This window comes from Acinetobacter sp. NEB 394 (assembly GCF_013374795.1).
Lineage (GTDB): Bacteria > Pseudomonadota > Gammaproteobacteria > Pseudomonadales > Moraxellaceae > Acinetobacter > Acinetobacter johnsonii.
Genome location: NZ_CP055277.1, coordinates 980,416 through 1,211,101, shown reverse-complemented (window position 1 = coordinate 1,211,101; position 230,686 = coordinate 980,416). Strand labels below are relative to the sequence as shown.

The window sequence follows — 230,686 nt, the reverse complement described above, 5'->3', positions numbered from 1 at the left end:
TAGCTGTTTTTGGACTTTATGGCATATCGTCAACAAAGTGTAACGCTTGATTTAGACACTGATGTTACGCACCAATGTCATTTGCACTACACGCGAGACCAACATCTTATTGGTATTATTGAATTTTCTAAGCCTAGTTATATTTTAAAATGGGGTGATCTGGAGTTTTTCCGTCGTCGTACTGAAGAGTTTTCAGTGATGCCTTTTCCTGAATGTGTCAATGCCATGATTATTGATATTCGAAATGTGCAAGCCTTTTTAGACAATGAAACACCGATTATTCCTTGGCGCTTACTGGAAGAAGAATGTCCTGTGCGTTTAGTTGTGCCTCAAGACCGTTTAGATCACTATATTGGACTGTTTGAGCCAACATGGCTGACGACGGATATAGAAACGGCTATTTCTGAAATCCGTGAATATATGGATATGTTTGTGCACTAAGCACTTCTTGATACACATCTGCTCATATCCTCCCCTTGCGATTGTGCCCCGTCATTTGTTCATAACGTACAGTCGCTTTTATTTTTTAGTTTTTAATCCTCTGCGGAAAGTGTAGGACAGTAAACCGAATCTAACTGACCTTTATATACTGCGTCATAAAACAGTTCATCTTCAAAATAAAGCACTTTTCTTTTTTATTGCCGTTTTAGCATGTTCTACACGAACAAAAGCCATTCTGTCATGCATGCATAACGAAACGCATAACCAACCCTATAGCATTAGACATTAGCCCAATAAAATCGACTAAAAAACTTAAAATGGCACGCATTGTGCATAATTTTCTTTTTAATATCAGAGGAATATAGCAATGCACTCATCTCATGCATTATTAACAAAATATTAAAAATCCCACTTGAGCAGCAAAAGCAATCTCGATTAAGATGCAGACTAAGCTGTAAAAAAAACACCATAAAAAGAACATCTTTTGCACAGAATAAAGCTTTAACCCAATTCTGACGTTTTTGATAAAAACAATGCAATTGATGCTGCAAACAAAAGGAGTTTGTACATGACCATGCAACGTAATCTTTCTGCCTTATTTTGTGCAAGTGCACTTGCGCTGAGCCTCAGTGCATGTAGCGACAACAAAGCACCTGCAACGGATGCAGCTAACACTGGCGCAGATGCTTCACAGTCAGGCACTTTAGATAAGATTAAAAAATCAGGAACCATTGTTTTAGGTTACCGTGACTCCTCTATTCCATTCTCCTATATCGCAGACAACCCAAATCAACCAGTCGGTTATGCACATGATTTACAGCTCAAAGTGGTTGAAGCTGTTAAACAAAAGCTGAATATGCCTGATTTGAAAGTTCGCTATAACTTAGTCACCAGCCAAAACCGTATTCCATTGGTTTCAAATGGCACAGTCGATCTTGAATGTGGTTCAACTACAAACAACAAAGAACGCCAGCAACAAGTTGATTTTTCTGTGGGCTTCTTTGAAGTGGGTTCACGTTTACTTACTGCAACCGATTCAGGCGTGAAGGACTTTGCTGACTTAAAAGGCAAAAAATTAGTAACGACAGCAGGAACAACCTCTGAACGCTATATCCGTCAGCATGAAAAAGAACTCGGTATTGGTGAAGTGATTTCTGCCAAAGACCATGCTGAATCATTCTTGATGCTCCAAAGTGGTCGTGCTGCTGCGTTTATGATGGATGACATTTTACTTGCTGGAGAAAAATCGAAAGCCAAAGATCCAAACAAGTGGCACATTGTCGGTACAGCACCAATTCAAGAAGTTTATGGCTGTATGTTGCGTAAAGGTGACACAGGCTTTAAGCAAGTGGTTGATGATGCAATTAAAGCCACTTATAGCTCAGGTGAAATTAACAAGATGTACAACAAATGGTTTGAACAACCAATTCCACCGAAAAACATTAACCTGAACTTTGCTATGTCAGACCAACTTAAAGCCTTAATTACAAACCCACATGACCGTGATCAGTAAACGATAAGGGAAAGATTAATGTTCACTCAGGCAAAGTTTCTTTGCCTGACCTATTTTAGGGGATTGTCATGAATTATACCTGGAACTGGGGCGTCCTTTGGCAATCCACAGGCGTCGGAGATAGCACCTATCTCAGTTGGATTTTGATTGGTTTAGGCTGGCTGTTTGTTATTGCCATTGTGGCTTGGAGCATTGCAATGGTGCTCGGAAGTATTCTCGGCATTATGCGCACGCTTCCCAATAAAACCGCACGTTCTATCGGCACTGGCTACGTCACCATTTTTCGTAATGTACCGCTACTGATCCAATTATTTATTTGGTTTTATGTGGTGCCGAATTTCTTACCTGGTCCGATTAAGTCATGGTGGATTAACGATTTAAGTGCAGGAACAACAGCGCTGATTTCAGCCAGTATCGGTCTTGGACTGTTTACCGCAGCACGTGTCTGCGAACAAGTCCGTACAGGCATTGAAGCCTTACCTACAGGACAGGTCAATGCAGGTTATGCCATGGGGTTTAGTACCGCACAACTATACCGCTATGTCATTTTACCGCAGTCCTTCCGTACGATTTTGCCGCCTCTGAGCTCCGAGCTGACCAACTGCGTCAAAAATACTTCTGTAGCCTCTTTAGTTGGGGTTTCCGAGATTATTTCTCAGATGAAAACCATCAGCGAATATACGCAGAACACCATCGAAATCTATACCTATGTCACGATTATTTTCATCGTTATCAACGTATGCTTAATTACCTTAATGACGCTGCTTGAAAAACGTTTGCGTGTCCCAGGTTTAATTGCAGGAGCTAAATAATGGAATGGCTCACCGCATTTACCCATGATTTGCAGTTATCTGCACCTGCCCTATGGCATGGTTTAAGTATCACTTTGAAAGTGGTCATCATTGCCACCATTGGTGGTATTTTCATTGGCACGCTGTTGGCACTGATGCGTTTGTCTTCAATTCGCATCTTGAATTTAATTGCCCAAAGCTATGTCAATTTATTCCGCTCGATTCCTCTACTATTGGTATTGATGTGGTTCTACTTTGCTGTACCGTTCATCTACACCACAGTCACGGGAAATTACCTGACCATTGATACCGCTTTGGTCTCAAGTATTGTGGCCTTCATGTTGTTTGAAGCGGCTTATTTCTCGGAAATTGTACGTGCAGGAATTCAATCGATTCCTAAAGGACAGTCTGCCGCGGCTTATGCACTAGGCATGACCTATGGTCAGTCCATGCGCTTAATCATTTTGCCGCAAGCCTTTCGTAAAATGACACCGCTGCTGTTACAGCAAACCATCATCTTGTTCCAAGACTCAACCATGGTGTACGCCATTGGTCTACTCGACTTCTTCCGCACCAACTACGTGCGGGGCGATTTGATGTCTCTATTAACGCAATATATTTTATTTGCAGGCCTAGTGTATTTCACCATCAGTATGCTAGCCACATATGCAGTAAAACGATTACAAAGGAGGTTAAGCGTATGAGCGACCAAAAAGTAATGATTGACCTCCAAAATGTCAGTAAATGGTATGGCGATTTTCAAGTCTTAACCGATTGCACCACACAAATTTGCCAAGGTGAAGTGGTGGTGGTCTGTGGTCCATCCGGCTCAGGCAAATCGACCCTGATTAAAACAGTGAATGGACTGGAAGCCTTCCAACAAGGTCAAATCACCGTCGATGGAATACCCATCAAAGACCCGAAAACAGATTTGACCAAATTACGCAGCCGTGTAGGTATGGTGTTTCAGCACTTCGAGTTGTTTCCGCATCTCAGCATTACCGAGAATTTAACCATTGCCCAAATTAAAGTATTGGGACGCTCTGAAGCTGAAGCGAAAAAGAAAGGCTTAGGCTATTTAGAGCGTGTTGGGCTAAGTGCACATGCACATAAATTTCCAGCACAACTTTCGGGTGGACAACAGCAACGTGTCGCAATTGCCCGCGCCTTAAGTATGGATCCGATTGCCATGTTGTTTGATGAGCCTACATCGGCACTTGACCCTGAAATGATTAATGAAGTTCTTGATGTGATGGTCGAGTTGGCACATGAAGGCATGACCATGATGTGTGTCACCCATGAAATGGGCTTTGCCCGCCAAGTGGCCAACCGTGTGTTGTTTATGGATCAAGGTAAAATTGTCGAAGACTGTAGCAAAGATGATTTCTTTAACACCAAACGTGGTGATCGTGCTCAACAGTTCTTAGACAAGATCTTGCACTAGCACAGACGGGTTATCCCACATTAAAAAAGCAGATCACACGATCTGCTTTTTTAATTCACGCTCTAGTCTAAAACCAAGCGCGCATTGGTGGCTTGAACAGGACGATTATTCGGATACCCCATCAGTGCAGCGAAGTTTGCGATTTGCTGTGCTGATGCCTGCTGAATATCTTTTAAGACCACCCAACGTACACCTTCAGTACACGGCGGTGTCGTGAGCGAACCATTAAAGCGGTAGTACTCGCGATGTTTCGGCAGAAATTGATCTGCGTTTAAAGTGAGTACTTTCTGGGGGTACCTGTACTGCTGCCATAGTCCATCAAGTGCTTGATTCTTTTTCCCTTGTTCATACATCACCGCAACCACAGCCAGCTCTCCTTTTTCAGAAGCATGGACTAAATGTAATTCCATCGGAAAACTTTTGCCGTGAATCGTATTTTCAGAAGGGCTATGTAAATGCATTTGCAATAATTGAAATCGTTCTCCCTCTAAACTTAAATAACTGCCTTGATGAAAATTGGCTTGTAAAGTATGAGGGAGCTTCACGATACTCGTTGCAGCCGTTTTATAATCAAAATCAAGTGGCGCAAGGTCTGCTGAAATCACATGCTCAATATTAATGGGCGATTGATTATGCCCCGCACAAGTTTGGTATTTGCTATTGAGCTGGCTCCAATACTGCGGTGCTGTTTGTGCTTGATAACCCCAATCCGAAGTTACTTCACTACTGGCCCAAGCCATCACACATGGGAGAGCAAACAATGTTGCTATTACTTTTTTCTTCATCATAATTCATCAAAAAATATCAGTTTAAAACGCTCCAATATCCTCTAAGAAATCACGCTCAAGCAGCAAAACCTAAAATGCCAATTCTGCCTGCTTGTCTTTGTTTTTTGTGCAAACTCTGTAATCATAACTTTTCAGCAAAAAGCCAATATTGCCCGACTATTTTGTCTCGTTTTAGATGTAAAACGATGAAATAGGACTGATCATATATGACAATAATTACAATTAATTACATATAGTTATGTGATTATTCATGTTTTATCTGTGATAAATTAAAATAAGAATGAGAAAATACAATCATGTTTAAAAACTTTCACTGATGCACAATCAGCACGCACATTTCATGGCATGAGCGTTCCAAAAGAGAACAGAGCAACGGAGACTCGGCTCACAATAGCTGCTAACCGAATTTTTTTATCATTTTTTTGTGTTGCTACTTTTTGAGTTTCACTCAAAAGATAAACTATACACCTGTATATTTAAAATAAAGAAAATTAGATAAACATAATATATTCATAAACTTAATATTAATTTATATTTTAACCCATGCACCACTGCAATGCACAAACACCATCATGGTGCACACTTTTGCTTTATATCGAGTCTTGTTATTTTTAAGCAAAACTTAATCAATATTTCCTTTTTGCTGAGATCTTCACGAAATTACAAGCATCAGTATACTGGGTTTCTTTTTGCAAAATTTTGCACTCAAATGGAACCTAAACATGCAAAATATTGACTTACTTTTTCTTCTTCTTGGTGCGGTTTTAGTCCTTGCCATGCATGCGGGCTTTGCTTTTTTAGAACTAGGGACAGTTCGTCATAAAAATCAAGTCAACGCTTTAAGCAAAATTTTAACGGACTTTTCACTTTCCGCAATTGCCTACTTCTTTGTAGGTTATTACATTTCCTATGGACACCATTTTTTCCATATCGGGGATACCTTAGCAGCTGATCATGGTTATAACCTGATGCGCTGTTTCTTCTTGCTCACTTTTGCGGCCGCAATTCCAGCCATTATTTCAGGCGGTATTGCCGAGCGTGCCAAAATGCGCTCACAAGCGATTGCAACCGTGTTATTGGTGGCCTTAGTTTATCCTTTTTTTGAAGGAATCGCATGGAATGGCAACTTTGGTTTACAACAGTGGCTACAAGATACTTTCGGTGCAAGTTTCCATGACTTCGCAGGTTCAGTGGTGGTACATGCTATGGGAGGTTGGATAGCTCTGGCTGCTGTGGTTCTACTCGGTGCACGTGATGGTCGCTACAAAAAAGATGGTCGTGTCAGTGCGCATCCTCCTTCGTCCATTCCGTTCTTGGCTTTAGGTTCATGGATTTTGATCGTGGGTTGGTTTGGCTTTAATGTGATGAGTGCACAGCGTTTGGATGCTATTTCAGGACTGGTGGCGATTAACTCACTTATGGCCATGGTTGGCGGAACTTTAGCAGCCAACTTCGCAGGAAAAAATGACCCTGGCTTCTTACACAATGGCCCTTTAGCTGGTCTCGTGGCAATTTGTGCAGGTTCAGATGTCGTACACCCGATTGGGGCATTGGTGATTGGCGCCATTGCTGGACTGATTTTTGTCAAACTTTTCACCTACACCCAAAACAAGCTAAAAGTCGATGATGTACTCGGAGTGTGGCCTTTGCACGGCGTATGTGGTGCCTTTGGTGGGCTTGCAGTCGGGATCTTTGGTCAAAAATGGCTCGGTGGTTTAGGCGGTGTTGCGATGATGTCACAGCTGATTGGTACGCTCTTAGCTATTGGTATTGCTGTTAGTGGTGGATTGGTGGTCTATGGCGCGTTAAAAGCCACGATGGGCATCCGTTTAAGCCAAGAAGATGAATTCCGCGGTGCAGATTTATCTATTCATAAAATCTCTGCCAACTCAGATGACAGCATGTTCTAAAGCATTTCCATTTTAATGCGGCTCACGTGGGCAGCTTTTTTTATTCGTATTCAAAATTATAAGAGGCTTTTAGCGTTCTAAATAATCGAAAATCTCGGACAATGCCGTGATACTCGGTGCAGTCATCTGTACTGAGGGTACATGAAAACCAGATAGCCACAGGGCTTGCATTCCAGCCTGCTGCGCACCTTGTATATCATTAATAGGATGATCACCGATAAATAAGCACTGCTCCACGTTAACAGCCAGTTGCTGTGCGGTGTCAATAAAAATATCAGCTTGGGGTTTGGCTTGACCAAACAATCCAGAGCTATTGATCACATCAAAATAATGCTGAAAGCCCAAGCCATTTAATATAGACAGCCGTGTGGCATGACCGCCATTTGAAATAATGGCGAGTTTATATCCTGCTTGCTTTAGACGGGTCAGTGTTTGCTCAGCCTCAGGCATCGCCACAGCACTACGACCAAACTGTGCAAACCAGAAATTGCTTAACGCTTCTAAATGCGGAGACACCTGCCAGTTTAACTCCTGTAACAACGCGTAAGCCACTGAAGCACCGATGCTGGGATGAGTTAAATACTCTTTTAAGGGATAACCACCATTGTCGATCCGATTCACAATCGACTCAACCTGTTCCACATCAACGCAGTTAAGTTGGCTTTGATAGATGTCGACAAGGCTTTGACTAAAAGCCGCAACACTTCGCCCACGATGCGTCAAAGTATTATCCAAATCAAATAGAACAGCACGTACCGACATGTTTCAACCTCATGTGTTTGAGAGCAAATGTAACACTGAACCGACACTTTGTATTCGCCTTAAAGCGATAACCAAAGCACAGATCATGCTAAAGCAGATCAAACAGCGTTTATGTTAAGCCTCGTTTAAGCTGACGCTGTTGGAATAGCGCTTATTTTCATAACATGGCCTCACTTGTGTCGGATCAGCAACGTTTTTTCATCCTTCAGTTTTTTATTTTGATGCTGGGTTTTGCCGTATTGTGGCTGCTCTTCCCTGTGGCGGGCACCATCGACTTACAACTGATTCACCCCTTTATGGATCAAACTGGTCATTTTCCATTAAAGCGCGACTGGGCCTTAGCAGAACTGAATCACCGTTATGTCAAAGACATCATTATCGCAGTGTATGTGATTTATTTACTGAAATGGCTCGCTTCATATAAATGGGCTACGTTCAAACCCCAGCGTTGGCAAAATGGCTATTTCATTGGCTTAGTCCTCATCAGTACCAGCCTCATTGGAATTTTAAAATCACAATCCGCGCATGCCTGCCCATGGGACATGACTCTGGCCACGACACATGATTTCTTTTGGGACTTATCCGCCAGCGCAGGACATTGCTTCCCTGGAGGACATGCCGCAACAGGTTTTGCGCTCTTTGTGGGATATTTCGTATACCGTCTAAATGAACCCAAACGCGCGTGGTTTTATTTGCTTGCTGCCCTGATTTTAGGATTTGTCATGGGTTGGGCGCAAATGATGCGGGGTGCACATTTCCTCAGTCACAATTTATGGACGGCATGGGTGATTTGGCTGGTCAATGTACTGACATATGCGCTGTGTTATAAGCAGTTTACACAGCCCAGCACAAATCAAGCCGAAACTACAGCTTAAAGATCACTTGAACTTGTAAGCCGCCCAATCCTGTACTTTGTCCAAAGTGCAGTTTGGCGCCAATTTTTTCTGCGGCTTTATCGACAATGGATAAGCCCAGTCCACTGCCGACTTCCAGATGGTGATGTACGCGATAGAAACGCTTTAAAATATGATCATAAAGTTCTGGCGCAATGCCCGGCCCACTGTCTTCAATTTGAACAATAGCTTGCTGATCTTGCTGATAAATAGAGACATTAATCACACCCTGTTCAGGCGTATATTTAATTGCATTATCCAAGAGATTATAGACAATAGAATGTAAGGCTGAACTTTGAGTTTCTAGCCAAAGTGCTTCATGCTGTTCCAAGCCTAAATCGATGCTTTTGGCTAGCGCCAGCTCCATCAGTTGCTCCATACATTCAACCGCCACATCACTTAGCCCTAGCCTTTGTGTCGGTTCTAAACTTGGTAAGGAAGCATCCTGTTTCGCCAAATTGAGCAGTTGTGATACCAAATGTTGAGTCCGAATTAAGCCTAAACTTAGGTTTTTTAATGCTTGGTGTTCTGGAAACTCATGCAGCAAAATTTTCATTTGCAAATTCAGTGCTGTAATCGGGGTTCTGAGCTCATGCGCTGCGTCGGCAATAAATTGCTTTTGTTCTTTTTGCGACAGCGAAATGCGTTCAAATAAACGATTCATTTCATTAATGGTCGGAAGAATTTCCAGTGGATAACCGTCTGGACGAATCTCACTCAGTTCATATGGTTCACGCTGTGCAAGTTCCGCTTTAAACTCATCTAAGGGCTTTAGACTACGCCCAATAATCCAACTTAGTCCCCATAAAGCCAAAGGCATAAACAGTAAATATGGAATCAACATATTGGCCGCCAGCTCTAAAGCCAGCTTTTGTCTTACACTGCGCTGCTGACTGACTTGAATTTGATACTTTTCTGTTGGCAGCACATAGGTATTCCATAAGCCTTGTGCTGTATGATGAGTATAAAATCCTGCTTTTTTGACAGGTTGTATTAATAAATCAAACTCATGTTGCCGTTGTTCAGGCAGTCCATACGACCAGACATCTACAAATAAATCTTCTTCGTGATAGTGTCCGTCCGCCTCAAATTCACTCTTAATTGGAGCGGGATCATGCGCTGCAACACGCTCTGCCAAATTACGCATTTGTGCATCGAGGATCTCATTGGTCTCTTCAAGTGCAATGCGATACGCTGCAATCACCAACAAACAGCCCATCACAATACTAAATAAAGAGGTATAGGTAATCAGTTGACGCTTTAAAGAAACAGGAGTCGACTTCGCCATCGTTATGCTTCAACCTGCCCCAAACGATAGCCTAAACCTCGAATGGTACGGATAAAGTCTTTGCCAAGTTTGGCACGCAAATGGTGAATATAAACTTCAATGGTATTGCTATTAATTTCCGAATCAAGGTCATAGAGCTTTTCTTCCAAATTGGTTTTGGAAAAAATTTTATTGGGATGACTGACCAGAGGAATTAAAATAGCCCATTCTCGGTTCGACAAATCAATGGTCTGCCCTTTGTACTTGGCTAAGTGCAAATCTTCATCTAACTCTAGACCTGCATAACTCAAAGTCTGGCTTTGCTTTTGCTGTTTTAACGCGCCACTACGACGTAATAGTGCATGAATACGTGCCAGCAACTCATCAAACTCATAAGGCTTAATTAAGTAATCATCCGCACCATGGTTTAAACCATCGACTCGATTTTGTAACTGATCTCTCGCTGAAATAATCAGCACTGGCATAGTCGGATAAAGCGAGCGAATATTTTTTAGGACCTGCATCCCATCCATCATCGGTAGACCCAAATCCAACAACACCACATCAAATGGATATTGTTGCAATTGCTTTAAACCATCAAAACCATTGTTGACCCACACCACATCAAACTGCTGATAACGCAGCAACGTTTGTGTGGACTCTGCAATCATAAAATCATCTTCAATAATCAATATTTTTGACATGGTCTAAGCGCTCGCTTTGGTCGCAGTACAGTGTTCTAACATATTATTTTTTGAATCAATCACCGTACTTTTTACCCCAAGTAAACTCAGTAAACTTGGGAACAAATGATCTTGGCTTAATTCTTGGCTTTTTTGTTGCCCTAAGCAAGCGATTTGTTGCGGATTCTGCTTTTGCCATGTTTCTGAAAACCACATCAGCATCGGTACGTGGGTCTGTTGGCTCGGTGCAATAGCATAAGGTGAACCATGTAAATACAGACCGTGCTCACCAGTCGACTCACCATGGTCAGATAAATACCAAAAACCGGTCTCAAAGTTTGAGTTTTGCTTTAATACACCAATCAGTTGACTCAACACATGGTCGGTATAAACAATGGAGTTGTCATAACTATTTTTCAGCTGTTCAGGTGTGCAGGCTTGAATGGCATTGGTTTCGCACATTGGTTGGAAGGGCTGAAACTTAGGCGTTGAACGCTTATAGTAAGCTGGTCCATGACTGCCCATTTGGTGTAATACAATTAAACGTGGCGTTTTATCATCAGCCGCAATACCAGCCATATACGCTTTTAAGCTATCCACCAAAATTTCATCGGTACATTCGCCATCGGCTGAACACCATTTTTTCTGTATCGGTTCTGGAATTTTATACTGCTCAACCCGATCACAAACGCCTTTACAGCCAGAGTTATTGTCAATCCATGTCACTTTGTAACCAGCACGCTGTGCAAGATCTAATAAACCTTCACGGTGGTGCGCTAACTGTGCATCATAGTTTTCACGTGGCATGCCTGAAAACATACAAGGCACAGAAACCGCAGTGGCTGTCCCGCAAGAACTGACTTGATTAAAGTTGATGACATTGAGTTTTTCCAGCTCAGGATTGGTCTTTTTCGCATAGCCATTTAAAGAAAAACTTTCTGCACGTGCCGTTTCACCGACCACCAAAACCATCAATTTCGGCAAGTTTTGCTGTTTGACTTGCTCTACCAAATGGGCATCTTCACCATAAGTCACCAACGGTAAATGCTGCTGTGGTCGATTCTTTTTATAATACGACAGGGTTGAACTGATCGCATTTTGCGGTGAAATCATCCCTTTGAGATCACGATGCTCACGGAAAATCGCGGCATAATCAACAAAGAAAATAAACAACATGCCTGCAATCAGCAAAATAGAAACTGCACTACCGAACAGCTTGTGCAATAACACGGTTTTAAAAGGATCACGGCGGATTTTGACCTTAAATAAAACCACTAAAGGTAGTACCACCATCGCCCCAATCCACAGTACAAGACGCCATGACAACAAGTCTCGCACTTCATTGCCATCGGTTTGCATCATGTTTTGAATTTGATCTGGTGTGATCGAAACGCCTAAACTGTTAACAAAATACGCACTCATTCCACCAATGATGATCAATAACGCAGCCAACCCTTTAGCCATCGGTCGCCACTGTAGCAGCTGAAAAACCAAATGATAAAAAGCCAACACCACCAAAATGGTTGCCCCGATAAAGGCATAAGCTTTGAAACCGTGATAGGGCGTAAGCAGCTGAACTTGCTTGTAGAACATCACGTTTAAAACTACGGCTAACCACAGCGCCAAATATACGTTAAAGCGCGAAAGTGAAACTTCTTTAAAAATAGACTGCAAATTGAACATTTTAAATCATGTCTTGCTGAGCGGATGCCCCAATGTAGTTTTCTAAACTTAAAACTCGCTTAAATAAAAAAGGCGCTGTGGCCAAATATATAAAGTCATACCGATCAGTTAAGCAAGGCTTTGTTGCACAAAGATTTGAAATGCAAAGCGCCCCTAATTGAGCCAAATTTAAGGCGTAACTTGGGTAAGTGGTCGACCTAATTCCGTAAATCTGTTAAGGACTGCTACACGTGCATGGATCTCATTCACTTGGCTATCAAAACTCCTTGCACTGAGTTTATCTCCTAATAATTTGATGCAATGCATCTTAGTTTCAACCAAACTTCGCCGATCATAGCCTGACCATTTTTTCCATAGTGTCCTGCCTAAACGTGTAACTGTTCGAAGTAATTCATTTCGCTCTAGCAAGCTACTCTTTGTATCTTTCCAGGGTTTCGCATTTTTTCTAGGTGGAATCACCGCATGCGCTTGCCGATCTGCAATGACCTCACGGCATTGCTTGGTGTCATAAGCTCCATCGGTATAAACAGAGTCAATCTGCTCATCTTGTGGAATCTGATTAAGTAAATCACCAAGCACCTGTGAATCACTGACATTATTGGTTGTGAGCTGAACTGCTCGTATTTGTAGGGTTTTGGCATCTATACCAATATGTAGTTTACGCCATTGGCGACGATATTCAGCTCCATGTTTCTTGCGTTTCCATTCGCCCTCACCTAGAAACTTCATGCCTGTAGAGTCCATGAGTAGATGCAGCCCATCGCTACTTTTTTGGTAGCTGATTACAATATCAATATGCTTTTGTCTTCTACAAAGCGTGGTGTAATCTGGAGCTATCCAATTTAATCCGCAAAGTTTAATCAGACTTTGCACAAAGCCAGTGACCATACGTAAAGACAGACGGAATAAGGATTTAATCATTAAGCAGCATTGGATGGCTGCGTCGGAGTAGGTTTGATTTCGCCCTTGTTTGCCTTTTGATGGCGCATACCATTGCGTAGCAGGATCAAACCAAATGGCAATATTTCCGCGACTCATGAGTGCTCGGTTATATGCGGGCCAATTGGTTGTGCGGTAGATTTTGTGTGTAGGCTTCTTCATTTGAAAATTATATCGCTGAAAAACCCTTTACAGATAGGTTTGTGCAACAAAGCCGTTAAGCAATCAGATGCCCTTTTTGAGCCCACAATATTATTTAATACGCGGAAACGTCATCCGAAACCTGCATGTCCATTTAAAAGGAATGTTTTGGCAAAATGATCATTTAAATGCAGAAAAGAAAGAGGTTTTGCGGAAGACAAATGTTTTTGGTTCTTTTGGCTCAACCAAAGAACGGACGAGCTCCAAATATTGAATTTTAAAATACGAAGATTCCATCGTAAACGACAAAAAATTAAGGAGCTTCTATAAAACTCCTTAACTCATTCGCATTAATCTTTAGAGACTTTGCCCTTTCTATTACTTAAACATTAAAATTTGTATTCAATCCCTGTGCCTACTACAGGTTGTTTGGTTTCAAATGATGCTTGTTCAAGCGTTAAAATCCCTGCGTAACCATAAGCTTTAACTTGCTTAGTAAAGGCATAGTCAGCACCTGCAATAAACTGCTGTGCATCAAAGTCATCTTTAGATGTTTTAAAACTGGTTGAGTTTTGACTGTATTGCGCTTTCACTGTCCAAGCTTTGGCAGTCGGTAAGTTATATTCAGCCCCAACCAACCAGCCTTGTGCATCATCTATGGCAGCCGCGGCAGCATCATTGCCTTGTACATCCGCCACTTCAGAAGTTTGATATAAGGCTTTCAACGCTAAACCATTATTCAGATTTACTCGACCAATCGCGCGTACGGTATCTGCTGCTGCAAAGGCACTGCCTGCAACCCTGCCAGTCACTTCAGGCGCTGACGCATTCAACGTGCCACGTCCTGCAAAAGTTGACGGAATGGCCTTATCATAACCAATCCCTGCAACAAACTTTTTACTGTCATAGACCACTGACGCTGACCAAGCATCACCTAGACCACGCCCTGCAACTTTTGCCCCGCCTTTAGATTTTTCAATACCACCAGCTTCACCTGTTGCTAACAGTGCCGCAGCTTTCAGTTTACCTGCGCCCACTCCCCAAGCAGGTGTTTCATAGACCAGCACGTTATCGACTCGGTTTTCACCCGTGAAAATCCCCGCCACATCGGCTTTGTTGGTCACATAGTTATTAAAGGTATCTACCACTGAAGACAGTTGTTTAACAGGGGTATCAATTTTACCGACTTTCAATGTTCCCAATTTCTGGTCTTGTAAGCCTACGAGTAAATTACGCGGAACGAAAGTATCGGTGCTACCGCCATTGTCTACATAAAAGGTAAATTCAGCTTGGTAGAGTGCATTTAAGCGATCTGTCAGCTTCTCTTCGCCTTTTAACCCCAAAAAGGAGTTGTTAGAATTCAACTCGACCACATCGCGGTCTTTATTTGGCGAAGCATTGTCTTCAGGTAAATAATCGGCCGTGACATCAATTTCACCATAAAAACTAGGTGCTGCGAATGTTACCCCTGCCACTAAACTTAAAGCGATTGCGGCTGCAATTTGTGTTTTCATTATCAAAATATCCTACGGTAAATTTGTTACAAATATTACCGTTCAGACATATATGACAGAACAATTAAAAAATTATTTAGTTATATTTTTTAATTGTTTACGTCACTATTTAGCACTTTTTATGATTTATTTATGAATGAATTATGAAAGGTCTGAATGCATCGCAATGCTACGCCATTTGAAGATAAACCACAGGCTCAACATCGCAATGACTACAATCATACACAGATAATTAAAATAGCCGAGCCAATCTCCCAATAGACCGCTCACACTATACAAACCGCCACTGACAGTAGCCATCAGCGCCACTTGAAAAGTAAAATCCGTACCTGCCAGATGTTTACGACTGTACTGCATCACTAGGGTGAGCATGACCACCAACAGCATCGATGAGGTCATATCTTCAAAGGCATTAATCAGATAAATCAGCCACGGCTGAATACTGTGCTGGTTTTCATATTGAAAGGCTAACCATGTATAAGCCGCCAGACTGAATATTTTAAGCACTGAATACAGCACTAAAGCCGTGGCACGGCGAATCAACTTCAAACTATAGCCCGCAAGTCCTGCACCTATTAAGGCGGCACATGCACCCAACATGGTGACATAAAGCCCTATCTGAGAAAAACTCAGACCCAAATCGACCATCAAAGGCTTCAAAAGTGGCCCTGCTAAACCATCAGCAATTTTAAAGCTCAATAGCACTGCTAACCATGCTGCAAGCAAAGGACTCTGGACAAAATAAGCCAAATAGTTTTTGATCTGTTGGAGGTTGAAAGGTGTAGGCTGAGCTTCTGAAACAGCTCGATGCTTTGGCTCTGGATAAATTAAAATCGGCAGCGTGTTTATAAAGACCATTGCCGCCAGCATCAAAAAAGTGCTCTGCCAACTCAGCCAATCTAATGCCCACAAGATTGCTCCACCACCGACAATAAAACCCAGACGCGATCCAATCACCTGAAAGGTATTACCCCAGTGCTGTTGCTCCCCTTTTAAAATATTGACCGCCAATCCATCGGTTGCAATATCTTGCGTTGCCCCGAGCAAATTCATACTCAGGAGGCCCACAAAGAAAGCCCATAAATAAATAGGTTGATTTAATCCATCAATCGGGAGGAAAGATAGTCCGATCAGCACCAGCACCGTAAGGAACTGCAATGGAATAACCCAACTCCGATAGTGGCCAAAACGGGTGATCCCAAAACGATCTAATACTGGTGCCCAAAACACTTTGACCGACCACGGCAACATCAGCAGCCCGAAGCCCCCAATCTGTGCCAGTGACACACCCTGTGCTCTTAAAATGACAGGCAAGGCATGGGTCATAAACCCAACAGGTAAGCCCTGCGCCCAATACAATGAAAACAGCAAAATATATACATTGCGAGTCTGTAGCATGCTGTTCCTATATACATGGATTGGTCAAAATGTTCATCTGAGATCGCTATCCGTTCACTTTTTTTGCCAATGAATTCAAGCCGATCAGTGCTTATGATGAGATCATATACATCTTGGTCGATTGAGTATAATAACAATGAACCAATATTTTCCAGAACTACCAGATCAAGTTCCAAGTCGTAGCTCATCTGCATTCACTCGCGCTATTTTTAAGCAGCTTTATTTGGCGCAAGGTTGGCGCTTTGTTGGCGAATTTCCCAACCTGCCTAAAGCGGTAGCAATTATCTCGCCGCATACCTCCAATATCGATGCATGGCATGGCTTTACGGCTCTACTGGGCTTAGGCCTGCAAATCACCATTTTTGGCAAGAATAGTTTGTTTCATACCCCACTGAAACCTTTACTTGAGTGGGTTGGCGTCATTCCTGTCAATCGTAGCCATGCCCAAGGGTTAACCCAAGACATTATCGATATTATTCACAGCAAAGAAAAAATTTGGGTCGGGATGGCACCTGAGGGCACACGTAAGCAAGCCGAATCCATCCGTAGTGGCTTTTATCGCATTGCGTATGGTGCACAGATTCCAATTGTGATGTTTTCCTTTGATTATGCGCAAAAAACTATTCACTGCTTGGGCGTGTTTCATCCTACTGGATATTTTGAGCAAGACCTAGAGCATATTTTAGATCTGTATATCGGCAAATTTTCAGCCAAGAACCCAAAATGGTTGGCCAAGCCTTTACAAAAACGCTTAAAAAATAGCTAGTAAATCAAGGTCGAATCTGCTGAGATGTGCAGCATTATTTGTTTTGCATTTTAGTACTGTTGACCATGAATTTTGCTCGTTTATCTCTGATTGGTGCACTCACACTGACTATGGCAGGATGTGATCTTGCATCAAAGAAAACACCAACAACTACTCCCATTCAAGCTCGTGAACCTGTGATTGCGATTGCACTCGGCGGTGGCGGTGCCAAAGGTTTTGCACATATTGGGGTGCTTAAAGTTTTAGAGTCACATGGTATTAAACCTAAAATTGTTACGGGAACCAGTGCGGGAAGTTTTGTGGGCAGTATCTATGCCAGTGGTAAAACGCCTTTCCAGCTTCAGCAAATTGCCTTGACCTTAAAAGAATCGGACATTCGAGACTTAACCCTCAACTCCCAAGGGTTTGTTCAAGGTCAAAAGCTACAAGACTATGTCAACAAACACGTCGGCAACAAACCAATTCAACAGTTCCCTATCCGCTTTGCTGCGGTGGCGACCCGTCTTGACACTGGACGTAAGGCCGACTTTATCAAAGGCAATGCGGGCCAAGCAGTACGTGCTTCATGCAGTATTCCGAACGTTTTTGTCCCTGCGGTGATTGGTCGAACCAAGTATGTCGATGGCGGTCTGGTCAGCCCAATTCCAGTCAAAACAGCCAAGGACATGGGCGCGGATATTGTGATCGCGATTGATATTTCAGCTCGTCCTGTCGGCAACAAACCCCTCAATATGTGGGGCTTGCTCGACCAGACCATTAATATTATGGGGCAGCAAAGCATCAATGAAGAATTGAGCCAAGCGACTGTGGTGATTCAACCCAAAGTCGGACACTTAGGCACTTTGGACTTAAAAGCCAGCAATCAATCTATTTTAGAAGGTGAAAAAGCCGCGCAGCTCAAAATTAAATCGATTGAAAAAGCCATTGTCGATTTTAAAAAGACCCCAGCTGCTTTTAAACCTGCGCCCAAAGCCAAATTCTAAAAAATTTGATTTTTAATATTCAAAGACTTATTCATCTGCTAAATTGATATAGATGCTTCTGCATCTATATCCCTATAACGAATATATGAGTAGATGTATGGAATTTGCTTTTGAACCTTGGCACTGGTTTGTATTGGGCGTTCTGTTAATGTTATCAGAGCTGATTCTGCCTGCTTTTGCCGCATTGTGGTTCGGTATTGCGGCCATTATGGTCGGTATTTTGTACTGGATGTTCCCCATGATGGGTGTTACCACGCAGTTTGTGACGTGGATTATTTTGTCGATTTTATGCACTTTACTTTGGTTTAAATTTATTAAACCGCTTTCGACTGACAAAACCAAAGCAGGACTGTCTCGCGAAGCAACCATCGGTCAAATTGGCATGGTGATTCAAGCGAGTCCTGAAAGTGAACACATTCGCGTTCGCTTTCCCATTCCAGTACTCGGTTCAGATGAATGGAACTGTCGTACTTTAGATAAAGTCCATGTCGGCGACCGAGTGCGTGTCGTTGAAATACTGGGCAATGATTTAATGGTCAAAGCACATCTCTCAACCAACGAAAATAGATAAAAGTGAGTTAAGCATATGTCTGGTGGATTTATTGTCGTTTTAGCAATTTTGGCTTTTGCCGCTGTCACCATTTTTAAAGGTGTCCGTATTGTTCCACAAGGTTATAAATGGATCGTACAACGTCTGGGTAAATACCATACCACGTTGAATCCAGGTCTCAACTTTGTGATTCCTTATGTCGATGAAGTGGCTTATAAAGTGACGACCAAAGACATTGTATTAGACATTCCCTCTCAAGAAGTGATTACCCGCGATAATGCCGTTTTGCTTATGAATGCAGTGGCATATATCAACATTACCACGCCTGTAAATGCCGTCTATGGGATTGAAAACTATACATGGGCCATTCAAAACTTAGTGCAAACCTCACTGCGTTCAATCGTTGGTGAAATGGATCTCGATGATGCGCTATCGTCTCGTGATCACATTAAAGCCAAACTTAAAGCAGCCATTTCGGATGATATTTCAGACTGGGGCATTACTCTAAAAACCGTTGAAATTCAGGATATTCAACCCTCTTCAACCATGCAAGCAGCAATGGAAGCGCAAGCGGCGGCTGAACGTCAACGTCGTGCGACCGTGACCAAAGCAGATGGTGAAAAACAAGCAGCGATTTTAGAGGCAGACGGCCGTTTAGAAGCATCTCGCCGTGACGCAGAAGCGCAAGTCGTCTTAGCAGAGTCTTCTCAGCGTGCTATTGAAATGGTCACTTCGGCTGTGGGCGACAAGGAAATTCCTGTTGCTTACTTGTTGGGTGAACAATATGTCAAAGCGATGCAAGATATGTCTAAATCGAACAACGCTAAAACAGTGGTGTTGCCAGCCGATATTTTAAGTACCATCCGTGGTGTTATGGGACGTAAAGACATCTAACTGATGTGTGGTTTGATTAAATGAGGACAGCTTTCGAGCTGTCTTTTTTATTGTGGTTGAGGAAAAACTCAAGCCTCTAAGAAACAAGCATTAAAAAAAGAGGACAGGCTATGTCCTCTTTTTTAATCTAAACACTGAAACTTAGCTTTGGCGAGCCAATAAAAACTGTGAAATCTGATTAAGTTCTGCTGCCGCATCCGTTGGGAAATAAGCCAGAGCGGCAAAGGCTTGATCATGCAAAGTTTTGGCATAGTCTTGTGCAGACTCAAGTCCCATCAAAGCTGGATAAGTCGATTTTTCGACTTGCTCATCCTTCCCTGCGGTTTTACCCAGTACATCTGTATTTGAAATGATATCTAAAATATCGTCTTGCACCTGAAAAGCTAAACCAATCGCTTGGGCATATTCGCGTAATTTTGGAATCGCTTGATCGCAACCGTCAAATATGGTCACCGCGGCCATCATCACCGCAGCAGAGATCAAAGCACCCGTTTTATTTCGGTGGATATTTTCAAGTGCAGCCTGATCGACGCGTTTACCTTCGGCTTGTAGGTCGAGGACTTGTCCACACACCATTTTAGAACTCGCTGTCGCTAAAATTTGCATCTGCTTCAGTACAATGCCCTGATCAACGATAGGGCCTGCATCAAACAGACGGCTACCTAAAATTTCAAATGCCATGGACTGTAAGATATCGCCCGCAAGCAAAGCCGTATCTTCACCATAAGCCACATGACAGGTCGGCTGACCACGACGTAAAAGATCATTGTCCATACAAGGCAAATCATCATGTGCCAAAGAGTAACAATGAATCAGTTCCACAGCTACAGCGGCGCGGCGCACGGCAGCTGCATTATTGTTTGGATTTAAATGTGCCGTGGCATAGCACAGCGCAGGACGCACACGTTTGCCACCTAACATGACCGCATGATGCACAGCACTCTTTAACGGTTCCGGAATTGAAAAAGCATCAAGTGCCGTCAATAAATCATCGTGAATACGTTGTTGAGCCTGTTGGAGTGCATTTGCTGATACGTCGGTTAGTGCTGACACATTCGCCTCGAATAACAATAGGATAAATTAATCTGGTACTCAGTTTGCCTGAGCCGATCATTTAAAATGATCTGTTGGCATGATACTGCTTTCTGCCCGCTTTCTCTATGCCGAAAGCACAAACAAGGCACAGTATTCTATTAATTTTTGCAGACGAGATGATAAGAATGACTTTTCTACTATTTCAAGCAACCATTACACAAGCAATCAAGCCCTAAAATTCACTACTCATGGTCTTGGTTATTTTTAGACCTCTTATCGCAGACCTAGAATTGACATAAAAAAGCCTCTACAGAAAGAGGCTTTTTACATAGCGTTAATCCAAGCTTTCCGCTGGAATACGCACCCAACCTTCCATTAGTACGCGTGCACTCCGGCTCATGACAGCTTTTTTCACCACCCACTGACCCTTTTCTTGTATCGCTTGCGCTCCGACACGTAAAGTCCCTGAAGGATGACCAAAACGAACTGCTTCACGTGCTCCACCACCCGCGACCAAATTGACCAAGGTTCCTGGTATCGCTGCTGCAGTACCAATGGCAACAGCTGCTGTCCCCATCATCGCATGGTGTAATTTACCCATAGAAAGTGCACGAACCAATAAATCAGTGTCTTGCTCTGTAATGGTTTTACCACTCGACGAGATATATTGTTTTGGCTTAGAAACAAAAGCAATTTTAGGCGTGTGTTGACGACTGGCAGCTTCAGAAATGTCTTGAATCAGCCCCATCTGTTTTGCACCATAGGCACGAATGGTTTCAAAACGTGCTAAAGCTTTGGCATCGCCATTAATTGCGTCTTGTAATTCACTCCCCGTGTAGCCAATGTCTTCTGCATTTAAGAAAATGGTCGGAATACCTGCATTGATAAATGTCGCTTGAAAGCGACCAATCTCTGGAACCTCTAAAGTGTCAACCAAATTCCCTGTTGGGAACATTGCACCACCATCTTCACCATCATCGGCTGGATCTAAAAATTCAATTTGCACTTCTGCAGCAGGGAACGTCACACCATCAAGTTCAAAATCACCTGTTTCTTGAACTTGCCCCTGCGTAATAGGTACGTGTGCAATAATGGTTTTTTGAATATTCACCTGCCAAATGCGGACTGTGCAGATGCCATTTTCTGGAATACGTGCAGCATCGACCAAACCATTTGAAATCGCAAATGAACCCACCGCAGCCGTTAAGTTACCGCAGTTTCCGCTCCAGTCGACAAAAGGCTGATCAATCGATACTTGCCCAAATAAATAATCGACATCATGTTCAGGCTGTTGGCTCTTCGCTAAAATCACCGTTTTACTGGTACTCGATGTTGCACCACCCATACCATCAATCTGCTTTGCATAAGGATCTGGGCTACCAATTACACGGAGCAATAACTGATCTCGAACGCGTCCAGCCTGTTGCGCGGCTTCTGGGAGATCATCTAATTTAAAGAATACGCCCTTACTGGTCCCTCCACGCATATACGTTGCTGGAATTTTGATTTGCGGTGCAAAGCTCATTTTTATTGAATCCTTCATATTTATCATTGTGTTAAGTCAAAAGATCTGATTTAACTTAGGCTCATCATACCTTTTTTCCCTATGCCTACGTAAAATACAGACTTAAGTCTAAAAAAACATCATTTGTGAACGTCTGGTTTCCAAATAAAATTCCTGATTTGATAATTTAAATAAAATTAATATATTGATTCGTATGTTTTTTATTTACAATTCATTACACATTATTTTTCATATGAATAATAACTTTTTTTCATAAATTTTGAGCTACTATGCGATTTCTTCGCGATCTATTACAATCGGAAACACTTATCCATTGTCGGGCTGAAATAACTTGAATAAAGAGTCGTCTCAACTTCAGCGTGGCTTAAAGAACCGTCATATTCAATTGATTGCCATGGGCGGCGCAATTGGTACTGGCTTATTTTTAGGTTCCGCACATGTGATTGAATCTGCTGGCCCATCCATTATTTTGGGTTATGCAATTGGCGGTTTAATTGCGTTTCTAATCATGCGTCAACTCGGGGAAATGATCGTTGAAGAACCTGTTGCAGGTTCTTTTAGTCATTTTGCAAACAAATACTGGGGCAAATTTGCAGGCTTTCTTGCAGGCTGGAACTACTGGATTCTATATGTTCTAGTGGCCATGACCGAGCTGACCGCTGTTGCGAAGTATATCAACTACTGGTGGCCCCACATTCCTGCGTGGGCATCTGTTCTCACCTTCTTTGTGATCATTACCTTAGTCAATCTAGGTAATGTGAAATTTTACGGTGAATCAGAGTTCTGGTTAGCTATCATCAAAGTCACGGCCGTCGTCGCTATGATTGTATTTGGTCTTTATCTTTTGGCTACGGCAGACGCAGATTCCACGGCTTCATTTAGCAACCTTTGGTCACATGGCGGTTTCTTCCCACATGGCGTTGAAGGTCTATTCTATATGCTTGCCTTCCTCATGTTTGCCTTTGGCGGTATTGAATTGATTGGTATGGCTGCAGCAGAAGCTGATAATCCACAAAAATCAATTCCTAAAGCAATCAACCAAGTGGTATTCCGTATCCTCATTTTCTATGTGGGTTCATTGACCATTTTGTTATCGCTTGTACCTTGGAATGATTTGCAACTTGGTGGCTTAGATAAGAGCCCATTTGTAATGATCTTCAGTCAATTAGGTATCGGTTGGGCTGCGCATTTACTGAACTTTATTATCTTGACTGCAGCACTTTCTGTATATAACAGCGGTATGTATGCTAACAGCCGCATGCTGTTTGGTTTAGCACAGCAAGGTAATGCACCTAAAATATTCAGTAAAACCAATAAGCAAGGCGTACCAATTCCAGCAGTCTTGTTTTCAGCATTGCTCATTTTCGGTTGTGTACTGTTGAATTATTTTGCGCCAGAAGATGCTCTCAGCAACTTAATTTATATTGTTGTTGGTGCTTTGGTATTGAACTGGGCCATGATCAGCTTAACTCATCTTCAATTTATGAAGGCCATGAAAAGCGAAGCGAAAAAACCATTATTTCCTGCACTTTGGTCGCCTTTCAGTAACTACCTTGTTCTTGCATTTATTGCTGTAGTGCTTTACATCATGTGGACTCAAGGTTTAAGCGGCGCTGTGATCATGATTCCAATCTGGATCGTATTAATGTTCGTTCTATACAAAATTCTGTATAGAAAAGCATAAAATATTCATTTTTAAATAGTTATTGTTTCGGCAATAACTATTTTTTTTGAGTAAAATCAGCTACATTAACCGCACTTTTGCGCTCTTAGCTTAACTGGATAGAGCAGTTGCCTCCTAAGCGACCGACGTGGGTTCGAGTCCCGCAGAGCGCACCATTTTATGGTTGTTTTCAACCTCTCTAAGCTTAATCATAAACACTAAAAATTCGATTTATCACATGTGATACTAATAATCCCCTTCAAACTTGGACGCTGATTCAACAGCCGCTCAAACTCGCTCGCGGCGACACCTACATCTGGGTTTTCAAATCAGGTCTAACTAAGTCAAACTGTTCTAGAGACTTTACAATTAATTTTCGTGCTCGAATCAGTTGTTTGGCTGTTTAAAATAGCTGTTCTCAACAGATGCACGGAATGAGCCAAATTCCATACACAATTTTTCCCTTCTATTTTAGTGCTATAGCACAGATTTCATTCTGAAATCTTGGTATAACAAAGTGCCCCCTATTTTAAAAAATATTTTTATGAATAATATTAATTTAATTTATAGGTCAATCATTTGCCAATTTTATTTATTACATAATTAAATTACGTATTGAATAATAATTTAGATCAAGTATGATGAATTAAAACTTCTACACTTGTTCACTCAACATTGAGAATGTTGCTGAACAGGTGCCCCATGTCAGACAAACGGATTTGTCTCTCTCGCTCTAGAATTGTAGCGACCAGTCCGTTAGCTCTGAAAGGAATCGTTAAAAAGATAAGCAATAGGATTGCTTAAAAAAGAAATGAGGACGTTGTATGAATGAATTAGCCAACCCATTAGAACTGTGTGGATTCGAATTTATTGAATTTGTTTCTAAAGATGGTCAGCTAGATGCGGTGTTTGAAACCATTGGATTCAGCAAAGTGGCAAAGCATAAGTCTAAAAATGCGTATTTATGGCATCAGGGCAAAATTAATATCATTCTAAATTATCAGCCTGAATCGTATGCAGCTTATTTCTATAAAGAACATGGCCCTTCTGCCTGTGCAATGGGTTTCCGCACCAAGAATGCGGCAAAGGCATTTAAAAAGGCGATAGAAATTGATGCTGAACCAATTTACAACCAAGTTGGTCCGATGGAGCTGAATATCCCAGCGATTAAAGGGATTGGGGGATCTCCTATTTTCCTCGTCGATTGTGACATTTACCAAAATGACTTCATCTTCTTTGATGATATGCCATCCCATCCTGTCGGTACAGGTTTATATGAAATCGACCATTTGACCCATAATGTGTATAAAGGCCGTATGCAGTATTGGGCTGATTTCTATGAAAAGATTTTTAACTTCCAAGAAATTCGCTACTTCGATATTAAAGGTGAATATACTGGCCTGACGTCCAAGGCACTCACGGCGCCCGATGGCAAAATCCGTATTCCGCTCAATGAAGATTCGGATAAAGGAAATGGTCAGATTGCCGAATTCCTCAATGAATTTAACGGTGAAGGTATTCAGCATATTGCCTTCATTTGTGATGATCTGATCAGCATTTGGGACAAACTCAAAGCTCTAGGTGCCAAGTTCATGACACCTCCACCCAATACCTATTATGAAATGCTAGATGAACGTTTGCCTAACCACGGTGAACCTGCCGATCAACTACAAAAACGTGGCGTTTTAGATGTATCTAAAGCTTAAACGATTTCTAGAATTTCCCTGTACATATAGTTTTATGTACAGGGAAATTTAACTTTTGCGCAAGAACTATACTCGTAAAATTAAAGTCTGCTCCGATGACAATATAAAAATAACTAAACATCATCATGGTTCAAGGCTTTATCTCACATGGATGAAGAATAAAAATGCAGCATATTGAACAAGGAAACCTGAAAAAAGGTTTAAGTAATCGTCATATTCAGCTCATCGCCCTCGGTGGTTCTATCGGCACGGGGCTATTCCTCGGTATTTCACAAACCATCAAACTCGCAGGACCTTCTGTTATTTTAGGCTATGCCATCGCAGGCCTTATTGCCTTTCTTATGATGCGCCAACTCGGTGAAATGATTGTGCATGAACCCGTGAGTGGTTCTTTTAGTCATTTTGCTTATAAATACTGGGGCAAATTTGCGGGCTTTATGTCTGGCTGGAATTATTGGGTACTGAATATTTTAGTGTGTATGGCTGAACTCAGTGCTGTCGGCCTCTATATCCATTACTGGTGGCCTGATATTCCAACGTGGGTTTCTGCTTTGGGTTTCTTTATTTTCATTAATGTCATTAATTTACTGCACGTGAAATTATTTGGTGAAATGGAATTTTGGTTAGCCATTATTAAGGTCGTGGCAATTATTGCCATGATTGCTTTTGGGAGTTACTTGCTGGCTAGCGGTAGTGGTCATAGCCAGTCTAGCTTACAAAATTTATGGCAGCTCGGTGGCTTCTTCCCCAATGGTATTACAGGCTTAGTGATGGCTATGGCCATGATTATGTTTGCTTTCGGTGGAATTGAACTGGTGGGCATTGCAGCAGCAGAGACAGATAACCCTCAAAAAACCCTCCCAAAAGCCGTCAATCAAATTGTTTACCGTGTCTTATTGTTTTATATCTTAAGCTTAGTCGTGATTTTGTCGCTTTATCCATGGAATATGATGGCTGAAGGCGGTAGTCCTTTTGTATTGATTTTCGACTCGTTGGGCAGCCAAACCGTGGCCGCTGTTTTGAATTTTGTGGTTTTGACTGCAGCTGTTTCTGTCTATAACAGCACCAATTACTGTACCAGCCGAATGCTGCTTGGTCTGGCACAACAAGGCAATGCCCCAAAATTTTTAAGCAAAATTAATCCGCGTGGTATTCCTGTAAATGCCATTATGGTTTCAGCTTTCTTTACTTTAATATGTGTTCTGATTAACTATTTATTTCCTGAAAAAGCATTTAACTTACTCATGATGCTAGTCGTAGCGGCTATTGTGATTAACTGGGTCGTGATTTCTTATACACATTTAAAGTTTAAAAAAGCCATGAATCGCATGCAGGTAAAAACTCACTTTCCAAGTGTGGCCTATCCATTTACCAATTATTTATGTATTGCCTTCATGGCGAGTATTCTGCTCATTATGAGTCGTAGCCCAGATATGCAAATTGCAGTTCTCATGATTCCAGTCTGGATCGCGATTTTACTGACAGCTTACCTCTTTAAACGGAAGCAAGAAGATCATGTTGCGTTGCTTGAAAAAAGTAAAATCACCTCCTTACCAGAAGCGTAATATCGTATTTATCATATTAGGATGTATTCATGTTTCAACATATTGATGCCTATGCAGGTGACCCGATTCTTTCTCTGATGGAGGAATTCAGCAAAGATACGCGCCAGAATAAGGTCAATCTCAGTATCGGACTTTATTATAATGAAGATAATATCGTGCCGCAGCTACAGTCGGTTCAAAAAGCCTATACTCATTTAATTCCTGACTATGACAAAGTCCGAGTCTATTTGCCAATGGATGGACTCAAGAGCTTTAATCAGGCTGCGCAAGAACTGATTTTCGGTCAGGCGAGCCCTGCTCGTCAGCAAGGGCGTGTCGTCACCATTCAGACTTTGGGTGGTTCTGGTGCACTCAAAGTGGGTGCAGACTTCTTAAACAAATATTTTCCACAGTCCGAGATCTGGGTCAGTCAGCCGACGTGGGAAAACCATATTGCGATCTTTAATGGCGCGGGTGTTCAAACCCATTTCTACCCTTATTATGATGCGGACACCCATGCCGTAAATCTAACTGCGATGCTAGATACCTTAAAGCAGCTGCCTGCTCAAAGTATCGTACTACTGCATCCTTGCTGTCATAACCCGACAGGTGCAGATTTAGAACCTCATGAATGGGATCAAGTGATTGAGGTTCTAAAAGCAAATGACTTGATTCCTTTCTTGGACATGGCCTATCAAGGTTTTGGCCAAGGCTTGGAGCAAGATGCTTATGCTATCCATGCGCTAGATCAGTCTGGTATGAACTTTATTGTCAGCCATTCTTTTTCCAAGATTTTCTCCCTATATGGCGAGCGCGTTGGTAGCTTAAGCTTTGTCTGTGATGACGCAAACATTGCCCAAAATGTATTGGGTCAGCTTAAAGCGACAGTCCGCCGCATTTATTCTAGCCCAGCAGCCAACGGTGCGTTATTGGTGAGTCAGGTATTAAATGACACAGCGTTGTCTCAGCTATGGCAGTCTGAATTAGAAGAAATGCGTCAGCGCATTTTACTGATGCGTCGCTTACTTGAAGACAAACTCAGTCAAGCTTTACCAGATATGGACTTTAGCTATCTGACCCAGCAACAAGGCATGTTTAGTTATACAGGCTTAAGTGCAGAACAGGTCGATTTGCTGAAAGACGATTATGGTATTTATTTAGTCCGCAGCGGCCGTATGTGTACTGCTGGCCTGAATTTAAACAATATTGATTATGTGGCTGAGTCGATGGCGACTGTGCTTAAAGCGGCAAGTTCCGCTGAGTCTGTGCTTGCTTAAAATATATCATGTTCACTTAGGCTTCTCACTCTAGGGTTAGAAGCCTTTTTTATCGTTATTATTCGGAACTTGAATCAAGGCAACCTCAGTCTACGGGTTTCAGCTTAGCTGTCTATTTCATGCCCCCTTTCTTTTAGACAGCGCGGTAAAAAATCAAATATTTCGACTGTCTGCCACCACAACCCCATAAAAAATCCACCAGAGGGTGGATTTAAAACTTAATTCATCTTTTCAATGTAAGCGACGCTTTTATACGGCAGCAGCAGGATGAAATAAAGCATCGATCTGTCGCTGTACGCCAAGTACATAATCAATTGCTTGCTGTATTTGTCCTTCGGGTAACTGATCTTCTGTGCCAATACAAGTAATGACATGATCCAGTTGCTGCGTGAAATTAAAGACTGGAATACTAATCGCATTGATCCCAGCCATCATATCTCCTGTGACTGAGGCATAACCTTGACTCAGAATTTTCGCTTTCAGCTCTAAAAAATCTTCCCAATTTGCAGGATACTGCTCTGGTTTAGCGCTACTTTCCCATTCTTTTTCCAATAATGGCTTGATGATGTGCTCAGGCTGATAGCAGGCATGCAAGCGCCCTGTCGCAGATTTCAGCAGCGGCATGCGTGAACCGACTCGAGTAATAATATTAAAAACATGGTTAGATTCTAGAGACTGAACCACGACCGCACCATCGGCAAACCATTTACTCACATGAATACTGCAATTCAGACGTTGCTGAATGTCCTGAATATAACGCTGGCTTAATTCCAGCATATCTGTTCGTTTGAGTGCATTCACCCCAAAAGCATGTGCGCGCTCACCTAAACTATAACGCCCATCCGTTAATTGCTGAGCATAACCTTTACGAATCAAGCTCACCACATAACGGTGTACTTTGGCCGGATGCATGGATAAAACTTCGGACAGCTCTTTTAACATCATCGGTGCATTATGTGCGGTCAATGCATCCAATACGGTTAATCCAACTTCCAGAGACTGAACCCCTCCCTGTATTTTTTCTTCCTCAACACTCATCGCTTTACCCTGCATAGTTGCATTAGTTGTCATAACTCCATTGGTGAATTGTACTACTTAAATCAAAAATGTGAGCCATCTAAACCTGACTCTCTCATTCAGAGTAGTATAGCCTAACAATTTACACTATTCATAAATAAATTATTTATTGCGTAATTTTAAAATATAAGTATGATTCTATCTAGAACTTAAATTTTCCACGGAAAGGATCAATATCCATGAGCAAACGCTTGAAGTCATTTGTTGAAATTGCTGCACATTCAGATTTCCCACTAGAAAACCTGCCTTATGGCATTTTTAGTGAAAAACACAATTCGCAGGCCCGTGCTGGCGTAGCACTGGGAGAATGGGTGGTTGATCTGGCGGTACTGGAAGCGCATGGTTATTGCAAAGTAACAGATGGCAAACTGCTCTTTAATCAACCGACACTGAATATGTTTATTGAATCAGGTCAAGCCAATTGGTCTAAGGTCCGCGCAGAATTACAAGCTTTGTTGTCCGCAGATAATCCTGAACTTCGTGACAATCAGGCCCTGCGTGATCAAGTTTTCTTCAAACAATCAGACGTCAAAATGCATCTGCCGGTAGACATTTCAGGCTATACCGATTTCTATTCATCTAAAGAACATGCCACCAATGTCGGTTGCATGTTCCGTGACCCGAAAAATGCGCTGTTGCCCAACTGGTCAGAACTCCCTGTTGGTTATAATGGACGTGCCAGCTCAGTTATTGTGAGCGGCACTGACATTGTCCGTCCATCAGGACAAATCAAGCTGCCAGATTCAGAACGTCCTGTATTTTCTGCTTGTCGTAAACTCGACTTTGAACTGGAAACTGGCTTTATCGTAGGTAAATCAAGTCAGCTGGGTCAACCTGTTCCAATTGAAAACGCTTGGGATCATATTTTCGGTATGGTGCTGTTTAATGACTGGTCTGCTCGTGACTTGCAGCAATGGGAATATGTGCCACTTGGCCCGTTTAATGCCAAAACTTTTGCATCGTCTATTTCACCTTGGATTGTGACGCTGGAAGCACTTGAGCCATTTAAAACCAGTTCGCCTGAACAAGAGCCGAAACCTTTGGCTTATCTGCGTGAAGACAACAGCAGCAACAGCTATGACATTCATCTTTCGGTTGAAATTCAGCCTGAGAATAACGACCAGAGCAATGTGATCTGCAAAACCAACTTTAAATATATGTACTGGTCCATGGCTCAGCAGCTGACACATCATACGATTGCGGGCTGTAACTTGCAGGTCGGTGATTTGATGGGTTCAGGGACCATTTCAGGACCAACCCCAGATTCTTATGGTTCATTGCTCGAAATCACATGGAATGCCACCAAACCTTTAACGCTATCAAATGGCGAACAGCGTAACTTCATTCAAGACGGCGATACCGTCATTATGAAAGGCTATTGCGAAAAAGATGATTTGCGGATTGGTTTTGGTGAAGTCAGCGGCAAAATTCTGCCAGCAGTGGATTTTGGTTTTACCCAATAATTGCAGCCTAGGATGTTGCCCATGAAACTGTATACCTATTTTCGTAGTTCTGCGGCTTACCGAGTTCGTATTGGCCTGAATTTAAAAGGTCTGACTGCTGAACATGTCCCTGTGCACTTAGTCAATAATGGCGGTGAACAGCATAGTGAAAGCTACCGTCAGATCAATCCTAGTGAGCTGGTGCCAACATGGGCAGAGCAGGATTTTGCTCTGACTCAATCGCTAAGTATTCTTGAATATTTAGAAGAAAAATTCCCAGACATGGCCTTGCTCCCTCAAGACTTGCAGCAGCGTGCTTTGATCCGTGCATTTAGTTTGAGTATTGCCTGCGATATCCATCCACTCAACAACCTACGGGTACTTCAGTACCTAACGGGTACATTGGAAATAAGTGATGAGCAGAAAACAGCTTGGTATAAACACTGGATTTTAACGGGCTTTAAAGCCCTTGAAGCACAACTGGAACAGTCAAATGACAAATTCTGTTTTGGCAATCAGCCGACCCTAGCGGATTGCTGCCTGATTCCACAAGTCTATAACGCTCTACGTTTTAATCTTGATTTATCCGATTATCCAAAAATTTGTTCGATCTATACCCATTGCAACAGTTTAGAGGCCTTTCAACACGCTGCACCTGAAATGCAGCCTGAAGCTGCTTAAGTTTTTTATAAGGATATAAAAATGACCATTCAAATTGAAAAAATCCACCATGTGGCCTACCGTTGTAAAGATGCCAAAGAAACGGTGGAATGGTACAAAAAAAATCTAAATATGGATTTCATTCTCGCCTTTGCTGAAGACCATGTCCCCTCAACCAAAGCCTTTGATCCCTATATGCACCTATTCCTAGACGCAGGAAACGGTAATGTGCTGGCTTTCTTTGAACTACCAACCCAGCCTGAAATGGGTCGTGATGAAAACACCCCAAAATGGGTGCAGCACATTGCACTCAAAGTCAAAGACCGTCAGGCACTGATTGATGCTAAAGAACACCTAGAAGCCAATGGCATAGAGGTCTTGGGCATTACCAATCATGGTATTTTCCACTCAATTTATTTCTTTGATCCAAATGGCCATCGTTTGGAACTAGCCTATGACGATGAAAAAGCACCACAAAAAATTGCCATGATTACTGAACAAATGAAATATGACATGCTGGAAGAATGGAGCAAAACCAAACGCGCACCGCAGCATACGCATTTCCTACATGCAGATGAATTAAGCCATAACTCTCGTACCGCCAAAGTAGACGCCTAAGTCTGGCGGAAGTTGTGCTGATGGTGAATGCCTTAGAGGCAAGTTCAACGATGATAAAAAAACGCAAAGCAGCTTCGGCTGCTTTTCTGATTTCAATAGATAGGTTTTCTTATTTTAATTAGCTACTTAGAGTAGCTTAAATCTCCTATCAATCATCAATAATTGCTTTCCATTTGCTTCACGGCGAATTCTATTTCCGTCCTCCTCCGTATCGAATCAAATCGAATTGTTCATGCATGAAACCTGTCTATGCATCCCTTTAAACTTATACGTTTTAGCTAGTCAAGTAGGCAGCAATTTCATCAGCCGCAGCTCTTGCTGTTCTGGACACTCCAATTAAAGTCGCCGATGCCATGCCTGTCCACTCACCATAGCCAACCAACCATAAATTATTTACTTTCATTGAACGCCCATTATGGACAGCAACCGTTTGATCAGGTTCTACCACATCAAGACTTCTTAAATGATTCAGTGAAGCTTTGAACCCTGTACACCAAATCACAGCATCTACGGCTTGTGTTGTACCATCCGCCCAAACAACTGAATGTTCTTCAAATGCATTAAACGGTTCTCGGCTATGTAATACGCCACGTTCACGGGCCTCTTTGACACTATCTATCATGACAATATCACCCAGACCACCAACAGGCTGATTGATCACTTTACCTTCCTGTTGGGCTTTTAAACGCTCCGTTGCCCGAAGAAACAAGACCCGCCCATCAACATCATCCGATAAAAATTGAGGTGGTGTTACTGTGACCCAAGTGGTATCTGCAACTTTTGAGACTTCAGCAAGAATTTGTGCACCAGAGTTGCCACCTCCAACCACGATCACTTTTTTATTGATGAAAGGCTCTGGATTTACGTAATGAGCTGAATGTATTTGTATCCCTTCAAATCGCTCATGTCCTTCATAATGTGGAATATAAGGTTGACTCCATGTACCTGTTGCACTGACCACAGCCTTTGCCCGCCAATATTGATCTCCAGCATACACATCTAAGCGCTCCTCTTTTTGTTCAATATGATCGACATGGACTGGCCGAATGGTCGGAAATTGATAGCGTTGCTCGTATGCCAACAAATACTCAATCACTTCATTTCGCGTTGGGTAGGTGTGTTCTGTTGTTGGCATCATCCAACCCGATAACGAACTCCATGTATGCGGTGAAAAAAGGCGTAGCGACTGCCAAGCATGCAGCCATGCTCCACCTGCCTGCGTTTGATCATCTAAAATCACAAATGGCACTTTTTTACGTTTGAGGAAATAAGCTGTAGCAAGTGCCGACTGACCACCACCAATAATGACTACATCGACTTCTGCTTGTAGTTGTGCCAAAGCCACTCTCCCATTTGCTATAGTTAAGCCATATTCAAAATTAAAAAGCCCAGTCTATTCAACAAACTGAGCGAATTTTAAAAATTGATCAAATCTGTAATTGGGCTTTTCAATTGCTCAAGCTGCTTTTCAACATCTTTGATCATCTAACATTTATAAGCTACGTTGATTGACACGCTTAGATAATTCTTCTGCCGACTCTTTTCGCTCTGAATAACGGTCCGTGAGGTACTGACTCTGCCCACGCGTCAGTAGCGTGAATTTATACAGCTCCTCCATAACATCGACAATTCGATCATAGAAGGATGAAGGTTTCATCCTGCCATCTTCTTCAAACTCTAAAAAAGCTTTGGGAATAGACGATTGGTTTGGAATGGTGATCATGCGCATCCAACGGCCTAAAATACGCATCTGGTTTAAGCTGTTAAAAGATTGCGAACCACCACTGACCTGCATCAAAGCTAAGGTCTTACCTTGCGTTGCACGAATTGCACCGCCTGCCAATGGTATCCAGTCAATTTGCGATTTGAAAATTGAACTCATTGAGCCATGACGCTCAGGCGAGCACCACACCATTCCTTCTGCCCAAGCGAGTAAATCATGCAACTCTTTAACCTTTGGATGTTCAGTGTCCGCATCTTCAGGTAAAGGCAGCCCTTTAGGATGAAAGATTTTAACTTCTGCACCAAACTGCTCTAAGATACGACCAGCTTCCATCACCGCCAATCGGCTGTATGAACGCTCACGGTTAGAACCATAGAGCAGTAAAATACGGGGTGGATGATCTAGCGCTTTGGCCTGTACCTTTTCTAAAGTCGGTTGATCCAAAAGATTCATATCTACATTTGGGAGAGTCATAGAAATTACACCTCTGCTTTAAAAAACTTTTTTCTGAGCCACAAAGACACACTGACTAAAGCAATTAACACTGGTACTTCAACCAATGGGCCGATTACCGTGGTAAACGCCACAGGTGAAGCTAAACCAAAAGTTGCAATCGCTACAGCAAGTGCCAATTCAAAGTTATTTCCCGCAGCAGTAAAAGAAATGGCTGTGGTTTTAGCATAGTCATTCCCCATCCACTTGCTCATAAAGAAGCTGATGAAGAACATCACGATAAAGTAAATGGTCAATGGAATGGCAATACGCAAGACATCGAGTGGTAAGCTCACCACATCATTCCCTTTCAGGCTAAACATCGCCACAATCGTGAATAATAAAGCCAACAAACTCAGTGGACTGATCTTAGGTAAGAAGACATTTTGATACCAATCCAGACCTTTAGCTTTCACTAGAGTGAATCGCGTCATAAAGCCAAGGAAAAATGGAATCCCTAAGTACACCAGTACCGCATGGGTAATCGTCCAGAAATCGACATTGATCACTTGCCCTGCAACACCAAAATAAGGTGGTAAGAAGGTCAAGAACAACCAAGCATAGGTACTGAAAAATAAAATTTGGAAGATACTGTTAAAGGCCACCAATGCAGCAACATATTGGTTATCCCCACAGGCCAAACCGTTCCACACCAAGACCATTGCAATACAACGAGCTAGTCCTATCAGGATTAAGCCAGTCATATACTCTGGATAGCTATGTAGAAAAATAATGGCTAATGCAAACATTAATACTGGTGCTATCACCCAGTTCTGTACCAAAGACAAAGCTAAAGTTTTTTTGTCTTTAAACACTTGTGGTAGCGCTGCATAGTCCACTTTTGCCAAAGGTGGATACATCATCAAAATCAAACCGATTGCAATCGGGATATTGACGGAATCCACACTCATTTTATCCAATGCCACTGAGGCTTGTGGAAAGAACACACCGATCGCAATTCCCAACCCCATCGCGATGAAAATCCATAGAGTGAGGTTACGATCTAAAAATGACAGTCTTTGTTGAGCCATGATGTTCTCATTCAATATCTGAGATGTGATTGATTGCAGCAATCAATTCAGGACGAGACATGTGCGCTGTATCCAGTGCAAATAACGCATCTAAACGACGATTGATATGGTCTACAGTCACTTGGAATGCTTTGAGCTTCTCTTCTTTCGGCAAGTCTAAATGCGAAGGATCAGCCAAGCCCCAATGTGCCTTGATTGCTCCACCTAAATACAGTGGACACGCTTCTTGCGCAGCCGAATCACAAACCGTAATCACTACGTCAGGTTGATATTGTTCACAATCATCAATGGTTTTACTCCACAAACCATCTGTTGAAAGACCTAGATTTTCTAAAGTTTCTATGGTCAGTGGATGTACTTGCCCTGATGGCTTACTACCTGCACTGTATGCTTTCCAACCCTCTGGGGCACGACTATTAAACAGCACTTCTGACAGGATGCTACGGCAACTATTTCCAGTACACAAAAAAAGGAATTTCATATTGTTCTACTCGCAATAACTATTGATTTGTTGAAATGATGGAGCAACTTTTGGCTGTAAATCAGCATTTTTAAGGGTATTAAGTACGTCTATACACCAAGTAGGTAAATTGGGATTGAGACTGTAATAGACCCATTGTCCTTGACGTCGATCTTGTAAAAGACCAGAAGAGCGTAATAAGGCTAAATGCCGTGAAATCTTGGGTTGGCTGAGTTGTAGTTTTTCAGTCAAATCACAAACACACTGTTCATTATTTCCAAGAACCAACATGACGATGTTGAATCGCGTTTCATCAGCCAAACATTTAAAGAAATTGATTTGATCCATACTTTCACCTACTCAAACCTCTGGATATAGCAATACTTACAGATACCCAGTACATATTTATTTTAATCGCTGCCCATTTGCATCCAACACTTGTTCACCGTCTTCTTTACTAAAAGCACCCTTTTGTGGGAGTGGCAGAATTTCTAAAACCAATTCTGACGGACGACTTAAACGAGTTCCTAATTCAGTGACTACGAATGGACGGTTAATCAAAATTGGATGCTGCAGCATAAAATCTAAAAGCTGTTCATCCATCCAATCATCACGTTCTAGCTCTAGATCATGATAAGCATCAACATTCTTACGAATCGCTTCTCTCACCGTTAAACCTGCATCCGCGATCATTTGAATCAGTTCATTTTTAGATGGAGGTGTTACAAGGTACTCAATCACTTCAGGTTCAATATTGGTATTACGAATTAATGCCAATGTATTACGTGATGTACCACATTCAGGGTTGTGATAAATCTTAACTTTTGGAGTAGCAGACATTTGCTCAAACTCAATTGAATCTTTATATATGCTTATATATGAATAATCATATATATGCAACTCCATATTTAAAGAATATAAAATGATCTTTTTTGAATATATAGTGATCGAATGAGCGTGTTAAAATTAGATAAAACCCAAGATTTAGAGGTCAAGCTATGGAAACAGTCATGATTACTTTGATCTTAGTGATTATTTTGATTTTACTAGGGCTTGTTGACATTTACTGTTCATAATTAACCCTATAAAGGTAGCCATAAAAATATACAGGCTAAAGCAACAGAACTTTGATAATTTCTTTTGAGCTTGTCATATCGAGTAGCTATTCCTCTAAATTGCTTTAATCTACAAAACATATTTTCAACTAAATGCCTGATTTTATATAAATACCAGTCCATATGGTCATTGTTAGATTGGCTATTCATTTTCTTTGGTATATTCGCTTTAGTCCCTGTTTTCCTGATCTGTTCACGCAGTGGTTCTGAATCATAGCCTTTATCTGCGCATACCACTTTTGTCTCTTTTAAATCTAATGTTGATATTAAATCAGGTGCAACTTTAACATCATGTGTGGTTCCATCGGTAATCATGAAATCAATAGGATTGCCATGTGCATCAACAATCAAATGTATTTTTGAGGAGTTTCCTCCTACACTTTTAGAAATAGATTGATTCGCTATGCCGGCAGAATGTTGATGAGCACGTACATGAGAGCCATCAATAAAAATCCACTCCATATCGGGGCATGAGGCTAGTAATTTGAATAATCTAAGTAACTTACCGCTGCTTGACCAACGATTAAAACGTTTGAAAATAGAGTTTGAATGACCAAAACAACAAGGAATATCTCGCCACGGACAGCCTGTTCTAATTCTATAGAGAATAGCTTCAATAAAATTGCGTAAATTTGAGTTGTGGTGAATGGATAAATTACGCAGAATAACTTTCAACTTTTGCCAGTGTTGATCTGTCAGCATGGTACGAGGCATAGCGAATAGTAAAATTGGGTTTGGCGATTTGATTTTACTACTTCGCTATTTTTTTAAGCTAAAAGTGTCAACACACCCTAGTCATATTTTATAACAAGTAAAAATAAACTATGGCTTTTGGGTCTATGAATAGACTCAGTAATGCCCCCCAATTAATCGGTAAAAAGGTAAGATAGCTTTTTGCTCTCTTCTTAGCTTAGGAATTTCTGAATTATAGCCCATAAAATCAGCAACGCCCTCTAACGCTGTCATACAGCGTTAGAGGGATAATGATCTCAAGATTGTATTGCTTCGGCTGTCTATTTTGCCGTATTAGGCACCATCACCAGCCCAAACCATATCCACTTTTTTAAGCATAACTTAATGCACTGGCTAAATCACCAGTACCCTTCAAGTCAGACACCTGTCCGTCCAAAGGCTGACTAAATTCGATACGCTGAATCTTTGCTGCCCGCTCTGCGGAGAACACTGGGATTTGACTCATCGCAAATTCAGACAGTGCGGTAATGGTCAGTGAGGGATTCACACCTAAATTTCCAGGTACAATCGAACCATCTAATACGCGTAAATTTTGATAACCAAAGACTTGACCTGTGAAGTCCACAACGCCATTCGACTTATCATTGCCCATCGCGACACCACTCATAATATGTGCTGTCGTTGGCGTTCCCAGTAAAATTTCGGTAAGTGCAGAACCTGATTCTCCACCCAACTTTTGTGCAATCATTTTAGTGGCTTCTTCTGCCGCAGGGAATGAAACGGTGAGTGGCGTGTCCCCTTCTTTTTGCACAGCAGTGATACTATTTTTGAACAGTCGATACCACTTTCTACGCCATTCAAAATGAATGAATGCTTCAGACTTTTGCATTACCAATAAAATGATCGAATCTTTGGCTTTACCCTTATAACGCAGTACTTTAAAGGTTTTTAAGGGATGTATTAAAGTGTTTAGCACAAACTTCATAAAGCGCATAAAGCCCTGACCGGTCACCATCGGCACGTATGGAATATAAATCCATGAAGCATCCGCACCTTCAGGGAAACGTGTGACCTCGATATTGGTATCTGCATCGACTGAAATAAAGGAGCTGATTGCCACACCATCATCCAGTTTTTTACCAGTATTGTTCACTGTGGTCAGGGTTTCCGAGTTCGTCCGAACTTCCTGTCCCAGCAATGAAGAAATATTGGGTAAAGTTTTATGCTGATCACGCATTTTTAACAACATCGGTACAGTGCCCATTACACCCGCAGATAACACCACCCCACGACTGCGCAAACTATACTGACGAACTTGTTTCCCAAGGGTTTCTTTGACTATTACTTCGTAACCTGCGCTACCATCTTCATTCAGTGGTGTAATTTTCACCACTTCAGAACTTGGACGAATTTCAACGCCATTACGTTCAGCAAAATACAAGTAATTTTTCATGAGGGTATTTTTGGCATTACTGCGACACCCCAACATACAAGCGCCACAATAAATACAGGAGTTACGATCTGGCCCCTCTCCATTAAAATACGGGTCTTTCGCTAATTGACCTTCCTGACCAGCTGCTTGCGAAAAGAATACCCCTGTGTTGACCGTTTTAAAAGAGTCTGCATATCCAATTTCACTCGCAACTTCTTTTAACGTGTCATCTGCAATATTGGTATAAGTATTATTCGCTGTACCCAACATACGTTGAGCGAGACCATAAAACGGTTTTAAGGTTTCTTTCCAGTCTTTACGAATCTTGGTCCACGCCTCGGACTCAAAAACCGCATCAGGTGGAATTAAGTGTACATTGGCATAAATTTGTGAGCCCCCACCAACGCCTACCCCGTGCAAAATGGTGGTTTTACTGGTGAAAGTAAATTGCATCGTACCTCTGAATCCCAGTTCAGGACGCCACAAATAGTTTTTGGTGTCTAAATTGGTGGTTGGAAAATCCTTATCTTCACGGCGTAAGCCTTTCTCCAAAATCAGGACTTTATAGCCTTTTTCACTAAGGCGTAAAGCACTGACCGATCCACCAAAGCCTGAGCCAATCACAATTTGATCATAATCAAAATCTATTTTATTCATCCTATTAACTCCTTTAATAGTTTTATTTTTCTGTTTTTAAATTTAAGCGCTTATGACTTCATCCGAATCAATAAATTCAACAGCCAATTGGCAAATTTTCCGTAAGGCGGCGCGAGAAACTTCAAGCTCGAAAAACCCGCCTGATAAAACACAGGACGCATTTTGGAAAAAGTCAAAAAGCCTTCATAGCCATGATAATGCCCCATCCCGCTGGCACCGACCCCACCAAATGGCAAGTCATGCTGCCCGACATGAAATAAGGCATCATTGACCGAAACCCCGCCCGACATAACTCGGCTGATATAAAATTCGACTAGGCTTTTGTTATTACTAAATGGATAAAAGGCCAATGGACGATCACGCTGCACAATATAGTCAACAACATCTTCAGGCTTTTGGTAGGTTTTGACCATCAAGATCGGGCCAAAGGTTTCACGCGTATCAATTTCCATCTCATCATTACTGTTCAACACCAAAGTCAGTGGAAATTTTCGTGTCGCAGCATCAGGCTCTTGCTGATTTAAATTAATTAAACTAGCCCCTTTGGCTTCAGCATCTGCCAAGCTATGTACTAAGCGCTGAAATGCACGCTCATCAATCACAGAAGTATAATCTTTGCTATGAATATCAGGCACATGTTCCTGCACCCAAACTGATGCCGCTTGAATAAACGCTTGTAACCTCGACTCATGTACAAATAAATAATCGACATTGGTACAAATTTGTCCCGCATTAAACTGTTTCACAAACATAATGCGTTCTACAGCTTTCTCAATAGGGTATTCAGGGTCAATCACCGCAGGAGATTTACCACCCAGTTCCAGAGTCACAGGGGTTAAGTTTTGTGCTGCAGCAGCCATGACTTTACGCCCTGTCGCACCAGAACCAGTAAACATCAGGTGGTCAAACGGCAATTTTGAAAATGCGATACCCACTTCACCAGTCTCATCGAAAATCTGTAATTTTTCCGCTTTAAAATATTTGGGGCTTAACTCAATCAGCAATTCAGCCAAATGTCTTGAATTTTCAGACATTTTAACCATAGCCGTATTTCCCGCAGCAAACACGGCCGACAACTGTGAAAACATCAAATTGATGGGAAAATTCCACGGCACAATAATTCCAATCACCCCCAGTGGCTGAGGAATTACGCGGTTCTTCGCACCAAAATACAAGCTATGATCGACATGTCTTTTTTGTACTTTAGTCCACTGTTTCAAGTGTTTGATGCTGCCGTTAATATCATCTGTGACCGTAATAATTTCTGCCAGTAAGGTTTCATGACGTGAACGATTGCCATAATCTCGATTCAGGGCTTCAATAATTGCTTCACGGTGATCGTTAATCAGTGCTTTTAAATTCAGTAAATGTTGCTTACGTTGCGCAATCGTTTCAATGCCTTGTTGATGAAAGCTTTTGCGCTGCAATTGAAAACAATCGTGTAATGTCTGTTCTATCACTGTTTGCTCGATATGAGGCTGAACCGTAAGTTGCATATGCTTTTCCTTTCACGGCTAAAAATGGTGATTCAATACTTCTTTTCTATGTTGATTGAGACAATCTCTTATCCTACTTTAACAAATGACTTGAATTATGCTTGACTTTTTAGGACACTAAATTGATCTTTTAGGACAACACGGAATGTTGTAATGGGAAGTTATATTCGTGCAGCCAGCCTCGGCGGTTTTGAAGACTTAGTCCGTAGTTATGGCGTAAACCCTATAGAAATCTTGAAAGAGATCGGGATTTTACCTGCTTTACTCCGTGATCCAGATTCATTTATTCATTATGATCATTATTTAAATTTATTGGAAAAAGCGGCCTTAGCTTGTCAGGATGATTGCTTCGGTTTAAAACTCGGTGCACTCCAAAATATTAGCACAATCGGTTTGATTGGCGTCTATATGTCCCGACAAATGACCATACTTGAAGCCTTAAGCGTGGCGCAAAAATATGTCTATTTACATGCTGAAGGCATTGTCTTCCACGTCTCGCAGCATAATGCTCTACTCTGTAAGTTGAACTTTGTTCGATTAAGTGAATACAACACCGATGTACCACAAAAATCACAACTGGCCATTTGCCTTGTCGCGAATATTTTAAAAGATTTGATTGGCCCGCAGTGGCATGCAGAAAAAATTTGCTTCAAGCAAAAAGCACCACAAAAAGGTGCTCAAACTTTCCAAGCACATTTTTCATGTCAGGTAGAGTTTGAAACCGATGAAGATGCACTTTATTTTCCTGCAAGCTTTTTAAGCTATAAACCCTATAACTTTAATGAAGATGCCATCAATCAGCTGATCGTACAGCAGCTTGAAACACAAAGCAGCACCAAAACTGAAGACAATACCGCACTGATAGAGAGTTCAGTCCGCATGCTGATGGCGACAGGAGACTGCAGCATTGAAAATATCGCGCTGTGTATGGGCATGCATCCGAAAAAGCTTCAGCGCGCTTTAAAAATGCAAGGAACAACCTATCGAGATATACTCGAAAATGTCCGAAAAAAAGAAGCACTGCGTATGCTTGATGCAGGCAATGTGAATTTGACGGATATTGCTCTACAGTTGGGCTATGCAGAGTTATCTATTTTTAGTCGCAACTTTAAAAGTTGGTTTGGCGTTCCTCCAACCGAGTTAAGAGACAAAAGTCGAAGCCATATTGTATGACTTCTGGTTTTGCTACTTTGTTCAATAATGAGCATACCTCTGAGTTTCAAGATCAAACCAAATGGCAATATTTCCACGATTAATGAGAACTCGGTTATATGAGGAGCAATTGCTTGTACGGTCAATTTTAGGTGCTGGCTTCTTCATTCGGAAATTATATTGCTAAAGATGGCTTTAAGAATAGGTTTGTACAACAAAGCCCATCCTTCTAATCATTTATGGTTCACAGTAGAGCGATAGCGAACTAAAACTCTAAATTTTTTAATAAATTATGCTTTTAACGGTATAACAAAACGATAACTTATTTAAGCCAAGATAGAGTGCTGATTACACCGCTTAATGACCACCTGTCTTCATTCATCTATATTTAAAACTAAAGATTTTTGTTCTTAACATTTGATTCAAATCTATATGTTTTTTATAACACAACGCAATATAACCGCAACAATTATCATTGCTGCTGTAGACAATATTAATCATGTAAAAAACAATAACTTGGTTTTCTAAATAAAAATAATCGATAAATGATCTACAAAATATAATTTTGTATTATAAAACAGCAAAGAAAAACAGTGATACGCATCGCAAAAAAGGATTTATGTTCAAGCTTAATTGGGTGATTTTCAATCAAAAAATAAATTTTATATTTCAAGTTATATATTTATATTTTTCATTAACTTAAATTATATAAATGTGTTTTTTTAGTATAAAAACTCTATTATGATTATTTTTTGAACTGATTAGTTATATCTAGAGTATTTACTCTTATTTTAATTGTGATATTTTTGTCACATGGAGTAACAAATGGTCTCGGTGAATACAAGCCGAAATCATCCTAGATGAAAGCTTAAAGCATCAACAAAAACTGTCATAAAAGACTTTATAGCCCAAGGGAAATGTATAATGAAATTAAAAGCACTAAGCACAGCAATGATTTTAGCAACTGTACCAATGACGGGGGCATTTGCCGCTGCTCTAGATCGTTCAGGTCAGTCAATCTCTGCATTCTTGCAACCTGGTAATTACTTTGAAGCAGGTATTTCTGTATTAGATCCAGATGTATCTGGGAAGGCTATTTCAACTGCTGGTGGCGGCAATCTTTCTGACGTGGGAGATGATTACTACTTCCCCTCAGCTGCTCTTAAATTACAAGTAACAGACCACTTCTCATTTGGTTTGATCTATGACCAACCATTTGGTGCTGATGCTGCATACTCAACAAGTGACCCACTTGTTGGTCTCAATACAGGTTTGTTCCACTTAAACGGTGAAGCAACTGAAGTAGAAGTTGACACTCAAAGTTTGTCTATGATTTTTGGTTTCCAGCCAAATGAAAATTTCAACATTTATGCTGGTCCTGTTTATCAAACAATTAAAGGTAATGTTCAATTACGTGGTGCGGCATATGGTTCAGCTAACGGCCTTGGCTTATATAATGCTGATTTAGATGAAGATGGTGCAGTTGGCTGGTTAGCTGGCTTTGCTTATCAAATTCCTGAAATTGCTTTAAAAACATCTATCACTTATCGCTCTGAAATTGACCACAAAGCATCTGCTCGCGAATATGGTCAAAGTAACGTATTAGCATTTGTTGGCAGTAGCCCTGTTTACGATGTAGCAACAGATGCAAATATTACAACTCCCCAATCTGTTAACCTTGATTTCCAAACAGGGATCATGGCAAATACAGTTGCCTTTGCAAATGTACGTTGGGTGAATTGGAAAGACTTTTCTATTGACCTAAAACAATTCGGAACTGTTGCAGATACTCTAGGTGCGCTAGGCCAGACTCCAGACAACCCAAATGGCTTTGATATTGTTGGTTATACTGATGACCAATGGTCAGCAAACGTAGGTGTAGGCCGTAAATTTAATGATCTATGGGCAGGTAATGTCTCAGTAGGTTGGGATTCTGGTGCAGGTAATCCTATATCAACGCTTGGCCCAACTGAAGGTTACTGGAATGTTGGCTTAGGACTTCAATATAGTCCAACACCTGCAACCTTTATCGCTGGTGGTGTTAAATACTTCTGGTTAGGCGATGCAAAAGCGCAAGTCGCATCTAACTTTGGATCAGATACTTATGTTGCAGAATTTAATGACAATGATGCTTTAGCTTATGGCTTAAAAATCGGTTACAAGTTCTAATTACTAATACTGAAAAAACCATCTGCAAAGATGGTTTTTTCATTTTCAACAATGACACCTACGCTCTTTTTTATACACTTGTGATTCATTTGAGCAATAAACAAACACTTAAACATTTTGCATAATATTCAATCAGCCACTCAGCATCTAAAAATAAATCCATATAAATCATAAAATTAATATTTTTTTTTAGTGTTTTTACTCTACACAAGTATATTTTTTAACTTTTCAGTTCATTTTACAACCGTAGTTGAGCATTTACTCTTTTTGTATTTATGTTACTTTTCGTGCCAATCACTTACATAAAGCTACAACAAGGAATGTTCCCTATGAAGCTTACAGCTCTTCGCTCGGCTATTTTGCTCAGCTTAATCCCAACAACTTCTGTCATAGCTGGCGGTCTAGATCGATCTGGGCAATCAATGTCTGCTTTTTTTCAATCGGGCAACTATGCTGAAGCTGGTTTTACAGTAATTGATCCAACTGTAGAAGGTACCTCTACAGTTGTTAAAGATGAAAAAATCAGTGATATGGGAGGTGATTACTACTTCCCTTCTGCAGCGATTAAAATACAGGCAACCGATAATATTTCACTAGGATTATTATATGATCAGCCTTTCGGTGCTGATGCAACCTACTCATCAACAGCAGGTACATTTGGTAATGGTATGGAAGGAACGTCTGTTGAAGTTGATACTCATAATCTAACTGCGCTGATTGGTTACCAACCCAACCAAAACTGGAATTTTTATGCAGGCCCCGTATATCAAACAGTTGAAGGAAAAGTTTCATTACGTGGCGCCGCATACGGTGGTACTCGTCTATTAGGTGGCTACGACATAGATCTCAAAGAAGATGATGCTTTCGGTTGGATTGCAGGTGCCGCATACTCTATTCCTGAAATTGCACTTAGAGCTGCTATCACTTATCGCTCTGAAATTAAACATGAACTTGATACTTCAGAAACATTTGCCCTAGGTGCTGTTGTTCGTCCCAACTCAAACACAGAAGTTGTTACACCTCAGTCTGTAAACATTGATTTGCAATCAGGTGTCGCTAAAGATACCTTAGCTTTTGCAAATATTCGCTGGGTACATTGGGATCAATTTGCAGTTAAGCCAACATATTTAGCTGCTGCAACACAAGCTGCAAGAGGTAAAGCACAAAATCTAATCGACTATTCAGATGATCAGTGGTCTATTACAACAGGTCTTTCTCATAAGTTTAATGATAAATGGGCTGGTTCAGCTTCTGTTGGTTATGACTCTGGAGCAGGTAACCCTGTTACGACACTTGGCCCTGTAGAAGGAAACTGGAGTATTGGATTAGGCGCTCAATATAGCCCTGCACAAAGCTATTTCATTGCTGCTGGCGTACGTTACCTATGGTTAGGTGATGCAGATGCACAAACAGGTGGGAATGTTGTTGGTAGCTTTGAAGATAACAGTGCCCTTGCATATGGTATGAAAATTGGCTATCGCTTTTAATTAATCAATGTTAACTAACATTGAAATTCAATAAAAAATGGCACTAATGGCGCCATTTTTTATTATTTTAAAATCAATATATTAAGCTGGAATATCACGAACTGAGGCATTACGAATTGCCTCTTTTAAAGCTTCATAACCATGAATTGCAGGGAATTGTGGGAATTCTTTAATCACATTTTCTGGTGCATCAAATAAGAAACCATGATCCGCTTCACCTAGCATCGTGGTGTCGTTATATGAATCACCTGCAGCAATCACACGGAAATTCAAACCGTGTAAGGCTTTAACAGCTTGACGTTTTTGGTCTGGTTGACGCAATTTATACGCGGTAATCATGCCATTTTCATCTGTTTCTAGTTTATGGCAGAAAATGGTTGGCCAGCCCAATTGCTTCATCAACGGGTGTGCAAACTCATAGAAAGTGTCTGACAAAATAATCAGCTGAAAATGTGTACGTAACCATTCAACAAATTCTTTTGCGCCTGGAAATGGGCCCATCTCAGCAATGACTTCTTGAATATCATTTAAGCCTAAACCATGTTCTTTTAATATATTCAAACGCTGCGTCATGAGCACATCATAATCAGGAATATCACGTGTGGTTGCTTCAAGCGCTTTAATGCCTGTTTTTTTAGCAAAGTTAATCCAAATCTCTGGAACTAACACCCCTTCTAGATCAAGACAAACAACTTCCATGAATACTCCCTTTTATTTACGTGGAAAAATTTTGAACTATCATAGCTTAATATTTGTCTAATGCATTGCTGTTTTTTAAATCTATTTTTTTCATAAGCATTTATTTTTTAGTGATAAGTGGCTTATTTCAACTCTATTAAAATACGCAGCAAATAACGTAATATAGGTCTTGTTAGATTCCAAGCCTATTGCCAGGATACTTATGACAACCATTCCAACTATTGATCTTGTTGATGCTCTCGCAGCTGAATATGCAGACAAATCACCAAGTGAAATTTTAGCACTTGCACTGAATCAAACGGGTGAAATTGCCATCTCGTTTTCAGGTGCAGAAGATGTCGTACTTATTGATATGGCTGCTAACTTAGGTAAACCTTTTCGTGTCTTTAGCTTAGACACAGGACGTTTACATGCAGAAACCTATCAATTTATCGAAACTGTGCGTAAACACTACAACATTAATATCGAAATTTGCTTCCCAGAAGCAGATGCCGTTCAACAACTGATCAATGAAAAAGGTTTATTCAGCTTTTATCAAGATGATCATAAAGAGTGTTGTGGTATCCGTAAAGTTCAGCCTTTACGTAAAAAATTAGCGACTTTAGATGGTTGGATTACGGGTCAACGTAAAGACCAAAGCCCAGGCACACGAACTGAGATTCCAGTTATTCAAGCAGATGCAGGCTTTTCAGGCGAAGGTAAACAGTTAATTAAATACAATCCTCTTGCCAACTGGTCCAGTGCCGATGTGTGGAGCTACATTCGCATGATGGAAGTACCTTATAATCCATTGCATGAGCGCGGTTTTATTTCTATTGGCTGTGAACCATGTACGCGTCCAGTGTTACCAAACCAACATGAACGTGAAGGACGTTGGTGGTGGGAGGAAGCGACACACAAAGAATGTGGCCTACATGTAGGTAATTTGAAAAAGTAAAGATCAAAACCACTGCAAAGCAGTGGTTTTTCGCAACCAATGGATACACACAAAGCGCTCCCATTGTTAAAAAAAATCGATATACTAGATTTAGTTCTATAATTCTAACAAGATTGCTCATATAGGAGCGGTCAGATATTGCAGGGAGGCAATCCAGACTATGCGACCATTACATCCGATTGACTTTATTTTTTTATCGCTTGAAAAACGGCAACAACCCATGCATGTGGGTGGATTATTCTTATTCCAAATCCCTGAAAATGCACCTGCCAGCTTCATTCAAAATTTAGTTGCAGATATTCGTAACTCCAAATCCATTCCTATTCCTCCATTTAACAACAAACTCAACGGTTTATTTTGGGATGAAGATGAAGAGTTTGATCTTGATCACCATTTTCGTCATATCGCACTCCCACAACCGGGGCGTATTCTTGAACTGCTCACCTATATTTCACAAGAACACAGTAGTTTAATTGACCGTGCTAAACCGTTATGGACGTGTCATATCATTGAAGGGATTGAAGGGAATCGTTTTGCGATGTACTTCAAAATTCACCATGCGATGGTGGATGGTATCGCGGGTATGCGTTTGGTGGAAAAATCATTATCACAAGATCCAAACGCAAAGAGTATTGTGCCACCATGGTGTGTTGAAGGCCCTCGTGCGAAGCGTTTAAAAGAACCGAATGTTAGTCGCTTTAAGAAAATAATGAATGGCGTAATGGGCCAGCTTGAGTCAACACCACGTGTCATGTATGAGTTGTCACAAACAGTCATGAAAGATATGGGACGTAACCCTGATTATGTTTCAAGCTTCCAAGCACCCAGCTCTATTCTGAACCAGCGGGTTAGTTCCTCCCGCCGTTTTGCAGCACAGTCTTTTGAGTTTGACCGTTTACGTCATATTTCTAAAAGTTTGGGTGTCACGATTAATGACATCGTACTGGCGATTTGTTCAGGTGCCTTGCGTGAATATTTATTGTCCCAAGACGCACTTCCTAAAAAGCCTTTAATAGCCATGGTGCCTGCATCAGTTCGCGATGATGATTCGTCTATGTCCAATCGTATCACCATGATTCTGGCAAATTTAGGCACGCATAAAGAAGATCCACTAGAGCGCCTCGCAATTGTTCGTCGTAGTGTGCAAAATGCCAAAGAAAAGTTCAAACGCATGAACTCAAATCAAATTCTAAACTATAGTGCGTTTGTTTATAGTGCGGCTGGTCTCAACATTGCCTCAGGCTTACTGCCTAAGCGCCAAGCATTTAATCTGGTGATTTCAAATGTTCCTGGCCCACGTGAACCATTGTATTGGAACGGGGCACGACTCGATGCGCTATACCCTGCCTCAATCATTTTGGATGGTCAGGCACTCAACATCACTATGACCAGTTATTTAGATAAACTTGAAGTGGGTTTGACGGCTTGTCGAAATGCACTGCCGAAGATGCAGAATCTACTCACGCACTTAGAAGAAGAGATTCAACGCTTTGAAGCGATTGTGGGGGGTTGAAAACCCAAAGTTGCAAGCGGTCAGTTGATGCCGCAAAACGAATCAGAAATACAAGAATAATCAATAAAACTAAGGGGCTTCGATAAGCCCCTTAGTTTTTAATGCTACGACATTGTTTTAATAATTGATGACACGCAGTACGAATCATGGCAGTTGTAATTTGTACTTCTTTACCCTGATCATCTACGATATACGCATTATGCGTTACTTTCGTATCTAATAAATGTTTCAAACTAGGTTGAATAATTGCTTCTCTAACACCCATATCACACCTCATTTGCTAAACCTATTTGAGAGAATAAGCTTTGGCTATTTCCGTGTTTCTAGTATTAAAAATCTAAGATCGAAAGTAAAATTTCAGTTGTAACAACTATTTAACCATATATTGTTACAATTTCAGCTCAGAATGATATCGTATTGCTCTTGCGTATATAAATTTTCCACCTGAAATTTAATCACACGACCAATGAAATGCTCTAAATCCGCGACTGCTGGTGCTTCTGCGGTTAACAAGCGGTCAATCACGGATGGATGCGCAACGACAGTAAAGCCAGTCTGAGATTGATACGCACGTGTATATCTCATGATTTCTCGAAAGATTTCGTAACATACAGACTCAGCTGTTTTCACATAACCCCGTCCCTGACAGGTCGGACAAGATTCACATAATAAGTGCTCTAATGATTCACGCGTACGTTTACGCGTCATTTCAACCAAACCTAATTCAGAAACCTGCGTAATTTTGGTTTTTGCATGGTCCTGCTCAAGCATCCGTTCAAACTGAGTCATGACCTCAGTTCGATGCTCCTGCTCTTGCATGTCAATAAAGTCGATAATAATAATACCGCCTAAATTGCGTAGTCTCAGCTGGCGCGCAATGACCTGTGTCGCTTCCATATTGGTTTTAAACACTGTGTCTTCTAAAGAGCGACCACCCACATATGACCCTGTATTGACATCGATAGTCGTCATAGCTTCAGTCTGGTCTATCATCAAATAACCGCCAGACTTCAACGCAACACGCGTCTGCAATGCTCTTTGAATGTCTTCTTCGACATTATACAAATCAAAAATTGGGCGCTCACCCGGATAATGAATGAGGCGTTCTTTAATATTCGGGACAAATTCTTCTACGAACTCTTGGAGCTTGCCATGAATTTCACGTGAGTCGACTGAAATTTTAGCGGTCTTTTCACTCGCAAGATCGCGAATAATACGCTGGGGTAAAGGCAGTTCTTCAAAAATTAATGATGGCACCGCTATACTGATTTGCTTGCGCTGAATAAATTCCCAAAGTTTTGCCAAATAAGCCATATCTTGTGCAATAGCAGCTTCCGCAATCCCATCAGCGGCGGTACGAACAATCACTGAACCCGGAAGTTTATGTTCCGCTTGAATACGCTCAATCATCGAACGTAAACGATCACGTTCAGCTTCAGACTCAATGCGTTGAGACACACCCGTATGATTGCCATAAGGCATCATCACTAAGTAGCGCGAAGGAATGGAAAGGTCGGTTGAAAGCCGAGCCCCTTTGGTTCCCAGCATATCTTTCATGACTTGAACGGTAAGAATTTGCCCCGGCTGTAAGAGCTCAAAAACATTGGGGGTGGGTTGATTACGTGACCAAACCATATCATTAATATGTAAAAAAGCAGTTCGTGACAGCCCAATATCGACAAAAGCAGCCTGCATTCCCGGAAGAACACGCACCACTTTACCTTTATAAATATTGCCCACCAAACCACGTTTCGCCGTACGCTCAATAAATAATTCATTGACCGTGCCGTTTTCAATTAACGCGACGCGACATTCCATAGGCGTGACGTTAATTAATAACTCATCAGACATAACAAACTCAAAACATTATAAAAAATCTTTTGAGACAGTTAATTTAGTGCCTTAACTGCCTGTAATAACTGTACCGTTTCATGCAACGGTAGCCCCACGACATTGCTATAGCTTCCCTCTATGCGTGGAATATAACGTGCTGCAATGCCTTGTATAGCATAGGCTCCCGCCTTGCCAATGGGTTCAGATGTAGCCCAATATGCTTCCATATCATTCGGGCTCAAATGCTGAAATTCGACTTCAGTACGAACTACTATACTTGAAATTTGCGTATTTGTACGAACACAAACCGCAGTATATACATCATGCTTGCGCCCAGAAATTTTTCCCCACATTTCAAATGCATGCTGCTTAGATTCAGGTTTGCCTAAAATCTCTTGATCGACCCCTAAACTGGTATCCGCAGCTATCACAATTGCATCAGGATATTGAAGTTGTACAGCCTCTGCTTTGGCGCATGCCAATCGCTCCACATAATGAGCTACTGGCTCGCCTACTTGTACAGATTCATCAATATCTGGACTATAGATATCAAAGACAAGACCGAGCTGCTCAAGCAGCTCGCGGCGACGGGGCGAACTGGATGCTAAAATTAAACGCGCCATTTCTTCAAGATGAAATAGACCATCGGGAAAGTCAGCACACTACTCAACAGTGGTTGCCAATGACGTGCAAGGGAAAACTGTGCCCCAATCATAATTTGTGCGATCCAGGTAATAAACAGATGCGCGACCACTGCCAAGGTGGTGATGACCCAAATATTGGCAAAGGTCATAATCCGACGTTCACGCGTTAAAAAACGGGACACAAAAGTAATCAGAACAAAACTAAGCGCATTTAAACCCAAAGGTGCATCAAGTAGTAAATCGGTGAAAATCCCAACTGCAAAGGCAAACCAAATCCCGCTCCATGTCGGCTGGCACAGCACCCAAAACAGCATCACCATCATCATAAACAATGGACGCCATCCAGAGAGCGCATAAGACAAAGGATAAACCATCAACACTGAAGCAATGATCACCGAAAAAATGATCGGAAATAACGGGTCACGCTGTTTGGCAGCACGAAGTTTAGCGATCGGCATGCGGTTGCTCCATCGCTAAAGAATCGGAAAATAACACAACGACATGATGCCCACCCGCTAACTGCGCAGCAGGAACAACATCAATTTGAGCAAACTCGCCTGAATTATGACGACTGATCTTTGAAATGGTGCCCACCAGATAACCTGCTGGAAAATGCTCACCTAAACCAGAGCTATACACTTTTTCACCCACTTTGATTTCTGCACTGGTCGGCACGTATTCCATTTTCAAATGACCCAAATCTCCAGCCCCTGAAACAATGGCACGCATTCCAGATCGTTCTAAGCGAACCGAAAGAGAATGTTCTTTATCTGAAAGCAACATGACGCGACTACTATGCGGATAGACATTGATAATCTGTCCCATAATCCCTTTGTCATCGAGCACGGTTTGCCCGACTTTTAACTGACTGTTGGCACCACGGTTTACCACAATAATATGGCGCAATGGATCGGCATCTGTCCCAATGACTTCTGCAATCTCCATACGACCATCAATAATCAACGGGGTATCTAACAGACCGCGTAAACGTGTATTTTCCGCAGATAATTCAGATAATTTTTGTAAACGCACCTGCGCCTGCAATAACTCGGCTTGCATCGCGGTATTTTCACGGCGCAATTGAGCTTCAGACTTGGTTTGTTGATTCAGCCACTCTCGCGATAACACGGGATAACTTGCTACGGCATAAATTGGATTATAAGCGGCGTACAAGACATCTCTTGCAGGTTGAATCACATGTGGCATGCGCCAGTTAAAAAACAGCACGACCAAGCATGTGATCACTGCAATGATAAATGAGCGAAAAGATGGCGGTTGTCTGGAAAACAGATTTGTTTGCACCCGCCGATTCCTTTATTAGCCTACAAATAACATGTCGTGATTTGGATTATCGAAGAATTCTAAAACTTTACCACCACCACGAGTGACGCAAGTTAGAGGATCTTCTGCAACCACCACAGGTAAGCCTGTTTCTTGCGCAAGAAGTTTATCGAGGTTACGCAGTAATGCACCACCACCGGTCAACACTATACCGCGCTCAGCGATGTCTGAAGACAGCTCAGGAGGCGTTTGCTCAAGTGCAGATTTCACAGCTGAAACAATACTTTGTAATGGATCAGAAATCGCTTGCGTGATTTCGTCCGAAGTCACAGTGATCGCACGTGGCACACCTTCAGCAAGGTTACGGCCGCGAACTTCAATTTCAAGTGCTTTGGCATCGGCTTCTGGTAAAGCCATACCCACTTCTTTCTTGATAATTTCAGCGGTGGTTTCACCAATCACGCAACCATGTGCTTTACGTACGTAGTTAATGATTTGTTCATCAAATACATCACCACCAATACGTAGTGAGTCAGCATAGACACAACCTTGAAGCGAAATAATCGCAATTTCAGTTGTACCACCACCAACATCTACCACCATTGAACCGCATGCTTGTTCAACTGGCATACCCGCACCAATTGCAGCAGCCATTGGTTCTTCAATCAAACGAACATCACGCGCGCCTGCATTAAAAACCGCTTCACGAATAGCACGACGCTCAACCAAAGTTGATTTGCAAGGCACACACACCACAACACGAGGTGCAGGTGGGAACAAACGTTTTTCATGTACTTTACCAATAAATTGGTTCAGCATAGTTTCGGTCACTTCAAAATCGGCAATCACACCATCCTTCATTGGACGAATGGCAGAGATATTTGCAGGTGTACGGCCCAGCATTTGCTTTGCATCAAGACCTACCGCGGCAACGATTTTTTGTGAACCACTGTGACGAATTGCCACAACTGTCGGTTCATTTAATATAATGCCTCGTCCTGGTGCATAAATAAGTGTATTTGCTGTACCTAAATCAATGGCTAGATCGGGCGAAAACAAGCCAATTAGTCTTTTTAGAATCACGGAGACGTTCTCGATTAAACTTTATGTGGACGCAAGGTGGCAACTTTAACTAAATGTGATGATTTGAACAAGTCAATCGCTTATTATAACGCACGATATTTTGAAATTTTTTAATACTGACTCAGGTGATGTTATGTCTACATCGGATGCACAGCATTCTGCAGATTTAAATGCACAAACAGTTTCAGCAATCGCCAATCTTGCTCGATTGTCGCTAGATGATACGCAATCTGCTGAATATGCTCAAAGTCTAAATAAAATTTTAGGCATGATGGAAACCTTAAAAGGCATCGACACCGATGGTGTTGAGCCGCTTAAAAGCCCATTTGATCACCCACAACCCTTACGTGAAGATGTGGTTTCAGAAACCAATCATCGTGATGAATATCAAGCCATTGCACCGCAAGTGCAAGACGGTTTGTACCTAGTTCCTCGCGTGATTGAATAATTTCTATTCAGTTAAACCATTATTTTGTAAAAATTAACGTAAAGACATTTCTCATGACAGATTTACATCGCTTATCGATTCGTGAACTCTCTGAGGGTTTAGCTGGGGCTAAATTTTCATCTCGCGAACTGACTGAACATTATTTAAAGCGCATTGCAAAACTGGATACACAAGTTAAATCTTATGTAACCGTGACAGCAGAACAAGCGCTTGCACAAGCCGATGCTGCAGATGCTGCAATAAAAGCAGGCACAGCAACCGCATTGACAGGTGTGCCAATTGCACACAAAGACATTTTTTGCACCCAAGGCATTAAAACCACTGCGGGCTCAAAAATGTTGGATAACTTTATCTCTCCTTACGACGCCACCGTTGTAGCGAAAGGCAAAGCCGCTGGTCTAGTCACTTTAGGTAAAGTGAACATGGACGAGTTCGCAATGGGTTCAACCTCTGAAAATTCATTCTACGGTGCTACAGCAAACCCTTGGAACTTAGGTCATGTACCAGGTGGTTCTTCAGGTGGTTCTGCGGCAGCGGTTGCAGCGGACCTAGCTCCATTTGCCACAGGTACAGACACGGGTGGTTCAATTCGCCAACCTGCATCGTTCTGTGGCTTAACGGGCCTTAAGCCAAGTTATGGCCGTGTCTCTCGCTTCGGGATGATTGCCTATGCATCATCACTAGATCAGGGCGGGCCAATGGCGCGTTCGGCTGAAGACTGTGCCTACCTCATGAATGTGATGGCAGGTCATGACGCGAAAGACTCAACATCCGTTGAAAAAGACGTTGATAACTATGTGGCGAACCTAAACGGCACAGCAGTCAAAGGCTTACGCATTGGTATTCCAAAGCAATACTTCAATGTCGCTGGTTTAGATGAAGACGTGAAAGCCCGCGTTGAAGAATCATTGAAAAAATTGGAAGAGATGGGTGCGACTTTGGTTGAGATTGACCTCAACATGACTGAAGCTTATGTTCCGACCTATTACTTGATTGCCCCTGCTGAAGCGTCATCAAACTTGTCTCGTTACGATGGCGTACGTTATGGCTACCGTGCAGAGAACCCTGTTGACCTGATGGACTTATACAAACGTTCACGTTCTGAAGGTTTTGGTGCAGAAGTGCAACGTCGTATCTTGATTGGTACATATGCGTTGTCTGCGGGTTACTACGATGCTTACTACGTGAAAGCACAAAAAGTCCGTCGTCTGATTCAACAAGACTTCTTAAAAGCGTTTGAATCGGTTGATGTGATTGCTGCACCTTCTGCGCCAACCACGGCTTATAAAATTGGCGCGAACTTGTCTCCAGTTGAAATGTACTTGGGCGACATTTACACCATCGCAGTTAACCTTGCGGGACTTCCTGCGATTAACGCACCTGTTGGTTTTGACAAAGACAACTTACCTGTGGGCTTACAGCTGATTGGTAACTATTGGTCAGAATCTCAACTGTTGTCTGTGGTACATCAGTACCAACAAGCGACGGATTGGCATACGAAACGTGCGGCAATTGCTGAGGAGAATGCATAAATGACGAATATCTCAAAAACAGCTCAAAAGAAAGCTAAATCACTGTTGATTGATGGTTGGGAAGTCGTTATTGGGATCGAGATTCACACTCAGCTTGCGACCCAATCTAAAATCTTCTCAGGTTCTTCGACTGAATTTGGTCAAGACCCAAATACACAAGCCAGCCTTGTTGACTTGGCGATGCCGGGCGTACTGCCTGTATTAAACAAAGAAGTGGTCGATTTAGCCATTCGCTTTGGTTTGGGTATCGATGCTTATATTGACCAAGCGTCTGTGTTTGCACGTAAAAACTACTTCTACCCTGACTCTCCAAAAGGCTACCAAATTAGTCAAATGGACAACCCGATTGTGGGCTTGGGTCATATCGACATTCAACTTGAAGATGGTACGGTAAAGCGTATTGGCGTAACGCGTGCCCACCTTGAGGAAGATGCAGGTAAATCCATCCATGACCAGTTTGAAGGTATGTCAGGCATCGACTTAAACCGTGCAGGTACACCTTTACTTGAAATCGTGTCTGAACCCGATATGCGTTCGGTTGAAGAAGCTGTGGCTTATATCAAGTCGATTCACACTTTAGTGCGTTGGTTGGGTATTTCTGACGGTAACATGGCGGAAGGTTCATTCCGTGCCGACTGTAACGTGTCGTTACGTCGTCCGGGTCAACCGTTCGGTACACGTTGCGAGTTAAAAAACCTCAACTCATTCCGTTTCATTGAACAAGCGATCAATGTTGAAATTGAACGCCAAATGGAAATTTTGGAATGGGATGGCACGATTGACCAAGAAACGCGTCTATTCGACCCTGTCAAGATGGAAACACGTTCAATGCGTTCGAAAGAAGAAGCGAACGACTATCGCTACTTCCCAGACCCCGACTTGTTGCCTGTGATTATTTCAGATGCGCAAATTGAAACGGCTCGTGCTGCGTTGCCCGAACTTCCTGCGGCACGTCGTGAGCGTTTCGTCGCGGACTTTGGTGTCACTGAATACGATGCGCATGTGTTGACGCTGACCCGCGAAATGTCAGACTTTTATGAAGTGGTTGTGGCTGCTGCTGGCGGCGCTGCACAAGGTAAAGTGTCTGCAAACTGGGTGATGGGCGAATTCTCAGGCGCTTTAAACAAAGCAGGCTTAGAACTGGCAGACTCCCCTGTTTCGGCTGAAAAATTGGGCGGCATGGTTGCGCGTATAGTGGATAACACCATTAGCGGCAAGATTGCGAAGCAAGTATTCGGCTTTATGTGGGATGAAGGCAAAACTGCGGACGAAATTATTGCGGAAAAAGGCTTGAAGCAGGAAACTGATACAGGTGCGATTGAAGCGATTATTAAAGACGTGCTTGCTACCAATGAGAAGATGGTTGAAGAGTTTAAATCTGGTAAAGAGAAAGCTTTCAATGGTCTAGTTGGTCAAGTGATGAAAGCATCTAAGGGTAAAGCTAACCCTGCACAAGTGAATGAGTTGATGAAGAAATTGATTGGTTGATCTGATTTAGTTTCAAAAGAAAACCCGCTTTAGAGCGGGTTTTTATTATTCAAAGAAACGTCGTATTTCATTTATCCAAGGTATTTCTTCCTTATTATCCACTGTATTTATATAATTTAATGCAAATTCAACTTTCATATGATTATTATTTTTTCCAAAAAACTCCTTTAATCTTCTCTTCTCTGGAATTGATAATCTTAAACATAAAGCAGATGGATAATAAGTATTTTCTGCGAGTTCCACCCTTTTATGCTCATCAACAAATTCCGCCAACTCAGGATTTTCCTCTTCCATTTGCTCTAATACTTTCAAAAAGGTTTCAGCATTAAGTACATCTTCCAACACAGAAGAACTGGCAGCAATGGAAGAATTAATCACAACAAGTTCTGCATTCTCACTTCCCTCATTAACTATTAATCTTCTATATTTTAGCTTAGGATGTTGAGCATCTTGTCTAAGATTAGTTGTATTCATATCTAAAGTAGAATCAGTATCACAAAGCAAAAAAACTTTGCCCTTCATTTCCTGTTTAAAATCCTCAAAAGCAATTGAGAGATGATTATATAATTTCTTAACCTCACTATAACCACCAACTGGCAAAATTCTTAATCTATGACTTTCAACTAATTCAGATAAAAAATCAGATAGATAAATTTTCTCTGATGAGCCCTCACAGATTAGCCAATTAAATGGATTCTCACTCATACTTCCATAGATTATTGCTTGAACCAAATCATTAATGCTTTTTAATTGAACACTAAAAGGAAGCTGATTACGAGATTGATTACTCATAATTCTTGTGTCTTCGCGATATTTCACAATATTAATAAAGTCAAACTTATGACCAACCTCACTTCCTTTCCCCATAATTACAGTATTACCTCTTATTACAGAAGGAATATAACCATACCAATGAGTAGTGAATAGAACTTGAGAACAATACTGAGTTGTTTCATATAAGCTTTGGAACATATCGAAACATGCAGAAATATGTAAGGATGATTCAGGTTCATCAAATCCGAAAATCACATATTTATCTTGATTATTTTCATGATTTTTTCTAAGCAAACTATTGGCTATATCTAATATAGCTTTCTGCTTTTCCCCAGAGCTAAGTTTAGTAATTGCCATTGATGTACTATCATCAACTTTGAGATGCATAGACCTAATATTAAAATATGCTTCAATAATCAAATTATTAATATCAACTCGTTTTAGTTTGGTTTGTCTAACATCACTATTTGTTTTATAAATATAAGATTCTAAATCCTGTTCAAGCTCCTGAACAATCCCATCCAAAGAATCATTAATTCTTCTAACTGTAGCACCAGAAATAGTCTCAGTTAGTGTTTGTTGCAAACTTCTCCCCATTAAAAACTCAAACTGCCTGTTATGCAATCGAGTAAATTCCTCAGCACTTAACTCTCTTGGAATATAAATATATCTATAAATTTCTAAAATTTTTAGAAATATAGAATTAAGTAGATCTATAGGTAAATCAGACTCACCAGGTTTATCTTCCAAATATTTTTGCTTCAGATACCCTTCAAAAACACCAACACTCTTTTTATTTTTTAAGGTAATCCCAAGAGGGATTAAAAAATAATCCTCTCTATTTTCAATACTAGAATTCAATCTTTCAAAATGAACAACAGTCTCCTGAGCTCCGGTAAATCTTGATGGAAAGTTACTAGCCTGAAGAACTTTAACAGCATCATCAACCAAGCTAACCAATTCAAGTTCTTTATCCGTAAAATCAACTTTATTTCTTTCAATTAAGAAAACTGGGACTATATAAGGTACATTAGTATCATCTGTAGATTGATTATGCCCTAGATTAATATTCCAATCTTTATCTTGTAGAAAAATTTTTTCTAAAGCCTCTAAAACTGTACTTTTCCCAATTCCATTATTTCCAACTAAGCCACAGAATTTTTCACCGTCACTAAGAGGAATAAAATTAATACCTTTATAAGTTTTTATGTGTCTTAAGAAAATTCCGACTATCATTTTTAGCATTCATGTAAAATTTAACAAAATATAAACAATCTAAATAATTATTTCAAATTTTATATTTTATTTAAGCACTATCTATTCTTTTATTATTTTTAAAGACATGTAATAGAATACAGATAATGGCCTATTAAAAAATACTGCCCTCTTAACACACCCAACTTATTCCAAATCTCAGGCATCAAAAACATCGTTACTATCTTGTTTCAATCCACATAACGCAACAAACCATTCAACTCCTGCTTCACTTCAGTATTCTTAACAATTTCTTCGCCCGTAATACGCCCCAACTGCTGAAAACTTTCGCCTACGGCTTGAATACCCTCTGCCTGAATCACTGCTTTGGTCTGTGCTGAACATTGCTCGACCAAAATTCGCTGTAACACCTGTGCCATGTTTGATCTAGTAGCTAATAGCATTTTCCAGTATTCCATTTCAAACAAAAACCCCATACGACTAAAGACAGCAAACCATCACTTAAAAATGACATCTGAACTGTGCTAATTTAGATCAAAAGTGAACATAAAATATGCACAAACAATAAAGAGGGTTTAAAGATGTCAAAACAAATTTTAATGCTCGTGGGTGACTATGCCGAGGACTATGAAACCATGGTGCCTTTTCAGTTTTTAACAGGTCTCGGTTATACCGTACACGCAGTCTGCCCCGATAAAAATGAAGGTGAAAGCATCGCCACAGCCATTCATGACTTTGAAGGCGAGCAAACCTATAGTGAAAAACGTGGTCATAACTTTGCCATCAACTACAACTTTGAAGCGGTACACACTGCGGACTATGTCGGTTTAGTTATTCCCGGTGGTCGTGCGCCCGAATATTTACGCATGAATGAACGTATCCTTGAAATCGTGCGTGAGTTTGATGCTGCAAAAAAACCAATTGCAGCAGTTTGTCATGGTGCTCAAATTCTTGCGGCAGCCGATGTACTCGAAGGCCGTACTTGTTCAGCCTACCCTGCGTGCGCAGCCGAGGTGAAACTAGCAGGTGGGACTTATGCGGACATTGAAGTGACGGAAGCTGTAACCGATGGGCACTTGATCACAGCGCCGGCTTGGCCTGCCCACCCTGCTTGGATGGCACAGTTTATTCAAGCTTTAGGGGCGACTGTAACGATTTAATTGTGTTGTTCCTCAAATGAATCTTTTATGAGATGGCCTATCAGCCTTTAGATTCAAAAATAAAAAAGCTCCTTCGATTCAAGGAGCTTTTTTTAATGACTTTTTTATAACATTAATGCTTTCAATTCAGTTTATAAATCGCTCCCACTATTCATATTTTTCAAAGACCGAACTATCTCGTCACACCCAACTTATTCCAAATTTCTGGGGTTAAAAAAGTCGTGACCAATTTATTCAAATCCACATAGCGCAGTACGCCTTGCAACTGCCCTTTCACTTCAGGGTTCTTTAAAATTTCCTCACCTGTAATCTGTCCAAGTTCCTGAAAACTGTCTCCAACCGCTTGTAAGCCTTCTGCTTGAATCACTGCTTTAGTCTGAGCTGAACATTGCTCCACTAAAATGCGTTGTAAAACCTGTGCGAGGTTTTTATCTAGCTGTGTACGCTGTGCATCGGTGACATTGCTATACACCTTCAGATCAGGATGTGCAGCCAGTGCCGCAAACGTCCACTGCAACACAGTGGTTTTATCTGTTGCTGTCGTTGACTTCACCAAACAATTACTCAGTTGGTCGACTGTAGTACTAGCCGTAGCAACTTGGACTGAACCACACAATGCTACTGCCAAAACAGCATGACGAAAAAGAACAGAAGATCGACCACGTAAAACGCTTAAAACAGGCTGTGACATAAACTCAACTCCAATCAACAATTGCATTCTTTGTATCACAAAGCCCGTCAATCAGCCTGTTATGGAACTGTAAAATTACCGTGTAGTTGGAGAAAATTAAATCGCCCAATTCAAGCGATTTCCCTATCTAACTCAGCAGTTTCAAATGCAGTGAGCTGTGGGTGTATGGTCGGGCATGCATTCCAAAACCAATAGAAGTAACCTTTGGGGTCAAGCAAAGTATGCATCTGAATCGTAGACTGATTACTTTCGCCCTTCCAACAGGCTAAAGCAGCATTACGATTATTGTGTAAATCGATAAATTCCGGAGCGACTTGCTTCGGCATTTCAGGAATATAAAGTGCGTCACCATGTTCTACCCACAAATCAGCCAAGTAAATTTTTTGGTCTTTTGGAAAATATCGTCCTGCTGAGATCACCAACGGCAATTGATTTTGATCGGTCGAAGCAAACACATGCGGAAAGTCATGATGTTCTAAGTCTGTGATGACAAAGGGGTATAAGGTTTTTGCGACTAGATTGATTTGAGTTGGGTCAACTTTTTCTGCGTAGCCTGCACCTCTATCACCTGTCCAGCTTTCACTAAAGTCATACCAAATGCAGCAGCAGTTTCTGGCGTGGCTTTGAGTGGCATAAACTCAAAAGTGTTTCCCGCGAATGCTAACTGAGTCTGCTCTCCCCAATGGGTTTGGATCGTTGCTATTTCTTTGGGTACATCATAAACATGGCCCATACTCATATGGGCGTTGGTTGAGGATGCTTGGATCAGCTCAATAGCATCTGATACATCGGCTAAATACTTGGGTGTTCCGCCATTGTTGTAAAAATAAGGCTGAGCTGAAATATCAACGTCTATTTCTTGCACGGTCTGATCCAGCAAAGGCGCAGTAAAATAGGTGGCTGGTGTTTGGACATTACTCATGATGTTATTCCTTTGGTTGAGGTGCTCACATGAAGTTGGGTCGCAAACAGCCGAAAATCTTACTTCATTTGCTTGAGCATATTTTTAGCACCTGTATGGTTATGGTTTTTGGCTAAGTTCTGCAAAACATATTTTGCTTGCCCTTTAGGGTTGGAAAAACGACTGCTATAACTTGGAATACCCGTTAAACAACGTGCAACTAATATGCCCGATTCGGTATAGACATTTGAGGCATCCGACCCCGGCAAACGACCATAGTTATATGCGCGTTGTGCACTGTTACAGGCAGCGACTTGGTTGCGTCCACTGTTAATATCACGGCGTGCAGCCACATACAGTTTAGCCTGTTGCTGCTGCGGTGTTTCTACAGCTTTGACAGCCTTAGGTAGTACTTCCACTTTATTTTCTTTTTTAGGCTCTACTTCTTTTTTGCTTTCTTCCTCTTTCTTCACCTCTGCCTTGATCGCAGGTGCCTTCGTCACCACTTTTTTGCTTGACGTAATAGGTGCCATACTCCGTGGTGCTGACTCAGTCAGTACTTTGCTTTGTAAATTAACCACACGAGTATCATTTGAATTAGGCAGTTTGCGTTCAGACAATGCCTCAATACTCACCAACCACTGTTCGCCATTATTAAGCTGGCAACGAAAAGTACCCGTTCCCTGTTTTAAACTGTTATAGGTGCGAAGTAACTTTTTCGCCCACGGATCTTTCACTAAGCTAAAACTACTTTTTTGTGTCTGACTAAAACGCCCACCATGTGCTTGGCAATACTGACTAAACATGCTGCGCGGATATAGCGCCTCGATATCTTTTTCATTTTTTACGCCTACCGTGTGATAGACGTATTCTTTGCTGTTTTTATCGGTATCATTAATTTTTCGTTCTACGATTAGTTCTTGTGGTGATGCAATATTTTTAAAAGGTGCTTGTGCTATATTTCCCAGACTGGTACAGCCCTGCAACACACTCCCCAAAACCCCAAATACACATAAAATTTTATAATTCACTACGACTTTACTCTTAAACACCCGCATAAAAACATTAGCGGAAAGCACATAAAATAACAAACTTAAACAACTGTTTTTATTATTTATTTTAGCTTGACGCACACATCATTCTGCTTTGTTTTATGATAACCTCAACAACATTTCATAAATTTAGTTTGAACCATACAACAAAAGTTACAGACAAAATGATGCTTGAGCACATAAAAAACCTGCCGTGAAAGGCAGGTGAGATACATCAAAAATATTTAGTCATCTAAAGTCGATTCAAAAGCTTTTAGACGCTTATAAATCGAGAGCAGTTCAATAATGGTTTTCCATGACAAAATTAGATATTGAAATGACTCTCGTACTTTATCAAACACATTACCAATTTGGTTGATTAAACCTAGAGTCATTTTCCCTGCTGCAATTGCGGGAAATAACACCACCAAACTGTATAAAATATCCAGTTGTCGATACCATGTCGCGACTAAGTTAAAATAAGCATAGTGAAAATAAAGTCTAAAATAATTCTTTCTTACTCTGCTAAACAGTTCGACCAATGTTGCAGGTTGGGCACGGTCTGCATGGTCTTCCCCATACACCAACTCTTTACGGTAAGCCGCTTCAACCTTCTGATTATTAAACTCTAAACCTGGTAGTTTACTTCCCACTACCATTAACAAGACCGTACCAAAAATAGCCCAAATAATAGAAGCCCAAACTAGGGAATGTTTTACTTCACCCACAATAGGCAATTCAGGAACATGCTTTGAAAGCTCAAATAGAATTGGTAAGAAAGCCACCAACACCATCACAGCCTTGATCAACTCAACGCCCAAATCTTCTAAAATAGTAGCAAAGCGCATAGTGTCTTCTTGCACACGTTGTGATGCCCCTTCTATATGACGTAATTTTTCCCAGTGTTGGGTGTAGTATTCATTCATCGCTGTACGCCACCGAAATACATAGTGGCTGGTGAAAAAGGCATTGATCACTGCGAAAGTGACCGCAACCATCGCAATATACAAGAAGGTTAAAGTACCCATATATAGGTCTTTAACGTTCCCCCCTTTGCCAAGCATGCTTTGAATGAGATCCCAAAATGGTCCATACCATGCGTTGATGGCAACACTGACCTGTACACCAAACCAGATGTTAAACAGAATAAATGCGGACCCCCAAATCGACCAGCGTTGCCATTTATTGTCTGAGACAAAACGCCAAAATAAGGCAAAGAGTGTTGTCGCTATAAAAAACCAGAGATAGAACCACAAAAAAGCTGGAGACCAAAAACGGCTCACTCCTATAGGCAGTTCAGCCGTTGCATATCCTTGCGGCCAACCTATGGCGCTTCCCCATGTATTTCCCCCTGTGTACCACAGTACGACATTGATCACCGACCAAAGTAATACTGAAATGAAGAACCATCTAGGGTTTGGGAAAAATGACTTAAACATGAACGATATATATCCCTTTTATGTTTCAGGTATGCAATCCGTGCATACTAATCCTTATTTCTTAATTTAGTACAATCGCATTACAGCAAGTTTGTACACTTTACTTATCCTTATTGGGTTATACGTTATTTGATTTGTATGCCCCTTCACAAGAGCTCAGGACATTATTTTCCGACTTGATCAGTCACATCACAATCAAAATAAATTATTTCAATAACTTATGAAAATACGAACGGGCTTTACCCCAGATTTAAAATAATATTTTATTGCTTGTAACTTTTGGGTTTCAAACTGAAAAATTGCTTAGGATTTAAAGCGAGTGCAATGATGGTATTTCTCTGACAACCATACGATTACTTGTTGATTTTATGTATAAAAGAATGAAGTTTGCACATTTTAAAATGACTTCATGCTACTATCTTTTCATTAAAAACTATTGGATCTATGACATGGAAACCCTAGTACTTGAACTGATCAAACCACTCACACTGACAAAAGAAGACTTTCCACCCATTAACTTTGAAGAAGGCACTGTGCTCAAAGTTCTCATGAAAACACCTACTGGTTACTTGGTAACGGCAGATTCTCGTTTTAATTTTACGGTGTCTTTTGATGATGAAAATCAAGTGTGGCAGAAGCTGTAATTTGCAATGCTCTTTAATAAAAGAATAATCCATTCAATAAGATAAAAATAAAAATCCATCTTTTTATTGATTTAAAACTGGTTATTTTTATTAAAATTTAGTTTTTTATACCCAATCAGCAAATGAAGCCGTGCTGAGAGTTTTCTGTAACTATGGATTTTGTGATTTCTAGGACTCATTTGTAGCATCGTTATGCATTCATTTTCTCTTTAATCTATTGATTTAATTACTCTACATTAAGCCCTTCATCCTTGGTACTTAAAATAATGAACTATAAATCAGAAAAAGAGAAAGGATTTGAAAATCTTTAGTCTATAACTCTATATGTACTGACGCATTCACTAAGCTCACTACTATTTAAATCTAGGTCTTTCTGCAAAATCTATCGCTATAAAAAAAGCCCCAGATAGGAACATCCGAGGCTTCTCAATTTTTAAACGTGTGCTGAGCTAAGTTATTGCGCGGTATAACCACCATCCATCACCACGGCTTGACCCGTTACACCGCCCGCCTTATCACTGGCAAGAAAGATCGCATAATCCGCAATTTCTTCTACACTCAATAAGCGTTTTTGCGGCACCATCGCCAAAATCACATCTTCTAATGCACTTTGTTCACTGACATTTCGGGTTTTAGCCAAGTCATGAATTTGACCACGTACCAACGGCGTGTCGACATAGCCCGGACACAGAGCATTCACGGTGATGCCATCGCGCGCGCACTCTAAAGCCGCAACTTTGGTCAAACCAATTACACCATGCTTAGCACTGTTATAGCCGGCCTTGCCAGCAAAACCGATCAGACCGTTAATCGAGGCCATATTAATCACGCGACCAAACTGCTGCGCTTTCATGATTGGAAATGCGTACTTAATGCCAATGAATGCCCCCACCAACATGACATTAATCAGCTTTTGATAGACTGCTGTTGGAAAGTCTTCAATCACTGCAACATGCTGAAAACCCGCATTATTGATGAGGATGTCCAACCGCCCATAGGTTTTCTGAGTCAGTTCAATCGCTGTTTTATATGCTTCTTCATCGGTCACATCGCAAGGCGCAGACAATGCTTCAAAACCTTGCTTTTGAAGTGCCGCCACCGTTTCAGCACACTTCTGGGCATTCATATCAGAAATGACAACTTTTGCACCTTCATTGGCAAATTTCTTTGCAATTTCATGTCCAATACCACTGGCTGAACCAGTAATAAATGCAACTTTATCTTTTAACAGTTGACTCATGATGTACTCCGTTGTCTTCTTTTTTCATTCCAAAGTCTTAAACAATACCAAACCAAGTAAAGGCAGCAATGGCAACAAATACCGCGATGGTTTTAATAATCGTGATGGCAAAAATGTCTTTATAAGATTGTTTATGGGTTAAACCTGTGACTGCAAGCAAGGTAATCACGGCGCCGTTATGCGGTAAGGTATCCATACCGCCAGATGCCATCGCAACAATACGGTGCATGACTTCAGGTGGAATTCCCATGGCTAGAATCGCAGCATTGTACTGATCCGCCATCGCACTTAAAGCGATACTCATCCCGCCAGAGGCTGAACCTGTCACACCCGCTAAAACTGTCGTAGTGACTGCACCATTGACCAACGGATTGGTAAAAGTATTACCCAATGCATGACTAATGATTGCAAAGCCCGGTAAGGCCGCAATGATCGCACCAAAACCATATTCAGATGCGGTATTCATCACGGCAAGTAAAGACCCGCCAATACTGGCATTGACACCATCTTTGAAGCCCGTATAGACACGACGGAAGTCAAATGAAATTGCCGCGATAATGCCCACAATTAAGGCTAAACCCACGGCCCAAATGGCAGAGGTTTTGGCAACATCGACGGTGTAAGCTGCAAGTCCAATGGCATTAAAGTCGAAACCGTTTGGATACCATTCTTTAATCGCAGTGGATAAATACTTATTGGTCACGGCAACTAAAATGAGCGGTACAAAAGCCAACCATTGACGTGCGGTAGAACCATTTGATGTTGTATCTAAGTTTTGTTTCAGTTGTTGTTGCTCGGCTTCTGTCAGCTCAATACCTGTGGCATAGCCATCACCATTTCGAGCGGCTACACGGCGACGCCATTCTAAATAGCTCAAACCTGTAGCAAGAACAAATACCGCACCAATCAAACCAAGAAACGGCGCTGCATAAATATCTGTACCAAAAAAGGTCGTCGGAATAACGTTTTGAATCTGCGGGGTTCCCGGCAAGGCATCCATGGTAAAGGTAAATGCACCAAGGGCAATGGTTCCCGGAATCAAACGCTTTGGAATGTTGGCTTGTCTAAAGAGTTGATTCGCAAATGGATAAACAGCAAATACCACCACAAAGAGACTGACGCCGCTATAGGTTAAAATCGCCCCTAAAAGCACAACGGTTAACATTGCATTTTTAGAACCAATCAGGTTCACAATGGTTTTGGCAATGGATTCGGCAATCCCTGACATTTCAACCACTTTACCGAAAATGGCACCGAGTAAAAACACCAAGAAATAATCTTTAATAAACCCAACCATTTTGGGCATAAATACGCCTGAATAAAAAGGCAAAACGTTAGCTGGGTTAATCAGTAAAACCGCTAACAAGGCACAAATTGGTGCCATAAGAATGACAGAAAAACCTCTGTAGGCTGTATACATCAGTAGCCCAAGAGACAATAAAATTACACCTAAATCCCACATATTTTTTACTCCATCCTTAAAGAAAATATGTCTTGATGTGGTGTGATATTAATGGCGAATGATGTCAAATCTAGTGGAGTCACAGTGCAATCAGCCTGTGCGGAAAAACCAAATACGCATTCATAGACCGTCTATTTCCCTCATGACGAGATGTCTATTTGCACTCTGATCTATGTACTATATTTATCCATCAGAGCATTAATATTTCAGCTTATTGGGTCAGACTATAATGCATATAAACCCACACATTGTTTGAAAATAATCATTGAGTAAGAAGAAAAATTGATTAATATCCAAGCCCTAGCAAGACTGATAAAACTAATTACATCAAGTTAAAGGTAAAATTTCAAAATCGCACGAAATGACCAATTTTTATATTTTTCATACAGTTAAAACATATTTTTACAGACTATCATGCTGTTCGACTTATACTGCTTTGACGACTTGATAAAAATGCACCCACTTCCATCACTTGATCTGTTTTGACCGTCTGTTGTATTTTTCATGTAAACCATTTGAGAAAAACACGTTCATTTTCATTCAACATCGTGTTGCATCATTGCTCAGGGAAGCTCATGACACTCAAACAATTAAAAGCCTTTTTGGTCCTTGCACGTACGCTTAATTATGCCAATGCAGCCAATGAACTGTGTCTGAGCCAATCCGCTCTCAGCTTAAGTATTAAAACATTAGAAGAAGAACTCGGTGGAAAACTGTTTAAACGCAACACACGTCGGGTAGAAATCACCCTTGAAGGTCAGTCCCTCATTCCCTATGCCAAAAAGCTCTTGGCCAACTGGGAGGATATGGAAAAAGATGTCAAACAGCGCTTTAAACTCAACCGTGGTACTTTAAATATTGCCTCAATGCCCTTTGCCACTCATGCGGTACTCCCCGAGGTGATGCATGATTTTGCACAGCAGCACCCCAACATCAGTTTTTCAATCCATGACATCACCAATGAAAAAATCATTGAAAAAGTTCAAGAAGGCATCTTTGAGATTGGCATTTGTTTTGAACCCAAGGCCAATGACCAACTAATTTTTCAGCCTTTATTCAATGAAGACTTTTTAGCTCTATTGCCCAAACACCACGTCTTAGCCAAACAAAAAAGCGTGACATGGCCTGAACTATGCTCTTGTCCATTTGTGACCTTACAAAACCCCTCAATTATTCGGCATGTGATTGAGGAACATTGTGCTGCGCATCAAGTGGTGTTGGACTTGAAAGTCGAATGCCACCAAATCAGTTCGCTTTCACACTTCGTTGCCTATGGTATGGGCGTGAGTGCTATTCCACGACATTTCCAAAAATTCATCGACCTTGAAAAAAATGTGTTGGTTGAAATTGAGGACAACCAAGCGCAACTCGCGGTGGGCATTATTTATAAGAAAGATTATGAACTGTCTAACATGTCGTCTCAATTTATTGAAACCACACTTTGGCATCATTTCTAAGCTAAGTTCTCCCTCCTTGACTAAGCGAAACTGAGGCTAAACCTTGATAGTTCAGAATAAGCCGTATGATTATTTGCATGGCTTTACCACATGCTTTGACTCTTCTTTTATCTATTTTTCTTTGTAAATATTCTGCATTAATGAGTTTTTCTTATTATACGTTAGAAAGATTCAATTTCTAAAAAGTGCAGCGCAATGCTAAAAAAATAACAAGCAAGGAAGATCAGGAAATAAAAGATGAATAAAGTCGTCGCAAATGCAGCCGAAGCATTGGCCGATGTGGTTGCCAATAATCAAACGGTTGCCGTGGGTGGTTTTGGCCTCTGTGGTATTCCAGAAGCATTAATTGATGCCTTAAAAGATACAGGTGTCACAGGTTTAACCTGTATTTCAAATAATGCAGGTGTGGATGGCTTCGGTTTAGGTAAATTATTAGAAACCAAACAAATTAAAAAAATGATTGCCTCTTATGTCGGTGAAAATAAAGAGTTTGAGCGTCAGTATCTCAATGGTGAACTTGAAGTTGAGCTCACCCCGCAAGGTACACTCGCAGAAAAACTACGTTCAGGCGGCGCAGGTATTCCTGCATTTTTCACCCAAACAGGTGTAGGCACCCTCATTGCCGAAGGTAAAGAAGTCCGCGACTTTAATGGTCGTCCGCATATTTTAGAAATGTCCCTTACTGCGGACATTGCTTTAGTGAAAGCCTACAAAGCCGATAAAGCAGGGAACTTAGTGTTCCGTAAAACAGCTCGTAACTTTAACCCTGACTGTGCCATGGCAGGCAAATTCACCATTGCCGAAGTTGAACAGGTGGTTGAAATTGGTGAAATCGATCCAGATGACATCCATTTACCGGGTATCTACATCAACCGCGTGGTGCTTAATGCCACCCCAAAAAAGCAGATCGAACAACTGACCATTAAAGCAGAGGAAGCTTAATTATGGCTTGGACACGTAATGAAATGGCGCAGCGTGCTGCCCTTGAACTCGAAGATGGTTTTTATGTCAACTTAGGTATTGGCTTACCGACCTTAGTGGCCAATTATCTACCCGAAGGGATCAATGTTTGGTTGCAGTCAGAAAATGGCTTGCTCGGTATTGATGAATTTCCAACCCGTGATGCAGTCGATGCAGACTTGATTAATGCAGGAAAACAAACCGTCACCGCACGTAAAGGGGCTGCATTTTTCTCAAGCTCAGAATCCTTTGCCATGATTCGGGGTGGTCATGTCAATATTGCTATTTTAGGTGCAATGGAAGTCTCTGAAACAGGCGACTTGGCAAACTGGATGATTCCGGGTAAAAAAGTCAAAGGCATGGGCGGCGCAATGGACTTGGTCTCTGGTGTACAAAAAGTCGTGTTGCTCATGGAACACTGCGCCAAAGATGGCACGCCAAAAATCGTGCCCCAATGTACCCTACCACTCACGGGTAAAGCTGTCGTCAGCCGTATCATTACTGACTTAGGCGTGATGGATATCACTGCTGAAGGTATGAAACTGGTTGAACTGGCACGCGATGTGAACCTAGAACAAATCCAGAAAGCGACTGGATTATCCCAGAGATAAAATGACATGATCAGATCGGATCATGTCATTCCTCTCAAGCTAGGTATGGGATTTCTCAGCACTCATATTCTGAAAATAGGTGCGATAGATATAGACACAGCCAAGTGAAAAACCAGCCATCAGGCCAGATGCCATAGGTAAATGCATCACACTGTCTTGTGGAAAGACAAAAACCAAAAATGGAAAGGCATATACCGCAGGAATGCGCATATCAAAGAGGGTGAGCAAGATCCAATCTTGAATCCACAACTGCATAAGCACGGCCATTGAAATCGACAGGGTCAACACAGCAACCTGCTTAAGACACATTTTCAACGAATACATCATCATATTTAATGATTCATAGACCACCACTGTAATGGGTGGAATCAGTGCCATCGCTTCAATCTTGAAAATAGCAGCGAGTGCAAAACCGATTAAAGTAATACTGGCATACACACCTATTTTTCGTCGATCAAAATTGCCTTTTCTCTCCACGCCTTGGTTCAGTTTAAAGAGCACAACACCCAACATTAGGATAAAACTGGTGGCAAAAATCGAAATCAAAAACGATATTTCGTAGGCTTGGGTCACAATCGGCAAGAAACCCGTGGCCAGTGCGGGCGGTAATATATAGTTAAACATCCGCATCACGAGCAACATGGCACAGAGAACAAAAACCAGTTTGAACAGATATGAAATTGGCATCAAATTAATACAGAAGCCTATAACAGCGGTCAAACTGGGTAAAATAAAAATTTTATCTGGCTGATTCAGCCACTGTTTATCTCGATAGACCCACAGCCCAACGGCCATCGCCGCCATTTCAGGCAGAATAATTTCACGATCATTCAGTCCATAGGCAGCCGCCACCATGAATACTATAAAGACAAAGGCCGCGAGATAGCTTTTGGGGCTTAAGATTGTCTTTGCATGTGACATAGGATTCATATTCGATTCCTTATTGATTTAAAAAGATATAAAGCCAAGTAAATACTTCGTCACCGCAATCAGCGATGGCGCAAATAGCACCATAATGATTCCTGAAATAATCATCGACAGACTGGCAATGACGCCTTCCAATTTATGCCGCTGTCTTGCTCGAGCTATGCCCATAGCATGTGCGGCATTACCCAGTGCTGCACCTGAGGCAAGGTGATTTTTATATTTCATCCAAAGCAAGAGGAGGTCTCCCAACAACATACCGACTAAACCTGTAATCACAGTAAATAGCGGAATCAGGCTGATGGAGCCCCCGAGTTTTTCGGTAAGCACCAAAGCAAAGGGAATCGAAATGGAACGCGCCAACAGGCTATTTTTAACGATGTCATCAAAGTCCAATAGGCTCGCCAAAAACCAACTGCTGAAAATACCCACCAACATGGCGAGGCTGGAACTGAAGAGCAACACTTTAAAATGTTGCTGAATCATGCGGCGATAACGAAAAACAGGAATAGCAAAAGCCACTATGATTGGACCGAGCATGGCCACCAAATATTGGGTATAAAAGTAATAGTCTTGGAACTGATGCTGTAAAAGAAAGATCAGTATGATGCTCATGCTAGGAACAACAATAATGGGGGATAAATAGATTTTTTGTGTTCGAACAAAAAACTGCTTTGCCATGAAATAGCACAGCACGGTCCAAACCAAGTAAAAAATTCCCCAGAATTCAGTCATACTGATCTTCCAGTTTTGGTTCTTGATTTAGCACTGGCTGCTTTAACAACAACCGCACGCTATATACAGAAACCATCATCACCAAAGCGGTGCTGATTAAAATCACCAGCAAAATTTTCCAACCACTGGCAATCAATAAATCCGGATATTGAATCACGCCGACCACCGGCGGAATGAAAAACAGCAGTAATTCCGCCAGTAACAGATCGGCACCGCGTTCAACGTGGGCTAATTTCAACCATTTCATTTCAAGTAAAAACAACAGCAGAAAAAACCCAAGTACCCCTGATGCCACAGGCAAATTCAGCTACTTTTGTAAGATATCAGCACAGCTCCAAACGGCCAAAATAATGATGATTTGGTAGCTCGCAGTTTTTAGCTTCTTCAGCCGATTTCGGGCAGCCAACATCTCAATTTATGTCCGCATAAGCCCGCTCTTTAAACGGCTGGATCGAGACACGTTTGTAGGTTTCTAAAAAAGATTCATACTCCAAACGCAAATCCAGATAAGTATTTAGAATTTCCTCTAACACATCGGGAATATCTTCTGCAGGAAATGATGGCCCTAAAATATCACCGATGGATGCATCATGATCTGAGTTACCACCTAAGCTAATTTGGTAATATTCAGCGCCTTTTTTATCGACACCTAGAATGCCAATATTGCCGACATGGTGGTGTCCACACGCATTCATACAGCCTGAAATGTTCAAATCAACCTTGCCTAAATGATATAAAGCATCCAGATCATCAAAACGGCGAGCTATCGCCTCATACACCGGAATAGATTTGGCATTTGCCAATGAACAAAAATCGCCGCCCGGACAGCAAATCATGTCAGTCAGAAAGCCAATATGCGCACGAGCTAAATTGCCACGATCCAAGACTTGCCACAGTTCAAACAGATCCTTTTGGCGTACATCAGTTAAGGCAATATTTTGCTCATGCGTGGTTCGCAGCTCACCAAAGGTATATTGGTCAGCCAAATCTGCAATTAACCACGGTCATACTTCTGTGCAACCTCAGCCACCTTCCGCAGTTGCGCTGAGTTCATTAAACCATAAGGCACTGCCAAACGTAGCATGGGAGCATAGCGTTGAACATATAAACCATTTTGTAAGCGTAAGGGGCGGTATTCTTCTTCGGTCAGTTTTCCCTCTAAATAACGCTGGGTTTGGTCGCGAAACTGTGCGACACGTTCATTTAATAAATTTTGATCAAAGTCTGTATATAAAAACATGGGGATGACCTAAGTATATGCATCAATATGAAAGAAAAGCTGTTTTGAATGGCGCATCAAAAATGTAAGTTAGGCGAAAAAAGTCGCCTGCTTTCGGGACACGCCATGTTGTAAACAGGTCTGCATATACTCGGCATAGACCGATAACTTTTCATAAATATGCTCGGCATAGAACATATCTTCAACCAACTGGGTCGCTTGCTGCTGGTTATAACTGCCATAACTCAACAATAACTGCGCATTCAATGTGGCGAATTTTTCGCATAAATCGATATATTGCTGATCTTTGTTTTTAAAGAACAATTTCCGCATATTCCATTCACTACTGTCGATGATGGCATCTTGTGGATGGGTAGAAATATAGTTAATTTTGACTTTAAAAAACTGTTCCAGCTCTGCGAGTTTTTGTGTATTGAGCACCAATGATGTCACCAAAAAAATCTGCGAGACATCAGTTCGACATAGCGCTTTGATCAATGAAAAATAGAAAAAATCGACATCATTAAATACGCTATCACTCAAATCTAAATAAACATTGAGTGCCTCAAGCACGTCATCTATTTTTAGGTTTTGTTTTTGCTCTGCTTGATAGTAACGATTGAGGATATTGAGTACGGTTGGCGTGGCTGGACTGCTATAAATCACTGGATGGTTTAAATTTGCCAAGATAAAAGGCGCAAATAAAAATGCGACCTCCGCGTGTTCTGCTTGAATGGCAGACTGCACGATATACTGAACTTTAGCGCTTGAAAAGTCACGTAAAACTTTAGCACGCAGCAAAGTCGCTTCTAAGTTTAAATACTGCTGCTCAAGTAGATGTTGCAGTTGATCTGAAAGACCCTGCCCCTCAACCAATTCAGAAATTGTATTCAGTTGCTGTGTTATAAACATTACGCCACCATCAAGATTGTGATCCCTTCTTGAGTCAAATTTTCAGCTAGTTTGGTGTGAATGAGTAGCTACAGTAAGGCTTGAAAAAACTATAACAGCGTGCCTTCTTCTCAAGTTTTACCGGTATAAAGCCATCAAAATTAGAAAAATAAATTCGTTATATAAATAGGAGCCCAATTCCATCATGGCGTTATTTTGAGGGCCTAAAAATTCAGAAACGACTCTTCTCTTTTCCTATTTCAAGCAGCCCCTTTAGCCATTGAATATAAGCTGGAATCTAGAAAGGAGAATAAAAGTTATGGCTGACAAGACACCTCTAAAGTTGTTTTGATCCTTTCTAACACAACGGTGGTTTTAAACCATTGCACATTGGCATTATGATGAAAAAGCTGATCACATAAGGCCTGAAACCGACTCATACTTGATACCAAGAGTACCAACATAAAATCTGCCTCACCGGTTACGTAATAACACTGCTGTACTTCTGGAATTGAAAAACTCGTTTTCAACTCCTCAAGGTCTCTCACGTGGGTTTGGTTGACGCGAACCTCGACAAAAATCGTAATCACTTGTCCCAATTTGTCTGGATCAAGCACCGCGGTATTACCAATAATATAGCCACTGTCTCTTAATTTTTGAATGCGACGTTGTACTGAGGCCGTTGATAAATGCACTAAATCGGCCAATTCTCGGAGTGGCGTTAAGCAATCTTTTTGCAGATGCTCCAATAAAGCGAAATCAAATTTATCCAATTGCATGAGCAGCCTCCTACGAGAAATCTTCTCATTCAAACCAATAATTACAAGCCATTTTATCAAGAGTATTGCAATAAAATATCATCCATTGATACAGCTTAAGAACCGCCTATGACTACGCATACCAATCCAGCACTTGGCATTAGCTTAAATGTCACAGCCTCGGTGTTATTTGCTTTAATGTTTGCCTATACCTCACTTTTGGGCACGTTGGCAGGTACAGAAATATACGGCTGGCGCATCGTATTGACCATTCCATGTCTAACGCTTTTTATTTGGCTCAAAGGCAATTGGTCTCAGGTGGTGGTTATTTATCGCCGTTTCTACCAAGAGCGCTTTTTCTTTTTAACGCGAATTTTATCTTCGTTTTTAATTGGGATTCAGTTGTGGCTGTTTATGTGGGCACCCAGTCATGGCTATGGACTAGATATTTCACTCGGTTATTTTATGATGCCGATTAGCATGGTGATTGTCGGTCGGATTGCCTTTAAAGAGCGAATGTCACGCTTTCAGCAACTGTCCTGTATTTTTGCAGTGCTGGGGATCTTGAACCTCTTGGCGATTTCTCAAACACTGAGTTGGCCCACTCTGCTGATTTGCTTAGGCTATCCAATCTATTTTTGGCTCAGACAAAAAACGGAGACGAATAATATAGGCGGACTTTGGTTTGACATGATGTTGAGCCTCCCTGTTTGTATTTTCTTTATCATGCAAGGCAGTATCGTCACAGAAAGCCTATCTGAAAGTTCACATACGCTTTGGCTCATTTCAGGACTTGGACTAATCAGTGCACTGGCTTTGGCATTTCAATCCTTGTCTGCCCCGCATTTAAACTTAAGCTTATTTGGACTGTTGGTTTATGTTGAACCGATATTGTTAGTGGCGGTTTCAATCGCCTTAGGGGAAAGCATTACTTCAGCAGAATGGCCAACCTATATCGCCATTTGGCTCGCAGTTTCCACCCTCATGCTTGAAAGATTACCCAGCTTTAAAAAGAATCGTAAATTAGTGATATAGGCATTTTTTAGCATACTTTCCTCTAGATTACTTAAATTTAGCCGTCTAGACATGCTTTGGTGCTGAATCGAGAACTGACTTTCTGTTCTTATTTAAATGGCTATTTGACTCTGAACCGTACCGGGTTTGTCGGAGACTTTTTATTTAAGTTAGGCCACCTGACCTAACGGATTAATTTTATCATAGTACATTGCTTCAAAATCAAAAGGTGGCACATAACCTAGTGCACTATGTACACGCTCTTTATTGAACCAATCTACCCAATTTAATGTCGCAAGTTGTACATCCGCTAAACCTTGCCAATCTGCTTTTAAATATTCAATCACCTCTGTTTTGTATAAGCCATTCACTGTTTCAGCCAAAGCATTATCGTATGAATCACCGGTCGTACCGACTGATGCTCGTAAATTTGCTGCTTCTAAACGATTGGTATAGCGAATGGAAAGATATTGAACCCCTCTGTCACTATGGTGAATCACATTCTTTGGCATGTCTCGAGCATGTAACGCTTGCTCAAGTGCATCGAGCACCATATCTGTATTCATCCGTGTCGATACTTTCCATCCAACAATTGCTCGTGAGAAGACATCAATAATAAATGCAGTATAAACCCAGCCTGAATTTGTTTGAATATACGGGTGAGTAGACCAAGGGAATTTCACCCTTAGCCCCTCGCAGAACCGGACATGAACCTCTCAGCTCATCCGGCTCCCATTATCCAACCGATGGTAAACATCCCATTTTCCAGTGCACAAAGGCATTTGGAAAATCACGCGCAAGTCGCCCTAAGGCATATCTAGCCCGTCTTTTATGACGGGCCAAGTTTTTATACTTACGCCTCATCCAGCGTATAAGATAAGCATTCATGTGTTGCCAGATCGCTGACATTGCTGAACCATGGAATCGACCATAGTATTGCTGCCAACCTTGAAGAATTGGATTGAATATTGCAGATAAATCACTTAATTCGCGATTACACATCAGATGTAGATGCCATTTCCGAATAGTCTGTCGCATTGCTTTAAGTGCATCACGACTGACTGCAGGAGAGAAATTTACATAAACTCTTTTATACTTGTCCACAGCCTTACGGGGCCTAAACGTGTACCCGAGAAAAGTAAATTGAACATCGGGATATGCTTTACGACGATTAATATCTTGGCAATAAACAATCTTTGTCTTGTCTGGATGCAATTCGAGACCGCATTCACGAAATCGTGCATCGATCTTTTGTAAAACAAGTTTGGCTTGAGATAAACTCCGACAATGAATTACGCCATCATCTGCATAACGGCAGAACCGTACACTTTGAAGATGTTTCGTAATCCACATATCAAAAGCATAATGCATAAATAAATTCGCCAATAAAGGACTCACAACACCACCTTGTGGTGTGCCGCGATTCCTTTCTAAAAGATGGCCATTTATGTGTTGCATTGGTGCTTTTAACCAACGTTGCACATATAAAAGAATCCATGGAATTTCACAGTGTTTCTTGAGTGCACGCATGAGTAAATCATGGTCGATGTTATCAAAGAGACCTTTGATATCAAATTCCACAACCCAGTCATAATCCCAACTTCGTCTCCTCACTATCGCAATTGCATCATGGGCAGAACGCCCCGGACGATATCCATATGAGTTTGGATGAAATAATGGATCAATTTTCGGCTCTAATAAGAGCTTAACTGCTGTTTGCGCGACTCGATCTGCAACTGTTGGAATACCTAGTATACGCACGCCACCTGACTTCTTTGGAATCGGAACAGCCTTAACTGGCGGTGGAAAATAACTGCCAGAACAAAGTCGATTCCATAGTTTGTATAGGTTGTTCTTTAAATGCTTTTCGAATTGCTCAATAGATTCATGATCAACGCCTGGAGCGCCACCATTCTCTTTGACTTTTTTAAATGCCTCCCAGATTAACGCTTTAGGAATGTTAAATGGTTTGGTCATAAAGTTTTGCTCCTCCTGCTTGCACAGTTGACAAATCCGTAGACCTGGATAATGCAACCCCTTCGCTCCATTACCATTACAGTAACTTCAACACTACTACGAGTTGCTCCGCCCCTTGGTGACGCATTGCTATTATCAGCCTTGCCTTTTGAGCTTGTGCCTTTCGCTTGACATCGCCACCGAAGGTTCCCGCAGTTCAACGTAAGAGCCTGAATTAGGATCGCGCTGCCTCTACGCCGGACACCGAATGGCCCGTAAGCAGGTAACGGCCAAACTAATCGCGGGGTAACTTCCATCCCCGGTTTTGATGTCATTTGAGTACTTTCGACACTTGAACGGCAGTTCACTGGTGTTCGCCTTCCTAATTCTTACCTGACATCTCTACGATGCCTTTTCCATAACGCTCACGACCGGGACTTTTGATCCAAGCCGCTTATGGTGGTTTGCTACCTGCTCCTGCAAGCCGATAGCGAGGGGCCATACCCTCATCTCTTACGCCGCTTGCTGCGGCACACTGAAGTCAGCGACCCATAGCTGGTCAGGATGATCAGCACTAAAATTGCGTTTCACCAAGTCATCTGCTCGTTTTTGATCCTCTCGGCTACGGGTAGTTTGTTTATTCTTACCACGCCAAACACCTTGTATACCTAGTTTTTGCATCAATCGAGCAACTGTACAGCGAGCAATAACATAGCCTTCACGTTTCAATTTTTGCCAAACTTTACGCACACCATATCGACCTGAACTTTCCTTCCAAATTCGTTTAATTTGTTCAGCATGATGCAAGTCATGTAGATCTCGCTTTGCTCGATGTTCTGGGTTTTCAACGAAATCTAGTGTTCGATAATAGGTAGAAGCCGCGATCGGTAAAATCCTGCAAATCGCCTCAACACCATATAACGCCTTATTGTTATGGATGAAATCTACCATTATTTGTGTGGGCGGTCGAGCTCCGCCTGGGCGAAAAAAGCGGCTGCTTTACGTAGAATTTCGTTAGCACGTTGCAGTTCTTTATTTTCACGTTCGAGTTGTTTAATACGTTCTTGATCTGAAAGTTGCTGTACTTTAATTGGGTTTTGTTTATCTAAATATTTTTGATACCAAACACGTAGAGTTTCAGGAGTACAACCTATCTTGGGAGCAATAGCGGTGATCGCAGCCCAATTCGATGGATAATCTTTCTCGGATTCAATCAATAATTGAACCGCTCTTTCTCTGATTTCAGGGGTATATTTTACTTTTTTCATCGGGACATTCTCTCAGAAAGCTTGGTCTCCGACAAACCCGGTACGGTTCACTCCGCGAGTTAGGTGCTGACACTTCATATTTAAAACGACATAGAGTGAATTACAGCGAACCTTTTAAATGATGATGTTGTCTCACAATACTATTCAATAAACTGGAAAAGTTGATTGCAGGTTGGCTATGCAAATCTGCCTTAAACGCAATACCGAGTCCAATTGTCGCGGTCTTATTCTTCAGGTATTTATATTTAATCCCTTCAATTTTGAGCTGTTGGGTAGATTCAGGCACCAAAGAAATGCCCAAATTCGCCGCAACCAACGATAAAATCGAAACAATCTGAGGGGCTTGCTGTCCAATTTTAGGCGTGAAGCCATGCTGTTGGCAGCTATTTAAAATCGCGGCATACAGCCCTGCACTCACCTCTGGTGGAGAGACAATGAAGCTCTCATGCTTAAATTCTGCCAAATCTACTACCTCATCTTCTGCGGGATATTGAATCGGTAAGGCAGCAATCAATTTTTCATCGATCAAATTACGAATCGTAATGGCTTTAGGATACTGTGCAGGTGGTCGTACAATTGCAATGTCTAATTCATTATTCAATAAACTTTCAATTAAAATTAAAGAATTGGCTTCTTTTAATGCCAAATTCACCTGAGGGTATTGCTGTTGAAATGCTTGAATGGCAGTTGGAATCAAAGAGTTTAGAATTGAGGTGCCTGTAAAGCCGAGGCGTAGTTCTCCCAATTCGCCATTTGCCGTACTTTGGGTCAATTTCACCGCATTTTTTAGTTGGTTCTGAACAGGCAAAACCATTTTAAGAAAAGTTTCCCCTGCTGGTGTCAGAGCTACACCATGAGAGTATCGATAAAAAAGTTCAACGCCAATTTCCCTTTCCAATTTTTTAATTTGCATACTCAACGGCGGCTGACTTATGCCGAGACGTAAGGCCGCTTTAGAGAAACTTTGCTCTTCCGCGATAGCAATAAAATATTGAATATTGCGCAGCTCCATATATTAAAGCTATACCATTATTGAGTTATATATATTATACATATATGTATGTAGTTATTAAAATAAAGCTTCTCTCCATTTTAAATCCGCCAAGTTATGAAACTGAGCTCTTCACTAGAAGTAGATTGGTCTACCCCTCAACAGCCGATTCCACAGACCATCAGCCAAGGTACAGTTGAATATAAAAGAGCGGGCATGGCACTGTTTTTGTTGGGCTTTGCCAGTTTTTCACTGATCTATTGCGTACAACCCTTACTGCCGAACTTAAGTCAGAGTTTCCATATTGCACCCAGTGCAAGTGCTCTAGCACTGTCGTTAACCACAGGCTTTTTGGCTATGTCGATCGTGCTATCCAGTGCCTTTTCACAAACATTGGGCAGAAAAGGCCTCATGTTTTTCTCTATGCTTTTGGCTTCTATACTCAATGTGGTATGCGCGGTTTCACCGAGTTGGCATGTGCTCATGGTTTCAAGAAGCTTAAAAGGTTTTGTCCTAGGTGGAGTTCCCGCTGTTGCCATGGCTTGGATTGCAGAAGAAATTAGTCCCAAAAATTTAAGTAAAACCATGGGGCTGTATATTGCAGGCACAGCATTTGGCGGCATGATGGGACGTGTTGGCATGGGCATTTTGACCGAGTTTTTCTCATGGCGTATTTCCATGGCCATTCTCGGCGGCATTTGTCTGTTCTGTGCGTTTGGTTTTTTGAAACTCTTACCCAATTCACGAAATTTCATTGCCCAGCAAGGCATCTCTTTTAAGTTCCATCTACATGCATGGTATACACACTTAAGTCATACACGGCTGTTAAAAATCTATGGGATTGGCTTTTTACTCACCAGTGTATTTGTCACGCTGTTTAACTATGTCACCTTCAGACTGTTTGCAGCACCGTATCATTTAAGCCAAACCCAGATTAGCCTCATTTTTTTATCTTATAGTTTGGGTATTATTTCCTCTTCGATTGCAGGCAATATTGCAGACAGAATAGGCAAAAAGCAGATGATTATCCTGGGCTTTTCATGCATGCTCTTAGGCGTGCTACTTACCCTTTCTGCCTCGTTGTTTTTGATTATTCTCGGGATTGGCTGTGTGACCACTGGCTTTTTTATTGCCCATGCCATTGCTAGCAGTCGAGTTGGAGAACTCGCGACATCCAGTAAAGGTCATGCCACTTCCTTGTATCTGCTTTTTTATTATTTAGGTTCAAGCATTGTGGGTGCGTATGGCGGAAATATCTGGCAAAGCCATGGCTGGAATGGCATCGTTATATTAAATATTTTTCTGATTCTAATTGCACTCATCGTTATTTTTTCAATAAAACCACTTCATTCTCCATCTGTTACCCATTAGGAACATCTACATTATGCAACAACACTTATTTGTCTACGGTACTTTAGGGCCAAACAAACCGAATGCTCATATTTTAGAAGTGATTGCCGGTACATGGAGCAAAGGTTCTGTGAAAGGTTTGCTTAAGGAAGCGGGTTGGGGTGCAGAACTTGGTTTTCCTGGGCTAATGCTAAGCCCAGATGGACCAGCTGTTGATGGATATATATTTAGTTCAGAGCAATTAGATACGCTGTGGAACAGCTTAGATGAGTTTGAAGGAAGTGAATATCAGCGTGTTTTAACTGAAGTCACTTTAGAAAATGGGCAAATACAACAGGCTTATGTTTATGCGTTAAACCCAAATACATAAAAAGCATGACATCATATCGTTAGCGTATAAATGTTGTGCATACATCGAAAAATTGTGCGGTATTTGAATGTTATTCCTAATATTCAAGTACCGCTAATTTTTGAATCCTTGATACGCATTATCAAATTCATGCAAAGTTCTGTTTTTCTAACCATGCCTTCAACCCAGACCAACTTTTAAAATCATCCACCGCACGTACAATACAATTTGGACTACGTTCCAAGAGCATTTTACTTAAGGCATTGCCCGGCCCAATTTCTAAGACAAAATCAGGCTGATTTTCTTGTATAGCACTTAAGCAAGCATCCCAATCAATCGCATGATTCATTTGGTGAATCAACGCATTCACTGCATCTGTAGTCTTAAAAAACTTATGTCCACCCGAACCGCTAATCATAGCCGTGCATAAACCAACAAAGTCTTGATGCTGTAAAACTTGCCGATACGGCTGAACCGCAGCATCCATACATACGGTATGTGATGCAATAGTAACATTCAAGCGTTTAACAAAACGTGTTCCTCGCAATTCAAGTTGCTGAGCAAGCTGCTGTAAATTAGCATCGGCCCCACCCACGACAAAACTACTATCACTCCAGTACAATAAATAAAAACTGTTATGTATAAAAAGCCCATACAGTTTAGGAGAAATGGAATGCGCAGCCAAACTCGAATTGATGCAGTTATGGATGAAATTAAACTCAAAATTAGTTCACGCACCTATCTCCCCAGTCATCGCCTTCCCTCTGTGCGCCAACAAGCACGGACATTGCAGGTCTCTGTTTCAACCGTTGTCGAAGCCTATGAACGTTTAATGGCCGAAGGCATCATTCTGTCTAAACCTGGATCAGGCTTTTATGTGTCTGGCCCTGTCGCGCCACTGGCTTTAGCCCAAATGGGGCCTAAGCTCGATAGAGAGGTCGATCCTTTATGGGTCTCTCGACAAGCCTTGGATACAGATCACAGCACACTCAAACCAGGTTGCGGCTGGTTACCACCCGAATGGTTATATGAGACAGGTGTTCGACGTGCTCTACCGCCACCATTAAAACAAAGATCACTGTTCCAAAGGGCTGGAAACTGCGTTTGAATGACCTTTTGATAATTTAAATAAATCTGCTGCGACTCTTGATAGGCCTGATCTGGTTTTTTGATGATCGATGGTATTTTAGTGACATGCGCATCGTAGCCCATCAAGCCTGACAGTTTTAAATATTGTGGATATTGCTGGATAACACTTAACATTTCAGCAAATTGCGTTTCAGACTGCACCCCACCCCGATGTAAGCCCACATCAATTTCAATATTCACGTGCAGACTTATGGCATAGTCTTTGGCTATCTCTAAATATTGCAACAACCGTTCTTTGGTATCAATTAACCATTGGATATTTGCATTTGTCCAAGCTGAATTTTGTGCATAAAAAGCATGAGCTACTTGGGCAGGCATGGGCTTCCCCAACAAAAGATCAGCCGCTGAGAAATTTTCTAATATCAACTGGATATGTGGCACATGAAAGACCATAAAACGCTGTGTATTCAATTTCTCCGACAGCAGCTGGAGTAAATTTAAGCTGGCCAACGATTTGACCACTAAACGGGGTTTTAACTGTTCCGCCTGAACGAGCTTCGTTTGAATATATTGGATGTTCTGTTGTAATGCAGCGTCATCTACAATCAGTTGGGGTGTCGCAATCCCTTGTGTTTTTAAGTCTGAATTGAGTGTTTTAAAATAGTGATCCAACATTCTTTTTGTCCTATTCTGAATAAAAGTAGTCACCTTAAACTAGCTTACTAAGCATATGGCCTATCAGCTAAAAGCCACAGCCATCAACCTGAGCTTTAGTGTAGAGTTCATCGTCAGGCTTGTGATTAGCAAACCATCCTTCACGTACAACCCTACACTTTAGCCATATCCTGCTCACCACCAATCATCCTAAAAACAACTGCTCTAAATAAGGATTCAAAAATTTTCGCTCTGGGTCCAGCTGCTGACGCAACCTAAGAAAATCATCCCACTTCGGATATAAACTTCGAAGCTGCATTGTCGTCATACTGTGCATTTTGCCCCAATGGGGCCGTCCCTTATATTTCTGAAAAATAGGCTCCACAATATCAAAAATTAACCGTGGGTCTTGCTTATGATATTGATGTACCGATATCGAAATAGAGTCTTGCTGATAAAATGGGCTGATCCAAATATCATCTCCTTTGACAAAACGAAACTCGAGCGGAAAAAAGGTCGCAACCTTATGGTGTCGCAATGCCGCTAATACCTCTTCTTAAGCAATCCAAACCATCATCAACAGGAATCTGATACTCCATTTCATTAAATTTGGTATTACGTACTGTTGGAAAGATCTTACTCGACCAATCCACTGCCATTGTTGGCTTAACAAAAGTGCCTAACAGTTTTTGCACATAAGGATTCAAGGACGGAACGTTTTTAATTAATTCCGAGCAGATCGTTAATAACATATCTTCAGACGGATAGCTTTCTTTACGGGGTTGTGGCTCTTCATCTGTCTCATCTAAGGTTTTCAACATGAGTTTTTCAGCATGGGAAAAAACAAAACATTCAATATGTCGATGCTGATGTTTCCATTGCTGAATAAACTGCACCATGTCTGCTACTGTACAGAGCTGAATATGTTCCTTCAGTTTAAAGCGCGGACGATTTTGCATGGTCATTTTAGTCAAAATCCCCAAACTACCTAATGAAACACGCCCTGCCGCAAAGATTTCTGGATTTTCGGTGCGACTACAGTTGAGAATTTCACCGGAAGCAGTTAATAACTCAAAATCTTTCACATAAGCTGAAATACAGTGCAAATCTGCACCCGTACCATGTGTTCCTGTTGAGACAGCACCCGCAAGGCTCTGCTGGTCAATATCGCCTTGGTTCATTAAAGCTTGATTGATAGGTTCTAGATATTGATCCAAATTGTACAATCGAGTCCCTGCATAAAGACTGCACCGACTGTGGGCTGTATCAGATGAGGACACACCAGAAATTTGGTTCAATGACACCAAAGTCGCATCGGTGCATACTAGGGGTGTAAAGGAATGTCCTGCCCCCACAACCCGTATTTTCGGGTGACTTTGTACAATATGCTGTAACTCCAATACATTGTCAGGGTGCAAAATGTGTTGTGGATGAGCCTGTTGAAGCCCTGACCAGTTCGACCACGTATATGTCTCTTGAGTTTTCATGGACGACTCACTCCACATTCGCCCAGTACATACACTTTACTCAGTCGACTCATTTGATTTTCTTGCTTTGTCCAATCCTTTGGCTTCATTTGATTTTCCTTTCATCACTACGTTGAATTGATCTGCGCTTTGGCATATTGAAAGTTAAACAAAATTATGAGATACCAAACAGGGTTGAATGATCGCTATTCAGGGGGGCAAAACGGACTTATGCCTAAACAGTCGAATTACACCGTTCATACACGGCAATATATCCCACCCACAATATTGGCTGGACTGCTGCATTATGCAGAACAGCAGCAATGGGATTACAGCGCGTGGTTTCAGCATTCAGGCGTGAATATCAATCAAATCCAGCAAGCACATGGCTATGTGAGTTTTACTCAGTTATGTCATGTGATTCAGAATGCCTTGGCTTCGAGCCAGCAACCCAACTTAGGCTTAAAAATTGGCAGTAGTGAAGGCCTGATTTCCATGGGTATTTTAGGTTTTGCCATGCAGTCCTGTAAAACTGTAGCGGATGCCTTAGAGATTGCTCTACGTTACCATCAAGTTTCGGGTAGTGTTTTAAACTTAAACTTTACAATTGCTGGGGAGAGCGTTGAATTAGAGTTCATCGAAAATATTACACCGACAAACCTCAAGATATTTTTATGTGATGAACTACTGAGTAGCATCATGGCCTGCTTCAATGCCATGCTAGGCGATCATCAAGATATTATTCTGTTAGAGCTGAGTTATACTCCAACCACGCATCTTGCCGAATATCAAAAAATTGTCTCCTGCCCGATTCACTTTAATGCAGACAGAAATGTCATTCGATTTAAACGAAGTATGCTAGAGCGCCCACTCAAAACTTATAGCCCTGCCAACTATGCAACTGCCATCCAGATTTGTGAACGTGCACAACAAGAAATTGATCAGCTTAATAATGCACAATATGCATATTTATTAGACCAGCTCATCGATCAGCACCTTCCTGTACGCTTTGATATGCAACTCGCATCAGACTATTTACAAATGAGCGAGCGTCATCTTCGACGCTCCTTATTGCTAGAAGGCATTAGTTTTCAGCAAATTCGACAAACCGTGTTAGAACGAAAAGCGAAACAGATGCTTGAAAATAATCTCTCCATTGGGGACATTAGCCAAGCTTTAGGTTTTAGAGAAGTACGTGAATTTCGTCGGGCATTTAAACGCTGGACAGGCCAAGCGCCGTCTGTTTATAAAAATGGTACCGAATGATCCTAAGCTGATACGGAGGCCCATTTTTTCTGTTTTTATTCGTTCCCTCTTTAAAAGTTGAAGTTGAAATGTGTTTAATTAAAGCAACCAAACTGTTTCGGTCAGCTGCTTAATTTCATCCATATCATGGCTGACATACAACATCGGGATATGGGTTTCATGTTGGACGGTTTGAAAAAAAGGAAGGATTTCCTGTTTATGTGCAGCGTCTAACGCAGACAAGGGTTCATCTAATAATAATAAATTTGGCGAATACAACAGTGCCCGACCCAATGCAACTCGCTGCTTTTCACCACCTGAAAGCTTCATCGGCATACGACTGAGTAAATGATTAAGTTTAAGCAGTTCAATAATATAATCGGGATCAAAACGTCGGCTTTCAGGCGGAATTCGCTTATAGCCAAACAATAAATTTTGCATCACCGTCATATGTGGAAACAGTTGTGCATCCTGAAAAACCAAACCAACATGACGTTGCTGTACATTTAAATTAATCTTATTTTCAGCATCGAACCATGTCTGATGATTGATTTTAATCCAGCCCTTGACTGGAGTATTAAGTCCTGCAATGGCATGCAAAATACTGGTTTTTCCTGAACCTGAAGCCCCAAATAAACCAACGACAGGATGTTCAGATGAAAATGTCTGATCGAGTTTAAATCTGCCTAAATTTAACTGAATATGACAGTCAATCATCGTCTTAATGCCCTCGTTTGTTTTTCTGATAGCGATGAAACCACTGGGCAAACCATAACGCCAAAAATGCCACAGTTAATGACAGAATAATCAGTCGCCAAACCGCTTGTTCTGTGTCGGGTTGCTGCATCAAGCTATACATGGCCAAGGGCAAAGTTCTGGTCTCCCCTGCAATATTACCGACAAAGGTAATAGTTGCGCCAAACTCGCCCAGACTGCGACAAAAACATAAAATCGCCCCCACCAATATGCCACTGCTGGCTAAAGGCAAAGTGACATAAAAAAAAGTGCCCAAGGAGGAAGCACCGAGCGTTTTCGCCGCCATTTCTAGTCGTTGATCCACCAACTCTATGGCCAAACGAATCGATTGAACCAAGAGTGGAAAGCCCATCACGGCTGAAGCTAAAACTGCGCCTTTCCAGTTAAATGCAAAATTGAGTCCAAAGGGCTCAAGATACTTACCCAGTATCCCGTTTCCGCCAAAAATCTGTAACAGCAAATATCCTGGCACCACAGGCGGCAGCACCAGAGGTAGAAAAATAAACGTTTCAAATAAGGATTTGCCAAAAAACTCTTTACGTGCCAAAACCCAACCCACTGCCAACGCAGGGGTCAGACTCAATGCCAAACAGGTTGCAGCCACTTGGCAAGATAACTTGAGTACCTCTATTTCTTCAGCCGATAAAGAAAACATCATCACTTAGCAGCAGATAAAACGGTAAAGCCATATTTTTTAAAGACTGCATGTGCTTGTTTACTTTGTACAAACTGATAAAACGCTAGTGCATCTGGATTATTTTTGACAAGACCTAAGGGATAAACAATCGGGGTATGGGTGCTGATAGGGAAAACGCCAACGACGGTGACATCTTTACTGATAGCAGCGTCGGTTGCATAGACAATGCCAAGCTGACATTCGCCACGCGCTACAAAGTTGAGCGCAGCTCTGACATCTTCAGTTTCAACCAATCTTGGTTCAAGTTTTGACCACCACCCCAATGCGGTCAGTGCTTGTTTCCCATATTTTCCTACAGGAACACTTTTGGTGTCACCTGTACAAAGCTTGCCCTGAAAGGCAGTAGAAGGATCAAAACTTTTATCCATTTTTATTTTGACGGGCTTAGCTTTGGGCGAAATTAGAACAAGACGATTGCCCAATAAATTCACACGTTTATTCGGCACAATTAACTTTTTATTTTGCAGATAATTCATCCATTGTTCATCTGCCGAAATAAAAACATCCGCAGGTGCACCCGCTTCAATTTGCTTGGCCAAAGTCGACGACCCGGCATAAGAGGTTTTCACACGTACTCTTTTTTGTTGTTCAAACATTGCATCGACATCTGCTATAGCATTGGTCAAACTGGCTGCTGCATAAACGGTAATGGCTTGCTCTGCATGTACCTGTGCCGCAAGAGCCAAAGCACAACACAACATCGCATATTGCATGCACTTATTCTTAAAATTGAGCAGCACCATGTTCCCCTTAAGCGTTATAAATTGACCGATATGTTTTTAAAAATATATGGATACATAAGCAACGTCAATTCCAGAAACAGATTATTTATCATTCAAGTTAAAGTGTTTGTATCTTAATCACGTGACTGATACTGCTCTTGCTATCGAGTGATTAAATAAGAGGTTTTATCAAATAGAGGAAGCTTATTCGTGTAAGCAATTACTGGGTACGAAAAGGATTAGCTGACCTAACTAGCTAGATTATGGTTTAAGGTGTTGAGCTAGTTCTTCAAAATCCTGCTCAATCGCAAGGCGTGCTTTTATTTCCATCTGTCTAAACTGACTTAAAATACTTTCGCCCAAGTCCGTGAGTTTTGCCCCACCCCCATGCGTTCCACCTTTTTGAGTTTCGACCAATCCTGACTGAAAACTATGATTCATGGTTTCAACCAACTGCCATGCACGGCGGTAACTCATATTCATACTTTTTGCAGCTTGAGAAATTGAACCTGTACGGCGAATTTCTTCCAATAACTCGGCCTTACCTGGCCCAAAGGCAATGTCTTGATTGAGAAGTATTCTGAGCTGTAATTTTAATTTAACGTCCTGCATACATTCACTCAAATAAAGACCTGTCATCAAAGCAGATGACCTAAAGAAAAACCTTTTACTTTTTATACAGCAAAATTTTGAATATCAAGTATATAAAACAAAACCATTACCGCGGCAAAAACTCGCTAAGGTCAAACCTGACTGCTTTGCCATATTAATCGCCATACTGGTTGGGCTGAAATACACGCCAGCAAGGCAATATTCAGTTGAGCACACTTACGAATCAACTCATAACTGGCGCGGCTGGTAATCACCACAAAACCTTGATTTACATCATAATGATTTTCTGCAATATAACCCAATAGTTTATCTAAAGCATTGTGTCGGCCCACATCTTCAAACAAAGCCACTATTTCCCCTGCTTCAACCCATGCAGCCGCATGTGCACCACCCGTCATTTGGGTGATTTTCTGTCGGGTATTGAGTTGAGCAATGGCTTGGGGAATTTGAGCCAGCCATCCCTCACAAAGGGCTGTAGTAATTTGAGGTAAATCCAAATGAAGTTGCTGCAAGCTTTCAATCCCACAGAGACCACAACCCGTGCGTCCAACCATCATCCGTCGATGTTGTTTGAGCGCCATAAAGGCCCGAGTAGAAATCTTCATTTCGACTTGGATCCCAAATTCCGTTTCGTATATGTCTAAAGAGTAAAGCTCTTTCAAACTCGTCAAAATACCTTCAGACAAGCTAAAGCCTTTCGCAAATACTTCAATATCTGCTGGCGTTGCCATCATTACTGTATGGGAAATCCCATTATAAACCAAAGCAATAGGGTGTTCTTGCACCACAAAATCAGATTGTTCAACAGCTCTATTTTCACTTAAACGCTGAATATCAACCGTTTCATAGCCCAGAGAATTCAACGTCGATGCTCGAATATCCATAATAATTTTCCAATCTTCCCTAAACACTCAACCCTTCAATCATGAAAAAATGACACCTTCAAAGCAGGTGCCATTTCAGTATTGAATCAACTAACCTCTCGATTCACGATCTGATTGGCATCTTCAGGATCAACCGCTTGTGCCAAGTTAAAATGTTCAGGAGCTTGGCCTGCATGCAAAATCACAGGCACGCTTTTCGAAGCCGGTATTTTGGCGTGTTTATCATGACTACTGAGTGCAACCAATGGATTGGTCTCCGGATAATAGGCTGCGAGGCTACCCCGTGGAATGTTATACGGGACGATACGGAAGCTTTGAACCACACGTTTAACACCGTCCGAATAAATACTTTCGATATCCACCCATTGATCTGCAACAAAACTAGCCGCAGCGATATCTTCTGCATTCATAAACAAAACACGGCGCTGACCAAATACCCCACGATAACGGTCATCGAGTCCATACAAGGTGGTGTTGTATTGGTCATGAGAGCGTGTGGTCATTAGGGTATAGACTTTGGCCCCTGTATATTGTTCAGCGCATTTATTCTCTTTATCGGCATATACTTCAGCCAACGGCGTAATTAAAAACTGGGCCTTGCCTACAGGCGTATTCCACACATGCTGATTGCTGGATGCTCTAAGTGAAAACCACCCGGCTGATAAACACGTGCATTGAAATCATGAAATTCATCAAAGACCTCTTCAATCGAATCTCGAATACGGTCATAGCTTTCTACATACCATTTCCACTTGATATCACTGTCTGGCAAGACGGCTGCTGCCATACGCGCCACAATGTCAGGCTCTGAAAGTAGATTCTTAGAAGCAGGCTCATTACGCCCTGCTGAAAGATGCACATTACTCATGGAATCTTCAACACTCACTGCCTGCGGCCCATGCTGTTGCATATCAACTTCGGTACGGCCCAAACAAGGTAAAAGTAATGCCTCTTTACCACAAACCAAATGGCTACGATTCAACTTCGTTGCAATCTGTACCGTCAAATCACAACGACGTAAGCCTTCTTGTGTATAAGGTGTATCGGGAGTGGCAACAGCAAAGTTACCACCTAAACCAATAAAGACTTTTACACCACCTTCATACATCGCCTTAATGGTATCCACTACACCAAAACCATGTTCACGTGGCGACTTAATGCCAAAAACTCGATCAATATTGTAGAGTAATTTTGTACTTGGTCGTTCATTGATCCCCATAGTTCGATCGCCTTGCACATTACTGTGCCCACGAATCGGAGCTAAACCTGCCCCTGGACGACCAATATGCCCTCTTGCCAACATTAAGTTCGCGAGCATATGTACATTTGCAGTCCCGTGCCGATGCTGTGTAATCCCCATGCCCCAACAGAAAATGGCCGTTTTGGCATCCAAATACATTTTAGCTAAAGACTCTAAATGCTCAGGGCTAAGTCCCGTATGTGTATGAATATCTGACCATGCAGTACGATCTATTTCTTCCATCATGGCATCGAAACCGACTGTATTCATTTCGATAAGAGATCGGTCAAAAACGCTCTTTTTCCCAGCTGCCAGTGCTTGAATGTCCCATTCACGTAAATGTTTCAGCATCCCAAACATGAGCGCATAGTCACCGCCCACGTTGGGTTGGAAATAATAACGACTAATGGGTGTACTGCCATTGGTCATCATCTCAACAGCTGCTTGCGGATCTTGAAAACGTTCTAATCCTCGCTCTTTGAGTGGATTAATGGCAACGATATTGCCACCACGGCGCGACACTTCACGTAAAGTCCCCAACATCCGCGGATGGTTGGTGCCCGGATTATGCCCAAAACTGAAAATCGCATCGGCGATATCAAAATCTTCTAAAGTCACCGTTCCCTTACCCAAACCAATTGAGTCACGTAAGCCTACACTGGTGGTCTCATGGCACATATTGGAACAGTCTGGGAAGTTATTGGTACCATAAGCACGGACAAAGAGTTGATATAGAAATGCCGCTTCATTACTGGCACGGCCCGAAGTATAAAATGCCGCTTGATCTGGATGATGCAAGGCTTGTAAATGTTTTGCGATTAAGGCAAAAGCATCATCCCACGAGATGGGCACATATTTATCGGTCGCGCTGTCATAACGCATTGGGTCGGTTAGACGACCTGAATCTTCAAGCAAGAAATCACTTTGCTCAGACAGCCAACTGACCGTATGGGTTGCAAAAAAATCAGGCGTAACACGTTTTGAAGTGGCTTCAAAGGCAACGGCTTTCGCACCGTTTTCACAAAAGTTAAAGGCATGTGCATCTTTCTTTTCAGGCCATGCACATCCTGGACAGTCGAAACCTGTGGGTTGGTTAATATTGAGGAGCGTAATCGCACCTTTTTTGAAAACTTCCTGTCTCTTTAAGTTTCTTGCAACACTTAACAACGCGCCCCATCCACCCGCAGGATTGGTATAAGGTTCTATTCGTGCATAGCTGGTTTCTTCATCGTCATGCTTTTTCTCTTCAGTGTTTTCCATCTCACCGCCCTCAATATTTATCTTCAGTAAAAAGTTCTGCAATGATAAATTCACTGTTCGCTTTGCTCATAGCATTTGCAAACGATTTGGATTTCTCATCCCTTTTTTTTTGTCTATTTCTTATTCATCATGCCTACATTTCTTGGCACAATTCCAAAACACTTCTGATCAAAAATATCACCCTTTTGGTATGCAATTTCAATAGATGAATTATTACAAAAGACAATGACTTGATGGATCGTGTTCGAGGAACACCCTCTCAATTTTTGAAAATAAACGAACTAAACAGCTTCAAGACTCCGTTTGATCTTTGAAATAAAACATTTCATACTCTCGTTTATAAAAACTAAAGCGTACGTAAATACGAAGTGGAGCGACTATGGACGGTTCGACTACTACATGCTTAGAACATACGTCAGCGCAACTGATCGATCAATTTGGCCGTCATAAACATAAACTCCGAATCTCACTGACAGATCGTTGTAACTTTCGTTGTAGTTATTGCATGCCCGATACACCTGAATGGTTGGCCAAAAAAGACATCTTAAGCTTTGAAGAGCTTTTAACCTTTTGTGAAATGATGGTCAGTTTAGGCATTCGGCACATTCGCTTAACAGGTGGAGAGCCTTTGATGCGTCAAGGCGTAGTCAATTTTATTGATGCTTTGAATCGGCTCAAGCCACACGGTTTAGAACGTATTTCCATGACCAGTAATGCTTTCTATTTAAACAAGTATGCACGAGCACTAAAAGAAACAGGACTAGATGATCTTAATATCAGCCTCGATAGCATTCATGCAGACACGTTTATGAACATGACTAAACGTCCGATAGCACCAGTGCTCGAAGGCATCGCAGCAGCACAACAAGCCAATCTACCGATAAAATTGAACTGTGTTTTAGTCGCAGGACAAAATGATCATGAAGTGCTTGAACTGACCCAATGGGCTTATCAACAGAAGATCGCATTACGTTTTATTGAATATATGCCTTTAGATCAACCTAAGCACTGGCAGCGTCAAAAAGTCATCACTGAAGATAACATTGTCCAAATACTTGAACCCCATTTTCAGATTAAGAAACAACCCAGACAACATGATCCTGCAACTATTTATCTGCTTAATGATCAGTACACATTAGGCATTATTTCCACCATTAGCAAACCGTTCTGTCAAAGCTGTGACCGTTTACGTATCACTGCAACGGGAGAGCTTTTTACCTGTTTATTTGCCAATAGGGGAACACCGCTGCGTCATTTACTTCAACAAAAAGATTCCGCTTTATTACAAGCCCAGATTCTGAATGCGGTATGGCATAAAAAAGCAGGGTTTATTGAACATCAACACGCCCCAACACGCAAAATCAGTATGCATGCCATAGGGGGTTAATTAGCGGGTTAATTTTGAGTTTGTCAGTCATTCGACTGTATCCGCATTTATTTTTGTGTTATCTAAATACGTCATAAACTTTTTCTCTTGATCGAACAGTTTCACTTTAGATCAACACTTCAATGTTTCGGAATACTTTATGAAAAACGTTGGCATGAAGCCAGAAAGCTATCGCGTTGCAACTGCAAGCTCCGAACTGCTTGCCCCTGCACATTGTTTACAACTTCTTGCCGACGGCAATACCGAAAAAGGTGATGCTCTCAAAACAGCTCGCATTGCTGGGATTTTAGCCGCAAAACGTACCGATGAACTGATTCCGCTGTGCCACCCACTGCCTATTTACCGCGCCGATGTCGATTTTGAACTGCTTGTCGACCGTGTGGTTATTCATGCAACCGTGGAAACGATTGGGCCGACAGGTGTAGAAATGGAAGCTTTGACTGCTGCCAGTATTGCGGCTCTCACCATTTACGACATGCTCAAACCACATTGCGAACCGCATGAGCTGATCATTCAGCAATGTAAACTCGATCTGAAAAAAGGCGGGAAATCACACTTTAAACGTCATTTGCGTCAGTCTGTTTCTGCGGCAGTATTGGTTCTGTCGGACACCGTTGCCGCAGGTCGTAAACCCGATACTGCTGGCCGCTCCGTCGTCGAGACCTTAACCGAAGCTGGTTTTGATCCGATTCACTATCAAATTTTACCTGACGAAGCCGATCAGTTAAAAACATTGGTCTTAGAGCTCACTCAATCTTATGCCTGCATTATTACTGTGGGTGGAACAGGCATCGGCAAGCGTGACATTACAGTAGATACACTTGAGCCTTTACTTGAACGTGAGCTCAATGGGCTGATGGAAGCCGCACGTGCTTTCGGACAAAAACGTACCCCCTATGCTGCGATGTCACGTGGCGTTGCAGGTTTTATTGACCGTTCATTGGTAATTACCCTTCCGGGCAGCCGTGGTGGTGCAAGTGAATCTATGGCAGCCATTTTACCTGCTTTGGTCCATATTTTTGATGTCTGCCGTGATCTCCCCCATCCAGGAGGTTATGAATGAGTTGCTCTAGCGTTGGTTTAATTACACTCGATCAAGCTCTTGAACACTATAGCGCCGTCCAAACATTGCCTGTCGTTACTTTGCCTTTAGTACAGGCGCATCAACATATTTTAGCGGCAGATGTTGCATCAACAGTTGCCTTGCCTCTATTTACCCAAAGTGCGGTTGACGGCTATGCGCTGCGCTCTGAAGACTTGCAAGCAGGAATTACTCGCTTTGAATTGGTTGGTGAAATTCGTGCAGGTATTGAAGAACATATTGAGATTCAAGCAGGACAAACCGTTCGTATTTTTACTGGGGGCAAACTGCCAAACTCAGCAGATACTGTGGCTCGTCAGGAAATTATCACGCGTAGCCATGATCAAGCGACTCTAACTCAAGCTTTGGACAAAGGCGCAGACATTCGTTATCAAGGTGAGGAGTTGTCCATCGGGACAACACTTGCGCAACAAGGCCAGCGTTTAGGCAGCGGTTTAATTGCGGCACTCAGTATGGCGGGTGTTCAGCATGTCGAGCTTTATCGCCAACCTAAAATTGCAGTGCTTATTACTGGTGATGAAGTCAATACGCAACTGGACAATGACTCTCAAGTGTTCGATGCCAATGCGCCAATGATCCGTACTTGGCTCAAAGAACACGGTTTTACTGAAGTTTATTTAGAGCATGTGATTGATGATGAGAAGATACTCACACAAGCGCTCTCGAATGTCATGAATCATTATGATGTGGTCATTACTACAGGCGGTGTTTCGGTAGGCGATTATGACTTGATTCGACCTGTTTCAATGGCTTTAGGTGCGACAGAGATTTTTTGGCAAGTTGCGCAAAAACCGGGTAAACCATTGTATTTTGCTGAATATCAGACAGACCATCATCATTCTTATTTGATTGGCTTGCCTGGGAACCCTGCTGCTGTGCTCACCTGTCTTGCTGTACATGTATCAACACTATTAGCGGCTTTACAGGGAGTTACGTCTGCTGCACCCGCTTGGAAAAAAGCTCGTTTCAACGACAGCATTAAACAAGACAGCCGTGAGCAACTGGTTCGCATGGTATTAGATGTCAACGAATTTGGACAATTAACCGTTTCCAAACTCGGCAAACAACAATCCCACATGCTCAGTAACTTAAATCGAGCCAATAGTATTGTTCGAATCCCTGCTCGATCTGATGTTCCTGTAACATTGGACTATGTCGATTTCATCTCGATCTAAGGACATCGATTGGATAGTGATACAAACCAAATGCTTTTTGCACACGGTCTAAGGCATGAACAGCTTTGTCTTAGACCGTACCCTTGAATATTTAACGAGCATTATTATCCCTACATACGAATGTTAGATCAAAGGCATGCAAAACTACCCAGCAACAGCACTAGTGATTTTAGTGGGTGGGAAAGCCACACGAATGAATGAGCCAATAAGCTTTTACAAAGATTTGACCATGAAATCCAGTTGTTAAAAATATATTCAGCTTTTGATGGAAAAGTTGAGGACATATGGATCAATAGTCATCGCGATTATGCGCAATATAGTGAGTTGATTCCTGATATTCACTGTTTCAAAGATAATAGTGCCGGTTTTTTAGGGCCTTTAATCGGTATGCAAACAGCATGGTCATATGTGCAGGCTGATTATATTTTATTTATCCCGTGTGATATTACCAACATTCCACAAGATATATTGCAACGCCTCCATCACACATTAGAACAACATCCGCGCTCTTCTGTTGTCTACCTGAATATCAATGGACAAGCGCTCTATCCTTTTTGCTTGTTAAAACGCAATAGTCTAGAAACCTTAAATAAGCATTTACACCAACAACAATTCAGCTTAAAACGCTATTTTAACGATCTGTCGCCACAAACAGTAGATATTCAAAATGCGCATTTGACTTACCACAGCCTCAATTCATTTGAAGAAGTGCACGCTTACCAAAAGTCATTAGACTCTTAGTCCAGCCTCATCATTCGAACTATTCTGTCGTAGATAAATATAGCCACATCTATAAGAAAAATGGCGTTTTATTTATCTGTACAAACTGACTTTTCTATTTTGATGATCAAATTAAATATAGCGTGGATTATCTTTATATTGGTTCGTGAAATAAATTGCGCTAGTCACGACTCAATGTAGATGCTGCAATACCTACATCATTAGCCGTTTAAGCAGATAAACCTGCCTAGACACTAGACCATATCCAACAATACATCCACTTTTAACCACTGGCTCGCTTCTTTGTCTTATCTTCTTTCCTGCTGATATCTGGTCCATACTAAATTCGGAGTGCCATCATATAAACAGAAACACAATGCAGGCCAATGATGGTCATTTGTCACCATCACCCCAAAGCCCTTCAAATGGGGAAAATCTGCATAATACGTTGAGTGTATATACCACCCTTCTTTTCCAAGCTTACCTTGATTCATTAAATCATCAGGAACAATTAATTGATGCCGTAAACTTCCATCTGCATTATAGATAGTAGCATTATTTGGTCTTAAAAAGAACATAGGATACTCTGAGTTTTGGCTCAATTTAGAAGGCTTTTCACTAAAAATAATCAAAAATCTTGTACGGTCTGATAAAACATGAATATTCTCAGCAATAGGTAAAATATACTCACTATCATCCTCATAAATTATCTTTTTTTCTAGAATAGTAAGTTTTACATCTTTCAAAAAATAATCATTAAAAATCTTAAGTGAAGTCTCAGAATCATATTGAGGATAGTTCATAAATTCATAACTTTCCCCATTTTCAAGAATATTCTTCTCAATTACTTTTTGTATTTTTTTCATTACTTTATCTCCTTCATTAAACTAATTTTAAATAATTCAGGATTAGTATAGGGAGATTTATCTACAAAATTCATTTGCTGGGCATTACCAGGCAAAGCTTGTTTGGTCGTATACTCATACATAGAGCCAGCCTTTCCTTCTCTAATGCCTACACCAGGCTGTACCTCAAATTCAACAACATAGAACTTATTTGCTTTTCCATCTTTTATAGTCGGTTGAAATTCCTCAGTTACTGCTAGTTTACTCCTTATATCTGCAACCGAGTTAATTGGCTCTTTCGTAGCCCATCCACCTAACTTCTGCGCAGGATTCTCTCCATTTTTAAAGCTTGTTGTATATTAATATACTGCCCCCTCATCAATTACCATCCGCATTTTCTCAGGCTGTCTAACTACTCGGTCTGTTACTAAAGTTCCAGTTTTCCCTGCTGGATAACCTGTCGGATAAAGTCCTCCGTTCACTTGTTGGTCATTAAGCATTTTAGAGTTATTACCAACTAAATTTTCATCGATACGGGGCTTTGTTGCGCAAAGCTGTTTGTAAGGTCTGATTCAGCAATATAATTTCCGAATGAAGAAACCCTCACCTAAAATCTACCGTACAACGAATTGGTCCGCATATAACCGAGCCCTCATTAATCGAGGAAATATTGCCATTTGGTTTGATCCCAAAACTCAGTAGTATGCGCAAGAAAATGGTAAACTGAATACCCCCCATCATTTAATTTCCTTAATATTATTCAAGTCTAATTTGAATAACTCTATCTGACCATCAAATGGCACAAAACACTAGAATGTTCCTAACTTTGGAATTCTCCCAATAGATGTATTTTCTTTGCTTGGATTAGATAAAACACTCCACAAATAAAAATTCGCAGCATCATATGGGGATTCAAATAAACATAACCTAGACTTTTGATTACGTTCACTATGATAAACTAGCCAGTATTCACCATCGCGATTGATGCATAGTCCTCCATCTAAATAATTCGCATGATTGCCCCCAATATTAGGTATGAGATTTTTTTTTCCATTTTTTGATAATTCAACTACTAGCTGTTCATAAGCTATCTTTTCTGCTTGCTTTAACCATTCCTCTCTTTCATTTTCACTCTTATAGAATGAATTACGGTTGACATTAATACCATCAAAATCACTTGTTAAATTAATAATCATTTTGTATCACCTGTCCTATAATCTTTCGCATAATCTTCACGATAATGATCATATTGCTGAAAATCATCTCGAGAAGCATTATTCTCTATACTTTGCTTTTTCTTTAAAGCCTCTGCGATTTCCGCCTCTTTCGCAACCTGCTGTGCTTTCTTAACACTATCGACTACAGCTTCAGCACCTTTTTTACCTGCAACTCCAACCCCGCCTGCACCAAGGACTTGACCAGCGATGTTTGCTTTATATTCGGCTTCTGCTCCCTCATCTTTTTGCATCTTATACAAATCAATGGTGGTATTATATTTTTCTAATCCTTGATCTATACCTTCAGATACATTTTTTGCTGTCTGTGCTGGATTTTTTACAGCGTCTGCAGCAGCGCTAATTAGCTCTTTTGTATTATCAATTGGGTGCTTCAAAAATTCATATATACCAATGACAGTATCTTTAGCACCTGTTCCAACTCCTATAACAGCACCTTTGGCTTCACTTATATCTCGATCTACAGATGAGCTAAGTCCTTCAAAAAAGCTTATTTCACTATCTTTAATTGCTGCTGAATTCTGTATAAACTCTTTTTTATCATTGTAATATTCAGAACCTTCATTCGTATTTCCTGCCAATCTAGGGCTTGTTGAGAATTAACAAAGGCTACTGATTAATTTATAATAGTACTATGGATAGATACATACTTACTGATGCCCAATGGGCAAAAATGGAACCTTTTTGCCTAGGTAAAGTGACCGATCGAGGTCGTAGTGGAAAAGATAATCGATTATTTTTAGAAGCAGTCCTATGGATTGCCCGTACAGGCAGTCCATGGCGTGATCTACCTGCTCATTTTGGTAAATGGAATACCGTCTTTAAAAGATACCGTGATTGGGTGAAAGCTGGTGTATTTGAAACTATTTTTGCATCTGTAAATGAAGATGTTGATTTGGAATACGCCATGATTGATGGAACGATTGTTAAAGTTCATCGACATGGCCAAGGTGCAAAAGGGGGACCTTCAAACAGTCTATAGGTAAATCTCGAGGTGGAATGACCTGTAAAATTCTTGCCTTAGTGGATAGTCTAGGCAACCTTATTAAGTTTCGATTAATGCCTGGTCAATATCACGATTTAGTAGAAACCAAACCTTTAATTGAAGATGTTGATTTTCAAGCATTACTAGCGGATAAAGCATTTGATGCAGATTGGCTCATCCAAGAACTCAATGAACGTAAAGTGAAAGTGGTGATCCCACCTAAATCTAATCGAAAAGTAATGAGAGGATTTGATACGATTATGTATAAATGGCGTCATCTCATTGAAAACTATTTCTGTAAGTTAAAAGAATTTAAACGTATAGCGATGCGTAGTTGTAAAACAGATACGAGTTTTGAAGCCATGATTCAATTGTGCGCGAGTTTAATTAACTCTCGGTAATTCTCAACAGACCCTAGTCAAGAAGATATCTTTATTTTTAAAATCTTCGGCTGTCGCTATAAATCCTTTTCCTGCTTCCCCTATGTAGGAATCTGCCTTTTGAAGCTCTGAATCAGAAATATGTCCTGCGGAACTATTTAGCCTACCTATTACAACAATGGTACCTTTCGAATTTGTATAGTTATAAAAGTTCGAATTGATCTCATCCACAGAGCCATCTTTGGTTTGTGCTAATAGATATTGATAAGCTAGATTATATTCTGCAATATCAGAAGCATCTAATTTGCTATCGAATGCATCTTTCCACCCTTCATCGATATTGTATAAAGCTCCTCTCGTGAGTTGAGTCTCTGCTTCTTCTAAACTAATCCCTTTCTCTTTTGCATATTCTTTTGCTAGATTTTGAATAAGATCTACTTCCTCTCGATGAAGCATTCTATTATTCTCCACCGCATTCTGCCCAATCACACCTGCCAATTGTGCGTTATAACTAGAATCACCTACTGCTCCGCCAATAACAGCACCAATTCCTGCCGTTAAATCACGTATCTGTGCTTTAACATTTTCAGGAAGTAAGTTCGGCTGGAATTCTCCATTTGCATCTTGGTATTCTTTTTTGTCTTTATATTGATTGGTCAGATATATGGCTGCTGCTTCACTCGCAACTGCTGCGCTTCCTCCTGCTGTTGGGTCACCACCGTTTATATAAGCCAGTGTTGCACCCAAGATAGCATGAGACACTAACTGTGCTGCGGTATTTTTGTCCTCTCCATGACCAAACTGGCCTCCAATCACCTGAGCTGCATACGGTGCTAGGGTATTAGTCACGACTTGTAAGTCGGTTTGTCCACCCAACGCTGCGGTAATCGCTGTGGTTACTGCATTCAATGCTCGACTACTATTACCGCCCATGCCCCATGTTTGGGCTTGGTCTGTGCACCTTTAAGTGTGGTATCGCCTTGACTCTTGATACTGATTTGATCTGCATTCAGTGTGGTGTTGTTATGTGTGGTGCTTTCTAAGTGATTGCTGCCTTTGCCATAGTGCCTCTATTGATTCTGCTATTGATACACCAGCTGAAAGTTGGAGTTTTGCGCTATTTAGTGAGGAAGATTTAACCCTCCCTGATTCAGTGAAAGCAGGTGCAAAAGTTCAAGCTTTTTATGGTGATGAACTCATCTTAACCAGCGTAGCTGACGCTGTGAATGAAGCTTGTGACCGTTCAGGATACGGTTTAAAAATCTCAGGTCGTGATTTGGTTGGACAGCTTATCGATTGCTCTGTTGTAGAAGGCTTATATCATCATCAACAGTACATTCAAAAACAACTTTTTGTAGCAACTGCGGATGAGCCATTCTTATATGTTCATGCTGAAGAAATTGGACTACCTCGCCAAGGTGGTACATTTGCATCTGGACAAGTTAGAGCGATTTCCAACGAAGCTTTAACAATTACAGCGGGTAGTAAATTAACCAATGGTAAAGGTTATTACTGGACTGTTGTTGAGGATGTAATTTTGCAGCAAGACATTCCTTCTCTCGTGAGTGTTGTTGCTGATCAGGCTGGTGCATCTTGGAATATTGCTGAGGGTGCTTTGCTTTGGGTTAGTCCTCCAGCTGGTTTAGATGGATCTGCAACTGTGATTTCCATTGGCGGTGGTACAGATCAAGAACAGCTTGAAGTGTGGCGGTTACGTTTACTCGAACGAAAGAGGCTTGGTGAATATAAAGAACGTCGTGATGACGTTGAATTCATGGTGAAATCTTCAGGTAATGTTGAACACGTTTACCACTATCCTAAACGTCGTGGTCTAGGCTCATATGATGTTGCGATTACAGCAAAAGGTACACCTCCAACAGTACCATCTGCTGAACTATTAGAAGCATCTCAAGTCATTATGGATGCTTATATTGGCGACTTAACAGATTGCCGCGTATTTAGCCCCACTCTACAACTTGTAGATATTAACGTGGTTTTAACTGGTGGAAGTGTTGAGGATGTAAAAGAAGTGATTAGAAACTACTTTGCTGAACTCGCCCCATCTGATCCATATCAATATGCAATTCTACTCTCTCGTATTATTGCTGTAGGTGGTGTAACTGACGCAGTTCTAACACCAAATACCAATATTATCCCTGAAGTAACGTGGCAACATTTGTACTGGTTGAGACTAGGCCAATTGGAGGTTGTTCATTCATGATTGATCTTCAGCAGCGAACTCAAAAATACGTTGATGTATTCCTTCAACTACTACCGCAAGGTCTATATGACAATGCGTTAGATACGGACATAGCAAAAGATGTTCAAGGACACGCTAAAGTATTAGCTCAAGCCGATATTGATGCTCAAGCACTTTTGGAAACCATTCCAATGGTACAACCAGAGCTAATAGAAGAATATGAAGTAGATTTTGGTTACCACTTAAATGTACGCTATCTACGTCCCTTCCAATTGAAGAGCGTGTACGTATCGTGAAATGGGTTCAAACCAAGTTACGTGGTCTTGAATATTATCGTGAACTCTTTTCTTTTTATGGCATTGAGTTAATTGATTACATCAAGCCTAAACCCTTTCAATGCACTCAAAGTTGCAACTTGCCCGTAAATACAGAGCAGTTGCGCTTCAAAATCAAATTGATTGTATCTAATCCTAATTCAGTAGATACCCAGTGCATTATTAATAGCTATTTCCCTGCATTTTTTGAAGTGAATGTAGTTGAGGTCTAAATGAAGCGTATTGACACAATTAATGCTCGAGAAAACATGTTTGGTGTTGGTAAAAGTGGCTTTCATGACAATGAAGATTTACCAGGACAAGATGCGACTTATGTAAGCCCTGAATGGTTTAATACTGTTCAGGAAGAGCTATGTAACTTGCTTGAGTTGCGAGGCATTACGCTTGATCCTGCATCAAAACGTCAGCTCTATGACCTATTAACAACGCAGGCTGATCTTGAAGCGCTCGCTGATGAAATTGAAACCAATTTCATTCGTAAAAGTCAGATTGCTGATAATTTAATAACTAACGACTCAACTAAAGTTATTTCAGCGAAACAAGCTAAGATTTTGCATGACAATAAGCTGGATAAAACAGCGTTAAACAACACACTAACCAGTACCAGCATCACGGAAGCGTTAACTGCTGCACAAGGTAAAGAATTAAACGACAAATTCACAAGCTTATTCTCGAACTTGAAGTCGCCAAATGGTTATCAAAAATTACCAAATGGCCTGATTATGCAGTGGTGTGTTGGTGCTGGTGCTTTTAGTCAAGTCGAACAAAATGTGGTGCTACCGATTTCTTTCCCAAATTCGTGTTTGTTTGCTACAAGTGGTGTGGAATCAGACTCATTTTCGGACACAGCGAACGGGTGGTTTTTCGTAACATCCAAATCACTTTCATCAGTCACGGTTCATTGTCAATCAGCCACGACAAGCTGGTCGGTGGCTATAAGACCCATAATTTTTTCAATTGGTTATTAATATGGTCTTGTTCTCTTTTACAAATAATTCATTCTATGATACAGAATTGGAATACACAGAGCTTCCTGATGATTTAATTAAAGTTTCATCAGAGCAACATATCGAGCTTTTAAAAGCGATAAATAGCAACTGTATAATTTCCGCTGACTTAAGCATTTCCTCACCAAAACCTAGTAAATTCCACGAATGGAACGGCACGGAATGGATTGACCTGCGCACACCCGAAGAAATTGAAGCACATCGCCTTTCACAATTCCCAGCGTTAAGGCGTCGTCAGTTTATGCGTATTCTGGTATTAAGCGGTTTCGATCTGGAGCAGATTGAAGCTGAAATCAACAAGATCCCAGACACTCAAACAAGACAGCTGGCTTTAATCGACTGGAAGGACGCAACGGAATTTTGGCGTACAGATGAAACATTGCTTATGGTTGCTGACCTACTCTGTCTGGATGCTGCGGATATTGATGCAATGTGGGAAGAAGCCAAGGCGTTATAGTGCAAAATAACTGAATCTTATAAGTGCAAAATGAAATCAAAAACAGTGCAAAAAAAACCGAAAACTTACATGTATTAATTTCTGGGTAAATTTTCCCAATATTTACCCACAAAGAGCAAATATGGGGTCAAATGAGATCAGACAATATCGGACAAACAGGCATAAAAAAAAGCCTCTAAACGTTGAGTTTAAAGGCTTTTTTATATTCCGACGGATTACTTCGGAAAGAATTTTGGTGGGGTGGCGTCAATTGAACTCAAAACCTAACTCATTCACTTTAAAGCTCTTTTATTGAATAAAAAAATTCATTGACCCAATTTTGACCCAAATTAGATTTAGTGCATTGAATCACTTTAAAATCTTGTTCAAATCCGAATTCAGGATTTGAAGTGGCGTACGGCATTATAGCAGCAAATTACACCTAAAAATAAATGTAATGTTATAATGTTTCAATTAGCTCATTATGATATTAATAATCACATCAACTTCAGTACAGTTCAATTTTTTAATTTGTACTTTTGCTTAGGACTCTTAGGCTTATCAGGAAGGGTACGTTCAATCACACCTGCTTCTAATGCTGGAGTTAAATAATTTTTTTGGAATGTGGCTCGATGGGACAAGTCCAATAGAGCCATAAGCTCAGTTAAGCTATATTCTTTCTGCTCCATATTCTGGATGAGACGTTTAACTTGATCGCTAACTTGTACGCTAGCTTGAGCGGTATCTTGATCGCTGGCATCAGAACTAAGTATTGCATCTAGAATCATCTGCAAAATAAACTCAATAAAAGGTGCAGAATCTGAACGATCTGTGCTCGCTTGCAATGCATCGTAATAAGCTCTTTGGTTTTGATAAATCAAGCTTTCTACAGGGATGTTGAGAAAAATAGGATTCCACTGGCTTAAGATTAAAGTTTGCCATAAACGCCCCATCCGCCCATTGCCATCAGCAAATGGATGTATAAACTCAAATTCATAATGAAATACTGAACTCTGAATTAATGGGTGCTCATTACCTTCAGCCAACCACTGTAATAACTCTCTCATTAAACGCTGGACTTGATTTGCAGGCGGAGCCATATGCACGACTCGATCCCCTGACATCACACCAACACCGCCATGACGATACTGTCCAATTTCATCAATCAGTCCTGTCATCAATATTTGATGTGCTTTCAGCAAATGCGATTCTTGATCAGGATTCCAATCTTGAATTTCTTCATATGCCTTTAGGGCATTACGTACCTCTTGAACTTCTTTAGGTGGAGCGATAATGGTCTTGCCATTCAGAATCGCTGTGATTTGCTCTGTACTCAAGGTATTTCCTTCTATCGCTAAAGACCCTTGAATCGTTCGAATACGATTGGCTTTTCGCAATTTAAGGCTATCTTGGATTTGAGTTAATGCAGTCAAACGCCCTATTGATTCACTAATTTGTGCAATCAAGTGAATAATTTTAGAGGTGATCGTATAAGGCGGTTGATATTTCATGCCATTCCTCATTGATGTAAAAACAAAGCACAGTTGATTAAACTCTAAAATATTAATATTTCATAGCTTAGTGAGTAATATCTGCTATCAACATGCTTACCTTTTCTGAAACAGTGAGCTAACTAATCGCTATTTCTTTTAAAATAAACCTGTGCATTCTCGTTAAAATACGTAGGTTTCTTCATTACAGGACAACATTATGTTTATTTATGCCGACTTCTCACAACTCGTCATCATCAAGCCAGAGGATTACCATTGGGTAAAATCTCCAGGAGGTGAAGTCGATAGAATGATGCTTGATCGTATTGGCGATGAGAAAGCACGTGCAACTAGTCTTGTGAAATACGCACCAGAATCTGCCTTTCCTGAACATCAACATCCTTTGGGTGAAGAAGTCCTCATATTGTCAGGCATTTTTACCGAGAATGCTGAAGATGATTATCCGGCAGGCTGGTATTTACGTAACCCCCATCATTCAACTCATCGGGTTTCCAGTAAAGCAGGTTGTTTAATCTTTGTGAAACTGATGCAAATGACTGAACATGAGAGAGAACCAACCCGGATTAACACCAATGACTTAGCGAATTGGAAGCTTACCCAACGTCGGATGATATGCCCGCTATTTCAATCTGAACATGAGCAGACCTATTTAGAAAAGCTAAAACCTGATCAAATTTTCGTAGAGAAATCAGAACAAGGGATTGAATTGTTCATTATTAAAGGTCAATTATTTTGCGACACTGAAATATATCCAGCAGGTTCGTGGGTCCGTCTTCCCCTCAATAGTGCTGCTAAATTTCAGGCAGGTCCATCAGGCGCAACGCTTTATGTCAAAACTGGTCATCTACAACATGCCATAGATGTGTGGGTGAAATGAACAATAATGTGTTTCCAAAATGAAGCTGTCTCGTGTCTAGAATACTTGGAGCAGTCCACTTACCACTTTTAAAACCCATACAAAATGTAATGATATATCACTACATTTCTGATCTTTCTTTTTTCATGTATGATCGACTAAGACAAATTCAGGGATAAGGTTATGTTTGAAACTATTGATGATTTAAAGAAAAAATTAGATCAACATCGCCCTCTCTCTCCGTCAATTGTCAAAAATTTACAAGAAGATCTTATTGTCCGCTGGACCTATCATTCCAATGCAATTGAAGGTAATACCCTCACCCTGCTAGAAACAAAAGTAGTACTCGAAGGTATAACTGTTGGTGGAAAGGCATTAAGAGAACACTTCGAAGCGATCAACCATAGAAATGCAATTTACTATGTTGAAGATATCATTCGGAAAGAGGAGCCTTTTTCTGAATGGCAAATTCGCAATATCCATCAACTCATTTTAAAAAATATTGATGATGATAATGCTGGCCGCTATCGCCAACAAAATGTCCTAATCTCTGGTGCCACGTCTACCCCGCCTGATTACACATTATTAAATGACAAGATGGCTCAGCTAGTTGATTGGTATAGTAATGACGCACATAAATTTCATCCTATCGAACGTGCAGCCAAAGTACATGCTGATTTTGTAGGTATTCATCCATTCATTGATGGCAATGGCCGTACATCACGTCTATTGATGAATCTTGAATTGCTTAAAGCTGGTTATCCCCCTTGTGTAATAACAGTTGAAAACCGATTGGCCTACTATGAGGCCCTAGATCAATGGATGGCTTATGGAAAAACTGAAGCATTTATCCAGTTGGTTTCTGAAGCTGTACTTGAAGGATTTAAACCTTATCAAGTTGTATTGGGCATTTAATCGGCTTGATCGGTGTATTGATCCCTAGTACTAGATACCATCCACAATTGCATCTAAAATCATTTGTAAAATAAACTCATTAGATGCTGTAACACTGAAGATATGAGCGGTACAAAGAATATCGCTAGTGACTCATAAATCCGTGGTGATTTACTCAATCAATTTCAATCTGATGAGCGAACAGATTCTGTCTATACTGAGTTGTACGACACTATAGGCTGTAAATCAAAAACCTTTAGACTCAGCATTAAAAGCTTTTTTAATAGTTTTTCCTCCAAATCTATCCAATAAGATTTGATCTACAACATTTAGTTCAATAATACTCAATGCAGCATCTACCCCAAAGTACCCGAAATGCAACTGTCATCAATTTGTAATAAAAATCGATTATATCTCGTGTGATAATGCAACTTTTCTTTGCGAGTTTATAAATGTCAGACAAAATCAGCTTAAACTATTTAAATGAACTCATTCGTAATGCTGAGAAAAAAGATAAAAAAATTGACAAGATCTTATTAGGCTATAAGGCGTATTATTTTTTTATGTCTGACAGCGAATTCCATAAAGAAGTCACTAACTCTGCCCTTTCACCAAGTAAACGTAAATATAAAAACTATAAAATCAAAGTGACTCAGGACGAATATCAAATTGATTTAAAATTTCAGGAAAAATAAGCAGGATTGCTCTAATTCTCAGGTTTAAACTCTTTATTTATTGACAGCCATTATGATTAAAGCATCAAAAAAGACAATCTAGACATTAGATGACCTGTTGTACTTAAGATCGTTACCCGCCAATTCAACATCATCTGATACAATCAAAATAACGGTTCACGTATCCTGTGAACTCCTGTTTTCTGACCAAATAGCACTCCGATAGTGTCCTCTTAAAATTTATTGGACACTATCGTGGTATTAATGAGTTAGAAAAGTGGGGCTCAGCGGATGCTTACGATTAAACAAACGATCGAGCCATCCGTTACCCTGCTCACACCATGATTAATCAGCTTTAAAGATTACGCTGATTGACTCGTTTAGACAGTTCTTCAGCCGATTCTTTTCGCTCCGAATAACGGTTGGTCAAATAGGCACTCTGACCGCGAGTCAGCAAAGTAAACTTGTATAGCTCTTCCATTACATCAACAATACGATCATATAGCGATGAAGGCTTCATCCGTCCTTCCTCATCAAACTCCAAAAAGGCTTTAGGAACAGAAGACTGATTTGGAATCGTGATCATCCGCATCCAGCGCCCAAGAATTCGCATCTGGTTTACACTGTTAAAAGACTGTGATCCACCGCTCACCTGCATCAAAGCCAGTGTTTTACCCTGCGTAGCACGAATTGCTCCTCCAGCAAGTGGAATCCAATCAATCTGTGCTTTGAAGATTGAGCTCATCGAACCATGCCGCTCAGGCGAACACCAAACCATGCCTTCAGACCAAGCCAACAATTCATGCAGCTCTTTAACCTTTGGATGTTCCAGATCACCATCTTCAGGTAAAGGTAAACCTTTGGGATGAAAGATTTTAACCTCACAACCAAAACGCTCAAGAATTCGCCCAGCTTCCATCACAGCTAGGCGGCTATATGAACGCTCTCTGTTTGAGCCATATAGCAATAAGATACGTGGTGGGTGACTTAGTTCTTTAGCCTGCACTTCCGCAAAAGTTGGTGTCGGTAAAAGATCAGATTCAAGATTAGGGAGTGTCATCTTTGCCTCTTAAGAATTTGGATAATATTTTTTCTTCAGCCACAAGGATACGCTAACCAGTGCAATCAGCACGGGCACTTCAACCAATGGGCCAATAATCGTAGTAAAGGCAATTGGTGAAGCCAAACCAAAGGTAGCAATCGCAACGGCCAACGCTAACTCAAAATTGTTACCTGCTGCGGTAAATGAAATTGCAGTGGTTTTGGGATAGTCATTCCCCATCCACTTACTCATGAAAAAGCTGACAAAGAACATCACGACAAAGTAAAGCGTCAATGGAATTGCAATCCGCAACACATCCATTGGCAAACTCACTACATCACCGCCTTTCAAGCTAAACATGGCTACAATGGTGAATAACAAGGCCAATAAGCTGAGTGGACCAATTTTGGGTAGAAACTGATTCTGATACCAGTCCAGACCTTTGGCTTTCACTAAAGATAGACGCGTCAGGAAGCCCATCAGGAATGGAATCCCCAAGTACATAAGGACAGCATTGGCAATGGTCCAGAAATCAACATTGATGACATTCCCTTCTATCCCAAAAAATGGCGGCAGATAGGTCAGGAAGAACCAGGCATAACTGCTAAAGAACAGAATCTGAAAAATGCTGTTAAATGCGACCAATGCAGCACCGTATTGATTGTCCCCGCATGCCAGTCCATTCCAGATCAGTACCATGGCAATACAACGCGCCAAGCCAATCAGAATCAGACCTGTCATGTATTCTGGGTAATCACTCAAGAAGACTATCGCCAATACAAACATCAGCACTGGCGCAATCAGCCAGTTCTGAATCAGAGAGAGCGCTAATGTTTTTTTATCCTGAAATACTTTGGGCAAAGCTGCATAATCTACTTTGGCTAATGGTGGATACATCATCAAAATCAAACCAATCGCAATTGGCAAGTTGACTGAATTTACACTCATTGCGTCCAATGCGACGGATGCTTGTGGAAATACCACCCCAATCGCAACACCCAATGCCATGGCCACAAAAATCCATAGCGTCAGGTTGCGATCCAAAAAGGATAATCCTGGTTTAGACATGATCTGCTCGCTTAAAGATGGGAAATTTGATTGATTTCAGCAATAAGCTGATGACGGCTCATGTGATGGGTATCTAATGCAAAAAGTGCATCTAAGCGTTTGTTGATATGTTCTACAGTACTTAAAAATGCCTGTAATTTTTCTTGTTCAGGCAAATCTAAATGTGATGGATCAGATAGACCCCAATGTGCTTTGATTGCTCCTCCTAAATACAACGGACAAGCTTCTTGTGCTGCCGCATCACACACGGTGATGACGACATCGGGCTGATACTGTTCACAGGCATCAATCGTTTTACTCGACAAACCTTCGGTAGACAACCCCAGGTTCTGTAAAGTCTGAATGGTTAACGGATGAACTTGGCCAGAAGGTTTACTTCCAGCGCTATAAGCTACCCAACCTTCAGGCGCTCGACTATTAAACAGAACTTCAGAAAGAATACTGCGACAACTGTTACCCGTGCACAGAAACAAAAATTTCATAAAAACTTACTCGCAATGGCTCTGAATCGATAGAGCTGAGGGATCAAATAACACGGGAACATTGCTACGTTTAAGTGTATTCAGAATTTCAAAGCACCATTCAGGTAGTTGTGGGTTAAGACTGTAATACACCCACTGCTTTTGCCGACGGTCATTCAGCAAACCACTTGATCTTAACAGGGCTAAATGCCGTGAAATTTTTGGTTGGCTTAACTGGAGTTTATCTGTCAAATCACAAACACATTGCTCTTCGTTTTCTGCGATAAGCATGACAATACTGAGACGTGTTTCATCAGATAAACATTTAAAAAACTGAACGTGGTCCATAACTACTCCCATTCTATTATGCAAATATACACATATCCATATATTCAGTAAAGAGTACTCATTATAAAAGTATACCCATATCCGTATATGCTTGCCAGAAAGGGAAAAATTTAAAACTTCTTAACATCTCAAGACACAAATAAAAAAGACCCGTGGCTTATGCCACAGGTCTTTTTTACAGTTTTCCACATACACTTATTTATTTTTTTCAATCAACTCCACAATGGCTTGTGGTTCCAAAACTTTGCCACTTGAAACGATTTGATTATCTATGATCAGACCTGGCGTACTTAACAACCCTGTTTCAGCAATTTGCATCATATCAGTTACATATTCAATTTCTGCCTGAACACCCGTGCTTTTTACAGCTTCTTCAGTTGCAGCCAATAAGGCTTTGCATTTACGACAACCTGTTCCTAAAACTTTAATTTGCATCTTTATTCTCCACACTTTTTATAAAAACCAATAACCCAAAGTATTCAGGGTATAACCAACAATCAAGATTCCCACAAAAACGATCCCTACAAACAGGCTCAATAAACGGGTTTTCACCACTTGTTTTAACAAGATTAGCGATGGCAGAGAAAGTGCGGTGACCGCCATCATAAACGCTAAAACCGTCCCCAAGCCAACGCCTTTAGTCACAAGTGCTTCTGCAATCGGCAAGGTGCCAAAGATATCCGCATACATTGGCATTCCGACAATCGTGGCAATCAGTACGGAATACCAGTGTTCCTGACCAAGTAAGGCGGTAATCCACTGCTCAGGAATCCAGTTATGAATTGCCGCACCAATCCCGACACCTATCAAGACATAAAGCCAGACCTTACTAAAAATGTCTGTCACCTGTTCCCAAGCAAATGTACGCCGCTCTTTTGCAGTCATGCTGAAATCTTCATCTTCGCCTGAGATTGTTTGATGATGAGTCACAAATTCAGCCACATACTTTTCCATTTTCAAGTAGCTGATTAATGACCCACCGATGACTGCCAGCACTAATCCAAGTAACACATAGACCAATGCAATTTTCCAGTTAAAGATACTCGCCAATAAAATAATTGAAGCTAAGTCAACAAGTGGTGATGAAATCAGAAAGGAAAAAGTGACGCCTACCGGTAGTCCTGCACGAGTAAAACCAATAAACAACGGAATCGAAGAACATGAACAAAATGGCGTAATAGTACCGAGTAATGCCCCCATGATATTGGCTTTGATTCCTGTCATCCGACCTAAAATCAGCCGAGTACGTTCTGGAGGGAAATAGCTTTGAATATAAGATAATGTATAGATCAACACTGAAAGCAGAATAAAGATCTTGAATACATCATAAATAAAGAAATGGACACTACCACCCAACCGGGTTGCAACGGATAAACCAAATACATTTTCAACGAACCAGCGCACCCCATCCGAGAGCCAGGTTATTTTAAGTAGAACATCATTTAACCAAGCAAAAATTGCGACAATGTTCTCCATTTAGATCTCCTGCTCTACACTGATACAAAGTCCAACAGCGTTAGGGGTTTCACCTTTTATTTTAAGCGTCTGCCTTGCTCATCAATGATGACTTCACCATCTTCTTTAGCAAAAGCTTTTAATTGCGGCAAAGGTAGAATATCTAGCACTACTTCAGATGGGCGACATAAACGAGTGCCCAAATCTGTCACGACCAAAGGACGGTTAATCAGGATGGGATGTTCAAGCATAGCATCAAGCAATTGCTCATTTGTCCAGTTCGCATCGTCTAAATTAAGTTCAGTATAAGCATCTACATTTTTGCGTAACACATCACGAACACTTAAACCAGAGTCCTGAATCATTTTAATCAGCTGATCTTTTGATGGTGGCGTAATCAGATATTCAATTACTTCTGGTTCGATCCCCGTGTTGCGAATAAGCGCCAAAGTGTTACGAGACGTGCCACAGGCAGGATTATGGTAAATTTGAACTTTTGGCATTTGATCCATGAGTATAATCTCTTAAACAGACAGCTTTTTATATATGAATATTCGAATATACGCAATATGGAATATATGATTAACTACAAGTACCAATAAATAAGAAAAGCTCCTGAATCAATCAAAAACCTCCCATTTAGGTATTTCTGAAACGGTGTCAATTAAATTAAGAAGCCAAAGCTTCTTTTCGGATTCTCAACTCACATTAGGAACATCCCTCATCTAACAAACTGATCCTAGCCAAATAAAGGATATTCCTCCCCTCACCCTCTGCTATAGCAAGAGTTTTTCCCACAATTGGAACCTGATCTGCTATCTGTTGAATAAAATGATTGGGCGAAATGCCATACAGATCCTGTGTTTGCGAATAAAGATTATCCCAGTGCTGATTCATATCGTTTCCCAATGATTGAAAAAATTAAGCTGTGAATTCTTTAAATGCTTCCAATGCATTAGCGGCATACATCAATGAAGGACCGCCCCCCATATAAACTGCAACACCAAGCACTTCCTCTAATTCTTGCAATGTCATTCCCATTTTGACTAGGGTTCTGACATGAAAACCGATACATCCATCACATCGTGCTGCAACACCAATCGCTAAGGCAATCAGTTCTTTTGTTTTAGGATCAATAACACCATCTCGCATTGCAACTTGTGACAATTGATTAAAACTTTTCATTAAATCAGGAGAATCCTGCGCTAATGTCTTTAAACTGCCTGAAATATTTTGAGTTAATTCTTTGTACTTCATGATTTTCTCACTTGAATGTCCATAAACTTAAGTTAGACTTAAAATAGAAATCTGGTTATTTCTCTACTGGATAACCCTGCTCTAGCCATGCTTGGAATCCACCCTGAACAGATTTCACCTGAGTAAATCCCATATTCTGTAAAGTATCTGTAGCCAGAGCTGATCGGCCACCCGTCCCACAAATCAAATAAATCGGCTGATCTTTAAGATGTTCTAGTGCTTGCAAGGTATCGCAATGATGGCTCGCCACAGGATGCTGGTGAATTCTCATTTCTAAAACACCACGAGGATAATTCACGGCTCGGTCTATCGCTGCCGCCTGAAATTCATCTGGTTCCCGAACATCAATCAGAATGGTTTTATGGTTTTTCATGGCTTCAAGTAAGTCTGCGACCGTCACTTCTTGAATTCGGTTTTTTGCCATTGAAATTAATTGTTCTGCTGTTTTCATTACTCTTTACCTCTTCCGATCTTTAGAAATCTGGTCTCTGATTAAATATTCATGTCTTTAAAATGCAGTTTTTAAATTTGGCTCTAATCTCTTGCTTGTATTAAGTTATGATGACTGTAGAAATTAAATAAAATGCTACGCTTATGACAGTTATGGCAAAAACCTTTTGGATTTGACTATTCTTAACTAAAGGCATCAAACTTCGACCAATCAACATCCCAGCCATGCAAGCTAAAACGAAAGTCAGCGTGACCGAAACGGGGTATTGAAAACCATCTAAAATATGAGCTGAAATGCTGACACCACCTATCAGGAAAATAATCATCAACGAGGTCGCAACAATACTGCGCATATCAAGATCAGTTACTTTACTCAGTGCTGGAACAATCACGAATCCCCCACCTACCCCAAGCAAACCAGTCAATAAACCTGCCACGACACCAATGGCACCGAGAGACAATGCAGTTTTCATGTTCCAAATCAGACGACCAGTTGTTTGGTTAACTTTACACAGCACACCTGTATGGTCATTCACTTTTTTAAAAAAAATCCGGTAAGCAACCACGAGCATGACTAAACTGAATGCTAAGGTAAGCCATACAGGAGAAATTATTCCTCCCAGATGCACACCATAACGTGCTGAAGGAATGCTAATCAGTGCAATCCAAAGCGCAGCCCGATAGCGTACTATCTTCTTAAATAAGCCTTCAAATGTTCCAACCAAGGCAGATAAAGTGACTGCAAGCAAGCCAACAGGTGCAGCTTGTGAGACCGTCCATCCTTGACTTGCCATCAGTGCGGGTACGGCCAGAATGCCACCACCAGCACCGGTTAACCCAAGCAAACCACCGATGGCCAGTCCTTCAAGTATTAGCATCCACATCGCTACTGCCCCCCTCTATTACCAAACCAATTAAACAAAACTTGTTGTTTAATCTTAAAATTTGCCTATTTGAAGTAATTCAGTGGAAGTTTTAAATAAGAAACACCATTCTCTTCGGGTTCAGGGAATTGTCCTGCTTTCATATTGATCTGTATCGAAGGTAAAATCAGTTTGGGCATACTTAAACCCGCATCGCGCTTATTACGCATTTCAACAAAATCATCTTTGGTCGTGCCGTCGTGAATATGGATATTCTGATTTTTTTGAGTCTGAATATCCGTTTCACACATATAGGTATCGCGCTTTTCTGGCAAATAATCATGGCAGAGAAATACACGTGTTTTCTCAGGCAGTTGATACAAACTTTGTATTGAATCAAAAAGGATTGATGCGCTTCCCTTCGGGAAATCACAGCGCGCTGTTCCATAATCTGGCATGAATAAGGTATCACCCACAAACACGGCATCACCGATGACATAACTCAGGCAAGCAGGCGTATGTCCCGGTGTTGGAATGTTATAGGCTTTCAATGTTCCGATTTGGAACGACTCATGATCTTCAAATAAATAATCAAAGAGCTGCTGGGCATTCCATTGTTTAATATCCAGATGATAAATCGCACCAAAGGTTTCCTGTACAATGCCAATTTTCTGGCTCATGGCAATTTTGCCACTTAACTCAGCTTTGAGATATTGTGCAGCAGTCAGATGATCAGCATGTACATGGGTTTCGAGAATCCACTCAACCGTTAAATCCTGCTCTTTAATATAGGCAATAATTTTATCGGCATGAATAGTTGATGTACTTGCTGATGCCGGATCATAATCCAGAACGCTATCAATAATGGCGCAGGCTTTGGTCGCCGGATCACGTACAACATAACTGAAGGTATTGGTATCTTCGTGAAAAAAATCTTTTACTATAGGTAAATTTGACATCGTTAAGCTCCTGACCATTTACGGTGAATCCATACACCCACCAGCATTGCTACAATAAAATAGAGCACTTGATAGTGGCCCAAACCGATCAAGGTAAAACTTGGTGCCGGACAGATGCCGGCAATGCCCCAACCTGCACCAAATAAAACCGCACCCGTGATCAGCTTCTTATCTATCTGATTATTTTTAGGTAAATCAATAGGTTCATTAAATACTGTTTTCGGTTGTGCCGTACGTAATACTTTCTGGAAAGGAATAAAGGCCACCGCAATCGCGCCCATCATGACAAAGGCCAGACTAGCATCCCAGTCACCAAACAGATCCAAGAAATCGAGTACTTTTTCCGGATTGGACATGCCCGATACCATCAATCCCACAGAGAACAGCGCACCAAATAAAAAGGCAAACACATTTTTCATTTTAGAATGCTCCTGTGAGATGACGGATAATATAAACAGCGACAAAACCTGCAAACATGAAAGTCATGGTCGCGACAATAGAACGCTTAGACAGGCGACTGATGCCACAAATTCCATGACCACTGGTACAGCCCGAACCCAGACGTGTCCCAAAACCCACCAGCAGACCTGCCACAATCATCATCAGTGGGCTGGCGTTCAATTCGATTTCAGGTTGTACAAACAGGCCATAAATAAACGGTGTGAGGATCAAACCTGATAAAAACCAGATTGCAGGTGTTTTAAACATGGTTTTTGAGTTTAAGACTTGCCCAATCAAACCACTGATTCCTGCAATACGGCCATTGACGTAAAGATAGCCAACTACGGAAAGCCCGAGCATTAAGCCGCCAATAAATGCGATGAGGAAGTCATGCATGATGAATTAATCTCTATACAATATACTTCTTTATATTATATAATAAAAAATATTAATCAAGCAGTTTTATGGTAAATTATGTAAACTGCACGGGCTACATCCAAAGTTGTGAGGACATTTATGGATATGATTGCTGAAAATGCCAAAATTGATTTTTCACAGGTCGATTTCGTCAGCCAATGCCTAAAAGTTTTGGCCAATCCTGATCGTCTGAAAATCTTATGTGTCCTGGTCGATGGGGAAATGAATGTTCAGGAAATTGAAGAATCTACCGACATTCATCAACCTACACTTTCCCAACAGCTGACTGTCCTACGTAAGGCCGACATGGTCAGCACCCGACGTGAGGGTAAACAGATTTTCTATCGTCTGAGTGATCCCAAGGTCTTAAGTTTGATGCAAAAGCTGTACGAGCTGTATTGTGCGAATTAATCCGCTTAGTACAGCCAAAAAGAAATGATCAGAAGCAGTAAACCTTTGTTTTTTTTAATACTCTTAATATTGAAAAATCTTGTACTCATTTTTTCTCTAGATTAGATTTAGTGAACTAAATCTGAAAAATATTTTATTCAAATTACACAGGGTTATAATTTATCGATTTACAAGTTTGTTCTTATATCGTGCTAGAATTTTGATGTCTACTCAATGTTTTGAACTGCTTTTACCAGAAGAGTGATCTACATTCCGGCTCATTCCATCTCGTGTTTGGAATCACTCTGAATTCTCCCATCCACCAAATTAATCGTTCGATCACAGGTCGCCGATAATCTAGGATCATGAGTCACCAATAAGACTGCACAGTCATGTTCGCGATGTACTTTACGAAATAATTCAAACATTTCCGCAGCAGTTTGAGTATCCAGATTACCTGTCGGTTCATCGGCCAACAATAGTGCAGGCTGAGTAATCAGTGCACGTGCAATCGCTACGCGTTGCTGCTGCCCTCCAGAAAGCTCATTGGGTTTACGGTCAGCGAACTTATCTAACCCTACAGCGGCCAATAATTCATGGGCATATTGCAACGCAGATTGATCTGGCTTACCTTGCTTCAGCATTAATGGCATGAGTACATTATGTAAGGCAGTAAAAGCCTGTATAAGATGATGGAACTGAAACACAAAACCTATACTATTGCCTCGTAATGCTGTCCGAGCCGTATCATCCATACGGCTTGTAGCCTGCCCCAACAAGTACAACTCACCACGACTAGGCTGATCTAATAAGCCGAGAATATTCAGTAAAGTACTTTTGCCTGAACCAGAAGGACCAATTAATGCAGCAAAGTCATTCCGTTGAATACACAGGTCAATTCCATGTAATACCTCCACTTCATTAGGCTGCCCAACATTGTAAGACTTTCGCAATGCTTCTAAACGCAGTACTTCCTGAGATGGATCAAACATGACGAATTGCCTCCACAGGATCAAGTGCAGCAGCCCGACGGGATGGTATTGCAGCAGCCAAAATACCTGTCACTGTCGCCAAGAATAATGCCGACAAGATAAGCTTGATTGAAATCGAAATATAAAACAAGCCGGGACCAAACTGATTAAATCCCCAGATCAAACCATAACTGACTACACTACCAAGCATCGAACCAAGCAGACCAAAAATTGCTCCCTGAAACAAGAAAACTCTTAAAATTTGTGCTTGTGTCGCCCCCGTCGCACGTAAAATACCGATTTCCCGAGTCCGTTGCACCACACTCACCGACATCACACTGGCAATGCCAAAAGCGACTGAAATCCCTACAAAAACAATAATCATGTTGGTCGAAAGACTTTGAGCGGTAATCGCATTCATTAATTGAGCATTGGTTTCAATCCAGCTTTCTGCTTTTAATCCTGTCAGGCGTCCAACTTGTGAGGCAATTTGATCCGCCTGAAAAATATCCTGAATCGTCAGATCAATCACGGTCACGCCACCTGGCAAATTAAGTAAAGATTGCGCCTGTTTCAAATCCAGATAGACATAGCGCGCATCCAATTCACGCACGCCCAGTTCAAATATTCCAGAGATATTCACCACTGCATTTTTCTGTTGCCCAGTATCTAACCTTAATTTGCTCCCGACTTGCACACCCAAATCTTTGGCCAATTGACGCCCAATTAATACATTATCCGCACTGACTCGTAGTTCACCACTCACCATATATTGCTTTAACGGAATAATTTGTCGATAACGTTCAAGATTGATACCAACCAAAGCAACCGATTGAATCGCCTCTCCACGCTGTACAAATGCAGGACCAGAGACCACAGGAGAAACCGCCGTCAACACGGGCAACTGATCTAAAGTCTCAGTAATCTGCTGCCAATTATTAATAGAGCGTAAGCGTTGCGCACGCTGATCTTCTTGTAACAACTGAAGTGTTCCTGCTGCTGGTGGCACAATGTGATTCACCTCATCTGGTGAAAGCAAACGAATATGCGCCTGCGTCCCTAAAGTCCTTTCTACAATATTCGATTGTAAGCCCTGAATTAAGGCGCTAATGAACACAATGACTGCCACCCCCACCGCGATGCCAATGGTAATCATCATCGACTGTGTGCGACCCTCTCGCAGAAAACTGATTGCGATAGTCCACTCTGTCCAAAGTCGCCCAAAAAAGTTTTTCAATCGAATTTCACCGGTAATTCGTTTTTGCTATTTGTCGGATCCGTTTGACTCTGCAAAACACGTTTAGTTTGCTCTATTCGGACACGAATTCCATCTTTAAGTACTGATTCTGCATCGGTAAGGACGTGATCACCTTCTTTCAATCCAGCTACAACTTCCGACATGACCAAACCACGTAAACCCAGTGTGATGGGATGACGTTGAATTTTTCTATCTCTTACTAAAATAACCATAGCCTTGTTTCCACTTATACTGCTTAAAGCATCATTTGGAATGACCAGGGTTTGCTCGCGCTTGTTGGTTTCAACATTTACCGATACCGTCATGTCTTGACGCAAAAAATCAGGGACTGGATCAACTGTTAATCGAACGTCTACTGTGCCACGTTGAGCATCAATACTTGGGGCAATAAAATTAATATGGGCAGGAAAAGGTTGATCTGGATAGGCATCCGTAATCACTGCTGCTTTTTGTTGTAAAGCCAGCAGTGGTAAATTTCGCTCATCAAATGGCACTCGTATTTCAGTCGCACCATCCAGTGCAATAGTGAACAGAGTCTGACTCGGTTGTACCAAATCCCCTGGCTCAACATTACGGGTTAAAATAATACCTGAAACTTCTGCGCGAATTTTGGTCTTGGCGAGTTGCGCTTGTAATGCAGCGAGTTGTTCACGTAATTTTGTCTCTTCAACTTTATCTGGGGCAAGTGAAGCAACTTTTAATCGAGCTGATTCCAAATTATTACGGGCGAGTTTTTCTGCCTCTATCGATTTCTCCCTTTCCTCTGCTGATAATATTCCTAATTCGGTATTTCGTCTGCGTACCGCCTCTCTTTGAGCCTGTTCTAATTGCACTTTGGCATTCGCTAAATCGAATTCTGCTTGCGGACGTCTAGTGGTTGCGAGTTCCTTTAATTCAGCTTCTGCCTGCCGCACCTGCGCTGAAATTTCATCAGATTTCAGTACTAAAAGAACATCCCCTCGAGAGACCCGATCTCCCTCTTGAACCAAGCGCTCAAGAACAACCCCTGTAATTTCACTACCAATCTGAGTCCGAGATACTTTCTCTACCCGTCCTGAAGCAACAACTGTCTGAATCAATGGACTAGATACGACTTCATAACTAGGTAACAATGGTCCTTGCCACCAGCGATATATAGCAAAACTGACGAGCAAAACCAGTAGTATGATCATGATCCAAGGCTTATAACGGGTAACAAGCAATTCCATTCTCCAAGCCAGATTAAAGAAAAGTTTTTGAATTGAATAATTAATGTCTAGTTAAATATATATGAAAATTTAGTTACAACACACCAAATTAAAAAAGCACACCATTTTTATTAAATTATTTTCTCTTACTGTTATAGTTTTTTCATAATTTTGATTAAAAAACAAACAAACAATAAACCTATATTTCTATATATTTCATAATTTTATATAAAATAATAACACGTTTTAGACTTTAACATTCCAGCTATCAATAACGTAATACATAGCCATATTTAGTAAAGTAGCTGTGATGGTGACAGATGAACTACCACCTTACTCATTAATAAATCTGAATTTTTATAATTGCTTTGACCCAATTATTACCTTTATTAAAGTCCCACATAAAACTTCTCAATTAACTGTCTTGTTTTGACCATTAAATTGGTTAGCACATTGTCTCGCTCAAACAGCTTCACTTTGAAGTTAGGCAACTCTTTCATTTCTTCTTTACGTGGCAAGCGTTGATTGAACTCGTAATTATCCAAGACCTGTTTCAACACTTCAGGTTTTAGGTTTTCTTGCTCACAGAAATGTTGATAAGCCTGTTCCTTCTCTACATCCCAGAACTTAGCAAAGGCTGTTTGTACACTCTGTCCATTGATCATTTTCGGCATATTTTCTTCAATGAATTTTTGGATCAAGTCTTGTTTGTCATGTAAGCTAACATCCCCTCCAATTAAGTCATGCACTTGCGCTTCATACTTCTTACGCTGCTCATCTGTTTCCGCATTAACGGCCATCTGTAACAGCGTCAGGATATACCCCACATTGATACGGTCACTGTGCAATAGGTCCAATTGAAAATCGACATCATCCAGCACCGAGACTTTTTCTTTTTTAGTGGCTTTACGAGTTGCTCGACATAGATCGGCATATTTCGAAGCAAAATTGGCAAAGTGTTGCTTGTCTAATACTGTCTGGTCTTGATCGTATTCCACAAAAGTTTGCAGTTGTGCGTTGTAACGCATGACCTCGCGGAATGCCTTAATGAATTCCAGTTGCTGATCTTCAGTCAGCAAATCATCTACGGCTTGATAGTCGGGGGTAATGTTCAGTAATTTTTCGACTGCATCCGCATAATCCTGTTGAATTTCTTCAAAGCTCGGTACCAGTACGGTCTTTCTGGCTTCTTTATTAGAAAACAGCGCCAAGGCTTCGTCCGTAGCACGTTTCAAATTGCGGAAGCTAATGATGTTTCCGAAAGGCTTTTTATCGTTGTAGACACGATTGGTACGGGAAAAGGCCTGAATCAAGCCATGGTACTTAAGATTCTTGTCCACATACAAGGTATTCAGAGGCTTTGAATCGAAGCCCGTCAGGAACATATTCACCACCAACAAAATATCAATCTGCTTTTTCTTGACTCGATCGGCAATATCTCGGTAGTAGGCATAGAAGCCGTCACCAGAATTGTAGTTAGTACCAAACTGGGCATTATAGTTAGCAATGTAACGGTCCAACTTGTCGCGGCTAGACGGGTTAATTTGTGTTGGGGTGTCTGTAGACTCTTCCTGAATCAAGCCATTCTGATCTACAGTATCCACGGCTTCATTTGCACCATAGGAGAATATCGTGGCAATGGTCAGGGGTTTAAACAGTCTGCCTTGAGCTTCATCTTGCTGTTGCTTTTCAGCTTGGACTTGCTCAAACAAATCGTAGTATTGAGTCAAAGTATCGACTGAATTGACACAGAACATTGCTGTAAATTCACGATTCTTGGTTTTGGTATCATGCGTATCGACAATATAACGCGCAATCATCTCCAGTCGTTGCGGATTATCATAGAGCTCTTGAGTATCAATACCCTCGACATCATCGTCATAGTCGAGATTGTTCTGCATACCTTTGGCGGTAAATTTGCCACGATAATCAATTTGGAACTGCAATACGTTTCGATCTCGAATTGCATCCACAATCACATATTGATGTAGGCACTGATTGAACAGGTAATCTGTTGTGAGTTTTAGACCTGCTTTGGATTGGCTGTTTTCCTCAAAGATCGGTGTGCCCGTAAAACCAAACATCTGTGCATTGCTGAAAAACTTCTTGATGTTCTGATGGGTATCACCAAATTGACTGCGATGACATTCATCAAAGATGAACACCACTTTCTTGTCTTTCAGGTAATTGATGTATTCCTGATAACGGTCATTACTGATGGCACGATTCAGCTTTTGGATAGTGGTGACAATCAGCTTGTCATGGCGTTGATCGAGCTGCTTCACCAAAGTATGTGTACTATCTGTGCTATCTACGCTTTCTGCTTTAAAGGCGTTAAACTCTCGTGAAGTTTGCGTATCGAGGTCATTACGATCCACCACAAATAACACCTTTTCTACATCAGGCATTTTCATGATGAGTTGACTGGCTTTAAACGAAGTCAGGGTTTTGCCTGAACCTGTGGTGTGCCAGATGTAGCCGTTTTGCTGTGAGTTTTGTACATGGGCAATAATTTTTTGCACGGCGTAAATTTGATATGGGCGTAACACCATTAGACTCTTACTGGTTTCCAGCATCACCATGTATTGGGTCAGCATTTGCGTGAGATGCGTATGATTTAAAAAAGCATCTGCAAAGTCGACAATTTCATTGATGTGTTTATTGCTGACATCTGCCCAAGGAAAGGCAAACTCAATCCCAGTCGTACCGTTTGAATAATAGCGAGTATTGGCGCCGTTACTGATAATAAACAGTTGGATAAAGCCAAACAGCCCTTGTCCTGCCCAGTAGGCTTCTCGGGTATAACGCTGGGTTTGGTTAAAGGCTTCGGCTATTTCCATACCGCGTTTTTTCAGCTCGATTTGTACCAAAGGCAAACCATTGACCAATAGCGTGACATCGAAACGGCTGGTGCGTCCGTTATGGTCTCGGTGATCTACCGTAATTTGATTGGTGACTTGGTAGAGATTTTTGCTTGGGTCATCCGATAAGAAGAAGATGTGCTTGCTTGAGCCATCATCAAATTTAACGGGGAATTGATCTCTCAGATTTTTGGCACGTTCAAATACGGTGCCAGTGTTCAAAAAACTGATAACTTGCTTCCACTCAGTTTCTGACAGTGGGGCAAGGCCATTGGCACGTTCAATTTGAGTTTTGAGGTTGGACAGTAGTTGGCTTTCATCCTTGATGGTGACTAATGAATACCCCAATCCTTGCAGTTGGGTAATTAGTTCATTTTCAAGTTGATATTCGCTTTGTACTGTCATTTTTACCTCAATTTTTACTTGTCTATTCAATTTATTAAAAAGTTGCTACTGTCTCTCAAGTTCTACACGATTTAATATTTTGTGTAAAAATACCATTTGCTTAGTGACTTCATTTAAATCGAATTGATTAAGTTCCCAACGCATCGCCCAAAATTTATTATTTTTCTCATACCACGATTCAGTTTGAGAATAAGGCCCCCTAGATAATGCTTGTTTTACTTTTTTAATAATTTCATCAGTATGATTATCAATATAAATTGTAATTGAACAACTCATTGGCGAGTTGTTGATATGCAAGTTAAGTACAGTTTCCGTCCAATACTTCCAATTATTACCAACGAAACGTAAAGCAGGTGTACCATTCCAAGTGTGCCATCTAAATCCTGCTTCATACTCGTCACCTAAAGCAATTTGGAATGAGTTATTGATATGATCAATAATCTCTTTATACACATTTTCTCTTAACTGCACCAACTCCTGTATTTTCTGCATGTTATCAACAACAAATTTTAAACTTTCCATATTTGTTTCCAATAAATCATTAAAACTATCTAAATGTAATAAAAAGTCTCTTGCAAAGATTCCCCACTTATTTAAAGGATTCTGAATAATTTGAATACCAAGAGCTTGTTTTGTTTCAGCAGTAAGTTCTGAGTAAGAAGTGCCAACCCAACAATCCTGTGAACACTCACCTAATGGACTCAGAATAACTGTTACTAACTGCTTTTGATCTTGTGAATCAGGCTGTGCTTTATTAATCACAGCAAGAGTTTTATTTCCCCAACTCACATAATCTTTAAACGGATTATTTTGTATATGATGAACTTTCACTTCAACAATGACTAAAGCCGTATCCGTCTCAAACCAAAGATCTATTCGGTTACCTTTATCAGTGGTTTGCTGTGTTACTACTCTTAAAATTTCACCAAATTCAAATTCCGAATATTTTTCATGATATTTAATTGCTTCAATAAAGCCATTATAAAAACTTGATCCCAATCCATGTTTTTCATTTGGATCTAGAAAAAATGCTAATAGTTCTGTAATCGGATTTTCATGATGATTTTTTAAAGCAGTATCGAAAATCGTCATTTCTCGCTCAGGCATTTTATATTTCTGTGCCTTTAACAGGAGATTTTCATATTTATTTATTAACTGATCATCTAAGTTCTGCATACTCCCCCCTTCAAATAAACTAATTAAATTTGCCAAAATAGTTAAAAAACTAAAGTATATTTATGCAAATATTACGCGTAACTAAGCATTTTCATATTACTGAAGGCTATTTTTTATATTGAACAGAATCCACAACACAGAGTACTTTCGTTGAGTGATGTGCTGTATGTGACCTAAACAACTCACTGCATTTAATCTGTACTGACTTACCTTCTTTCTTAAAAAGTGATGTATAACGAGCATCATTATAATCAACCAACTGAATAAGTTTGGTTTTTACTAAACCTTCTGTACCATCGACATTGATTTGCTGATCTAGAGCCAAAGCAATCTGGTTACCTCCAAACACTTCTTGATTTGGATGTAGACTTTTAATTCTGAGTAGTTTCCCACTTATGGTTGCAGGTTGATCATAATAAGAAGTTTGTGCTTGACTGAACATCGGTACACATAAGAGTGATGCAATTAAAAGTTTTTTCATTTACTTCTCTATAGTTTTAAAGTGTTTAATTTAGAAGTTTGACTACAATTCAAATTTACATTTTTGAGCTTCTAGAGACTTCATATAACAGTTTCAATCGCTCAACTGTTATGGGAATACCATTTTCCTGACGATGCAGCATCGCATGGCAATTTGGGCAGACTGGCATCAAATCAGTTTCAGGATTGACTTCATAATTCTCTGAAATCTGATGTAATGGTGTTATGTGATGCACATGAATAAAATCTTTGGCGAAGGTGCCATAAGTTTCTGCAAAACTCATCTTACAAATTTCACAGCGTATTCCATGAATTTCTAAACATTTAGCACGCGCTTCAGGATTACGTTCATAGCGATTAACTTGAACGGTTTGCTTTGCACCTTCGGGAAATGATTTGTTTTCTAAATCAGCTTCATCTGGGTAGTCTGTAGCGATAGTTTCATTATTAAACTCATTCACAATATGCGCTAAGAAGATGCGAATAGAGTCATTCGGAGCTTTGTCCCGATCTGTACGGCGACCTTGAATTGGGGCATCAGGGATTAATTTATTCTGGACAAAGTAATCAAGGGATAAAGTAGCTTTATCGACTTTTTTTAACTTTTCAAAAACAACATAGCCCTTAATGCTATTCAGTTGGGTTCTATCTTTCCAAAATGCTTTTTGTGCAAGAGGATATTCTGATGGATCAGCATGTCCAATCACTTTGAATTGATACATGACTCTAGATATTGGTTGAGTCACATAGACATAAACAATATCGTTAATCTGTAACCCTTTACCTTCAGTCGTTGCTGAGTTTTTCCAATAAATTGTAGGTAATGCTTCAAAGGCTTTTTCTAAATCAAATTCATCGAAATTAACAGTAACTAACCAATTCGCCATAACAACTCCCCTTACACAAACATCTACTGCAACAAGCCACTTTCAAGTTTTTTGCTTATCCAAATGCATTAACAAAACAGATTTAATACTGAGTTTCACACTTCACTGCTTTCGCAGGTGTAATATTTTTTGCTGAAACAAGTTGGGTTAAATCAAAACCTTCTGTTTCTTCCACGAACAAGTTGTAGTCTTTAATGGTAATGGTTGCCTTACCCTCATACTTGCAATAGTCTTTTTTAATACTATCTGGCAATTTAAATGTTTTTTTGGCTTGTTCAAAATTGCTAAAGCAGAACCATGCAGTTCGCTCATCACCTGTTGGACGAGGAATAAGCGCAGATGAAGTTTTATTTGGCTCAAAGCAAATCGCATCGCCCATATAGTCTAAATATTCAGGGTCTAAAGTACGTGAGTAAGTTCCTGTTAAAGTCACACTTCCTTTATAGTGCTTAAAACCAGAAATATCTTTTTGATATTTAAAAGTTTGAGCCTGTGCCAACACTGGCAATGTCATTAAAGCAACAAGTATAAATTTTTTCATCATGATCCTGTTTTAAGTTTTATAAAATATTAAAAAGCAAAGTGACTTTTCACTTTGCTGATATGAAATTATTAAATAAACATCTGCTGTAGCAAACCTTTTTTCCACTGTTTGGCTTGTTCAATTTGCTGTCCCACGACCTCAATCTTTTGGTCGATCGCAGATAAAAAATTAGCAATTTTGGTTTGTTCTTTTAGACAAGGAACAGGCACCTCTAGCTTCGAGTATTCAGAAATCCATCGACGCTTATGCTCATCACCTAATGAAAGAAATAACGTTGAAAATGTAGAGTAAAGATAAAAAATATTATTTTTACGTGGATCAGTTTTAAGGATCTTCATTGCAGAAGATTTGACTTTGAAGTTGAAATTCACGAACTTATAGGCTGTTGTAAAATCATCAAAAATAATTACATTTTGACTTTCAGCACTAAAAATACCATGCTCTTCATTTGTGTATCCCAAAATGAAAGTTTTTCCTGCTGTTAGTACAGGTATTGGAAAAGAATTATCATAATTCGTAGACGAAACAATATATTTTGTCGGCTGTTCATAATCTAACAACAAGCCTAATTCTTTATATTCCCACTCACCAAACTCACTCCCATCATCAGCTTTAAAACGAATCTGCTGACTAAACAACTTCTGCATCATGCCTTGTTTATATTGGCTGAGTAGTTCATGTTTTTGGGTGAGTTGGCTAATCTTTTCATCGACTGCGGAAAGGAAAGAGGCTATTTGGGTTTGTTCTTCTTTCAATGGAAGATAAGCAGAAACCTTATTTAAAGAATCTTGACCAATATTAAATCTTGTACTTCCACCACTAAGCTGAGTGATTTGGTCTCTTAAGGAATCGGTCTTTAGAAGGCCATTCATAAATATTGGATCGTATTCTTTTTGGGCCGACCCACGAATGACAAATCCACCGAATACAACAGGATCTTTGCCTAAATAAACATTAGACTGTCCGACTTCCTCACGAGTTTCAGAACTTCTTTGGAAAAGTACATCACCGTATTTAACCAAGTTCTTTTCAATTTCCTTTGAAGTAATATCTACTGAGCCGATAATTGAATTGTAAGTAATACCATTTGGATTATTGATAATATCTAAAACATTAATAAACTTAATCCCAGAACCATATTGTTCCTTTGATGCATTTACCCCATTTTTAAAAATAAATAAATCTTGAAACGAGATTTCAGACCAATTCCCATCAAACTCTTTAAATCGTAACTTAGGTACAGACATTACTTCACCTCCACAAACGGCGAAGAAATTCCAAGCTCTTTACAGAAATCTGAAATCAATGAATCAGTCTTTTGACTTTCAACTTCCAAAGTCTGCAACGCTTGAGCAATCGCATCCAGATCAATCACATCCTCAGCTTCAAAAGTATCGACATAACGTGGAATATTCAGGTTAAAGTCATTTTCTTTAACTTCTTTTAAAGTCGCTACATGCGCATATTTTTCAATATTCTGACGGTTTTCAAATGCCCCGATAATATTATCTAAATGCTCAGGCAATAATTTGTTTTGATTTTTCTGCTTCTCAAACTCGTTGCTGGCATCAATAAACAAAATATTGTCTTTATGCTGACGGTTTTTCTTCAACACTAAAATACAGGTCGGAATCGAAGTCCCATAGAAAATATTGGCAGGTAAACCGATAATGGTATCAATCACATTGAGCTGCTCAATCAGGTACTGACGGATCACGCCCTCACTTGAACCACGGAATAAAACACCGTGTGGAAGCACTACCGCCATTGTGCCATGCTCATCCAGTTGATGCAGCATGTGCTGAACAAATGCCATATCCGCTTTAGAGCTTGGTGCAAGCTTGCCATACGCTGCAAAACGCTCATCCTGTAAAAATAACGGATCGGCAGACCATTTTGCCGAAAATGGCGGATTGGCAACCACCGCATCAAAACGCTTATCTAAGTGCTGCGGACGAATCAAGGTATCTTCTTGCTTAATATCGAACTTGGCAAAATGCACATCATGCAAAATCATGTTCATCCGTGCCAAGTTATAGGTGGTACGGTTCATTTCCTGACCGTAAATCATATCGACATCTTGCACTTCACGCTTTACACGGAGCAACAACGAACCTGAACCACAGGTCGGATCATAGACAGAACGTAAACGGGTTTTTCCTTGCGTAACGATCTTCGCCAGTAAAGTCGATACCGTTTGCGGTGTATAGAATTCCCCTGCCTTTTTACCTGCACCCGATGCAAACTCACCAATCAGGTATTCGTAAGCATCACCCAATACATCGGACTCGGTATTGGAAATATCAAAATCAATATCATCTAAATGACTTAAAACTTTTGCAACAAGCTCGTTACGATCACTCGCTGTGTTGCCTAGCTTAGTCGAATTTAGGTCGAGGTCTTCAAATAGATTGGCAAAATCATCGGCAGAGTCAGAACCCAGTGTGCTTTGTTCGATGGCTTTCAGCGTTGCTGCCAAGTCATCGAGAATAAACTCGCCTTTGCGTCCACGTTCAGCAAGGGTATGAAACAGTTGCTTTGGAGTGAGTGCATAGCCCACTTCTTCAATGGCATTCTTTTTAATTTCTTCGATATACGGCACATGCTCGACATTGTTTTCATCGAGTTCTAAAAAGCTATTGATATCTTCACCAGCGAGTACTTCATTGGCATAGTTCACCGCTTTTTCAGATAAATATTTAAAGAAGATAAACCCAAGAATATAGTCACGAAACTCATCTGCACCCATTTTGCCACGTAACGTATTGGCAATATTCCATAGTTGTTTTTGTAACTGTTGCAGTTGTACTTGGGTCATTGTTATAGACGTCCGAAGAAAATGTTAAAGCGTGACTAGTTTACCGAAAAATAAAGTTTTTTCAGCAGAAATTGGTTGGATAAAGACACAAACTGTCGCAATTAAATTTAACCACAACAACATTTTTATTTTGACTGCCGCCATTTGATATAAGTCAAATCTGATATACTGATTAAAATTTTTGGACTTAAGGAGCCTCAACGTGCTTAAGACAATTGAACAGAAAAAAAAATATATTCAAGCAACACGCTTACAGAATTATCGGGCTAGCCTAAAACTTGAAGGTCTTTCTCCTTCAACAACTACTTCAACTTTAAGCAAAGACCAAATCCTACAAAAGTATAAAAAGCTTTCAGAATCATAATTTGGTGATTTGATGGATAAATATGGTGAAATAGGAGACAGTCTTTACTGTTATCCAAATTCTAGTATTCTCAAAAACAAATTACATATCCAAGATGAAAAAATTTTGCAGCAGGCCGAATTAGAGCTATCTGAATATGCCAGTTTACACATTGAATATACTGAACCACCTTACGATCTCCAATACCTAAAAAACATACACTACTCCTTATTTTCAGACCTTTATGAATGGGCTGGTGAAATTAGGCAAGTTGATATTTCAAAAGGTGATACACGCTTTTGTACTTTTAGTCGTATTGAAGTTGAAGCCAATAAGCTTTTTAAACCACTTCAATCTCAAAACTATTTTCAACATCTTGAACAGCAAAAGCTTATTATGCAGCTTGCCGATTTTTATTGTGAACTTAATGTCATACATCCCTTCCGCGAAGGTAATGGACGCACTCAACGCATTTTCTTTGAACATCTTCTCGCCTATTGTGGTTATGGTGTTGATTGGTCTCAAATTGAATCTCAGGAACGTTGGATTCAAGCTAATGTTGAAGGGTTCTATGGACACTTAGATGGATTAATTCAAATCTTCAAGGAATGCATAGTCATTCCCAAATAAAAAAACAAGGGAGCTTTTGCTCCCTAATTATTCACGGCTCGCCAACTTACTTTCAATCCACTGATGAATCTCATAAGCTGACCAACCGATACGGTTTTGGGTGATTTTCACTTTCTTTGGAAAAGTTGGATCATAATACGGTGAATATTCATCCATCATTGCATAAACTGTCGAACGTGCTACACCTACTATTTCTACTACTTGATGTATATTAATCAGCTGATTTATTTGAAAAGTTTGGCCAACAAATGCATTCATGATGTGTACTCCTATCTCATGGTGACGAGCAACTCGCTCATGAGATACGGGATTCCTGTAAGGTTTTAACCAGTTCAATTCAGTTCAACGCCGTAACCGACCCTTGCAATCCCTGCTGGATATTAAACACTTTATCCTCATCTGTTGGCTGACCTTCCTCTCCTTGATAAAACTCCTCAACGACATTCATGCCATCCTCACTATCCACCTCAAACTGCGAATGCCCATAACCCTGTAAAGCAATCTGATCTAAAGCATTCTGATTAAATCCAGCCAACTTACTTTTCTGATCAATCTCCTTGGCCATTTGAATCGCCTCTTGTAAGTGAATCCCCTCACGTAGGGTTAAGTCCACGTAGTACACAGGGGTACGATAGCTTTGTGTCGTGGATTTGCCTCGAAGGGTCAATTGTAACGGCAGACATGACAGCAAGCCGTTCGATGCTGCGTGGTAATAACGGAGTCGTGCTGACAAAGTCCGAATACTGTTAAAGCCTGTGGTCCTAAATACAAAACTGCCAAACTCATCCGACTCATCCAAATTCACATAGAGACGACCATAGGGCTTGCATAAGCCCCCTTGTGCCAAAGCGCATAAATCAGGGGATGGACATGGATGTTGCTCTACGCCTTGATTGGTTAAGCGTTGACAGGTTTCACCATTACCCATGCAAACAGGTCGCCCCGTCTGCCGATCAAATAAGCTGTATTCCGCACGTAAGTTCAGTTCGGGATCATTAAAGATCATCCGTACTGGAATGGTTCTGAGTTTTTGGCTAGGGGCTTTAACTCGAAGTTGCTCATCTAAAGGATGTTTCACCCAACCCTCCTTGTTCTGGATTTGGCTGGTGATGGTGAATTGGTCATCCTTTTCAGGTAGACGCTTGCCGTTCTTTTCTACAATCTTTCCGATACTGATTCGTCCGAGTACCGGCGGTGTAATCACTAAACCTTTAATCATGGGGATATTCCTTCTATTCATTTTTATACTGATCAGCCGAATGTATTGAAGCACCTGCTCTTACGTCATTCTTTGATAGCGTCAAACAAGACACATCAAGCAATGACTACAGGAGAATCTGTTGTGCATCGGTCAATCGATCTGGCAAAGCTGTCCAATGCCCTTTCTTCTTTGAAGGAGGGGCGAAGGGGCTGCTTTGCCGATTTTTTTATGCAGACGCTTAGATCAAGATTCAGCATCAGTAAAGATATTGAATCGACGACTGCCCTGCTTGTGCAGTGGATATTGCTGTATTAGCTCAGGTTGATGTTCGGTCAATGTTTTGGTATTGAGACTGATCGTATCTTTTGCTTTTTTCCAGACCACCGAACCCCTGCTAAACACCACACGTTCGTTGTCTTTCATTAGCATTTGGATTTGATGTTTCAGTTGATCAAAGTGTTCTTGCTGATCTTGAAGATCGGCTTTCATTTTGATGAGCTGGTCAAACAACTGATTGGCATGTGGGTCATGACTTAAATCTTCAACACTAAGTGGCACATGTGCTGGATATAGTAGTTGCAATGCTTTGGCTGCGGATTCACTAGCATCGGCATCAGGTGGAATATCCTTTTCAACACAATCCCAGAAGTAACGTTCTGCATTTACAATATGTTGAATCACCGATTCACTACGGGTGACTTTAAAGATACGTGTTTCATGCCCACAGATCAGTACACAAACATGTGCTGCCTTTTTTCCTGTGACTGCCAGCTGATGCTGTACCTGACAAAGCACATACAGCGGGATACCATCTCGCCAAAGTTTGGCACCATGTTCACCTGCGGTTTTACATTCCAGAATTTGCACATCTGCATTACCCACCACTGAATAATCCAAATTAGCCAGCATGAAATGTTTGTCTGGATCTGGATGTTGGAGTACTGCATTGACGCGACGCACTTTGTACTGGGTATGCATACTGTAGTATTCCGCCACCAATGGTTCTAAGCGTTTTCCCCAATATAAAGGGGCATGCCCTTCAGTTTGTTCATCCATGTTGTGCTGGATACGACCAGTTTTGATCATCCAGAGTTCAAGCATCGACATATACGGGTTGAGACCACAGGCTGCGGCACAATCACTACTGCCGATCCCTTTGCGTCGAACTTCTAACCATTCTGCATGCGTCAGGTTTTTGGTATCCACAAAGCGTTTGGCTGTAAACAATTTGGGCCGAGGAGTATGGATACTCGGTATTGCATTGTTCGGGTTAATCACCGCTGAATTCATAGTAATGTCCTCTATCTGTAAAATTTTGCGCATAAAAAAAGCTGTGTCCGTAGACACAGCTTTGAATGAATGGGTTAAGGTTTTTGAAATATGGAAATAAGGATGCTTAGGCTAATAAATTAACTCATCTCATTGATTAAACTTAAGCAATCATTGCGAGGGCTTGTTCTAATCCTCTTTGCTTAAGTCCAGCACCTGCACCGAACCATGCAGAATCCAAACGATGATCCTGACTCATGGCTCTGCGTTCGTGGTCGGCAAATTCCGTTATAGAGCAAAGCAAGCCATAGGCGGTATCTTTGGCCGAACTCAGTTCTGCTCCACGGCCCTGTCCATTAAACATGGTCATCACCTTCGACATGGCACGGCCATTTGGTTCTGTCTTGTTGTCGGCTTTGGTTGCTGGGTTATTGCTTTGAGCCTGCATCGCCACATTACGGTAGAACTGGATAATGCCATCCTCCTGTTCAGGCACACTCAGACTGGTATTGTTAAATACTGCATCGAAATAAGCTGCTGCTTCAGTCTGTGTGACTTTACGTTGACTAAGTTGTTTCATCTCATACATGTGATCTTCCCATGCACGGACTGAAATACCCAATTGCTGCTTAATCTTCTCAGCATCGAACTTGGTGCTGTGCGGGACTTTAACCACACCTGCACTTAAGTTTTGACCCTTTAAGGCAATAGCTAAGGTGTTATTACACACCACACGAATAGAGGTGAATTGTGCCGTGGTTGCCAGTGTACCGTCGCAAGCGGTTGCCAGTAAGATATAGCCATTGCTGACATCTTTACCTTTTAAAGCCGATGTTTGCCCCGTTTTGGCTAAAGCCCAGAATTTCTTACCACCTTTCAGCACGCCTGCGGTTTCTAGCTCAAATCCTGATTGTTCAGTCAAATCACGATAAAACTCTAAGATCTGTTTCGGTTGCACCTCCTGATAGCGTTGACTGACCACAGATAAAGGGGCATGGGTATCTGAACGATACAGAACCCGCTGTTCCTCATACGGCATAATGATGCTTTGCCCACGTTCATTCTGCGCCATATAACTCACATCGGAAGATTCAATCCGCCAATCCATGCCTGCCTGCTCTGCCCAGACTTCAATCGGTTGATGAGGACTGAGTTGATTCCCAAGGCCATGCCAAGGGGTTTCGCCCACATAGGCGATCTGTTCAATTTGATGTGCCATTGTTCATTTCTCCTCTGTGAGCTTATTGGAAGTTTTGGTTACAGTGGTGGCAGTGGTAATAACACATTGGAATGTGCTGTTTAGGTGAATCGAATAAGCTACTGAATACCCCACCGATCACAGCACCTGCAATTCCACCAAGCAATGGAGATAGCGGTAAAGGTAGGGTTTTAGAAATCGATGCGCCAATCGTGGCAAAGGAGGCTGATGCTGCAACGCCTGTTCCAGCCGAGCCATTTACCTGTTGATTCATCACTTGAACGATTTGATCAGAAAAACAGTAAGGACAATGTTTACTCATAAGATATACCTCTAAAATGAAAAAAGGCTTACCGTATGGCAAGCCTTAGATTTTGAATGAAAGGGAAAAATAAACATTCAATCTTCATGTTAATGATATATATCTATGATTTTTTGGGATCAACGGTCTGCCGCTCTAGGCTTTAACTGCCCTTTACTAAATTGTCTCTTTACCTTCACAGATGCTCTCAAGTATTGATTGTCTTTTTCAGGATCAGCCAGATAGCTGATGGCGAGCCAAGCATTCTCGACCTCTTTTAAATTCCGCCTTTCGATCATTCCTATACCTAGTTGATCTAGGTCCTTGTAATATTTTTTATGGCTGACTTGATTACAGTTAAAGAATTGGCCATCTTCCTTTGTAATTTTTTCTAACCAAAGCTCGCCAATGGCTTGTGCTAAATAATCATCTTTAATCCGCAACGATCCGTTATAGATCACCAGCAGATGACAGTGATACCCTTTACTCTTCCCTCCCTGCTCTAAGCGATAGGCATAACCCACCTGATCTTTAAAGATAGTGTCCTTGTCCTGAATACGCCGTACCAATTTATTCACATCACGTTCAAATTGTTTTATATCTGGTTGAGCATTGAATCGATATGAAAGATCAACCCTGACCAGCAATAACTTGCGATGGTTTTGTACAAGATCATTAAAATACTCTTTCAAGTGATTGTGGTTGCGACGGTTATTGCTGCTGAATTTATCAAGAAAGTATTCATGCTCTTCAATAAGCTCATTCTGAAAACAACTGAATGCTCTGCTGTCTTTAAAGACTTCTAGATTTTCGAAAGATGCATGTTCTGGCAATAATTCAAAGTAGGCTTGAACCAAAGGACTGTATTCACATTTTGGATCGTAGACCGCTTCAGCTGATTTTTTTAGTTCGTCATAGTCCGCTTTAAAGTAAATCCAGCGGTATTTTCTTCTAGATACCTTAAGCATGAAGTTTTCAATTTCAAGTAAGGTTTGTGCTTCGTTCATGAGTATATTTCCTATGGTTGAGTAAACTCATAGGAATCACTGCTCAGTATTTTTTACACATGGACTGAAATATTGAACTCAATAAAAAACCTTCATCATTTGGGGATGATGAAGGTTCATGAAGAAGATTAAGTAATTAATAAATAATATTAAATATATATCCTAGCCCAATAAACTCAAAACACACTTACTCGACATCTCATAAAATTAAAAACGCTGCTTCTATAGCAAGCTGTCAAAATTCTACAATTTATCCTATTTTTATAGAAAAGATTAAAGCGGAAGTTAAGTATCTCTAATGCCGTTACTTACTTGATTGTCCTCTCTTGAATCTATTTCTTATTTCATCCGTATAGTTGAGATCTAAAAACTCTAAAAATATGAAATAGGGTAATACTTTTTGCTCAAAAATATTCCATCGCTGTTTATCTCTCGCCTCAATTAAAAACTCGGGTGCAAGTCCATAAGACAAATCTTGCAATATTGGGGTAGGTTTAAATTTAAGATGTACATTTTGCCCTTCAAATATTGGATCCTCTAAATTAGCTTGCCAGAATTCTTTCAACTCTGTCCGCAAATTTCGTTGCTTACAACTAGGCTCATCAGAAACTTGTAAGAGCGTATTTGTGTCATAAATACATATGAGATCTAGTTTTAGTTCACGACTACGAAAATCTTCACTCCAAAAATATAAAAAATCCAAGTATCCCTGTAACCCATTAGGCTTTTTAGCTTTTTTATTAATATTTCCAAAAATTTTTTGAAACTGCTCAGCTGTCACGCGCCCTTTCTCAAGTACCAAGTATATTTGTGTGCGACATAATAAAATATTTTGTTTGTTATATTTCTGAAAATATATGATAGCTTCATTAAGTTGCTTAGAACGATTTCCCCAATCTTTAGTCATCTCAATACGGCTTGCTCGGACAAGTCTTGTTGCAGGTTCTACACCTCCATCGCGCTGTCTATAAATTTGACTTAGCATTAAGTTCTTTTTTAAACTTCCAGTTTCAGCAAAAGCTTTTAGCCGTAAAAGCAAATTATTTAAATCTGTCAATGAATCAAATGTAAGGTCCTGATTAAGAGAAAAAATATTTTCTCTATTAGAATGTGAGCCTTCCTGTCTTAGAAAATCTATTAGAATCTTTACATTTCTTGTGAGAGCCTCACTTTGAAAGTTTTCTATATCATTTTTTTTATCAATTAAATACAGTAGCTCAAAACCCAACCTTGTGATTCTGTTTTTTAATTCATGCGGCTGTTCTTTGCGAATCTCTAGACCTGAAGAACCAAAAAAAATGAAAGCTGGTGTTGGTTGATAAATTAATGCCAACATGAATACTTCTATTCGTATGAGCAAATTTAAGTCCAAAGTATAGTATTTCTCTCTTAACTCAAACGTTTCATAGTTACTCTCTCTACCAAATGGAAAATTAGGATCTTCAACAAAAATTTCTTGATATAAGACTTCTATTACTTGCAGGTATTCTTTTGCCCAAACATGCTGCTTTATGCTCTTTAACAATTCATGATTATTCTCAGGAATTATTTCATACAACGAGATATATGGCCTAAGCTGATGTATTTTACTTCCTCTTCTTAGAGCTTTATGACTACTTTCCACACGTGATCTTGATTCATATTTCAACGTCTTCAAACGGTCACTATCAATAATATAATTTATTATTGCCTCTCCCAAACTTTCAATCATTTGCTCCTTTGGGCCTGACAAAAAACCTCCTAACACCTCATCATTGCCATCAGTTGTGTTAACTTCAACTTGCTCTTTCTCAATATTATTCATTAGTGATTTACATCGTACTCTATGCCTTATCAGCGAGACTACCACTTCAATTCCCAACATGTAACCCATTAATTCCCATATATTTTAACTTCAATTCCCATGTTTTTTTACTTAAATTCCTTAACATAACAAGATTAACATTACACTCGAACCAATAAGTTTTCTTTTATCCATAAAATTTTTTATAGGCATAAAAAACCACGCATCTAAGCGTGGTTAAAGTGTGGAATTAAAGCAGATTAATTCACCCAGTCTCTTGCCTGCTCCCCATACCACTCCATAATTTTTACACGCTCATCCCAGTACTGCGCTCTGTTATAAGCAGATCTAATTCTGTTTTGAGGAACATGAGCAAGTTGGCGTTCAATAGCATCAGGATTAAACAGATTTGATTCATTCACGACTGTACTGAATAAAGAGGTGGATCAGGAAATTTGAACAACACTTATAAGTGATATTTTGCTCCCCAAATGATGTTATAAACATCAATATATGGAGTATTTTATGACACGTAGACCAAGAAGAAATCATTCAAATGACTTTAAAGCTAAGGTAGCACTTGCTGCGATTAAAGCAGAAAAAACACTTGCTGAATTGAGTGCTGAATTTGATGTTCATCAAAACCAAATTATTGACTGGAAAAATCAACTGATTTCAGCTTCCTCGCAAGCTTTCGATCAATCAAAAGCTCCAACAGAACCACCCATCGATCTAAAAAAACTACATGCAAAAATCGGTGAGCAGGCATTAGAAATTGATTTTTTAGAAGGTGTGTTGAAGAAACTGGGCCGCTTCAACCACAAAAGTTAATCGATGACTCACTTCAGATTTCAGTATCTAAGCAAGCTAAGCTGCTGAAAGTCTCCCGTGGTTGTTATTACTATCGCCCAAAACCTGTGAGTGAATCAGATCTGAAGCTGATGCGCTGTATGGATGAGTTACATATGCAATACCCTTTTGCAGGTAGCCGTATGATGCGTGATTTATTGAATCGTCAAGGACATCATATAGGACGACGTCATACACGTACTTTAATGAAGAAAATGGGCATTAATGCGTTATATCGTAAACCAAATCTAAGTCAGGCCAATCAAGCTCACCGTAAATATCCATATCTGCTCAAAGGATTGGCTATTCAGCGCAGTAATCAAGTGTGGTGTACGGATATAACGTATATCCCTATGGCAAAAGGCTTTGTTTATTTATGTGCTGTGATTGATTGGCATAGCCGCAAGGTACTTGCGCATAGGGTATCGATTAGTATGGAGGTGGATTTTTGTATTTCGGCTTTAAATGAAGCAATTGAAAAATATGGATCACCTGAAATATTTAATACAGACCAAGGCAGTCAGTTCACCAGTGATGCATTTATTGATGTATTGAAATCAAATGGCATTCAAATCAGTATGGATGGTAAAGGTCGATGGATTGATAATGTGATGGTTGAACGATTATGGCGGAGCGTTAAATATGAAGAGGTGTATCTCAAAGCTTATAGCAGTGTCACAGATGCGAAAAAGCAATTGAGTGCATATTTTGAGTTTTATAATTTGAAACGACCTCATTCGAGTCTGGACAAAATGACTCCAGATGAGTTTTACTATGACCAGCTACCACAACAAAATAAGGTAGCTTAACTAGAGCAGAATATCACTTATAAATAAGCTTTTAGTTGTTCAAACAAGTGGGACCACCTCTTAACGATCTAAAACCATGTGTGGTCATTCGACCTGCATAACCTGAACGCTTAATGACTGCCAAAATGGATTCACTACGCATGGGTTCTTTATTATTTAAGCGATGAGGGAAAAGCAATTCTTGATTATGAGTAAGTCTTAAAGCTTGCAGTTCTTCAATCATCATGTCCGTCAATGGCACACGATGTGGCAATCGGTTCTTCATGCGGTCTTCAGGAATATCCCACTTACGCCCTTCCAAATCAAATTCATCCCAATGTGCTTGTAGTAACTCACTGACTCGAACACCAGTCAGCATAATTAAAATGATGGCATGATGTGTCTGAGCATCACTTGGATAAGCTCTAACTTTTCTTAGAAATTCAGGCATATCTGAAGCAGGTAATGATGCTAAATTTTTCACACGCTTATTTTTTAGTGCATAGACCAAATCACCTGCAGGATTATCGTAGCGATAGCCGTGTGCAATAGCGTACTTCATGACCATGCCACAGCGAGATAAGGTACGTTTGGCTACTTCAAGTGAGCCTCTTGCCTCAATCTTTTTTATGATCTGCAAAATTTCAGGCGCTTGAATTTGGTTAATAGGCTTATTGGCAAGAGCAATATAAAGCTCATCCAAAGAAGCTCGAACATTGCTAATGTGTTTAGATGACCATGTTTCTTTTTGATTATTAAACCAATCTTCTGCAACCTCTTGAAAATGAGGCTGCATCACTTCGGCCTCAACCATATTTTTGAGTTTATACCTTAGATCAAGCGCTATCTCTCTTGCACGTTTTAGGCTCAGCTCGGGATATACACCTAATGCTTTTGACTTCCTTTGCCCATTTTCCGTATATCGAATAGACCAATATTTTTTCCCATTCGGATCGATTCGCAAAGAGAGACCGTTAGTATCAGAAAGGCGATACTGTTTTTCTTGAGGCTGCGCTTTTTTACACATCACATCAGTTAGTGACATATCTTTGTCCCACTTAATTAAACTTATTTAGTGGGTCAAATTGTCCCAATATTGACCCACACAAAGCAAAAATAGGGTCAAATCGCTTAGGACAGTATCGGACAATACAGCCAATAAAAAAGCCCTTAAACATTGAGTTTAAAGGCTTTTTTATATTCCGATGGACTACTTCGGAAAGAATTTTGGTGGGGTGGCGTCAATTGAACCCACATCATAAACTACTGTAATTAATAAAATTAATCCACAGAATGATTTTCACCATACACAATACCATACAAATAGCTTTGTATTATTGAATTGAATCAAGTACACCTTTCTCAAATTTACCCATAGAGTTACAACTAATTTGACTTACTTGATTCTCATATCGTATCTGCTGAGAAATCGTTGTTGTCACTGTCACTTTTGGTTGTGCTGTTGCTTTAGAAACAAATATATTAAAACTACCAAATGCAATACCTCCGGTCCAAAACAACGGAGGTTGACCACAATCAGCTATTGGGAAGAATTGACTGAAAGAAGGTTTTGAAAAGTTATCAATTTCACTATAAATAACACCACTATCCTTTTCGATAGTTTTTATTGGAATATTATTAGCTGTCATAAATTCAATTACACCATCCCATACTTGATCATAAGTTTTATTACTATATGTTCTAGAGTTCTCGAATTGATAATTTTTAGCAGGAACTGTTGCACACCCCCACAATGAAATAGAAGTCACTGCAACAACCATTAACTTAAAGTTTTTCATAAACCACCCCTAAAATAAAAATTTAGCAACATTAATTAATACTATGAAATATATGGAATATTCTATCAAGTATTTACAAATCCAAACCACGCGGTCCATACACACGTTTTGAATAAGTTAAGCTTACAAAGCGTAATGCGTCTCGAATATCCACCAGTTCAATTACTTCTGATTTAGTTTGCCAGCTTGTCGTAATTTGCTTGCCCTTTATTGAAGTTACCCCTTGTCCATATTTACTAGCTAAAGAATCCTTTAATTCTTCATATTGATTTGTATTACGTAAACTAAGATATACAGAATTAAGGGTTGTTTCATTTAACTTTGCTCTAAAACTAACATCAAACTCAAATGGTCCTGTTTTGAAATCACTTACAGCTAAACAATCAAAATAATATGGGTTTGACTTGTTTCTCTGTTCCTCACCGAATACAGCCCTTGCTTTGCCATGAGAAGCTTCAACAATTTGCTCAGCAGTCATACCCCAATTTGCATACTGCCATCCTGATTTATTAGTTTGCTTTTGTGTTTCTCCAACTTTTATCTTCTGAGTAGGATTTGATGATTCAGCAGAACAGTACCCACTAATAAATAATATAACTATAAGACCCAAGTACCTCATAAATATTTCACAACATTGATAAATGATGCTCCCAACATAAAGAAAAATTAATGAAAAATATCTCTGTACACGACAAAAATAGATAACTCATTGAAATAATGTCATAATAATTGTTTTCTAACGACGAATACTATGACACATCTCAATGAGTTATATCTTATCTTAAACAAATATCTAAAATGGAACAAGTCACATTTAAAGTGCTTTGCGCTCATCATGCTTGTGATTATTTTAAAGCAAACATGTAATCTTTCTTCTGCATCTAAAGCCTTGCCCATCAAGTGCTTACCACAATCATTTTATCGACGTATGCAGCGCTTCTTTGCAGGTCAGTATTTTGATTATCGTCAAATTTCTCAGTTGATTTTCAATATGTTTTCATTCGACCAAGTGCAACTGACTTTAGATAGAACCAATTGGAAATGGGGAAAACGAAATATTAATATCCTGATGCTCGCAATCGTTTATCGTGGAATAGCGATACCTATCCTTTGGACATTGCTTAATAAACGTGGAAATTCAGATACGAAAGAGCGCATTGCTTTGATTCAACGCTTTATAGCCATTTTTGGTAAAGACCGTATTGTGAATGTGTTCGCAGACAGAGAGTTTATCGGTGAGCAGTGGTTTACATGGTTAATTGAACAAGACATCAACTTCTGCATTCGTGTTAAAAAAACTTCATTGTCACCAATCATTTAGGAAAGAATCATAAAATTAGTGATTTATTTCGCCATCTTAAAGTTGGTCAAATTGAATGTCGTAAACGACGGATTTTGGTTGGTCGGGTGAAACTATATATAAGTGCACTACAGTTAGAAAATGGAGAGCTTTTACTCGTCGTTTCTCCTCAGTTTAATGCCAATGCTATTCAGGATTATGCATTACGCTGGGAAATTGAAACCTTATTCAGTTGTCTCAAAGGACGCGGGTTTAATCTTGAAAATACGCGCTTGACAGACCCTAGACGAGTGAAAAAATTGATTGCGGTGTTAGCTATAAGCTTCTGTTGGTGTTACTTAACGGGTGAATGGCAACATGATCAAAAAAAAGTGATAAAAATAAAGAAGCATGGACGACTCTCAATGAGTTTATTTCGCTATGGTTTAGACTATGTTCAAATGGCGATTCAGCGTTTAATTGGTTTTGGGAAAAAAGAAGAGTTTAAGGAAATTTTGGCAATTTTAAGAAGGCAGAACCCTGATAGGATAAGGGTTCTGTGAAATTTGTCGTGTACAGAGGAAAAATATATAGTTTTTATTCCACAATAAAAAAAAACAGCTACCTAAGTAACTGTCATTTCATATCTCAACTATATCGAGTCTGCTTTTTGACTTCCCACCATTCAATCAACTCATTATGATCAAAATACACGGCGGATTGTCTAGTAGAACCTTCTTTGATTGGTCTTGGAAAAGTAGGATCATCCTTAACCATCTTATTTAATTTATCACGTTGTACTGATAAAAAGTGACAAACTTCATTCATTGTTAAGCGTAACTTCTGCATCTTTTTATTTCCCCCTCAATTCACATTAAATCGCTGTATTAGCCCCATAACAAGTCATACCATCAAACCGTAATCTCTAGCTAAATCACGCTTATAACGAGCTCTAGTAGATGCTGTATAACCTATATGCAAGGCTCCTTGCTTCTGTGTCGCTAAGAATCGAATATACTTAGCAGGTAACTCTATTTCCGACACAGGTTCAGGTAGATTCAGTTTGCTATGGGAGTCCTCAACTAAATGCTTAACCAACTCTTCATTCCAACAATAGCCATAATTCAATTCCTGATCTCTTAATTGCTGATTAAATAAACGTACTTCACATCTAATCATACGATCAGCATATTCTCTCAACTCAGTTGTAAGCGTTGTCTGTTGCTTGTTATGAGAACGGATTTCTTGACCTTTAAAATAGTAAAGCAAAGTAGTCCGCTTGCTACCTTTACCAAAGTAGATACCATTATTTTCGACTTCTCTATCGCGCCGTGGATAAGTTCCATGCTCTTTGATTGAACTTAAATATTGTTGAGCTTTTTGCTTATCATCAAACAATAATGCTTTATTCACGTCAATTCGATAGATGCGGAATAAACCTAATTTAATATTCTCAATCTCGGTATCAGTTGGAGTAATTGCATTGAATATCTGACTGAGTCTATTCACAGTATCGAGGACTAACTGAATCAAGTCAGTTGTACCTGTAACATTTTGACCATTCAACCACTTAAACAAATTACCCTGAATTAATATCTCATTTTTGTTAATTGCTTTAATTTGAATATGATCGTTATAAGAACCGCATACCCATTGCTTGCTATAAGATTCTTGTAATGGCTGAAATTCACCATCAAACTTGGTTAGGGGGATAACCATATTTTGAGATAATTCTAGTGGATTATTTGTTATTTCTACTTTTAGTTTTAAGTAATCAATAGCAAATATATGTTTAGCTTCCAGCACCTCTTCATTGTTAATTTGTTGATTTAAAACATTATTCAATACCATATATTTTCCTCACATAAAATTTAGAACGCAAAAAACCCTCAAACATCGATAGTCCATTTTTAAACTAGATGTAGAGAGTCAAGACTTTAAGTTTTCATTTACCTTAATAGGTTAGGTTTCGGATTTGCTTGTATAACTTATACAATCGTTCCGTCATGTTGTATTAACATAAAACAATACTTTTAAATATACAATAAACACAAGCAAAGAGTCAATAAAAATTATTGCTAATTGATTGTTTTTTGATCAATCAATTTTATTGTTAAAGCCTTACATCATAAGGATAACATACCTCAAAAATATTATTTTATATCTCTATAGGGAGGAGAGGCAGTAGGCTTAACACCACTGTATTTATCGATGAGGTGCTTAACAATCTCGATACTCCCTGCTTCATTAACTTTCAAAATATTAAAATATCCTATGCTCTTTTAAACTGAATTACCGTACCAACTGCCAATTGTTCCAAATGATCAGCATACCATTGCATAATACCTTTTCTCTCTTCAAAATGAGTTGCCTTATCATACGTCCCTTTAACACCGTTTTTAGTATGAGCTAAACATGCCTCAACCACTTGGGGTTTATCACTAAATTGGTTATTTAATATGGTACTAGCAATATGACGGAAGCCATGAGGGTTTTGCTTTCCACCATACCCAATTCTTTTTAAAGCTTCGATAAATACCGTATCCGACTTAGGTTGCCCCTTATTACTCCTACTAGGAAATAAAAATGGTGAATGACTTGTTAATTGCTTTAGCTCTTGCAGTAACAACAAGGCTTGTTTTGCTAGTGGAACTTTATGCTCTTTCTTCATTTTCATTCTTGATGCTGGGATTAACCATATACCCTTTACCAAATCAAACTCCTCCCATTTTGCCTCTCTTAATTCAGATGGTCTGCTGAAGAGTATTGAAAGCAATTTAAGACCAATACGTGTATCCAATGCAGGGTATTTATCAATAGCTCGCAATAATGCTGGCAGTTCCTCATCACCGACATGCTTCATCCCATTGCTTTCGTGTTTTTTAAGATACTTATGCAAATTAGTAATAGGGTTATATGTAGCTTTACCTGTTACCTCAGCATAATCATAAATTTCTCGTACCAATGCTGTGACACGCTGACCTGTTTCAATAATTGGTTTACCCGTTCGAGGATTCAGCTTTTTTTGTATATCCTGAAAGAGATCATGCCATTCTTGTTTATTGATATTTCGGTAATCTTTCTTACCCATTGCAGGCATTACATGATTATTTAATGCACCTACATTGCGAGCTGTAGTATCAGGTGTCCAAGTTTTTGTCAGATAAAACTCTTCAGCGAGTTGCTGAAATGTATAAGCACCTTGCTCCAGTGTCGCTAATCTTTCTTCAGCTTTCTGTACAACTGGATCAATACCTTGAGCAATTAACTTACGAGCCTCATCAGCTTTCTTTCTTGCAAAGCTTCCACCGACTTCAGGATATGTACCTAAACCCACCCATGACCACTTACCAGTGCTAGGCTTTTTATATCTTAGCTCCCATCGTTTATTGCCTTTAGGATGAACTACAAAATGTAAGTTATTTCCGTCATTAATGCGGTACTCTTTTTCTTCTGCTTCTAATGAACCTAATACAGTATCTCGCATCGGATAAGACTTTACATCTGATTTTTTCATCGCATGTCTTGTATGGTGGCTTTTTACTAACTCACACTATACACGCTACCATACACAGCAACAAGCTATAAGAAACTTCATATAACGGCATAAACAGGCATAAAAAAAGCCTAAACCATTAAGATTTAAGCTTTATTTACTCATATACCGTAATGTTACGACATACAAATTTAAGAATTTGGTGGAGGTGGCGGGAGTTGAACCCGCGTCCGCCAGCACTACGCTCGAGAATACTACATGCTTAGATATCGTCTACTGTTTTAACTCTTTGTGACCCGACGAACAGGGTACAAATCGCGATCCTCTTAATTTAGTACAAAACCCCGAGGCTTGGTTTTATACGGACTTGTGTGCGTGCGCTTCAGTCGGACTCTCTAACCACAAGTATTCGGAGAGGCGGACAAGCTGCCCTTAGGCAGCTAGAGCGTATGATTCGTCGTTTGCGACTAAAAAATGCAAATTTGATTTACGAGAGAAAATGCGCTCTCGACATGCATCTATGAGTTTCATCACCAGCGTCGAAGCCAGAAACACCCCCAAAGTAGCGACAATCATAGCATAGTTGCTAGAAAATACGATCTATTTTCTAAACAAACACACATATTGATGCGCTTAATTACATAATTGCGCTAATATTTTGGTTTTCAAGTCCAACAATAAAATAATTTATGAGCTACTTACTTGCACTCGACCAAGGAACCACTTCGAGTCGTGCCATTATTTTCAATGAACAAGGTCAAGTTCAGGCAACGGCGCAACGCGAAACACGTATACATACCCCCCAATCAGGCTGGGTAGAACAAGATGCCCAAGAGATTTGGAGCTCACAAATTGCCGTTGTACAGCAGGCTCTGGCCTCTGCTCGTATTTTAGCCAAAGACATTAAAGCCATAGGCCTTACTAACCAAAGAGAAACGACTGTCGTATGGGATAAACGTACAGGGCAGCCGCTTGCACCAGCGATTATCTGGCAAGACCGTCGTGCATTTGAATGGTGCAATCAGCTCCTACAGCAAAACCTAAAAGATAAGATTCAATCCAAAACTGGACTCCGAATTGACCCTTACTTTAGTGCAGGAAAATTGGTCTGGTTACTCGAGCATGTCAATGGTCTACGCACACTGGCTGAACAGGGGCATGTGGCCTTTGGCACGATTGATAGTTGGCTGATTTGGAATCTTACCCAAGGTGCTCAACATGTCATCGAAGTCAGCAATGCCTCTCGCACCATGCTCATGAACTTAAGTACCCAGCAGTGGGATGAAGAGCTGTTAGATCTATTTAATATTCCCTCTGCATTACTGCCAAAAATCATCAACTCGGACACCTATGTCGCCGATACCGCGGCAGGCTTACTCGGTGCCAATATTCCGATCACAGGCATATTAGGCGACCAGCAGTCTGCACTGTTTGGACAGTCCTGTTTTGACATTGGAACTGCAAAAAACACCTATGGCACAGGTTGTTTTATGCTGTTCAATACAGGCGAGACCGTTCAATACAGTAAGAACAAACTGCTTTCGACACTGGGTTGGAAAACGCAAAATCACACCACTTATGCCCTAGAAGGCAGTGTATTTATGGCAGGTGCGATTGTTCAGTGGCTACGGGATAATTTAGGCATTATTCAAAAAAGTAGCGATGTTGAAAAATTAGCTTGTACAGTTAAAGATACCGATGGCGTCATGCTGGTTCCTGCCTTTACTGGACTCGGTGCGCCACACTGGGACAGTGAAGCGCGTGCCCTATTATGTGGAATGTCACGCGGCACCAATAAGGCTCATATCGCCCGTGCAGCCTTAGAATCCATTGCCTTTCAAGTCTCGGATGTACTGACTGCCATGCAAGCCGATATTCAGCAGCCGCTGAAAGAGCTCCGCGTCGATGGTGGCGCCAGTCAAAATGACATGCTCATGCAGTTTCAAGCCGATATTTTGAATGTGCCTGTACTACGCCCTAAGATGCAGGAGTCGACCGCATGGGGCGCGGCGGCCATGGCAGGCTTAAGGTCTGGCGTATTTTCAAGTTTGGACGAAATTGCCCAGTCTTGGCAGCTTGAACGTGCCTTTGAACCAAAAATGAGTCCAGATCAACGTGAGTTTCACTTACAACAATGGCAATCCGCTTTAAGACGCGCAAAGTCAGAACTTTGATTATTTAACGCTATTGTTTTGAGATAACAAAAACATCATAAAACTGCATAACATGCATAATAAAAAACCGCTTCAAGAAAGCGGTTTTTTATTATCCTAATGCGCATGCCCGCCACCGCCTGCCCCTATTTTAGGTTTAGGACAGAGCCAAATAATGGATGCTGCAAATAGGAACACCAAGGCCAAGATCAGGAAAATATAGTTTGCCGACAAGGTCAACGCTTCTTTATCCACCAGACTAGAAATATAGCCTAATGCACCTTCCGCGCTCATTCCCTGCTGCATCAACACCGACTGGGTTTGATCTGTATGCAAACTACCAACCATTTCGCTACGTGCAACTTTAGTATGGTCGTCCCAAATAGTGACAGCAATAGAGGCGCCTATCGCACCTGCCATAGTTCTTAAGAAATTCATTAAACCTGCGGCAGATGCCATTTCGTGCGGCAATACCGATGACAGCGCCATGTTTGATAATGGGATAAAGAAAAATGGCACAGCAAAGCCTTGCAAGATTTGCGGCAATGCCAATGCAAAAAAGTCTGCATCTGTGGTCCAGAATGAGCGCATCAAGGTCACCCCGCCCAAGATGCTCAAACCAAAACTGGCCAGTGCACGTTGGTCATATTTGGTTGCCAATTTCGCCACAATGGGTGACATGGCTAAACTACCAAAACCCATGGTTGCGGTTAAATAACCGGCCCAAGTTGCGGTATAGCCCAAATTGATCTGTAACCATTGCGGAATCAGTACAATACTGCCAAAAAATGCGCCAAAGCCAAAGGCCAGTGCCAAGACAGAAATCGTGAAACTACGGTATCTAAAGATTTGGATATTCACCACTGGATGCCGTTCTGTCAGCTCCCAAATGGTAAAAATCACCAAGCCAATCACAGCCGTTAAAGCCAGTATCACGATCGCAGGGCTATTAAACCAGTCACGTTCATGCCCCAAATCGAGCATGAGCTGTAATGCCCCAATCCATAAAATCAGGAGGATCAATCCACCGCGATCAATTTTGAGTTTGGACGTTGCGGTTTCCGCAGGTTTAAGCAGACGCATCGCTGCAAAAGCGCACGCTATCCCGACGGGAATATTAATAAAGAAAATCCAATGCCAAGACATGTTGTCACTGATGGTTCCCCCTAAAATCGGACCAAGAATTGGGCCAACCACTGTCGTCATTGCCCACATGCCCATCGCTTGGGATTGCTTTTCTGGAGGGAAAATCCGCATCAGTAACATCTGACTGAGCGGCATGATCGGACCACCAAATAAACCTTGGCCAATTCGGCAGAAAACCAGCATTTCTAAACTGGTCGATAAACCACACAGTACCGAAAATATGGTGAAGCCAATCAGACTTAAGGTAAAAACCCTCACGCCGCCAAAACGACCTGCGAGCCAGCCTGTTAAGGGAACACAAATCGCTTCAGCCACTGCATAAGAGGTAATCACCCATGTTCCTTGCGAACTCGATACGGCAAGACTTCCCGTAATATGAGGCACAGAAACATTAGCAATGGTCATGTCCAGCACGACCATAAAGTTGGCCAAAGCGAGGACGAAAGCCGCCAACATCAGGCGACCACCCTTTAAGTCACCATAGGGAACGTAGCTATTCATGTGCAACTACTTCGATTTCAGATCGATTTGAGCTTCCATCGACAAACCAACACGTAAAGGATGTTCAGCCAACTCTTTCGGGTCGAGTTGAATACGCACAGGTAAACGCTGTACCACTTTAATCCAATTGCCTGTGGCATTTTGTGCAGGAATCAGTGCGAAGGCTGAGCCTGTTCCACCAGAAAAGCCCAAGACCGTGCCATGGAACTCAACTGAGTCACCATAGAGGTCTGAGGTTAAAAGTGCTTTTTGACCCGGACGTACATTTTCAAGCTGGCTTTCTTTAAAGTTCGCGTCCACATATAACTGTGAAATTGGCACCACCACCATGAGCACCGAACCCGGCGCCACACGCTGTCCAACTTGAATTTTTCGGCTCGTCACCACCCCATCAAATGGTGCTTTAATTTCAGTACGTTCTAAATCAAGTAAAGCTTGTTTCAGTTTTGCTTGAGCAACCAAAACATCGGGGGTTGAATTTTCATTGCTGCCATTAATTAAAGCTTCATTTGCAGCCAAGTTACTTTGTGCAGCTTTCTGACTGGATTTAGCCTGCGCCCAACCCGCTTGCGCCAAGTTATAGCCCGCTTGTGCATTATTTAAAGCAGCTTGTGCTGTGCTTAATTCTTCTTTAGAAATCGCGCCTGTCGCACTCAACTGCTGACGACGGTTCAAATCATCTTGCGCTTTATCCAACTCTGCTTTGGCTTTAGCCACTTGCGCTTCAGCACTATGAATGGCGTCATCACTCACAAAGACTTGCGAGTTTAAAGAGCTACTGTTGGCCGCACTTTGTTTATACTGGCGCTGTGCTTTAAGTAATTCGGCCTGAGCTTGGGCTACAGCAATTTCTGTATCACGATGATCGACCAAAACCAGCACATCGCCTTGCTTTACAGTTTGCGTGTCACTGACCAACACTTTTTCAACTTGGCCAGTCACCATAGAAGTAATCGAGGCCGTTTCCGCCCCCACATAAGCATTATCAGTTGAAACCGAATGGTTAAAGAACAGTTTCCAAATCAAGAATAAAATGGCAGCAATGATCAGGATCATAGCCACGAAACCTAAGCTTTTCTTACGTTTAGCTTTCAGTGCTTGATCATTGATTTGATCGGCTGGATCAGTATCTGGCAGTGTATTTGGGGCATCTGTCATTGATTTTTCCTAAATCTAACAGACTTGGTCAGCAGGCATCATCCCGACGAAAGGGACATCAGACAAGTATTGTCTGCATTGGTGTCGATGAGAAAGTCACAATAAAATTTGATGCATTCTAAGAGCAAATAATCACATTTTGAGAAAATAAATTGTAACTTCTCAGTCTATTTTAGTTTTCAGCATCCAACTTCCTATTAGATGCTGTAAATTTCACTTGAATATTAACTACTTAATTAATTTAAAACTAATAAGCATAAGAAGCAATCGCTGTTGCAATCGATTTGCCTTCATCATTGACCATGGTCATGCGCATCGTGCAGCCTTTACGCCCCAATCTTAGAGTTTCAGCACGGGCAATAAAGTATTTTCCACGTCCCGGCGCGAGATAATCGACCCGCATATCGACTGTAGCTAAACGGGATACTTTTTTAATGGTGTCCGCAATCGTGTCAGGTTCCGCTTTTTTATACAGCTCTCCCATCGCCACAATGCCACCAATACTGTCCAAAACCGTTGCAGCCACGCCTCCGTGTAGAATTTGGAACGCAACATTGCCAATTAAGTAATCTTGCATATCGATATAGGCTTCAATTTGCCCGTCAACGACTCGCATAGTCATGGTGTTGTGCTTAAAAAATGGCGACGCATTAAAAGCCTTAACCAACTGCTCAAAAACCACATCAATATCCACTTTTGCTCCTAAGTGTATGCTGCCCGTCCAGCTTTTTTCACCACTACTCATAACAATCTGCTTCACTCTTAAAACAATAAAAACCCGTCAATATGTGCCCAAAGCCATAAGATAGGTCTACAATACTGACCTAGTTTAATACCGATTATCGAGATTTGTATGACCTATACGTTCAATCGTCCCGCCTTCCCTGCTACTCGCATGCGCCGTATTCGTAAAAATGAACATCTGCGCTCTATGGTTCGCGAGACCCATTTAACGACAGATCATCTTATCTATCCAGTATTTGTACTGCCGGGACAAAACCAAACGCAAGACATTCCCAGTATGCCGAAGGTGCAGCGCCTATCTGCGGACTTACTCTTAAAAAAAGCAGAACGTTTACTTGAACTTGGCGTATCGAAACTGGCGCTATTTCCAGTTACTCCCCAAGAAGATAAAAGCTTAACTGCCGAAGCAGCATGGCGTGAAGATGGTGTGGTTCAAAACACGCTACGTCTGCTCAAAAAAGAATTACCTGAAATGGTGCTGATTACCGATGGCGCACTTGACCCGTATACCACGCATGGTCAAGACGGCATCATTGATGAAACAGGTTATGTACTCAATGACGAAACCGTTGAAGCACTGATCAAACAAGGGTTAAGCCACGCTGAAGCTGGAGCAGATGTCTTTGCGCCAAGTGACATGATGGATGGTCGTATCGGTGCGATTCGTCAAGCCTTTGAAGTTAATGGTCATATCTACACCTCAATCATGGCCTATTCAGCAAAATACGCGTCGAGCTTCTATGGCCCTTTCCGTGATGCGGTCGGTTCATCCAGCAACCTCAAAGGTGGCAACAAATACAACTATCAAATGGATGTCGGCAACCGCGCAGAAGCATTACATGAAATTGCCCTTGATATTCAAGAAGGGGCTGACATGGTGATTGTGAAACCGGGTATGCCGTATTTGGACATTGTCCGTGAAGTCAAAGATAACTTCGGCGTGCCAACTTTCGTTTACCAAGTCAGTGGCGAATATGCCATGCTCGCAGCGGCCATCCAAAACGGCTGGTTATCGGACAGCGTGATTATTGAATCACTGATGAGCTGCCGCCGCGCGGGTGCAGATGGCATCTGGACCTATTTTGCAGAAGAAGCGGCACTGAAACTAAAAGACATGAAATAACAGCGCGTTTAAAAGGATTGAGTTGCAATGCATATTGCCATCGTTGGCGCAGGAATCAGTGGTTTACTGACAGCGCTTGAGCTGATTGAACATGGTTGTTCGGTTGAGATTTTTGACCAACAGCAAGCGGGACAAGCGGCTTCATGGGCAGGTGGAGGGATTCTTTCCCCGATGTACCCATGGCGCTATCCACAAAGTGTCAATGACCTCGCCAAATATGGCAAAAGCATGTATCAAGCATGGAATGAAAAAATTAGCCCCGTTTCGGGGATTGATTTTGAAATCCATGAAACAGGCATGCTGATTTTTGATGAAACTGATTTTGACATTGGCCTAAATTATAAAGACCAACATCAAGAACCGATGCAGCATTGTGAACTTTTGCAACGCGAACAACTGGAACAGGTCAATCCGCGCATTTCTTCACGCTTTCAACAAGCTATCCATTTTCCACAGTTAGCCAATGTCCGTAATCCTCGACTGCTCAAGTCGATTGTGGAATACCTCAAACGGCAGCCACAAGTCACCTTTCATGAGCAAGCGTGGGTACATACCTTTGACATGCTCAATCAGAAAGTTCAAGGGATAAAAACTGCCGATGGACAAAGCTACCATGCAGATCATGTAGTGATTGCAACAGGCGCATGGTCACAGCATTGGTCCGAACAACTCCAGTGCAGCATTCCAGTGAACCCCGTACAAGGGCAAATGTTACTGTTTAAAACCCCGGAAAACTGGCTACCAACCATGTGTATGAATCAAGTCATGTATCTGATTCCACGTTTAGACGGTCATATCGTTTGTGGTTCAAGCATGGCGGATGTCGGTTTTGACCAACGTCCTTCTCTACAGACCCAGCAAAATATTTATAAAGCCTGTTTGGACATGGTGCCTGAGCTGGCCGATTTTCCCATTGTGAAGCATTGGGCGGGTCTACGCCCAAGTTCGCCAACGGGCGTCCCTTATATCGGAGCATTTCCTGAAATAGCCAATCTCTGGGCAAACTTCGGTCACTATAGAAATGGTCTATGTATGGGGCCTGCATCTGCACGACTGCTACGAGAATTGATGTTAGACCAAAACTTAACGGTTGATGCGACTGCCTATACTCCAGAACGTTTAGCACATTTTGCGTGATGATGCTTCGCCACAATCAGGCTTTGGGCTGAATGAGATGAAGCAATGCTTCTTTTAAAGTGGGATATTTAAACTCAAACCCCTGTGCTTTCAATGCTTCGGGGCGAACAAATTGACCATTCAACACCAGTTGAGACTGCTCGCCTAAAAGTAACTTCAGTACAAAAGCTGGTAAAGAAAGTACAGGTCTACGTTTTAGAATTTGCGCTGCGGTTTGTGTAAATGCTGACTGGGTGACTTTTTCTGGACTGACGACATTAAAAACTTGTGCAGTGGTTTCATGCAACATTAGAAACTCAATCGCTCGCAGCACATCTTGAATATGCACCCACACCACAGGTTGCCGCCCCGAACCAATACGTCCACATAAGTTCATTTTGATCGGAAACAACATTTGCGGCAAAATGCCGGCCCCACGTCCAAAGACCACACCTAAACGAATAATTTTGGTATTTTGCGAAGTGTCTTGCCGTGCAGATTGTTCCCATTTTTGACACAACTCTGACATAAAAATAGACTGCGGCGCTGACTGCTCATTACAACACTCTGTCCATTGTTCAGTCGGATCGATACCATAATAGCCCACTGCTGAACCTGAAATAATACATTTCGGTTGAATATTTCTTTTAGCGAGATATTGATAGAGCATCGTCGTCGTTTCAACACGACTGGCGATCAGCTTTTGTTTGCGGGCATCTGTCCAACGCCCCTGAGCAATACTTTCCCCTGCCAAATTCACCACATAATCAATGCGATCATGCTTCAGTTCTTCTAAAGCTCGAATCCAAGTCAAATGCGGGTGAATTTTAGGCAAATTCTTCTGTCGACTTAAGCCGATCACGTCATAATCTTTTTCTAATAAATAATCGAGCAAGTTTGAACCAATAAAACCACTTGCTCCTGTCACCAAAACACGTTCTTTTTGCATAGCGTGATCTCAAATGATGTTTTGCTCAAACTATAGCATTTAGAAGAAAGCTTTACGATTAATCGATCATTTTTGCCGCCATACGCTCAGCTTGTTTGCCATAAAACCAGTACGTCAGCACATACAGTGGAATCGCGATCAATAAAATCAGAATCACCACCATACTGATAAATTGCGGTTGTTGGACGTAGAGCATAAAGTTTTGCCAAACTTCGGCATCACCCTGCGCAAAGATAAATAAGCCCAACATAAGGAAGGCGAAGTTATAGCTCCAAAAAATCAGACTAAAACCCAAAGTGAATTTCTTCCGCTCTGCTTGGGTTGGCGCACGGCGCTGCTGCTTAATAAATTTAAGTAAAACCCAAATCATGGCCACCAAATAAGGTACAGCCGTTAATACCGCTCCCATCCCTGTCGGAAGTAGAGCAGCGAGTACACCACAGACACAACTAAAGACAAAACATATAAAAAAAAACCAGAGAAAATATCGTGTTAGCGAAATCATAGCGCTACTTTAAATCCAGCCAAAAAATCATTATAAAAAAAATTCAGTTTTTTTTCATTTTCATGTCAACCAATCGAAGTTGATGTGCGTTAAATAGGGTACAAGGTCGCAGCAACCGTCAACATTGTACCGGCATCCACAATACGTACGGTGACCTTTCCTAGAGCAATAAGATTGGCTCCAAATTTAAATGTTGTCAGCAGCCGACATTTAAGCGTGAAGCAGTTTTCTTTGACCGACGATTTCATCATCACTCGAATCGTCGGTCTTTATTTTTTTGAGGACTGATTTTTCAGTGCTCCCCCACCTCAATAGATGAAGAAGCCCTTAAAAGTTAATATGAGTTTAAGTGCTGGACGTGTTCTGCATCCTGAATGACATAACCATTACGTCCCTGCTCTTTGGCCAAATACAGATTCTGATCGACCTCATTTAAAAAGGTCATTTTGTCATTTTTCTGAGTTGGAATAATGGTTTTCACACCTAAACTAACGGACAGACGCTGATCCAATGGCGATGAGCTATGGCAAATATCAGCGGTTCGAATACTCTGTAAAATACGCTCCACCACTTCAATTGCAGACGCTTGTGAGGTATCGGGTAATATCAAAACAAACTCTTCCCCGCCAAAACGCGCCACCAAATCACGTGGACGTGAGACACTTTTTTTCAGTATTTGTGCAATCTGTTTCAGACAAGCATCACCGAGAATATGACCATTATAATCGTTGTATTGTTTAAAATAATCGATGTCTAATAACATGATGGTCAGTGGTTGCTGTTCACGTTGCGCATTGAGCCATTCACGTTGGTAGCTATCTTCAAAGAAGCGGCGGTTGGCAATCCCCGTCAGACCGTCTTGATAAGAATATTCTTCCAGTTGTTTTTTCAGTGTTTCTAATTCTTGTTCTTGTTTTTTACGCTCCGAAATATCGAACATAAATCCAACCAAACTATCGACTTCCCCGTCTGGTTTTCGCACTACATGCACCACATCGCGAATCCAAATATATTCTCCATTGATGGTCAGTGCGCGATAATCCGCCTCATGATCAACCCCCGAAATCGACTGCGCCACACAAAAATCAACCACCCATGCACGATCATTTTCATGCATTCGCATCGCCCAATCTTCGACTGTTCTCCACGAGTCTTGCTTCCAACCCAGCACTTTTTCAATTTGTGGGCCAATATAACTAAACGTTTTGGTTTCCCAATCAATACTCCAAGGAATAGCAAGTGTTGATTCAATCAGCGTCTTATACACCAGATCATTGACAATACGGGGCGAATTGAAAATAGAATCAGACATAGTTACGTTCTCCTTATACCCTGTCCTACTCAATACATGACTTATTTTTTAGACATTCTGCATAAATCATTCTTATAAAGTCTCAAAATTGAATCCGTGATTAATCTGCTCATTTCCTTTATGGCTATGACACGATATACAATTTCATAGAATTACATAATACCCTATTAAAAGAACATTTTTTAATCATAATTTATCTATTTACTATAGTGTTAATCATATAAAACCATCACTTTCTTTTTCACATAATCACTCACTGATTTTTCTGTGCAATTCAACTTAAAAATAGGCACTCAACTGTCAGGTCAGTGATTATCGTCGTAGCGACAATTATCCATCGCATAATTTTGATTTATGTTAGCTTATAGCTCTATTGCGCTTTGAGCTTGGGGTATCTATGGCTGTTCGTTTTTTTCATACATCTGATTGGCATTTGGGACAGTTTTTTTATAACCATTCCCGTCAGTATGAACATGAACAGTTTTTAGCATGGTTACTGGAACAAATCAGTGCAAGACAGCCAAATGCGCTTTTGATTGCAGGAGACATTTTCGATGTCATCAACCCTGCATCGTCCGCACAAAAGCAACTCTATCAGTTCTTAGCAGATGCGCATGCACGTGCACCGCATATGCAAACCCTGATGATTGCAGGCAACCACGACTCAGGCTACCGCATTGAACAAGTTGAACCGTTATTGGCCAAATACAATTCCAAAGCGGTGGGAGTGATTCATAAAAATAGTCAACAGCAGATCGATCTTGAGCACTTATTGGTGCCAATTTTAGATGAGCAACAAAATACTGTGGCATGGTGTCTGAGCCTGCCCTTTTTACGTCCTGCTGAAATTACAGGCTTTAATGAACACACCACCAATAGCCAAAACGCGATTGCCTATTTGCATCAACAATTGATCGCCGAGGCTAAAGCCCGCAAAACAGCAGATCAAGCCCTAATTTTAATGTCTCATGCACATATGCAAGGCGGCGAAACCTCAGACTCTGAGCGTCCTATTGTGATTGGTAATGAAGAAGCACTCTCAACAGCATTATTTGATGAAATCATTGACTATGTGGCACTCGGGCATTTGCATAAACCGCAAAAAGTCGGTGAAGAGCATATTCGCTATAGTGGCTCCCCAATTCCACTATCTTTTAGTGAAATTAACTATAAACATCAAGTTGTTGAAGTGACACTTGATCCCACACGAAATGATGTCTCGCGTTTTCAGTTGAATGTTTTAGCAATACCACGAAGTATTCAACTGCATAAGATACGGGGTGAACTCAATGAAATACTGGAAAAACTGCAAGCATTGCCTCAAGGCGCTATCCCAGAGATTGATCAACGTGAATATGTCGATATTGAATACCATACTGCTGTTCCACCGCAGCCCAATTTAAGACAACAGTTCGAAGAGGCTCTCCCCAAAGACCGTTATCGTTTAGTCCGTATTTCGCGCCAATATTTAGCGACTGAGCAAGACCCCAATGCACCCGCTAAAGTAAGTTTAGAACCGCCAACACCAGAAAAACTGTTTCAGCAAATTTGGGAAAAACAGGGTTATCACAGTGATGCAGAAGTGTTAAACGATTTTATGAGCTTAATGCGTGAAGCAGAACAATCCCTTGCAGATGAACAAGAGGCTTAAAGGTTTAGTATGAATATTTTATCGATTCGAATTAAAAACCTTGCTTCACTTTCTGGCGAACATCTGATTGATTTTGAAAGTGATCCCTTAGCCAGTGCAGGTCTGATTGCCATTGTAGGGAAAACAGGCGCAGGTAAATCCACCATTTTAGATGCTATGTGTTTGGCCCTGTTTAACCGTATTCCACGGTTAAAAGACAGTGATGGCAAACTACAAGATGTCGATGGTTCAGAGCTGCTCACCAACTCTCCATTGACCGTACTGCGTCGTGGCACTGCACATGGTTATGCTGAGCTTTGCTTTATTGCACAAGACCAAAAACGCTATATCGCACGTTGGGAATTAAAACGTTCGCGGGAAAAAGCAGACGGCAAACTGCAAAGTGTGCAGCGTTCTTTAAAATGTGTCACCGATGGTGTCGTCGTTGCGGATAAAGCCAAAGCCGTCGATGAAAATATCAAACGCATCACACAGCTCAGTTTTGAACAATTTACTCGTGCCGTTTTATTGGCCCAATCTGAGGTCACCGTTTTTTTAAAAGCACGGGACAATGAACGCGGCGAATTGCTGGAATATCTAACCAATTCCGCTATTTTTGGGAAAATTGGTCAACTGGCTTATGAGAAAACCAAATCCGTCGCCACGCAGCGCAAAGAACTCGAAAATGTACTGGGTCATATTGAACTGTTAACCGATGAACAAGTCACTGCATTATCGACAGAGTTTCAACAGTGTGACAGGAATTATAAACAGCTTGAAGCTCAAAAGTCGCAACTAGAAAAACAACAACAATGGTTTGAGCGCAAACATAAACTCGACAGTGAAATCATTAGCAAACAACAACTCTTCGATACACAAAGCAAGTTACAACAAGATTTAACTCCTGAGCGCGAACATTTGGCTCGTTTGGAGATCTTTTCAGAAATTCGTGCTGTGGTATTCCAACAACAACAGTTACAGCAAACTGTGCAGCAACTGACGCCCCGTATTCAACAACAGCAACAACTGTTCGATCATTTACAACTTAAATTTGAAAGTGAAAAAGTCCAATTTACGCAAGCTGAAATGGCAGTGAATAAACTACAACAGTTTGAAAGTACCCATCATGCTGCATTAAATGAGGTGCGTAGATGTATTCAAGAACGTGATTTCATTGGGGCTGAGTTTAAGAAAGTTCAGGAAAAATTGCAGGCTTTAGAGCAGTCTAAGCTGCCCCTAAACCAGCAACAACAAAAGCTTGAACAGCAGATTCAACACATTGATCGACAGCAAACCGAGTGTAAGCAGCAACTGGAAAGCTCACAACAGTTTGTAAACCTAGACAAAGGTCTCAGCGCCCATACTCAACAGCTAGAACAGTTCATTCATCAATATCAAAAAATTGAACATCAACTCGGGCCACGTACTCAGGCTGAACATCGGCTAGCATCAGAAAAACAACAATTACAGCAGTCTATTCAACAGTTCGGGACGATCGAACAGCTTGAAATCAAAGTTGAGCAGACACAACAGCAACGCGAGTTGAAAATCAATCAACTCAGCCAATTCGAGCTGATTCAGCAAAAAATTCAGCAGTTTTTTGACTTACAGGCTGAGTCTACAGAACAGCAAGTACAACTCGACAATGCCAAAACACAGCTTCAAGCCGTGCAACACAATAGCCAACAAGCAGAACAAGCCTTTCAATCTGCCAAAAGTGAACGCATCCAACTGCAACAGGTTTTGCAACAGCAGCGACTTTTACATGCTGAAAATATCGAAGATTTACGCTCGGTACTCCAAGACGGCGAACCCTGTTTAGTCTGTGGAAGTACCTCACATCCTTATAAAGTGGAAGATACTGCGATCTCTAAAGCTCTGTTTGAGCTTCAACAACAGCAGGAGCAACAGGCAACGCTAAAAGAACAGAATTGCTTTGACGACTGGCAGTACGCGCAGCAACAGCTGACTAAACTGAATACTGAAATAGAACAACGGCAAACTCTAATTCAGCAACTTTCTGAAAAAATTAGTACTTTGCAACACGTGTTAATCGAGCACAGTCAAACAGCAAATATGACACTCGACTTCACCCTAACAGCATCGGAGTTGAAGACTCAGTTCATGCAAATGGCTGAGCAATATCACTCGGATTTGCAACAACTCAAACAACAGTCTGAGCAGTTCCAACACAATATTAAGATCCAGCAACAATGTATCCAAAATATTCAACAGATTGAACATTTACTACAAACAGCGAACGGTTTGCACAACCAAGTTCAGCATATCGTGCAGTGTTTATCGGAGGGTGAAAAAATAGCTTGGCAACAGCAGACCACCCAGACCGCTCAGCAAATCTTGATACGCCTAAATACCCGTTCACAACAACTGGAACAGCTGGAACAATGGCGTCAGCAACGCGAACAAACCACGCAACAGTTCAAGACCAATCAACTGAATATCGAAAATACCAGTAAGCACATCTCTGAAACCAACGAGCAGCTCAATGAGATCAAACAAAAAGGACAGCAAAATACAGAAATAGCCAATCAATTGATCCAACAAATGACTGGCTTAACGGACATCAAAGCCAATGAGTGGCTCATCCAGCACGATCAACATCGCCAGCAGACGCAAAGCTATTATCAACAGCTGAAACAGCATTTTGAGCAATTGCGCCATCAATTCGAACAAGAAAAAAATCAGCTAGAACAGCTTAAAGCCCAGTTGCAGCAGAATCAGACCAGTACGAGCCAAGTAGAAAATACCCTTCAACACTGGCTCAATGCACATCCTGATTTCCATAAGCCTGATTTAGATGCACTGGCTCAAATTAGCTCGGCTCAGGAACAACACATCCGTCAGAAATTACAGCATGCAGAACGCCTAGTAAATGAAGCACATGCTGCATTGAAAACTATGCAAGAGCAGTTGAGTGAACATCTGGGCCATCAACCTGAGATTGACCCAGCACAGTTACAACAGCAAATGCAGGAGCATCAAGTCGCACTGCAAGCACAACTTGAACTACGTGATCAGCTCAAACTTAAACTTGAGTTGCATCTGCAAAATGTCGCAAAACAAAAGCAATTTGCAGATCAGATTCAAACCATACAACAGGAAGAACACCGTTGGGGGAAAATTTCAGGTCTGATGGGAGATGCCACAGGCAAAAAATTCCGTGATTATGCGCAGCAATATAATCTCGATATTTTACTGGAACATGCCAACCAACAGCTCAACCAACTCTCACAGCGTTATACCTTAAAGCGTTTAGATCACTCGCTCAGTCTTGCCATTATCGATCATGACATGGATGGCGAAACCCGCTCTGTTGCATCACTCTCTGGGGGAGAGTCTTTCCTGACCGCCCTTGCCCTATCTCTTGCCATTGCCAATATGGCCTCAGGCTCAATGAAAATTGAATCTCTGTTTATTGATGAAGGCTTTGGGACTTTAGATGCATCGTCCCTGCACATGGTCATGAATGCTCTCGATCAATTGCAAAATCAAGGACGTAAGGTGGTGCTGATTTCACACATCCAAGAAATGCATGAACGTATTCCTGTGCAAATCCAAGTCAAAGCTTTGGGCGCAGGTGCCAGTACCATTGAGGTGGTGGGATAATTTCAGATTTTTGAAAGTCAAAGTTTGATCTGTTTTAAGACACCATCTCTCGGTTAAAAATAGAGGGAGCATCCTACTTAATGTAAGTGCTCCCTGTAAAATCCAAACAAATGCTTTAATCCGCTGGGAATGCTTTTGGTGGAGGCGCATATTTAGATGCATCTGCTGCTTTGTCTGTAGCCGCCATAGACTGTAGCGGGTAAATCACAGTACCAATCACACCTGTATTTTGGATGGAACCATGATCTGAGTTTGCAGCATAGGCATCTTCAGGACGACTAAAGGTAAAGGATGCCACCGCAGAGTCACTCTTACGGAAGCCTTCAATAATCAACTCTGCCTGTGGACGAAGCACATAACCTGAATTGCTACGTGATGCTGCACGTCCATCAATAACATCTAAACCATCCACACTGGCAACCACTTCAAACGTGCTATTGCTATGGTTTTGGTATTTGAGTTGATAACTTTGTCCATCTTTACCCGATAAATAATACTGCTGACCATCTCGAAATAAAGGCAGTGGACGCTGTGCATCATCTACAATCGAAAAACTGATTTTTCCAGCGGCAAATGACAGACTGTTCACGGCCTTACCCACATATTTTTTGCTGGCATAGCGAACTTGTGATTCAGCAATTGGGCTACTGGATAAGCGTTTTAAATTGACTTCCGTGACGTTTGAACTAATCTCATCGCCCCACTTGGTGCCTAATTTTTCACTTTTAGCGACCTGAGCATTCTGAACCGTAGATTCCGCACTCATCTCGCTTATTTTGGTATTTGTACTGCTACAAGCTGCTACAAATAGGCTCAGAAGCAGGGAGATAAATAAATAGAGTTTTTTCATTTTGGCTTCATCCTAAATGCAATTTTTATCGTTGTCAGGCAATCATTTTTCATGGTTCATCTGTCTAATCTATAGACGGTTCAATTCATGAGTTTAAATTAAGCCTATTTTTTCAGCAGCCTATTAGTTTTATATAATTGTAAGTTAAGCGCTTCTCACTCCCTTTAAGCTCAAGAAGCCCTATTTAGACTTAATGCTGTGAATAATCTCTCACTCCGAACAAGGCGGTTCCAACGCGAACCATAGTCGACCCAGCTGCAATCGCATCGACCATATCGCCTGACATGCCCATGCTTAAGGTATCCCAGTCTTCAGGATGTACATGCAGCTCTTTCACTTGGTCAAATAACACTTTCGCGGCCTTAAAGGCTTGAGTATTGTTCGGTGCAGGAATCACCATCAAACCACGTAGTTTGATATGAGGTAACTGACTGATACTTCTTACCAACTCAGCAACCTCATCAGGTTGGCAGCCATCTTTGCTGTCTTGACCATCGATATTGACCTGTAGACAAAGATTTAATGGTGGTTGTGTTATCAGACGCTGCGCCGATAAACGCTCTGCAATAATTAAACGATCAACTCCATGCACCCATGCAAATTTTTCAGCCAAATGTTTGGTTTTATTGCGTTGTACATGCCCAATAAAATGCCATTCAATCCCTAAGTCTTGTAGCGCCTCTATCTTCTGCAAAGCCTCTTGTAGGTAGTTCTCACCAAAGGCGCGTTGACCACAAGCGTACATGTCTCGTAACACTTCGCTCGGATGTGTTTTAGAAACCGCCAAAAGCTCTACAGACTCCACGTCACGACCTGAAATTTCGCAGGCCTGTTGAATTTGGGATAACACGTGTTGACGTGAATTTTGCAAGATATTCATTGACGAGGGTCTCATTTCGGTCATCTTTTTTGCTTTGCCTTTCAACAAACTGTTGGTTAAGTTGATTGAAAGCCTTATTATTCTATCAAAATAATTAGCATTTAAATGAACTCGGGGAAATAATGGATATCACAGAATTACTAGCCTTTTCGGCTAAGAACGGGGCATCAGATTTACACTTATCTGCAGGTATGCCACCGATGATTCGTGTCGATGGTGAAGTTCGTCGTATCAATTTACCAGCGTTAGAACACAAAGAAGTGCATAAACTGGTCTATGACATCATGAATGACAAACAACGTCGTGATTTCGAAGAAAAACTAGAAACAGACTTTTCCTTTGAAGTTCCAAGCATTGCTCGCTTTCGTGTGAACGCATTCAACCAAAACCGCGGTGCAGGTGCAGTATTCCGTACCATTCCGTCTAAAGTCCTGACCATGGAAGACTTAGGTTTAGGACAAACCTTCAAAGAGTTATGTGAATTGCCACGTGGTTTAGTTTTAGTGACGGGGCCTACCGGTTCTGGTAAATCTACCACATTGGCGGCAATGATCGATTATATTAACGATAACCGCTATGACCATATCTTAACGGTTGAAGACCCAATCGAATTTGTACACCAGTCAAAAAAATGCTTGATCAACCAACGTGAAGTGCACCGTGATACACATGGTTTTAACGAAGCACTGCGTTCAGCACTACGTGAAGACCCCGATATTATCCTCGTGGGTGAGATGCGTGACCTTGAAACCATTCGTTTGGCGCTCACAGCAGCAGAAACGGGTCACTTGGTCTTCGGTACACTACATACCACCTCTGCGGCAAAAACCATTGACCGTGTGATTGACGTATTCCCTGCTGAAGAAAAAGACATGGTTCGTGCCATGTTATCTGAATCGCTACAAGCCGTGATTTCTCAAACCTTGCTCAAGAAAAATGGCGGTGGCCGTGTTGCCGCGCATGAAATCATGATTGGTATTCCTGCCATTCGTAACTTAATTCGTGAAAACAAAGTGGCACAGATGTATTCGGCTATTCAGACTGGTGCAAACTACGGTATGACCACACTGGATCAAAGTTTGAAAAACTTGGTCACCAAAGGGGTGATCAGTCCACAGACTGCACGTACAGCTGCTAAGCAACCTGAAACCTTCTTATAAGAAAACAATGGATTTGGGGTATAGATATGGATTTTAACGACTTACTCAATTATATGATTCAACAAAAAGCGTCGGATTTATTTATCACCGCTGATGTTGAACCCTCCATGAAAATTAACGGTCAAATTGTGCCTGTGGCTAAGGGTAAGCTGACGGGTGATGTCGCGGGGCAACTGCTCAACTCGATTATGAGTGAAAAACAGCGTAAAGAATTTGCAGATACACGTGAGTGCAACTTCGCGATTATGAATCGGGATAAAACTGCACGTTTTCGTGTCAGCGCATTTCAACAGCGTGATATGCCAGGTATGGTTTTGCGTCGAATTGAGACGCAAATTCCAACCATGGATGAGTTAAAACTACCGCCTGTACTCAAAGAGTTGGCCATGACCAAACGTGGCATCATCATCTTTGTGGGAGCAACAGGTACGGGTAAATCGACTTCTTTGGCTTCAATCATTGGTTACCGTAACCAAAACTCGAAAGGTCATATCATTACCATTGAAGACCCAATTGAATTTATTCATGAGCATGCAGGCTGTATCATTACCCAGCGCGAAGTGGGCATTGATACGGACTCTTTTGAAATCGCGCTGAAAAACACCTTACGTCAGGCACCCGATGTGATCCTGATTGGTGAGATTCGTTCCCGTGAAACCATGGATTATGCGATTGCCTTTGCTGAAACAGGTCACTTGGTATTTGCAACGCTGCACGCCAACAACGCCAACCAAGCCATCGACCGTATTATTCACTTCTTTGAAGCAGACCGTCATAGCCAATTGTTTATGGACTTGTCTTTAAACCTTAAAGCGATGGTTGCTCAGCAGTTGATTCCAACACCAGACGGTAATTCTCGTCGTGCTGCAATTGAGATTTTGATTAACTCACCGTTAATTTCCGATTTGATCCGTAAAGGTGAAATCCACGAAATTAAAGACCTGATGAAGCGTTCTCGTGAACTTGGTATGCAAACTTTTGACCAAGCCTTATTCGATTTGTACAAAGCTAAGCAGATTACCTATAAAGATGCGCTGAAACATGCCGACTCTCCGAACGACTTACGTTTACAAATCAAGTTGTCTGAAGAAGGCGGTGATCGTCTATTGCATGCCAGTGCAAACATCACGTTTGACGGACAAGCTTAAGCATTTCTTTAAACAATAAAAAAGGGCTTCTCATGAAGCCCTTTTTTAGATCTAAATTATTACTTTTTACGCAGTGCTTCTTGGCACTCAGCAGCATCACAGTAACCATATAGGTTGAGTGAGTGACCTGTTAAAGTAAAGCCATGCTTTTCAGCAACTTCGTGCTGCTCATGCTCAATTACTTCGTTGCTAAACTCAACCACTTTGTTGCAGTTTTGACAAACGATATGATCATGATGATCGTCTTGCATGATTTCGAAAACAGAATGGTTATTTTCAAAGTGATGGCGCTGAATAATGCCCGCTGCTTCAAACTGCGTTAACACGCGGTAAACAGTTGCTAAACCGACATCTTCACCTTGTTCAAGTAAAGTCTTATAAATATCTTCCGCACTTAAATGGTGTTGCTTTGAATTTTCTAGTAGTTCTAATATTTTAATTCGTGGAAGTGTAACTTTAAGTCCAGCTTTGCGTAGATCTTGATTTGAAATTGGCATGTAAAAAGGTCTCTCAACAAATTTAAAGTTAGAATATGCAACAAAGTGTAGATGCAGTATGATCTATCCGTGGCTCAATTGCATCATAATTAATTTGGGATAGTGTAGCAAAATGCAAAAAATCATGTTGGCGTTATTCGTCACTTCACTGCTCGCAGGCTGTTCGACCTTGGGCGTTTATAAAGTTGATATTCCTCAAGGTACGCCATTAACTCAAGCACAAGCGTCAAAAATACAAGTTGGCATGAGCCATCAACAAGTCCGCTTTTTGCTTGGCAGCCCGACAGTTTCAGATCCAATGAATCCACTACGTTGGGACTACATCTACAATTATACCCCAGGAACGTATGCTAAAAAAGCCAAGATTCCTGCTGCACAAGGTCAACACCTGAAAGTCTATTTCGACCCAAACGGTATTGTGCAAAAAATTGAAGGCTTAGAAACCATTCCTGCATCTCAGCCAGGCTTACCAGCATCGAAAGAAGCGATTCTAAACGCGCCCCCACTATAAAGCCTTATTCTAAAAAAGAAACCCCTCAACTGAGGGGTTTTTCATATCATTTCGATTGTTTTAAGCGATTGCCTTTGGCAAAGCGACCCACGGGGTTATTTTGTGCACGTATCCTTCTAATATCTTTAGGATTAATGCTCAAAGGACGATAAATTTCAACACGATCCCCTACCTGCAAAACCTGTTGAAGGTCTTTCAAGCGGACACCAAAGATGCCCAATTGTAAAAGCTCAGGCAATTCAACCTGCGAGCCTATACCACTCAGTTGAATCGCATCTTGTGCCGTCATTCCCTCAGAAAACGGCACACTAATATGAAACTGCTGGTCTGCTGTTGCATAAGCAACCCAGACTTGTTGAAGCATGCGCATTAGATCAGTTTTCCAAGTACGGCTACAATGGCCAATACGATAGAAACGGGTAATACCACACGCACAGCGATGCGCCAAATATTATAAAAAGCTTCATTACTAAAGTTCATCGACTTACGTAAATGGCTAATTTTCATAATCCAACCCGCAAAAATGGCATAAATCAAACAAATCACTAAGCCCCACAGCATCAGTAAGATGTTAAAGATCGGGCCAGTGGCTGGAATTAACCACACCAACGTTGCAACCAGCAGCACGAGCCACTGAACCACAATATTCAACTGGCGCTGTGCCAACTGCTCACGTGCCATCTGTAACAGCACGGCTGCCGCTACAACTGCAGTTAAGGCAATCGCATACGCAGGTAATGCCGCTTGGACTGCAAAAAATGCAAAAGCAACCACCGCCAAAATTTGTGCAATCCAAATCGGTAAAACAGTCTTGCTTGCAGCATCTTGCTGTTGAACTTGTGCCAAACTGTTCTGCCAGTACAGGCCGAGTCCTAAACCGCTTGCCACCAAAGCCAATACCGTTGCACTGCCCCATTCTGAAAATTCAACCGGCGTCACTTGCCACTCAGCGGTTCCTGTACCAGAGAGGTTTGCAAGCACTAAGGAGATCAGCACACCGATCGCCGTTAACGCTAAGGTCAATAGACGTGGGGCAAAAGACAACGCGATGGCAACCACGGCCAAAGCAATAAAGATCACGGACGATGTCATATCGGCCAGTGCATATTGATTTAATAGTTGCGCAGCATTAGACAACATGCCGCCCGCTAAAAAAGGAATAAAGACGACAGCAAGCCATCCCACAAGGCGCCACGTCTGAGAAGCATCGGCATCACGCGTTAAACTCGACAAAGCATTTAATGCCGTGGTTTTTGAACGCTTGGCTAAGGCAATCTCTAAGTAACACACAGGTAAAGCCAAGACCACCATGGTCACTAACCAAAGTAACCAAAAGTCAAGCTGACGTTCAACCTGAATTCCCACCAAGGGTGCAAGTGTGGCAATGATAATAAATGATAAACAAAATGCCATCAGCGGCGATAACCATCGTGACAGAGCATTGTCTTGCATGATGCGTTCCTTCAATAAGTCTTGCGCTATTTTGCCTTGCTCGCTTATGAAAATCAAAAACAAAAAGCAAACCATCAAAACTGATGATTTGCTGCGCTAAATATAATTAAAATTTATTGTTTTGATCCCTCGTTTGGCTCACTTATGAAAAGAAACGAGCAAACCAATTTTTCCCTTTTTTCTTTTCTTTTTCTTTGATAATGCCCATCATATTTTCTTTTACGGCACCGACATAATCTGCATCATCATGCTGGATATGATTAATCAGCCATTTCGACAACACTTCATGCAGTTCAGCTTCGATTGAATGCCCCAGCTCAAAACGGTCACGATAAGATTCAATTTTTTTTATAAATAAATCATGTACACGTTTGTGCGGTACACGATATTTATAACCCGCCTCTTCTTGGAGAGACTCTTCAAAAGTGAAGTGAGACTGTGTGTAATCAATAATATTTTCTAAAATCTGTTTCACGCGTTCACGGTCAGTATTGACATCAATCACATCAATTTCATTGATATAATCGAGAATACGACGGTGTTGATCGTCAATCACATCGATACCAGTATTATATTCTGGAACCCACTTCATTATCATTCCGACCACCCAATAAAAATTAATAGATTAATTACATGAATTAATCATATCGATTAGAATTAAAAATAAAAGTGAATCAAATTGGTTGGTTTTATACTATTTTCACAAAATTAAACTTAAGTATATATTTTAAATAAGTAAATAAATTTAAATCCGACCAAAAGAATCAGTTATTATTTAATCAATTTTATTATTTTATAAGTATGTACCAAAATAAAAGCATGTTTTATTTTATTATCAACATGCTTTTATATTCTAATCATTTTGAAATAAATTAATATTGATCTGCTTTATTAACGCGTTTTAAAGACGGATCTTTGGCTTCTCGGATTAAACGTTCCACATGGGTCATTTGGTGACGGATCGCTTTGCCATATTGAAATAAAATCATTTCACCGGGTGAAAATGCCGTCCACGCTTCATTTTGAGTCAACGGTTCGGTAGTAATCACGGCCACGCGATCGTCTGCAGTAGTGACTTGGCTAAAATCAACTTCAACATCAATATCGATCAGCTGCGCAGGTTTAAATGGGTACTCACGCACCAACCAATGCAGTTTGGTAATGGCATAACTAAACAGGGCCTGCCCATTTGATAAACAGAAATTGAACGTGCCATGCTCCGCAATCCGTGGAGAAACATCAGTTAATAAATCAAAAACTTGATCTAGACTTGGCTCGGTATAGCCAAACTTGTTCACCAGCTGATCAAGTAAATAGCAAAATGCACGTTCGCTGTCGGTATTACCCACTGGGGTAAAGCGTCCTGACAGTACAGGATCAAAGTCATGCAAATCGCCATTATGGGCAAAAATCCACTGTCGTCCCCATAACTCACGGCTAAATGGATGTGAGTTTTCTAAGTTAATTTTTCCCTGTGTCGCTTTGCGGATATGTGCAATCACATTGCGTGATTTGATTGGATAATTACGAATTAATTCAGCAATCGGCGACTCAACTGCAGATTGATTGTCAACGAATAAACGGCAGGCTTTATCCTCAAAAAAAGCTATCCCGAAACCGTCACAGTGGTCTGAAGTAATCCCCGCGCGCTGTGAAAAGCCTCGAAATGAAAAGGTAATATCAGTCGGTGTTGCACAGTTCATTCCGAGCAGTTGGCACATAATCTTGATCTTATTTAAACATATTTATTTATGATGGTTTTATTGTGCATGAGTCCTGACTGGCTTGCAATTCACAATGCTTCATAACCCGAACACATTCACGCATAAAACTATTTTTATAAAATGCATAGGCCTAAAAAAAGCCTCCGAGGGGGCTTTTCAAAATATTTAGTGCTTATTACTGCGATTGGTAATTAATGTACCGACACCATGATCGGTGAAAATCTCCAACAACGTTGCATGTGGCACACGACCATCTACAATATGCGCGCTTACCACACCACCTTTCACCGCATCTAGAGCACAACCCACTTTCGGAATCATCCCGCCGTAAATCACGCCCGTTTCAATGAGACGGTCAACTTCTTGGGTGGTTAAACCAGTGAGCAGGTTTTTATTTTCATCTAAAACACCTGAAATATTGGTCAACAAAATCAGCTTTTCAGCACCGAGGGCTTCAGCCACTTTTCCAGCCACCAAATCAGCGTTGATGTTATAAGTATTGCCCTCTTCATCCACACCTAAGGGTGCAATCACAGGAATAAAATCACCACTGGTAAACATTTCCAATACATCAGTTTTAACACTGGTCACTTCGCCCACTAGGCCAAGATCAATTTTTTGTACCGTGCCATCTTCCGCAGTTTTTTCCATCAGTAACTTTTGTGCACGCAGTAAGTTACCATCTTTACCCGTTAAACCAATGGCACGACCACCATGTTGGTTAATCAAATTCACGATAGATTTATTCACACTACCACCCAACACCATTTCAACCACTTCCATGGTCGCAGGATCGGTCACTCGCATGCCATCAATACGGTCCGACTCACGCCCCAATTGCTTTAAAAACGAATCCACTTGTGGACCGCCACCATGTACTACGATTGGGTTTAAACCGACGGTTTTTAACAAAACGATGTCACGTGCAAACGAGCTCTCAAGCTCAGGATCGGTCATTGCATTGCCACCATATTTCACTACTAGCGTTTTTCCAGCAAAACGTTGAATGTACGGCAAAGCTTCAGTCAGAACTTGTGCTTTGTCGAGGCCAGTATGTTGATGTGGCATGTGCCTCTCCTTAATGGGCGTCTAATAGGTCTTGTGCAATCTGCGGATAATCTGCCGTCAGCATGTGCACAAAGTTATGGCGAATTTGATGGAGCCGCTGATCACTGTCCGCGTCGAAACGCACAGTAAAATACTCGCCCGTATTCGATGCTCGAATAATGCCAAATCCATCCTCAAAATCAAGTCTTACGCCATCAATTTTACTCATTTCCGCTTGAAAGTGCTGACTTTGTTTTTCCACATTCGCTAAAACCAGCGCGGGTGAAATCTGATGGGTGCTAATATAAATATCCTCTGTACTGGCACGTTCTGGGTAGTCTGCCAGTGCTTCCGACAAAGTGCATTGCTTCAAGCTTAAGTATTCCAACACACGTAGTGCGGCATATAACCCATCGTCATAACCAAAACCACGACCATCATTAAACACATAATGCCCTGCATATTCACCGCCAAAAACCGCATGCCCTTCAGATTGCGCCAAATATTTCCGCAAAAAAGAACTACCTGTGCGAATCATTTTTGGAATACCGTGATGGGCCAATACTGTATTTCGAACCATGGTGGAACATTTCACATCAAAAACCACTTCATGTGCTGGATGATCAGCCAAACACATGTGCGCAAACAAGGATAATAAACGGTCTGCTGAAATGATTACGCCCTTTTCATCAATCAATACAACACGGTCACCATCACCATCAAAGGCAATGCCGATATCAGCATGCTGCTGTTGCACGGCGTTTCGTAGCAGATTTAGATGTTTGGCTTGAGAGGGATCGGGGGCATGTTCAGGAAATTCACCATTGGCCTCACAGCGTAAAGCATGCACCTCACAGCCGAGTTCCTTTAAGACCAAGACGGCGCAGCGTCCCGCCGAACCGTATAAACCATCCACCACAACTTTATAGGGTCGCGGTTGAGGCATGAGCTGTATATCATTGAGCAATGCCGCCTGATAAGCCAGACAATATTCAGGTACGATCTGATGTGGCAACGTTTGCCAGTTCATCTCTGCATGGCTGTCAAAATATTCATTTGCATCGCGTGCCACCTGTTGGATTGCCTCAGGTAAAGGGGGCTCACCCTGCATAATCCATTTGATTCCATTATCCGACTTCGGATTGTGGCTGGCTGTCACCATAATACCGTTGCCATCAAACTGACGTGCCGTGTAATACAACACAGGGCTAGCACAACATCCGATAATTTTCGCATCTAAGCCCTGTTTAAGACATTCTTTGTAAATAATTTCCGCAAAAGCAGGACTGCTTTGTCTAGCATCATAACCAATGGCTAAACGTGTCTGCCCAGTCTTTAAATATTGAGTTGCGAGCGCTTGTGCAATGGCACGAATCAGCTCAGCACTCATAACATCCAATTTGCCACGGATGTCATAGGCACGAAAAATATGTGCAGGAAATTTTGGCTGAAAATCCATAGGTCTAACTTCTAATTTATTCAGATCAACAGCTCTTTCAGCTGTCCTTGTTGTTACGCTTAACGCTGCATTTAATTTTACTAGGGTCTGTTGAGAATTACCGAGAGTTAATTAAACTCGCGCACAATTGAATCATGGCTTCAAAACTCGTATCTGTTTTACAACTACGCATCGCTATACGTTTAAATTCTTTTAACTTACAGAAATAGTTTTCAATGAGATGACGCCATTTATACATAATCGTATCAAAGGCTCTCATTACTTTTCGATTAGATTTGGGTGGGATCACCACTTTCACTTTACGTTCATTGAGTTCTTGGATGAGCCAATCTGCATCAAATGCTTTATCCGCTAGTAATGCTTGAAAATCAACATCTTCAATTAAAGGTTTGGTTTCTACTAAATCGTGATATTGACCAGGCATTAATCGAAACTTAATGAGGTTGCCTAGACTATCCACTAAGGCAAGAATTTTACAAGTCATTCCACCTCGAGATTTACCTATAGACTGTTTGAAGGTCCCCCTTTTGCACCTTGGCCATGTCGATGAACTTTAACAATCGTTCCATCAATCATGGCGTATTCCAAATCAACATCTTCATTTACAGATGCAAAAATAGTTTCAAATACACCAGCTTTCACCCAATCACGGTATCTTTTAAAGACGGTATTCCATTTACCAAAATGAGCAGGTAGATCACGCCATGGACTGCCTGTACGGGCAATCCATAGGACTGCTTCTAAAAATAATCGATTATCTTTTCCACTACGACCTCGATCGGTCACTTTACCTAGGCAAAAAGGTTCCATTTTTGCCCATTGGGCATCAGTAAGTATGTATCTATTCATAGTACTATTATAAATTAATCAGTAGCCTTTGTTAATTCTCAACAAGCCCTAAGGATTCAAAAAAGAGTTGTAACTTTTTATGAACTAAAAATGATCATTCAGCATTAAAACAACAAAGCCTCTTTTATGGAGAGGCTTTGTTGTTTTACTTTATCACTGAGAGATTAGTTTTGACCAGTATGTCCGAAACCACCTGCACCACGTTCTGTCGCTTCAAATTCATTTACAATATCAAACTGTGCTTGCATCACAGGTACAAGTACATACTGTGCAAGACGTTCACCTGGCTCTAAACTAAAAGCTGTTTGGCTACGGTTCCAAACCGACACCATCAATTCACCTTGATAGTCCGAATCAATTAATCCCACCAAGTTACCCAAAACAATGCCGTGCTTATGACCTAGGCCTGAACGCGGTAAAATTAAACCGGCAAAGTGTGGATCTTCGATATAAATAGATAAACCCGTTTTGACCAAAACAGTTTGTCCCGGTTCAATGACGGTCGCAGCATCGACACATGCACGAAGGTCTAAGCCTGCTGAACCCGTTGTCGCATAGGTTGGCATTGGCCATTCATTGCCTAAACGTGAATCCAACACTTTAACCTGAACTTTCATTCTCTTTTTCCTAGTACAATAAATTTCTAAAACAAAAAAATATTTAGCGCTTAATCAAAGCACGTAAATTGTCCAAATAGTGTTGTGCTTGTAATTTCGGATCGACATTGCCCGCCAGTTTCTTTTTACGCCCTAGCCACTCCAACTCATCTTGCGGCAACTCATCCAAGAAACGGCTTGGTGTCATTTGCTTCATTTGACCGCCTGCCTTACGTTGTTCTGCAAGCGTGATGGTTAAACCCTGACGCGCACGGGTGATGCCCACGTACATCAAGCGACGCTCTTCCTCAACTGTATCTGCGGCAATCGAGTTTTTATGCGGCAGTAACTCTTCCTCAAGACCAATCAGATAGACATATGGAAACTCAAGCCCTTTGGATGCATGCAGCGTGAGCAGGTTTACTTTGTCAGTGTCTTCTTCTTCTTGCTGCTGCTCTAACATATCCAGCAACACCATTTTACGAATTACGCTTTCAATGTTTTTCTCATCAACATCTTCAGCACGGTTAATCAAACTTTGAATACTGCTATACAGCACTTCAATATTATCCAGCTTGGTTTTTTCTTGCGCAGGCGTCGCCGCAGACTCTTTGACATAGTCGATATAACCCGCTTCAACCATCATCTTGCGAATAATCGGTACAGGTTCATCATCCTCAAGCAACTCACGGGTAAAGGTGGTAATGAAGTCTGCAAACTCCGCCAACTGCGTGGTGGCTTTTTTAGGAATCACCATGGTGAGACGCTGATCACCCGCTGCAGAGAGCAACGACAAATGATTTTCTTGTGCAAACAGACCCAGCTTTTCTAAAGTCACAGGCCCAATGGCACGTTTAGGTGTATTGATAATCCGTAAAAATGCACTGTCATCTTCAGGGTTAATAATGACGCGCAAATAGCTCATCACGTCTTTGATTTCAGCCCGTCCGAAGAACGACTGACCACCTGATAATTTGTACGGAATCTGCATTTGACGCAGTTGTGTTTCCAGTGCACGTGCTTGGAAGTTCCCCCGATACAAAATGGCGTAATCCTTCCAATTTTTACCATTCATCAGTTTATGGGTAATTAAGTCTTTCACTACGCGTTCTGACTCATCGTCATCATTGCGGCACGTAATCACTCGAATCACTTCACCATGACCTTTATCTGACCACAGTTTTTTATCAAAAATATGCGGATTGTTACCAATCACGGTATTGGCTGCTTTCAAAATACGACTGGTCGAACGATAGTTCTGTTCGAGTTTAATCACTTTTAAATTGTGAAAATCTTCATTCAGCAAAGCCATATTTTCAGGCTTGGCACCACGCCATGCGTAGATCGATTGGTCATCATCACCCACCGCAGTGAACTGTCCCATCACCCCGACCAGCAATTTCACCAAAATATACTGTGCGGTGTTGGTGTCTTGATACTCATCGACCAATAAATAGCGAATGCGATTTTGCCAGCGCTCACGTACTTCTGCATTTTCTTGTAAAAGACGCGTCGGCATCACGATCAGGTCATCAAAATCGACCGCATTATAGGCACGTAAATTACGCTCATACAGTTGATACAAGTGCGCAAACTGAACATCTTCTGCGGTTTCACAGGTGGTGTGTGCTTGCTCAGGTGGAATCAGATCGTTTTTCCAATCTGAAATCATCTTCATGGCTTTGGCAATCAGCTCTTTACTTTCCGCACCGGATAAATTGTCACGGTGCATCAAGTCCATCAAAATACGCTTACAGTCGTCCGCATCTAAAATAGAAAAATTATTTTTTAATGGTGTGTGTTTCAGCTCTAAACGCAGCATGTTTAGGCCAAAGGTGTGGAAGGTCGAGACTGAAAGCCCTTTTGCCTCTTCACGTGACAGCAGCTTGGTGACACGTTCTTTCATTTCGCGTGCTGCTTTGTTGGTAAACGTCATCGCGGTAATACGATAAGCAGGAATGCCGCAGTGTTTCACCAAGTAGGCAATCTTACGGGTAATCACCGAAGTTTTACCTGAACCAGCCCCTGCAAGTACTAACAAGGGTCCTTGAGTGTATTTCATGGCTTCAAGTTGCTTGTCATTTAATTGACTTGCCAGTGACATAGTCTTTCCTCTATTTCATTCCGAGCTCGATTATAGTCATCTCCGCTACAGATGCATAATGCAAATTCATATTTTAACAGTCATAAAAAAACCACCCGAAGGTGGTTTTTCAGTCTTCAATAAAAATTATTGAATTGCGTAGATGCTGATTTCTACACGACGGTTTTGCTCACGGCCTTCAGCAGTCGCGTTAGACGCGATTGGGTTTGCTGAACCTTGACCTTGTGCATTAATACGTGTTGTAGAAACACCTTGAGATGCCAAGTAGCTTGCTACAGATTGCGCACGCGCTTGAGACAGAGGAATGTTGATTGAATCATTACCTGTACTGTCTGTATAACCTGTTACAAGAATACCGCTCTTGTTATCTTCAGTTAAGGTTTGCGCAACTTTGTTTAAAGTTGAGTAGAAGTTCGGCTTGATGTTTGATTTGTTGGTATCAAAAGTAATGTTACCTGGCATAACCAAACCTACAGAGCCATCTGGATTACGGTTAACTTCTACACCAGTACCCGCCATTTGTTGGCGAAGTTTCTTCTCTTTGTTGTCAAGGTAAACACCCGTTGCACCACCGACAACTGCGCCAATCGCTGCAGCACGGTTGTTTTGACGGCTCGTGTTTGCGTTTCCTTTAGAAATACCATAACCAGCAGCAGCACCAATTAAGGTTCCTAATGCAGCTTTATCGTATTCTACACCGCCAATGTTATTACCAGTGCTTTGACAACCTGTAAGAACCATTGCCCCAACGACTGCGGAAATTGCTAGTGCACGCATCGCATGCCTCCTTCTTTGTGTGTTTTGTTTATAGAACGAATATTGTCGTAAAACGATGATCTAGACCATTGATTTTTTGTTAATAATAAAGCCTTTATTTACAATATGTAATAAAAAATTTCCTTTTCAAGACTTTCTTCGTCACAATTTCTACACAGTTAATGTTTGGTGCTTTTCTATTTGATCATCCCGTACTATATTGACCTTTAGAAAATAGAACGAGTTGCGAAACGCATTATATTTTAGGGTTTATTTTTATGTCATCGCCAAACCAAAAACAACCTTTATTAAAAAAAATCACCCGTGGTCTAACTGTTGGTTCAGTCATTACAGGCAGTACTTTTTTTCATGGCCCGCCAGTGCTCGCGCTTGGCCTGACCAAACTGTTTAAAAAATCAAAAAAAGTGGATGAGACCAATATTCAAATCACCAACAGCTGGCTGGCTGTGAACAATTATTTAATCGATCATGTCCTACCCAACACGAAATGGGACATTTCTGTCGATGATGATCTTGAGCTGAGTATGCAGGGTCGTTACCTGATGACTTGCAACCATCAAAGTTGGGTCGACACCACGGTTAACCAATATTTTGGTTTAACCCGTATGCCCCTTACCCGCTTCTTTACCAAGTGGGAACTTATTTTTATTCCATTTGTCGGCCAAGCCTTTAAAATTCTAGGCTTCCCGATGATGAAGCGGCATAGTAAAGAACAAATTGCGAAAAACCCTGCGTTGAAAACACGCGATATGGAAGAGGCACGCAAATCTTGTGAACAACTGCTTAGCCAACCATTCACCCTGTTAAATTATTTGGAAGGCACGCGTTTTACACAAGAAAAACATGCACAGCAGCAGTCGCCTTACCAAAATTTACTTAAACCGAAAGCGGGTGGCTTGGCCTTAGCCTTAAGTATTTTAGGTAATGACATTGATGCCTTGGTAGATATGACCATTGTCTATCCCGACGGCGCACCTGGCTATAGCGAATTTTGGCTCGGGGAAGTCCCACGGATTGCGGTCAATTTACGTAAAATTGATATTCCTGCATGGGTACTCGCTGGAAACTATGAAGACGATGCAGACTTTCGTGAACAATTCCAACAGTGGGTCGATCAACTTTGGACTGAAAAAGACCAGTTGATTGAAAAAATGAAAGCCAAATACTCAACCTCCAATTTAACCGAGTAAGGGTCTATGCATGATGCAGAATAACCAAGTCAAAAAGTCTAAATATCATCAGGTTGATCCACAAAGTTTGTATTTCAAACTGTTTTTGATCTATGACATTTTTATGGTGTTTCTCATCATTTTTAACTTGTTTTGTTTGTGTGCTAATTTTTTTATCATGAGCAATATCGGTGGATGGTTTTTCCATGCCATTCACCTAGAAAGTGTCTTAAGCTTCTATCGTGAGCATTTGCATCCATGGGTCATCACCACAGAAGCTTGGTTTATTCTGTTCTTAATTACTGAATTATTGGTGCGTTGGGGCATTGCGATCGTGTATCGACACCATCGTCGCTGGTTTTTCTTTCCCTTCATTCATTGGTACGAAATTTTAGCGATTATTCCTCATTTACGTTTTTTAAGATTATTTCGTGCAGGGGTGATTGCTTTTCGCCTGCATGAATTGGGCTATAACGTAATTCCTGAGTCGGTACAAGCCAAGGCCAAATTTTACTACCGCGTGGTGATGGAAGAGCTCTCTGACCGCGTCGTGATTACTGTATTGGATGGGGTGAAGCACGAATTAAATACCAGTTCGACCCATAAAAAAATTATCCATGACCTCGTCGATCATCATCGAGCTTTATTTGCACAAGCATTGGCTGAAATTTTACAGGAATCTCTGGCCACTGAACTGAAACAGCGACAGTATTTTATTGCTCAAAATGTCGGTCTGATTGTGAATCGTGCGATTGAAGATACCCCTGAACTAACCCAATTACTGCGTTTAATCCCAATTGTGGGTGGAAGAATTGAGCAACAAATTCAAAGTATCGGACAACGACTTGGTGAAAACATCACACAAGGTTTACTGGAACCGATGGTGGTCGGAAATCCTGCACAGCCCAATGCCACCTATCGCTTGATAGCTGAAAAAGTCAGTGATTTAAAAATTGATAATCAGTCTTTGGAACAGTTGGTTGAGTCTGTGGTCTATGAAAGCTTAGATGCCATTCGCAAGCAAGTTAAGGTGAAACAGTGGTTAGAAGAGCTTGAAAAAGATGATCAAGCCAAAGAATAAGCATTAAGGTAAAAATATTACAAACGCAGCTAGTGCAATCCTTCATTTTGTTCTAGGATTTGCTCTATTTACAACATCACTTCTTTAGTAAAAAATAAATCTGAGAAGTCTTAAGGAAAAATTATGGCTGATATCCGGATAACTGGCAGAATGGTCAATGCGATTCGCATTACCCTTGACACCAATGATCATGATGCAATCCGACAGCAATTAAGTAAAACATTACAAAATGCATCGACTGCTGGAGCGTTAGTTGTTCTAGAAAGTAGCGTTGAGCAAGAATTAATTTCCTTGATTCAATTATTGCTGGATCTGGATGTACAGCCGATGGCAGTACAAGAAGGAATTTTGGCTGAACAAGCCCGTGCCATTCAGTTCCCTGTGATTCCCGCGCAAGGTCATGGTATTAGCTCGCAACTTCAAGAAGTCAAAGCAACCAAAGAGCAAGTGGTTGAAGCCCCTGCCCCTGCTGCGACAACTTCTACCAATGCACCAGTTGCGGCAGCACCTGTCATTCGCCATGCAACTTCATACCATGACGAAATTTTACGTACGGGTCAGTGCTTGGTTCAAAATCAAGGCGATATCATTATTACCGCAGGCATTAACAGTGGCTCGGAAGTGATTGCTTCAGGAAATATACATATTTATGGTAGTGCTCGTGGTAGAGTCATTGCCGGCGCGGGCGGAAACAGCGCTGCACGCATCTTCTGTCATGCTTTAGAAGCCGAATTGGTTTCAATTGCAGGGACCTATTGTGTTGCAGATGATATTCCAGCGCAGCATTTAAAACGCCCAACACATATTTACTTAAATGATCAACAAGAGCTTGTATTTGAAGCGCTTGAATTTTAATGTATAAATAAACACCAAAAGCCCCAAATGATAAATAAGGGGATTTAAACCATAACAGGAGTGGATTCGGTGGCGAAAATTGTTGTCGTAACATCAGGCAAAGGTGGCGTAGGCAAAACTACGACAAGCGCATCTTTTGCAACAGGTTTAGCCCTACGTGGTCACAAAACTGTTGTGATCGATTTTGACGTAGGTTTACGTAACCTTGATTTGATCATGGGTTGTGAACGCCGCGTTGTGTATGATTTTGTCAATGTATTAAATAACGAAGCTCGATTACAACAAGCGCTTATCCGCGATAAAGATATCGAGAATTTATATATTTTACCTGCTTCGCAAACCCGTGATAAAGATGCCTTAACTGATGAAGGCGTAGCACGTGTCATGGATGAGTTGTCACAAGAGTTTGACTACATTATTTGTGACTCACCCGCAGGTATCGAACGCGGTGCAATTTTAGCAATGTACCATGCCGATGAAGCGATTATTGTGACCAACCCTGAAATTTCATCTGTACGTGACTCTGACCGTATTATTGGTATGCTCGACAGCAAAACCAAAAAAGTTGAAATGAATGAAGGTCGTATTCGTAAACACTTGTGTATCACACGCTTCAACCCTGAACGTGCGGATAAACAAGAAATGTTAACCATTGACGACATTTCTAAAGATATTTTACGTGTGCCAACTTTGGGAGTGATTCCTGAATGTAAAAGCGTTTTACAAGCATCGAACGAAGGTAAACCAGTGATTCTCTTTACTGAAGAATCAGCAGGCCAGGCCTATGATGACCTTGTGGCACGTTTCTTAGGTGAAGAACGTCCTTACCGTCATATTACGGTGAAGCCTAAAGGCTGGTTAGCACGACTATTTGGAGCGTAGACATGGCAGGATTTTGGAGTAAGCTTTTTAGTAATGATGAAAAACCGTCTAGTGCTCAAACAGCGAAGGATCGTTTGAAAGTCATCGTAGCATCTGAAAGTGGTTTAGGTAAACGTCTTAGCCAAGACAAAATCGACCAAATGAAGAAAGAAATCATGCAAGTGGTGAATCGCTATGTTCGCGGTATAGATGAACAGCACATTCAAATGGCTGTCCGTTCTGAAGCGAATATTGAAATGCTTGAAATGAATATCAATTTGCCTGAAGAACGTTAATCTGATTTTTGATTAGTCAAGCAAATTGAATCAAGGCAGAATATGCGCAGACACAAGAAAGTATTTTCTTTGTCTCCCATATTTTGCCTTTTTTAATGATTAAACCAGTAAGGAGATTGCTATGGCATTATCTCAGCCAGCAACGTTCAATGAAGAATGGTCAGATGAGCGTGTATTTGCCTACTTAACTCAGCTTCCTCCTGAAGGTGTGAATGGCGACTTTCATGTGTTGTACCATGCCTTTAAACACATGCGCCCAAGTGATTATGAGCGTCTGCTCACCCAATTTAAAACGGATGGCCGCGACATTAACGCTACCAATCCAGAAGGTCTACGCATTCATGACGTGATTGCCGCTTATCCACGTCAAGCAGCTCCCTTCTTAGAGGTTTTGGCTAAATTCGCCTAAACCTAGATCTGCTTAATGCGCATGATCTACAAATGCCAGTTCATTCCTAGGAGACTGGCATTTTTTATGACTGTAAAAACCACATCCAAAGTGGAAAAGTCAAACCGAAACACAAAGTTTGCAAACTAATGATTGCTGCCATGAGTTGACTGTCCCCTTGAAAATATTTGGTCAGGACATAGGCAGCCGATGCCGTCGGCAGTGAGAAGAAAACCACCACAATCATGGTTTCAAATGTTGCTAAACCAAATAAAAGACATCCTACATAGGCCAAAATAGGCACCAAGATTAAACGTCCCAAAGTGTTTAAAATTAGCGCTCGGCCAGCATATTTTAACGCATCAAACTGGAGTGCTGCGCCCACACACAAGAGCCCAAGCGGGAGGCTCATCCCTGCTACTAGCTTTAAAGATTGGTTAATGCTCTCGGACAAATGCATACCTGAAAAATTAAAAATGATCCCGACCAGACAGGCGAGAATCAGCGGATTTTTCGCAACCGACCACGCAATATTTTTATAAGATAGTCCCTGCCCTTGAGAAAAACCAAGTACGGACAGTACATTCACCAAAGGAATGACAAAGGCAATAATCATGGCAAAGACTTGCATCCCCTCAGCGCCAAAAATCAAAGCCATACTGGTCAAACCAATATAAGTATTAAAACGAATATGACTCTGTAAATAGACGCCAAATTGCGTCACAGGCGTACTATACAGCGCTTTTAATACCCACAGCACCACACTCATCAGCAAGGTCACAGTAAAGACCACAGCAAGCGCTGGCAGGACTTGCCCGACATTAAAATGAACGGTGGCTAGACTACTGAACAGCAAAACAGGAAATAAAATCCAATAATTCAGTCTTTCAGCACCTTGCCAAAATTCCACCGTTAAAAAGCGATACCGCTTTAATACATACCCCATGGCAATGAGTACTACCAATGGAATTAATGCATCAATAATTTGCATGACTGGATGCCTAAACTGAATGATTAAGAAAAAGCCTGCAATCCGCAGGCTTTCTTTTTAAACTAAAATTTCTCGCTTACCGTTCGCACCTTGCGCACTCACAATCCCATTTTCTTCCATTTGGTCGACAATCCGCGCGGCACGGTTATAGCCCAAACTAAACTTACGTTGTAGCGAGGACACCGAAACCTTGCGTGTTTCCAATACAAAGGATACGCACTGGTCATAAAGTGCATCACGGTTTGGATCGCCATCACCATCTTCAAAGCCACGAGAACTTGGCTCTTCATCAAATGGCGTTAGGATTTCATCAACATAATTTGGCGAGCCACGTTCACGCCAAGCATCACAGATGCGGTTCACTTCATCATCGGCAATAAAGGCACCATGTACACGTTCAGGTTCAATTTTACCCGGGCCTAAGAACAACATATCACCATGACCCAGTAAGTCTTCCGCCCCACCGGCATCCAAAATCGTGCGTGAGTCAATTTTCGAGTTCACACGTAAAGCCACACGTGTTGGAATGTTAGCTTTAATCAGCCCCGTAATTACATCGACCGATGGACGCTGCGTTGCAAGTAACAAATGAATGCCTGCGGCACGTGACTTTTGTGCCAAACGCGTAATCATTTCTTCAGCTTTCTTACCGACCTGCATAATCATATCGGCAAACTCGTCCGCCACAATTACAATCGATGGTAATGGGGTCAAACGTGGTGCGCGCTCACCGGCAACCGAATCACTGGCTTTCCAGGTCGGATCAATCAGCTCTTCGCCATTGGCAATCGCTTCTTCCACTTTACGGTTATAGTCCGCTAGCTTACGAATTTTTAAGAAAGACATCAGCTTATAGCGACGTTCCATTTCATTCACACACCAGTTCAAGGCACTGACTGCATCTTTCATGTCCGTGACCACAGGGGTAAGCAAATGTGGAATATCGTTATAGTTAGCAAGTTCTAACTGTTTCGGGTCAATCAAAATTAAACGCAGCTCATTCGGCGTATATTTCAACAACATCGATAAAATCATCGAGTTCACTGCCACCGATTTACCTGAACCTGTGGTGCCTGCAACCAGCATATGCGGGGCTTTACCTAAGTCAGCAATGACAGGATTACCTGAAATATCTTTGCCCATTGCCATCGAAAGAATGCTATTCGGATCGGTAAAAGCAGGAATGGTCAACAACTCGATTAAACGCACCATTTCACGTGTGCTATTCGGCACTTCAATCCCGATATACGGTTTACCTGGAATGACTTCAACCACACGTACAGATGCCATCGACATTGAACGCGCAAGGTCACGGGAAATATTGGTCACTTTAGAGGCTTTCACGCCCGGTGCTAAATCCAACTCAAAACGAGTTACTACAGGCCCTGGCTGCGCTTCGACCACTTTGGCTTTGACATTGAACTCTTGTAATTTAATTTCAAGCAATTCAGATAAACGTGCCAACTGTTCAGCAGTGAAATTGACTTTTTTATTCAGGTCAACTTCATCCAGTAAATCCAGTCCTGGCAGCGGCGATAAATCACGACGACGCTCTGCTACTTGCATGGACAAAGACATTGGACGGCCTGATGCATCCGTTAGTGGCGCATCAAAATCGAAGTCGTCTTCGTCTTGCGGTTTTCCAGCAGTGTCCTGCCATGCTTCAATAAACGCTTCTTTGGACAAAACTTCTTTGGCTACAGCCGCTGTAGCACTTGTGCTTGCGGTATTATGATGCTGGATAGGTGCTTGTACAAAAGCAGATGACTGCGCATAACTACTGCTAGTCCGTACATCTGAAGCAGCAACTTTCTGCTCCGACCAATCTTCAGCAAGGAATTCGTCTAAATCATCCAACTCATCAAGCTGTGCTTTTGCAATTCCACTCGGCGCTGGTTGAAAGGCAACGGGACTTGCAGCAACACTTAAGGTTGCAACCTCGGCTACCGCAATTGGATCTTCAACCACATGTAAATGAGACACCGGTTCAGGCGTATTGAAGGGGCTGTGAACATCCGTTGCTGTTTTGCCATTGGGTACGGCAGCAAGCAGCTCGTCAAAGATTTCATCATCATCCCAATCAACATTTTTCTTCTGTGCAGGAGCATCGTCTTGGAAATAATTAGGATCAGCAATTGGAGTTGTATGATCTTGTACCACTGCTTGAAAATGTTGTTCTGGGCTAAATGGGCGATCTTCTTCGGCAGCACGAAGTAAAGCATCAATATCATTTTTATGACGTTGATCTTCACCTGAGTTTAATGCACGCCACACTTCCCCTGTCGCTACCACTCGCTGACTGTCTTGTTCTAATTGGTGCGCTTTTTCTATAGTCCGCTCAAGCTCTACTTCATCATCCACATCCACCTGTTGTTCTTGAACACGTTGCTCTTTAGCCACCATGTCATTAAACAAATGCTCTGCTGAATAGTCGCGCTGAGGTGCTTTAACTGTTGCCTCTTGCACGGCTACTGGTGCCTCGACCAATTCCGTTGCTTCAATACCCTTTTTCGGTGCCGTTGCAATCACTTCTTTTTTGACGCTTGGCGTCGTGCGATCAAAGGCAGACTCGCTTTCAGGCACATTACGGTAAAATAAATCTTGTAAATATGCAGGAGTTGCTTTGAGCGTCGCGAAAGTACGGTTCCATTTGATACCGAAAGCCAAGGTCAATAAGACCACGGTAAACACGACCAAAAATAAGGTTGCACCGTAAATGGTTAAAATCTGCGACAAACTTTGTCCCAGTTCATAACCAATAATGCCGCCAGAGGCATTGTCTAAAGTGTCTGCTGGAACTTTCCAAAACAAGAACAGTAAGCTGGCGGTTGCAAGCAAAATAAAGAATTGTGCAGCATAACGAAATGGGCGGTTTAAAAAACTATGCGGCCACCAGACTTGAATGGCTTCAATGAACAAAAACACAGGAATAAGTAAACTTGCCCAGCCTAAAAAACCGAACAGTAAGTCAGCAATCCACGCCCCTGCAACGCCACTGGCATTCGAGACTTGCAAGGTATCACTTGATATATGCATCCAGCCCGGATCAAATGGGGTATAGGTCACGGTAGCAAGGAACAAATAAATGCCAAACGAGACTAAAAATAATGTCATTAATAAGCGCTGTGCATAAGCACCCGACACCTCAGTCATATACTGTCCTGTAACAAATTCTTCATTAATGTTTTTGTTCGAAACCTAAAGCAAAAGTTTCACAATAAACGTCATATTATGCACCTCTTCTTTATAAAAAGATGCACTATTCTTAAATGCTTTATGTATAGCGAGCAGATGATTTTTCCACTTTTTCCCGCTCTACACCGCATATTTCTTCTATATAGCTCAAATCGATTTGATTGATCAATAATATCGACATTGAACTCACACAACTGTTATAGAGTTTCACGTATAATTCCACAAATTTCTAAATAAAAAAAGGATTCTACGTATGAGCGCTCGTCACTCACGTTTGATTATTCTCGGTTCAGGCCCTGCGGGTTACAGCGCTGCGGTATATGCTGCGCGTGCCAACTTAAAGCCGACATTGATTGCGGGTATCCAACTCGGTGGTCAGCTAACGACAACGACTGAAGTGGATAACTGGCCAGGTGACCCTGAAGGCTTAACAGGTCCTGCACTGATGGAACGTATGCAAGCGCATGCTGAACGCTTTGGTACTGAAATCATCTACGATCATATCAATGAAGTCGATCTTTCTGTACGTCCATTTGTACTCAAAGGTGACATGGATGAGTTCACTTGTGATGCACTGATTATTGCCACAGGTGCGACCGCTCAGTACTTAGGTCTTGAGTCTGAAGCTGCTTTTATGGGCCAAGGCGTAAGCGCATGTGCAACCTGTGATGGTTTCTTCTACAAAAACCAAAAAGTCATGGTTGTGGGTGGCGGTAATACTGCCGTTGAAGAAGCACTATATTTGTCTAACATTGCATCGCATGTGACTTTGGTTCACCGTCGTGATTCATTGCGTTCTGAAAAAATCCTTCAAGATCATCTATTTGAGAAAGAAAAAGAAGACAAAATCAGCATCATTTGGAATCACCAAGTGGATGAAGTTTTAGGTGACAACACGGGTGTAACCGCTGTTCGCTTAAAATCGACTCAAGACGAATCTACACAAGATATTGATGTTCAAGGTTTGTTTGTTGCCATTGGCCACAAACCAAACAGCGCAATGTTTGATGGTCAATTGAACTTACGTGATGGCTATATCCAAGTTCAAAGCGGTACATCTGGTAATGCCACAGCTGCTTCTGTCGCAGGTGTATTCGCAGCAGGCGACATTGCTGATAGCGTTTATCGTCAAGCGATCACTTCAGCGGGTTCTGGCTGTATGGCTGCGCTAGATGCGGAAAAGTATTTGGATGCTTTAGGCGAATAATCTAAGCCTTGAAAAAGACCGCCTTCCATAGGCGGTTTTTTTATGTATGATCTTAAAGTCATTTTTTATCATGTATACACATCACTATGCAGCAGTTACCGCCTTCTGAGTATATCTTTCCCGATCCGCTTGAAGTTGACCCCGAGGGTGAAGGCTTAATTTGTATCGGTGCAGACCTCTCCCCTTCTACCCTGTTTGAAGCCTACAGCCATGGTTTGTTTCCATGGTTCTCAACAGGCGAGCCCATCTGCTGGTGGTGCCCCGAGCCACGTTGCATCATCCGTCCGCAGGATTATCAGCCCAGTAAAACTCTCATTCGGAGTATGAAAAAGCAAGATTATCGCATCACCATCAATCAGGCTTTTGAACGGGTGATCCGTGCCTGCTCACTACCTCGCAGCTATGCCGATGACACGTGGATCAGCGAAGACATTATTGATGGCTACTGTGCAATGTTTGATGCAGGTTATGGCTATAGTGTTGAAGTATGGGATCAAACACGCTTGGTTGGTGGACTATACGGCGTCAGCATTGGACACGGCTGTTTTGGAGAGTCCATGTTCAGTACCGAAACGGATGTCTCAAAAATGGCATTTTATACGCTGATGTTGATTGGACGTGAAAATAAGCTGCCTTGGATCGACTGCCAATTGGTCAATAATCATCTGTTAAGCCTTGGTGCTTGTACACTTTCTCGGCAAACCTACTTAAAATCGTTACAAGATGTTGTAAATCAACCCGCTATCGATTGGAAAATGTATCAGGACGGTGTATTTTCAAGTAAAACAATAGCGCAAAATGCGCGACTGACTGAATAAAGAATAATAGAGGGATTTATCATGAATTCGTATCACCCGAAGTCCCTACTGAATGATTTACAGTATTACATCACGCCACCGCATGACTGTAGCTATCTAGAAAAAAAGTCAGCTCGGATGGTATTTCTCGATCCAGCACATCGTATTGATGTCGTCACGCTGTCTGAACTTTCTCGGGTTGGTTTTCGCCGGAGTGGTGATTTTGTTTACCGCCCAGAGTGTCATCTATGTCGACAGTGTCTATCTAGCCGCGTACCTGTGCGCGAATTTAAAATGAACAGCAGTCAAAAAAAAGCATGGAAACGCAATCAAGATCTCACTTTAAAAATTACCCGCACTGCAGACGCCACCCAAAAACATTATGACTTATATGAGCGTTATATTTTTAAACGCCATGCCGATGGAGACATGTTCCCGCCTAGCCGTGATCAATTTGATAAATTCCTCGTGCATAGCTGTACTGAGAGCTTTTTCTTAGAGCTATGGAAAGAAGACCAGCTCATCTGTGTGTCGACCTGCGATCCTCTAGATGATGGTTTATCTGCGGTTTATACTTTTTTTGATCCCGATGAAAACAAACGCTCACTAGGGACTTTCGCCATTTTAAAACAAATCGAGCTCGCCAAAGCACGCGCTTTACAGTTTGTGTATTTAGGCTATTGGGTGCCGCACTCAGAAAAAATGAACTATAAATCGCAGTATTTACCGCTAGAATTGTTAATTGATGGTCAGTGGCGCAGACTCAATCATAGTCTGAGCAGCGAGGAAGTGCAGCAACTGGGAAACTCCTTAATGACCACCCTACCTTCGGGGTGGAATAACGCCATTATTAAATAATGACGTTATACAGAAGCTCAACTGTTCTCTTATTTAAACAACTCGGAAAAGTCATCACTACACGATTTCACCATAATAATGGCATGCTCACGGCCACCATCTGGTTTAGGATAATAATTTTTACGCAAATCAATTTGATGAAAACCGGACTTTTCATACAAGGCAATCGCTGCTTGATTGCTCTCACGGACTTCTAAGAACACCTGTATCGGGTTGTTTTTGAGTTGTGCCAGTGATGCATCTAATAGCTGGTAACCCAACCCTTTGCCTTGCTGGCTTGGATGAATGGCCATCAACAATAAATTAGCCTCATCAAGAACAGGCTGAAGGATACAAAACCCTACGACCTGCCCTGCCTGTTCAATCACGGTGCTGTGATAAGACTGCATGGACTCTTGGAACTGTTGTAGGCTCCAAGGATGGGTTTGAACTAAATTTTCAATCTGCGCAACTTGGCTTAAGTCCGCAGCTTGCATTAAACGAATCATCTTCGTTTATCTTTCTAAAATGTGGAGGTCACAGTATAAAAAATTTGTGCTAAAAACCGAACAAAAAAAAGAGCGATTTACATCGCTCAAAGAGCCAAAACTGCTTAAAACCCTAATTTTAACTTCCACTTCTCAAGTAACGCATCGGTGTCGTGATGATTAGGATGAAAACCCGGTTTAAAGTACATGATCATTTCACGTGCCATCCCTGTAATAATCCCTTTCGATGGACTATATGCATAGGTATAAATATCTTTCAGCGCCGCCCTGTTCAGTTGTTTATCTTGCTGTAATAAACGAAATACAAAGTACGACTGCACGCATAATAAAATGGCCATGGCTGCAACCAGTGATCCCGTTCGTAGTAAATAGGATTTGACTCCCTTACCAAAAACACCTTCAAACACATCATAAGCCACAGCTTTGTGCTCATTTTCTTCAATGGCATGCCATAACCACATGGTTTTCATGGTTTCATCGCTCATCAGCTCTTGAATGTGGTTATTGACCAACAACTGAGAGGCAATGGTTGCAGTAAAATGTTCCAGCGCGGTGGTTGCCGTTAAATCCACCATCTCTTGAGTAATACCCACAGGCTTGCCGAGAAAAGCAAACACTTTACGCGTGGTTTGAATTGCACGATCCGTATAGCGATCAAGTGTTGCAACATCGTGCCCATACTTTTGTGCCGAAGCATTAAAACCTTCATGTTCTTGCGTATGCATCGCTTCTTGACCAATAAAGGCTGAAATCTCTTTTTGTAGTTCGGCATTATCTTTGATTGAGGGATGCTGTCTAACGACACGAACACTGTCGATAAAAAACATTTCACCTGCTGGAAAGAGTGCCGAAAGCGCAGTCATAAAATGGGTCAGTCCAGCTGAACCATTCATCCAATATTCAGGTACGCTTTCAAACTCAAAGTTCATCCGACGTACAGGGAAACTCGCACCCGCACGGTTAGTGATTTTTACCTTCGCATTCATCTTTCTGCTCCTATGAATATCCTGAAGACATCCACTACTTATAGTTGTTTTCGTCTTTTTATCTTACGCGATTGGACTTCACCCATAAGTGCAGTTAGGGTCAGCAAAATATCAGTTTAGGACAGTTTTCAGGGTGGATTGTTAGACAATTTAGTGTGCGTAATGTTCTACGCTATTTTTAGGATGAACACTAAAGCATGCTGTATCTTGCCTAAAATAATCACTTTCGCAGTAAAATGAATAAATAAAAAAAGCGCCCCAAAGGAGCGCTTTTTTTACACAATCAGATGATTATGCAGTTACTTTAGCAACTACACCAGCACCAACTGTACGACCACCTTCACGGATCGCAAAACGTAGACCTGGGTCCATTGCGATTGGGTGGATTAATTCTACTGACATTTCTACGTTGTCACCAGGCATAACCATTTCAACGCCATCTTGTAATTTGATCGCGCCAGTTACGTCAGTTGTACGGAAGTAGAACTGTGGACGGTAACCGTTAAGGAATGGAGTGTGACGACCACCTTCTTCTTTAGAAAGTACGTATACTTCTGCATCGAATTTAGTGTGCGGCTTGATTGCACCTGGTTTAGCAAGTACTTGACCACGTTGTACGTCTTCACGCTTAGTACCACGTAGAAGAACACCACAGTTCTCGCCCGCACGGCCTTCGTCTAGAAGTTTACGGAACATTTCTACGCCAGTAACTGTAGTTACTTGAGTATCACGGATACCAACGATTTCAACTGATTCGCCTACTTTCACAATACCAGTTTCTACACGGCCAGTTACTACTGTACCACGACCAGAAATAGAGAATACGTCTTCGATTGGCATTAAGAATGCTTGGTCGATTGCACGTACTGGCTCTGGAATGTAAGTGTCAAGCGCGTCAACAAGCGCAACAACTGCTTCTTCGCCATACTGACCAGCGTCACCGTTAAGTGCAAGAAGAGCTGAACCACGGATAACTGGAGTGTCATCACCTGGGAAGTCATAAGTAGAAAGAAGTTCACGAACTTCCAATTCTACTAATTCAAGAAGTTCTTCATCATCAACAAGGTCACACTTGTTAAGGAATACAAGAATGTAAGGTACACCAACCTGACGAGAAAGAAGGATGTGTTCACGAGTCTGTGGCATTGGACCATCAGTCGCAGCACATACAAGGATCGCGCCGTCCATCTGAGCAGCACCAGTAATCATGTTTTTAACATAATCGGCGTGGCCCGGGCAGTCTACGTGTGCGTAGTGACGAGTTGGAGAATCGTATTCTACGTGTGAAGTATTAATTGTAATACCACGTGCTTTTTCTTCTGGTGCAGAGTCAATTGCAGCGTAGTCTTTCGCTTCGCCACCGAATTTCTTCGCACATACAGTTGCAATTGCAGCTGTTAAAGTTGTTTTACCATGGTCAACGTGACCGATTGTGCCCACGTTAACGTGTGGCTTATTACGTTCAAACTTAGCCTTAGCCATGAGATCTTCCTTTTTAAACTACTCATGCAGGATCACTGCATGAGCACTTGGTTTTTAACTATGAATTAGTTTGGGCTTATAGTAATCGAAAGATTACTCGTCGTCACCTTTTTTACCACCAGACTGGAATTTAGAAATGATGCCTTCAGCCACGTTACGTGGAGTTTCAGCATATTTAGCAAATTCCATAGAGTATGTTGCACGGCCTTGAGACATAGAACGCATTTGAGTCGCGTAACCAAACATCTCTGCAAGTGGAACTTCAGCTTTAATTGCTTTAGTACCGCCAGGCAAGTCATCCATACCTTGAACCATACCACGACGACGGTTTAAGTCACCCATGATATCGCCCATGTAGTCTTCTGGAGTTTCTACTTCAACTTTCATGATCGGTTCAAGCAAGATAGGATCTGCTTTCATGAAACCGTCACGGAATGCGTAAGAACCTGCCATTTTGAACGATAATTCGTCCGAATCGACATCGTGGTAAGAACCGTCAAACAATGTAGCTTTGATGCCAACAACTGGGTAACCAGCAAGGACACCATTCTTCATACGCTCTTGGATACCTTTATCCACAGCACCGAAGAATTCTTTAGGAACTACACCACCAACAACTTCTTCAACGAATTCGTAATCTTTTTCTGATTCAGGATCCATTGGTTCTAAACGTACGTATACGTGACCAAATTTACCTTTACCACCAGTTTGACGTACGAATTTACCTTCTTGTTCAACTGACTTTTTGATCGTTTCACGGTAAGAAACCATTGGTTTACCAATGTTTGCTTCAACACCGAATTCACGCTTCATACGGTCAACAATGATGTCAAGGTGAAGTTCACCCATACCAGCAATAATTGTTTGACCTGACTCTTCGTCAGTACGAACGCGGAATGATGGATCTTCCTTAGCCAAACGACCTAAAGCAATTGACATTTTTTCTTGGTCAGCTTTAGTTTTTGGTTCAACAGCCAATGCAATTACTGGCTCTGGGAATTCCATACGCTCAAGTGTGATGACATTTTTCTCAGCACAAAGTGTATCACCCGTAGTTACGTCTTTAAGACCTACACACGCAGCGATATCACCCGCACGAATTTCTTCAACATCTTGACGATCGTTCGCGTGCATTTGCACGATACGGCCGATACGTTCACGTTTAGATTTAACTGGGTTATAAACAGAATCACCTTGTTTAAGAACACCAGAGTAAACACGTACGAAAGTTAAGTTACCTACGAATTTGTCGTTCATGATTTTGAACGCAAGCGCAGAGAACGGAGCTTCGTCAGATGCTTCACGAATCGCTTTAGTTTCAGCTTTGTCGTCAAGAACACCTTCAATCGCTTTAACTTCTGTAGGCGACGGTAAGAATTCAATTACTGCGTCCAACATACGTTGAACACCTTTGTTTTTGAACGCTGTACCACAAAGCATTGGTTGAATTTGACAAGCCAAAGTTTGAACACGTAGACCAGCAACGATATCTTCTTTAGATAGTTCGCCTTCTTCTAGGTATTTGTCCATTAGCTCTTCAGAAGCTTCAGCAGCAGCTTCAACCATGTTTGTACGCCATTCTTCAGCAGTAGCTAGAAGTTCAGCCGGGATTTCACCGTATTCGAACTGCATACCTTGTGAAGCTTCATCCCAAATGATCGCTTTCATTTCGATCAAGTCGATTACGCCTTGGAAGTTTTCTTCAGCGCCAACAGGGATTACTACAGGTACAGGAGCTGCACCTAAACGTGTCTTCATTTGTTCAACAACACGGAAGAAGTTTGCACCAGTACGGTCCATCTTGTTCACGAATGCTAAACGAGGCACTTGGTATTTGTTCGCTTGACGCCATACAGTTTCAGACTGAGGTTGTACACCACCTACAGCACAGTAAACCATACACGCACCATCAAGAACACGCATAGAACGTTCAACTTCAATTGTGAAGTCAACGTGTCCCGGTGTATCAATTACGTTGATACGGTGTTCAGGGAACTGTTTAGACATACCTGACCAGAATGTAGTCGTAGCAGCAGAAGTAATGGTAATACCACGTTCTTGCTCTTGCTCCATCCAGTCCATTGTTGCTGCACCATCGTGTACTTCACCAATTTTGTGAGATACACCTGTGTAGAACAAAATACGTTCTGTAGTTGTGGTTTTACCCGCATCAATGTGCGCAGAAATACCAATGTTACGATAACGAGAAATTGGGGTTTGACGAGCCATGATTTCTTGCATTCCTAAATTTTGTTGTTTAAAACAGGCGCTTTAAGCTGACGAACAGCTTAAAGCGATTCGATGACAGTTTGGCGTAAGCCAAGCTATCACCCTCCTGAATAGGGGCTGTTTTAGTCGCTTAGAAGCGGTAGTGAGAGAATGCTTTGTTGGCTTCAGCCATACGATGCACGTCATCACGTTTTTTAACCGCTGCGCCTTTACCTTCAGCTGCATCAAGCAACTCACCAGCAAGACGTAAAGCCATAGTTTTTTCAGAACGCTTAGCAGCAGCATCTACTAACCAACGCATAGCTAGAGCAGTACGACGGGATGGGCGTACTTCCATAGGTACTTGATAAGTAGCACCACCAACACGGCGTGCTTTTACTTCAACCATAGGACGAACTTTTTCAAGAGTAGTCTCGAAAAATTCAACTGGGTCTACTTTGTTTTTTTCTTGAACGCGGTCTAAAGCACCGTAAACGATACTTTCAGCAATAGATTTTTTACCATCTTGCATTACGTGGTTCATGAATTTAGCGATTGTTTGGCTGCTGAACTTAGGATCCGGAAGGATTTCACGAGCAGCAACTACGCGACGTCTTGGCATTTTAAACTACCTATATATATGACACTTCAGGTTAATCCAGCCGTAGCACAAAGTGTCATGTGCTTTCGCTGGCCTTACTACACGTCGCTTGAATTTCACAAAATTAATGCAGAAATCAGACAAGCGAGACGATAAAGGATTGCAGTTCTAGCGAACTAAGAGGTTAATCTCGAAAGATTATTTCTTAGGACGTTTAGTACCGTATTTAGAACGAGACTGGTTACGATCTTTCACACCAGCACAGTCTAAAGAACCACGAACGGTATGGTAACGTACACCTGGTAAGTCTTTAACACGACCACCACGGATAAGAACAACACTGTGCTCTTGTAGGTTGTGGCCTTCACCACCGATGTAGCTAGAAACTTCAAAGCCAGAAGTTAAACGCACACGGCAAACTTTACGCATTGCTGAGTTAGGTTTTTTAGGTGTAGTTGTGTAAACACGTGTACAAACACCACGACGTTGTGGACAAGCCTTCAACGCAGGAACTTTAGATTTTTCAACTAAAGTCGTACGACCCTTACGGATCAACTGATTTGTTGTTGCCATTTGGCAATTCTCCCGTTAATAAAAAACCCAAAAAAAGACGACTTTTTGAGGGCATGCAATTGTAAGCTAAGACGTAAAAATGGTCAACATTTCAAACTACATGTAATGTTGACCAAATCAGGGCTTTTACAAATTTCTATCTATTTTAAAGGGTTTATTTTTTACTTGGCGCATTTCGTCTTTTTGTAACCTTTTTTTCAGTCGGCTCTACAGCGGGTTTTGCTGTGACTTTTGAAGCCATATTGGGTTCATTTTCCGTAAAAGACTCATTATTGTTCTGTGTGGTCTCCTCAACCTCATCCACTGGATATAAATCTGCAAGATCCTCTTCCATTTGTAGGGCTGGTTGCTGCGGTGCAACAGCATCATGGGGTTCAATCATTTGATCTGCGAGTTGTTCCAGCCCTTGTTGAACACGTTCTTCGGTTGCGACAGGCTCTGTAACTTTGTCAGACTTTTTCTGGATTTTAACCTTGGTAATGCTTTGATGACCATTTAACTCCACTTCAGCCCCAAGTTTCAAATCTGAACCATCGGTCTCTGATGTACTGCGCTGTGACAATAGTCTTGGTGAGGCTTTCACCAAAAGCTCAAGTGAGCGTTCATATGCTGTTAAAGCACTAAGGCTGGTATCTTTTTGTTGGATGATATATTGACGGGCTTCTGAAAAAACCAGTTGTGCTTTTTGGTGTACATCATCAACAAGGCGCCAATTATAGGCTGCACTCACCCCTGCACTGGCAATTGGTGTGAGTTTTGCTAGCTTATTCAGTAGCGAGAGGTTGGCAATCGACTGTCCCCATTTCAGCTGACCATCGGCATTGGTCAACCATTTCTTTAAGTCTTCAATCTGATTACTTGAACCTAAAAGCTGTTGTAACTGAGAGACATCATGGGTTTGCAAGGTACTTGAAATGGCTTTTATCGCCATCAACAAAGTTTGTTTTTCCGCAATCAGCCCAAGATCAATCTGTTTAAAAATAAACTGGACGATGTCTTGATCGGACTCTTTACTTAAGTCAAAGCCATAAGAACGTCCCACTTGGTAAATCATACGTAACGACATCACCAAGGAAGCAGGGACATCTACGGTTGAGCCCATAAAGCCCGTTGCTCCAGTCAGTGCACCTTGCAAGATAGCAATAATTTTATTTTGTTCGGACAATGCCTGACTAATCCGTTTTGAACGGTCGACATCTTGAGTCAGCATTTCTAAATCACGCACGCCTGCTTCATCTAAAACGGCATCGACCGAGCTCATACTCGAGCTAAATTGATTGAGCTGGCTAAAAAAATAATCTGCGGCTTTATCGGAAAGTTGTGGCGACACAAAATGCGCGACTCGATTTGCGTTGACATAATGACGTCCTAATAAATGACGTGATACTGTCGGCAGATGGTCTCTTAAGACTTGCTGCGGGTGTTCATAACGCTTATTTTTCGATTTTGTTTTTGTACTCGCACTATCACCAGTTGTAGCATTGGTCAGTGCTGAGGCCGTATCTGGGCTCACTTGGTTTAATATGTTTAAACCTGTATGGCTGAGCTTTTTAGCCACTCCGAAGGCATTTGAAAAGAAACCACTGCGCTGTTTATTGTTTGAATCCGCCATTCCGTACCCCGTACTTTATAATCTTTCATTTCTAGCTAAATACTAGGTGTAGTACGCATTTATCTCAATAAGAATATGTGTCTTTTAGTAAAGTTGAAATGCTCTGCTCCTGATTTTAAGACAAGTCAAATTGGCATAGGATTTGCCATAAGAATTAAAAATTCTTTCTGCTATTATGATCTGCATTGAAAACATAAGAGTTGCAATTGGCTTAGAAATAAATTGTTGATTCATCTTTAAGCGCAACTCTGCAAAACCACCATATAAGGGATCTTTAAATGAAACGTGTAGTAATCACTGGCATGGGTATCAACTCATGTATCGGTAATACTTTGGAAGAAGTTACTCATGCATTACAAAACGGGATTTCTGGGACACGTTTTAACCCAACCTATGCTGAACTCAATTTTAAAAGTCATATCAGCGCTGCTGCTGAACAAGACTTTGATGGTATCGACCGTAAGCTAAAACGCTTTATGGGTGTTTGTGCCATGTATGCATACAATGCTGCGGTTGCTGCGGTTGAAAATGCAGGCTTAACAGCAGAGCAAATTGGTGGCAATCCACGCTATGGTATCGCGGGCGGTTCAGGTGGTGGTTCAACTGCATCTGTAGTTGAAATGAAAGAATTGTTAGACACTAAAGGCGCACGTAAAGTTGGTCCGTTCTTCGTACCACGTAATATGTCGAACACAATTACGGCAAACGTTGGTGTTGCTTTTAAAATGCAAGGTGTTGCACACACCATTACCAGCGCATGCGCAACGTCTGCTGATGCCATTGGTTATGCCTACAACCTGATTCAATTGGGCAAGCAAGACTTAATGCTTGCGGGTGGCGGTGAAGAAGATCACTGGTCTCAAAGCTTGTTGTTTGATGCGATGGGTGCACTGTGCTCAAAATACAATGACACACCAGAAACAGCGTCTCGTCCTTACTCTGCTGACCGTGACGGTTTCGTCATTGCTGGCGGTGGCGGTTTTGTAGTGCTTGAGTCTTTAAAACATGCGCAAGCACGTGGTGCCAACATTTTGGCTGAAGTTGTAGGCTATGCTGCAAACTCTGACGGTGCAGACATGGTTGCGCCATCGGGTGAAGGGGCGACACGTTGTGTACTGATGGCACTTGAAGAAGCAAAACAACACGGCGTAGACAAAATTGACTATGTGAATACGCACGGTACGTCGACGCCTGCTGGTGACATCACTGAATTGAAAGCAATGGAACGTGCATTTGGCGAAGGTCAAGTTCCTCCACTCAGCTCGACCAAATCAATGACAGGTCATAGCTTGGGTGCTGCTGGCGTACAAGAAGCAATCTACTCTGTCCTAATGATGCAAAATGACTTTATTGCACCCAACATCAACGTGACTGAACTGGATGAAGGTGCAAAACCATTTGATATCGTACTTGAAAAACGTGACGCAAAATTGAATACTGTGATGAGTAACAGTTTCGGTTTTGGCGGCGTAAATGCATGTCTCATTTTCAAAAAGTGGGAAGGCTAAGCCGCCCATTTTAGGGTGACTTGATGGATGCTCCTTCTGATGCTTTCTTGTGGGTAAAAGCATTACATATTATTGCCGTGGTGTGTTGGTTCGCTGCATTGTTCTACTTACCACGGCTCTATGTTTACCATGCCATGAGTGATGATGCTATCAGTCATCAACGTTTCGAGGTTATGGAACGGAAGTTGTACCGTGGCATTATGTGGCCGTCGATGATTGCAACACTGATCACGGCACATTTCTTGGTGGATTGGGGTGATGCAACGCGCCACTACCATGAAGCCCTGTGGTTCTACCTCAAAGTCGGCTTGGTTGGACTGTTGGTGATTTACCACTTTGTTTGCGGTTATTACCGTAAGAAATTGATTGGTCATGCGCACTACAAGTCACACAAGTTCTGGCGCTTCTTTAATGAAATGCCGACCCTCATTTTATTTGCTGTGGTGATTTTAGTCGTGGTGAAACCGACATTTTAAAATCCCACACTTAAAAAGCCCCGATTGATTCGGGGCTTTTTAATGTCTGTACAAAATCAACAGCACAGTTCAAGATCAGTATTACGAACGTATCCAAGATTGACGAATTTTTAAATTGAGTGGGGTCGAATAATATTTCTCAATCACCCAACTCAAAATAAACACTGCGATAAAATAAACAGGCAACAACATCAACTTTTCAGCCGCTAAAGTGTCTTTTGGGAAATACACCACTTTCATTAAGCCGAGAATAATCAAATGAACCAGATACATTTCATAGCTACGCTGTCCAATCCAGACCAAACTGCGGGCCGTGGATGAGTTAGGTTTAACTTTCGGGTCTTGGGTAAAACACAATATGAGTAACGCCGTAAGTAAAGCAAATACGCTGATGCCCCAAGTACTCACCTCTTTGATGGGTGCATAAAAATATAAAGCGGTCATCAGCAACGCTGTTACTGCAACAATCATTTTTTGATTGTAAATGGCACCTTTAAAATGTTGCGCATACATTGCGGTGAGGCAGCCAATGGCAATTCCATCAAAGCTGGAGAAATAATGATACAGATAAGCGCCGCTTTCCTCACCAAAATGGAGTGCACGAAAATACGGTGCATACGCGATGACAGCGAGCAGAAAAACAATAAACCCCTTGCCTCGACCAAGCACTAAACACAGGACAGGAAATGCTAAATAGAAGACCTCTTCAACCGATAAAGACCATAATACGCCCAAGGCATAGTTCACCCAGCCGTATTCAATAATCAGTAGATTCATCCAGAAACTCAAAGCTGAAAGAATAGTCACAGCATAGGACACCTCTTCGCCATTGGGCGACTGATTGAGAAAGGGTTGCAACCCTAAACTTCCGAGCACACTGACCATCGCAACCAATAACACCAGACACGGCATGATGCGGGCAATACGACGGATATAAAAATCTTTCAGCTTAATCTGCGCCAAAAATCCATTACGCTGCAAAGTATGCTGGGTAATCAAAAAACCTGAAATGACAAAAAACATGTTTACACCATAGTTGCCGTTTCGGGCAATCAATGTACTTAAGCTCCCCCCCCAATAGGGATGCTTAGAAAGGTATCGTGTAATTTATAAGGGATATTGAAATGGTGAATCAGCACCAACAGGATGGACACGCCACGCAGAATGTCTATTTTATAATTACGCATAAATCATTATTAAAATTTTAAAGTGCCTCATTAAAAGTGAAATCGCCTGATTTAGACAGCTTTTATATATAAAATCATACAATGATCTAACACTGAATTAGAACCCATTGATTCAGCTCAAGTAAAAAAGAAAGCCCTACTTATGCAGGGCTTTCTTTCAAATATCAAAAGTACAGAATAAATGTTACTTAGTTGTCCAGTTGCTGCCCTAACAGACGTTTTTTCATACGCGGCTTGTACAGCAGTTGATACGTCACGGCTAGAACAATCACCCATAGTGGACTGATCATGAGTGCACGAAGAGTATCCGCCTCTAAACTCAAAATAATCAACGTAAAGAACAAGAAGATTAAGACCACATAAGACATCCAAACACCGCCCGGCATTTTAAAGGTCGATTTTGCATGTAGCTCAGGACGCAATTTACGGTAGCGGATATAGCACACCATAATAATGCTCCAGATACTAATGAACAGAATCACACACAATGAGCTGGCTAATGTAAAGGCTTCAACCGTGTTCGGTACAAAGTACTGTAGCGCCGCACCTGCCATGATAAAAGCACATGAGAAGAATAAGCCTTTTGCTGGTACCGCACGTTTTGATAGACGCGCTAGACTCTGTGGTGCTTGCCCTTCTCTTGCCAAACCAAACAGCATACGTGATGTAGAGAACACACCACTATTCATTGAAGACATTACTGAAGACAGCACCACCAAGTTCATAATGATGGCTGAAGTTGGAATACCTGCATGTAAAAATAGTGAAACGAACGGACTTTGATCCGCAGGAATTTGATTCCACGGCGTCACCGACATCACCACAAATAATGACAAGACATAGAACAAAATGATACGGGTTGGAATCGCATTCACTGCTTTCGGTAAGTTCTTTTCAGGGTCTTTGGTTTCAGCAGCCATGGTTCCAATCAGCTCTACACCGACAAAGGCAAAGAGTGCAATTTGGAAGCCTGCTAGAAAGCCACTACCACCTTGAGGGAACATACCACCATGCGACCAAACATGACTGAAGCTTGCAACTGAACCGCCCGGTGCTTGGAAATGGCTAAACACCATAAAGCCACCAATCACGATCAGCCCTAAAATGGCTAAAATTTTGATTAAAGCAAACCAAAATTCAATTTCACCAAAGAGTTTCACAGTCAGCAAATTTAACCCAAGGACAAACAGCACACAGCCGACACTGATTAAAGCCTGCCCCATGGGAGTAAAGGCCATGTCTGGCGGGAGCCAAAAACCAAGATAGTTAATAATGGCTGCCAAGTCCGCAATACCGACCAAGACCCAACCGAGCCAATAGGACCAACCGATATAGTAACCCGCACCTGGCCCAATCAGATCATGAGCCATGTCGATAAACGACTTATAGTGCAAATTTGACAATAAAATTTCGCCCAATGCACGCATTAGGAAGAAGAACATGGTCCCGATAATCATATAAATGATCAAAATAGAAGGACCAGCAAGAGAGATGGTTTTGCCCGAACCCATGAACAGGCCCGTACCAATCGCGCCACCAATGGCAATCAATTGCAGGTGGCGGTTGGATAATTTCCGTTGTAATTCATGCGATGATGCATTTGCACCGTCAGCTTGTGGGGTAGTCGTCATAATTTAACATCCTGTTAAAGTCCTTTTTTGCGTATAAACCATGTTCATACAGTGCTCGTTATCCTAACGGGCGGCATTTATACGCTCATCAGCACTTCGGTTGAAACCCAAGCGCTGATATACACGGGGAGAGTTTAAAAAATTAGTTTTGTGCAGCCGTCACTGCAATTTCGATCAACCAGTTTGGATTAACCAAATCAGCCTGAATCGTGGCACGCGAAGGTGCTACACAACCATTCATCCAATCAATCCAAATTGCATTGACTGTAGAAAAATCAGAGAGATTTTTGATGTAAAGCTGAGCCGATAACAAACGTGATTTATCTGTATTTGCCAAAGCTAAAAGCTCATCAATTGTTGCTAAAATTTCACGGGTCTGACCTGCGACATCATTGTCGGTATTCTTTGGCACTTGCCCTGACAAATACACCACTTGATTAAACACAGTGACTGCACTCATGACTTCGTTGGTGTTGAATTTTTGAATGTCTGAATGTGACATAGGTCTTTCCTTGTATGAAACTGTATAAAAATAAAATTTAATCTTGGATAAAATTGACACGTGCAGTGACAGCACACATCAGCTCATAGCCAATCGTGCCTGAACCTGCTGCGACTTCATCAATGCTGAGCACAGTGCCCTGTTTCGATGTACCCCACAGCACCACTTCGCTGCCAACTTGGGCATTTGGAAGGTGAGATAAATCGACTGCTAACATGTCCATGCTGACACGTCCGACCAAGCTGCTGCGTTGTCCATCAACTAAAATAGGCGTACCTGTTGCGGTAATCCGTTGATAACCATCGGCATAACCACAAGCCACAATACCCACACGCATGTCGGTTTCAGCAATGAACTTTGAGCCATAACCGACGCTATCGCCTGCTTTTAATTGCTGAATGGCAATCAACTCGCTGCGCAAACTCATGGCAGGTTGCAAATCCCAGTCTTGAATGGAGTGGCTTGGATAATCTGGAGAGCTGCCATAGAGCATGATGCCGCTACGGATCACATCCGACTGCAACTGTTCATGGCGGAGAATGGCTGCACTGTTACTGACTGAACGTGCACCCGGTAGATCATGGGTGATGGCATCAAATAACTGACATTGATGCGCAATGCCGTCACGTCCGAAACGCTCACCATCGGCATCCGAAAAATGCATCATATGGGTCAAACGTTGAACTTGAGGCAAGCTGGAAAGCTGCTGCCACACTTGACGGTACTGTTCCGGACGAAAACCTAAACGGTTCATGCCGCTGTTCATTTTTAAATAAACATCGAACTGCGCCTCTAAAGGAAAACGCGCTAACCATTCGAGTTGATATTCACTATGAATACTGAAGCTTAGACCCAACTCATGGCAGTCAAATAGGTCTTGCTCTGAGAAAATACCTTCGAGTAACAGAACTGGACCTGTCCAGCCCAAAGCACGGATACGTTTCGCCTCTGCCAAATCGAGCAACGCAAAACCATCAGCAGATTTGAACGCTTGATAGACACGTTCAATGCCATGACCATAGGCATTGGCTTTGACCACCGCATAGACTTGGCTATTCGGCATTTTAGTGCGAGCAACATTTAAATTATGCTGCAGTGATTGGCTATGAATCACTGCAGTAATTGAACGTGGCATTTTCTTCTTCCTTGAATCAATATGACCTAAAACGAATTAGGCTGCTGAAGGATAACGTTGAATCGATAGACCTTCAGTACTGATGTCTGGTTGATGGTTCATCACCAAGTCACTAATGAGCTTGCCTGAACCACATGCCATGGTCCAACCCAAGGTGCCATGTCCTGTATTCAAGAATAAGTTTTTAAAACGAGTCGCACCAATAATTGGTGTAGAGTCTGGTGTCATTGGACGTAAACCCGTCCAGAAACTTGCTTCAGCTAAATTTCCACCTGGGAATAAGTCTTGAGTCACCATTTCCAAGGTTGCACGGCGGTCTTGATTTAAACCGTGGTTGAAACCACTCAGTTCAGCCATCCCCCCCACACGGATACGTTGGTCAAAACGCGTAATGGCAATTTTATAAGTTTCATCAAGCACCGTAGACTGCGGTGCAAATGCAGGATCTACAATTGGAATGGTCAGTGAGTAGCCTTTGACAGGGTACACAGGCAAATTCAAATTCAATGGTTTTAAGAAATCACGTGAATAACTACCGAAAGCGAGCACATAACGGTCTGCTGTAAGCACCTGACCATCAACCACCACGCCTTTGATTTCATCGCCTTCAACCACTAGTTTTTCAACATTTTGGTTAAATTTAAATTCTACGCCCATGTCTTTCGCAAGGTTTGCCAAAGCATTGGTAAATAAGTAACAGTCACCTGTTTCATCATTCGGTAAATGTAAACCACCCACCAGTTTGTCTTTGGCATAGGCTAAAGCTGGCTCGACTTTGGCTAAGTCATCTTTTAATAATAGTTCGTAGTCGACGCCACATTCTTTTAACACTTGAATGTCACGTTGTACTGCATCAAGCTGTGCTTCATTACGGAAAACCTGCAAAGTTCCTTTCGCGCGGTTTTCATAGTGAATGCCTGTTTCTTTACGCAGTTCACGTAAGCAGTCACGACTGTATTCAGCAACACGCGTCATACGCTCTTTGTTAATGGCATAGCTTTGTGGATTGCAGTTTTTCAACATTTGCGCCATCCAGTTCAACTGCCACATGCTACCATCAATGTTAATCGCTAACGGTGCATGATGTTGAAACATCCACTTCACAGCTTTAAATGGAATACCAGGTGCAGCCCACGGTGTAGAATAACCTGGAGAGATTTGCCCTGCGTTACCAAAGCTAGTTTCTTCAGCAGGACCAGCTTGACGGTCTAAAACCGTAACGCTTGCGCCTTGTTGTGCAAGGTAATACGCACTTGCAACACCGATGACACCACTACCTAAGACAATTACACGCATGACTGATCCCTTACACACACTAGTTTATTTAACTAGTATATTTTTAGGTTAATAGTTTTTTTCACTGTTTTTAACATTATAATCTAGGTAAATCGCCATTTTTGTCGCGCTAAAATTCTAAACATAGGAAATTTATAATGCGTAAATTAGATCGGATTGATCAGCAGATTTTAGACATTTTGCAGCATGATGGACGAATTGCGATTAGTGAATTGGCCTCTCGCGTTAACCTCTCAACCACACCGTGTTCGGAACGTGTCAAACGCTTAGAGCGCGACGGTATTATCATGGGTTACTACGCACGCCTCAATCCACAACTGGTCGATCGAAACTTATTGGTGTTTTTAGAGATTAAGCTGTCGGCCAAGTCTGGCGATGTGTTTGATCAAGTGGCACGTGACTTGGTCGAAATCCCTGAAGTTTTAGAATGCCATCTGATTTCAGGTGAATTCGATTATTTAGTCAAAGCCCGTTTAAAAGAAATGAGTGCTTACCGATGCCTATTGGGTGATTTACTAAAAAAACTGCCCTCTTCAGCATCATCGCACAGTTATATTGTGATGGAAGAAGTCAAAGAAAGTTTTTATTTGGACATTCGCTAACAGCTTATTAAAAATACGCATTTTAAAATTGCATTCATTTTAAATATTTAAAACCTATCGATTCCCTATTGGAAGTTCTGCACCATGTTTAACAAACTCATGTCTAGTCTTGGCTTACAAGGCATTCAAGTCGATACTCGTCTACACACCACCGCGCCACAAGCGGGTCAAGCAATTCAGGGTGAGGTTATTTTTAAAGGTGCCGCGTCTAATAAAATTATCAACGGTATTTATTTAAAGCTCATGACCACAGCCGAGGTTGAGTCAGATGATGCTGAATACAATAGCGCCTTAAGTATTGCTGAATGGCACATTAGCGGGGCTTTTGAGTTACAAGCCCATCAGTCACATGCATTTCCTTTTTCAATTCAACTGCCCTTTGAAACGCCAGTTACAGATGTGCCTTGCCGCGTCAATAAAACCCGAGTGTGGTTACATACGCATCTCGATGTGGACTGGGGGCTCGATGCAACGGATAAAGACTATTTACAGATTTTACCGACACCGGCTATGCAGGTGTTTATTCAAGCCATGCAGCAATGCGGTTTTCAGTTGATGACCGTCGATGTTGAACAAGGTCAACTACGTGGCAACGGCTTCCATTCGAGCATTGGTTGTTATCAAGAACTTGAATTTAAACCTACGCAATTGTTCAACAGTATCAATGAAGTTGAGGTGTCCTTTGTGGCAGAGCAACATCAAACCCATGTGCTTTTAGAAGTGGATCGTAAATTTCGTGGTGATGGCTTCAACAGCCTTAGCATTCCCCATCAGCAGGCCAATCCTGCACTGTTAGCGAATGAAATTAGACGCATGTTAGGACTTTAATTTTTAATCCCTGCGCACGACTGTTTCAATATAGAAAAGTCGTGCGCAGTCGAAAAAGGCGTTATTTAAATCCTGTCCGAATGAAATTCTGTCTGCGTTAAATCAAGTCCAAGATATCGGCAAAGGTTTTAATTCGTGCTTTAGGTGCGGCTTCCGTCAACTCTTGATCAGAACCATAACCGTATTCCACCGCAATGGTTTCAATACCGTTACGACGTGCACCCAAAATGTCATGCTCACGATCACCAACCATCAGACATTCTTCTGCTTTTAACTGCTCTTTTTCTAAAATATAAGCGATCAAATCTCCCTTATTGGTCCGCTCACCGTTCAGCTCACTGCCATAAGGGTGCACAAAGTATTGCAGTAAATTGAAATGCTCTAAGATTTGACGGGCATAGACTTCTGGTTTTGCTGTCGCCAAATACAAGTGATAGCCCTGCTCGGTCAGTTTTTTTAAGGTCGGTTCAACATCGGCAAATAAATGGTTTTCATATAAACCTTTCACCGCAAAACGCTCACGATAGCCCAATAAAGCTTGCTCTGCCAAAACATCGTCCACTGTAACATTTAAGAGTTTTGCCAAAGATGCTTTCAGGGGTGGCCCAATAATCCAGTCAATGTTTAGATCTTCAGCAATGGGATGTCCGACTTTGTTTAAGCCATAACGCGCACTGGCGGTAATGCCAACTTTCGGATCTGTTAATGTTCCATCTAAATCTAGCAAAATATGTTTAATCACAGCTGATCCTTCTTGAGCTTTAAATAAAATACTATCGAGAGTTCTGCCAAAGTTGCCTATACTATCGCAAATTTTCGCAACAAGGATATTTCTGTGCGCGCAACCGTACTGTGCTTTTCTGGTTTAGACCCTTCAGGTGGTGCTGGTTTACAGGCCGATATCGAAGCGGTTGGTCAAAGTGGTGCGCATGCAGCCATTGCGTGTACAGCACTCACTGTTCAAAACTCGCAACAAGTGTTTGGCTTTGAAGCGACGTCAAAAGAATTGCTGTTAGCTCAGGCGCACGCTGTTGTCGGTGATTTACCGATTAAAGCCGTAAAATCTGGCATGTTAGGCACCACAGATAATATTGCAGCACTGGCTGAGTTTCTACGTGAACATCCTGAGTACAATTATGTGCTCGACCCTGTTTTGGTGGCCAACAGTGGAGGTTCACTGGGTGATCAAGCCACCTTGGTCAAAGCCTTTGTTGAACTGATCCCATTGGCGGACATTATTACCCCAAATACAGTTGAACTACGAGCGTTAACAGGTCTCGACGACTTAGACGCCGCGACACAAAAACTGTTCGAAATGGGGGCCAAAGCGGTACTGGTCAAAGGTGGTCATGAAGACACACCAGACTATATTCGTAATGCCCTGTTTGTGAATGGCGAGCTCATTTCTGAAACTCGCTGCCCGCGTTTAGCAGGTGAATATCACGGTTCAGGTTGCTCACTGGCAAGTTTTATTGCAGGCCGTCTGGCGCAAAGTGACAGTGTTAAAGTCGCAGTACATCATGCCGAAACTTGGCTCTTTGGTGTATTAAAACAGGCAGAAACACCTGTTGAAGGCGGTCAAAAAATTCCAAAGCGTTTTTAAGTTAGAAAAAAACTGCAAAGGTAAAAGCCAGTCCATGAAGAAATGGACTGGCTTTTTTTTAAATTCTAGATTTTATTTTCGGTGCAAAATGAATGTGTCACCTTTGGAATGGAGTATTTAACCATCTTGATGGCGTTGTTTTAAATGTGCCACATGCTCACGGTTGGTTTTCCATGACTTCTCTAACACTTCTTTTTCGATCCGAAGCTGAATCCGTTTCAGTTTCATCGCTGGAATCACCACTGTGTCAAAGGTCTTAATATAATCGACCCATGCTTTACCTTTAAATACCGTACTGGGCATCGCAGTTTTAAACTCGCATTCAGGCATAAACACCACAGCAGAATGGATATAATCTACATCAACAATATCTTGCAACACACTTTGCAAAACTTTGACGTGTTTATAATTTTGATGCAGCGGATTTTGAAATTTAAAGCTCTTTTTATAAATTTTTTGCGTCCACATCTTTTGACGCTCACCACCAAAAATCCACCCCTTATAGTTTTTGGTTTCAATCACAAAAACGCCAAAAGGGCTCAATAGAATATGGTCAATTTGAGTCGTTCCGCCCTGCTCATCAGGCAAAGTCACATCGTTAATTAGAATATAACGTTCATCCAAATATAATTTCACATGCGCTTGAACTGCGAACTCGCCGAATTTTCCTTTCAGATAAGGCTTAAACGCTTTTAAAAGGCCGATCCCGAACAAGATCAGCAACATCCACCACAGCTCTGAAAACACATTCCCCACAATTTGACTTATCATATTATTCATCGTTATTTGAGTTAAAGACACGATTCTTTAAAAGAATATAGATTAAAAGACAACGTACTGATTTTAAAATTATTAAACTAAAATACGAGCATAAAAACTCCGAAAAATGATCTTAATTCGCAATTTTCTCAAGTTTCAATAAAATATCTTTATTGTCCAAACCACCTGCAAAGCCGACCAATTTTCCATTCGCACCTACCACCCGATGGCACGGCGCAATGATTGAAATTGGATTTTTGCCATTAGCCGCGCCCACTGCACGAACGGCTTTGACATTACCAATCTGTAGCGCAATATCTTTATAGCTTCGGGTTTCACCAAACGGAATTTGCAGTAAAGCCTGCCAAACTTGCTTCTGAAAATCTGTCCCCGCAAAATCCAAAGGCAAATCAAAACATTGACGCTTTGCAGCAAAATACTCGCTCAACTGTCGTTCAGTTTCCAGCAGAATCGGATGCTGATTGTGTTCGATCAGCTCAGCTAAACGTACCCGTTTTGGGTTTTCATTTTCCCACAATACGGCAACCAAGGCTTGATCATGTGCCACCAGTCTCAGCACCCCGACAGGAGATGGCATATATTTAAAAAATAAGCGCATGGTTCACCACAAAAATTGTCTATGTATGCAACATTATGACGATGAAAGTTTCATCAGTACAAGCCCAGAAATGATTAAAACCGCTGCGAGCATCCGCATGGCATTAGCTGGTTCACCCAAAATCAAAATACCAACCAAAAATGAACCAATCGCGCCGATCCCTGTCCAAACGGTATAGGCAGTGCCCAAAGGTAAGGTCTTCATGGCATAAGACAGCAATGCAAAACTGGCCACCATAAATACAAGAGTCAAAATACTCGGCGTCAGTTTAGTAAAACCATCTGAGACTTTCATCGCATAGGCCCAAACCACTTCGAGCAAACCTGCAACTATTAAAATCACCCACGCCATACGTCACACACCTTTTACATAGAGCAGAAACAACAAAGCTTCAAACGAAGGATCGCTTGAAGCTCTACATATTTGAATGAATTTAGCTGGATGAGAGTTTCATCAAAATCAAGCCCGATACAATCAGCACCGCAGCAAACATCCGCATAGCTGTCGCGGGCTCACCTAAAATAAAAATCCCCACCAAGAAAGACCCTATCGCACCAATTCCAGTCCAAATGGTATACGCAGTCCCTAGCGGCAATGTTCGCATTGCATAGGCCAGTAAACCAAAACTTAAAATCATGAACACAATGGTGATGATGCTGGGTGTAAGTTTGCTAAATCCTTCAGACAGCTTCATTGAATATGCCCAAACGATTTCAAACAGACCCGCAAAGATAAGAAAAACCCAAGCCATGCTACTGACTCCTCTTTACTAGAGTCAGGCCGTCCTGACGAATTTTCTCAATATGAGGGAGGTCGTTCCTCCTAAATATGCCTCAAATTATAGCAAAGAGCGCACCAAAATGAATTATTTTCACACTTAGAAATCATTAAAGCGCAAAAAAGAGTGACCCGAACCAGCAGATCACTCTTTCAGCACAACATTGGTGCAATCTTAGATATTCTCTTTAAATCTAAACATCCGACTTAAAATTTAAAGCGAAGACCCATTCCATACTGCCAACCTTTTTCGTCATCACTTTCAGCTTGCCAAGCCGTTGCTTCATTGCCTTTGCTATATTCATAGGCAATGTCCACATAAGGCATGACTTTTTTGCTGATCTCATAACGTGTCTCAAGACCAACAGCTGCGCTACTGAGACCTGATTTTTTGGCATATTTAGTGTCTTCACTGAAAATAATATTCATATCTAAATAAGGCTTGAAAATCAGCTTTTGAGTCAGTAACAAGTCCCGCTCAGTTTCTAAACTAAACGCAGCATAGTTGTCTGCACCAGCATATACGTAAGCATCAGTTTCAAAGAAATACGGCGCTAAACCATGTAAGCCAAGCACCCCATCCACTTTTTCTTCCGTATCCCATCCCTGCTGTTCATGCTCCACTTTTTCAGCTCGGTAACGTGCACCCGCCTGTACATCCCAAAAGTCTGAAATCATACGGCTATACAGCACTTTGGCATCATACTCAGCCTTAAGCGATTCCTGCTTATCCGCATGTACTTTGATAAACAGCTTATTTTCATCTGTCCCGATACGGGTTTCAAACTCAGACTTTAAACTGCCATCGCCGTCTTCATTTAGCAACCATTTGTTATCAATGGTAGTGACCGCATAAATTTGCGCACCGTGCTCTTTGCGGTGATCATGCATATGTGCTGTTGAATCATGATGCTGTACATGTTGTGCGCTAGACTGCGGAGCAGCTTGAGTTGGAGTAGTCATCACCTGATGCTGTGTATGTTGTGACATAACAGAGTCAGTGGTCATGGACATATTTGCATTTGCTTCAGCAGGCATATGATGCCCTTCATGCGCCATAGTTGCAGCACTCATCAACACGAAAGAACTACTCAATATGCTTTTTGAAAAAAGATTAATGGTGCGCATGATGATCTCCTTTCTGAGCCTTCGACTGTTTGCTTGGTTGAGTCTGAGCTTGCTTCTCCGATGAAGGCTGACCCACCGCATTTTTCTGTTTCAGCATCTGAGCATGTTCATCGGCACTATGCTGATGATGCTCATGTGGCATATCTTTGGACTGAACTTGGCTTGTAGATTTGGCTTTTTGTTTTTCATGCTGTGCATGAGATTCGGCAGCCATAGCAAACGAACTCAATAAGACACTAACAGCTAAAGTAAAACCTGAAAAAAGATTAGTGATGCGCATGTTCATCTCCTTTTGGTTCAGCTTGAGCAGCTGTTTTTTGCTCTTGAATTGGGGTGCTGGACACTTGACTATCACTCACATTGGCCACAATCAGTTTATTCATCATGCCTGAGCTCATGTGATACAGCAGATGACAGTGAATGGCCCATTCGCCTAACTCATCTGCGGTCAGTAAAGCAGTCACTGTTTTGCCCGGTGGCACAATCAAAGTGTGCTTATTCGGCATATCCACGGCGGCTTGTCCATTTTCCAGTTGCATAAACATACCGTGCAAATGCATCGGATGCGCCATCATACTGTCATTGATAAATTTGATCCGAATACGCTCACCGTACTTCACTTTCAACGGTTCAGCGTCGCTAAATTTTTTCCCATTGATGGTCCACAAATAGCGCTCCATAGTTCCACCCAAACGAATCACTAACTCGCTCGTCGCCTCACGGGTATCTTTTTGAGGCTCTAAGGATTTCAGATCGCTATATTGCAATGCCTTATCACCTTTAGGAGTAGAGGCATTCGCCCACCCATACACTGGTGTAACAGCTTCCTGTACCGAAATTGCTGTCGTATTCTGTTGCGCATGACCCATCTGTGTATGATCCATCTCAGACATGGTCTCATGATTCATCTTTGAATGATCCATACCAACCATCGCCGCATGATTCATCTTCGAATGATCCATTTCAGGCATCGCTTCAGGGTTCATTTTGGAGTGATCCATTGCAGGCATCGCTTCATGACTCATCTTTGAGTGATCCATACCTGAATGTTCTGAGCCGTGTCCCATATCTTCCATGGTCAACAATGAGCGTGGACGTGGCGCAGGCATATCTATGCTCTGTGCGATTGGGGTCAACTCATTGTGTAAAGTTCCAATGGCGTAGCCTGAACGGTCAATCGACTCTGCTTCAATTTGATAATGCCCTGCTTTCGGTTCCACAATCACATCATAAGTTTCAGCAGTTCCAATCCGAAACTCATCCACAGGAACGGGTTTAACAGGCTGACCATCTGCACTGACTACCGTCATTTTTAAGTGAGGAATACGGATATCAAAAAATGACATGGCTGAAGCATTGATAAAACGCAACCGAACCTTCTCATTCGGCTTAAACATACCTGTCCAGTTCTGCTCAGGCGTTTTACCATTAATCAGGAAGGTATAACCCGTGACATCCGACAGATCCGTTTTTAGCATGCGCATTTGGTTCCACATGGAACGGTCTTGCCACGCGGCTTTTAAGCCATCACGTTGCACTTGCTTCCACACATCACCAACGGTTTCACGCTGATTTTGATAATACTCGGCAGAAATTTTCAAATTCTTCTGAATTTGTTCACTGCTCTGCTCATGGAAGTCCGACAGCATCACCACATAATCACGCTCGGCTTTTTCATGCTGAGCTAAAGGCTTTTTGTCTTTGGGATAAATAACCAATGCGCCATACAGCCCATCTTGTTCCTGTCCTTTAGAATGCGCATGGTACCAATAGGTGCCACTTTGGCGCACTTTGAACTTATAGACAAATTCGCTCTTCGGTTGAATGCCATTAAAACCGTTAAAACCTGGTACACCATCCATCAGCCCAGGCAAAAGCAAACCATGCCAGTGGATCGATGAATCTTGTTTTTTGAGGTTGTTTTTAACACGAATGACCGCATCATCGCCTTCCTCAAACTCAAGCAGAGGTGCAGGAAACTGCCCATTAACGCTAATGCGTTTTAACGACTTTCCCGTTAAATTGATGGGACTTTCATCAATCACCAATTGGTATTCTTTGACTGCGGCAAAGCTCCAAGAAGATGACATCAGACATGCCCCAAGGATGAGGCTTTGTTTAAATTGAATAGACATGACTAAATCCTAATAATTTTAAAAATAAAGTTTTAAAAATCAGGATTAGGCTTTAGGAGGACGTAGAATTTCTTGCCAATAGCCCACTAGATGTTGAGCTTGATAACGAAAATGGGGGGATGATTGTACTAAAGCGGCTTCAAGCTGAACCACTGCAAGCGGTTCAACGTCTAAAAGTGTCAGCATTGTTTGGCAGTGATACTGTGCACACTCCTGACACTGAACTTGCTTATTTTGCAGCATATCCGAGGCATGACAGTTGCTCTTCGCTGTTATGTCAGTCTGAGCCATATGCATTTGATGTCCAGAGACTGGACTCGATGATTTCGTTTGATGACAGTCTGGCATGCTTTGCATACCTGTTGCATGCGCTGAACTTTGCTCACTGGTTGCAGCCTGCATACTGAGCTGCATCATTTGATGCATCGGCGCTGCCGAAGCTTGGGCAATACCACTCCACCCCATTACCAAGGTAATGAGTAAGACAAACCAAGAATGTGTCTTGAGCAATGAACGCACAATCAATCCTATTTAGTCAGTGAAGAATGATATTTCAACGCAACAAAACGCTCTGTGCATGTAAATGCCTGACTTTTTGTTGCTGATCCCAATCTACAGGATAAGCAAAGAATAGTTTATACACAAGTTTATAAATTTAAATTCAATTGCTGCGACGGTTTAGCACCTTAGCAGACTTAAACAATAAAGTTATTTTTTAAACAGGGCCATTTTTAAGCACAGATGAATAAAGCATCAGTAAGAATCAGGCTTTCACACCATAAAAAAGGACTAAAATGAGTCCTTTTTATACATTTAACGTCTAAATACTAAACCATTGCTGTGTAAACGTTTGAATATTAATCAAGTTATCCATATCGTTATCAACATAGATATCCACCAGTTTATCCATAAAGTTATCCACAGGACGTATAGCATTTATACCTATGAGCTTAAACCTTTACCGCACCCACTTTTGCAAGCTCTGCACGCATATCATCAATCACAGCTTTATAATCTGGTTTTCCAAAAATAGCTGAACCCGCAACAAACATATCTGCACCCGCTTCCGCAATCTCGCGAATATTTGCAGGTGACACACCACCATCCACTTCTAAACGAATATCACGCCCTGAAGCATCAATAATTTTGCGCGCTTCACGTAGTTTATCTAAAGTCATCGGAATAAACTTTTGACCGCCGAAACCTGGGTTCACACTCATCAACAAAATTTGATCGACTTTATCGAGCACATAATCTAAATAATGGAGCGGCGTTGCTGGGTTAAAGACCAAACCAGCTTTTGCACCGCCTGATTTAATCAACTGTAAAGAACGGTCGATATGGTCAGAGGCTTCTGGATGAAAGGTAATAATGTCCGCGCCTGCTTCTAGGAAGTCACCAATCATGCGATCGACAGGTTTAACCATCAAATGCACATCAATCGGGGCTTTGATGCCGTAGTTCTTGAGGGCCTTACAAATACCCGCACCAAAAGTCAGGTTTGGCACATAGTGGTTATCCATCACATCAAAGTGAACCACGTCTGCACCTGCTGCAAGTACATGTTCAACGTCTTCACCTAAACGAGCAAAGTCAGCAGAGAGAATAGATGGTGCAATTAAATAAGGCTTGGACATGCGTGTACCTGGCTTATACAAAAGGGAATAAAGGCATTATAGCAAATTCAGCTTTTGAACTGGGACTTGTGAAAAAAGAAAGCGTTAAGCTTTCTAAATTTGCAACGTAACGTTGCAACATTCAACTTTTCATTTGGCTTGAAACTGCTATGGTAAGTGATCAATCGACGAGGTAAATATGAAAAGTACTGCGGATATTGTCACGACAGATGCGGCTCGAATTGCAAAACGACTGGTGAATCATTGGAAACATAAGTTTGAAATCGAACAAGAACCCAGTAGTTTTACCATTATCATGCCTGAAGCACGGGTCCTTTTAAGTCCTCAAGCCGAACATTTACATGTCAGCATTGAGGCGAGTGAAGAAAAATTGAGTCACTTAGAACACGTAGTTTTAGATCACCTGATCCGTATGGGACAAACGCCCCTCACAGCAACATGGACACAAGTTTAAGTCAGCGGCTGAATGAATTAGTTTGATAAGCGTTGCTGTTGGTTAAATTGGCGAATAGCCGCAATACGCTCTTGGGTCGCAGGGTGACTTTGGAAGAATGAACCAATGCCACCTTCCTCCTCTTCTTCAGACTTCCCTTGCGGCTGCTTTTCTTCCTCTTCGGCACGTGCATCGGCTTCCATACGTGCCAAGAAATTCGCTAAATGTAAGCTTGAAATCTGGTTTTTATCCAAGACATGCATGGCATACAAGTCCGCATCACTTTCAAAATTGCGTGAATAACTGGCACCAACCAAAGCCACAGGCAAAGTTGTAAATAAGGCCGAACTGTCCCCCGTCACCGCAATCAACAGCACACTAAAACCTAAACTGGATAAGGCTTGCTGTAAGCTATGTCGCTCGACCAAGTGCCCTTGCTCATGTGCTAAAACCCCAATAATTTCATGATCATCTTTGGCTAAATTAACCAGTTCATCGGTCAAAATAATGGTGTTGTTTGGCAGCGCTAAAGCATTCGTTCCAATTTGTCCACCTGCACGAAACAGTACTTTGGCAGGTTGCCCATTCGCAACAAGGTCTTGATAGCTTTGTATGATTTGTTTTTGACGCGCAAGGGGGATAGTCGAAGGTCCCGTCAGCTTAAACACTTGTTCTTGCGCTTCATCGCCGAGTTTATAGATGGTATCGGCAGGTAGTTGCATCGCGACATAATGTGCTGCGCTTGGGATACCCCATCTTAAAATGGCAAAGATAAAAGCGGCAACAAACACCACACTAAATAAGATGAGACTTGGTGAACGCTCTAATTTCCAAATCGAATGCTGTACATGCTTTTTGTTCAGCTCAAACCAGTCAGGCAATGCTTGTGGAAATTCAATCCGTGCATCATCTTTCAACTCAATCACAGGTTGAATCTGCCCCAATGCCCCAATCAACTGCATATCGGCATAGTAATAACGACGTTGCTGCTGGTTATAACAGATCAACACCGTTTCGCTATCTATCGGTGCAATCGTGGCTGGATAAGGCTTAGAAATCTGCCCATCATAAAAGGTGATGTTTTGTTCCTGCATTTAAGCCTCGTTACAGCGAAATATCGATGTCAAAAATATCACTCAGCTCTTCAGCAATAGCATTCGGGTCATCTTGAGCCAAATTGTACATACGATCTGGATCATTTTTTAGGGTTAAAGTTAATGACTCAATTTGATACTGATATAAACGTACTGCGGCCCATGCCGACAACAAACCAAGCGAGAGGATTTTTAAAATCCAGTTGGTCATCACGATCCATGCATAATGCATCTGACCACAGTCCGTTTGGAAAGGACTACGCCCTAACGTGGCTTTATTCCATGTCGTAATAAAAATACGAGCCATCATCAACGGCCAAATCATAAAAGCAGCAATCATATAAATCACCGCCACAATAATCCCAAACTGGGTTGGAGAACTGCTCCCAACTTGAAGAGTGAAGGCAACGAATAATCCTAAAACAAAGACGATTCCAATAAACAAAAACACAGGGACGTACATGGCACGCATATAGTCAGGCCAATCGGCATGTAGCTCAAAACGTAACTGCCCGAGTTGTAAATTATCCAGCGTGTATTTTTTAAAATACCAAAATAGCACTGGGAAAAAGATCCCGAGAGTAAAGATGTAAACCAAAATGCCTTTCAGCGCCAAGATATAGGCTTCTTTGGTCGTGCCTGTAAAATAAAAGCGGCTATTGCCAAATTTACTGTTCCGCGCTCGGAAACGAATGGTTGAACGCACCAACCACGGAACCAATAAAAAGATGATGAGGAAACCAATTAAAGAAGCTTGCCAAGATACCTGAGCCAAAGCTGAAGCGCCAAAGTACACCCCCAAAGCAATAATTCGACCAATCAGGATACGTGTAGGTACACCCGTAAAATCAAACTTGCGGCGATAAAACACCGTGTTGCCATAAAAATAGCGTAAGCGTCTAACCTTCGCCCAAGGTGCATATAAACTGAAGGTAACAATGGTCAATAAGATATTCACAATCCAAATGCCAAAGTACTCTCGGGCATTACCACGGAATTGGAAACGAAAGGTCTGTCCCAAATAGGCGTTTGGCTCATCCGTGGGAACGGCTGGTGGAGGTGGCCAGCTTGCTTCAAAAGAAGCCTCTACAGGTGGCAAAGATGCCTCTGAATTTTGCATGTATACCCTATCTATTATTTTACTGTTTTATTTTTTAAGAACAAAAAATCAATCACCCAACCATGTTAATGCCAGTGCTGGATGATTTCCAGTCAAAAATTAAGAATAAATATGACAAATCAAGATTTAAGATTCGAGCTGTACGGCATGAAACTGCAGGTGATCATCAATAAAACTTTGAATAAAGTAATAACCATGGTCATAGCCTGCATGTTCGCGAAGCGTCAGTGGCTGGCCCGCAGCCTGACAGGCTTGCTGAAATAATGCAGGATTGAGCTGGCTATAAAACTGATCACTCAAACCCTGGTCAATTAAAATATCGGCAAAAGGGGCTATTTTTGTTTGGATCAAAGCGGTTGCATCATGTTTCAGCCACTCAGCTTGATCTGAACCTAAATAATTTGAAAACGCTTTTTCTCCCCAAGGACATTGGCTTGGTGCACAAATCGGAGCAAATGCAGACACCGACTTAAACTTCTCAGGATGTTTCAAGGCCAAAGTTAAAGCGCCATGACCGCCCATGCTGTGCCCGAAAATACCAATACGCTCTGCTTGTACAGCAAATTGCTGAATCACTAAATCATATAACTCTTCAGCGACATAGCTTTCCATCTGGAAATGCTTGGCCCACGGCGCTTGGGTGGCATTGATATAAAAACCTGCCCCTTGCCCAATATCCCAATGATCACCTTGCACAACCTGTTCACCACGAGGAGAAGTATCAGGCGTTACCAAAATCAGACCTAACTGTGCTGCTAAACGCTGTGCGTGCGCTTTAATGGCAAAGGTTTCTTCGGTACAGGTTAAACCTGCCAAATAAAATAATGTTGGACACGCTTGCCCCGCTAACGCTTGAGCCGGTAAATAAATACCAAACTTGCTCTCGCCTTGAAGGCTGATGGAATTAAATCGGTAAATACGCTGTTCACCATCAAAACTACGGTTAGATTGTACTAATTCCATCAGGGTTCCTTTTTAGATCCAAATTAAGGGGTAGTAACAGCTTTAGGTGGAAACAAGCGCTGTTCAAGTTGTGGAAGCATCAGCTCCATATTTTTACCCATCGACCACTGTGGTTCAGACGGTTCAAAACCTTGTGCTGTTTCCCATTGGCTCACAGTCTTTTGTGCTTGGCTAAAAGCAGTTTCTATACTGTTTTGTTCACGCATTGCTTGATCGAAAAACGCCCGACCAAAATAAGTATAATCTGCTTCATTGGTACACCCAAAAGACTGGCGGTCTGCGGCCGAAGCGGTAATGATCAAAGTATTGTCATTTTGGAGTGCTGGTACAAAGCTTCCAGAGAAACACGATGAAATAACAATCACACGCCAGCGAATGCCCGATGCATCTAAGGTTTCGCGTAACCATTTCGGGTCGACCTGAGTTAAGTCTAAAGGTGCATTTTCCATTTCGAACTGGTTCGGTAAACCATGCGAAGTCATATATAAAAATAACACATCGCTTTCACGGTTCATCTGCTGTCCCATACGACGCAGCGCCATTTCAATACTGTGTTTAGAGGCAATCGGAATTTCTGTTCGTGTAGCAGGGTTATTCACCAACATCATCGAACGGCCCAACGTACCAAAACGCGTGTCGAACTGTTCTTTGATTCGCTCAACTTCCGAACGGAATACATCTTGATAACTCGCTCCCGCCACACCAAGGAAATACCAATGTGACTGGGCAAATTCACCATATTGCACAGACTCTAGTGCTTTATTCAGTAAACGACTTTGTGCATAAAAGGCATCTTCTGCAAAGGTTGGTGGCGTTTCTTCTACTTTCCAAATCGGCTGACTGGTCACTGACATTTGCCAAACCACAAGGGTAAACAGCGTAGCCAAGACAATCAGAGCACGCTCCCACCAAGGCCATTTCAGCTCACGTGAAAACACCCACACCACCGCCAAACTCTGCCAAACAAACAGTACCATGAACACATTCGGCAGGTAGTCGTAGAAGAAATACGGCAGGACATCAATCATGCCTAAATATTGGATAAAACTTTGTAATAACGCGATATGCGTATCCAACACCAACCAAAGGAGTGCTGGCACCAACATCAAACGCGGATTATTCACCCGTTGAGACAGAAAAATCCCGACAATCAGGGCAATGAAAGGCCAAAGTGCGTAACTGACCAAACCTTGTGGGTTAAAGTCACCGATCTCTCCTGCGCTCAACCAGCTAAATAAAGTATTGGCTGAGCCACCTAAAATCCCCCAGAAGATGAGCTGCATAATCGAAGGATGGACAATTTGCAAAGAGCGTCGTGAACCTAGAAACAACCACATCCCCGCAGTTTGGTTGCTTTTAAAATCATGCCAAAAATTGATGGAGGGTTTGAAGTCGATCATAAGATTCTAATTAAATTGTGACTTGCGTAGGGACACACTAAGTTTATGCTTGATCAGCATTTTATCAATGATGTTTTTAACTATATAACAAATCTTTGCATACTTTTGAAGCAATCTTCCACTTCAGTCTAAGCGTTCATGCTGAAAATAGGCATCAAAACGGCATGCATCACCCAGCCACTGATGAGTGGTTTCTTGATTTGCCAAAAATACGGCCAAGCGAGGACGTTTGACCACCACCCGTTTTGCCACTTTTTGCGCTAAGCCAAGCAGATTATCACCCAAATCCATTTCACCATCTTCAGGCAGTAACATATGTAAAAGCTGCATTTGCTTTTTCACTTGCGCCTGTTTTTTCACCGCTTGCTGATTTTGATCACGTTGTGGAAACATCGGATCTAGATAAACCACATCGACCGTATTGCCCTGCTCTGCTTGTTGCTGCAAATACTGTGCGGAATCTGAAAAAACTAAGTCAATTCGAGTCACCACAGGGTTTAAGAATGCATCCTGTAAAGCCTGTTCCTTACTTGACTCTAGCAAGGTAAATAAAATGGGATGGCGTTCTACCAAAGTGACATTGGCTCCCAAATGTGCCATGAGCAGTGAGTCATGCCCAAGCCCTGCCGTTGCATCAATGAGCATAGGTTTTTCAGTCAAGTGGCAAGCACGAGCAATCATTTCAGACTTTAACGACGCACGCTTTAAACGTGGAACTTCAGCTTTCCAATCCGGCTGCATTTTCATGCCATTAGCACACAGCCAAAGCCCATCGGCATCGGCACACAAACCCAGTTCAGGATGAAATCGGAAGAAACGTGCATTTAACTTTTCGGCAACTTCAATACTGACCTCGACACCACGAGAAAAAAGCACAGCAACATAGTGCTGTGCTTTTTCTAAGTGCTCTTGTTCCACATATAAGCGCATTGGGCTTACCATAGCTTCCAACCCGTAAAGGCAAATAATAGAATCACTAAGCCTGAAGCAATGCGGTACCATGCAAAAATCATAAAATCACGCTTCGCCACATAAGCGACTAAAGCACGAATCAACAGTAAAGCCGAAACAAAAGAAACAATAATGCCTGTTGCCAATACGATCCAATCTTGTTGTCCGTCAAACACATGCGCACTTTGATACAAATCTAACAGACCCGCACCAATAATGACAGGAATACCCAAGAAGAATGAAAACTCAGTCGCCGCTTTACGCGAAACGCCCATGAACATCGCGCCAATAATGGTTGCCCCCGAACGTGATGTCCCTGGAATTAAAGACAACACTTGAATCAGACCAATCCAAATCGCATCTTTCACACTCAGGTCTTCAACTTCATGGACGCGCTCTTGTGGTGGATGCTTTTCAATCCAAATAATAATCAAGCCACCTACAATCAAGCCGATGGCAATGGCAATATCATTAAATAAAAGCTCTTTCACCGTTTGACCAAATGTCAGACCAATCAGCACAATAGGAATCGACGCTAAAATTAGCCCAATCCCAAGACGGCGACCTTGGGGTTCACCACTAAAAATCCCCGTTGCTGCTCCCCACAAACGTGCCCAATATTCATAAATGACGGCTGCAATTGCCCCCATTTGAATGGCGATCACAAAGACATCACTTTTTTCTTTGGTCCAGAAATTCATGAGTTCTGAAGCTAAAATTAAATGTCCAGTACTCGAAATGGGTAAGAATTCAGTAATACCTTCAACAATACCCATAATTGCCGCTTTGAGCAGCAGTAAAAGATCCATAAAAAACCCTAATTATGCTTTGCCCTGTTCCGGGATTTTTTTCCAAGCGTTATCACGTAAATAAACTGGAAGTGCAAGTTCAGCACTCACCCAGTGTTGTTGCTGTGCATTCTTGCGCGCAATTGTGGCAATATCTTGCGCAGTTGCACTTAAATCTTTGTATTGTATTTGTGATGGATCAATTAAGGTTGCGCCTGAACCGACTAAAATAAACGGTGTACATTCAGTAGCCGCGGCATAGCTTAAAAGCTGCTCTTCATCGACGGCTTGCATGATGCCATCTGCATCTAATTGAAAACTTGCAATATAGACTTCACTCATACGAGCGTCTAAAACTGCTGTGACTGTGGTTAGACCATGCACACGATGTCCAGCTTGTGCGAGTGCTTGTAAGGTTGAAACAGGAATCACAGGCAAATCATTCGACCATGCCAAAGCTTGAGTCACGGCAGCATTAATACGAACGCCGCTAAAAGAACCGGGACCACGGCTAAAAGCGATACAAGACAAATCTTCTGTCTTTATATCCAACTGTAAAAACCCTTGTTCAATCATTGGTAGAATCGTTTGCGTTTGTGCTTTTGCGCGCGTATCCAATTGGAAAAAAAGTTCTTGATTTTCATCTACAATAGAGACGGAACACTGCTCATTTGCAGATTCCAATGCCAGCACTTTCATGCACAACCTTAATGATTTAATCTATAAAAACGTGGCTATGATACTCCACTCAAAAGCACTAGGCGAGATGTTCTCGGAACAGAGCTAAAAAAGCCTAGAAAAATCTAGGCTGGATGGGAAAAAATAAGCTTATAACTGTGCTGGCTCTAAATCGATAAATTGTTTAAAGTGTTCTGCATAATGTAGTGCACTCATTTTCAAACGAGCTTCAGCCGTTTCATCCAAAGTTTTGACGACTTTACCCGGTGAGCCCATAACCAGAGAATTATCTGGAATGACTTTACCTTCCGGAATCAGTGCATTTGCGCCAATAATACAATTTTTACCAATCATGGCATTGTTTAAAACTACGGCATTAATCCCAATCAGACTGTTATCCCCCACGGTGCAACCATGCAACATAGCTTGATGCCCAATCGTGACATAATTGCCAATATTCATTTCAATCCCAGCATCGGTATGTAAAACCGCATTTTCCTGAATATTGGTAAAGTCACCTAAACGAATTTTGCAATTGTCTGCACGTACGACTGCTCCAAACCAAATACTGACTTGCTGCCCCAATTCGACTTGACCGATGACTGTGGCATTTTCCGCAACCCAGCCATTCCATGGTTGATGCATCGCTTGTGGGGCATGACCTTTAAATTTGTACAGCATATCTCTTCCTTAAAATATTAAACTTACTTGGATAACCGAAATGTCGGTGAATTGACTAAAAATGGCCAATCTTTATGGTAACCCAAACCATATTGAAATAATGTAACCAGCATCCGTGCTGTCAGCCCCCAAATAATTTCATTTTCTACCCGCATACTAGGAAAATAGAGAGATTGATAGGCAAAACGAACTTCATAAGGTACCGCAGGCACTTCCATCAGCTGTTTGAGTGATGCAAAGAAAATACGATCAATTTCTGTCGGCTGGGCAACCAGTTCAACTTCAGGCGGAATCAGCCCAACCACAGGTTTGACCAACATGCCATTACGGGCCTTTTGCATCGGCAAATCACCGAGCAGCTGTACATCAAAAGGATTCAATGCGGTCTCTTCATAAGCTTCACGCAAGGCAACCACGATATTACTGGTATCTTGCGGATCTCTTTTTCCGCCAGGAAAAGACACTTCACCAGCATGATTAGATAGGTAAACAGAGCGGCGGGTCAGTAAAACTTTGGGATTGTCTTCATTGGTGATCGCGATTAACACAGCTGCATCTGCCGATTTAATTTTGCTTGAAAACCGTAACTGTTGCTGCAGCATGCGTGTTAATGAATGTTCATCCATTGAACGTCGTCCCCATCATTCTTTTTTTCATCATAGCTGAATTTGATACTGAAAAAAGAGAAATGATGCCAAAATTTAATTTTTAAGTTATGCTGAGTCTGAACTTTATCATTGATGATGAATATGGACTTTTGCAGCAATTGCGGACAAAAAACAGCAGAACAAATCCCGCTTGGCGACCATCAATTACGTCGTGTTTGCACCTCATGTCGTTCTATTCATTATGTGAATCCTAAAGTGATTTGTGGGGCACTTGCACTTTGGGAAAATAAAGTCTTGTTATGCCGCCGCGCCATTGAACCGCGTTATGGATTATGGACATTGCCAGCAGGTTACATGGAATTGTTTGAAACCATGGAACAAGGTGCTGCACGTGAAACCCGTGAAGAAGCAGAAGCGGAAGTTGAAATTGAACAGCTGTATTGTATGTACAATATTCCGCGTATTGGTCAAATTTATGTCCTCTTTAAAGCGAACTTAGTGGATGGAAAATTTGGTGCTGGCGAGGAAAGCATTGAATGTCGTTTATTTGAAGAAGATGAAATTCCTTGGTCAGAACTGGCTTTTCCAAGTGTCGAACATACCTTACGTCACTATTTTGCCGACCGTAAAAGTAATCAATTTAATCTTCATCTCGAAACCCTAGGTACACGCTTAGATCATACAGGTTAATGTTGCCTAATATCAAAAAAAGCCCATCGATGATGGGCTTTTTTGTGTTTACAACGATATTATTTTGCTAACACTTTATAGCAATCAGCAATTTCAATTGAAACTTCGCCTTCACGGAAGTCTGCGGCTGCTTGATTGGCAATGCTATTTTTTTCATAATAGTTACTCAAATACGCCTTATAGATATTGGTCCACTTTACCCCTGCACCAGAAAAATCACTGAGGGAAATATAAGCACTTTCATTAACATTGGCAGACAATAAATTACCGAGATTAACGCGTGCCCCACCAATCACTGTAGAGGTCTGTTTTCCTTCACTATTCACATCACTCACAATATTGGTATTTGCGCCAATAACTGCGCCATCAATTTTATCAAAGATAGGATTTGCCAAGAGGATACGGAAGGTTACCGCTTTATTTGAAGTCTCCTAAGAGCTTTATTTTTGTGATATCGATCACTCGGTGTTAGTTACTGTTTTTTTATTTTGTCGCAGTATTAACACCTATCCTTGAGTGACTTTATTGCCTGAACTACGTTATATCTGAGTGATTTTTTGATCAACTGCTGTTGGTCGCAATCCATAGCTTACCGATAAACGGTATTTCCTCTATGCGTACACGCACAATGCGGTAAAATAGCCTGAATTTTTTGATCCTATTTGCGTTAGCATGACTCTAAGCCAATCATTTAAAAAGATAATTTGTGATTCAACCCTCTCTGTATCTCATATACTACAGGCGTTGAATGAGCTCACACAGTTAGTCTATTTACAAAATGTCGATGCACCCGTCATTGCTTTTTTACCTGAACGTTACCAAGTTTTTCGAAAAAACCAGCACTTTTTCTTTCAACGCACACAGGATTTTTGTTATATCCGTGATGACGAAGAAATAGACATTTCCAGTAATATTCAGCCAAGCTCAGAACAAAAAGAAGCATCTTTTAGTGGCGGACTCATTGGATTCGTCAGTTATGATTATGCCGTCCAGCAACACGTTCCGGTTCAAATTAAGTCACAGCCAAGCCTATTTTTAGGTTTATACAGCAGTTATCTACAATGGACTGATACAGGTTGGCTATTTTGCAGTAGTGATTTACAAGCTGAACGCATTTATCGCAAAATTGAATCGTATTTATTACAGCCATCGGCCTTAACTCATCCACTCCAACTCGGGTCGATCTGCCAAGCACGCTGGACTAAAAATCAATACAAGCAAGCCTTTCAACAAGTACAGGAATACATCAAAGCTGGGGATTGTTATCAAATCAATCTCACACAAGAGTTTACCGCCAAAGCACACGGTCAACTCCTAAGTGTGGTCGAGGCATTTTGGCAATTGACCGATGCACCTTACTCGGGCTATCTCCGTATCGATGATTTTGAGCTCTTAAGCTGTTCACCCGAGTTGTTTATTGATTTTCAAACCCATCGTAAAATCATCACTAAGCCGATTAAAGGCACCATGCCGCGCTATGCAGATCCAGTCTTAGATGAACAATCTAAACAACGCTTAATGGCTTCGGAAAAAGATCAAGCTGAAAATGTGATGATTGTTGATCTACTGCGTAATGACTTGAGTGTTTATGCAGAAACGGGCTCAGTCAAAACACCTAAACTGTTTAATATTGAAAGCTTTAATCAAGTCCATCATATGGTCAGCGAAGTCGAAGCAACACTTAAAGCAGAAGTTCATCCCTTTCATGTGCTGCTCTCTGCGCTACCTGGCGGGTCTATTACAGGCGCGCCTAAAATTCGAGCGATGCAGATTATTGAAGAACTCGAAGGAGCACCACGCGGAGCGTACTGTGGCTCAATGGGTTATTTTAATTTCGATGGTACTGGTTCTTGGAACATTCTGATTCGTTCTATTCAAAAATTCCAAGATGAGGTTTCGCTTTGGGCTGGCGGTGGAATTACCATTGCATCAGAGTGTGAGGCTGAATACCAAGAATGTTTTGACAAGGTCTCAGCACTGCTTAATTTACTCAATACCTTTGTACAAACGGACACTGAATAGCCGCCAAAATAAAAAAGTGAACCTTCACATCAGTGAAGGTTCACTTTTCAAAGATCAAAACTGTTGAAAGTTTATTTTAAAATATCATTTTTCAATGTATCGGCTAAGCGTTGATTTTGTTCATCAGTTCCAACCGTGATACGTAAAAATTGGTTAATCCGCGGTTTATTGAAATAACGCACAATAATGCCTTGTTCACGTAATTCAGCCGCTAACTCACCTGCATCTTTGCTAGGCAATGATGCAAAGATAAAGTTGGCACTTGATGGCAAAACGTTAAAGCCCAGTGCGGTCAATTGTTCAACTAAATGTTCACGGCTTTGAATCACTTTTTGATTTTGCGCTTCGAAATAAGCTTGATCTTCAAATGAAGCGACCGCAGCGGCTATCGCAAAACGGTCCATCGGATAAGAATTAAAACTATTCTTCACCGCTTCAAGTGCCGCAATCAAATGCGGTTGAGCAATCGCAAAACCAACACGTAAACCCGCCAGTGAGCGAGACTTAGACGTGGTTTGGCACACCACCAAGTTCTCATATTTTTCCACCAAACTGACTGCCGATTCAGCACCAAAGTCTACATAAGCTTCATCAATGACCACCACTGAATTTGGATTGGCCTGAAGCACTGCTTCTATTGCAGCTAAACCAATATCAATACTGGTTGGTGCATTTGGATTGGTGATAATAATGCCGCCATTGGCTTGTTTATAGTCATCCACCACAATTTCAAAGTCATCATTGAGTGGTAAAATTTTGGTTTTGACCCCAAAAAATTGGCTATAAACAGGATAGAAGCTATAGGTAATATCGGGGTAAAGTACAGGCAGCTCTTGCACAAAAAATGCTTTAAAAATATGAGCTAAGACTTCATCTGAACCATTGCCGACAAAAATATTTTCAACCGCAACATTTTGTTGTTTCGCAATCGCCTGCTTTAACGCAGAAGCATCTGGATCTGGATATAAACGCAATACATCTGCAGAGTTTTCCAAAACTGCTTGAACAGCCTCCACCACTTTTGGTGAGGGTGGATATGGATTTTCGTTGGTATTGAGCTTCAATAAATTTTGAATTTTCGGTTGTTCACCTGGCACATACGGTTCTAATTCACGTACTTCAGGACTCCAAAAACGCATTTGTTCTGTAGTAATGTTAAACATTGTCTATCTCATTTAGGCACTCAACTTACTTTTATATAAGCCCTCTCCTTCTAGGAGAGGGTTTGGGAGAGGTTTATGATGTCCCAAACTGAATTAAATATTTTCCCCTCTCCTAACCTCCCCCATAGGGAGAGGAACATTCATTACTGAACAAATGAGGGATCTAAATTTATATTATTGATAACGATAACGTGCCGAACGCGCATGCGCATCTAAGTTTTCTTGTTGCGCTAAGATATCTGCAGTTTTCGCCAAAGTTTTCACACCTTGCTCAGAGCACATAATCAAACTTGAACGCTTTTGGAAATCATATACACCCAGCGGCGAGGAAAAGCGTGCCGTACCTGAAGTTGGCAAAACGTGGTTGGGCCCTGCACAATAGTCGCCGATTGCCTCTGGAGTATAACGCCCCATAAAGATTGCGCCTGCATGGCGAATATCTTCAGCCATTTCCTGTGCTTCATCTAAGCAAAGCTCTAAATGCTCAGGGGCAACTTGATTAATCAGCTCAACTGCTTCAGCGCGGTCTTTCACAAGCACTAACGCGCCACGATTGGCAATTGAAGTACGCGCAATCTCCGCCTTAGGTAAAGCTTGTAAATGCGCTTCAATAGCCAACTCTACTTCATTTAATAACTGTTCATCTGGTGTAATAAACACTGCTTGTGCCACAGTATCGTGTTCAGCTTGGGACAATAAATCCATTGCCAGCCACTGTGCGTTATTCGCGCCTTCGGCATAAACTAAAATTTCAGACGGCCCTGCAATCATGTCGATACCGACTTGTCCGAATACTGCACGTTTCGCAGCCGCGACAAAACGGTTGCCCGGTCCTGTAATCTTATCCACCGCCGGAATCGTTTCTGTACCATAGGCTAAAGCCGCAACCGCTTGTGCCCCACCAATGGTAAAGACACGGCTGACACCAGCCAAATAAGCAGCTGCTAATACCAAAGGATTCAACTCACCATTCGGTGCAGGCACCACCATAATAATTTCAGGTACACCTGCCACATGCGCAGGCACAGCGTTCATTAACACAGAAGACGGATAAGATGCCAAACCGCCAGGTACATAAATACCAACGCGATCTAAAGGCGTTACTTTTTGCCCAAGTGTGTTCCCCAAGGCATCCACATAGGTCCATCCTTCTTGTTTTTGCGCTTGGTGAAACTCACGAATACGGTTTGCAGCAAGCTCTAACGCCTCGCGGACTTCAGTACTCAAACCCTCAAAAGCGGTTTTTAATTGTTCTTGGGTCAGTTCTAAATCTGAGAATTGATGCGCGGGATGTCGATCGAACTGTTGAGTGAGTTTAAGAACATGAGCATTACCATGCTGACGAACATCAGCGATGATTTGATCTACGGTTTTTAAAAGTTCTGGGTCACTCACGGTTTCAAAAGCCAACAAATCAGCAAAGACTTGTTTAAAGTTCTGATCTTGAGTCGATAAACGTCGCATCAATTTATCCACAATGAAAATAAAGGGAAGCTTTAGTTTACCTTGTTTCCTGTATTTTGTGGGCAACAATCCTCCAGCTAAACACGGAGTGTAATGAAAAATTACTTTTAACTTCATCGGGAAATGAATGTGATCATGATTTTTAAACTAGAATTATTAAACATGACTAAAAAACAGGCAAAACGAGATGACCCTTACGGACATAGCCACCTACTTTTCAACGGGGCAATTTAGTCGAATCCAACAGCATTTTTCACAAACCATTACATGGGAAATTGTAGGTGAACAACAGCTGTCAGGTTTTGATCAAGTGCTGAAGCATTGCCAGTCTATCGAGCATTATTTTACGACGGTCGCGCATGAGTTCCATATTCAAGCAATTCATCAAACGGGTCATCATGTGATTGTTCAAGGTGCAGCGCAATTTCATAACACCCAGCAGACATCCCGAATTTCTGCTTGTGATGTCTATACGTTTAATACTTTAAATCAACTGGTTCAGGTTCAATCCTATTGTATTTCAATCCAATAGAAAAATTAAAAATGAGCAGGTACAAAAAAACCGCCATCATCGATAGCGGTTTTTTTAAACAAAAAAGATCAACTTATTGGTTTTTTAACGCTTCACGTTCAGCAACTGCTGTTTCTAACTGTGCAAGAATTGGGTTTAACAAGGCTTGCTTACGTTTGAAACTTGCCTTGTTCACGATCAAACGCGAAGACACTTTACAAATTTCTTCCAAAGGTTCTAAACCATTGGCACGTAAAGTATTCCCCGTATCGACCACGTCAACAATGTAATCACCTAAACCCACCAACGGTGCAAGTTCCATTGAACCATACAACTTAATCACATCGACTTGCTCACCTAAGCTTGCATAGTACTGACGGGTTAAGTTTACGTATTTGGTGGCAATTTTTAAACGTCCTTTTGGACGCTCCATGCCGACTTTGCCCGCGGTCATCAGTTTACATACTGCGATTTTTAGATCGAGCGGTTCATAAACGTTTTGCGCGCCATGTTCCATAAGCACGTCTTTGCCCGCAACACCAATATCAGCCGCACCATTTTCCACATAGGTGGGTACGTCAGAAGCACGTAAAATTAAAATACGGACTTGTTTATGGGTGGTTGGGAAAATTAACTTACGTGATTTATCAGGATCTTCCAGTAAGTTAATTCCAGCCGTTTCAAGTAAAGGCAGGGTTTCTTTTAAAATACGACCTTTACTCAATGCCAATGTTAAACCATGATCAAAATTGCCCATTACGTCAAAATTTGGATCATCGTTTCTCATATCGCTCATGAACTTACTCGCTTAATTTGGGCGCCTATACCTTGTAATTTCGCTTCGACATCTTCATAACCGCGGTCAATATGATAGATACGATCAATCAGCGTCTCACCATCCGCAGCAAGTGCAGCTAGCACCAGCGAGAAAGAAGCGCGTAAATCTGTTGCCATCACAGGTGCTGCAGAAAGTTTCTCTACACCCGTCACGACAGCATCATTACCTTCGACCTGAATATTGGCACCCATACGTGACAATTCAGGTACGTGCATAAAACGGTTTTCAAAAATCGTTTCAGAAATAGTAGCAAAACCACGACCAATCGCATTAACTGCCATAATCTGTGCTTGCATATCAGTTGGGAAGTCAGGATGTGGTAGCGTTTGGAAGCTGACTGCTTTCGGGCGTTTACCCATCATATCCAGTTCAATCCAATCATCACCACGGGTCACTTCCGCGCCCATTTCTTCAAACTTTTCTAAAACTGATT

General features: G+C 41.4%; 221 protein-coding genes, 1 tRNA gene, 1 other RNA gene, 15 pseudogenes and 1 other annotated feature (1 of these 239 cut by a window edge). Of the genes and pseudogenes, 82 read left to right on the top strand and 156 right to left on the bottom strand.

Annotated elements, in window-relative coordinates; all coding sequences use genetic code 11:
- The first annotated feature begins 18 nt into the window (after positions 1 to 18).
- The 5 genes from HUK62_RS05690 to HUK62_RS05670 all read left to right on the top strand — a co-directional run bounded on the left by HUK62_RS05690 (position 19) and on the right by HUK62_RS05670 (position 4,189).
- Positions 19 to 441, top strand: a complete 423-nt coding sequence (locus HUK62_RS05690) for a hypothetical protein (protein WP_004694572.1) — start codon at positions 19 to 21, stop codon at positions 439 to 441.
- Between the two features lie 568 nt (positions 442 to 1,009).
- Positions 1,010 to 1,954 (top strand): transporter substrate-binding domain-containing protein, encoded by a 945-nt coding sequence (locus HUK62_RS05685; RefSeq protein WP_176537324.1) that lies wholly within the window; start codon positions 1,010 to 1,012, stop codon positions 1,952 to 1,954.
- 68 nt (positions 1,955 to 2,022) lie between these two features.
- Complete coding sequence (locus HUK62_RS05680; protein ID WP_005399958.1) at positions 2,023 to 2,766, top strand: amino acid ABC transporter permease; 744 nt, start codon at positions 2,023 to 2,025, stop codon at positions 2,764 to 2,766.
- On the top strand, positions 2,766 to 3,449 hold the full coding sequence (locus tag HUK62_RS05675) for an ABC transporter permease subunit (RefSeq protein ID WP_176537323.1): 684 nt from the start codon (positions 2,766 to 2,768) through the stop codon (positions 3,447 to 3,449). The genes HUK62_RS05680 and HUK62_RS05675 overlap by 1 nt, the downstream gene beginning before the upstream one ends.
- Before the next feature lie 14 nt (positions 3,450 to 3,463).
- Entirely contained in the window at positions 3,464 to 4,189 is a 726-nt protein-coding gene (locus tag HUK62_RS05670; RefSeq protein WP_010326224.1) for an amino acid ABC transporter ATP-binding protein, read from the top strand.
- A gap of 62 nt (positions 4,190 to 4,251) precedes the next feature.
- Here HUK62_RS05670 and HUK62_RS05665 read toward each other — a convergent pair whose 3' ends face one another.
- Positions 4,252 to 4,974 (bottom strand): carbonic anhydrase family protein, encoded by a 723-nt coding sequence (locus HUK62_RS05665; RefSeq protein ID WP_125280412.1) that lies wholly within the window; start codon positions 4,972 to 4,974, stop codon positions 4,252 to 4,254.
- Between the two features lie 725 nt (positions 4,975 to 5,699).
- Between HUK62_RS05665 and HUK62_RS05660 the strand changes: the two genes are divergently transcribed.
- Positions 5,700 to 6,887 carry an ammonium transporter gene (locus HUK62_RS05660; RefSeq protein WP_062034371.1) on the top strand — a complete coding sequence of 396 codons (1,188 nt, stop codon included), beginning with the start codon at positions 5,700 to 5,702 and terminating at the stop codon, positions 6,885 to 6,887.
- A 69-nt stretch (positions 6,888 to 6,956) separates the two neighbouring features.
- Here the strand turns inward: HUK62_RS05660 and HUK62_RS05655 are convergent, their stop codons facing one another.
- On the bottom strand, positions 6,957 to 7,649 hold the full coding sequence (locus HUK62_RS05655) for an HAD family hydrolase (RefSeq protein WP_176537322.1): 693 nt from the start codon (positions 7,647 to 7,649) through the stop codon (positions 6,957 to 6,959).
- 164 nt (positions 7,650 to 7,813) lie between these two features.
- On the opposite strand from HUK62_RS05655, the gene HUK62_RS05650 reads away from it, so the two are divergent.
- Entirely contained in the window at positions 7,814 to 8,524 is a 711-nt protein-coding gene (locus HUK62_RS05650; RefSeq protein ID WP_176537321.1) for a phosphatase PAP2 family protein, read from the top strand.
- Here the strand turns inward: HUK62_RS05650 and HUK62_RS05645 are convergent.
- From HUK62_RS05645 to HUK62_RS05620, 6 genes are all read right to left on the bottom strand, one after another.
- Positions 8,514 to 9,830 carry an ATP-binding protein gene (locus HUK62_RS05645; protein ID WP_176537320.1) on the bottom strand — a complete coding sequence of 439 codons (1,317 nt, stop codon included), beginning with the start codon at positions 9,828 to 9,830 and terminating at the stop codon, positions 8,514 to 8,516. The genes HUK62_RS05650 and HUK62_RS05645 overlap by 11 nt on opposite strands.
- A 2-nt stretch (positions 9,831 to 9,832) precedes the next feature.
- Positions 9,833 to 10,513 (bottom strand): response regulator transcription factor, encoded by a 681-nt coding sequence (locus tag HUK62_RS05640; protein WP_176537319.1) that lies wholly within the window; start codon positions 10,511 to 10,513, stop codon positions 9,833 to 9,835.
- Between the two features lie 3 nt (positions 10,514 to 10,516).
- Positions 10,517 to 12,175: a phosphoethanolamine--lipid A transferase gene (locus HUK62_RS05635; protein ID WP_176537318.1), complete on the bottom strand. Its 1,659-nt coding sequence runs from the start codon at positions 12,173 to 12,175 to the stop codon at positions 10,517 to 10,519.
- A 168-nt stretch (positions 12,176 to 12,343) separates the two neighbouring features.
- Positions 12,344 to 13,276 (bottom strand): IS5 family transposase, encoded by a 933-nt coding sequence (locus HUK62_RS05630; RefSeq protein ID WP_176537317.1) that lies wholly within the window; start codon positions 13,274 to 13,276, stop codon positions 12,344 to 12,346.
- Positions 13,277 to 13,644: 368 nt separating this feature from the next.
- Positions 13,645 to 14,769: a porin gene (locus HUK62_RS05625; RefSeq protein ID WP_176537316.1), complete on the bottom strand. Its 1,125-nt coding sequence runs from the start codon at positions 14,767 to 14,769 to the stop codon at positions 13,645 to 13,647.
- 141 nt (positions 14,770 to 14,910) lie between these two features.
- Positions 14,911 to 16,167, bottom strand: coding sequence for an MFS transporter (locus HUK62_RS05620; protein WP_176537315.1), 1,257 nt, complete (start codon positions 16,165 to 16,167; stop codon positions 14,911 to 14,913).
- A gap of 136 nt (positions 16,168 to 16,303) precedes the next feature.
- On the opposite strand from HUK62_RS05620, the gene HUK62_RS05615 reads away from it, so the two are divergent.
- The 4 genes from HUK62_RS05615 to HUK62_RS05600 all read left to right on the top strand — a co-directional run bounded on the left by HUK62_RS05615 (position 16,304) and on the right by HUK62_RS05600 (position 19,360).
- Entirely contained in the window at positions 16,304 to 16,933 is a 630-nt protein-coding gene (locus HUK62_RS05615; RefSeq protein ID WP_010326216.1) for a 1-acyl-sn-glycerol-3-phosphate acyltransferase, read from the top strand.
- A gap of 65 nt (positions 16,934 to 16,998) precedes the next feature.
- The gene (locus HUK62_RS05610; protein WP_176537314.1) at positions 16,999 to 17,916 is read left to right on the top strand and encodes a patatin-like phospholipase family protein; all 918 of its coding nucleotides are present in this window, start codon (positions 16,999 to 17,001) and stop codon (positions 17,914 to 17,916) included.
- 97 nt (positions 17,917 to 18,013) lie between these two features.
- Complete coding sequence (locus HUK62_RS05605; protein ID WP_004694603.1) at positions 18,014 to 18,487, top strand: NfeD family protein; 474 nt, start codon at positions 18,014 to 18,016, stop codon at positions 18,485 to 18,487.
- Positions 18,488 to 18,502: 15 nt separating this feature from the next.
- Positions 18,503 to 19,360 carry an SPFH domain-containing protein gene (locus HUK62_RS05600; RefSeq protein ID WP_004981272.1) on the top strand — a complete coding sequence of 286 codons (858 nt, stop codon included), beginning with the start codon at positions 18,503 to 18,505 and terminating at the stop codon, positions 19,358 to 19,360.
- A gap of 141 nt (positions 19,361 to 19,501) precedes the next feature.
- On the opposite strand, the gene HUK62_RS05595 is transcribed toward HUK62_RS05600, so the two are convergent.
- Together HUK62_RS05595 and prpF are read right to left on the bottom strand one after the other, a co-directional pair.
- Positions 19,502 to 20,413, bottom strand: coding sequence for a farnesyl diphosphate synthase (locus HUK62_RS05595; RefSeq protein WP_176537313.1), 912 nt, complete (start codon positions 20,411 to 20,413; stop codon positions 19,502 to 19,504).
- Between the two features lie 316 nt (positions 20,414 to 20,729).
- Entirely contained in the window at positions 20,730 to 21,920 is a 1,191-nt protein-coding gene (gene prpF / locus HUK62_RS05590) for a 2-methylaconitate cis-trans isomerase PrpF (RefSeq protein ID WP_176537312.1), read from the bottom strand.
- A gap of 331 nt (positions 21,921 to 22,251) precedes the next feature.
- Here prpF and HUK62_RS05585 point away from each other — a divergent pair, with 331 nt between their 5' ends.
- From HUK62_RS05585 to HUK62_RS05565, 5 genes and pseudogenes are all read left to right on the top strand, one after another.
- Complete coding sequence (locus HUK62_RS05585; protein WP_176537311.1) at positions 22,252 to 23,604, top strand: amino acid permease; 1,353 nt, start codon at positions 22,252 to 22,254, stop codon at positions 23,602 to 23,604.
- 79 nt (positions 23,605 to 23,683) lie between these two features.
- Positions 23,684 to 23,759: transfer RNA gene (locus HUK62_RS05580), tRNA-Arg, on the top strand.
- Positions 23,760 to 24,407: 648 nt separating this feature from the next.
- Positions 24,408 to 25,271, top strand: a pseudogene (locus HUK62_RS05575) (VOC family protein); the annotation flags it as partial.
- A gap of 182 nt (positions 25,272 to 25,453) precedes the next feature.
- Positions 25,454 to 26,854, top strand: coding sequence for an amino acid permease (locus tag HUK62_RS05570; protein WP_004981288.1), 1,401 nt, complete (start codon positions 25,454 to 25,456; stop codon positions 26,852 to 26,854).
- Between the two features lie 29 nt (positions 26,855 to 26,883).
- Positions 26,884 to 28,110: an amino acid aminotransferase gene (locus tag HUK62_RS05565; RefSeq protein WP_176537310.1), complete on the top strand. Its 1,227-nt coding sequence runs from the start codon at positions 26,884 to 26,886 to the stop codon at positions 28,108 to 28,110.
- 249 nt (positions 28,111 to 28,359) lie between these two features.
- Here the strand turns inward: HUK62_RS05565 and HUK62_RS05560 are convergent, their stop codons facing one another.
- Positions 28,360 to 29,181: an IclR family transcriptional regulator gene (locus HUK62_RS05560; RefSeq protein ID WP_176537309.1), complete on the bottom strand. Its 822-nt coding sequence runs from the start codon at positions 29,179 to 29,181 to the stop codon at positions 28,360 to 28,362.
- 185 nt (positions 29,182 to 29,366) lie between these two features.
- On the opposite strand from HUK62_RS05560, the gene fahA reads away from it, so the two are divergent.
- Genes fahA through HUK62_RS05545 form a run of 3 tightly spaced genes read left to right on the top strand, consistent with a single transcriptional unit; the run spans position 29,367 to position 31,907 of the window.
- A complete protein-coding gene (fahA, locus tag HUK62_RS05555; protein ID WP_176537308.1) occupies positions 29,367 to 30,650 on the top strand; it encodes a fumarylacetoacetase in 1,284 nt (427 codons plus the stop codon).
- Positions 30,651 to 30,671: 21 nt separating this feature from the next.
- Positions 30,672 to 31,310, top strand: a complete 639-nt coding sequence (gene maiA / locus HUK62_RS05550; protein WP_151836913.1) for a maleylacetoacetate isomerase — start codon at positions 30,672 to 30,674, stop codon at positions 31,308 to 31,310.
- A gap of 21 nt (positions 31,311 to 31,331) precedes the next feature.
- The gene (locus HUK62_RS05545; protein WP_005005954.1) at positions 31,332 to 31,907 is read left to right on the top strand and encodes a VOC family protein; all 576 of its coding nucleotides are present in this window, start codon (positions 31,332 to 31,334) and stop codon (positions 31,905 to 31,907) included.
- Between the two features lie 274 nt (positions 31,908 to 32,181).
- Here HUK62_RS05545 and HUK62_RS05540 read toward each other — a convergent pair whose 3' ends face one another.
- From HUK62_RS05540 to HUK62_RS05500, 9 genes are all read right to left on the bottom strand, one after another.
- On the bottom strand, positions 32,182 to 33,246 hold the full coding sequence (locus tag HUK62_RS05540) for an ArsO family NAD(P)H-dependent flavin-containing monooxygenase (RefSeq protein WP_176537307.1): 1,065 nt from the start codon (positions 33,244 to 33,246) through the stop codon (positions 32,182 to 32,184).
- A gap of 153 nt (positions 33,247 to 33,399) precedes the next feature.
- The gene (arsH, locus tag HUK62_RS05535; RefSeq protein WP_134244452.1) at positions 33,400 to 34,104 is read right to left on the bottom strand and encodes an arsenical resistance protein ArsH; all 705 of its coding nucleotides are present in this window, start codon (positions 34,102 to 34,104) and stop codon (positions 33,400 to 33,402) included.
- A 5-nt stretch (positions 34,105 to 34,109) separates the two neighbouring features.
- Positions 34,110 to 35,153 carry an ACR3 family arsenite efflux transporter gene (gene arsB / locus HUK62_RS05530; RefSeq protein WP_176537306.1) on the bottom strand — a complete coding sequence of 348 codons (1,044 nt, stop codon included), beginning with the start codon at positions 35,151 to 35,153 and terminating at the stop codon, positions 34,110 to 34,112.
- Between the two features lie 7 nt (positions 35,154 to 35,160).
- Entirely contained in the window at positions 35,161 to 35,634 is a 474-nt protein-coding gene (locus HUK62_RS05525) for an arsenate reductase ArsC (RefSeq protein WP_176537305.1), read from the bottom strand.
- A 6-nt stretch (positions 35,635 to 35,640) separates the two neighbouring features.
- A complete protein-coding gene (locus HUK62_RS05520) occupies positions 35,641 to 35,961 on the bottom strand; it encodes a metalloregulator ArsR/SmtB family transcription factor (RefSeq protein WP_004981310.1) in 321 nt (106 codons plus the stop codon).
- 57 nt (positions 35,962 to 36,018) lie between these two features.
- Positions 36,019 to 36,453: an arsenate reductase (glutaredoxin) gene (arsC, locus tag HUK62_RS05515; RefSeq protein ID WP_176537304.1), complete on the bottom strand. Its 435-nt coding sequence runs from the start codon at positions 36,451 to 36,453 to the stop codon at positions 36,019 to 36,021.
- A 242-nt stretch (positions 36,454 to 36,695) separates the two neighbouring features.
- A complete protein-coding gene (locus HUK62_RS05510; protein ID WP_176537303.1) occupies positions 36,696 to 37,442 on the bottom strand; it encodes an IS5-like element ISAba31 family transposase in 747 nt (248 codons plus the stop codon).
- Between the two features lie 349 nt (positions 37,443 to 37,791).
- Positions 37,792 to 39,510, bottom strand: a complete 1,719-nt coding sequence (locus tag HUK62_RS05505) for a GMC family oxidoreductase (RefSeq protein ID WP_176537302.1) — start codon at positions 39,508 to 39,510, stop codon at positions 37,792 to 37,794.
- 50 nt (positions 39,511 to 39,560) lie between these two features.
- Positions 39,561 to 41,006, bottom strand: a complete 1,446-nt coding sequence (locus tag HUK62_RS05500) for a coniferyl aldehyde dehydrogenase (protein ID WP_005399985.1) — start codon at positions 41,004 to 41,006, stop codon at positions 39,561 to 39,563.
- 153 nt (positions 41,007 to 41,159) lie between these two features.
- Between HUK62_RS05500 and HUK62_RS05495 the strand changes: the two genes are divergently transcribed.
- Complete coding sequence (locus tag HUK62_RS05495; protein WP_176537301.1) at positions 41,160 to 42,179, top strand: AraC family transcriptional regulator; 1,020 nt, start codon at positions 41,160 to 41,162, stop codon at positions 42,177 to 42,179.
- 30 nt (positions 42,180 to 42,209) lie between these two features.
- Here the strand turns inward: HUK62_RS05495 and HUK62_RS05490 are convergent.
- Positions 42,210 to 42,326, bottom strand: a pseudogene (locus HUK62_RS05490) (IS5/IS1182 family transposase); the annotation flags it as partial.
- Between the two features lie 756 nt (positions 42,327 to 43,082).
- On the opposite strand from HUK62_RS05490, the gene HUK62_RS05485 reads away from it, so the two are divergent.
- Both HUK62_RS05485 and HUK62_RS05480 read left to right on the top strand, forming a co-directional pair.
- Complete coding sequence (locus tag HUK62_RS05485) at positions 43,083 to 44,327, top strand: outer membrane protein transport protein (RefSeq protein ID WP_125281562.1); 1,245 nt, start codon at positions 43,083 to 43,085, stop codon at positions 44,325 to 44,327.
- Between the two features lie 329 nt (positions 44,328 to 44,656).
- Positions 44,657 to 45,814: an outer membrane protein transport protein gene (locus HUK62_RS05480; protein WP_176537300.1), complete on the top strand. Its 1,158-nt coding sequence runs from the start codon at positions 44,657 to 44,659 to the stop codon at positions 45,812 to 45,814.
- A gap of 81 nt (positions 45,815 to 45,895) precedes the next feature.
- Here HUK62_RS05480 and thrH read toward each other — a convergent pair whose 3' ends face one another.
- Positions 45,896 to 46,513: a bifunctional phosphoserine phosphatase/homoserine phosphotransferase ThrH gene (thrH, locus tag HUK62_RS05475; protein ID WP_176537299.1), complete on the bottom strand. Its 618-nt coding sequence runs from the start codon at positions 46,511 to 46,513 to the stop codon at positions 45,896 to 45,898.
- Positions 46,514 to 46,715: 202 nt separating this feature from the next.
- Here thrH and HUK62_RS05470 point away from each other — a divergent pair, with 202 nt between their 5' ends.
- On the top strand, positions 46,716 to 47,450 hold the full coding sequence (locus HUK62_RS05470; RefSeq protein ID WP_176537298.1) for a phosphoadenylyl-sulfate reductase: 735 nt from the start codon (positions 46,716 to 46,718) through the stop codon (positions 47,448 to 47,450).
- Between the two features lie 160 nt (positions 47,451 to 47,610).
- Positions 47,611 to 48,963 carry a wax ester/triacylglycerol synthase family O-acyltransferase gene (locus HUK62_RS05465; RefSeq protein WP_176537297.1) on the top strand — a complete coding sequence of 451 codons (1,353 nt, stop codon included), beginning with the start codon at positions 47,611 to 47,613 and terminating at the stop codon, positions 48,961 to 48,963.
- Positions 48,964 to 49,054: 91 nt separating this feature from the next.
- Here the strand turns inward: HUK62_RS05465 and HUK62_RS05460 are convergent, their stop codons facing one another.
- The 6 genes from HUK62_RS05460 to HUK62_RS05435 form a co-directional block, all read right to left on the bottom strand.
- The gene (locus HUK62_RS05460; protein WP_004981331.1) at positions 49,055 to 49,228 is read right to left on the bottom strand and encodes a PA1571 family protein; all 174 of its coding nucleotides are present in this window, start codon (positions 49,226 to 49,228) and stop codon (positions 49,055 to 49,057) included.
- Between the two features lie 131 nt (positions 49,229 to 49,359).
- On the bottom strand, positions 49,360 to 50,814 hold the full coding sequence (rng, locus tag HUK62_RS05455) for a ribonuclease G (RefSeq protein ID WP_176537296.1): 1,455 nt from the start codon (positions 50,812 to 50,814) through the stop codon (positions 49,360 to 49,362).
- A gap of 38 nt (positions 50,815 to 50,852) precedes the next feature.
- Positions 50,853 to 51,419, bottom strand: a complete 567-nt coding sequence (locus tag HUK62_RS05450; RefSeq protein WP_010326167.1) for a Maf family nucleotide pyrophosphatase — start codon at positions 51,417 to 51,419, stop codon at positions 50,853 to 50,855.
- Positions 51,407 to 51,898, bottom strand: coding sequence for a rod shape-determining protein MreD (gene mreD, locus HUK62_RS05445; RefSeq protein ID WP_176537295.1), 492 nt, complete (start codon positions 51,896 to 51,898; stop codon positions 51,407 to 51,409). Before mreD ends, HUK62_RS05450 begins: the two co-directional genes overlap by 13 nt.
- A complete protein-coding gene (gene mreC / locus HUK62_RS05440; RefSeq protein WP_176537294.1) occupies positions 51,885 to 52,742 on the bottom strand; it encodes a rod shape-determining protein MreC in 858 nt (285 codons plus the stop codon). The genes mreD and mreC overlap by 14 nt, the downstream gene beginning before the upstream one ends.
- Before the next feature lie 15 nt (positions 52,743 to 52,757).
- Positions 52,758 to 53,804 (bottom strand): rod shape-determining protein, encoded by a 1,047-nt coding sequence (locus HUK62_RS05435; RefSeq protein WP_004694670.1) that lies wholly within the window; start codon positions 53,802 to 53,804, stop codon positions 52,758 to 52,760.
- Positions 53,805 to 53,937: 133 nt separating this feature from the next.
- On the opposite strand from HUK62_RS05435, the gene gatC reads away from it, so the two are divergent.
- From gatC to gatB, 3 genes are read left to right on the top strand one after another with little or no spacing between them, the layout of a single operon-like run.
- Positions 53,938 to 54,252, top strand: a complete 315-nt coding sequence (gene gatC / locus HUK62_RS05430; RefSeq protein ID WP_004694671.1) for an Asp-tRNA(Asn)/Glu-tRNA(Gln) amidotransferase subunit GatC — start codon at positions 53,938 to 53,940, stop codon at positions 54,250 to 54,252.
- 53 nt (positions 54,253 to 54,305) lie between these two features.
- Complete coding sequence (gene gatA / locus HUK62_RS05425; protein WP_176537293.1) at positions 54,306 to 55,784, top strand: Asp-tRNA(Asn)/Glu-tRNA(Gln) amidotransferase subunit GatA; 1,479 nt, start codon at positions 54,306 to 54,308, stop codon at positions 55,782 to 55,784.
- A complete protein-coding gene (gatB, locus tag HUK62_RS05420) occupies positions 55,785 to 57,272 on the top strand; it encodes an Asp-tRNA(Asn)/Glu-tRNA(Gln) amidotransferase subunit GatB (RefSeq protein ID WP_176537292.1) in 1,488 nt (495 codons plus the stop codon). It abuts the gene before it with no gap.
- 45 nt (positions 57,273 to 57,317) lie between these two features.
- On the opposite strand, the gene HUK62_RS05415 is transcribed toward gatB, so the two are convergent.
- Together HUK62_RS05415 and HUK62_RS05410 are read right to left on the bottom strand one after the other, a co-directional pair.
- Complete coding sequence (locus tag HUK62_RS05415; protein WP_176537291.1) at positions 57,318 to 59,282, bottom strand: AAA family ATPase; 1,965 nt, start codon at positions 59,280 to 59,282, stop codon at positions 57,318 to 57,320.
- A 98-nt stretch (positions 59,283 to 59,380) separates the two neighbouring features.
- A pseudogene (locus HUK62_RS05410) lies at positions 59,381 to 59,680 on the bottom strand (hypothetical protein); the annotation flags it as partial.
- A gap of 162 nt (positions 59,681 to 59,842) precedes the next feature.
- Between HUK62_RS05410 and HUK62_RS05405 the strand changes: the two are divergent.
- Entirely contained in the window at positions 59,843 to 60,421 is a 579-nt protein-coding gene (locus HUK62_RS05405) for a DJ-1/PfpI family protein (RefSeq protein WP_176537290.1), read from the top strand.
- A 172-nt stretch (positions 60,422 to 60,593) separates the two neighbouring features.
- Here the strand turns inward: HUK62_RS05405 and HUK62_RS05400 are convergent, their stop codons facing one another.
- From HUK62_RS05400 to sbmA, 5 genes are all read right to left on the bottom strand, one after another.
- Positions 60,594 to 61,112 (bottom strand): hypothetical protein, encoded by a 519-nt coding sequence (locus tag HUK62_RS05400; RefSeq protein WP_176537289.1) that lies wholly within the window; start codon positions 61,110 to 61,112, stop codon positions 60,594 to 60,596.
- Between the two features lie 110 nt (positions 61,113 to 61,222).
- Positions 61,223 to 61,567 (bottom strand): hypothetical protein, encoded by a 345-nt coding sequence (locus HUK62_RS18990; protein ID WP_228723742.1) that lies wholly within the window; start codon positions 61,565 to 61,567, stop codon positions 61,223 to 61,225.
- Positions 61,568 to 61,626: 59 nt separating this feature from the next.
- Positions 61,627 to 62,034 carry a hypothetical protein gene (locus HUK62_RS18985; RefSeq protein ID WP_228723741.1) on the bottom strand — a complete coding sequence of 136 codons (408 nt, stop codon included), beginning with the start codon at positions 62,032 to 62,034 and terminating at the stop codon, positions 61,627 to 61,629.
- A gap of 59 nt (positions 62,035 to 62,093) precedes the next feature.
- Positions 62,094 to 63,146 carry a hypothetical protein gene (locus tag HUK62_RS05390; RefSeq protein ID WP_176537288.1) on the bottom strand — a complete coding sequence of 351 codons (1,053 nt, stop codon included), beginning with the start codon at positions 63,144 to 63,146 and terminating at the stop codon, positions 62,094 to 62,096.
- Between the two features lie 143 nt (positions 63,147 to 63,289).
- Positions 63,290 to 64,483: a peptide antibiotic transporter SbmA gene (sbmA, locus tag HUK62_RS05385; protein ID WP_176537287.1), complete on the bottom strand. Its 1,194-nt coding sequence runs from the start codon at positions 64,481 to 64,483 to the stop codon at positions 63,290 to 63,292.
- Positions 64,484 to 64,932: 449 nt separating this feature from the next.
- Here sbmA and HUK62_RS05380 point away from each other — a divergent pair, with 449 nt between their 5' ends.
- On the top strand, positions 64,933 to 65,127 hold the full coding sequence (locus HUK62_RS05380) for a hypothetical protein (RefSeq protein WP_004694700.1): 195 nt from the start codon (positions 64,933 to 64,935) through the stop codon (positions 65,125 to 65,127).
- A gap of 454 nt (positions 65,128 to 65,581) precedes the next feature.
- Here HUK62_RS05380 and HUK62_RS05375 read toward each other — a convergent pair whose 3' ends face one another.
- Together HUK62_RS05375 and HUK62_RS05370 are read right to left on the bottom strand one after the other, a co-directional pair.
- On the bottom strand, positions 65,582 to 66,367 hold the full coding sequence (locus HUK62_RS05375; protein WP_176537286.1) for a 3-hydroxybutyrate dehydrogenase: 786 nt from the start codon (positions 66,365 to 66,367) through the stop codon (positions 65,582 to 65,584).
- 37 nt (positions 66,368 to 66,404) lie between these two features.
- A complete protein-coding gene (locus HUK62_RS05370) occupies positions 66,405 to 67,829 on the bottom strand; it encodes a GntP family permease (RefSeq protein WP_058869080.1) in 1,425 nt (474 codons plus the stop codon).
- Between the two features lie 575 nt (positions 67,830 to 68,404).
- Here HUK62_RS05370 and HUK62_RS05365 point away from each other — a divergent pair.
- The 3 genes from HUK62_RS05365 to HUK62_RS05355 all read left to right on the top strand — a co-directional run bounded on the left by HUK62_RS05365 (position 68,405) and on the right by HUK62_RS05355 (position 70,857).
- Entirely contained in the window at positions 68,405 to 69,286 is an 882-nt protein-coding gene (locus HUK62_RS05365; protein WP_176537285.1) for a LysR family transcriptional regulator, read from the top strand.
- A 237-nt stretch (positions 69,287 to 69,523) separates the two neighbouring features.
- Positions 69,524 to 70,228 carry a CoA transferase subunit A gene (locus tag HUK62_RS05360; RefSeq protein WP_004981373.1) on the top strand — a complete coding sequence of 235 codons (705 nt, stop codon included), beginning with the start codon at positions 69,524 to 69,526 and terminating at the stop codon, positions 70,226 to 70,228.
- Between the two features lie 2 nt (positions 70,229 to 70,230).
- Positions 70,231 to 70,857, top strand: a complete 627-nt coding sequence (locus HUK62_RS05355) for a 3-oxoacid CoA-transferase subunit B (RefSeq protein ID WP_176537284.1) — start codon at positions 70,231 to 70,233, stop codon at positions 70,855 to 70,857.
- A gap of 39 nt (positions 70,858 to 70,896) precedes the next feature.
- Here HUK62_RS05355 and HUK62_RS05350 read toward each other — a convergent pair whose 3' ends face one another.
- The 6 genes and pseudogenes from HUK62_RS05350 to HUK62_RS05325 all read right to left on the bottom strand — a co-directional run bounded on the left by HUK62_RS05350 (position 70,897) and on the right by HUK62_RS05325 (position 75,405).
- A complete protein-coding gene (locus tag HUK62_RS05350) occupies positions 70,897 to 71,787 on the bottom strand; it encodes a hypothetical protein (RefSeq protein WP_176537283.1) in 891 nt (296 codons plus the stop codon).
- 18 nt (positions 71,788 to 71,805) lie between these two features.
- Positions 71,806 to 72,516 carry an LrgB family protein gene (locus HUK62_RS05345; RefSeq protein WP_176537282.1) on the bottom strand — a complete coding sequence of 237 codons (711 nt, stop codon included), beginning with the start codon at positions 72,514 to 72,516 and terminating at the stop codon, positions 71,806 to 71,808.
- A pseudogene (locus HUK62_RS05340) lies at positions 72,509 to 72,925 on the bottom strand (CidA/LrgA family protein). The gene HUK62_RS05345 and the pseudogene HUK62_RS05340 overlap by 8 nt, the downstream one beginning before the upstream one ends.
- Position 72,926: 1 nt before the next feature.
- Positions 72,927 to 73,756: pseudogene (locus HUK62_RS05335) on the bottom strand (nitrite/sulfite reductase).
- A gap of 69 nt (positions 73,757 to 73,825) precedes the next feature.
- Complete coding sequence (locus HUK62_RS05330; protein ID WP_176537281.1) at positions 73,826 to 74,647, bottom strand: hypothetical protein; 822 nt, start codon at positions 74,645 to 74,647, stop codon at positions 73,826 to 73,828.
- A 296-nt stretch (positions 74,648 to 74,943) separates the two neighbouring features.
- Positions 74,944 to 75,405, bottom strand: coding sequence for an Lrp/AsnC family transcriptional regulator (locus HUK62_RS05325; RefSeq protein WP_176537280.1), 462 nt, complete (start codon positions 75,403 to 75,405; stop codon positions 74,944 to 74,946).
- Between the two features lie 108 nt (positions 75,406 to 75,513).
- On the opposite strand from HUK62_RS05325, the gene rarD reads away from it, so the two are divergent.
- The gene (gene rarD, locus HUK62_RS05320; protein WP_176537279.1) at positions 75,514 to 76,419 is read left to right on the top strand and encodes an EamA family transporter RarD; all 906 of its coding nucleotides are present in this window, start codon (positions 75,514 to 75,516) and stop codon (positions 76,417 to 76,419) included.
- A 149-nt stretch (positions 76,420 to 76,568) separates the two neighbouring features.
- Here the strand turns inward: rarD and HUK62_RS05315 are convergent.
- The 4 genes and pseudogenes from HUK62_RS05315 to HUK62_RS05300 form a co-directional block, all read right to left on the bottom strand.
- A pseudogene (locus tag HUK62_RS05315) lies at positions 76,569 to 77,054 on the bottom strand (IS3 family transposase); the annotation flags it as partial.
- A gap of 79 nt (positions 77,055 to 77,133) precedes the next feature.
- Positions 77,134 to 78,375 (bottom strand): group II intron reverse transcriptase/maturase, encoded by a 1,242-nt coding sequence (gene ltrA / locus HUK62_RS05310; RefSeq protein ID WP_004826931.1) that lies wholly within the window; start codon positions 78,373 to 78,375, stop codon positions 77,134 to 77,136.
- A 513-nt stretch (positions 78,376 to 78,888) separates the two neighbouring features.
- Positions 78,889 to 79,622 (bottom strand): annotated as a pseudogene (locus HUK62_RS05305) (IS3 family transposase); the annotation flags it as partial.
- Positions 79,231 to 79,347, bottom strand: a sequence feature (AL1L pseudoknot). (Overlaps the previous pseudogene by 117 nt.)
- Before the next feature lie 100 nt (positions 79,623 to 79,722).
- On the bottom strand, positions 79,723 to 80,634 hold the full coding sequence (locus tag HUK62_RS05300) for a LysR family transcriptional regulator (protein WP_176537278.1): 912 nt from the start codon (positions 80,632 to 80,634) through the stop codon (positions 79,723 to 79,725).
- Between the two features lie 96 nt (positions 80,635 to 80,730).
- Between HUK62_RS05300 and HUK62_RS05295 the strand changes: the two genes are divergently transcribed.
- Both HUK62_RS05295 and HUK62_RS05290 read left to right on the top strand, forming a co-directional pair.
- Entirely contained in the window at positions 80,731 to 81,984 is a 1,254-nt protein-coding gene (locus tag HUK62_RS05295) for an MFS transporter (protein ID WP_176537277.1), read from the top strand.
- Between the two features lie 13 nt (positions 81,985 to 81,997).
- A complete protein-coding gene (locus HUK62_RS05290; RefSeq protein ID WP_176537276.1) occupies positions 81,998 to 82,333 on the top strand; it encodes a gamma-glutamylcyclotransferase family protein in 336 nt (111 codons plus the stop codon).
- A gap of 127 nt (positions 82,334 to 82,460) precedes the next feature.
- Here HUK62_RS05290 and HUK62_RS05285 read toward each other — a convergent pair whose 3' ends face one another.
- Entirely contained in the window at positions 82,461 to 82,997 is a 537-nt protein-coding gene (locus tag HUK62_RS05285) for a hypothetical protein (RefSeq protein ID WP_228723740.1), read from the bottom strand.
- On the opposite strand from HUK62_RS05285, the gene HUK62_RS05280 reads away from it, so the two are divergent.
- Positions 82,950 to 83,420, top strand: a complete 471-nt coding sequence (locus HUK62_RS05280) for a GntR family transcriptional regulator (protein ID WP_317113190.1) — start codon at positions 82,950 to 82,952, stop codon at positions 83,418 to 83,420. The genes HUK62_RS05285 and HUK62_RS05280 overlap by 48 nt on opposite strands.
- On the opposite strand, the pseudogene HUK62_RS05275 reads toward HUK62_RS05280, so the two are convergent.
- Together HUK62_RS05275 and HUK62_RS05270 are read right to left on the bottom strand one after the other, a co-directional pair.
- Positions 83,366 to 84,076, bottom strand: a pseudogene (locus HUK62_RS05275) (alanine racemase); the annotation flags it as partial. The gene HUK62_RS05280 and the pseudogene HUK62_RS05275 overlap by 55 nt on opposite strands.
- A gap of 184 nt (positions 84,077 to 84,260) precedes the next feature.
- Positions 84,261 to 85,542: pseudogene (locus tag HUK62_RS05270) on the bottom strand (D-arabinono-1,4-lactone oxidase).
- Between the two features lie 156 nt (positions 85,543 to 85,698).
- On the opposite strand from HUK62_RS05270, the gene HUK62_RS05265 reads away from it, so the two are divergent.
- The gene (locus HUK62_RS05265) at positions 85,699 to 86,787 is read left to right on the top strand and encodes an AraC family transcriptional regulator (protein ID WP_176537275.1); all 1,089 of its coding nucleotides are present in this window, start codon (positions 85,699 to 85,701) and stop codon (positions 86,785 to 86,787) included.
- Positions 86,788 to 86,865: 78 nt separating this feature from the next.
- On the opposite strand, the gene HUK62_RS05260 is transcribed toward HUK62_RS05265, so the two are convergent.
- From HUK62_RS05260 to HUK62_RS05235, 6 genes and pseudogenes are all read right to left on the bottom strand, one after another.
- A complete protein-coding gene (locus HUK62_RS05260; protein WP_176537274.1) occupies positions 86,866 to 87,483 on the bottom strand; it encodes an ATP-binding cassette domain-containing protein in 618 nt (205 codons plus the stop codon).
- 4 nt (positions 87,484 to 87,487) lie between these two features.
- Complete coding sequence (gene modB, locus HUK62_RS05255; RefSeq protein ID WP_062035277.1) at positions 87,488 to 88,180, bottom strand: molybdate ABC transporter permease subunit; 693 nt, start codon at positions 88,178 to 88,180, stop codon at positions 87,488 to 87,490.
- Complete coding sequence (gene modA, locus HUK62_RS05250; RefSeq protein ID WP_228723738.1) at positions 88,180 to 88,932, bottom strand: molybdate ABC transporter substrate-binding protein; 753 nt, start codon at positions 88,930 to 88,932, stop codon at positions 88,180 to 88,182. Before modA ends, modB begins: the two co-directional genes overlap by 1 nt.
- A 270-nt stretch (positions 88,933 to 89,202) precedes the next feature.
- Positions 89,203 to 89,553: a winged helix-turn-helix domain-containing protein gene (locus HUK62_RS05245; protein WP_126037318.1), complete on the bottom strand. Its 351-nt coding sequence runs from the start codon at positions 89,551 to 89,553 to the stop codon at positions 89,203 to 89,205.
- A gap of 84 nt (positions 89,554 to 89,637) precedes the next feature.
- Positions 89,638 to 90,437: pseudogene (gene fdhD, locus HUK62_RS05240) on the bottom strand (formate dehydrogenase accessory sulfurtransferase FdhD).
- An 86-nt stretch (positions 90,438 to 90,523) separates the two neighbouring features.
- Positions 90,524 to 92,937: pseudogene (locus tag HUK62_RS05235) on the bottom strand (FdhF/YdeP family oxidoreductase).
- 379 nt (positions 92,938 to 93,316) lie between these two features.
- Between HUK62_RS05235 and moaA the strand changes: the two are divergent.
- The 4 genes and pseudogenes from moaA to HUK62_RS05215 all read left to right on the top strand — a co-directional run bounded on the left by moaA (position 93,317) and on the right by HUK62_RS05215 (position 97,342).
- A complete protein-coding gene (moaA, locus tag HUK62_RS05230) occupies positions 93,317 to 94,324 on the top strand; it encodes a GTP 3',8-cyclase MoaA (protein ID WP_176537272.1) in 1,008 nt (335 codons plus the stop codon).
- Positions 94,325 to 94,463: 139 nt separating this feature from the next.
- Positions 94,464 to 95,387 (top strand): bifunctional molybdenum cofactor biosynthesis protein MoaC/MoaB, encoded by a 924-nt coding sequence (gene moaCB, locus HUK62_RS05225; RefSeq protein WP_062035266.1) that lies wholly within the window; start codon positions 94,464 to 94,466, stop codon positions 95,385 to 95,387.
- Entirely contained in the window at positions 95,384 to 96,601 is a 1,218-nt protein-coding gene (locus tag HUK62_RS05220) for a molybdopterin molybdotransferase MoeA (RefSeq protein ID WP_176537271.1), read from the top strand. The genes moaCB and HUK62_RS05220 overlap by 4 nt, the downstream gene beginning before the upstream one ends.
- Positions 96,602 to 96,737: 136 nt before the next feature.
- A pseudogene (locus HUK62_RS05215) lies at positions 96,738 to 97,342 on the top strand (molybdenum cofactor guanylyltransferase).
- A 287-nt stretch (positions 97,343 to 97,629) separates the two neighbouring features.
- On the opposite strand, the gene HUK62_RS05210 reads toward HUK62_RS05215, so the two are convergent.
- Positions 97,630 to 98,187, bottom strand: a complete 558-nt coding sequence (locus HUK62_RS05210) for a hypothetical protein (RefSeq protein ID WP_176537270.1) — start codon at positions 98,185 to 98,187, stop codon at positions 97,630 to 97,632.
- A gap of 570 nt (positions 98,188 to 98,757) precedes the next feature.
- Here HUK62_RS05210 and HUK62_RS05205 point away from each other — a divergent pair.
- Positions 98,758 to 98,865, top strand: a pseudogene (locus HUK62_RS05205) (IS5/IS1182 family transposase); the annotation flags it as partial.
- 110 nt (positions 98,866 to 98,975) lie between these two features.
- Here HUK62_RS05205 and HUK62_RS05200 read toward each other — a convergent pair.
- Both HUK62_RS05200 and HUK62_RS05195 read right to left on the bottom strand, forming a co-directional pair.
- The gene (locus HUK62_RS05200) at positions 98,976 to 99,362 is read right to left on the bottom strand and encodes a hypothetical protein (RefSeq protein ID WP_176537269.1); all 387 of its coding nucleotides are present in this window, start codon (positions 99,360 to 99,362) and stop codon (positions 98,976 to 98,978) included.
- Positions 99,359 to 99,982 (bottom strand): hypothetical protein, encoded by a 624-nt coding sequence (locus HUK62_RS05195; protein ID WP_176537268.1) that lies wholly within the window; start codon positions 99,980 to 99,982, stop codon positions 99,359 to 99,361. Before HUK62_RS05195 ends, HUK62_RS05200 begins: the two co-directional genes overlap by 4 nt.
- A gap of 53 nt (positions 99,983 to 100,035) precedes the next feature.
- On the opposite strand from HUK62_RS05195, the gene HUK62_RS05190 reads away from it, so the two are divergent.
- Positions 100,036 to 100,787, top strand: a protein-coding gene (locus HUK62_RS05190) for an IS5 family transposase (protein ID WP_176537189.1) whose coding sequence is annotated in 2 segments (ribosomal slippage) — positions 100,036 to 100,372 and positions 100,372 to 100,787 — 753 coding nt in all. Because the reading frame shifts where the segments join, the coding sequence is not laid out codon by codon here.
- Between the two features lie 3 nt (positions 100,788 to 100,790).
- On the opposite strand, the gene HUK62_RS05185 is transcribed toward HUK62_RS05190, so the two are convergent.
- Positions 100,791 to 101,699: a VENN motif pre-toxin domain-containing protein gene (locus HUK62_RS05185; protein ID WP_176537267.1), complete on the bottom strand. Its 909-nt coding sequence runs from the start codon at positions 101,697 to 101,699 to the stop codon at positions 100,791 to 100,793.
- Positions 101,700 to 101,793: 94 nt separating this feature from the next.
- Between HUK62_RS05185 and HUK62_RS05175 the strand changes: the two genes are divergently transcribed.
- From HUK62_RS05175 to HUK62_RS05160, 5 genes are read left to right on the top strand one after another with little or no spacing between them, the layout of a single operon-like run.
- Positions 101,794 to 102,987, top strand: coding sequence for a baseplate J/gp47 family protein (locus HUK62_RS05175; protein ID WP_228723737.1), 1,194 nt, complete (start codon positions 101,794 to 101,796; stop codon positions 102,985 to 102,987).
- Positions 102,984 to 103,262: a hypothetical protein gene (locus HUK62_RS18980; RefSeq protein ID WP_228723736.1), complete on the top strand. Its 279-nt coding sequence runs from the start codon at positions 102,984 to 102,986 to the stop codon at positions 103,260 to 103,262. The genes HUK62_RS05175 and HUK62_RS18980 overlap by 4 nt, the downstream gene beginning before the upstream one ends.
- Positions 103,259 to 103,513: a hypothetical protein gene (locus HUK62_RS18975; protein ID WP_228723735.1), complete on the top strand. Its 255-nt coding sequence runs from the start codon at positions 103,259 to 103,261 to the stop codon at positions 103,511 to 103,513. Before HUK62_RS18980 ends, HUK62_RS18975 begins: the two co-directional genes overlap by 4 nt.
- Entirely contained in the window at positions 103,514 to 104,269 is a 756-nt protein-coding gene (locus HUK62_RS05165) for a hypothetical protein (protein WP_176537266.1), read from the top strand.
- 46 nt (positions 104,270 to 104,315) lie between these two features.
- Positions 104,316 to 104,765 (top strand): hypothetical protein, encoded by a 450-nt coding sequence (locus HUK62_RS05160; RefSeq protein ID WP_176537265.1) that lies wholly within the window; start codon positions 104,316 to 104,318, stop codon positions 104,763 to 104,765.
- Positions 104,766 to 105,262: 497 nt separating this feature from the next.
- On the opposite strand, the gene HUK62_RS05155 is transcribed toward HUK62_RS05160, so the two are convergent.
- The gene (locus HUK62_RS05155) at positions 105,263 to 106,255 is read right to left on the bottom strand and encodes a Fic family protein (RefSeq protein ID WP_017395734.1); all 993 of its coding nucleotides are present in this window, start codon (positions 106,253 to 106,255) and stop codon (positions 105,263 to 105,265) included.
- Positions 106,256 to 106,454: 199 nt separating this feature from the next.
- Here HUK62_RS05155 and HUK62_RS05150 point away from each other — a divergent pair, with 199 nt between their 5' ends.
- From HUK62_RS05150 to HUK62_RS05140, 3 genes are all read left to right on the top strand, one after another.
- Positions 106,455 to 107,132 (top strand): cupin domain-containing protein, encoded by a 678-nt coding sequence (locus HUK62_RS05150; protein ID WP_017395735.1) that lies wholly within the window; start codon positions 106,455 to 106,457, stop codon positions 107,130 to 107,132.
- Positions 107,133 to 107,294: 162 nt separating this feature from the next.
- Complete coding sequence (locus tag HUK62_RS05145) at positions 107,295 to 108,026, top strand: Fic family protein (RefSeq protein WP_017395736.1); 732 nt, start codon at positions 107,295 to 107,297, stop codon at positions 108,024 to 108,026.
- A gap of 431 nt (positions 108,027 to 108,457) precedes the next feature.
- Positions 108,458 to 108,700 carry a hypothetical protein gene (locus tag HUK62_RS05140; protein WP_017395738.1) on the top strand — a complete coding sequence of 81 codons (243 nt, stop codon included), beginning with the start codon at positions 108,458 to 108,460 and terminating at the stop codon, positions 108,698 to 108,700.
- A 334-nt stretch (positions 108,701 to 109,034) separates the two neighbouring features.
- On the opposite strand, the gene arsH (HUK62_RS05135) is transcribed toward HUK62_RS05140, so the two are convergent.
- The 13 genes from arsH (HUK62_RS05135) to HUK62_RS05075 all read right to left on the bottom strand — a co-directional run bounded on the left by arsH (HUK62_RS05135) (position 109,035) and on the right by HUK62_RS05075 (position 117,419).
- Entirely contained in the window at positions 109,035 to 109,739 is a 705-nt protein-coding gene (gene arsH / locus HUK62_RS05135) for an arsenical resistance protein ArsH (RefSeq protein ID WP_016659428.1), read from the bottom strand.
- Positions 109,740 to 109,748: 9 nt separating this feature from the next.
- Positions 109,749 to 110,789: an ACR3 family arsenite efflux transporter gene (gene arsB, locus HUK62_RS05130; RefSeq protein WP_161416981.1), complete on the bottom strand. Its 1,041-nt coding sequence runs from the start codon at positions 110,787 to 110,789 to the stop codon at positions 109,749 to 109,751.
- Positions 110,790 to 110,800: 11 nt separating this feature from the next.
- The gene (locus HUK62_RS05125) at positions 110,801 to 111,271 is read right to left on the bottom strand and encodes an arsenate reductase ArsC (RefSeq protein ID WP_017395154.1); all 471 of its coding nucleotides are present in this window, start codon (positions 111,269 to 111,271) and stop codon (positions 110,801 to 110,803) included.
- A 6-nt stretch (positions 111,272 to 111,277) separates the two neighbouring features.
- A complete protein-coding gene (locus HUK62_RS05120; RefSeq protein WP_004988477.1) occupies positions 111,278 to 111,598 on the bottom strand; it encodes a metalloregulator ArsR/SmtB family transcription factor in 321 nt (106 codons plus the stop codon).
- A 195-nt stretch (positions 111,599 to 111,793) separates the two neighbouring features.
- The gene (locus tag HUK62_RS05115; RefSeq protein WP_004988479.1) at positions 111,794 to 112,033 is read right to left on the bottom strand and encodes a thioredoxin family protein; all 240 of its coding nucleotides are present in this window, start codon (positions 112,031 to 112,033) and stop codon (positions 111,794 to 111,796) included.
- A gap of 18 nt (positions 112,034 to 112,051) precedes the next feature.
- The gene (locus tag HUK62_RS05110; protein ID WP_176537264.1) at positions 112,052 to 113,074 is read right to left on the bottom strand and encodes a permease; all 1,023 of its coding nucleotides are present in this window, start codon (positions 113,072 to 113,074) and stop codon (positions 112,052 to 112,054) included.
- Positions 113,075 to 113,130: 56 nt separating this feature from the next.
- Positions 113,131 to 113,565 carry an arsenate reductase (glutaredoxin) gene (gene arsC, locus HUK62_RS05105; protein WP_004988483.1) on the bottom strand — a complete coding sequence of 145 codons (435 nt, stop codon included), beginning with the start codon at positions 113,563 to 113,565 and terminating at the stop codon, positions 113,131 to 113,133.
- 409 nt (positions 113,566 to 113,974) lie between these two features.
- Positions 113,975 to 114,310, bottom strand: coding sequence for a carboxymuconolactone decarboxylase family protein (locus HUK62_RS05100; RefSeq protein WP_004988488.1), 336 nt, complete (start codon positions 114,308 to 114,310; stop codon positions 113,975 to 113,977).
- Positions 114,311 to 114,365: 55 nt separating this feature from the next.
- On the bottom strand, positions 114,366 to 114,761 hold the full coding sequence (locus tag HUK62_RS05095) for a rhodanese-like domain-containing protein (RefSeq protein WP_004859470.1): 396 nt from the start codon (positions 114,759 to 114,761) through the stop codon (positions 114,366 to 114,368).
- Between the two features lie 100 nt (positions 114,762 to 114,861).
- A complete protein-coding gene (locus HUK62_RS05090; protein ID WP_176537263.1) occupies positions 114,862 to 115,644 on the bottom strand; it encodes a sulfite exporter TauE/SafE family protein in 783 nt (260 codons plus the stop codon).
- Between the two features lie 65 nt (positions 115,645 to 115,709).
- Entirely contained in the window at positions 115,710 to 116,582 is an 873-nt protein-coding gene (locus HUK62_RS05085; RefSeq protein WP_005400070.1) for an MBL fold metallo-hydrolase, read from the bottom strand.
- Positions 116,583 to 116,584: 2 nt separating this feature from the next.
- The gene (locus HUK62_RS05080) at positions 116,585 to 117,001 is read right to left on the bottom strand and encodes a DUF6691 family protein (protein WP_121594790.1); all 417 of its coding nucleotides are present in this window, start codon (positions 116,999 to 117,001) and stop codon (positions 116,585 to 116,587) included.
- Between the two features lies 1 nt (position 117,002).
- Positions 117,003 to 117,419: a YeeE/YedE thiosulfate transporter family protein gene (locus HUK62_RS05075; protein WP_176537262.1), complete on the bottom strand. Its 417-nt coding sequence runs from the start codon at positions 117,417 to 117,419 to the stop codon at positions 117,003 to 117,005.
- A 120-nt stretch (positions 117,420 to 117,539) separates the two neighbouring features.
- On the opposite strand from HUK62_RS05075, the gene HUK62_RS05070 reads away from it, so the two are divergent.
- The gene (locus tag HUK62_RS05070) at positions 117,540 to 117,851 is read left to right on the top strand and encodes a metalloregulator ArsR/SmtB family transcription factor (RefSeq protein WP_004984482.1); all 312 of its coding nucleotides are present in this window, start codon (positions 117,540 to 117,542) and stop codon (positions 117,849 to 117,851) included.
- Between the two features lie 257 nt (positions 117,852 to 118,108).
- Here HUK62_RS05070 and HUK62_RS05065 read toward each other — a convergent pair whose 3' ends face one another.
- The 10 genes from HUK62_RS05065 to HUK62_RS05020 all read right to left on the bottom strand — a co-directional run bounded on the left by HUK62_RS05065 (position 118,109) and on the right by HUK62_RS05020 (position 130,417).
- Positions 118,109 to 118,822, bottom strand: a complete 714-nt coding sequence (locus tag HUK62_RS05065) for an ABC transporter ATP-binding protein (RefSeq protein WP_004984479.1) — start codon at positions 118,820 to 118,822, stop codon at positions 118,109 to 118,111.
- Positions 118,815 to 120,038 (bottom strand): ABC transporter permease, encoded by a 1,224-nt coding sequence (locus tag HUK62_RS05060; protein WP_176537261.1) that lies wholly within the window; start codon positions 120,036 to 120,038, stop codon positions 118,815 to 118,817. Before HUK62_RS05060 ends, HUK62_RS05065 begins: the two co-directional genes overlap by 8 nt.
- Entirely contained in the window at positions 120,035 to 121,261 is a 1,227-nt protein-coding gene (locus HUK62_RS05055) for an efflux RND transporter periplasmic adaptor subunit (RefSeq protein WP_026070342.1), read from the bottom strand. Before HUK62_RS05055 ends, HUK62_RS05060 begins: the two co-directional genes overlap by 4 nt.
- 374 nt (positions 121,262 to 121,635) lie before the next feature.
- Positions 121,636 to 124,512 (bottom strand): type I restriction endonuclease subunit R, encoded by a 2,877-nt coding sequence (locus HUK62_RS05050; RefSeq protein WP_176537260.1) that lies wholly within the window; start codon positions 124,510 to 124,512, stop codon positions 121,636 to 121,638.
- A gap of 45 nt (positions 124,513 to 124,557) precedes the next feature.
- Positions 124,558 to 125,688, bottom strand: coding sequence for a PD-(D/E)XK nuclease family protein (locus tag HUK62_RS05045; protein ID WP_176537259.1), 1,131 nt, complete (start codon positions 125,686 to 125,688; stop codon positions 124,558 to 124,560).
- Positions 125,689 to 125,794: 106 nt separating this feature from the next.
- Positions 125,795 to 126,169 (bottom strand): DUF4431 domain-containing protein, encoded by a 375-nt coding sequence (locus tag HUK62_RS05040; RefSeq protein WP_176537258.1) that lies wholly within the window; start codon positions 126,167 to 126,169, stop codon positions 125,795 to 125,797.
- 55 nt (positions 126,170 to 126,224) lie between these two features.
- A complete protein-coding gene (locus tag HUK62_RS05035) occupies positions 126,225 to 127,055 on the bottom strand; it encodes an HNH endonuclease (protein WP_176537257.1) in 831 nt (276 codons plus the stop codon).
- An 82-nt stretch (positions 127,056 to 127,137) separates the two neighbouring features.
- Positions 127,138 to 127,596, bottom strand: coding sequence for a hypothetical protein (locus tag HUK62_RS05030; protein WP_176537256.1), 459 nt, complete (start codon positions 127,594 to 127,596; stop codon positions 127,138 to 127,140).
- A 71-nt stretch (positions 127,597 to 127,667) separates the two neighbouring features.
- On the bottom strand, positions 127,668 to 128,846 hold the full coding sequence (locus HUK62_RS05025; protein ID WP_176537255.1) for a restriction endonuclease subunit S: 1,179 nt from the start codon (positions 128,844 to 128,846) through the stop codon (positions 127,668 to 127,670).
- The gene (locus HUK62_RS05020) at positions 128,846 to 130,417 is read right to left on the bottom strand and encodes a type I restriction-modification system subunit M (RefSeq protein WP_176537254.1); all 1,572 of its coding nucleotides are present in this window, start codon (positions 130,415 to 130,417) and stop codon (positions 128,846 to 128,848) included. The genes HUK62_RS05025 and HUK62_RS05020 overlap by 1 nt, the downstream gene beginning before the upstream one ends.
- Before the next feature lie 202 nt (positions 130,418 to 130,619).
- On the opposite strand from HUK62_RS05020, the gene HUK62_RS05015 reads away from it, so the two are divergent.
- Together HUK62_RS05015 and HUK62_RS05010 are read left to right on the top strand one after the other, a co-directional pair.
- Complete coding sequence (locus tag HUK62_RS05015; RefSeq protein WP_004694826.1) at positions 130,620 to 130,781, top strand: YhfG family protein; 162 nt, start codon at positions 130,620 to 130,622, stop codon at positions 130,779 to 130,781.
- A 12-nt stretch (positions 130,782 to 130,793) separates the two neighbouring features.
- The gene (locus HUK62_RS05010) at positions 130,794 to 131,390 is read left to right on the top strand and encodes a putative adenosine monophosphate-protein transferase Fic (RefSeq protein ID WP_176537253.1); all 597 of its coding nucleotides are present in this window, start codon (positions 130,794 to 130,796) and stop codon (positions 131,388 to 131,390) included.
- A 27-nt stretch (positions 131,391 to 131,417) separates the two neighbouring features.
- On the opposite strand, the gene HUK62_RS05005 is transcribed toward HUK62_RS05010, so the two are convergent.
- The 8 genes and pseudogenes from HUK62_RS05005 to HUK62_RS18970 form a co-directional block, all read right to left on the bottom strand.
- Complete coding sequence (locus tag HUK62_RS05005) at positions 131,418 to 131,648, bottom strand: AlpA family phage regulatory protein (RefSeq protein ID WP_176537252.1); 231 nt, start codon at positions 131,646 to 131,648, stop codon at positions 131,418 to 131,420.
- A gap of 79 nt (positions 131,649 to 131,727) precedes the next feature.
- Positions 131,728 to 132,609, bottom strand: a complete 882-nt coding sequence (locus tag HUK62_RS05000; protein WP_176537251.1) for a hydrolase or metal-binding protein — start codon at positions 132,607 to 132,609, stop codon at positions 131,728 to 131,730.
- A gap of 225 nt (positions 132,610 to 132,834) precedes the next feature.
- Complete coding sequence (locus tag HUK62_RS04995; protein WP_176537250.1) at positions 132,835 to 133,881, bottom strand: lambda-exonuclease family protein; 1,047 nt, start codon at positions 133,879 to 133,881, stop codon at positions 132,835 to 132,837.
- A 142-nt stretch (positions 133,882 to 134,023) separates the two neighbouring features.
- Positions 134,024 to 135,079 carry a DUF932 domain-containing protein gene (locus tag HUK62_RS04990; RefSeq protein WP_176537249.1) on the bottom strand — a complete coding sequence of 352 codons (1,056 nt, stop codon included), beginning with the start codon at positions 135,077 to 135,079 and terminating at the stop codon, positions 134,024 to 134,026.
- A gap of 22 nt (positions 135,080 to 135,101) precedes the next feature.
- On the bottom strand, positions 135,102 to 135,380 hold the full coding sequence (locus HUK62_RS04985) for a hypothetical protein (protein WP_005400084.1): 279 nt from the start codon (positions 135,378 to 135,380) through the stop codon (positions 135,102 to 135,104).
- A gap of 119 nt (positions 135,381 to 135,499) precedes the next feature.
- Complete coding sequence (locus tag HUK62_RS04980; RefSeq protein ID WP_176537248.1) at positions 135,500 to 136,366, bottom strand: inovirus-type Gp2 protein; 867 nt, start codon at positions 136,364 to 136,366, stop codon at positions 135,500 to 135,502.
- Between the two features lie 304 nt (positions 136,367 to 136,670).
- Positions 136,671 to 138,170, bottom strand: coding sequence for a hypothetical protein (locus HUK62_RS04975; RefSeq protein WP_176537247.1), 1,500 nt, complete (start codon positions 138,168 to 138,170; stop codon positions 136,671 to 136,673).
- A gap of 239 nt (positions 138,171 to 138,409) precedes the next feature.
- Positions 138,410 to 138,589, bottom strand: a pseudogene (locus HUK62_RS18970) (integrase); the annotation flags it as partial.
- 85 nt (positions 138,590 to 138,674) lie between these two features.
- On the opposite strand from HUK62_RS18970, the gene HUK62_RS04970 reads away from it, so the two are divergent.
- Positions 138,675 to 139,807, top strand: a protein-coding gene (locus HUK62_RS04970; RefSeq protein WP_227554019.1) for an IS3 family transposase whose coding sequence is annotated in 2 segments (ribosomal slippage) — positions 138,675 to 138,927 and positions 138,927 to 139,807 — 1,134 coding nt in all. Because the reading frame shifts where the segments join, the coding sequence is not laid out codon by codon here.
- Between the two features lie 31 nt (positions 139,808 to 139,838).
- Here HUK62_RS04970 and HUK62_RS04965 read toward each other — a convergent pair.
- The 3 genes from HUK62_RS04965 to HUK62_RS04955 form a co-directional block, all read right to left on the bottom strand.
- Positions 139,839 to 140,831, bottom strand: a complete 993-nt coding sequence (locus HUK62_RS04965; protein ID WP_228723734.1) for an integrase arm-type DNA-binding domain-containing protein — start codon at positions 140,829 to 140,831, stop codon at positions 139,839 to 139,841.
- A 289-nt stretch (positions 140,832 to 141,120) separates the two neighbouring features.
- Positions 141,121 to 141,585, bottom strand: coding sequence for a hypothetical protein (locus tag HUK62_RS04960; protein ID WP_176537246.1), 465 nt, complete (start codon positions 141,583 to 141,585; stop codon positions 141,121 to 141,123).
- A gap of 73 nt (positions 141,586 to 141,658) precedes the next feature.
- On the bottom strand, positions 141,659 to 142,195 hold the full coding sequence (locus HUK62_RS04955) for a hypothetical protein (protein ID WP_154650399.1): 537 nt from the start codon (positions 142,193 to 142,195) through the stop codon (positions 141,659 to 141,661).
- Positions 142,196 to 142,336: 141 nt separating this feature from the next.
- Between HUK62_RS04955 and HUK62_RS04950 the strand changes: the two genes are divergently transcribed.
- A protein-coding gene (locus tag HUK62_RS04950) for an IS4-like element ISAba1 family transposase (protein WP_088631513.1) occupies positions 142,337 to 143,427 on the top strand; the annotation gives its coding sequence in 2 pieces (ribosomal slippage) (positions 142,337 to 142,877 and positions 142,877 to 143,427; 1,092 coding nt in all).
- A gap of 85 nt (positions 143,428 to 143,512) precedes the next feature.
- On the opposite strand, the gene HUK62_RS04945 is transcribed toward HUK62_RS04950, so the two are convergent.
- The 4 genes from HUK62_RS04945 to ssrA all read right to left on the bottom strand — a co-directional run bounded on the left by HUK62_RS04945 (position 143,513) and on the right by ssrA (position 146,919).
- Positions 143,513 to 143,713, bottom strand: a complete 201-nt coding sequence (locus HUK62_RS04945) for a hypothetical protein (RefSeq protein WP_018676911.1) — start codon at positions 143,711 to 143,713, stop codon at positions 143,513 to 143,515.
- 54 nt (positions 143,714 to 143,767) lie between these two features.
- Positions 143,768 to 144,715: a phage/plasmid replication protein, II/X family gene (locus HUK62_RS04940; RefSeq protein ID WP_018676910.1), complete on the bottom strand. Its 948-nt coding sequence runs from the start codon at positions 144,713 to 144,715 to the stop codon at positions 143,768 to 143,770.
- A gap of 421 nt (positions 144,716 to 145,136) precedes the next feature.
- Positions 145,137 to 146,381 (bottom strand): tyrosine-type recombinase/integrase, encoded by a 1,245-nt coding sequence (locus HUK62_RS04935; RefSeq protein ID WP_176537245.1) that lies wholly within the window; start codon positions 146,379 to 146,381, stop codon positions 145,137 to 145,139.
- A 179-nt stretch (positions 146,382 to 146,560) separates the two neighbouring features.
- Positions 146,561 to 146,919: a transfer-messenger RNA gene (gene ssrA, locus HUK62_RS04930) on the bottom strand.
- Between the two features lie 130 nt (positions 146,920 to 147,049).
- Here ssrA and glpK point away from each other — a divergent pair.
- Positions 147,050 to 148,534, top strand: coding sequence for a glycerol kinase GlpK (glpK, locus tag HUK62_RS04925; RefSeq protein WP_176537244.1), 1,485 nt, complete (start codon positions 147,050 to 147,052; stop codon positions 148,532 to 148,534).
- Between the two features lie 96 nt (positions 148,535 to 148,630).
- Here the strand turns inward: glpK and HUK62_RS04920 are convergent, their stop codons facing one another.
- The 3 genes from HUK62_RS04920 to HUK62_RS04910 all read right to left on the bottom strand — a co-directional run bounded on the left by HUK62_RS04920 (position 148,631) and on the right by HUK62_RS04910 (position 152,063).
- Complete coding sequence (locus HUK62_RS04920) at positions 148,631 to 150,160, bottom strand: DHA2 family efflux MFS transporter permease subunit (RefSeq protein ID WP_176537243.1); 1,530 nt, start codon at positions 150,158 to 150,160, stop codon at positions 148,631 to 148,633.
- A 6-nt stretch (positions 150,161 to 150,166) separates the two neighbouring features.
- Positions 150,167 to 151,318, bottom strand: coding sequence for an efflux RND transporter periplasmic adaptor subunit (locus HUK62_RS04915; RefSeq protein WP_176537242.1), 1,152 nt, complete (start codon positions 151,316 to 151,318; stop codon positions 150,167 to 150,169).
- A 247-nt stretch (positions 151,319 to 151,565) separates the two neighbouring features.
- Positions 151,566 to 152,063 (bottom strand): thioesterase family protein, encoded by a 498-nt coding sequence (locus tag HUK62_RS04910; protein ID WP_004694841.1) that lies wholly within the window; start codon positions 152,061 to 152,063, stop codon positions 151,566 to 151,568.
- 108 nt (positions 152,064 to 152,171) lie between these two features.
- Here HUK62_RS04910 and hemB point away from each other — a divergent pair, with 108 nt between their 5' ends.
- Together hemB and thiO are read left to right on the top strand one after the other, a co-directional pair.
- Positions 152,172 to 153,185, top strand: coding sequence for a porphobilinogen synthase (hemB, locus tag HUK62_RS04905; protein ID WP_176537241.1), 1,014 nt, complete (start codon positions 152,172 to 152,174; stop codon positions 153,183 to 153,185).
- Between the two features lie 27 nt (positions 153,186 to 153,212).
- Entirely contained in the window at positions 153,213 to 154,322 is a 1,110-nt protein-coding gene (gene thiO / locus HUK62_RS04900) for a glycine oxidase ThiO (protein WP_176537240.1), read from the top strand.
- 16 nt (positions 154,323 to 154,338) lie between these two features.
- On the opposite strand, the gene HUK62_RS04895 is transcribed toward thiO, so the two are convergent.
- The 3 genes from HUK62_RS04895 to HUK62_RS04885 form a co-directional block, all read right to left on the bottom strand.
- Complete coding sequence (locus HUK62_RS04895) at positions 154,339 to 155,250, bottom strand: TIGR01777 family oxidoreductase (RefSeq protein ID WP_176537239.1); 912 nt, start codon at positions 155,248 to 155,250, stop codon at positions 154,339 to 154,341.
- A 58-nt stretch (positions 155,251 to 155,308) separates the two neighbouring features.
- Entirely contained in the window at positions 155,309 to 155,755 is a 447-nt protein-coding gene (locus tag HUK62_RS04890) for an ABZJ_00895 family protein (protein WP_176537238.1), read from the bottom strand.
- A 334-nt stretch (positions 155,756 to 156,089) separates the two neighbouring features.
- Entirely contained in the window at positions 156,090 to 157,067 is a 978-nt protein-coding gene (locus tag HUK62_RS04885; protein ID WP_176537237.1) for a sensor domain-containing diguanylate cyclase, read from the bottom strand.
- A gap of 397 nt (positions 157,068 to 157,464) precedes the next feature.
- Between HUK62_RS04885 and HUK62_RS04880 the strand changes: the two genes are divergently transcribed.
- Together HUK62_RS04880 and HUK62_RS04875 are read left to right on the top strand one after the other, a co-directional pair.
- Positions 157,465 to 158,718 (top strand): exonuclease SbcCD subunit D, encoded by a 1,254-nt coding sequence (locus HUK62_RS04880; RefSeq protein WP_176537236.1) that lies wholly within the window; start codon positions 157,465 to 157,467, stop codon positions 158,716 to 158,718.
- A gap of 9 nt (positions 158,719 to 158,727) precedes the next feature.
- Entirely contained in the window at positions 158,728 to 162,324 is a 3,597-nt protein-coding gene (locus HUK62_RS04875; protein WP_176537235.1) for an AAA family ATPase, read from the top strand.
- A 115-nt stretch (positions 162,325 to 162,439) separates the two neighbouring features.
- Here the strand turns inward: HUK62_RS04875 and HUK62_RS04870 are convergent, their stop codons facing one another.
- Both HUK62_RS04870 and HUK62_RS04865 read right to left on the bottom strand, forming a co-directional pair.
- Positions 162,440 to 163,174, bottom strand: coding sequence for a hypothetical protein (locus tag HUK62_RS04870; RefSeq protein ID WP_176537234.1), 735 nt, complete (start codon positions 163,172 to 163,174; stop codon positions 162,440 to 162,442).
- A 190-nt stretch (positions 163,175 to 163,364) separates the two neighbouring features.
- The gene (locus HUK62_RS04865; RefSeq protein ID WP_176537233.1) at positions 163,365 to 164,054 is read right to left on the bottom strand and encodes a YggS family pyridoxal phosphate-dependent enzyme; all 690 of its coding nucleotides are present in this window, start codon (positions 164,052 to 164,054) and stop codon (positions 163,365 to 163,367) included.
- Positions 164,055 to 164,176: 122 nt separating this feature from the next.
- On the opposite strand from HUK62_RS04865, the gene HUK62_RS04860 reads away from it, so the two are divergent.
- Together HUK62_RS04860 and HUK62_RS04855 are read left to right on the top strand one after the other, a co-directional pair.
- Positions 164,177 to 165,214: a type IV pilus twitching motility protein PilT gene (locus tag HUK62_RS04860; protein ID WP_004694862.1), complete on the top strand. Its 1,038-nt coding sequence runs from the start codon at positions 164,177 to 164,179 to the stop codon at positions 165,212 to 165,214.
- A 26-nt stretch (positions 165,215 to 165,240) separates the two neighbouring features.
- Positions 165,241 to 166,362, top strand: coding sequence for a PilT/PilU family type 4a pilus ATPase (locus HUK62_RS04855; RefSeq protein WP_010326019.1), 1,122 nt, complete (start codon positions 165,241 to 165,243; stop codon positions 166,360 to 166,362).
- Positions 166,363 to 166,421: 59 nt separating this feature from the next.
- Here the strand turns inward: HUK62_RS04855 and fur are convergent, their stop codons facing one another.
- The gene (fur, locus tag HUK62_RS04850; RefSeq protein ID WP_004694866.1) at positions 166,422 to 166,859 is read right to left on the bottom strand and encodes a ferric iron uptake transcriptional regulator; all 438 of its coding nucleotides are present in this window, start codon (positions 166,857 to 166,859) and stop codon (positions 166,422 to 166,424) included.
- Between the two features lie 112 nt (positions 166,860 to 166,971).
- Between fur and bamE the strand changes: the two genes are divergently transcribed.
- Complete coding sequence (bamE, locus tag HUK62_RS04845) at positions 166,972 to 167,370, top strand: outer membrane protein assembly factor BamE (RefSeq protein ID WP_004694868.1); 399 nt, start codon at positions 166,972 to 166,974, stop codon at positions 167,368 to 167,370.
- A 46-nt stretch (positions 167,371 to 167,416) separates the two neighbouring features.
- Here the strand turns inward: bamE and HUK62_RS04840 are convergent, their stop codons facing one another.
- From HUK62_RS04840 to HUK62_RS04795, 10 genes are all read right to left on the bottom strand, one after another.
- Entirely contained in the window at positions 167,417 to 167,740 is a 324-nt protein-coding gene (locus HUK62_RS04840) for an RnfH family protein (protein ID WP_176537232.1), read from the bottom strand.
- Positions 167,740 to 168,822, bottom strand: a complete 1,083-nt coding sequence (locus HUK62_RS04835) for a hypothetical protein (protein ID WP_176537231.1) — start codon at positions 168,820 to 168,822, stop codon at positions 167,740 to 167,742. The genes HUK62_RS04840 and HUK62_RS04835 overlap by 1 nt, the downstream gene beginning before the upstream one ends.
- A 142-nt stretch (positions 168,823 to 168,964) precedes the next feature.
- Positions 168,965 to 169,420 carry a bacteriohemerythrin gene (locus HUK62_RS04830; protein WP_176537230.1) on the bottom strand — a complete coding sequence of 152 codons (456 nt, stop codon included), beginning with the start codon at positions 169,418 to 169,420 and terminating at the stop codon, positions 168,965 to 168,967.
- A 274-nt stretch (positions 169,421 to 169,694) separates the two neighbouring features.
- On the bottom strand, positions 169,695 to 170,543 hold the full coding sequence (locus tag HUK62_RS04825) for a class II glutamine amidotransferase (RefSeq protein ID WP_176537229.1): 849 nt from the start codon (positions 170,541 to 170,543) through the stop codon (positions 169,695 to 169,697).
- A 168-nt stretch (positions 170,544 to 170,711) separates the two neighbouring features.
- A complete protein-coding gene (gene argB / locus HUK62_RS04820) occupies positions 170,712 to 171,614 on the bottom strand; it encodes an acetylglutamate kinase (RefSeq protein ID WP_004984290.1) in 903 nt (300 codons plus the stop codon).
- Between the two features lie 10 nt (positions 171,615 to 171,624).
- Positions 171,625 to 173,052 carry a phosphomannomutase/phosphoglucomutase gene (locus HUK62_RS04815; RefSeq protein WP_176537228.1) on the bottom strand — a complete coding sequence of 476 codons (1,428 nt, stop codon included), beginning with the start codon at positions 173,050 to 173,052 and terminating at the stop codon, positions 171,625 to 171,627.
- A gap of 97 nt (positions 173,053 to 173,149) precedes the next feature.
- Positions 173,150 to 173,901, bottom strand: a protein-coding gene (locus tag HUK62_RS04810) for an IS5 family transposase (protein ID WP_176537227.1) whose coding sequence is annotated in 2 segments (ribosomal slippage) — positions 173,150 to 173,565 and positions 173,565 to 173,901 — 753 coding nt in all. Because the reading frame shifts where the segments join, the coding sequence is not laid out codon by codon here.
- Positions 173,902 to 174,065: 164 nt separating this feature from the next.
- Entirely contained in the window at positions 174,066 to 174,518 is a 453-nt protein-coding gene (dut, locus tag HUK62_RS04805) for a dUTP diphosphatase (protein WP_004984286.1), read from the bottom strand.
- 43 nt (positions 174,519 to 174,561) lie between these two features.
- Complete coding sequence (locus tag HUK62_RS04800; RefSeq protein ID WP_004694892.1) at positions 174,562 to 176,601, bottom strand: UvrD-helicase domain-containing protein; 2,040 nt, start codon at positions 176,599 to 176,601, stop codon at positions 174,562 to 174,564.
- A 126-nt stretch (positions 176,602 to 176,727) separates the two neighbouring features.
- Positions 176,728 to 177,378, bottom strand: coding sequence for an OmpA family protein (locus HUK62_RS04795; RefSeq protein ID WP_062034242.1), 651 nt, complete (start codon positions 177,376 to 177,378; stop codon positions 176,728 to 176,730).
- A gap of 257 nt (positions 177,379 to 177,635) precedes the next feature.
- Between HUK62_RS04795 and HUK62_RS04790 the strand changes: the two genes are divergently transcribed.
- From HUK62_RS04790 to HUK62_RS04765, 6 genes are all read left to right on the top strand, one after another.
- Positions 177,636 to 178,568, top strand: coding sequence for an acyltransferase (locus tag HUK62_RS04790; protein WP_004694896.1), 933 nt, complete (start codon positions 177,636 to 177,638; stop codon positions 178,566 to 178,568).
- 13 nt (positions 178,569 to 178,581) lie between these two features.
- Positions 178,582 to 179,628 (top strand): preprotein translocase subunit SecA, encoded by a 1,047-nt coding sequence (locus HUK62_RS04785; protein WP_176538448.1) that lies wholly within the window; start codon positions 178,582 to 178,584, stop codon positions 179,626 to 179,628.
- A 123-nt stretch (positions 179,629 to 179,751) separates the two neighbouring features.
- Positions 179,752 to 180,483, top strand: coding sequence for a septum site-determining protein MinC (minC, locus tag HUK62_RS04780; RefSeq protein ID WP_087014344.1), 732 nt, complete (start codon positions 179,752 to 179,754; stop codon positions 180,481 to 180,483).
- Positions 180,484 to 180,552: 69 nt separating this feature from the next.
- The gene (minD, locus tag HUK62_RS04775; protein WP_004694902.1) at positions 180,553 to 181,365 is read left to right on the top strand and encodes a septum site-determining protein MinD; all 813 of its coding nucleotides are present in this window, start codon (positions 180,553 to 180,555) and stop codon (positions 181,363 to 181,365) included.
- A 2-nt stretch (positions 181,366 to 181,367) separates the two neighbouring features.
- Positions 181,368 to 181,640, top strand: a complete 273-nt coding sequence (minE, locus tag HUK62_RS04770; RefSeq protein WP_176537226.1) for a cell division topological specificity factor MinE — start codon at positions 181,368 to 181,370, stop codon at positions 181,638 to 181,640.
- A gap of 121 nt (positions 181,641 to 181,761) precedes the next feature.
- Positions 181,762 to 182,049, top strand: a complete 288-nt coding sequence (locus HUK62_RS04765; protein WP_176537225.1) for a PA4642 family protein — start codon at positions 181,762 to 181,764, stop codon at positions 182,047 to 182,049.
- Between the two features lie 64 nt (positions 182,050 to 182,113).
- On the opposite strand, the gene HUK62_RS04760 is transcribed toward HUK62_RS04765, so the two are convergent.
- The gene (locus HUK62_RS04760; RefSeq protein WP_004694909.1) at positions 182,114 to 183,019 is read right to left on the bottom strand and encodes an AEC family transporter; all 906 of its coding nucleotides are present in this window, start codon (positions 183,017 to 183,019) and stop codon (positions 182,114 to 182,116) included.
- 57 nt (positions 183,020 to 183,076) lie between these two features.
- Positions 183,077 to 186,172 carry a DNA translocase FtsK gene (locus HUK62_RS04755; RefSeq protein WP_176537224.1) on the bottom strand — a complete coding sequence of 1,032 codons (3,096 nt, stop codon included), beginning with the start codon at positions 186,170 to 186,172 and terminating at the stop codon, positions 183,077 to 183,079.
- Positions 186,173 to 186,467: 295 nt separating this feature from the next.
- On the opposite strand from HUK62_RS04755, the gene trxB reads away from it, so the two are divergent.
- The 3 genes from trxB to HUK62_RS04740 all read left to right on the top strand — a co-directional run bounded on the left by trxB (position 186,468) and on the right by HUK62_RS04740 (position 189,076).
- A complete protein-coding gene (gene trxB / locus HUK62_RS04750) occupies positions 186,468 to 187,421 on the top strand; it encodes a thioredoxin-disulfide reductase (RefSeq protein WP_176537223.1) in 954 nt (317 codons plus the stop codon).
- 86 nt (positions 187,422 to 187,507) lie between these two features.
- A complete protein-coding gene (gene aat / locus HUK62_RS04745) occupies positions 187,508 to 188,239 on the top strand; it encodes a leucyl/phenylalanyl-tRNA--protein transferase (protein ID WP_078389439.1) in 732 nt (243 codons plus the stop codon).
- 21 nt (positions 188,240 to 188,260) lie between these two features.
- The gene (locus tag HUK62_RS04740; RefSeq protein WP_005400173.1) at positions 188,261 to 189,076 is read left to right on the top strand and encodes an arginyltransferase; all 816 of its coding nucleotides are present in this window, start codon (positions 188,261 to 188,263) and stop codon (positions 189,074 to 189,076) included.
- Between the two features lie 29 nt (positions 189,077 to 189,105).
- Here HUK62_RS04740 and rimI read toward each other — a convergent pair whose 3' ends face one another.
- The 7 genes from rimI to HUK62_RS04705 all read right to left on the bottom strand — a co-directional run bounded on the left by rimI (position 189,106) and on the right by HUK62_RS04705 (position 197,026).
- Positions 189,106 to 189,564, bottom strand: a complete 459-nt coding sequence (gene rimI / locus HUK62_RS04735) for a ribosomal protein S18-alanine N-acetyltransferase (RefSeq protein WP_058869027.1) — start codon at positions 189,562 to 189,564, stop codon at positions 189,106 to 189,108.
- Positions 189,565 to 189,668: 104 nt separating this feature from the next.
- Positions 189,669 to 190,550, bottom strand: coding sequence for a metal-dependent hydrolase (locus tag HUK62_RS04730; RefSeq protein WP_005400175.1), 882 nt, complete (start codon positions 190,548 to 190,550; stop codon positions 189,669 to 189,671).
- 291 nt (positions 190,551 to 190,841) lie between these two features.
- Positions 190,842 to 192,032, bottom strand: coding sequence for an elongation factor Tu (gene tuf, locus HUK62_RS04725; RefSeq protein ID WP_176537222.1), 1,191 nt, complete (start codon positions 192,030 to 192,032; stop codon positions 190,842 to 190,844).
- Positions 192,033 to 192,125: 93 nt separating this feature from the next.
- The gene (fusA, locus tag HUK62_RS04720; protein ID WP_176537221.1) at positions 192,126 to 194,261 is read right to left on the bottom strand and encodes an elongation factor G; all 2,136 of its coding nucleotides are present in this window, start codon (positions 194,259 to 194,261) and stop codon (positions 192,126 to 192,128) included.
- 130 nt (positions 194,262 to 194,391) lie between these two features.
- Complete coding sequence (gene rpsG, locus HUK62_RS04715) at positions 194,392 to 194,862, bottom strand: 30S ribosomal protein S7 (RefSeq protein ID WP_004694929.1); 471 nt, start codon at positions 194,860 to 194,862, stop codon at positions 194,392 to 194,394.
- 177 nt (positions 194,863 to 195,039) lie between these two features.
- Positions 195,040 to 195,414 (bottom strand): 30S ribosomal protein S12, encoded by a 375-nt coding sequence (gene rpsL / locus HUK62_RS04710; RefSeq protein WP_002050319.1) that lies wholly within the window; start codon positions 195,412 to 195,414, stop codon positions 195,040 to 195,042.
- Between the two features lie 154 nt (positions 195,415 to 195,568).
- Entirely contained in the window at positions 195,569 to 197,026 is a 1,458-nt protein-coding gene (locus HUK62_RS04705) for an EcsC family protein (protein ID WP_005400177.1), read from the bottom strand.
- 278 nt (positions 197,027 to 197,304) lie between these two features.
- On the opposite strand from HUK62_RS04705, the gene HUK62_RS04700 reads away from it, so the two are divergent.
- Together HUK62_RS04700 and HUK62_RS04695 are read left to right on the top strand one after the other, a co-directional pair.
- Entirely contained in the window at positions 197,305 to 198,534 is a 1,230-nt protein-coding gene (locus HUK62_RS04700; RefSeq protein ID WP_176537220.1) for a beta-ketoacyl synthase N-terminal-like domain-containing protein, read from the top strand.
- Between the two features lie 23 nt (positions 198,535 to 198,557).
- Positions 198,558 to 199,010 carry a CopD family protein gene (locus HUK62_RS04695; protein ID WP_176537219.1) on the top strand — a complete coding sequence of 151 codons (453 nt, stop codon included), beginning with the start codon at positions 198,558 to 198,560 and terminating at the stop codon, positions 199,008 to 199,010.
- Positions 199,011 to 199,091: 81 nt separating this feature from the next.
- Here the strand turns inward: HUK62_RS04695 and HUK62_RS04690 are convergent.
- The 5 genes and pseudogenes from HUK62_RS04690 to HUK62_RS04670 form a co-directional block, all read right to left on the bottom strand.
- Positions 199,092 to 200,197 (bottom strand): annotated as a pseudogene (locus HUK62_RS04690) (acyltransferase).
- 188 nt (positions 200,198 to 200,385) lie between these two features.
- Complete coding sequence (locus HUK62_RS04685; protein WP_176537218.1) at positions 200,386 to 201,828, bottom strand: amino acid permease; 1,443 nt, start codon at positions 201,826 to 201,828, stop codon at positions 200,386 to 200,388.
- Positions 201,829 to 201,970: 142 nt separating this feature from the next.
- Positions 201,971 to 202,330, bottom strand: a complete 360-nt coding sequence (locus tag HUK62_RS04680) for a RidA family protein (RefSeq protein WP_004694941.1) — start codon at positions 202,328 to 202,330, stop codon at positions 201,971 to 201,973.
- Between the two features lie 37 nt (positions 202,331 to 202,367).
- Entirely contained in the window at positions 202,368 to 203,465 is a 1,098-nt protein-coding gene (gene alr / locus HUK62_RS04675) for an alanine racemase (RefSeq protein ID WP_176537217.1), read from the bottom strand.
- 36 nt (positions 203,466 to 203,501) lie between these two features.
- Positions 203,502 to 204,761 carry a D-amino acid dehydrogenase gene (locus HUK62_RS04670; protein WP_004694945.1) on the bottom strand — a complete coding sequence of 420 codons (1,260 nt, stop codon included), beginning with the start codon at positions 204,759 to 204,761 and terminating at the stop codon, positions 203,502 to 203,504.
- A gap of 137 nt (positions 204,762 to 204,898) precedes the next feature.
- Here HUK62_RS04670 and HUK62_RS04665 point away from each other — a divergent pair, with 137 nt between their 5' ends.
- Positions 204,899 to 205,363, top strand: a complete 465-nt coding sequence (locus HUK62_RS04665; RefSeq protein WP_114837148.1) for an Lrp/AsnC ligand binding domain-containing protein — start codon at positions 204,899 to 204,901, stop codon at positions 205,361 to 205,363.
- Between the two features lie 84 nt (positions 205,364 to 205,447).
- Positions 205,448 to 206,191 carry a sporulation protein gene (locus tag HUK62_RS04660; protein WP_176537216.1) on the top strand — a complete coding sequence of 248 codons (744 nt, stop codon included), beginning with the start codon at positions 205,448 to 205,450 and terminating at the stop codon, positions 206,189 to 206,191.
- 97 nt (positions 206,192 to 206,288) lie between these two features.
- Here the strand turns inward: HUK62_RS04660 and HUK62_RS04655 are convergent, their stop codons facing one another.
- Positions 206,289 to 206,933 (bottom strand): HAD-IA family hydrolase, encoded by a 645-nt coding sequence (locus HUK62_RS04655; RefSeq protein WP_176537215.1) that lies wholly within the window; start codon positions 206,931 to 206,933, stop codon positions 206,289 to 206,291.
- Positions 206,934 to 207,026: 93 nt separating this feature from the next.
- Between HUK62_RS04655 and HUK62_RS04650 the strand changes: the two genes are divergently transcribed.
- Complete coding sequence (locus tag HUK62_RS04650; protein ID WP_176537214.1) at positions 207,027 to 207,794, top strand: hydroxymethylpyrimidine/phosphomethylpyrimidine kinase; 768 nt, start codon at positions 207,027 to 207,029, stop codon at positions 207,792 to 207,794.
- A 117-nt stretch (positions 207,795 to 207,911) separates the two neighbouring features.
- Here the strand turns inward: HUK62_RS04650 and HUK62_RS04645 are convergent, their stop codons facing one another.
- From HUK62_RS04645 to rpe, 9 genes are all read right to left on the bottom strand, one after another.
- Positions 207,912 to 208,565 carry a nuclease-related domain-containing protein gene (locus HUK62_RS04645; RefSeq protein WP_227556829.1) on the bottom strand — a complete coding sequence of 218 codons (654 nt, stop codon included), beginning with the start codon at positions 208,563 to 208,565 and terminating at the stop codon, positions 207,912 to 207,914.
- Between the two features lie 121 nt (positions 208,566 to 208,686).
- The gene (locus tag HUK62_RS04640) at positions 208,687 to 209,172 is read right to left on the bottom strand and encodes a methylated-DNA--[protein]-cysteine S-methyltransferase (RefSeq protein WP_176537212.1); all 486 of its coding nucleotides are present in this window, start codon (positions 209,170 to 209,172) and stop codon (positions 208,687 to 208,689) included.
- A 33-nt stretch (positions 209,173 to 209,205) separates the two neighbouring features.
- Positions 209,206 to 209,523: a quaternary ammonium compound efflux SMR transporter SugE gene (sugE, locus tag HUK62_RS04635; RefSeq protein ID WP_010325989.1), complete on the bottom strand. Its 318-nt coding sequence runs from the start codon at positions 209,521 to 209,523 to the stop codon at positions 209,206 to 209,208.
- A gap of 82 nt (positions 209,524 to 209,605) precedes the next feature.
- A complete protein-coding gene (gene sugE, locus HUK62_RS04630) occupies positions 209,606 to 209,923 on the bottom strand; it encodes a quaternary ammonium compound efflux SMR transporter SugE (protein ID WP_005400191.1) in 318 nt (105 codons plus the stop codon).
- Positions 209,924 to 210,156: 233 nt separating this feature from the next.
- Positions 210,157 to 211,077, bottom strand: a complete 921-nt coding sequence (locus HUK62_RS04625) for a copper resistance protein B (RefSeq protein WP_176537211.1) — start codon at positions 211,075 to 211,077, stop codon at positions 210,157 to 210,159.
- Positions 211,064 to 211,357: a hypothetical protein gene (locus tag HUK62_RS04620; protein WP_176537210.1), complete on the bottom strand. Its 294-nt coding sequence runs from the start codon at positions 211,355 to 211,357 to the stop codon at positions 211,064 to 211,066. Before HUK62_RS04620 ends, HUK62_RS04625 begins: the two co-directional genes overlap by 14 nt.
- Positions 211,344 to 213,212, bottom strand: coding sequence for a copper resistance system multicopper oxidase (locus tag HUK62_RS04615; protein ID WP_176537209.1), 1,869 nt, complete (start codon positions 213,210 to 213,212; stop codon positions 211,344 to 211,346). The genes HUK62_RS04620 and HUK62_RS04615 overlap by 14 nt, the downstream gene beginning before the upstream one ends.
- 45 nt (positions 213,213 to 213,257) lie before the next feature.
- A complete protein-coding gene (locus HUK62_RS04610) occupies positions 213,258 to 213,731 on the bottom strand; it encodes a hypothetical protein (RefSeq protein ID WP_176537208.1) in 474 nt (157 codons plus the stop codon).
- Positions 213,732 to 214,162: 431 nt separating this feature from the next.
- The gene (rpe, locus tag HUK62_RS04605) at positions 214,163 to 214,849 is read right to left on the bottom strand and encodes a ribulose-phosphate 3-epimerase (protein ID WP_004694978.1); all 687 of its coding nucleotides are present in this window, start codon (positions 214,847 to 214,849) and stop codon (positions 214,163 to 214,165) included.
- A 178-nt stretch (positions 214,850 to 215,027) separates the two neighbouring features.
- On the opposite strand from rpe, the gene HUK62_RS04600 reads away from it, so the two are divergent.
- On the top strand, positions 215,028 to 215,303 hold the full coding sequence (locus tag HUK62_RS04600) for a DUF2218 domain-containing protein (protein WP_004984216.1): 276 nt from the start codon (positions 215,028 to 215,030) through the stop codon (positions 215,301 to 215,303).
- A gap of 17 nt (positions 215,304 to 215,320) precedes the next feature.
- Here HUK62_RS04600 and HUK62_RS04595 read toward each other — a convergent pair whose 3' ends face one another.
- The 9 genes from HUK62_RS04595 to HUK62_RS04555 form a co-directional block, all read right to left on the bottom strand.
- Positions 215,321 to 216,376, bottom strand: a complete 1,056-nt coding sequence (locus tag HUK62_RS04595; protein WP_159128049.1) for a M48 family metallopeptidase — start codon at positions 216,374 to 216,376, stop codon at positions 215,321 to 215,323.
- A gap of 10 nt (positions 216,377 to 216,386) precedes the next feature.
- Complete coding sequence (locus tag HUK62_RS04590; protein ID WP_176537207.1) at positions 216,387 to 217,496, bottom strand: YjgN family protein; 1,110 nt, start codon at positions 217,494 to 217,496, stop codon at positions 216,387 to 216,389.
- 126 nt (positions 217,497 to 217,622) lie between these two features.
- Positions 217,623 to 218,459, bottom strand: a complete 837-nt coding sequence (fghA, locus tag HUK62_RS04585) for an S-formylglutathione hydrolase (protein ID WP_176537206.1) — start codon at positions 218,457 to 218,459, stop codon at positions 217,623 to 217,625.
- Between the two features lie 23 nt (positions 218,460 to 218,482).
- Positions 218,483 to 219,859, bottom strand: a complete 1,377-nt coding sequence (locus HUK62_RS04580) for a C13 family peptidase (protein ID WP_176537205.1) — start codon at positions 219,857 to 219,859, stop codon at positions 218,483 to 218,485.
- Positions 219,860 to 219,982: 123 nt separating this feature from the next.
- Complete coding sequence (locus HUK62_RS04575; protein ID WP_176537204.1) at positions 219,983 to 220,789, bottom strand: class I SAM-dependent methyltransferase; 807 nt, start codon at positions 220,787 to 220,789, stop codon at positions 219,983 to 219,985.
- 5 nt (positions 220,790 to 220,794) lie between these two features.
- Positions 220,795 to 221,619 (bottom strand): undecaprenyl-diphosphate phosphatase, encoded by an 825-nt coding sequence (locus HUK62_RS04570; protein WP_176537203.1) that lies wholly within the window; start codon positions 221,617 to 221,619, stop codon positions 220,795 to 220,797.
- A 12-nt stretch (positions 221,620 to 221,631) separates the two neighbouring features.
- A complete protein-coding gene (tsaB, locus tag HUK62_RS04565; protein WP_176537202.1) occupies positions 221,632 to 222,297 on the bottom strand; it encodes a tRNA (adenosine(37)-N6)-threonylcarbamoyltransferase complex dimerization subunit type 1 TsaB in 666 nt (221 codons plus the stop codon).
- A 129-nt stretch (positions 222,298 to 222,426) separates the two neighbouring features.
- Positions 222,427 to 222,957: a gamma carbonic anhydrase family protein gene (locus tag HUK62_RS04560; protein WP_010325976.1), complete on the bottom strand. Its 531-nt coding sequence runs from the start codon at positions 222,955 to 222,957 to the stop codon at positions 222,427 to 222,429.
- A gap of 23 nt (positions 222,958 to 222,980) precedes the next feature.
- Positions 222,981 to 223,583, bottom strand: a complete 603-nt coding sequence (locus HUK62_RS04555; protein ID WP_176537201.1) for a CoA pyrophosphatase — start codon at positions 223,581 to 223,583, stop codon at positions 222,981 to 222,983.
- A gap of 123 nt (positions 223,584 to 223,706) precedes the next feature.
- Between HUK62_RS04555 and HUK62_RS04550 the strand changes: the two genes are divergently transcribed.
- On the top strand, positions 223,707 to 224,255 hold the full coding sequence (locus HUK62_RS04550; protein WP_176537200.1) for an NUDIX hydrolase: 549 nt from the start codon (positions 223,707 to 223,709) through the stop codon (positions 224,253 to 224,255).
- 59 nt (positions 224,256 to 224,314) lie between these two features.
- Here HUK62_RS04550 and HUK62_RS04545 read toward each other — a convergent pair whose 3' ends face one another.
- The gene (locus tag HUK62_RS04545) at positions 224,315 to 224,650 is read right to left on the bottom strand and encodes a hypothetical protein (protein ID WP_228723733.1); all 336 of its coding nucleotides are present in this window, start codon (positions 224,648 to 224,650) and stop codon (positions 224,315 to 224,317) included.
- Positions 224,651 to 224,927: 277 nt separating this feature from the next.
- Between HUK62_RS04545 and pabB the strand changes: the two genes are divergently transcribed.
- Positions 224,928 to 226,277, top strand: a complete 1,350-nt coding sequence (gene pabB / locus HUK62_RS04540; RefSeq protein ID WP_176537199.1) for an aminodeoxychorismate synthase component I — start codon at positions 224,928 to 224,930, stop codon at positions 226,275 to 226,277.
- Between the two features lie 71 nt (positions 226,278 to 226,348).
- Here the strand turns inward: pabB and hisC are convergent, their stop codons facing one another.
- Both hisC and hisD read right to left on the bottom strand, forming a co-directional pair.
- Complete coding sequence (hisC, locus tag HUK62_RS04535; protein WP_176537198.1) at positions 226,349 to 227,440, bottom strand: histidinol-phosphate transaminase; 1,092 nt, start codon at positions 227,438 to 227,440, stop codon at positions 226,349 to 226,351.
- Between the two features lie 174 nt (positions 227,441 to 227,614).
- Positions 227,615 to 228,916, bottom strand: a complete 1,302-nt coding sequence (hisD, locus tag HUK62_RS04530; protein ID WP_176538447.1) for a histidinol dehydrogenase — start codon at positions 228,914 to 228,916, stop codon at positions 227,615 to 227,617.
- A gap of 175 nt (positions 228,917 to 229,091) precedes the next feature.
- On the opposite strand from hisD, the gene HUK62_RS04525 reads away from it, so the two are divergent.
- Entirely contained in the window at positions 229,092 to 229,436 is a 345-nt protein-coding gene (locus HUK62_RS04525) for a nuclear transport factor 2 family protein (RefSeq protein WP_176537197.1), read from the top strand.
- A 73-nt stretch (positions 229,437 to 229,509) separates the two neighbouring features.
- Here the strand turns inward: HUK62_RS04525 and hisG are convergent, their stop codons facing one another.
- Both hisG and murA read right to left on the bottom strand, forming a co-directional pair.
- The gene (gene hisG, locus HUK62_RS04520) at positions 229,510 to 230,211 is read right to left on the bottom strand and encodes an ATP phosphoribosyltransferase (protein WP_004695017.1); all 702 of its coding nucleotides are present in this window, start codon (positions 230,209 to 230,211) and stop codon (positions 229,510 to 229,512) included.
- On the bottom strand, positions 230,208 to 230,686 hold the final stretch of the coding sequence (gene murA, locus HUK62_RS04515; protein WP_005400214.1) for a UDP-N-acetylglucosamine 1-carboxyvinyltransferase. The gene runs 781 nt beyond the window's last position; only the last 479 of its 1,260 coding nucleotides appear in the window; its start codon lies off the right edge, out of view; it ends in the stop codon at positions 230,208 to 230,210. The genes hisG and murA overlap by 4 nt, the downstream gene beginning before the upstream one ends.

Coding starts and splice junctions, on each gene's coding strand:
- minE (WP_176537226.1), top strand. CDS start 181,368: ATGGCAGGATTTTGGAGTAAGCTTTTTAGTAATGATGAAAAACCGTCT.
- HUK62_RS05565 (WP_176537310.1), top strand. CDS start 26,884: ATGTTTCAACATATTGATGCCTATGCAGGTGACCCGATTCTTTCTCTG.
- HUK62_RS04940 (WP_018676910.1), bottom strand. CDS start 144,715: ATGGTATTGAATAATGTTTTAAATCAACAAATTAACAATGAAGAGGTG.
- HUK62_RS05645 (WP_176537320.1), bottom strand. CDS start 9,830: ATGGCGAAGTCGACTCCTGTTTCTTTAAAGCGTCAACTGATTACCTAT.
- fusA (WP_176537221.1), bottom strand. CDS start 194,261: ATGGCTCGTCAAACCCCAATTTCTCGTTATCGTAACATTGGTATTTCT.
- HUK62_RS04785 (WP_176538448.1), top strand. CDS start 178,582: ATGCAGAATAACCAAGTCAAAAAGTCTAAATATCATCAGGTTGATCCA.
- alr (WP_176537217.1), bottom strand. CDS start 203,465: ATGCCACGTTCAATTACTGCAGTGATTCATAGCCAATCACTGCAGCAT.
- HUK62_RS05660 (WP_062034371.1), top strand. CDS start 5,700: ATGCAAAATATTGACTTACTTTTTCTTCTTCTTGGTGCGGTTTTAGTC.
- HUK62_RS18985 (WP_228723741.1), bottom strand. CDS start 62,034: ATGAGTAATGTCCAAACACCAGCCACCTATTTTACTGCGCCTTTGCTG.
- HUK62_RS05145 (WP_017395736.1), top strand. CDS start 107,295: ATGTTTGAAACTATTGATGATTTAAAGAAAAAATTAGATCAACATCGC.
- HUK62_RS05640 (WP_176537319.1), bottom strand. CDS start 10,513: ATGTCAAAAATATTGATTATTGAAGATGATTTTATGATTGCAGAGTCC.
- HUK62_RS05185 (WP_176537267.1), bottom strand. CDS start 101,699: ATGGGCGGTAATAGTAGTCGAGCATTGAATGCAGTAACCACAGCGATT.
- HUK62_RS05045 (WP_176537259.1), bottom strand. CDS start 125,688: ATGCAGAACTTAGATGATCAGTTAATAAATAAATATGAAAATCTCCTG.
- fur (WP_004694866.1), bottom strand. CDS start 166,859: ATGCCAATTTCAAATCAAGATCTACGCAAAGCTGGACTTAAAGTTACA.
- hisC (WP_176537198.1), bottom strand. CDS start 227,440: ATGTTTAACATTACTACAGAACAAATGCGTTTTTGGAGTCCTGAAGTA.
- HUK62_RS05140 (WP_017395738.1), top strand. CDS start 108,458: ATGTCAGACAAAATCAGCTTAAACTATTTAAATGAACTCATTCGTAAT.
- HUK62_RS05025 (WP_176537255.1), bottom strand. CDS start 128,846: ATGTCTGTACCTAAGTTACGATTTAAAGAGTTTGATGGGAATTGGTCT.
- HUK62_RS05080 (WP_121594790.1), bottom strand. CDS start 117,001: ATGAAAAATGTGTTTGCCTTTTTATTTGGTGCGCTGTTCTCTGTGGGA.
- HUK62_RS04985 (WP_005400084.1), bottom strand. CDS start 135,380: ATGAGTAAACATTGTCCTTACTGTTTTTCTGATCAAATCGTTCAAGTG.
- HUK62_RS04555 (WP_176537201.1), bottom strand. CDS start 223,583: ATGGATGAACATTCATTAACACGCATGCTGCAGCAACAGTTACGGTTT.
- HUK62_RS05350 (WP_176537283.1), bottom strand. CDS start 71,787: ATGAATCCTATGTCACATGCAAAGACAATCTTAAGCCCCAAAAGCTAT.
- HUK62_RS05000 (WP_176537251.1), bottom strand. CDS start 132,609: ATGATTAAAGGTTTAGTGATTACACCGCCGGTACTCGGACGAATCAGT.
- HUK62_RS05690 (WP_004694572.1), top strand. CDS start 19: ATGGCATATCGTCAACAAAGTGTAACGCTTGATTTAGACACTGATGTT.
- HUK62_RS04590 (WP_176537207.1), bottom strand. CDS start 217,496: ATGCAAAATTCAGAGGCATCTTTGCCACCTGTAGAGGCTTCTTTTGAA.
- HUK62_RS05405 (WP_176537290.1), top strand. CDS start 59,843: ATGTCAAAACAAATTTTAATGCTCGTGGGTGACTATGCCGAGGACTAT.
- HUK62_RS04685 (WP_176537218.1), bottom strand. CDS start 201,828: ATGACGACTACCCCACAAGCTGACGGTGCAAATGCATCATCGCATGAA.
- HUK62_RS04835 (WP_176537231.1), bottom strand. CDS start 168,822: ATGCAAGACAATGCTCTGTCACGATGGTTATCGCCGCTGATGGCATTT.
- HUK62_RS04600 (WP_004984216.1), top strand. CDS start 215,028: ATGAAAAGTACTGCGGATATTGTCACGACAGATGCGGCTCGAATTGCA.
- pabB (WP_176537199.1), top strand. CDS start 224,928: ATGACTCTAAGCCAATCATTTAAAAAGATAATTTGTGATTCAACCCTC.
- HUK62_RS04695 (WP_176537219.1), top strand. CDS start 198,558: ATGGATGCTCCTTCTGATGCTTTCTTGTGGGTAAAAGCATTACATATT.
- HUK62_RS04885 (WP_176537237.1), bottom strand. CDS start 157,067: ATGTCTGATTCTATTTTCAATTCGCCCCGTATTGTCAATGATCTGGTG.
- HUK62_RS04865 (WP_176537233.1), bottom strand. CDS start 164,054: ATGAATATCTTGCAAAATTCACGTCAACACGTGTTATCCCAAATTCAA.
- HUK62_RS04560 (WP_010325976.1), bottom strand. CDS start 222,957: ATGCTGTACAAATTTAAAGGTCATGCCCCACAAGCGATGCATCAACCA.
- fahA (WP_176537308.1), top strand. CDS start 29,367: ATGAGCAAACGCTTGAAGTCATTTGTTGAAATTGCTGCACATTCAGAT.
- HUK62_RS05040 (WP_176537258.1), bottom strand. CDS start 126,169: ATGAAAAAACTTTTAATTGCATCACTCTTATGTGTACCGATGTTCAGT.
- HUK62_RS05155 (WP_017395734.1), bottom strand. CDS start 106,255: ATGAAATATCAACCGCCTTATACGATCACCTCTAAAATTATTCACTTG.
- HUK62_RS04830 (WP_176537230.1), bottom strand. CDS start 169,420: ATGATAATGAAGTGGGTTCCAGAATATAATACTGGTATCGATGTGATT.
- modB (WP_062035277.1), bottom strand. CDS start 88,180: ATGATGTTTTCTTTATCGGCTGAAGAAATAGAGGTACTCAAGTTATCT.
- HUK62_RS04800 (WP_004694892.1), bottom strand. CDS start 176,601: ATGTCACTGGCAAGTCAATTAAATGACAAGCAACTTGAAGCCATGAAA.
- HUK62_RS04980 (WP_176537248.1), bottom strand. CDS start 136,366: ATGAACGAAGCACAAACCTTACTTGAAATTGAAAACTTCATGCTTAAG.
- HUK62_RS05500 (WP_005399985.1), bottom strand. CDS start 41,006: ATGCAACTTACGGTTCAGCCTCATATCGAGCAAACAGTGATAGAACAG.
- HUK62_RS05460 (WP_004981331.1), bottom strand. CDS start 49,228: ATGGGTGTTAGAGAAGCAATTATTCAACCTAGTTTGAAACATTTATTA.
- HUK62_RS05355 (WP_176537284.1), top strand. CDS start 70,231: ATGGCTTGGACACGTAATGAAATGGCGCAGCGTGCTGCCCTTGAACTC.
- HUK62_RS05100 (WP_004988488.1), bottom strand. CDS start 114,310: ATGAAGTACAAAGAATTAACTCAAAATATTTCAGGCAGTTTAAAGACA.
- HUK62_RS05290 (WP_176537276.1), top strand. CDS start 81,998: ATGCAACAACACTTATTTGTCTACGGTACTTTAGGGCCAAACAAACCG.
- HUK62_RS04740 (WP_005400173.1), top strand. CDS start 188,261: ATGAATTCGTATCACCCGAAGTCCCTACTGAATGATTTACAGTATTAC.
- HUK62_RS04860 (WP_004694862.1), top strand. CDS start 164,177: ATGGATATCACAGAATTACTAGCCTTTTCGGCTAAGAACGGGGCATCA.
- gatB (WP_176537292.1), top strand. CDS start 55,785: ATGACGAATATCTCAAAAACAGCTCAAAAGAAAGCTAAATCACTGTTG.
- arsB (WP_176537306.1), bottom strand. CDS start 35,153: ATGGCTCAACAAAGACTGTCATTTTTAGATCGTAACCTCACTCTATGG.
- HUK62_RS05125 (WP_017395154.1), bottom strand. CDS start 111,271: ATGAAATTTTTGTTTCTGTGCACGGGTAACAGTTGTCGCAGTATTCTT.
- bamE (WP_004694868.1), top strand. CDS start 166,972: ATGCAAAAAATCATGTTGGCGTTATTCGTCACTTCACTGCTCGCAGGC.
- HUK62_RS05110 (WP_176537264.1), bottom strand. CDS start 113,074: ATGGAGAACATTGTCGCAATTTTTGCTTGGTTAAATGATGTTCTACTT.
- rpsG (WP_004694929.1), bottom strand. CDS start 194,862: ATGCCAAGACGTCGCGTAGTTGCTGCTCGTGAAATCCTTCCGGATCCT.
- hisG (WP_004695017.1), bottom strand. CDS start 230,211: ATGAGCGATATGAGAAACGATGATCCAAATTTTGACGTAATGGGCAAT.
- HUK62_RS04700 (WP_176537220.1), top strand. CDS start 197,305: ATGAAACGTGTAGTAATCACTGGCATGGGTATCAACTCATGTATCGGT.
- HUK62_RS05465 (WP_176537297.1), top strand. CDS start 47,611: ATGCGACCATTACATCCGATTGACTTTATTTTTTTATCGCTTGAAAAA.
- HUK62_RS05370 (WP_058869080.1), bottom strand. CDS start 67,829: ATGTGGGATTTAGGTGTAATTTTATTGTCTCTTGGGCTACTGATGTAT.
- HUK62_RS04570 (WP_176537203.1), bottom strand. CDS start 221,619: ATGGATCTTTTACTGCTGCTCAAAGCGGCAATTATGGGTATTGTTGAA.
- prpF (WP_176537312.1), bottom strand. CDS start 21,920: ATGAGCTTTGCACCGCAAATCAAAATTCCAGCAACGTATATGCGTGGA.
- HUK62_RS05615 (WP_010326216.1), top strand. CDS start 16,304: ATGAACCAATATTTTCCAGAACTACCAGATCAAGTTCCAAGTCGTAGC.
- HUK62_RS05560 (WP_176537309.1), bottom strand. CDS start 29,181: ATGACAACTAATGCAACTATGCAGGGTAAAGCGATGAGTGTTGAGGAA.
- HUK62_RS04640 (WP_176537212.1), bottom strand. CDS start 209,172: ATGCGCTTATTTTTTAAATATATGCCATCTCCTGTCGGGGTGCTGAGA.
- hemB (WP_176537241.1), top strand. CDS start 152,172: ATGACCTATACGTTCAATCGTCCCGCCTTCCCTGCTACTCGCATGCGC.
- HUK62_RS04755 (WP_176537224.1), bottom strand. CDS start 186,172: ATGACTGAGGTGTCGGGTGCTTATGCACAGCGCTTATTAATGACATTA.
- HUK62_RS05665 (WP_125280412.1), bottom strand. CDS start 4,974: ATGAAGAAAAAAGTAATAGCAACATTGTTTGCTCTCCCATGTGTGATG.
- modA (WP_228723738.1), bottom strand. CDS start 88,932: ATGCAATATGCGATGTTGTGTTGTGCTTTGGCTCTTGCGGCACAGGTA.
- HUK62_RS05295 (WP_176537277.1), top strand. CDS start 80,731: ATGAAACTGAGCTCTTCACTAGAAGTAGATTGGTCTACCCCTCAACAG.
- HUK62_RS04795 (WP_062034242.1), bottom strand. CDS start 177,378: ATGCGTGCACTAGCAATTTCCGCAGTCGTTGGGGCAATGGTTCTTACA.
- HUK62_RS05655 (WP_176537322.1), bottom strand. CDS start 7,649: ATGTCGGTACGTGCTGTTCTATTTGATTTGGATAATACTTTGACGCAT.
- HUK62_RS05375 (WP_176537286.1), bottom strand. CDS start 66,367: ATGAGTCAACTGTTAAAAGATAAAGTTGCATTTATTACTGGTTCAGCC.
- mreD (WP_176537295.1), bottom strand. CDS start 51,898: ATGCCGATCGCTAAACTTCGTGCTGCCAAACAGCGTGACCCGTTATTT.
- minC (WP_087014344.1), top strand. CDS start 179,752: ATGGCTGATATCCGGATAACTGGCAGAATGGTCAATGCGATTCGCATT.
- sugE (WP_010325989.1), bottom strand. CDS start 209,523: ATGGCGTGGGTGATTTTAATAGTTGCAGGTTTGCTCGAAGTGGTTTGG.
- HUK62_RS05525 (WP_176537305.1), bottom strand. CDS start 35,634: ATGAAATTCCTTTTTTTGTGTACTGGAAATAGTTGCCGTAGCATCCTG.
- HUK62_RS05520 (WP_004981310.1), bottom strand. CDS start 35,961: ATGGATCAAATCAATTTCTTTAAATGTTTGGCTGATGAAACGCGATTC.
- HUK62_RS05220 (WP_176537271.1), top strand. CDS start 95,384: ATGAGTTGCTCTAGCGTTGGTTTAATTACACTCGATCAAGCTCTTGAA.
- HUK62_RS05680 (WP_005399958.1), top strand. CDS start 2,023: ATGAATTATACCTGGAACTGGGGCGTCCTTTGGCAATCCACAGGCGTC.
- HUK62_RS04920 (WP_176537243.1), bottom strand. CDS start 150,160: ATGAATAGCTACGTTCCCTATGGTGACTTAAAGGGTGGTCGCCTGATG.
- glpK (WP_176537244.1), top strand. CDS start 147,050: ATGAGCTACTTACTTGCACTCGACCAAGGAACCACTTCGAGTCGTGCC.
- HUK62_RS05450 (WP_010326167.1), bottom strand. CDS start 51,419: ATGGCGCGTTTAATTTTAGCATCCAGTTCGCCCCGTCGCCGCGAGCTG.
- HUK62_RS04815 (WP_176537228.1), bottom strand. CDS start 173,052: ATGGATTTTCAGCCAAAATTTCCTGCACATATTTTTCGTGCCTATGAC.
- HUK62_RS04880 (WP_176537236.1), top strand. CDS start 157,465: ATGGCTGTTCGTTTTTTTCATACATCTGATTGGCATTTGGGACAGTTT.
- HUK62_RS04875 (WP_176537235.1), top strand. CDS start 158,728: ATGAATATTTTATCGATTCGAATTAAAAACCTTGCTTCACTTTCTGGC.
- HUK62_RS05505 (WP_176537302.1), bottom strand. CDS start 39,510: ATGAATAAAATAGATTTTGATTATGATCAAATTGTGATTGGCTCAGGC.
- HUK62_RS05630 (WP_176537317.1), bottom strand. CDS start 13,276: ATGAAGAAGCCTACACACAAAATCTACCGCACAACCAATTGGCCCGCA.
- HUK62_RS04935 (WP_176537245.1), bottom strand. CDS start 146,381: ATGAAAAAATCAGATGTAAAGTCTTATCCGATGCGAGATACTGTATTA.
- HUK62_RS04595 (WP_159128049.1), bottom strand. CDS start 216,376: ATGCAGGAACAAAACATCACCTTTTATGATGGGCAGATTTCTAAGCCT.
- arsH (WP_016659428.1), bottom strand. CDS start 109,739: ATGACACTCCCTAATCTTGAATCTGATCTTTTACCGACACCAACTTTT.
- HUK62_RS04960 (WP_176537246.1), bottom strand. CDS start 141,585: ATGAAAAACTTTAAGTTAATGGTTGTTGCAGTGACTTCTATTTCATTG.
- HUK62_RS04645 (WP_227556829.1), bottom strand. CDS start 208,565: ATGATAAGTCAAATTGTGGGGAATGTGTTTTCAGAGCTGTGGTGGATG.
- HUK62_RS05380 (WP_004694700.1), top strand. CDS start 64,933: ATGGAAACCCTAGTACTTGAACTGATCAAACCACTCACACTGACAAAA.
- HUK62_RS05095 (WP_004859470.1), bottom strand. CDS start 114,761: ATGAAAACAGCAGAACAATTAATTTCAATGGCAAAAAACCGAATTCAA.
- HUK62_RS05020 (WP_176537254.1), bottom strand. CDS start 130,417: ATGACCCAAGTACAACTGCAACAGTTACAAAAACAACTATGGAATATT.
- HUK62_RS05090 (WP_176537263.1), bottom strand. CDS start 115,644: ATGTGGATGCTAATACTTGAAGGACTGGCCATCGGTGGTTTGCTTGGG.
- HUK62_RS04890 (WP_176537238.1), bottom strand. CDS start 155,755: ATGATTTCGCTAACACGATATTTTCTCTGGTTTTTTTTTATATGTTTT.
- sbmA (WP_176537287.1), bottom strand. CDS start 64,483: ATGTTTAAGTCATTTTTCCCAAACCCTAGATGGTTCTTCATTTCAGTA.
- HUK62_RS04895 (WP_176537239.1), bottom strand. CDS start 155,250: ATGCAAAAAGAACGTGTTTTGGTGACAGGAGCAAGTGGTTTTATTGGT.
- HUK62_RS05620 (WP_176537315.1), bottom strand. CDS start 16,167: ATGCTACAGACTCGCAATGTATATATTTTGCTGTTTTCATTGTATTGG.
- HUK62_RS05325 (WP_176537280.1), bottom strand. CDS start 75,405: ATGCAATTGGATAAATTTGATTTCGCTTTATTGGAGCATCTGCAAAAA.
- arsB (WP_161416981.1), bottom strand. CDS start 110,789: ATGTCTAAACCAGGATTATCCTTTTTGGATCGCAACCTGACGCTATGG.
- HUK62_RS05330 (WP_176537281.1), bottom strand. CDS start 74,647: ATGTTTATAACACAGCAACTGAATACAATTTCTGAATTGGTTGAGGGG.
- HUK62_RS05485 (WP_125281562.1), top strand. CDS start 43,083: ATGAAATTAAAAGCACTAAGCACAGCAATGATTTTAGCAACTGTACCA.
- arsC (WP_176537304.1), bottom strand. CDS start 36,453: ATGTCTGCTACTCCAAAAGTTAAGATTTATCACAACCCTGAATGTGGT.
- HUK62_RS05570 (WP_004981288.1), top strand. CDS start 25,454: ATGCAGCATATTGAACAAGGAAACCTGAAAAAAGGTTTAAGTAATCGT.
- HUK62_RS05260 (WP_176537274.1), bottom strand. CDS start 87,483: ATGATTGACTGTCATATTCAGTTAAATTTAGGCAGATTTAAACTCGAT.
- HUK62_RS05010 (WP_176537253.1), top strand. CDS start 130,794: ATGGATAAATATGGTGAAATAGGAGACAGTCTTTACTGTTATCCAAAT.
- thrH (WP_176537299.1), bottom strand. CDS start 46,513: ATGGAAGTTGTTTGTCTTGATCTAGAAGGGGTGTTAGTTCCAGAGATT.
- HUK62_RS05200 (WP_176537269.1), bottom strand. CDS start 99,362: ATGATTATTAATTTAACAAGTGATTTTGATGGTATTAATGTCAACCGT.
- arsH (WP_134244452.1), bottom strand. CDS start 34,104: ATGACTCTCCCAAATGTAGATATGAATCTTTTGGATCAACCGACTTTA.
- HUK62_RS04525 (WP_176537197.1), top strand. CDS start 229,092: ATGACCCTTACGGACATAGCCACCTACTTTTCAACGGGGCAATTTAGT.
- HUK62_RS05050 (WP_176537260.1), bottom strand. CDS start 124,512: ATGACAGTACAAAGCGAATATCAACTTGAAAATGAACTAATTACCCAA.
- HUK62_RS04765 (WP_176537225.1), top strand. CDS start 181,762: ATGGCATTATCTCAGCCAGCAACGTTCAATGAAGAATGGTCAGATGAG.
- HUK62_RS05610 (WP_176537314.1), top strand. CDS start 16,999: ATGAATTTTGCTCGTTTATCTCTGATTGGTGCACTCACACTGACTATG.
- HUK62_RS05480 (WP_176537300.1), top strand. CDS start 44,657: ATGAAGCTTACAGCTCTTCGCTCGGCTATTTTGCTCAGCTTAATCCCA.
- aat (WP_078389439.1), top strand. CDS start 187,508: ATGCAGCAGTTACCGCCTTCTGAGTATATCTTTCCCGATCCGCTTGAA.
- arsC (WP_004988483.1), bottom strand. CDS start 113,565: ATGGATCAAATGCCAAAAGTTCAAATTTACCATAATCCTGCCTGTGGC.
- thiO (WP_176537240.1), top strand. CDS start 153,213: ATGCATATTGCCATCGTTGGCGCAGGAATCAGTGGTTTACTGACAGCG.
- fghA (WP_176537206.1), bottom strand. CDS start 218,459: ATGGAATTAGTACAATCTAACCGTAGTTTTGATGGTGAACAGCGTATT.
- HUK62_RS05085 (WP_005400070.1), bottom strand. CDS start 116,582: ATGTCAAATTTACCTATAGTAAAAGATTTTTTTCACGAAGATACCAAT.
- HUK62_RS04615 (WP_176537209.1), bottom strand. CDS start 213,212: ATGTCTATTCAATTTAAACAAAGCCTCATCCTTGGGGCATGTCTGATG.
- HUK62_RS04660 (WP_176537216.1), top strand. CDS start 205,448: ATGTTTAACAAACTCATGTCTAGTCTTGGCTTACAAGGCATTCAAGTC.
- ltrA (WP_004826931.1), bottom strand. CDS start 78,375: ATGACCAAACCATTTAACATTCCTAAAGCGTTAATCTGGGAGGCATTT.
- HUK62_RS05265 (WP_176537275.1), top strand. CDS start 85,699: ATGAGATACCAAACAGGGTTGAATGATCGCTATTCAGGGGGGCAAAAC.
- sugE (WP_005400191.1), bottom strand. CDS start 209,923: ATGGCTTGGGTTTTTCTTATCTTTGCGGGTCTGTTTGAAATCGTTTGG.
- HUK62_RS05545 (WP_005005954.1), top strand. CDS start 31,332: ATGACCATTCAAATTGAAAAAATCCACCATGTGGCCTACCGTTGTAAA.
- HUK62_RS04680 (WP_004694941.1), bottom strand. CDS start 202,330: ATGTCACATTCAGACATTCAAAAATTCAACACCAACGAAGTCATGAGT.
- HUK62_RS05065 (WP_004984479.1), bottom strand. CDS start 118,822: ATGTTTGATCCATCTCAGGAAGTACTGCGTTTAGAAGCATTGCGAAAG.
- HUK62_RS04825 (WP_176537229.1), bottom strand. CDS start 170,543: ATGTGCCAACTGCTCGGAATGAACTGTGCAACACCGACTGATATTACC.
- HUK62_RS05150 (WP_017395735.1), top strand. CDS start 106,455: ATGTTTATTTATGCCGACTTCTCACAACTCGTCATCATCAAGCCAGAG.
- moaCB (WP_062035266.1), top strand. CDS start 94,464: ATGAAAAACGTTGGCATGAAGCCAGAAAGCTATCGCGTTGCAACTGCA.
- HUK62_RS18980 (WP_228723736.1), top strand. CDS start 102,984: ATGATTGATCTTCAGCAGCGAACTCAAAAATACGTTGATGTATTCCTT.
- HUK62_RS04910 (WP_004694841.1), bottom strand. CDS start 152,063: ATGAGTAGTGGTGAAAAAAGCTGGACGGGCAGCATACACTTAGGAGCA.
- HUK62_RS05115 (WP_004988479.1), bottom strand. CDS start 112,033: ATGCAAATTAAAGTTTTAGGAACAGGTTGTCGTAAATGCAAAGCCTTA.
- HUK62_RS05415 (WP_176537291.1), bottom strand. CDS start 59,282: ATGATAGTCGGAATTTTCTTAAGACACATAAAAACTTATAAAGGTATT.
- HUK62_RS05300 (WP_176537278.1), bottom strand. CDS start 80,634: ATGGAGCTGCGCAATATTCAATATTTTATTGCTATCGCGGAAGAGCAA.
- gatA (WP_176537293.1), top strand. CDS start 54,306: ATGACAGATTTACATCGCTTATCGATTCGTGAACTCTCTGAGGGTTTA.
- HUK62_RS04855 (WP_010326019.1), top strand. CDS start 165,241: ATGGATTTTAACGACTTACTCAATTATATGATTCAACAAAAAGCGTCG.
- rpe (WP_004694978.1), bottom strand. CDS start 214,849: ATGTCCAAGCCTTATTTAATTGCACCATCTATTCTCTCTGCTGACTTT.
- HUK62_RS05165 (WP_176537266.1), top strand. CDS start 103,514: ATGAAGCGTATTGACACAATTAATGCTCGAGAAAACATGTTTGGTGTT.
- HUK62_RS04625 (WP_176537211.1), bottom strand. CDS start 211,077: ATGCGCACCATTAATCTTTTTTCAAAAAGCATATTGAGTAGTTCTTTC.
- argB (WP_004984290.1), bottom strand. CDS start 171,614: ATGCCACATCAACATACTGGCCTCGACAAAGCACAAGTTCTGACTGAA.
- HUK62_RS05635 (WP_176537318.1), bottom strand. CDS start 12,175: ATGTTCAATTTGCAGTCTATTTTTAAAGAAGTTTCACTTTCGCGCTTT.
- HUK62_RS04915 (WP_176537242.1), bottom strand. CDS start 151,318: ATGACAGATGCCCCAAATACACTGCCAGATACTGATCCAGCCGATCAA.
- HUK62_RS05280 (WP_317113190.1), top strand. CDS start 82,950: ATGTATAAAAAGCCCATACAGTTTAGGAGAAATGGAATGCGCAGCCAA.
- HUK62_RS04975 (WP_176537247.1), bottom strand. CDS start 138,170: ATGAATAATATTGAGAAAGAGCAAGTTGAAGTTAACACAACTGATGGC.
- HUK62_RS05600 (WP_004981272.1), top strand. CDS start 18,503: ATGTCTGGTGGATTTATTGTCGTTTTAGCAATTTTGGCTTTTGCCGCT.
- trxB (WP_176537223.1), top strand. CDS start 186,468: ATGAGCGCTCGTCACTCACGTTTGATTATTCTCGGTTCAGGCCCTGCG.
- HUK62_RS05245 (WP_126037318.1), bottom strand. CDS start 89,553: ATGCAGGACGTTAAATTAAAATTACAGCTCAGAATACTTCTCAATCAA.
- HUK62_RS04840 (WP_176537232.1), bottom strand. CDS start 167,740: ATGCGCATGCTTCAACAAGTCTGGGTTGCTTATGCAACAGCAGACCAG.
- HUK62_RS05030 (WP_176537256.1), bottom strand. CDS start 127,596: ATGAAAAAATTTATACTTGTTGCTTTAATGACATTGCCAGTGTTGGCA.
- rng (WP_176537296.1), bottom strand. CDS start 50,814: ATGTCTGATGAGTTATTAATTAACGTCACGCCTATGGAATGTCGCGTC.
- HUK62_RS05005 (WP_176537252.1), bottom strand. CDS start 131,648: ATGAATGCATTTGTTGGCCAAACTTTTCAAATAAATCAGCTGATTAAT.
- HUK62_RS05120 (WP_004988477.1), bottom strand. CDS start 111,598: ATGGACCACGTTCAGTTTTTTAAATGTTTATCTGATGAAACACGTCTC.
- tuf (WP_176537222.1), bottom strand. CDS start 192,032: ATGGCTAAGGCTAAGTTTGAACGTAATAAGCCACACGTTAACGTGGGC.
- HUK62_RS05070 (WP_004984482.1), top strand. CDS start 117,540: ATGGATATGATTGCTGAAAATGCCAAAATTGATTTTTCACAGGTCGAT.
- HUK62_RS04670 (WP_004694945.1), bottom strand. CDS start 204,761: ATGCGTGTAATTGTCTTAGGTAGTGGTGTCATCGGTGTTGCAAGTGCG.
- HUK62_RS05495 (WP_176537301.1), top strand. CDS start 41,160: ATGGGAAGTTATATTCGTGCAGCCAGCCTCGGCGGTTTTGAAGACTTA.
- HUK62_RS04705 (WP_005400177.1), bottom strand. CDS start 197,026: ATGGCGGATTCAAACAATAAACAGCGCAGTGGTTTCTTTTCAAATGCC.
- HUK62_RS04665 (WP_114837148.1), top strand. CDS start 204,899: ATGCGTAAATTAGATCGGATTGATCAGCAGATTTTAGACATTTTGCAG.
- HUK62_RS05345 (WP_176537282.1), bottom strand. CDS start 72,516: ATGACTGAATTCTGGGGAATTTTTTACTTGGTTTGGACCGTGCTGTGC.
- HUK62_RS04995 (WP_176537250.1), bottom strand. CDS start 133,881: ATGAATTCAGCGGTGATTAACCCGAACAATGCAATACCGAGTATCCAT.
- HUK62_RS05400 (WP_176537289.1), bottom strand. CDS start 61,112: ATGTCACAGCCTGTTTTAAGCGTTTTACGTGGTCGATCTTCTGTTCTT.
- HUK62_RS05650 (WP_176537321.1), top strand. CDS start 7,814: ATGGCCTCACTTGTGTCGGATCAGCAACGTTTTTTCATCCTTCAGTTT.
- HUK62_RS05685 (WP_176537324.1), top strand. CDS start 1,010: ATGACCATGCAACGTAATCTTTCTGCCTTATTTTGTGCAAGTGCACTT.
- rimI (WP_058869027.1), bottom strand. CDS start 189,564: ATGATTCGTTTAATGCAAGCTGCGGACTTAAGCCAAGTTGCGCAGATT.
- HUK62_RS05360 (WP_004981373.1), top strand. CDS start 69,524: ATGAATAAAGTCGTCGCAAATGCAGCCGAAGCATTGGCCGATGTGGTT.
- HUK62_RS04620 (WP_176537210.1), bottom strand. CDS start 211,357: ATGCGCATCACTAATCTTTTTTCAGGTTTTACTTTAGCTGTTAGTGTC.
- rpsL (WP_002050319.1), bottom strand. CDS start 195,414: ATGGCAACAACAAATCAGTTGATCCGTAAGGGTCGTACGACTTTAGTT.
- HUK62_RS04790 (WP_004694896.1), top strand. CDS start 177,636: ATGTCATCGCCAAACCAAAAACAACCTTTATTAAAAAAAATCACCCGT.
- HUK62_RS05675 (WP_176537323.1), top strand. CDS start 2,766: ATGGAATGGCTCACCGCATTTACCCATGATTTGCAGTTATCTGCACCT.
- HUK62_RS04575 (WP_176537204.1), bottom strand. CDS start 220,789: ATGCGCTTATATGTGGAACAAGAGCACTTAGAAAAAGCACAGCACTAT.
- HUK62_RS04870 (WP_176537234.1), bottom strand. CDS start 163,174: ATGAAAAAACTCTATTTATTTATCTCCCTGCTTCTGAGCCTATTTGTA.
- HUK62_RS05670 (WP_010326224.1), top strand. CDS start 3,464: ATGATTGACCTCCAAAATGTCAGTAAATGGTATGGCGATTTTCAAGTC.
- HUK62_RS04550 (WP_176537200.1), top strand. CDS start 223,707: ATGGACTTTTGCAGCAATTGCGGACAAAAAACAGCAGAACAAATCCCG.
- tsaB (WP_176537202.1), bottom strand. CDS start 222,297: ATGAAAGTGCTGGCATTGGAATCTGCAAATGAGCAGTGTTCCGTCTCT.
- HUK62_RS04730 (WP_005400175.1), bottom strand. CDS start 190,550: ATGAATGCGAAGGTAAAAATCACTAACCGTGCGGGTGCGAGTTTCCCT.
- HUK62_RS04760 (WP_004694909.1), bottom strand. CDS start 183,019: ATGCAAATTATTGATGCATTAATTCCATTGGTAGTACTCATTGCCATG.
- gatC (WP_004694671.1), top strand. CDS start 53,938: ATGTCTACATCGGATGCACAGCATTCTGCAGATTTAAATGCACAAACA.
- moaA (WP_176537272.1), top strand. CDS start 93,317: ATGGACGGTTCGACTACTACATGCTTAGAACATACGTCAGCGCAACTG.
- HUK62_RS05075 (WP_176537262.1), bottom strand. CDS start 117,419: ATGCATGACTTCCTCATCGCATTTATTGGCGGCTTAATGCTCGGGCTT.
- HUK62_RS05035 (WP_176537257.1), bottom strand. CDS start 127,055: ATGGCGAATTGGTTAGTTACTGTTAATTTCGATGAATTTGATTTAGAA.
- HUK62_RS05510 (WP_176537303.1), bottom strand. CDS start 37,442: ATGCCTCGTACCATGCTGACAGATCAACACTGGCAAAAGTTGAAAGTT.
- HUK62_RS05365 (WP_176537285.1), top strand. CDS start 68,405: ATGACACTCAAACAATTAAAAGCCTTTTTGGTCCTTGCACGTACGCTT.
- HUK62_RS05470 (WP_176537298.1), top strand. CDS start 46,716: ATGACAACCATTCCAACTATTGATCTTGTTGATGCTCTCGCAGCTGAA.
- HUK62_RS05210 (WP_176537270.1), bottom strand. CDS start 98,187: ATGAAAAAAATACAAAAAGTAATTGAGAAGAATATTCTTGAAAATGGG.
- HUK62_RS04965 (WP_228723734.1), bottom strand. CDS start 140,831: ATGTCACTAACTGATGTGATGTGTAAAAAAGCGCAGCCTCAAGAAAAA.
- maiA (WP_151836913.1), top strand. CDS start 30,672: ATGAAACTGTATACCTATTTTCGTAGTTCTGCGGCTTACCGAGTTCGT.
- rarD (WP_176537279.1), top strand. CDS start 75,514: ATGACTACGCATACCAATCCAGCACTTGGCATTAGCTTAAATGTCACA.
- HUK62_RS04945 (WP_018676911.1), bottom strand. CDS start 143,713: ATGCAGAAGTTACGCTTAACAATGAATGAAGTTTGTCACTTTTTATCA.
- HUK62_RS05605 (WP_004694603.1), top strand. CDS start 18,014: ATGGAATTTGCTTTTGAACCTTGGCACTGGTTTGTATTGGGCGTTCTG.
- HUK62_RS04580 (WP_176537205.1), bottom strand. CDS start 219,859: ATGATCGACTTCAAACCCTCCATCAATTTTTGGCATGATTTTAAAAGC.
- HUK62_RS04990 (WP_176537249.1), bottom strand. CDS start 135,079: ATGGCACATCAAATTGAACAGATCGCCTATGTGGGCGAAACCCCTTGG.
- HUK62_RS05625 (WP_176537316.1), bottom strand. CDS start 14,769: ATGAAAACACAAATTGCAGCCGCAATCGCTTTAAGTTTAGTGGCAGGG.
- dut (WP_004984286.1), bottom strand. CDS start 174,518: ATGAAAGTTCAGGTTAAAGTGTTGGATTCACGTTTAGGCAATGAATGG.